Source organism: Corynebacterium sp. UBA2622 (assembly GCF_002339505.1).
Lineage (GTDB): Bacteria > Actinomycetota > Actinomycetes > Mycobacteriales > Mycobacteriaceae > Corynebacterium.
Window position 1 is genome coordinate 55,645 of record NZ_DDJO01000002.1, and the last position, 169,588, is coordinate 225,232.

The 169,588-nt window shown below is 68.1% G+C and carries 174 protein-coding genes, 5 tRNA genes and 3 pseudogenes (1 of these 182 cut by a window edge); 48 read left to right on the forward strand and 134 right to left on the reverse strand.

Features of this window, described 5'->3' with window-relative positions:
* A protein-coding gene (gene glmS / locus B3611_RS00740) for a glutamine--fructose-6-phosphate transaminase (isomerizing) (RefSeq protein WP_291313175.1) crosses the window boundary here: on the reverse strand, window positions 1-1,811 show its 5' portion. It extends 52 nt beyond the left edge of the window; the window shows 1,811 of its 1,863 coding nt (coding positions 1-1,811); its start codon is at window positions 1,809-1,811; the stop codon falls past the left edge of the window.
* Window positions 1,812-1,946: 135 nt separating this feature from the next.
* Between glmS and B3611_RS00745 the strand changes: the two genes are divergently transcribed.
* Window positions 1,947-2,801 (forward strand): dienelactone hydrolase family protein, encoded by an 855-nt coding sequence (locus B3611_RS00745; RefSeq protein ID WP_291313176.1) that lies wholly within the window; start codon window positions 1,947-1,949, stop codon window positions 2,799-2,801.
* Between the two features lie 129 nt (window positions 2,802-2,930).
* Here the strand turns inward: B3611_RS00745 and B3611_RS00750 are convergent, their stop codons facing one another.
* From B3611_RS00750 to eccCa, 10 genes are all read right to left on the reverse strand, one after another.
* The gene (locus B3611_RS00750; protein ID WP_291313177.1) at window positions 2,931-3,176 is read right to left on the reverse strand and encodes a hypothetical protein; all 246 of its coding nucleotides are present in this window, start codon (window positions 3,174-3,176) and stop codon (window positions 2,931-2,933) included.
* The gene (locus B3611_RS00755; protein WP_291313178.1) at window positions 3,176-4,786 is read right to left on the reverse strand and encodes a hypothetical protein; all 1,611 of its coding nucleotides are present in this window, start codon (window positions 4,784-4,786) and stop codon (window positions 3,176-3,178) included. The genes B3611_RS00750 and B3611_RS00755 overlap by 1 nt, the downstream gene beginning before the upstream one ends.
* 8 nt (window positions 4,787-4,794) lie before the next feature.
* Window positions 4,795-4,965: a hypothetical protein gene (locus tag B3611_RS00760; RefSeq protein WP_291313179.1), complete on the reverse strand. Its 171-nt coding sequence runs from the start codon at window positions 4,963-4,965 to the stop codon at window positions 4,795-4,797.
* 270 nt (window positions 4,966-5,235) lie between these two features.
* Complete coding sequence (gene glmM, locus B3611_RS00765) at window positions 5,236-6,579, reverse strand: phosphoglucosamine mutase (RefSeq protein WP_291313180.1); 1,344 nt, start codon at window positions 6,577-6,579, stop codon at window positions 5,236-5,238.
* A 178-nt stretch (window positions 6,580-6,757) separates the two neighbouring features.
* Window positions 6,758-7,306, reverse strand: a complete 549-nt coding sequence (gene rpsI / locus B3611_RS00770; protein ID WP_291313181.1) for a 30S ribosomal protein S9 — start codon at window positions 7,304-7,306, stop codon at window positions 6,758-6,760.
* Window positions 7,306-7,749, reverse strand: coding sequence for a 50S ribosomal protein L13 (gene rplM / locus B3611_RS00775; RefSeq protein ID WP_291313182.1), 444 nt, complete (start codon window positions 7,747-7,749; stop codon window positions 7,306-7,308). Before rplM ends, rpsI begins: the two co-directional genes overlap by 1 nt.
* A gap of 387 nt (window positions 7,750-8,136) precedes the next feature.
* Window positions 8,137-8,436: a WXG100 family type VII secretion target gene (locus tag B3611_RS00780; RefSeq protein WP_414646276.1), complete on the reverse strand. Its 300-nt coding sequence runs from the start codon at window positions 8,434-8,436 to the stop codon at window positions 8,137-8,139.
* 81 nt (window positions 8,437-8,517) lie between these two features.
* Entirely contained in the window at window positions 8,518-8,829 is a 312-nt protein-coding gene (locus tag B3611_RS00785; RefSeq protein WP_291313183.1) for a WXG100 family type VII secretion target, read from the reverse strand.
* Between the two features lie 141 nt (window positions 8,830-8,970).
* The gene (locus B3611_RS00790; RefSeq protein WP_291313184.1) at window positions 8,971-9,981 is read right to left on the reverse strand and encodes a type VII secretion-associated protein; all 1,011 of its coding nucleotides are present in this window, start codon (window positions 9,979-9,981) and stop codon (window positions 8,971-8,973) included.
* A complete protein-coding gene (gene eccCa, locus B3611_RS00795) occupies window positions 9,978-13,604 on the reverse strand; it encodes a type VII secretion protein EccCa (RefSeq protein WP_291313185.1) in 3,627 nt (1,208 codons plus the stop codon). The genes B3611_RS00790 and eccCa overlap by 4 nt, the downstream gene beginning before the upstream one ends.
* Before the next feature lie 173 nt (window positions 13,605-13,777).
* Here eccCa and eccD point away from each other — a divergent pair, with 173 nt between their 5' ends.
* Both eccD and B3611_RS00805 read left to right on the forward strand, forming a co-directional pair.
* The gene (eccD, locus tag B3611_RS00800) at window positions 13,778-15,097 is read left to right on the forward strand and encodes a type VII secretion integral membrane protein EccD (RefSeq protein ID WP_291313186.1); all 1,320 of its coding nucleotides are present in this window, start codon (window positions 13,778-13,780) and stop codon (window positions 15,095-15,097) included.
* A gap of 2 nt (window positions 15,098-15,099) precedes the next feature.
* Window positions 15,100-16,290, forward strand: a complete 1,191-nt coding sequence (locus B3611_RS00805) for a S8 family serine peptidase (RefSeq protein ID WP_291313187.1) — start codon at window positions 15,100-15,102, stop codon at window positions 16,288-16,290.
* On the opposite strand, the gene eccB is transcribed toward B3611_RS00805, so the two are convergent.
* From eccB to secY, 13 genes are all read right to left on the reverse strand, one after another.
* Window positions 16,256-17,527 (reverse strand): type VII secretion protein EccB, encoded by a 1,272-nt coding sequence (gene eccB / locus B3611_RS00810; RefSeq protein WP_291313188.1) that lies wholly within the window; start codon window positions 17,525-17,527, stop codon window positions 16,256-16,258. The genes B3611_RS00805 and eccB overlap by 35 nt on opposite strands.
* Window positions 17,528-17,593: 66 nt before the next feature.
* Window positions 17,594-19,759 (reverse strand): DUF6541 family protein, encoded by a 2,166-nt coding sequence (locus B3611_RS00815; RefSeq protein WP_291313189.1) that lies wholly within the window; start codon window positions 19,757-19,759, stop codon window positions 17,594-17,596.
* A 90-nt stretch (window positions 19,760-19,849) separates the two neighbouring features.
* Window positions 19,850-20,713, reverse strand: coding sequence for a tRNA pseudouridine(38-40) synthase TruA (gene truA, locus B3611_RS00820; RefSeq protein WP_291313340.1), 864 nt, complete (start codon window positions 20,711-20,713; stop codon window positions 19,850-19,852).
* Window positions 20,714-20,852: 139 nt separating this feature from the next.
* Window positions 20,853-21,344, reverse strand: coding sequence for a 50S ribosomal protein L17 (gene rplQ / locus B3611_RS00825; RefSeq protein ID WP_291313190.1), 492 nt, complete (start codon window positions 21,342-21,344; stop codon window positions 20,853-20,855).
* Between the two features lie 45 nt (window positions 21,345-21,389).
* Window positions 21,390-22,403, reverse strand: a complete 1,014-nt coding sequence (locus tag B3611_RS00830; protein WP_291313191.1) for a DNA-directed RNA polymerase subunit alpha — start codon at window positions 22,401-22,403, stop codon at window positions 21,390-21,392.
* 101 nt (window positions 22,404-22,504) lie between these two features.
* Window positions 22,505-23,110, reverse strand: coding sequence for a 30S ribosomal protein S4 (rpsD, locus tag B3611_RS00835; protein WP_291313192.1), 606 nt, complete (start codon window positions 23,108-23,110; stop codon window positions 22,505-22,507).
* A 25-nt stretch (window positions 23,111-23,135) separates the two neighbouring features.
* The gene (gene rpsK, locus B3611_RS00840; RefSeq protein WP_291313193.1) at window positions 23,136-23,540 is read right to left on the reverse strand and encodes a 30S ribosomal protein S11; all 405 of its coding nucleotides are present in this window, start codon (window positions 23,538-23,540) and stop codon (window positions 23,136-23,138) included.
* Between the two features lie 3 nt (window positions 23,541-23,543).
* Complete coding sequence (gene rpsM, locus B3611_RS00845; protein WP_291313194.1) at window positions 23,544-23,912, reverse strand: 30S ribosomal protein S13; 369 nt, start codon at window positions 23,910-23,912, stop codon at window positions 23,544-23,546.
* 192 nt (window positions 23,913-24,104) lie between these two features.
* A complete protein-coding gene (gene infA, locus B3611_RS00850) occupies window positions 24,105-24,323 on the reverse strand; it encodes a translation initiation factor IF-1 (RefSeq protein WP_291313195.1) in 219 nt (72 codons plus the stop codon).
* A 186-nt stretch (window positions 24,324-24,509) separates the two neighbouring features.
* Window positions 24,510-25,334: a L,D-transpeptidase gene (locus B3611_RS00855; RefSeq protein ID WP_291313196.1), complete on the reverse strand. Its 825-nt coding sequence runs from the start codon at window positions 25,332-25,334 to the stop codon at window positions 24,510-24,512.
* A gap of 76 nt (window positions 25,335-25,410) precedes the next feature.
* Complete coding sequence (gene map, locus B3611_RS00860) at window positions 25,411-26,202, reverse strand: type I methionyl aminopeptidase (RefSeq protein ID WP_291313197.1); 792 nt, start codon at window positions 26,200-26,202, stop codon at window positions 25,411-25,413.
* Window positions 26,203-26,292: 90 nt separating this feature from the next.
* Window positions 26,293-26,847, reverse strand: coding sequence for an adenylate kinase (locus tag B3611_RS00865; RefSeq protein ID WP_291313198.1), 555 nt, complete (start codon window positions 26,845-26,847; stop codon window positions 26,293-26,295).
* Window positions 26,847-28,175, reverse strand: a complete 1,329-nt coding sequence (gene secY, locus B3611_RS00870) for a preprotein translocase subunit SecY (protein ID WP_291313199.1) — start codon at window positions 28,173-28,175, stop codon at window positions 26,847-26,849. The genes B3611_RS00865 and secY overlap by 1 nt, the downstream gene beginning before the upstream one ends.
* Before the next feature lie 181 nt (window positions 28,176-28,356).
* Here secY and B3611_RS00875 point away from each other — a divergent pair, with 181 nt between their 5' ends.
* Window positions 28,357-28,926, forward strand: coding sequence for a DUF1707 SHOCT-like domain-containing protein (locus B3611_RS00875; RefSeq protein ID WP_291313200.1), 570 nt, complete (start codon window positions 28,357-28,359; stop codon window positions 28,924-28,926).
* A 115-nt stretch (window positions 28,927-29,041) separates the two neighbouring features.
* Here B3611_RS00875 and rplO read toward each other — a convergent pair whose 3' ends face one another.
* The 7 genes from rplO to B3611_RS00910 form a co-directional block, all read right to left on the reverse strand.
* Window positions 29,042-29,488, reverse strand: coding sequence for a 50S ribosomal protein L15 (gene rplO / locus B3611_RS00880; protein ID WP_291313201.1), 447 nt, complete (start codon window positions 29,486-29,488; stop codon window positions 29,042-29,044).
* Between the two features lie 7 nt (window positions 29,489-29,495).
* Window positions 29,496-29,681: a 50S ribosomal protein L30 gene (gene rpmD / locus B3611_RS00885; protein WP_291313202.1), complete on the reverse strand. Its 186-nt coding sequence runs from the start codon at window positions 29,679-29,681 to the stop codon at window positions 29,496-29,498.
* A 5-nt stretch (window positions 29,682-29,686) separates the two neighbouring features.
* The gene (gene rpsE / locus B3611_RS00890; protein ID WP_291313203.1) at window positions 29,687-30,328 is read right to left on the reverse strand and encodes a 30S ribosomal protein S5; all 642 of its coding nucleotides are present in this window, start codon (window positions 30,326-30,328) and stop codon (window positions 29,687-29,689) included.
* 40 nt (window positions 30,329-30,368) lie between these two features.
* On the reverse strand, window positions 30,369-30,773 hold the full coding sequence (rplR, locus tag B3611_RS00895) for a 50S ribosomal protein L18 (protein ID WP_291313204.1): 405 nt from the start codon (window positions 30,771-30,773) through the stop codon (window positions 30,369-30,371).
* 2 nt (window positions 30,774-30,775) lie between these two features.
* Window positions 30,776-31,312 carry a 50S ribosomal protein L6 gene (gene rplF, locus B3611_RS00900; protein ID WP_291313205.1) on the reverse strand — a complete coding sequence of 179 codons (537 nt, stop codon included), beginning with the start codon at window positions 31,310-31,312 and terminating at the stop codon, window positions 30,776-30,778.
* Between the two features lie 18 nt (window positions 31,313-31,330).
* Window positions 31,331-31,729, reverse strand: coding sequence for a 30S ribosomal protein S8 (gene rpsH, locus B3611_RS00905; RefSeq protein WP_291313206.1), 399 nt, complete (start codon window positions 31,727-31,729; stop codon window positions 31,331-31,333).
* A gap of 355 nt (window positions 31,730-32,084) precedes the next feature.
* Window positions 32,085-32,804 carry a DUF2786 domain-containing protein gene (locus tag B3611_RS00910; RefSeq protein WP_291313207.1) on the reverse strand — a complete coding sequence of 240 codons (720 nt, stop codon included), beginning with the start codon at window positions 32,802-32,804 and terminating at the stop codon, window positions 32,085-32,087.
* 186 nt (window positions 32,805-32,990) lie between these two features.
* Here B3611_RS00910 and B3611_RS00915 point away from each other — a divergent pair, with 186 nt between their 5' ends.
* The 3 genes from B3611_RS00915 to fdhD all read left to right on the forward strand — a co-directional run bounded on the left by B3611_RS00915 (window position 32,991) and on the right by fdhD (window position 34,726).
* Window positions 32,991-33,482 (forward strand): carboxymuconolactone decarboxylase family protein, encoded by a 492-nt coding sequence (locus B3611_RS00915; RefSeq protein WP_291313208.1) that lies wholly within the window; start codon window positions 32,991-32,993, stop codon window positions 33,480-33,482.
* Window positions 33,483-33,578: 96 nt separating this feature from the next.
* Window positions 33,579-33,869 (forward strand): DUF6457 domain-containing protein, encoded by a 291-nt coding sequence (locus tag B3611_RS00920; protein WP_291313209.1) that lies wholly within the window; start codon window positions 33,579-33,581, stop codon window positions 33,867-33,869.
* An 11-nt stretch (window positions 33,870-33,880) separates the two neighbouring features.
* Window positions 33,881-34,726, forward strand: coding sequence for a formate dehydrogenase accessory sulfurtransferase FdhD (gene fdhD / locus B3611_RS00925; protein ID WP_291313210.1), 846 nt, complete (start codon window positions 33,881-33,883; stop codon window positions 34,724-34,726).
* Here the strand turns inward: fdhD and B3611_RS00930 are convergent.
* The 4 genes from B3611_RS00930 to rplN form a co-directional block, all read right to left on the reverse strand.
* Window positions 34,723-35,505: a formate/nitrite transporter family protein gene (locus B3611_RS00930; protein ID WP_291313211.1), complete on the reverse strand. Its 783-nt coding sequence runs from the start codon at window positions 35,503-35,505 to the stop codon at window positions 34,723-34,725. The two genes, fdhD and B3611_RS00930, sit on opposite strands and share 4 nt — an antisense overlap.
* A 134-nt stretch (window positions 35,506-35,639) precedes the next feature.
* Window positions 35,640-36,218 (reverse strand): 50S ribosomal protein L5, encoded by a 579-nt coding sequence (gene rplE / locus B3611_RS00935; RefSeq protein ID WP_291313212.1) that lies wholly within the window; start codon window positions 36,216-36,218, stop codon window positions 35,640-35,642.
* A 2-nt stretch (window positions 36,219-36,220) separates the two neighbouring features.
* Complete coding sequence (gene rplX, locus B3611_RS00940) at window positions 36,221-36,535, reverse strand: 50S ribosomal protein L24 (protein WP_291313213.1); 315 nt, start codon at window positions 36,533-36,535, stop codon at window positions 36,221-36,223.
* A gap of 2 nt (window positions 36,536-36,537) precedes the next feature.
* The gene (rplN, locus tag B3611_RS00945; RefSeq protein WP_115685305.1) at window positions 36,538-36,906 is read right to left on the reverse strand and encodes a 50S ribosomal protein L14; all 369 of its coding nucleotides are present in this window, start codon (window positions 36,904-36,906) and stop codon (window positions 36,538-36,540) included.
* Window positions 36,907-37,249: 343 nt separating this feature from the next.
* On the opposite strand from rplN, the pseudogene thiD reads away from it, so the two are divergent.
* Window positions 37,250-38,080: pseudogene (gene thiD, locus B3611_RS00950) on the forward strand (bifunctional hydroxymethylpyrimidine kinase/phosphomethylpyrimidine kinase); the annotation flags it as partial.
* A gap of 15 nt (window positions 38,081-38,095) precedes the next feature.
* On the opposite strand, the gene B3611_RS00955 reads toward thiD, so the two are convergent.
* The 4 genes from B3611_RS00955 to B3611_RS00970 are packed head-to-tail and all read right to left on the reverse strand — an operon-like array spanning window position 38,096 to window position 41,869.
* Complete coding sequence (locus tag B3611_RS00955) at window positions 38,096-38,872, reverse strand: ABC transporter ATP-binding protein (RefSeq protein ID WP_291313214.1); 777 nt, start codon at window positions 38,870-38,872, stop codon at window positions 38,096-38,098.
* Window positions 38,869-39,912, reverse strand: a complete 1,044-nt coding sequence (locus B3611_RS00960; protein WP_291313215.1) for a FecCD family ABC transporter permease — start codon at window positions 39,910-39,912, stop codon at window positions 38,869-38,871. Before B3611_RS00960 ends, B3611_RS00955 begins: the two co-directional genes overlap by 4 nt.
* Window positions 39,909-40,898 carry a FecCD family ABC transporter permease gene (locus B3611_RS00965; RefSeq protein ID WP_291313216.1) on the reverse strand — a complete coding sequence of 330 codons (990 nt, stop codon included), beginning with the start codon at window positions 40,896-40,898 and terminating at the stop codon, window positions 39,909-39,911. The genes B3611_RS00960 and B3611_RS00965 overlap by 4 nt, the downstream gene beginning before the upstream one ends.
* On the reverse strand, window positions 40,898-41,869 hold the full coding sequence (locus B3611_RS00970; RefSeq protein ID WP_291313217.1) for an ABC transporter substrate-binding protein: 972 nt from the start codon (window positions 41,867-41,869) through the stop codon (window positions 40,898-40,900). Before B3611_RS00970 ends, B3611_RS00965 begins: the two co-directional genes overlap by 1 nt.
* A 115-nt stretch (window positions 41,870-41,984) precedes the next feature.
* Here B3611_RS00970 and B3611_RS00975 point away from each other — a divergent pair, with 115 nt between their 5' ends.
* Window positions 41,985-42,785, forward strand: coding sequence for a siderophore-interacting protein (locus B3611_RS00975; RefSeq protein ID WP_291313218.1), 801 nt, complete (start codon window positions 41,985-41,987; stop codon window positions 42,783-42,785).
* A 198-nt stretch (window positions 42,786-42,983) separates the two neighbouring features.
* On the opposite strand, the gene rpsQ is transcribed toward B3611_RS00975, so the two are convergent.
* The 11 genes from rpsQ to rpsJ all read right to left on the reverse strand — a co-directional run bounded on the left by rpsQ (window position 42,984) and on the right by rpsJ (window position 48,173).
* Window positions 42,984-43,268 carry a 30S ribosomal protein S17 gene (gene rpsQ / locus B3611_RS00980; protein ID WP_291313219.1) on the reverse strand — a complete coding sequence of 95 codons (285 nt, stop codon included), beginning with the start codon at window positions 43,266-43,268 and terminating at the stop codon, window positions 42,984-42,986.
* Window positions 43,269-43,270: 2 nt separating this feature from the next.
* Complete coding sequence (gene rpmC, locus B3611_RS00985; RefSeq protein WP_291313220.1) at window positions 43,271-43,501, reverse strand: 50S ribosomal protein L29; 231 nt, start codon at window positions 43,499-43,501, stop codon at window positions 43,271-43,273.
* Entirely contained in the window at window positions 43,501-43,917 is a 417-nt protein-coding gene (gene rplP / locus B3611_RS00990) for a 50S ribosomal protein L16 (protein ID WP_291313221.1), read from the reverse strand. Before rplP ends, rpmC begins: the two co-directional genes overlap by 1 nt.
* Window positions 43,918-43,920: 3 nt before the next feature.
* Window positions 43,921-44,664, reverse strand: coding sequence for a 30S ribosomal protein S3 (gene rpsC / locus B3611_RS00995; protein WP_291313222.1), 744 nt, complete (start codon window positions 44,662-44,664; stop codon window positions 43,921-43,923).
* Window positions 44,664-45,023 carry a 50S ribosomal protein L22 gene (gene rplV / locus B3611_RS01000; protein WP_291313223.1) on the reverse strand — a complete coding sequence of 120 codons (360 nt, stop codon included), beginning with the start codon at window positions 45,021-45,023 and terminating at the stop codon, window positions 44,664-44,666. The genes rpsC and rplV overlap by 1 nt, the downstream gene beginning before the upstream one ends.
* A 3-nt stretch (window positions 45,024-45,026) precedes the next feature.
* Complete coding sequence (rpsS, locus tag B3611_RS01005) at window positions 45,027-45,302, reverse strand: 30S ribosomal protein S19 (RefSeq protein ID WP_291313224.1); 276 nt, start codon at window positions 45,300-45,302, stop codon at window positions 45,027-45,029.
* Between the two features lie 16 nt (window positions 45,303-45,318).
* On the reverse strand, window positions 45,319-46,155 hold the full coding sequence (gene rplB, locus B3611_RS01010) for a 50S ribosomal protein L2 (RefSeq protein WP_291313225.1): 837 nt from the start codon (window positions 46,153-46,155) through the stop codon (window positions 45,319-45,321).
* Window positions 46,156-46,180: 25 nt separating this feature from the next.
* Complete coding sequence (rplW, locus tag B3611_RS01015; RefSeq protein ID WP_291313226.1) at window positions 46,181-46,486, reverse strand: 50S ribosomal protein L23; 306 nt, start codon at window positions 46,484-46,486, stop codon at window positions 46,181-46,183.
* Window positions 46,486-47,151 (reverse strand): 50S ribosomal protein L4, encoded by a 666-nt coding sequence (gene rplD, locus B3611_RS01020; protein ID WP_291313227.1) that lies wholly within the window; start codon window positions 47,149-47,151, stop codon window positions 46,486-46,488. The genes rplW and rplD overlap by 1 nt, the downstream gene beginning before the upstream one ends.
* Complete coding sequence (gene rplC / locus B3611_RS01025; protein ID WP_291313228.1) at window positions 47,148-47,804, reverse strand: 50S ribosomal protein L3; 657 nt, start codon at window positions 47,802-47,804, stop codon at window positions 47,148-47,150. The genes rplD and rplC overlap by 4 nt, the downstream gene beginning before the upstream one ends.
* Before the next feature lie 63 nt (window positions 47,805-47,867).
* Window positions 47,868-48,173: a 30S ribosomal protein S10 gene (gene rpsJ, locus B3611_RS01030; protein WP_003848085.1), complete on the reverse strand. Its 306-nt coding sequence runs from the start codon at window positions 48,171-48,173 to the stop codon at window positions 47,868-47,870.
* A 625-nt stretch (window positions 48,174-48,798) separates the two neighbouring features.
* On the opposite strand from rpsJ, the gene B3611_RS01035 reads away from it, so the two are divergent.
* From B3611_RS01035 to B3611_RS01060, 6 genes are read left to right on the forward strand one after another with little or no spacing between them, the layout of a single operon-like run.
* The gene (locus tag B3611_RS01035) at window positions 48,799-49,317 is read left to right on the forward strand and encodes an Asp23/Gls24 family envelope stress response protein (protein WP_291313229.1); all 519 of its coding nucleotides are present in this window, start codon (window positions 48,799-48,801) and stop codon (window positions 49,315-49,317) included.
* 2 nt (window positions 49,318-49,319) lie between these two features.
* Complete coding sequence (locus B3611_RS01040) at window positions 49,320-49,622, forward strand: hypothetical protein (protein ID WP_291313230.1); 303 nt, start codon at window positions 49,320-49,322, stop codon at window positions 49,620-49,622.
* 27 nt (window positions 49,623-49,649) lie between these two features.
* On the forward strand, window positions 49,650-49,850 hold the full coding sequence (locus tag B3611_RS01045) for a hypothetical protein (RefSeq protein WP_291313231.1): 201 nt from the start codon (window positions 49,650-49,652) through the stop codon (window positions 49,848-49,850).
* Window positions 49,850-50,674, forward strand: coding sequence for an Asp23/Gls24 family envelope stress response protein (locus B3611_RS01050; protein WP_291313232.1), 825 nt, complete (start codon window positions 49,850-49,852; stop codon window positions 50,672-50,674). Before B3611_RS01045 ends, B3611_RS01050 begins: the two co-directional genes overlap by 1 nt.
* Window positions 50,658-51,245 (forward strand): hypothetical protein, encoded by a 588-nt coding sequence (locus tag B3611_RS01055; protein ID WP_291313233.1) that lies wholly within the window; start codon window positions 50,658-50,660, stop codon window positions 51,243-51,245. Before B3611_RS01050 ends, B3611_RS01055 begins: the two co-directional genes overlap by 17 nt.
* Window positions 51,242-51,802 carry a hypothetical protein gene (locus tag B3611_RS01060; protein WP_291313234.1) on the forward strand — a complete coding sequence of 187 codons (561 nt, stop codon included), beginning with the start codon at window positions 51,242-51,244 and terminating at the stop codon, window positions 51,800-51,802. Before B3611_RS01055 ends, B3611_RS01060 begins: the two co-directional genes overlap by 4 nt.
* Here the strand turns inward: B3611_RS01060 and B3611_RS01065 are convergent.
* The 5 genes from B3611_RS01065 to rpsL all read right to left on the reverse strand — a co-directional run bounded on the left by B3611_RS01065 (window position 51,792) and on the right by rpsL (window position 57,445).
* Window positions 51,792-52,496 (reverse strand): hypothetical protein, encoded by a 705-nt coding sequence (locus tag B3611_RS01065; protein ID WP_291313235.1) that lies wholly within the window; start codon window positions 52,494-52,496, stop codon window positions 51,792-51,794. The two genes, B3611_RS01060 and B3611_RS01065, sit on opposite strands and share 11 nt — an antisense overlap.
* A 107-nt stretch (window positions 52,497-52,603) precedes the next feature.
* Window positions 52,604-53,794 carry an elongation factor Tu gene (tuf, locus tag B3611_RS01070; protein ID WP_291313236.1) on the reverse strand — a complete coding sequence of 397 codons (1,191 nt, stop codon included), beginning with the start codon at window positions 53,792-53,794 and terminating at the stop codon, window positions 52,604-52,606.
* A 368-nt stretch (window positions 53,795-54,162) separates the two neighbouring features.
* A complete protein-coding gene (fusA, locus tag B3611_RS01075) occupies window positions 54,163-56,283 on the reverse strand; it encodes an elongation factor G (RefSeq protein WP_291313237.1) in 2,121 nt (706 codons plus the stop codon).
* Between the two features lie 316 nt (window positions 56,284-56,599).
* Window positions 56,600-57,067 carry a 30S ribosomal protein S7 gene (rpsG, locus tag B3611_RS01080; protein WP_291313238.1) on the reverse strand — a complete coding sequence of 156 codons (468 nt, stop codon included), beginning with the start codon at window positions 57,065-57,067 and terminating at the stop codon, window positions 56,600-56,602.
* 6 nt (window positions 57,068-57,073) lie between these two features.
* Window positions 57,074-57,445: a 30S ribosomal protein S12 gene (gene rpsL, locus B3611_RS01085; RefSeq protein WP_019193925.1), complete on the reverse strand. Its 372-nt coding sequence runs from the start codon at window positions 57,443-57,445 to the stop codon at window positions 57,074-57,076.
* Between the two features lie 197 nt (window positions 57,446-57,642).
* Between rpsL and B3611_RS01090 the strand changes: the two genes are divergently transcribed.
* A complete protein-coding gene (locus B3611_RS01090; protein WP_291313239.1) occupies window positions 57,643-58,188 on the forward strand; it encodes a hypothetical protein in 546 nt (181 codons plus the stop codon).
* Window positions 58,189-58,272: 84 nt separating this feature from the next.
* On the opposite strand, the gene B3611_RS01095 is transcribed toward B3611_RS01090, so the two are convergent.
* The 4 genes from B3611_RS01095 to B3611_RS01110 all read right to left on the reverse strand — a co-directional run bounded on the left by B3611_RS01095 (window position 58,273) and on the right by B3611_RS01110 (window position 68,809).
* A complete protein-coding gene (locus B3611_RS01095; protein WP_291313240.1) occupies window positions 58,273-62,271 on the reverse strand; it encodes a DNA-directed RNA polymerase subunit beta' in 3,999 nt (1,332 codons plus the stop codon).
* Between the two features lie 108 nt (window positions 62,272-62,379).
* Window positions 62,380-65,859 (reverse strand): DNA-directed RNA polymerase subunit beta, encoded by a 3,480-nt coding sequence (locus B3611_RS01100; protein WP_291313241.1) that lies wholly within the window; start codon window positions 65,857-65,859, stop codon window positions 62,380-62,382.
* Between the two features lie 344 nt (window positions 65,860-66,203).
* A complete protein-coding gene (locus B3611_RS01105; protein WP_291313242.1) occupies window positions 66,204-67,271 on the reverse strand; it encodes a DUF3068 domain-containing protein in 1,068 nt (355 codons plus the stop codon).
* 41 nt (window positions 67,272-67,312) lie between these two features.
* The gene (locus B3611_RS01110) at window positions 67,313-68,809 is read right to left on the reverse strand and encodes a succinic semialdehyde dehydrogenase (RefSeq protein WP_291313243.1); all 1,497 of its coding nucleotides are present in this window, start codon (window positions 68,807-68,809) and stop codon (window positions 67,313-67,315) included.
* Window positions 68,810-68,889: 80 nt separating this feature from the next.
* On the opposite strand from B3611_RS01110, the gene B3611_RS01115 reads away from it, so the two are divergent.
* Window positions 68,890-69,732 (forward strand): SDR family oxidoreductase, encoded by an 843-nt coding sequence (locus B3611_RS01115; protein WP_291313244.1) that lies wholly within the window; start codon window positions 68,890-68,892, stop codon window positions 69,730-69,732.
* Window positions 69,733-69,826: 94 nt separating this feature from the next.
* On the opposite strand, the gene rplL is transcribed toward B3611_RS01115, so the two are convergent.
* The 11 genes from rplL to B3611_RS01170 all read right to left on the reverse strand — a co-directional run bounded on the left by rplL (window position 69,827) and on the right by B3611_RS01170 (window position 76,363).
* Window positions 69,827-70,216 carry a 50S ribosomal protein L7/L12 gene (gene rplL / locus B3611_RS01120; RefSeq protein ID WP_291313245.1) on the reverse strand — a complete coding sequence of 130 codons (390 nt, stop codon included), beginning with the start codon at window positions 70,214-70,216 and terminating at the stop codon, window positions 69,827-69,829.
* A gap of 67 nt (window positions 70,217-70,283) precedes the next feature.
* On the reverse strand, window positions 70,284-70,805 hold the full coding sequence (gene rplJ / locus B3611_RS01125; protein ID WP_291313246.1) for a 50S ribosomal protein L10: 522 nt from the start codon (window positions 70,803-70,805) through the stop codon (window positions 70,284-70,286).
* 814 nt (window positions 70,806-71,619) lie between these two features.
* On the reverse strand, window positions 71,620-72,330 hold the full coding sequence (gene rplA / locus B3611_RS01130; RefSeq protein ID WP_291313247.1) for a 50S ribosomal protein L1: 711 nt from the start codon (window positions 72,328-72,330) through the stop codon (window positions 71,620-71,622).
* Window positions 72,331-72,408: 78 nt separating this feature from the next.
* Complete coding sequence (rplK, locus tag B3611_RS01135) at window positions 72,409-72,837, reverse strand: 50S ribosomal protein L11 (protein ID WP_291313248.1); 429 nt, start codon at window positions 72,835-72,837, stop codon at window positions 72,409-72,411.
* A 176-nt stretch (window positions 72,838-73,013) separates the two neighbouring features.
* Window positions 73,014-73,970 carry a transcription termination/antitermination protein NusG gene (gene nusG, locus B3611_RS01140; RefSeq protein ID WP_414646279.1) on the reverse strand — a complete coding sequence of 319 codons (957 nt, stop codon included), beginning with the start codon at window positions 73,968-73,970 and terminating at the stop codon, window positions 73,014-73,016.
* 330 nt (window positions 73,971-74,300) lie between these two features.
* Window positions 74,301-74,630 (reverse strand): preprotein translocase subunit SecE, encoded by a 330-nt coding sequence (gene secE / locus B3611_RS01145; RefSeq protein WP_291313249.1) that lies wholly within the window; start codon window positions 74,628-74,630, stop codon window positions 74,301-74,303.
* A 23-nt stretch (window positions 74,631-74,653) separates the two neighbouring features.
* A tRNA-Trp gene (locus tag B3611_RS01150) sits at window positions 74,654-74,729 on the reverse strand.
* 65 nt (window positions 74,730-74,794) lie between these two features.
* Window positions 74,795-74,866 (reverse strand) — tRNA-Met (locus B3611_RS01155).
* Between the two features lie 34 nt (window positions 74,867-74,900).
* Window positions 74,901-74,973, reverse strand: a tRNA-Thr gene (locus B3611_RS01160).
* A gap of 216 nt (window positions 74,974-75,189) precedes the next feature.
* Window positions 75,190-75,271 (reverse strand) — tRNA-Tyr (locus B3611_RS01165).
* A gap of 75 nt (window positions 75,272-75,346) precedes the next feature.
* The gene (locus B3611_RS01170; RefSeq protein WP_291313250.1) at window positions 75,347-76,363 is read right to left on the reverse strand and encodes a polyprenyl synthetase family protein; all 1,017 of its coding nucleotides are present in this window, start codon (window positions 76,361-76,363) and stop codon (window positions 75,347-75,349) included.
* 153 nt (window positions 76,364-76,516) lie between these two features.
* On the opposite strand from B3611_RS01170, the gene B3611_RS01175 reads away from it, so the two are divergent.
* Window positions 76,517-77,752 (forward strand): geranylgeranyl reductase family protein, encoded by a 1,236-nt coding sequence (locus tag B3611_RS01175; RefSeq protein WP_291313251.1) that lies wholly within the window; start codon window positions 76,517-76,519, stop codon window positions 77,750-77,752.
* A 4-nt stretch (window positions 77,753-77,756) separates the two neighbouring features.
* Here the strand turns inward: B3611_RS01175 and B3611_RS01180 are convergent, their stop codons facing one another.
* The 5 genes from B3611_RS01180 to B3611_RS01200 form a co-directional block, all read right to left on the reverse strand.
* The gene (locus B3611_RS01180; RefSeq protein WP_291313252.1) at window positions 77,757-78,443 is read right to left on the reverse strand and encodes a demethylmenaquinone methyltransferase; all 687 of its coding nucleotides are present in this window, start codon (window positions 78,441-78,443) and stop codon (window positions 77,757-77,759) included.
* Window positions 78,444-78,461: 18 nt separating this feature from the next.
* Window positions 78,462-79,688 carry a glycosyltransferase family 4 protein gene (locus B3611_RS01185; protein WP_291313253.1) on the reverse strand — a complete coding sequence of 409 codons (1,227 nt, stop codon included), beginning with the start codon at window positions 79,686-79,688 and terminating at the stop codon, window positions 78,462-78,464.
* A 68-nt stretch (window positions 79,689-79,756) separates the two neighbouring features.
* Complete coding sequence (locus B3611_RS01190) at window positions 79,757-80,206, reverse strand: DUF3592 domain-containing protein (protein WP_291313342.1); 450 nt, start codon at window positions 80,204-80,206, stop codon at window positions 79,757-79,759.
* Window positions 80,206-81,819, reverse strand: a complete 1,614-nt coding sequence (gene menD, locus B3611_RS01195) for a 2-succinyl-5-enolpyruvyl-6-hydroxy-3-cyclohexene-1-carboxylic-acid synthase (RefSeq protein WP_291313343.1) — start codon at window positions 81,817-81,819, stop codon at window positions 80,206-80,208. The genes B3611_RS01190 and menD overlap by 1 nt, the downstream gene beginning before the upstream one ends.
* An 18-nt stretch (window positions 81,820-81,837) precedes the next feature.
* Entirely contained in the window at window positions 81,838-82,416 is a 579-nt protein-coding gene (locus B3611_RS01200; protein ID WP_291313254.1) for a hypothetical protein, read from the reverse strand.
* A 176-nt stretch (window positions 82,417-82,592) separates the two neighbouring features.
* Here B3611_RS01200 and B3611_RS01205 point away from each other — a divergent pair, with 176 nt between their 5' ends.
* Window positions 82,593-83,357, forward strand: coding sequence for an SDR family NAD(P)-dependent oxidoreductase (locus B3611_RS01205; protein WP_291313255.1), 765 nt, complete (start codon window positions 82,593-82,595; stop codon window positions 83,355-83,357).
* Here the strand turns inward: B3611_RS01205 and B3611_RS01210 are convergent.
* The 4 genes from B3611_RS01210 to B3611_RS01225 are packed head-to-tail and all read right to left on the reverse strand — an operon-like array spanning window position 83,354 to window position 86,800.
* Window positions 83,354-84,319 carry an o-succinylbenzoate synthase gene (locus tag B3611_RS01210; RefSeq protein ID WP_291313256.1) on the reverse strand — a complete coding sequence of 322 codons (966 nt, stop codon included), beginning with the start codon at window positions 84,317-84,319 and terminating at the stop codon, window positions 83,354-83,356. The genes B3611_RS01205 and B3611_RS01210 overlap by 4 nt on opposite strands.
* 9 nt (window positions 84,320-84,328) lie before the next feature.
* Window positions 84,329-84,583 (reverse strand): FeoC-like transcriptional regulator, encoded by a 255-nt coding sequence (locus tag B3611_RS01215; RefSeq protein ID WP_291313257.1) that lies wholly within the window; start codon window positions 84,581-84,583, stop codon window positions 84,329-84,331.
* Window positions 84,584-86,521: a ferrous iron transport protein B gene (feoB, locus tag B3611_RS01220; protein ID WP_291313258.1), complete on the reverse strand. Its 1,938-nt coding sequence runs from the start codon at window positions 86,519-86,521 to the stop codon at window positions 84,584-84,586. It lies immediately after the preceding gene.
* A gap of 6 nt (window positions 86,522-86,527) precedes the next feature.
* The gene (locus B3611_RS01225) at window positions 86,528-86,800 is read right to left on the reverse strand and encodes a FeoA family protein (protein WP_291313259.1); all 273 of its coding nucleotides are present in this window, start codon (window positions 86,798-86,800) and stop codon (window positions 86,528-86,530) included.
* Window positions 86,801-86,900: 100 nt separating this feature from the next.
* Here B3611_RS01225 and B3611_RS01230 point away from each other — a divergent pair, with 100 nt between their 5' ends.
* Complete coding sequence (locus B3611_RS01230) at window positions 86,901-87,833, forward strand: 1,4-dihydroxy-2-naphthoyl-CoA synthase (RefSeq protein WP_291313260.1); 933 nt, start codon at window positions 86,901-86,903, stop codon at window positions 87,831-87,833.
* A 37-nt stretch (window positions 87,834-87,870) separates the two neighbouring features.
* Here the strand turns inward: B3611_RS01230 and B3611_RS01235 are convergent, their stop codons facing one another.
* Window positions 87,871-89,301, reverse strand: a complete 1,431-nt coding sequence (locus B3611_RS01235; RefSeq protein ID WP_291313261.1) for a PepSY-associated TM helix domain-containing protein — start codon at window positions 89,299-89,301, stop codon at window positions 87,871-87,873.
* A 232-nt stretch (window positions 89,302-89,533) separates the two neighbouring features.
* Here B3611_RS01235 and menE point away from each other — a divergent pair, with 232 nt between their 5' ends.
* The gene (gene menE / locus B3611_RS01240) at window positions 89,534-90,613 is read left to right on the forward strand and encodes an o-succinylbenzoate--CoA ligase (protein ID WP_291313344.1); all 1,080 of its coding nucleotides are present in this window, start codon (window positions 89,534-89,536) and stop codon (window positions 90,611-90,613) included.
* On the opposite strand, the gene B3611_RS01245 is transcribed toward menE, so the two are convergent.
* Together B3611_RS01245 and B3611_RS01250 are read right to left on the reverse strand one after the other, a co-directional pair.
* Window positions 90,534-91,853 carry a phytoene desaturase family protein gene (locus tag B3611_RS01245; protein WP_291313262.1) on the reverse strand — a complete coding sequence of 440 codons (1,320 nt, stop codon included), beginning with the start codon at window positions 91,851-91,853 and terminating at the stop codon, window positions 90,534-90,536. The genes menE and B3611_RS01245 overlap by 80 nt on opposite strands.
* A complete protein-coding gene (locus tag B3611_RS01250) occupies window positions 91,846-92,706 on the reverse strand; it encodes a glycosyltransferase (protein WP_291313263.1) in 861 nt (286 codons plus the stop codon). Before B3611_RS01250 ends, B3611_RS01245 begins: the two co-directional genes overlap by 8 nt.
* Before the next feature lie 60 nt (window positions 92,707-92,766).
* On the opposite strand from B3611_RS01250, the gene B3611_RS01255 reads away from it, so the two are divergent.
* A complete protein-coding gene (locus B3611_RS01255; RefSeq protein WP_291313264.1) occupies window positions 92,767-93,684 on the forward strand; it encodes a 1,4-dihydroxy-2-naphthoate polyprenyltransferase in 918 nt (305 codons plus the stop codon).
* A gap of 22 nt (window positions 93,685-93,706) precedes the next feature.
* Here B3611_RS01255 and B3611_RS01260 read toward each other — a convergent pair whose 3' ends face one another.
* Window positions 93,707-94,051 (reverse strand): DUF4229 domain-containing protein, encoded by a 345-nt coding sequence (locus B3611_RS01260; RefSeq protein WP_291313265.1) that lies wholly within the window; start codon window positions 94,049-94,051, stop codon window positions 93,707-93,709.
* 65 nt (window positions 94,052-94,116) lie between these two features.
* On the opposite strand from B3611_RS01260, the gene B3611_RS01265 reads away from it, so the two are divergent.
* Window positions 94,117-94,416, forward strand: a complete 300-nt coding sequence (locus B3611_RS01265) for a hypothetical protein (protein WP_291313266.1) — start codon at window positions 94,117-94,119, stop codon at window positions 94,414-94,416.
* Window positions 94,417-94,441: 25 nt separating this feature from the next.
* Here B3611_RS01265 and B3611_RS01270 read toward each other — a convergent pair whose 3' ends face one another.
* The 19 genes from B3611_RS01270 to B3611_RS01360 all read right to left on the reverse strand — a co-directional run bounded on the left by B3611_RS01270 (window position 94,442) and on the right by B3611_RS01360 (window position 114,350).
* Window positions 94,442-94,690 (reverse strand): helix-turn-helix domain-containing protein, encoded by a 249-nt coding sequence (locus tag B3611_RS01270; protein ID WP_291313267.1) that lies wholly within the window; start codon window positions 94,688-94,690, stop codon window positions 94,442-94,444.
* An 8-nt stretch (window positions 94,691-94,698) separates the two neighbouring features.
* Window positions 94,699-95,709 carry a UDP-glucose 4-epimerase GalE gene (galE, locus tag B3611_RS01275; protein WP_291313268.1) on the reverse strand — a complete coding sequence of 337 codons (1,011 nt, stop codon included), beginning with the start codon at window positions 95,707-95,709 and terminating at the stop codon, window positions 94,699-94,701.
* Window positions 95,710-96,753, reverse strand: coding sequence for a c-type cytochrome biogenesis protein CcsB (gene ccsB, locus B3611_RS01280; protein WP_291313269.1), 1,044 nt, complete (start codon window positions 96,751-96,753; stop codon window positions 95,710-95,712). It abuts the gene before it with no gap.
* A 58-nt stretch (window positions 96,754-96,811) separates the two neighbouring features.
* A complete protein-coding gene (locus B3611_RS01285) occupies window positions 96,812-98,449 on the reverse strand; it encodes a cytochrome c biogenesis protein ResB (RefSeq protein ID WP_291313270.1) in 1,638 nt (545 codons plus the stop codon).
* 54 nt (window positions 98,450-98,503) lie between these two features.
* Window positions 98,504-99,286, reverse strand: coding sequence for a cytochrome c biogenesis CcdA family protein (locus tag B3611_RS01290; RefSeq protein ID WP_291313271.1), 783 nt, complete (start codon window positions 99,284-99,286; stop codon window positions 98,504-98,506).
* The gene (locus tag B3611_RS01295; protein ID WP_291313272.1) at window positions 99,287-99,886 is read right to left on the reverse strand and encodes a TlpA disulfide reductase family protein; all 600 of its coding nucleotides are present in this window, start codon (window positions 99,884-99,886) and stop codon (window positions 99,287-99,289) included.
* On the reverse strand, window positions 99,886-100,497 hold the full coding sequence (locus B3611_RS01300; RefSeq protein WP_291313273.1) for a histidine phosphatase family protein: 612 nt from the start codon (window positions 100,495-100,497) through the stop codon (window positions 99,886-99,888). Before B3611_RS01300 ends, B3611_RS01295 begins: the two co-directional genes overlap by 1 nt.
* Window positions 100,494-101,819: a glutamate-1-semialdehyde 2,1-aminomutase gene (gene hemL / locus B3611_RS01305; protein ID WP_291313274.1), complete on the reverse strand. Its 1,326-nt coding sequence runs from the start codon at window positions 101,817-101,819 to the stop codon at window positions 100,494-100,496. The genes B3611_RS01300 and hemL overlap by 4 nt, the downstream gene beginning before the upstream one ends.
* A 32-nt stretch (window positions 101,820-101,851) precedes the next feature.
* Window positions 101,852-102,613, reverse strand: coding sequence for a DedA family protein (locus tag B3611_RS01310; protein ID WP_291313275.1), 762 nt, complete (start codon window positions 102,611-102,613; stop codon window positions 101,852-101,854).
* Between the two features lie 6 nt (window positions 102,614-102,619).
* Window positions 102,620-103,996 (reverse strand): protoporphyrinogen oxidase, encoded by a 1,377-nt coding sequence (locus B3611_RS01315; protein ID WP_291313276.1) that lies wholly within the window; start codon window positions 103,994-103,996, stop codon window positions 102,620-102,622.
* Window positions 103,997-105,064, reverse strand: a complete 1,068-nt coding sequence (gene hemE / locus B3611_RS01320) for a uroporphyrinogen decarboxylase (RefSeq protein ID WP_291313277.1) — start codon at window positions 105,062-105,064, stop codon at window positions 103,997-103,999. It lies immediately after the preceding gene.
* 38 nt (window positions 105,065-105,102) lie between these two features.
* Window positions 105,103-107,661, reverse strand: coding sequence for a heavy metal translocating P-type ATPase (locus tag B3611_RS01325; protein WP_291313278.1), 2,559 nt, complete (start codon window positions 107,659-107,661; stop codon window positions 105,103-105,105).
* The gene (locus B3611_RS01330; protein ID WP_291313279.1) at window positions 107,662-108,153 is read right to left on the reverse strand and encodes a hypothetical protein; all 492 of its coding nucleotides are present in this window, start codon (window positions 108,151-108,153) and stop codon (window positions 107,662-107,664) included.
* Between the two features lie 6 nt (window positions 108,154-108,159).
* Window positions 108,160-108,768 (reverse strand): hypothetical protein, encoded by a 609-nt coding sequence (locus B3611_RS01335; protein ID WP_291313280.1) that lies wholly within the window; start codon window positions 108,766-108,768, stop codon window positions 108,160-108,162.
* A gap of 97 nt (window positions 108,769-108,865) precedes the next feature.
* Window positions 108,866-109,867: a porphobilinogen synthase gene (gene hemB, locus B3611_RS01340; RefSeq protein ID WP_291313281.1), complete on the reverse strand. Its 1,002-nt coding sequence runs from the start codon at window positions 109,865-109,867 to the stop codon at window positions 108,866-108,868.
* A gap of 84 nt (window positions 109,868-109,951) precedes the next feature.
* Window positions 109,952-111,670 carry a uroporphyrinogen-III synthase gene (locus tag B3611_RS01345; protein ID WP_291313282.1) on the reverse strand — a complete coding sequence of 573 codons (1,719 nt, stop codon included), beginning with the start codon at window positions 111,668-111,670 and terminating at the stop codon, window positions 109,952-109,954.
* A gap of 184 nt (window positions 111,671-111,854) precedes the next feature.
* A complete protein-coding gene (gene hemC / locus B3611_RS01350; protein WP_291313283.1) occupies window positions 111,855-112,736 on the reverse strand; it encodes a hydroxymethylbilane synthase in 882 nt (293 codons plus the stop codon).
* Window positions 112,736-114,061, reverse strand: coding sequence for a glutamyl-tRNA reductase (locus tag B3611_RS01355; RefSeq protein ID WP_291313284.1), 1,326 nt, complete (start codon window positions 114,059-114,061; stop codon window positions 112,736-112,738). Before B3611_RS01355 ends, hemC begins: the two co-directional genes overlap by 1 nt.
* 49 nt (window positions 114,062-114,110) lie before the next feature.
* Window positions 114,111-114,350, reverse strand: coding sequence for a glutaredoxin family protein (locus B3611_RS01360; RefSeq protein ID WP_291313285.1), 240 nt, complete (start codon window positions 114,348-114,350; stop codon window positions 114,111-114,113).
* A gap of 86 nt (window positions 114,351-114,436) precedes the next feature.
* Here B3611_RS01360 and B3611_RS01365 point away from each other — a divergent pair, with 86 nt between their 5' ends.
* Window positions 114,437-115,474 carry an HAD family hydrolase gene (locus B3611_RS01365; RefSeq protein WP_291313286.1) on the forward strand — a complete coding sequence of 346 codons (1,038 nt, stop codon included), beginning with the start codon at window positions 114,437-114,439 and terminating at the stop codon, window positions 115,472-115,474.
* A gap of 87 nt (window positions 115,475-115,561) precedes the next feature.
* On the opposite strand, the gene B3611_RS01370 is transcribed toward B3611_RS01365, so the two are convergent.
* The 5 genes from B3611_RS01370 to B3611_RS01390 form a co-directional block, all read right to left on the reverse strand.
* Entirely contained in the window at window positions 115,562-115,663 is a 102-nt protein-coding gene (locus B3611_RS01370) for a 30S ribosomal protein bS22 (protein ID WP_003855542.1), read from the reverse strand.
* A gap of 225 nt (window positions 115,664-115,888) precedes the next feature.
* Window positions 115,889-116,080, reverse strand: a complete 192-nt coding sequence (locus tag B3611_RS01375; protein ID WP_115685382.1) for a helix-turn-helix domain-containing protein — start codon at window positions 116,078-116,080, stop codon at window positions 115,889-115,891.
* A gap of 191 nt (window positions 116,081-116,271) precedes the next feature.
* Window positions 116,272-117,105, reverse strand: a complete 834-nt coding sequence (gene proC / locus B3611_RS01380) for a pyrroline-5-carboxylate reductase (protein ID WP_291313287.1) — start codon at window positions 117,103-117,105, stop codon at window positions 116,272-116,274.
* A gap of 64 nt (window positions 117,106-117,169) precedes the next feature.
* Entirely contained in the window at window positions 117,170-118,078 is a 909-nt protein-coding gene (locus B3611_RS01385) for a hypothetical protein (RefSeq protein WP_291313288.1), read from the reverse strand.
* Complete coding sequence (locus B3611_RS01390; protein WP_291313289.1) at window positions 118,078-119,034, reverse strand: Ppx/GppA phosphatase family protein; 957 nt, start codon at window positions 119,032-119,034, stop codon at window positions 118,078-118,080. The genes B3611_RS01385 and B3611_RS01390 overlap by 1 nt, the downstream gene beginning before the upstream one ends.
* Before the next feature lie 12 nt (window positions 119,035-119,046).
* Between B3611_RS01390 and B3611_RS01395 the strand changes: the two genes are divergently transcribed.
* Window positions 119,047-120,057 (forward strand): hypothetical protein, encoded by a 1,011-nt coding sequence (locus B3611_RS01395; protein ID WP_291313290.1) that lies wholly within the window; start codon window positions 119,047-119,049, stop codon window positions 120,055-120,057.
* On the opposite strand, the gene B3611_RS01400 is transcribed toward B3611_RS01395, so the two are convergent.
* The 5 genes from B3611_RS01400 to B3611_RS01420 all read right to left on the reverse strand — a co-directional run bounded on the left by B3611_RS01400 (window position 120,054) and on the right by B3611_RS01420 (window position 125,225).
* Window positions 120,054-120,743: a response regulator transcription factor gene (locus B3611_RS01400; RefSeq protein ID WP_291313291.1), complete on the reverse strand. Its 690-nt coding sequence runs from the start codon at window positions 120,741-120,743 to the stop codon at window positions 120,054-120,056. The two genes, B3611_RS01395 and B3611_RS01400, sit on opposite strands and share 4 nt — an antisense overlap.
* Window positions 120,740-121,984, reverse strand: coding sequence for a sensor histidine kinase (locus tag B3611_RS01405; protein WP_291313292.1), 1,245 nt, complete (start codon window positions 121,982-121,984; stop codon window positions 120,740-120,742). The genes B3611_RS01400 and B3611_RS01405 overlap by 4 nt, the downstream gene beginning before the upstream one ends.
* Before the next feature lie 22 nt (window positions 121,985-122,006).
* Window positions 122,007-122,756, reverse strand: a complete 750-nt coding sequence (locus B3611_RS01410) for a phosphoglyceromutase (RefSeq protein WP_291313293.1) — start codon at window positions 122,754-122,756, stop codon at window positions 122,007-122,009.
* Window positions 122,757-122,800: 44 nt separating this feature from the next.
* Complete coding sequence (gene mshA, locus B3611_RS01415) at window positions 122,801-124,066, reverse strand: D-inositol-3-phosphate glycosyltransferase (protein ID WP_291313294.1); 1,266 nt, start codon at window positions 124,064-124,066, stop codon at window positions 122,801-122,803.
* 64 nt (window positions 124,067-124,130) lie between these two features.
* Window positions 124,131-125,225 carry a MinD/ParA family ATP-binding protein gene (locus B3611_RS01420; protein WP_291313295.1) on the reverse strand — a complete coding sequence of 365 codons (1,095 nt, stop codon included), beginning with the start codon at window positions 125,223-125,225 and terminating at the stop codon, window positions 124,131-124,133.
* A gap of 207 nt (window positions 125,226-125,432) precedes the next feature.
* Between B3611_RS01420 and B3611_RS01425 the strand changes: the two genes are divergently transcribed.
* Window positions 125,433-127,151, forward strand: a complete 1,719-nt coding sequence (locus B3611_RS01425) for a long-chain-fatty-acid--CoA ligase (RefSeq protein WP_291313296.1) — start codon at window positions 125,433-125,435, stop codon at window positions 127,149-127,151.
* Between the two features lie 88 nt (window positions 127,152-127,239).
* Here the strand turns inward: B3611_RS01425 and B3611_RS01430 are convergent, their stop codons facing one another.
* Window positions 127,240-127,758, reverse strand: a complete 519-nt coding sequence (locus B3611_RS01430; protein ID WP_291313297.1) for an O-acetyl-ADP-ribose deacetylase — start codon at window positions 127,756-127,758, stop codon at window positions 127,240-127,242.
* Window positions 127,759-127,852: 94 nt separating this feature from the next.
* On the opposite strand from B3611_RS01430, the gene B3611_RS01435 reads away from it, so the two are divergent.
* On the forward strand, window positions 127,853-129,562 hold the full coding sequence (locus B3611_RS01435) for a long-chain-fatty-acid--CoA ligase (RefSeq protein WP_291313298.1): 1,710 nt from the start codon (window positions 127,853-127,855) through the stop codon (window positions 129,560-129,562).
* A 3-nt stretch (window positions 129,563-129,565) separates the two neighbouring features.
* Here the strand turns inward: B3611_RS01435 and B3611_RS01440 are convergent, their stop codons facing one another.
* Window positions 129,566-130,612, reverse strand: a complete 1,047-nt coding sequence (locus tag B3611_RS01440; RefSeq protein ID WP_414646277.1) for a UDP-N-acetylmuramate dehydrogenase — start codon at window positions 130,610-130,612, stop codon at window positions 129,566-129,568.
* Here B3611_RS01440 and B3611_RS01445 point away from each other — a divergent pair.
* The 3 genes from B3611_RS01445 to B3611_RS01455 are packed head-to-tail and all read left to right on the forward strand — an operon-like array spanning window position 130,601 to window position 132,708.
* Complete coding sequence (locus tag B3611_RS01445; RefSeq protein WP_291313300.1) at window positions 130,601-131,092, forward strand: DUF2505 domain-containing protein; 492 nt, start codon at window positions 130,601-130,603, stop codon at window positions 131,090-131,092. The two genes, B3611_RS01440 and B3611_RS01445, sit on opposite strands and share 12 nt — an antisense overlap.
* A 15-nt stretch (window positions 131,093-131,107) precedes the next feature.
* A complete protein-coding gene (locus B3611_RS01450; protein ID WP_291313301.1) occupies window positions 131,108-131,920 on the forward strand; it encodes a class I SAM-dependent methyltransferase in 813 nt (270 codons plus the stop codon).
* A gap of 8 nt (window positions 131,921-131,928) precedes the next feature.
* Complete coding sequence (locus B3611_RS01455) at window positions 131,929-132,708, forward strand: LmeA family phospholipid-binding protein (protein ID WP_291313302.1); 780 nt, start codon at window positions 131,929-131,931, stop codon at window positions 132,706-132,708.
* Here B3611_RS01455 and B3611_RS01460 read toward each other — a convergent pair whose 3' ends face one another.
* The 8 genes from B3611_RS01460 to B3611_RS01495 all read right to left on the reverse strand — a co-directional run bounded on the left by B3611_RS01460 (window position 132,709) and on the right by B3611_RS01495 (window position 139,902).
* Window positions 132,709-133,245: a deoxyribose-phosphate aldolase gene (locus tag B3611_RS01460; protein WP_291313303.1), complete on the reverse strand. Its 537-nt coding sequence runs from the start codon at window positions 133,243-133,245 to the stop codon at window positions 132,709-132,711.
* A 5-nt stretch (window positions 133,246-133,250) separates the two neighbouring features.
* The gene (locus B3611_RS01465) at window positions 133,251-133,565 is read right to left on the reverse strand and encodes a DUF2516 family protein (protein WP_291313304.1); all 315 of its coding nucleotides are present in this window, start codon (window positions 133,563-133,565) and stop codon (window positions 133,251-133,253) included.
* Window positions 133,566-133,620: 55 nt separating this feature from the next.
* Entirely contained in the window at window positions 133,621-134,325 is a 705-nt protein-coding gene (locus B3611_RS01470) for a CGLAU_01105 family protein (protein WP_291313305.1), read from the reverse strand.
* A gap of 56 nt (window positions 134,326-134,381) precedes the next feature.
* Window positions 134,382-135,665, reverse strand: a complete 1,284-nt coding sequence (locus B3611_RS01475) for a DUF445 domain-containing protein (protein WP_291313306.1) — start codon at window positions 135,663-135,665, stop codon at window positions 134,382-134,384.
* Window positions 135,666-135,790: 125 nt separating this feature from the next.
* The gene (locus B3611_RS01480) at window positions 135,791-136,162 is read right to left on the reverse strand and encodes a hypothetical protein (RefSeq protein ID WP_291313307.1); all 372 of its coding nucleotides are present in this window, start codon (window positions 136,160-136,162) and stop codon (window positions 135,791-135,793) included.
* 109 nt (window positions 136,163-136,271) lie between these two features.
* Window positions 136,272-137,021: a succinate dehydrogenase/fumarate reductase iron-sulfur subunit gene (locus B3611_RS01485; RefSeq protein ID WP_291313308.1), complete on the reverse strand. Its 750-nt coding sequence runs from the start codon at window positions 137,019-137,021 to the stop codon at window positions 136,272-136,274.
* Window positions 137,021-139,105 carry a fumarate reductase/succinate dehydrogenase flavoprotein subunit gene (locus B3611_RS01490; RefSeq protein WP_291313309.1) on the reverse strand — a complete coding sequence of 695 codons (2,085 nt, stop codon included), beginning with the start codon at window positions 139,103-139,105 and terminating at the stop codon, window positions 137,021-137,023. Before B3611_RS01490 ends, B3611_RS01485 begins: the two co-directional genes overlap by 1 nt.
* 23 nt (window positions 139,106-139,128) lie before the next feature.
* Window positions 139,129-139,902, reverse strand: a complete 774-nt coding sequence (locus B3611_RS01495; protein WP_291313310.1) for a succinate dehydrogenase cytochrome b subunit — start codon at window positions 139,900-139,902, stop codon at window positions 139,129-139,131.
* A gap of 398 nt (window positions 139,903-140,300) precedes the next feature.
* Between B3611_RS01495 and ramB the strand changes: the two genes are divergently transcribed.
* Entirely contained in the window at window positions 140,301-141,704 is a 1,404-nt protein-coding gene (ramB, locus tag B3611_RS01500; RefSeq protein WP_291313311.1) for an acetate metabolism transcriptional regulator RamB, read from the forward strand.
* 48 nt (window positions 141,705-141,752) lie between these two features.
* Entirely contained in the window at window positions 141,753-142,211 is a 459-nt protein-coding gene (locus tag B3611_RS01505) for an SRPBCC family protein (RefSeq protein ID WP_291313312.1), read from the forward strand.
* A gap of 73 nt (window positions 142,212-142,284) precedes the next feature.
* Here B3611_RS01505 and lpdA read toward each other — a convergent pair whose 3' ends face one another.
* Window positions 142,285-143,697, reverse strand: coding sequence for a dihydrolipoyl dehydrogenase (gene lpdA, locus B3611_RS01510; RefSeq protein ID WP_291313313.1), 1,413 nt, complete (start codon window positions 143,695-143,697; stop codon window positions 142,285-142,287).
* Between the two features lie 580 nt (window positions 143,698-144,277).
* Between lpdA and B3611_RS01515 the strand changes: the two genes are divergently transcribed.
* The 6 genes from B3611_RS01515 to B3611_RS01540 all read left to right on the forward strand — a co-directional run bounded on the left by B3611_RS01515 (window position 144,278) and on the right by B3611_RS01540 (window position 150,624).
* Window positions 144,278-145,414 carry an alpha/beta hydrolase gene (locus tag B3611_RS01515; protein ID WP_291313314.1) on the forward strand — a complete coding sequence of 379 codons (1,137 nt, stop codon included), beginning with the start codon at window positions 144,278-144,280 and terminating at the stop codon, window positions 145,412-145,414.
* Window positions 145,415-145,538: 124 nt separating this feature from the next.
* A complete protein-coding gene (locus tag B3611_RS01520) occupies window positions 145,539-146,792 on the forward strand; it encodes a M1 family metallopeptidase (protein WP_291313315.1) in 1,254 nt (417 codons plus the stop codon).
* Window positions 146,789-148,003 (forward strand): hypothetical protein, encoded by a 1,215-nt coding sequence (locus B3611_RS01525; RefSeq protein WP_291313316.1) that lies wholly within the window; start codon window positions 146,789-146,791, stop codon window positions 148,001-148,003. The genes B3611_RS01520 and B3611_RS01525 overlap by 4 nt, the downstream gene beginning before the upstream one ends.
* Window positions 148,004-148,012: 9 nt before the next feature.
* Complete coding sequence (gene rfbB, locus B3611_RS01530; RefSeq protein ID WP_291313317.1) at window positions 148,013-148,999, forward strand: dTDP-glucose 4,6-dehydratase; 987 nt, start codon at window positions 148,013-148,015, stop codon at window positions 148,997-148,999.
* Window positions 149,000-150,340 carry a sugar nucleotide-binding protein gene (locus tag B3611_RS01535; RefSeq protein WP_291313318.1) on the forward strand — a complete coding sequence of 447 codons (1,341 nt, stop codon included), beginning with the start codon at window positions 149,000-149,002 and terminating at the stop codon, window positions 150,338-150,340. It begins immediately after the preceding gene.
* Window positions 150,341-150,375: 35 nt separating this feature from the next.
* Window positions 150,376-150,624 carry a hypothetical protein gene (locus tag B3611_RS01540; protein ID WP_291313319.1) on the forward strand — a complete coding sequence of 83 codons (249 nt, stop codon included), beginning with the start codon at window positions 150,376-150,378 and terminating at the stop codon, window positions 150,622-150,624.
* On the opposite strand, the gene B3611_RS01545 is transcribed toward B3611_RS01540, so the two are convergent.
* The 3 genes and pseudogenes from B3611_RS01545 to B3611_RS10165 form a co-directional block, all read right to left on the reverse strand.
* Complete coding sequence (locus B3611_RS01545; protein ID WP_291313320.1) at window positions 150,605-151,582, reverse strand: diacylglycerol kinase; 978 nt, start codon at window positions 151,580-151,582, stop codon at window positions 150,605-150,607. The two genes, B3611_RS01540 and B3611_RS01545, sit on opposite strands and share 20 nt — an antisense overlap.
* A complete protein-coding gene (locus B3611_RS01550; protein WP_414646278.1) occupies window positions 151,579-152,637 on the reverse strand; it encodes an FAD-binding oxidoreductase in 1,059 nt (352 codons plus the stop codon). Before B3611_RS01550 ends, B3611_RS01545 begins: the two co-directional genes overlap by 4 nt.
* Window positions 152,638-152,732: 95 nt before the next feature.
* Window positions 152,733-153,224, reverse strand: a pseudogene (locus B3611_RS10165) (FAD-binding oxidoreductase); the annotation flags it as partial.
* A gap of 72 nt (window positions 153,225-153,296) precedes the next feature.
* Here B3611_RS10165 and B3611_RS01555 point away from each other — a divergent pair.
* The 5 genes from B3611_RS01555 to B3611_RS01575 are packed head-to-tail and all read left to right on the forward strand — an operon-like array spanning window position 153,297 to window position 157,474.
* A complete protein-coding gene (locus B3611_RS01555) occupies window positions 153,297-154,727 on the forward strand; it encodes a glycerol-3-phosphate dehydrogenase/oxidase (RefSeq protein WP_291313345.1) in 1,431 nt (476 codons plus the stop codon).
* Window positions 154,728-154,736: 9 nt separating this feature from the next.
* A complete protein-coding gene (gene rfbA / locus B3611_RS01560) occupies window positions 154,737-155,600 on the forward strand; it encodes a glucose-1-phosphate thymidylyltransferase RfbA (protein WP_291313321.1) in 864 nt (287 codons plus the stop codon).
* Window positions 155,601-155,632: 32 nt separating this feature from the next.
* Window positions 155,633-156,430, forward strand: a complete 798-nt coding sequence (locus tag B3611_RS01565; protein ID WP_291313322.1) for a glycosyltransferase — start codon at window positions 155,633-155,635, stop codon at window positions 156,428-156,430.
* A 13-nt stretch (window positions 156,431-156,443) separates the two neighbouring features.
* Window positions 156,444-157,142 (forward strand): glycosyltransferase family 2 protein, encoded by a 699-nt coding sequence (locus B3611_RS01570; protein WP_291313323.1) that lies wholly within the window; start codon window positions 156,444-156,446, stop codon window positions 157,140-157,142.
* Window positions 157,139-157,474, forward strand: a complete 336-nt coding sequence (locus B3611_RS01575) for a DUF2304 domain-containing protein (protein WP_291313324.1) — start codon at window positions 157,139-157,141, stop codon at window positions 157,472-157,474. The genes B3611_RS01570 and B3611_RS01575 overlap by 4 nt, the downstream gene beginning before the upstream one ends.
* A 26-nt stretch (window positions 157,475-157,500) precedes the next feature.
* Here B3611_RS01575 and B3611_RS01580 read toward each other — a convergent pair whose 3' ends face one another.
* The 3 genes from B3611_RS01580 to B3611_RS01590 are packed head-to-tail and all read right to left on the reverse strand — an operon-like array spanning window position 157,501 to window position 160,105.
* Complete coding sequence (locus tag B3611_RS01580; protein WP_291313325.1) at window positions 157,501-158,127, reverse strand: MBL fold metallo-hydrolase; 627 nt, start codon at window positions 158,125-158,127, stop codon at window positions 157,501-157,503.
* 2 nt (window positions 158,128-158,129) lie between these two features.
* Window positions 158,130-159,227, reverse strand: a complete 1,098-nt coding sequence (locus B3611_RS01585; RefSeq protein ID WP_291313326.1) for an S-(hydroxymethyl)mycothiol dehydrogenase — start codon at window positions 159,225-159,227, stop codon at window positions 158,130-158,132.
* Between the two features lie 29 nt (window positions 159,228-159,256).
* Window positions 159,257-160,105 (reverse strand): GDSL-type esterase/lipase family protein, encoded by an 849-nt coding sequence (locus B3611_RS01590; protein ID WP_291313327.1) that lies wholly within the window; start codon window positions 160,103-160,105, stop codon window positions 159,257-159,259.
* Window positions 160,106-160,363: 258 nt separating this feature from the next.
* Between B3611_RS01590 and B3611_RS01595 the strand changes: the two genes are divergently transcribed.
* Window positions 160,364-162,031: an AMP-binding protein gene (locus B3611_RS01595; RefSeq protein ID WP_291313328.1), complete on the forward strand. Its 1,668-nt coding sequence runs from the start codon at window positions 160,364-160,366 to the stop codon at window positions 162,029-162,031.
* Between the two features lie 64 nt (window positions 162,032-162,095).
* Entirely contained in the window at window positions 162,096-162,548 is a 453-nt protein-coding gene (locus B3611_RS01600; RefSeq protein ID WP_291313329.1) for a DUF4442 domain-containing protein, read from the forward strand.
* 18 nt (window positions 162,549-162,566) lie between these two features.
* Here B3611_RS01600 and B3611_RS01605 read toward each other — a convergent pair whose 3' ends face one another.
* Both B3611_RS01605 and B3611_RS01610 read right to left on the reverse strand, forming a co-directional pair.
* On the reverse strand, window positions 162,567-163,268 hold the full coding sequence (locus B3611_RS01605) for a metal-dependent transcriptional regulator (RefSeq protein ID WP_291313330.1): 702 nt from the start codon (window positions 163,266-163,268) through the stop codon (window positions 162,567-162,569).
* A 95-nt stretch (window positions 163,269-163,363) separates the two neighbouring features.
* Window positions 163,364-164,608 (reverse strand): Nramp family divalent metal transporter, encoded by a 1,245-nt coding sequence (locus B3611_RS01610; protein WP_291313331.1) that lies wholly within the window; start codon window positions 164,606-164,608, stop codon window positions 163,364-163,366.
* Between the two features lie 140 nt (window positions 164,609-164,748).
* Between B3611_RS01610 and B3611_RS01615 the strand changes: the two genes are divergently transcribed.
* Both B3611_RS01615 and B3611_RS01620 read left to right on the forward strand, forming a co-directional pair.
* Window positions 164,749-165,153 carry a hypothetical protein gene (locus tag B3611_RS01615; protein ID WP_291313332.1) on the forward strand — a complete coding sequence of 135 codons (405 nt, stop codon included), beginning with the start codon at window positions 164,749-164,751 and terminating at the stop codon, window positions 165,151-165,153.
* Window positions 165,154-165,162: 9 nt separating this feature from the next.
* Complete coding sequence (locus B3611_RS01620) at window positions 165,163-166,326, forward strand: cation:proton antiporter (RefSeq protein ID WP_291313333.1); 1,164 nt, start codon at window positions 165,163-165,165, stop codon at window positions 166,324-166,326.
* Window positions 166,327-166,370: 44 nt separating this feature from the next.
* On the opposite strand, the gene B3611_RS01625 is transcribed toward B3611_RS01620, so the two are convergent.
* Both B3611_RS01625 and B3611_RS01630 read right to left on the reverse strand, forming a co-directional pair.
* Window positions 166,371-166,443, reverse strand: a tRNA-Thr gene (locus B3611_RS01625).
* A 74-nt stretch (window positions 166,444-166,517) separates the two neighbouring features.
* Window positions 166,518-167,717 (reverse strand): DNA polymerase III subunit delta', encoded by a 1,200-nt coding sequence (locus tag B3611_RS01630; protein ID WP_291313334.1) that lies wholly within the window; start codon window positions 167,715-167,717, stop codon window positions 166,518-166,520.
* A gap of 57 nt (window positions 167,718-167,774) precedes the next feature.
* On the opposite strand from B3611_RS01630, the gene B3611_RS01635 reads away from it, so the two are divergent.
* Entirely contained in the window at window positions 167,775-169,301 is a 1,527-nt protein-coding gene (locus B3611_RS01635; protein WP_291313335.1) for an adenylate/guanylate cyclase domain-containing protein, read from the forward strand.
* Between the two features lie 58 nt (window positions 169,302-169,359).
* On the opposite strand, the pseudogene B3611_RS01640 reads toward B3611_RS01635, so the two are convergent.
* Window positions 169,360-169,588, reverse strand: a pseudogene (locus B3611_RS01640) (hypothetical protein); the annotation flags it as partial.

The window sequence follows — 169,588 nt, forward strand, 5'->3', positions numbered from 1 at the left end:
TTGCCGTTCTCGCGGGCGATGTCGGCGGAGAGGAACTGCAGCGGGACCGTGGCCAGGAGTGGCTGCATGATCGTCGGCGTCTGCGGGATGCGGATGAGCCAGTTGGCGAAGGGCTCTACGGCGGTGTCACCCTCCTCCGCGATCACGATCGTCTTCGCTCCGCGGGCGCGGATCTCCTGGATGTTGGAGACGATCTTCGAGTGCAGCTGGGACACCCCGCGCGGGCTCGGAACGATGACGACGACGGGCAGGTCATCCTCGATCAGCGCGATCGGGCCGTGCTTGAGCTCCCCGGCAGGGAAGCCCTCGGCGTGGATGTAGGCCAGCTCCTTGAGCTTCAGCGCGCCCTCGAGGGCGATCGGGTACCCGACGCCACGGCCGAGGAAGAGCATCGTCTTCACCGCACCCAGAGTCGCTGAGATCTGGTTGACCTGGTCCTTGACGTTGAGGACCTCCTCGATCTTGCCCGGGATGGACTCGAGCTCCTCCCAGATCTGGCGGATCTCGTCCGGGTACTTCGTGCCCTTCGCCTGGGCGAGCGCCAGCCCGACGATGTAGTTCGCCGCAACCTGGGCGAGGAAGGCCTTCGTGGAGGCCACACCGATTTCGGGGCCGGCGTGGGTGTAGAGCACGGCGTCGGACTCGCGCGGGATCTGCGAACCGTTGGTGTTGCATACGGCGAGAACCTTCGCGCCCTGAGTCTTGGCGTGGCGCACCGCCTCGAGGGTGTCCGCGGTCTCCCCGGACTGGGAGATGGCGAGAACGAGGGTGCGCTCGTCGAGGATCGGATCGCGGTAGCGGAACTCGGAGGCCACCTCGATCTGCACCGGGATGCGTACCCAGTGCTCGATGGCGTACTTCGCGGCCAGCCCGGAGTGGTAGGCGGAACCGCAGGCGACCACGAAGACCTGGTCGAAGGACTTCAGGTCGTCGTTGGTGAGGTTCGATTCGTCCAGGGTGACGCACTCGCCGTCCCAGTGGCCCGCGAGGGTGTCACGCACCGCGGCGGGCTGCTCGAAGATCTCCTTCATCATGAAGGAATCGAAGCCGCCCTTCTCCGCCGCCTCGAGGTCCCAGTCGATGGTAAAGGGCTTGCCCTCACCGGGAGTCCCGTCGAAGTTGAGGATCTCGTAGTCGTCCTTGTTGATGATCACCACCGAGTCGTGGCCCAGCTCCACCGCGTTCTTCGTGTGCTCGATGAAGGCCGCGACGTCCGAGCCGAGGAACATCTCGCCCTCGCCCACACCCACCATCAGCGGGGTGGACCGTCGCGCCGCAATGATCTCGCCGGGGTGGTCGGCGTGCATGAACAGCAGGGTGAACGCGCCTTCGAGGCGGTTGAGCACCTTCAACGCCGACGCGCGGAAGTCTCCGGCGGTTTCTCCGCTGTTGTACGCGAGCGCCAGCAGGTGCGCCGCCGTCTCGGAGTCGGTGCCGGAGGTGAACCGGATGCCCTCGCGCTCAATCTCGGAGCGCAGGGGACCGAAGTTCTCGATGATCCCGTTGTGCACGATCGCGACCTTGCCGTCGTAGGAGACGTGCGGGTGCGCGTTCTCGTCCGTCGGCCGGCCGTGGGTGGCCCAGCGGGTGTGCCCGATTGCGGTGCGGCCGGTCAGGGTGTCCCGCCCGACCTCCGCGATTTTGTCGTCGAGGTTGGCAAGCTTGCCCGCACGCTTGACGACGGCAAACCCACCGTCGTGGGCGACAGCGATACCAGCGGAATCGTAACCGCGGTACTCCATCCGGCGCAGGGCCTCAAGCGCAATGTCCAGCGACTCACGCTGGCCTACATATCCCACGATTCCACACATAAGCGACAGGATAATGCACCGCGAGCCACAGCCGGCAACCCGCTCCGCGCCCCGCCGGGAGGGCCCCGGGCAGGTTCGGTTCCGCCGGGGCCCCGTACGCCCTTTGCGCGGGCCTTTTCGAGTATTCTGGGGGCCGTGTCTGCGAACCTGAAGAAATTGTCCGACCTCTCCCAGCGGGGTCCCCACCGTGTGCTAGAGGGCGACCTGGGATACACCGGCCTGCCGGGCAAGGTGTACGCGCCGGCCGAGGGCCACAACCTGCCGGCGGTTGCTTTCGGCCACGACTGGATGCGCGGTGTGGCCGAGTACCGGGACACGCTGCGCCACCTGGCCAGCTGGGGCATCGTTGCAGCTGCCCCGGAAACGGAGACGGGCTTCAGCCCCGACCACGCCGGTTTTTCCGCCGACCTGGAGACCACCCTGCAAATCCTCGCGGGGGTGCGCCTGGGCAACGGCAACATCACCGTCTCTCCCGGCAAGCTCGGTCTCGCCGGGCACGGCATGGGCGGAGGCGCGGCGGTTCTGGCCGCGGTAAACAACGCAAAGCTCGCAGCTGTCGCTGCCGTGTACCCCGCCGCGACAGCCCCCTCCTCCGTGGAGGCGGCCCGCAACCTGTTTGCTCCCGGCATGATTATCGGCCCGGACAGTGACAGCGACGCCATCTTCGATCCCGGCAACCCCGCGGCACTGGCCTACAACTGGGCGGGCGACGTCGTCTACCGCGTGGTCAAGAAAGGCAACCAGCAGAGCTTCGCCGAGGACGGGTTGCAGAAGCGCCTGATGGGGCTAGGCACCCCGAAGAGGAAGATCCAGACCACCGTGCGCGGCCTTCTCACCGGTTACTTCCTCCACGAGCTCGCGGGAGAGAAGAAGTTCTCCGGTTTCTCCGACCCGGAGGCCAGTGGAAAGAGCGTGAGCTCGCTGGCGGGCGAGAAACTCGCCTCGCGGGCGGGGTTGCACTCCGCTGGAATGGCACTGCCCCTCCTGTAGCCCGCCCCGCTGCCGCGGGGTGATGCGGGGCATCATCGGCTGCCCCCGGAACCCGCCCGGTCCTCTTGCCGGGCGGGTTTTTCGGCGCCAGCGCCCGCGGCGCATCCCGGCGGTGCCAGCTCGTCTCTGCTACTCCGCCTCGGTGCGCTCATCCCGCTGGAGGACCCCCTGAACCCGTCCTCCCCGGCGCGGGGGCCGGTAGGCGCCCCGCGGCACGTCGTTGACGGGTCGGCGTAGGTTCAGCTCACGGACCATCTGCTGGTGGCGGCCAGCCTGCTCCATCTTGCGGTGGGCCTCATTGATCGCAGCCTCGAAATCCATCATGCGTTTGGCGGTGCGCAGCTTGTACTGCTCGGCAAACTCGAGGAAGTCCATTACCATCCACCTGTCTTCTTGATCCTGGGGCCATCACCGGGCCCATCCTGGGGGGAATGCGATTCGGGGGCAGCGGGTTGTGCGGGCTCTGGGCCGGTTTCGGGCGCATTGGACACGGTGGGTGCGGTGGGCACGGTGGGTGCGGTGGGCTCGGTGGGAGCCGCGAGCTCGGTTGTCGCCGCCTGTGTCTGGGCGGCGATTTTTTCTGCCGGGGCCGGGGGCTCCGGTACCTCGGCCAACTCCGGCGGGGGCGCTATCGTCCCCTCGCCGAGTGGTGGACCCTGAGGGGCAGGTTCCGGGCAGGGTTCGGGCTGCGGTTCGGGGCAGGGTTCGGGGCAGGGTTCGGGCTCCGGGCAGGGCTCCGGCTGGGCTTCGTCGCTGCAGCAGTCACAGCAGGTCCCGCATGCGGCCGGTGGCGTGCCTTCGAGGCATCCGGAAAACTCCTCCAGGCACGCCAGGAAGGCGCTAATTCCGTTGACCACCGATGCTGAACCGCTCGCGTTGACGGCTCCCACCGCTGACATCACATCAGGGTCTGTTGACGCGGTGCAGGTGGGCAGCGAGGAGGTGGGAGCCTGCGCGGTAGGCGGGCAGGCGTCTCCGGCTCCCGTATCCACGTTAACGTTCGTGGTGATGTTGATCGTCCATGGGCTGACGGCACCCGGTTGCGCTCCCCCGGCGGCCGCGGGCGCGGTGGAAGGAGGCTGGGTGGCACCGGGAGCACACTCCACCCCGGGCGGCGTAACGGAGCTGAAAGCCGGCAAAACCCCCGCGTTCGCTTTGGCGGGCTGCGGGGACACCGGCTGGGCACTGCCGGAAGGAGCGGGCGGCGGCACATCGCACGGGGTGGCCCCAGCCGGGACCGTGGCAGGCGGGCTCACCGCCGCCGGGGTCGTGGCGCATTCCGGCGGAGCAACGGAGGGGCCGGTGCTGGCGGTGGGGGGCCGACAATCAAACCCGGATACGGGTGCCGGGCGGTGCTCCCCCGCCTCCTCACACCGCCGCCGGCACTCATCGAGACATTCGCCGATGGAGTCGTTTCGGTCCGTCACGATGTCGAGGGCTTCCGAGAGCCCCTCGATGGCGACATCCATGCCGAGTTGCGCGACCTGCGCGACGGGTGATCTCCGGCTCAATCCGATGACCGCCCCCGTGAGATCGATGATGATGCCGAGGGCGACTTCGGCCGTTTCGGTGACTTCCTCCAGAACCCGGCAGCACGTGTTCACCGCCTCACGCAAGAGGCTCACGTTCTCACCCTGTTTACTCTCGTCTTCGACCCTTTTCACCTCATCGGGCCCCACCCCAATGCCGTCGAACCATTCCCCCGCCCCCGTGAGGGTGTCACCGACGGTGCCGGCGAGGGAGTCGGCGAGGACCCGCTCGAGGACCCCCTTGCCCAGCGACGGCAGAAGCCCCCTGCCGCGGCCGCGACCACCTGCCAGGATGAGATTGTCGGCCCCGGCGCGGACGCGGGCAAGGTCCATCCCTCCGGTCTTCGAGTGCTCCGCACAGATGCGGGCGGTGAGGTCGTTGACCCGCGCCACCTGCCCAGGGGCGGCGAGGGGGACACAGTTGGCGTCGACAGCGACGCGCGCAAGCTTGCCCATCACCCCGCTCATCGGCCCACCCACCCGTCCAGGTCGGCGGCGTTGGCGGAATCGCGCTCCTCCACGGCGTCGACAAGCGCGATGATTTTCTCCCAGGCCTCGACCCGGTTTTCCATGAAATCCACGGTGAGCTTCTGCACGTCCGTCAAAGCTTGGGACAGCGCACCCGCGTGGGACACGAACCCTTCCCCGGCAGCCCCGGGCGGAAAATCCGGGAGGTTGGCTTTAAGGTCGTCTATCAGCCGTTTGTGCTCGTCAATGGCAACGCCCAAATGCGAGCGCACAGCATCCGGCTCCACATTCAACGGGACACGCATGTTTCCCCCATTCCCCCGGCCGATCGGGCAGGCTGCCCGCCCGGCTGCCCCTGCAGGGGCAAAAACAGTTGCACCCCCTTAGACTGCCCGACCCGTCGCGGGGTTCCCCACCCCGCCAAACCGACCTTGGCACTACACCGCTGCAACGACGGCGGCGAGGCGGCCCGCCACCTTCCGAGCGACCTCCTTGTCGGAGGCTTCCACCATGACGCGGAACAGCTCCTCGGTGCCGGAGGGCCGGAGGAGAACGCGTCCCGAGTCGCCGAGCTCCGCCTGGACCTCGTCGGTGGCGCGGCGGACGTTCTCGTCATCGAGGATCAGTGCCTTGTTGGAGACGGGGACATTGATCAGGACCTGCGGCAGGACCGTCATCACACCCGCCAAATCCTCCAGGCTGCGACCGGTTTCCGCCATACGGGCCATGAGCATCAGGCCCGACAACGTCCCGTCGCCGGTGGTGGCGTGCGCCGGGACGACGATGTGGCCGGACTGCTCGCCGCCGAGCGAATAGCCACCGCGTCCGAGCTCCTCGAGCACGTAGCGGTCACCCACCTTGGTCTCCTTCATCTCGATGCCTTCGCGCTGCATGGCGAGCTTCAGACCGAGGTTGCTCATGACGGTGGCAACCAGCGTGTTCTCGTGGAGGCTGGACTTCTCCTTCATTCCAGTGGCGAGGATTGCCATGATCTGGTCCCCGTCGACGATGTTGCCCTGTGCATCCACGGCGAGACAGCGGTCGGCATCACCGTCGTGTGCCAACCCGATGTCGGCTCCGTGCTCGACCACGGCCTGCTGGATCTGCTCCATGTGCGTCGAACCGGAACCGTCGTTGATGTTGAACGCGTTGGGGGCGTTGAAGATGGCCACAACGTCCGCTCCCGCAGCCGCGTACGCCTTGGGTGCGACCTCGGACGCGGCGCCGTTCGCACAATCCACCACCACCTTGATGCCGGAGAGGTCGGTGCCGACCACTTCCTTCAGGTGGGCCAGGTAGCGCTGCTGGGCATCGGATGCCTCCTCGATGACCCGGCCGATGCCGGTGCCCGTCGGGCCGGTTTCATCCAGCTCCCCCATCGCCGCTTCGATGCGGTCTTCCACGACGTCAGGAAGCTTTTTTCCGCCCGCGGAGAAGAACTTGATGCCGTTGTCGGGCATGGGGTTGTGGGAGGCGGAAATCATCACGCCGATCTCGGCACCGTAATCGTCGGTGAGGAACGCAAGGCCGGGGGTGGGAATCACCCCGACCCGGAGCACGTCGACGCCTTTCGACGCCATCCCGGCCGCCATGGCAGCAGCCAGCATTTCACCGGAGACGCGGGGGTCGCGACCAATGATCGCGGTCGGGCGGCGCTTGCCCGTCCCCGCCTTTTCCGTGAGCACCGTGGCCGCCGCCGCCCCCAGCTTGAGGGCCAGCGGTGCGGTGAGCACCTGGTTGGCGAGGCCGCGGACACCATCGGTTCCAAACAAACGAGTCATGGGCACAATTATGCACCAGGGTTTGTGGCGGTCCGCGCGTGCCCGTAACTCGTCCCGTCGATCCCGGGGGTCCGCGGGAGACGCCGGTATATCGCCCCCGGCCGGCCGGAAACGGCAAAACCGCCCCAACGGAATCCCTCGGGATCCAGCGGGGCGGTCACGCGGTAAGTACCGGCGTTTAACGCTTGGAGTACTGCGGTGCGCGACGTGCCTTGTGCAGACCAGCCTTCTTGCGCTCCACTGCACGGGCATCACGGGTGAGCAGGCCGGCCTTCTTCAGGGTTGGGCGCTCAGCCGGGTTGTACAGGTTGAGGGCGCGGGCGATTGCCAGGCGCAGGGCACCGGCCTGACCGGTCGGGCCGCCACCGTGGATGGTGGCCTTGATGTTGAACTGGCCCTCGCGCTCGAGGAGGGTCAGCGGGGTCAGAATGTCCTGCTGGTGCAGCTTGTTCGGGAAGTACTCCTCGAACTCACGGCCGTTGACCACAATCTTGCCCTCACCCTCGGTGACGGTGATACGGGCAATGGCGCGCTTGCGGCGGCCCACGGTCTGGATCGGGCCCTCGTGGAGCGACACCGGCTCGATGACCTGCTCAGACTCAGCATCGGCAACGGGTGCAACCGCGTCACCGATGGTGTAGTTGAACTCCTCGGTGGCGGCGGTGGCGGCTTCGATGTCCGTGGTTGCGCCGAGGTTCTCTTCTGCGTAGTTGCGCGGATCAGTCATTACTGTGCCACCTGCTTAAACTCGAAGGTTTCCGGCTTCTGAGCAGCGTAGGGGTGCTCGGAGCCGACGAAGACGTGAAGCTTCTTGATGGACTGGCGGGAGAGGCGGTTGTGCGGCATCATGCCGCGGACTGCCTCCTCGATGACGCGATCCGGGCGCTCGTCGAGGGCACGACCCAGAGTCATGGACTTCAAACCACCCGGGTAACCCGAGTGGCGGTAGCGCATTTCGCGGTCGCGCTTGTTGGACGAGATGTGGATCTTGTCGGCGTTGATGACGATGACGTGGTCACCGGTGTCGACGTTCGGTGCGAACTGCGGCTTGTGCTTGCCACGCAGGATGTCGGCTGCGGTGGAAGCAAGCTTGCCCAACACCACGTCGGTTGCGTCGATGACGTACCACTTGCGGGTGACGTCACCGCTCTTCGGGTGGTAAGTAGACATGCATGACTCCTTAAAGTCTGTCTAGAAAGCTGCCGGCCAGAGACAGTGCGCTCGACCACCCCCGACGGCGGCCGGTGGAGACCCGACGGGAGGCGCACCAGAAGGCGCAGAACACACAGGGTTTACAGGCTACGCTTCTGCCTTGCGAACACCAAAACGCGGCTCGCCGCCACCGCGGCGCTCGGGTGCCCGTCCTCGGCAACCCGCCCCCCCACCGCGGTGGCGGCAAACCAATCCCCCCCATACTGTCACTCGCAACTTCACCCCGCCCCCCCCCAGCGCGCGGGTGCAGCCGCTGGTCACGCGGCGGGTTTCATGCGGTGCCGCCTCTGCGCGTCCACCCCCGTGATTGCGAGACCGCCCGCACGTTTATCCGCCGCCGCCTGATCATCCCCAGCTCGCGGCGGCGGCCGCGTTGACGGCCTGCATACGGCTGTTTCCCTCCTCGACGGTGGTGGCGATGGTCTTCAGGATGGTGTTGAGCTCGCCGGCGGCCTGGTCCCACTTCTGCTGGTGCGCAGCGTACGCCTCGGCGGCGTCGCCTTCCCAGGTGCTCACCATCGGCTGGAGCATGCTCTTGAGGTCGTTGAGCTGGCCGGAGATTTTCGCGGCGGAGGCATCCATGTCCTGGGCCGCACCCGAGAGCTGACCGAAGCCGTAGCGGATTTCCATGATGTGTCCTTTCATGCGTTGCGTGATGTGGTTGACGGGTTGTTCCCGCTGTCCCGGGCAGGTAACCCCGGGGTGTTGTGCTGCCCCGCCTGCCCGTTAAAGGGCGAGGCCCGCCGAGATCGAGCGGAAGTCGTCCGTGTTGGTCGCGTCGACCCCCTCGAAGTTCTTGGCGTTGTCGCGGATGTTCATGGCGATTGCCCCGAGCGCCTCCCCCAGGCGCCGCTGGGCGTCGTCGTAGCGGACCATGAGGTCATCGAAGCTGCGCTGCGCCTCGCCGCTCCAGAAGGAGCGGGTGGACTCGGCAACCTGCTGGACCCGATCGATCTCGATGTTGACGTTGCTGTTGGTCTCGTCGACGCGCTCGGCGGCCGAGCGCATAACGTCGGCTTCGGTCTTGAACTGTCCCATTGCGGACATCCCCCTTGTTGTCGTGTATCTGCGGCGCGGACACCGCTGTTTCCTGGGAGGTTATGCTCGCGCATTTCAACCTCGCCCCCGTATTGGACTGCGAAAGCGGTCCAGCGGTTCCCGGGCCCGGCCTACTTTCTCTCACCCCGTGTGAGAAGCAGCTTCGCCCGCCGCGGCAGAATCGAAGGCCGCCGACGCCATCGCCATCCGGCATGTCGCCTGCTGCACCGTCGTCGGTGCGTAGCGGGTGTGGCACCCCACGAACAGCTGCCTGCCCCCGTCCGCCCACGTACGCCACAGGGTCTCGGACCCGTCCGGGGCGCGTTGGAGATACATGACGACACCGCCGTCGTTGCCCACCAGCTCCACCTCCGGGTCCCTTTCGATGTCCAGCAGCACCTGTTCGAGCATCTCCGCGGGCGGGAGCTGGAAGAGTTCGTCCACCGCAATCTGCAGGCGGAAATTCGGGTCACCACCCGTGGCCCGCCACATCCCGCCGTCCGGAACGAGAGAAAATCCGGCGGGCAACTCGACCCGCAACCCCTGCCGCTCGACAACCATCGTGGGAGGCTCGGCGGGACCATCGCTCGCCCACTCCCCCTCCCGCGACGCAACAACCCCGCCATCGTCCTCAACCGCGTCCGGCCCAGCGGCGGTCACCGCGTCCCTGCCCCGCGGCGGTGACGCGGGCCCCTCCCCGCTCCGGCCCACCGAAGCCCAGATAGCACCCGCCGCCACCGCGGACACCACGACGACGGCTGCGGCGAGGATCCACCCACCGTTGCCTTCCACCCACCGCGGGCCGCCGCCCGCGCTGGGGCGGGTGATCTGCACCGTGTCCCACTCCGCACGCGGGGTTGCCCGCTGCACCCCACCGCCGTCCGGGTCCAGTGGGTCTCCCGGCCGCTCGGCAGTGAGCGTGATGTCGTAGCCGGCGAACGCGCGGTCGAGCTTGTCCACCTCTTCTTCCACGGCCACCACGTGCACCACGGCCCCGCCCGGCTCCGGGCCGAGAAGACTGCGGACGTAGCTCGCGATGTCGGCCGCGGAGGGCCGGTCGTAGCGGTAGACGTTGGCGACGCCTCCGAAAACGACGGTCGTCTCCGTCACCGTAATGGTCAGCACCGGTTGCGTGCCGGTCTGCGTCGTCACAACTGACCACCATTCGCGTAGGTCGCGGCAACCTGCACCGTGCCGTGGGACTCGTTGTTTCGCACGTGGGTTGCCCGCCCCGGCTTCTGGGCCGAGGGCTTGACCCCGAAGAGTGTTCCCTCGTCACGGGTGCCGTCGAAAAGCAGCACGTCCGGGGCGAGGTCGCGGAACGCGCTGAGGAACCCCCCGTAGAGTGCTCGCGCCACGCCCCCGAACTTTCGCGCCGCCACCACATGTAGCCCGATGTCTCGGGCGTGCGGCAGCAGCGGGATGAGCGGGCGGAGTGCTTCGTCGGGTAGGAGTTCGAGGTCGTCGAGGACCACCCAGATGTCGGGGCCCTCCCACCATGACCGCCGGGCGAGCTGCTCGGCGGTAACCTCCGCGCCGGGAAGACGCTGCGTGAGGGTCGTGGCGGTGGCCGCCAGCGCGTCCACAGCCGCCGAGGCGGAACCGGCGTACGCGGCCACCTTCTCCTCCGGGGCGCGGCCCAGGTGGGTTCTCCGCGGATCCGCTATCACCAGGCGGGCCCGCTCGCGGGGTAGGTCCGCGACGGCGCAGATGGCGGATGCGAGCAGCGTCGATTTTCCGCAGCCCCCGGTGCCAACCGCCAGGATGTGCCCCGATTCGCAGAGGACGGGGTCGAGCCTGGGCCCGCCCACGCCGAGGGGGACCGCGCCGGGGTGGGCGTCGATAAGCGGTCGCGCGTCGACATGGGGTGGAAGGACCCGCAGTTTCGGCACCGGCGGCTGGGACGCAGCGCGGGCGGCGATGTGGGCGATGTCCTGCTTCTGCGTCGAGGCCAGGAGCATCGGCGTGCCGTCCGGGGAGAGGCCTCGACCCGGTAGCGCGGGGAGGGCGGCCTGGGCCTTGCGGTCGATGAGCGAGTCGTGGGGCTCCGTCAGCCGGAGTTCAAGTCGGGTGCCGATGAGGTCGCGCACGTTGGCGCGCACGGCGTTCCACCGCTGGGTGGTGAGAAGGAGGTGGATTCCCGCGGCGGGCCCATCGGCAGCGAGGCGGGTCAGGGGTTCACGCAGGTCCGCCAGGGTCGAGTCGCTGCCCGTCACGTTGTGCCACCCGTCGACGGCCAGCACGACGTGCCGCCCGGCCACCACGGGCCCGTCATCCAGGAGTGCCGTGACCTCATCGACGACGCGGCGCACCCGTTCCTCGTCCTCGCGGACCGCGACCCCCGCGACGTGCGGGAGCAGTTCGAGATCGGCAAGGTTCCCCGATCCGGCATCGATGACGTAGAAGGCAACCTGCTCCGTGGAGTGCGTGGCGGCCAGGGACGAGATGATGGTTCGCACGGCCATGGACTTGCCGGTCTGGGGGCCTCCGGAGATGGCGGTGTGCCCGCCCGAAACGGAAAGGTCGAGCACGAGATGGTCCTGGCGCTGCCTGTAGGGTTCGTCGGTCAGACCGATCACGGCGCGCAGGGGTCCCGCCTCCTCACAGACGGCCGCGAGTTCGATTTCTGCTGGAAGCGGCGGCAACCACACCGCGTGCGCGGACTGGCCGCGCTCTTTGGCGGTGCGCACGGCAGCCCCGACAACCGCGGCGAGGAGCGTCGTCGACCCGTCGATGTATTCCTCGGTGTCCTCCTCGCGCGCGGCGCCGGTTTCGTGGTCGTCCCAGCCCGTGAACAACCGCACGCGGTGGTGCGGGGTTGCACCCCGCTTTTCGACGCGCCTGACGAGCGGACCCGACACGTAGGCCGCGCGGAACCTCGTCAGCTCCCCCGGCCCGGCCTTAAGATAACCCGAGCCCGGTTCGGAGGGCAGCTGGTGCGCATCCGGCACCCCGAGGACCTGGCGCGACTCCGCCGCCGAGAAGGTCTTCAAACCGATTCGATAGGACAGGTGGGAGTCGAGGCCGCGCAGGCGGCCCTCCTCGAGGCGCTGCGAGGCGAGCAGGAGGTGCACCCCCAGCGAGCGGCCCAGCCGGCCGACGGCGACGAAGAGGTCCGCGAAGTGCGGGTGCTGGCTGAGGAGCTCGGAGAACTCATCGACCACGATCACCAGCGAGGGAAGCGGATCAAGCTCGCCTTGCCGCCCCGCCCGCGCGGCGGAGTAATCCGTGATGTTGGTGAAATTGCCCGCTGCGCGCAGAAGCTCCTGGCGCCGGTTCAGCTCGCCCGAGATCGCGTCATACATGCGCTCGACCAGCACCGACTCGTCCTCGAGGTTGGTGATCACGGCCGATGTGTGCGGCAGGTCCTCGCAGCCCAGGAAGGTGGCGCCCCCCTTGAAGTCCACCAGCACGAGGTTGAGCTCCTCCGGTGAGTGCGTCGCGGCGAGGGCGATGACGAGGGTGCGGAGGAATTCGCTCTTCCCGCTGCCGGTCGCCCCGATGCACAGCCCGTGCGGCCCCATCCCGCCGTGCGCGGCCTCCTTCAGATCGAGGTAGACGGGACGGCCCTCGGGGGTCGCACCGACGGGAACGTTGAGGCGCTGGCGCGTTCCCTCCCGTCCTCCCCACATGGTGTGGCCGTCCAGCCGGTCGATGTCCTCTATCCCGAGCAGGCCGAGCAACCCGGTGCGCGAACTGTCCCCGGCCTCGGCGGGGCGACGGTAAAACGCGAGGTGCCGCGCAATGAGCTCCGCCTCCTCACCCCGGAGCGCGTCCGGGACTCCCAGCATCTCCTCTCCCGCCTCCGTGCGGGCGCGGATGGTCGAGTCGCAGACGAGGTGGAATGCGTCGTCGTCAACGAAGTAGTCGGGATCCCCGTCAACCACGATGACGCAGTCGACCTCGCGCTCGGCGAGCGCTGCGTGGGCACCGGCTGCGTCGGAAAGCGCGACAGTGAGGTGGGCGGCCTCCGGCTCCTTCGTGTGCGGTAGCCACTTCATCCAGCCCAGGGAGGGGTCCGGGTGGTGGTTGACCAGGCCTACCGTCTCCGGGCCGTGGAAGAAGGCCAGCTGCGCAACGACGGACCGGGCCAGCGCGAACGCACCGGGGCCCGCCAGCGTGAGAGCGGGGAAGGCGGCCAGCTGGACCACGATGGGCGTCCCCGGCACAGTGCTCACCGCCGCCACGGCGCGGCGCAGGCTGACGGCGCAGACCGGGTCGAGGTCCTCGGGGGACCCGGGGTCCGCCACCTCGACGGGTGTGCAGAGCGCGCTCGCACCGACTCCGAGCCGCACCTCCCCGGAGCGCGGTGAGTCGGGACCGCGCTCCCACACCCGCGTCGTCGGTATGGCGGAAACGAGCTGCGCCGGATCGGGGTGGAAGTGGAGGTAATGCTCCCTCTGCCTGCGGCCGTTGGCGCGGGCCCGGGCGGTGAGTGCGTCGAGATGGCGCAGGTAGACCCGCCGCACCTCGTCGATGTCCCCGCTCTTCTCCGGCGGGTTGACCATCATGAGGACGCTGAAGAGCATCATCAGCGGAAAAAGCATCATCATCGGGCTCATTCCCCGCCCCGAGAGCAGCATGACCGCCACCACGGCCCCCACCGCGGCGAGCATGACCAGCGGCATGAGGATCTTGATCAGCGGCTGGACAACCTCCTTCCGCGCCGCCGGCACCGCTTCGGCAGCCAGCGTGCCGGACGGCAGCGGTGGAGCCGGGTCGGCGGCGTGCGGCGGCAGAGGTGCCACGACGGCGTTGTGGTCGAGCCCGAGCACGGGTAACCCCCCCCCTTTTTGTGTTTCCCCTCCACAGCCGCCGGCCCACCCCGAACCGGCCCCCGTTGCTGTGGACGCGCCCCACATCCTAGGCAATAATGATCGGGTGTGCGCGGCAACGGGGGTCGCCGCGGCAGCACCACGCGTCCACAATTGCATTTTCGGGGGTTTTCATGGTTGCCACTTCGGCGCACCACATTGTCCGAGTCACCGTCCGCGTCGACGTCGTTTCCTTCCACCGGGACGTGGATCTCACGCTCCCCACCTCGTCATCGCTCGGGGAAATCCTCCCGGAGCTCTCCCGCCTCGTGGAGCTCCCGGCCGCCCACCGGCCCTGGCAGGCCACGACCGCCGCCGGTGTCCCCCTGGACATGCACACCCCGCTCTACCAGCTCAAGCTTCGCGACGGCAGCGTGCTCGTCCTCCGCCCGCAGGAGCCCGTTGATCCGCCGGTGGTTCGCGACGCCGCAGAATCCCTCGCGGCGGCCGCCGAGGAAACGCCCCGGCTCCCCGGTGCCGACACCGCGGCCTCAGCGGTGGGCTGCGCCGTGCTGGCCGCCGCGGCACTACCCGTGGCGGGTGCCCCCGGCGCGTTCGCAGTTGCCGCCGCCCCACTGCTGTTCCTGGGGTTCTTCACCCGCTCGCGGGTTCTCTACGTCCTCGGTGCCCTGAGCACCGCCGCGGGGTGCGGTACGTGGGTGGCGGGTGCCCCGGCGGAATGGGCCTCACCCACGGACCCGGCGATCGGCGCCCTTTCCGCCGCTGCAGTGCTCGCCCTGCTCGGCGGGTCCGGTGCCCTGCTCAGAGTCCTCGACGCCGCCACCGCCTCCGCCCTCCTCACCGTCCCGGTGCTCGCCACCCCTGCCGCGGCGGGCGCGTGGCTGCCCTCCCCCGATGCCCCTCCCGCCGTAGCGGGCCTGGGTTCCCTCCTGGCCGTTGCGGCGGCCCCGGGTGCGGCAACCCGGCTCGCGGGTCTGCGGGTTCCGCGTATTCCCACCGCCGGCGAGGAATTTTCCCTGTCGGACGGTTACCAGACGGACGTCGACTTGCGGGCCCGGCGCGCCCGCTCAATCGCTGCCGGCATCACGGCCGGGGCGGGCGCGGTGGCGGCGCCCGCCCTGCTCGCGCTGGGGCTCGCGGGCGGCGGGTGGCCCACCGTCATGTGTCTGTGCACCCTCGGTGCCGTGGCTTTCCACGCGGCGCGCCTGCACTACCCCGTCCCCCGCGCCGCCCTGACTTCGGTATCCCTGTCCGCCGCCCTCGCCTGCGGGCTCGCGGCGGCTCAGCAGACCCCGGCGCACCCCGCGGTCCCGGTCTTGGCGGTGGCGCTCGGCCTGACATGCGCCTCTGCGGTGCTCTGGGCCCCGCGGGTACCGGACCTCGAACCCACCGCCCTCGTCTGGTTCGAGCGAGCTGAGGCGGCCGCCCTCATCGCGTCCCTGCCCGTGGCGGTCCACGTCACCGGGGCGTTCGACCTGGTGAGGGGGCTCTAGAAGTGCGCATCCCTGCCGCTGCCGCCACCGTGGCCGCACTCGCGACGGTGATCCCCGGCGCTGCGTTAGCTCCCGCCCCGCCCGCGGCTGCCCAGGACTATCCCTGCGCAATCCCCGCCCCCACGCCCACCCCGGCAGCACCGGCCGGTGCGGGGGAGGTGCGGCGCTTCGCCACCGGTGCCGGGGTCCGCGTCGCGGTCATCGACACCGGTGTCAGCCCCAACGCGGAGCTCAGCCGGCTTGTCCCGGGTGCGGACTTCGTCACCCCCGATGCCCCGAACCCCCTGTTCGACTGCGACGGCCACGGCACCGTGGTGGCGGGAATCATCGGGGCCGCCAGCTCGGGAATCGCCCCCGACTCGGAGATCCTCGCGGTGCGGCAGACATCCTCCCATTACCGCAACCGGCGCGGCGGAGACACCGTGGAGACGTCGGGAAGCGTGCGCTCGCTGGCGGAAGCGATCCACGCCGCGCTCGACGAGCGGGCGCGGGTGCTCAACATCTCGGTGGTCTCGTGCGTCGACCCCCGCGATGTCGGGGCGCTGGACGCGACCGTGCTCCACGCGGCCCTCAACCGCGCCGAGCAGGAAGGCGCGGTCGTTGTCGCCGCCGCGGGCAACGTGTCGGAGAACTGCGCCCAGGGGTCCTTCGTCCTTCCGTCCCATTTCCCCACCGTCCTGGCGGTGGGAGCGCGCGAATCGGCCCACGAACTGGCCGGTTATTCCGTGTCCTCCCCCGCGGAATCGCCGCCGCTTTCCGCACCGGGTGCGCCGGGGCCCGGCCTGTCGTGGTCGGGTGACGGGTTCGCCCGCGGAAGCGCGATCGACCGAGATACGGTGACACCTTTCGTGGGCACCAGCTTCGCCGCACCCGTCGTGGCGGGAACTGTGGCGCTGCTCCTCGAGCGCCACCCCCACCTCAGTCCGGCGCGGGTGCGCGACGTTGTCGCCGCGGCCGCGCAACCCTCGGGCGGGGCGGTCACCCCGCTGGCGGTGGTCACCCACCTGGCGGCGGAGGCCCCGGCCGCCCCGGCGGGGTCGACCCCGCTGGTCGTCGAACCAGCGGAGGTGGTGGCCTCGCCGGCACCCGCGCGCGGTGCCTTTGCCGGCTCCGTCGCGCTCCTCGCGGCGCTCGCCGCGGGATGCGCCGCCGCGCTCGTCAGTAGGTGGCGGTCAGGGCAGACTCCCGGTTGAGCCTCTCCCCGGCTGGCAGAAGCGAGAGGATCTCCCATGGCACGTTCTCCACGAGCTCCACCCCGATCACCTCCAGCACCGGGCGCTCCGGCACCTCGTGCCGCAGCCCGTGGGTCGAGACCACGTGGTGGCCGTGGCCGGTGTCCACCGCCACCGCGCCGTGTGCCAGGCCCGTGAAATGCGTGGCGACGGCCCCGCCCGACAGCTCCACCGCCCCGCCGGGGCCCGCCGCGTCCGCTGTCGCGGCGCCGCGCCCCTCGTCCACGCACACGGCGCGGCCGGAGGGGTCCTCCCACCTCGGGACCGCGGCGGGCAGGTGCAGGTCGAGGGCGGGGGCCGCGTCCTCGTAGCGGGACAGGGAGTCGCGCGTCACCCGGCGCAGGGGCGCGCCTGCGTCGGCGAGAATGTCCCGCTGCGTCGGCGTGACAGGCTGGATCCCGCCCGCGGGGTTCACCGCCCATGACCCGGCATCCGTTTCCAGCACCTCCGGCAGCGGCGTGGGCAGAGCGACGGGCGGATTTTCCCGCAGGGCGTTGAGCACCTCATCCGGTGGTCGCCAACGCGGGGTGTCGGCATCGACACCCAGCACCCGGCGCACGACACGCCCGTGGGGTGACGAGGCCTCCGGCAGGAGGGTGCGGCCACCCGCCGTGACCAGCCAGTCCCGGCCGTGCACGGTGGCGAGGACGGCGGAGGCGTCGTCAAGAGGGCGCGGCGGGTGAGCCGCGGAGACGGTGACCGTGCCGCCGGCCTCGCACACCGCCCAGCCGAGGTCGGGGGCGCCGGGCGGGGCGAAGGACGAGGGTGCGGTGGGAATGCCCACGGGAACGCCGCGCGGCATGGTGAGCAGATGCTGCTCCCCCACCCGCGCCGGCTCCTCCGGGGAGCCCGCCACCAAGCGGGCGGAGGTCAGGTTGGTCACGGGGTGGACGGCATCTCCGACGCGCACGAAGAGGTTTCCCGACGGGTCGCGCAAAATCGGGGCACCCCCGGGGTCCGGGTTGGGGCGCAGCCAGGCGAAGAGCGCCATTACCGCGGCGATCATGGCCACCGCGGCCGCGCCGAGGAGCATGGCTCGGCGGCGTGCCGCCAGCGGGTCGTGGATCATGCGGATGTCACCGAAGAGCAGGCCGTGCTCAACGCGACGCCGCATGAAGCGGTGGCCGGTGACCTGCGGGCGTGTGGTGGGCAGCAGGCGCGACGGGCGCTGCGACGCGCCCGAACCAGAAGAGGACATGCGAGACCTTCCCCCGAGCGGACTCTCGTCCCGGTTCCCCCGAACCGGGCTCGACACCCCCTGAATCTACCCCAGGTTCTCACCCTGCGCCCGGGAAGCGCCCGAGACCGCCTGGAGCTCCGGCAGGTAGTCGGAGCCGTGTTCCTCGGCGTCGTTGCGCATGGCACGCAGCTCGGCGGGGGTGAACTGCTCGTTGACCGCGAAAATGACGGTTTTGCCCTTGCGGTAGACGGGGGTGGAGCCGGGTGCGGTCCACAGGCCCTTGATCTGTTCGAAGCTGGGATCCTGCTGCCACCAGAAGGGGTCGGGGCTGGAGATGATGAACTTCACGTCCAGGTCCTTCGCCGCCCGGTCCGCGATGTTCTCGGCATTTTCGTCGCCGCGCACACCTGCACCGAGCATGTCGGAGTGCCAGAACAGGGTGTCCGTGCTGGAGCCGCGCCCGCCAACCGGCCACATGTAGTGGCGGGCGATGGTGGGCACCCCGTTGTAGGCGTAAAGCCAGGAGTAGCCGTCGGCGGAATCCCCCATGGTGTAGCCTTCCCACGCCGCCGGTTGGGTGCCCAGCCAGTCGAAGGCGAGGCGGTCGTTCTCATCCACCCTGGGCCCGTCCGCCCGCGGATCCGTGTAGGAGGCCTCCGCGCCCTCCCCAACGCGGTCCTGCACCCACCAGGCGGTGCCGCACGCCGCGGCCACGGCCACGACGGTGGAGGCGACCACGCTGGCCCGGGCCCAGGCGGGCGTGCCGTTGCGCGCGGCGAGGGGCGCGAGACACAGCAGGCGAACCATGGCGGCCACACCGATTGCCGCGGCCGCGACGGTAACCATCGCCACCGGCATGATGAGGCGGTGCGCGGTGTTGTAGTGCGGGTGGCCGAGGATGCCGAGGGTGTCGCCGAACCATCCGCCGAAGGGCTTGAGCACGTTGACGGCGACGGCCGCGGAGATGGCGTAGTAGAGGATCGACCACGGCTGCCCCCGCCAGAGCAGCGCGGCAAGGGCACCGAACCCCCCGAGCCAGAGCAGCGTCGTGGCCGAGAACGCCGGGAAGAACTCCTGCACGTGGCGGGTGCTCAAGGTGAGGATGGTGTTCCACGGGTCGGTGAACACGGCGTCCCCCGGAGTGGCCCAGCTGACCACCTCCCCGGCTACCGAGGACCCCGCGATGACCTCGGGGAGGAACAGCAGCGCCGCGACGATCACGGTGGCGGCGAGCCAGACCAGGTCGCTGAGGCGCGAGCGGGCCGGGCGAACGAGGAGGCTGGTGAGCCAGAACAGCGCCACGGCCAACGCAACGTAGGTCACCGAGGATGGGTGAACCCCCAGCACCCCGACCAAGGCCAGCGCCGCCGGGTACAACAGCTCGTGGCGGAACGGCACCGAGCAGAAAAGGTAGATGACGCTGCCGACCATGCAGGCCGCGAAGAGATAGGGCCAGAACCCCACGTAATCGCCGATCCACAGCACGGGTGGGGCGACGTAGATCCCAATGGCGGCCAGCACCGCCGCGATCTGGGCGGTCAGCCCGCGCGAGCGCAGCATGGTGAGCACGAGGCAGGCCATGGAGATCGGCAGGGCGACACCCGGCAGAATGGCCGTGGCAATGTGCAGCGCCGGAATCGGATCGAGCCCCGCGGCCTCGGCGAACAGCGCCACCCCGGCGTGGTAGCCGGAGGGGTAGAGCATCGCCGCGTGGGTCTCCATGTTGTGCAGCTCGCCCATCCGGATCGGTGAGGCGACGTGTTCCGTCATGATGTAGCGCACCACGTTGGCGTGCCACTGCGAGTCCCACCCCTGCACAAAGCTGTCGAGGCCGTGCGGCATGCGCACGAGCCAGTTCATCCGGTCCGAGACGATGATCCACGATCCCGCGACAACCCCGAGCGCGGGGATGATCCAGGACGGGTCGAGAGCACTGTGGGCGCGCCAGCCCTCCGGCCACAACGCGGACCGCCAGCTCGCACCCGTCCGGGCGCGCTCGCGACGCACGAACCCCCACCGCCAGGCGGCGGCAACGACGAGGGCGAGGAAAAGAGTGATGGAAAAGGTCAGCCAGTTGAACGGCGCGCTCGTCGCACCCCACATCAGAGAGGCCAGGCTGATGACGCCGAAGGTGACGGGCAGGCCAGCTGCAAGGGCGGTAGGCACCTTCGCGCCAGACACCCACGCCAGCGAGAACCCCGGGAGTATAAAGATAAGCAGGGCGAGAAGAACCGTTCCCGCAAGCGCCATCGTCCAGTCCTCTCAATTGGTTGGTATCCCGTTGGCGCTGAATTCACCACGCGCAACAGGTCGCATTCTATTCCCCCCGACCCACGCGACCTACTCGGCGCGCGCTACCGCGTCCCTGCGCCCCCTCGTCAGGGCGATCCTCTCCCCCAGCCGGTCATCGGGCGGGTACGTCACGCCGGTGAGGGTCAGTCCCCGCGCAGGAGCAAGGGCGACCTGGGGGGAGCGCTGCCGCTCACCGAGCAGCCCCTCGACCCAGTCCGCGTCCCGCCGCCCCTCCCCCACCTGAAGGCACGAGGCCACCAGGGCGCGCACCATGTTCCAGCAGAACGCGTCGGCACGCACGTGCGCCTCGTACAGGTGGAGCTCTTCGCTTGTCGACGCATCGACCCACCGCATCTCCTTGAGCTCGCGCACCGTTGTGGCGTGCGACCGGGGTTTGCAGAACGCGGCGAAGTCGTTGAGCCCCACCACGAGATCAGCTGCCGCCCGCATCCGGTCCAGGTCAACGGGCTTGGGCCACACTGCCGTGTCGCGGCGCCGGGTCGGGAGAGCTCCGGCGGGATCGGTGGTGACCCGGTAGACGTAGCTGCGGTCAAGGGCGGCGAATCTGGCGTCGAAAAGCGGATGTGCCTCGGCCGCGCCGAAGACGCGCACGTCCTCGGGGAGGAACTTGGCCAGACGGCGCACGAGCCGGGAGGGGTCGCCGCCGAGGGAGCGCTGTTCGAGGCAGGAACGGGGCACGTCCACGTGGGCCACCTGGCCCGATGCGTGGACCCCGGCATCGGTCCGGCCCGCGACGGTCAAACGGGCGGGTGCACGCAGGATGGTGGAGAGGGCGTCCTCGAGGGTGCCCTGCACCGTGCGGGTGGGCGTGCCGTCGGCGGCGGGTTTCTGGCTGGCCCAGCCGTGGAAGTCGGCGCCGTCGTAGGCGATGTCGAGCCGCAGGCGCACCATATTCACCGTGTCGCGGGCGGCGGGGTTGTCGGTGCTCACCCGGAACACCCTAGCAACCGCACGAACGGCGACACCCCGCGCCGGCTCATGCGAGCGGACGCGGGGTGTCGGGTGCGGCTGAGATACCGCGGAGCTGAGGTTAGGCCTCCGTGTTCTCCGCGGGAGTCTCCTCGACGGTCTCGGCCGGGGTCTCCTCGGCCTGAACCGGCGCAGCCTGCTCCGCCTGCTTCGAAGCGGCGGCGCGGGCGGTGCGGGTCGCCTCGGACGACACCGTCTCCTCGAGAACGAGGGAGATGTGGGTCATCGGGGCGTTGTCGCCGGAACGGTTCTCCAGCTTGATCGAGCGGGTGTAGCCGCCGTCGCGGTTGGCGAACTTCGGCGCGAGCTCGTTGAACAGATAGGACACGATCTCCTTGTTCGGGAGCTCGGCCGCGACCGCGCGGCGGTCGGCCAGCGTGCCACGCTTCGCCTTGGTGATCAGCTTCTCTGCGTAGGGACGCAGCATCTTCGCCTTGGCTTCGGTGGTCTTGATGGCGCCGTGCTCGAAGAGAGACTGAGCCAGGTTAGAAACAATGTGCTTCTGGTGGCTAGCAGACCCTCCGAGGCGGGCACCCTTCTTAGGGGTAGGCATTTTCGTACTCCTCGTTGCGGTTGGTTGAGCGCGTGCTCGGTGTAGTTACTCGGTCTCTTCCGCGCTGCGGTCGACGTAGTCACCAGTCTCGGCATCGTAGCCCTCGATCTGGGTCGGGTCGAAATCTTCCGGGGCATCCTTGAGGGTCAGGCCGAGCGAGGCGAGCTTGATCTTCACCTCGTTGATGGACTTCTGACCGAAGTTGCGGATGTCCAGCAGGTCACTCTCGGTGCACTCCGCGAGCTCGCCAACCGTGTGGATCTCCTGGCGCTTCAGGCAGTTATAGGAGCGCACGGAGAAGTTCAGGTCCTCGATTGGCAGGTTGTACGCAGCGATGTACTCCGTCTCCTGCGGGGACGGGCCGATCTCGATGCCCTCGGCGGCGGTGTTCAGCTCGCGGGCGAGGCCGAACAGCTCAACGAGGGTGGAGCCTGCGGAGGCGAGGGCGTCGCGGGCCGACATGGAGTTCTTGGTCTCCACATCGATGATCAGCTTGTCGAAGTCGGTTCGCTGCTCCACACGGGTCGCCTCCACCTTGTAGGCAACCCGGGTGACCGGGGAGTAGATCTGGTCGACCGGAATGCGGCCGACCTCTCCGCCGGCGTTCGGCACGGCCGGGACGTACCCGCGGCCGCGCTCGACAACGAGCTCCATCTCGAGACGCGCCTGCTCGTTCAGCGAGGCGATGTGAAGATCCGGGTTGTGGATCTCCACGCCGGCGGGTGGCTCGATGTCGCCCGCAGTGACGTCGCCGGGCCCCTGCTTCGACAGGTACATGACCACCGGCTCGTCGGAGTCGGAGGAAAGGACCATGTCCTTGACGTTGAGGATGATCTCGGAGACGTTCTCCTTCACGCCGTTGATCGTGGTGAACTCGTGGAGGACACCGTCGATCTTGATGGAGGTCACGGCCGCACCCGGAATGGACGACAGCAGCGTGCGGCGGAGGGAGTTGCCGAGGGTGTAACCGAAACCGGGCTCGAGCGGCTCGATGACGAACTTCGAGCGGTTGGTGTCGATGTATTCCTCGGACAGCTGGGGGCGCTGAGAGATGAGCATGAACTTCTCCTTTGTCGGCAACCACTATTTGATGCCGGTAGGAACGGGTTGCGGAAGATTTCGCGCCGGTTCTGCGCCGGGCGCGGGATGAAGTAAGGGGTTTACTTCGAGTAGAGCTCGACGATGAGCTGCTCCTGCAGCGGAACGTCGATCTGAGCGCGCTCGGGCAGCTGGTGCACGAGAATGCGCAGGGTGTCCGGGACAACCTGGAGCCAGGCCGGAACCACGGCGTCGACCAGATTCTCCTGGGCCTCCTCGAACCACAGCATGTTGCGGGACTTGTCGCGGACATCCACGATGTCGTACTGCGAGACGCGGTGGGAGGGGACGTTGGTCTTCTTGCCGTTGATGGTGAAGTGACCGTGGGAAACCAGCTGGCGTGCCTGACGGCGGGTGCGTGCCAGGCCGGCGCGGTAGACGACGTTGTCCAGGCGGGTCTCGAGGAGGACGAGCAGGTTGTCACCGGTCTTGCCGGGGAGGCGGTTGGCCTCCTCGTAGTAGCGGCGGAACTGCTTCTCCATGATGCCGTAGGTGAAGCGGGCCTTCTGCTTCTCCTGCAGCTGGAGCAGGTACTCAGACTCCTTGATGCGGGCGCGGCCAGCCTGCCCCGGGGGGTAGGGGCGACGCTCGAAGGACATGTCGCCGCCGACGAGGTCGACGCGGAGGCGACGGGACTTGCGGGTAGCAGGGCCGGTATAACGAGCCATGTTGTTTTACCTCTTTCCTTTCTGCCTAAACGCGACGACGCTTCGGCGGACGGCAGCCGTTGAACGGCTGGGGCGTCACGTCGGAGATCGAGGACACCTCGAGGCCGGCGGCCTGGAGGGAACGAATGGCGGTTTCGCGACCGGAGCCCGGCCCCTTGACGAACACGTCAACCTTCTTCATGCCGTGGTCCATTGCCTTGCGGGCAGCGTTCTCGGCGGCCATCTGGGCGGCGAAGGGGGTCGACTTGCGGGAGCCCTTGAAACCGACGTGGCCGGAGGACGCCCAGGAGATCACGGCACCGTTCGGGTCCGTGATGGACACGATGGTGTTGTTGAAGGTGGACTTGATGTATGCGTGGCCCTGGGCCACGTTCTTCTTCGGGACGCGACGGCCAGTGCGGCGCGCGCCGGAACGAGTCTTCGGAGGCATGGGTTACTTCTTCTTTCCTGCGATGGTCTTCTTCGGGCCCTTGCGGGTGCGCGCGTTGGTCTTGGTGCGCTGGCCGCGGACAGGGAGGCCACGGCGGTGGCGCAGACCCTGGTAAGAGCCGATTTCGATCTTGCGGCGGATGTCGGCCTGGACCTCACGGCGGAGGTCGCCCTCAACGGTGTAGGAGGACTCGATGGCGTCGCGCAGGGCGGCGAGCTGCTCATCGGTCAGGTTGTCCGTGCGCAGGTCAGGAGAAATGCCCGTCTTCTCGAGCAGTTCCTTGGAGCGGGTTGCCCCGATCCCGTAGATGTAGGTGAGTGCGATCTCCATGCGCTTGTTGCGCGGCAGATCAACACCAGCAAGACGTGCCATGTGGTACGTGCCTTTCAGGTTGGTACGGTGGTTTTCTCCCTGCCCGTCCACGCCAAGCGGCGCTTTACCCGGACCTAACCGGATGATGGGTCGTGGTTTCGCGCGGCTCCGGCCACCGTGGCCGGAGGTGTACGGCGCACACCGCGCCTGGGGGGCGCGAATGGTGCGCGTTGAACAGGGAGGCTGTCGTTTTTACTTGTAGCGGTAGGTGATACGTCCGCGCTGCAGGTCATACGGGGAAAGCTCCACGATGACCCGGTCTTCCGGAAGGATGCGGATGTAGTGCTGGCGCATCTTGCCACTGATGTGGGCGAGAACCTCGTGCCCGTTGTCGAGCTCGACACGGAACATCGCGTTCTTCAAGGGCTCGATGATGCGGCCCTCAACTTCAATTGCGCCTTCTTTTGCCATACACTCCACTTCCTAAAGCACCATTTGCGCTGGTACTTGACGTGATTTTTACGTTGCTACGTGGCGCACCCGGGCGGACGTAGCCGTCCCGATACACACCAGTGCGTCAGCTTAGCGTTTTACCTGCGCAAAGACAAACCCCTCCCCCACGCTGTTGCGCGGAAGGAGGGGTTTTGGAACGGCCCGTTAGTACACGTAGACCATGTCGCCGATCTGCAGATCGTTGAAGTAGCGCTCGGCGTCGCCGTGGTACATGCGCACGCAGCCGTGGGACAGGTACGACGGGTCGCCCTCGTGGAACGCGATGCCGTTGTTGGTGAAGTAGGTGGCGTACGGCATCGGGGCGTTGCCGAACTCCCACGAGATCTCGTCCTTGACCTTGCGGTTGACGTAGAACGTGCCGCGGGGCGTTTCCAGGCCTGGCTTGCCGGGGCCGATCAGGCCGGAGGCGTAGTACTCCTGGCCGTCGTTCTGCAGCCAGGAGCGGCGGCCGTCAAGGTCGACGCAGGCCTTCGCCTCGCGCGGGCAGGGGCCGTAGTCGAACGCGGCCGGCTGGGGGGCGGGCGCCTCGACGTGGGCGGCCTCCGGAGCCGGGGCCGGTGCGGGAGCCGGAGCGGGGGTGTGCTCGGCAATGATGCCCGGGAAGAAGGCCTCCACGGCCTGGTCGACCGCCGCACGCGCCTGGGCGGGCAGATCGGGATTGACGGCAGCCAGGGCATCCGCCTGCTGGTGCAGGGAGAGCCGCATGTTCCAGGCGGCATCGCGGGCTGCGCGGTTCTGGTTCTGCGCAAGGTTCTGGAAGGACGCGTTGGCCTGGGCGATGAAGCTGTCGAGGCCGCCGGCCGCAGGCGCGGGCATGAACTGCGCCATCGGGTTGGGCGCGGGTTCCGCGTTGGCGGCGGGGACGCTGGGAGCGGCGATCAGGGCTGCAGAAACACCGGCTGCCGCTGCAACGGACTGGACGCGGCGCTTCGTCGGGGAGGGCTTCGCGTGGCGCGGGGAGTAAGACATGAGGGAAGTATAACGGCTTCCGCAAAATTTTCTGGTCACGAGCGCAAAAATATCGGCGTGTCCCAGTTTCGCGCTATCAGTCCCGGGGGGTGAGGATCCGCGGGCCCCGGGCGGTCGCGGCGACGGTGTGCTCCCAGTGGGCGGCGGGCGAGGCATCCAGGGAGACGACGGTCCAGTCGTCGTCAAGCACCCGGCTCTCCGTCTCGCCACCAAGAATGTGCATCGGCTCGATGGCCAGCACCGATCCCTCCTGGATCACCGGCCCCTTCCCCGGTTTGCCCTCGTTGGCGAGGTACGGGTCCTCGTGCATCGTGTGGCCGATGCCGTGCCCCCCGTAGCCGTCGAGAATGCCCAGGCGGACACCGAAGCGCTCCTCGGCCGCAAAGGTCGCCTGCTCGAGGGCGTGCGAGACATCCGTGAGACGGTTGCCGGGCACCATCGCCCGCATTCCCCGGTCGAGGACCCACTCGGTTGCGCGATTGAGCTTAACGACGTCCTCATCCAGCGCCCCGACGCCGAAGGACCATGCGGAGTCCCCCACCCATCCGTCGAGTGTGGCGCCGCAGTCGATGGAGACCAGGTCACCTTCCCGGAGCACGACCTCCCGGCTCGGGATCCCGTGGACAACCACTTCGTTGACGGAGGCGCAGATCGAACCCGGGAAGCCCTGGTAGCCCAGGAAGGTGGGTGTGGCACCCCGGCCACGGATAACCTCCTCCGCAACCCGGTCCAGGTCGAGGGTGGTGGCACCGGGAACCGCGGCCTCGCGGACGGCCACCAGTGCCTCGCCGACGATGCGGCCCGCGGCCTCCATGGCGTCGAGCTCGGCGGGGGTTTTCGCTTTTATGGTGCGGCGGCGGAAGGCCACGGCAGCTCCTTCGGATCGGGGTTCTGTTGCTGTGTGCGGACGGCCAAGGCCGGCGCCGCCTTGCGGGGCACCGGCCTTGTGTGCGGGAAACTACTTCTGCAGCTTCTCGAGCTGCGCCATCGCGCGGGCGTTGACCTCGTCGACGTCACCGACGGCATCGATGTTGATGATCGCGTTGCCGTAGTGATCGATCAGCGGAGCCGTCTCGTCGCGGTAGACGCCGAGACGGGTGCGGATCGTCTCCTCGTTGTCGTCGGCGCGGCCGCGGGCGAGCATGCGCTCGACAACGATGTCCTCGTCGATGACGAAGTTGAGCACCCCGTCGAGGGTGTGCCCCTTCTTTTCTAGGAGGTCAGCCAGGATGTCGGCCTGCTCCACGGTGCGGGGGAACCCGTCAAGGAGGAAGCCGTCCTTGGCGTCGTCTTCACCGAGGCGGGCCTCGACCATGCGTGCGGTCACATCGGTGGGAACGAGCTTGCCGGCGTCAATATACTGCTTCGCCTCGACACCCAGGGGCGTGCCCTCACCGATGTTGGCGCGGAAAAGATCGCCGGTGGAAATGTGGGGCACACCGAGCTTTTCGGAGAGGATGGCGGCCTGGGTGCCTTTGCCGGCACCGGGAGGGCCGAGAAGTACGAGACGCATTATCGCAGAAGTCCTTCGTAGTTGGATTGCAGGAGTTGGGATTCAATTTGCTTCACCGTGGTCAGCGCCACGGACACCATAATCAGGATAGCCGTGCCGCCGAAGGCGCTCATACCCATCTTGCCGGTACCGGTGATGCCGGCATCGAGAGCAAGGTTCGGGAGGATGGCGATAAGGGCGAGGTAGAGGGCGCCGACGAAGAGGAGCCGGTTCATCACAAAACCGAGGTACTGCGCCGTCGGGCGACCCGGGCGGATGCCGGGAATGAACCCGCCGTACTTCTTCATGTTGTCCGCCTGCTCCGCGGGGTCGTACTGGATGGAAACGTAGAAGTACGAGAAGAAGATGATCAGGGCGAAATACGCCACGATGTACTGCCAGGAACCCGGATTCTGCAGCCACGCCATGACATGGCTCATCCACCAGTTGTCGGGCGGGGTGGGCCGACCCATGGTGACGATCTGCGTGATCAGTACCGGGACGTACATCAGTGAGGAGGCGAAGATCACCGGGATAACGCCGGCCTGGTTGACCTTGAGCGGCAGGTACGTCGACGAACCGCCGTACTGCCTCCGGCCCACCATGCGCTTGGCGTACTGGACGGGGATACGGCGCTGGCCCTGCTCCATGAAGATGATGCCTACCACCAGGGCGATGACGGCGGCGATGACGAGAGCGAAGGTCACGGCACCGGAACGGGTGAGGATGGTCGCCCCCTGGGCGGGGATCTGGGTGGCAATGCCGGCGAAGATGAGCAGGGACATACCGTTGCCCACGCCCTTCTCCGTGATGATTTCGCCGATCCACATGATGAGGATGGCACCCGCCGTCATGACGATGATCATCATGATCAGCGTCCAGATGTTGCGGTTTTCGACGAGCACCGGCATCCCCTGGCCGAGAAGCTGCTCCCTGTCCGCGAGGGCGACGATCCCCGCCGACTGCAGAAGCGCGAGGCCGACCATCAGGTAGCGGGTGTACTGGGTCATCTTGTTCTGACCCGACTGCCCCTCCTTCTTCAGCTCCTCGAACTTGGGGATGACCACGGTGAGCAGCTGGATGATGATCGACGCCGTGATGTAGGGCATGATGCCGATCGCGAAGATCGAGAGCTGCAGGAGAGCCCCGCCCGAGAACAGGCCGATGATGGAGAACATCGTCGCCTGGTCACCCTGCGAAATGTCGTGGAGGCGCTGACTGATGAGCGCGTAATCCACCCCGGGGGTGGGGATTTGCGCGCCCACGCGGTAGAGGATGATCAGACCGATGGAGATGAGGATCTTCTTGCGCAGATCCGGGTCTTTAAACGCCTGAGCGATAGCGGACACAAAGCCTCCTGGCTCCCGGGAACGCGTTACCCGGAAGGTAGCGGACAGGTACCGTCCGGGGCCGCTACGGACATTGCCGCGCGCGCCCCAGACAAGTTTGACCCCGATAGCCTACCAGCCGTTCGGCCACCGTATAACTTCTGCCCAATGTAGGGTCTCCGGGAAGAGGTGCTGTCCTTGAATGAGCACCCCGACAGCCGCGACCCTGAACGCATTGGAGCAACCCATGGAACCCACCCCCGGCGCACGCATCGGGGACCCCGAGCGCATGGCGGCGCTCGACCGCCTCACGGACCTGTTCACGAACGGCTACCTCGATGTCGCCGAATTCGATTCCCGTACAGCCACGGCCGCCGGGGCGACGCACACCGGGGATCTCGAGGCCCTCTTCGCCGACCTCCCTAAACAGAGCGAACTCGCCGTCCGTCAGGAGAACGCCCCCGTGCGCTCCGCCTCCGCCGACGAAGAGCTCGACCGGGTGCTCGCGCGGGGCAGGAAGGTGCGTTCCGCCGATGCCGTGATCTGGGCGGCCGCGATGATCATGTTCTTTGTCGGGCTCTTCGTGCTCGACTGGGATTACTTCTGGGTCGCCTTTCCCGTCGCCGCCTTCGCCTCCTGGGGCGTGCGGGAGGTGATCGGGCTCGGCGACGACGACGAGGAAATCTTCGACGAGCTCGAGGAGGCCGAGAAAAAGAAACGCGCGGAGCGCCTGCGGGTGGCGATGGAGCGACGCAAGCAGCTCGGCCAGTAGAGGCGGATCGACCTGCAGAAGACGTGGCTGCCACGATCAGCGCAGGCAAGCGAAAGGGCCGTCCCCCGGTGGACGGGGAAGCGGCCCTTTTGCGTGAGGTGGGGCGTCGCGAAGCTTATGCCTCGGTGACGGACCCGCCTGCAGCCTCGATCTTCTCGACCGCGGACTTGGAGAACTTCTGGGCGGTGACGTCGAGCTTGACGCTCAGCTCACCGTTGCCCAGAACCTTCACCGGCTGGTTCTTGCGGACCAGGCCAGCGGCGACGATGTCCTCGACGGACACGGTGCCACCGTTCGGGAACGTCTCGGCCAGGTCGGCGACGTTGACAACCTGGTACTCGACGCGGTTCGGGTTCTTGAAACCCTTGAGCTTCGGCAGACGCATGTGCAGCGGCATCTGGCCACCCTCGAAGGCGGCGTGAACCTGCCCGCGAGCCTTGGTGCCCTTGGTGCCGCGGCCTGCGGTCTTGCCCTTGGATGCCTCACCGCGACCGACGCGGGTCTTGGCCTTGTTGGCGCCCTTTGCCGGGCGCAGATCATGGAGCTTGATGATATCAGCCATGGTGTCTCTACTCCCCTGCAACTTCTTCGACGGTGACGAGGTGGCGCACCTTGAGGATCTGGCCGCGGGTGGCGGAGTTGTCCTGCTTCACGACCGACTGGCCGATCTTGCGCAGGCCCAGGGCCTCGAGGTTCTTGCGGGTGGCCGGCTTCTCGCCGACCTTGCCGTGGTGCAACGTGATCTTGAGTGCCATTGTGCTTACGCCTCCTGTCCTGCACGGGCGCGCAGCATGCGGGCCGGTGCGACGTCCTCGATGGACTTGCCGCGCTTGGCGGCGATCTCCTCGGGGCGGACGAGCTCCTTCAGGCCTGCAACGGTGGCCTGAACCACGTTGAGGGCGTTGTCGGAGCCGAGGGACTTGGCCAGGATGTCCTGGATGCCAGCGCACTCGAGGACCGGGCGGACGGCGCCGCCCGCGATGACACCGGTACCGGGAGCTGCCGGGCGGAGCATGACGATGCCCGCGGCAGCCTCGGCCTGGACCGGGTGGGGGATGGTACCGCCGATCATGGGCACGCGGAAGAAGTTCTTGCGGGCTTCCTCGGCACCCTTCTGGATCGCCGCCGGCACCTCCTTGGCCTTGCCGTAGCCGACGCCGACCATTCCCTCGCCGTCGCCGACAACGACGAGAGCGGTGAAGGACATGTTGCGGCCGCCCTTGACGGTCTTGGCAACACGGTTGATGGTGATGACGCGCTCGATGTACTTGTCGCGCTCGTCAGGCTGGTTACGGCGGTCGTCGCGGCGGCCGCGGCCACCGCGCTCCCCGCGATCGTTGTTGCGGTTGTTGTTCTGGTTGTCGGCGGAGCGTCCGCCGTCACGCCGTTCACGTTCGGCCATTACGCGATCCTTCCGTTGATGGTGATGGTTGCGGTAATCATTAGAACTTCAGACCACCTTCACGAGCGGCGTCAGCGAGAGCCGCGACACGTCCGTGGTACTTGTAGCCGGCGCGGTCGAAGACAACTGCCTCGATGCCCGCTGCCTTGGCGCGCTCGGCGACGAGCTGACCAACCTTGGTTGCCTTGTCCTTCTTGTCGCCCTCGAGGGTGCGCACGTCCGGCTCCATGGAGGAGGCGGAAACGAGCGTGTGGCCCGCGAGGTCGTCGATGATCTGGACGTGCATGTGGCGAGACGAGCGGTGCACGACGAGACGCGGGGTCTCCGGGGTGCCGCGCAGGGTCTTGCGGATGCGGTTGTGGCGACGTGCGCGTGCCTCGCGGCGGCGCGAAGAAATGTCGCGGCCGACCGGGGTGCGCTTGGTGTTCTCTGCGGTGTTGCTCATGATTACTTACCCGTCTTTCCGACCTTGCGGCGGATCTGCTCGCCTGCGTAGCGGATGCCCTTGCCCTTGTACGGGTCATCCTTGCGCAGCCGGCGGATGTTAGCCGCAATCTGGCCAACCTGCTGCTTGTCAATACCCTCGATCGAGAACTTGGTGTTGCCGTCGACGGCGAAGGTGATGCCCTCCGGCGCCTCGATCAGAACGGGGTGCGAGTAGCCCAGGGAGAACTCAAGGTTCTTGCCCTTGAGCTGCACACGGTAGCCGACGCCGAAGATCTCCATGTTGATCTTGTAGCCCTCGGTGACACCGACAACGATGTTGTTCACCAGGGAGCGCGACAGGCCGTGCAGTGCACGGTTGGTGCGGTGGTCGTCCGGACGGGACACCACGATTTCGTTTTCCACGACGGAAGCGGTGATCGGGGCCGGAAGCTCGAGGGACATGGTGCCCTTCGGGCCCTTCACCTCGACGTTCTGGCCGTTGATCGTGGTCTCGACGCCGTTGGGGATGGCGATGGGTGCTTTACCTACACGCGACATAGTCTTTTCAACCTCCCTTTACCAGACGTAGGCGAGGACTTCCCCACCTACGCCCTTCTCCTGGGCCTGACGGTCGGTCAGGAGGCCCTGCGACGTGGAGATGATGGCCACGCCGAGGCCGCCGAGAACCTGCGGCAGGTCGTTCGACTTTGCGTACACGCGCAGACCCGGCTTGGACACGCGGCGGAGGCCGGCGATGGACGCCTCGCGGGTCGGACCGTACTTGAGGTCGAGGGTGAGCTCCTTGCCCACCTTCACGTCCTCAACCTTGTAGTCGGCGATGTAGCCCTCCTGCTTCAGGATCTCGGCGATGTTCACCTTGATCTTGGAGGACGGCATGGACACGGTCTCGTGGTGCGCGTTGTTTGCGTTGCGCACGCGAGACAGCATGTCCGCGATTGGATCAGTCATGGTCATAAGATGTGACCGTTTACCTTTCTCGCTGCGGTTCCCTGACCCACCTCGACCCGGGCACCGTCGACCGGTGCGTCACGTCGCGTTTTCCGAGTGGCTTATCGGGGGCTACTCCACGCTCCCCACGCTCAGTAACGTGGGGCGCTCGCCGCCGCCCTTGCACCCGGCCCGCATTGAGGCGGGGGGCCTGCAACAAAGTTGGATGTTCAAATGTACGTCGGATGCGCGCACGAGCAACCGGACAGGCCGCGGCGCACAAGTCCGACCTGCCACGTTACCCCGCGGCCGGCGTAAAATGCAATTCGCTTTTCGACGCTCCACCAGCGCACTCCCGCCGCTACCGCGGCACGGGTGTCCCCTACCCCGGCAGCGCGGGGCGCCCGCGGAGGCGTTCCCTCCCCAGATCTGTCTCGGCCCCCGCCCGCATCCCGTCCCCGTAGGCTGTTCCGTCCCAGGATCGTCTGACCCGGAGGGTGGAGACACCCAGGCCGCGCTCGGACAGGTAACGGTCCTGCGCCTGCCGCGCGAGCGCGAGGTCGTCGACAAGCACGAGTACGTAACCCGGGTTTTCGTCCGCGACTTGGTTCTCCGCGTCGGAGAGCCGGGCCGCGACCGATTGGGCGAACCCCGTCATGAAGGAGCGGCGTTTCACCACCGTCGAGGTGTCGTGCCATCCCGCGCTGCTGTGTCGGCGAGCCCCGATCAGCATGGCGGGGCTGAGGAGGGCATGGAGCATCTCTACCCGCTCGAGGTGCCGGCGGGTGCCGAAGAGCGTCACGGAGAGCACGCGGGTCGAGCTGTGCGCTTTGCGCATGAGGCCCGTGCAGTGCAGCGCGGCGGCCAGCGCGAGCAGGAGGGCGGCCTGCATGTCGGTGTAGGACCCGGTGAATTCGACCGTGCGGTGCGTGACCCCGTCCTCCTTGCCGGGGCGGCCCACGTCACGCTCGTCAAAACCGTGGTTCGCCATGATCTCGAACGCGCGGCGGTAGTACACCTCCCCCTCCGGTGTCCCCTCCCTGTCGACCGCCTGGGCCAGCAATTTGCGCACCTTCTCCTTGAGCCTGTCGATGTCCTTCACGCTAATTCCCCCTTGATCCGAATCCGAAACGAGCCGCCCGCCGTTTCCCGGCGTACCCAGAGTTATAGGGCACGGCCCGGACATCCCCGCCCCGCAGCCGTTTCTCCCTGTGGATAACCCGACGGCTTCCAGCCGGTTGTGGATAACGGTGCGCCCCGCGTCCGGCCCGGGGCCTAATGTGGACCCATGGTCACCCCTCGCCCCCAGATGCGTGGCGACGCCCTGCGTTCGCTGCTCCCCGCGGTGAAGTACTCCTCCCGCCACACCCCGTCCGACTACCGCCACCTCATCTCCCTGCGGGCCTCCGTGCTCAACGACTGCCGCGCGTGCGTCACCACACACCGGCGCGACGCGCGCCACGACGGGTGGTCCGAAAAACGCATCCTCCGTGCGGAGGACTGGACCAATTACGCGGACTCCTATGGTGCGGAGGAAGCGGTGGTCCTCGAACTCACCGACGCCGTCACCCACATCGACGGTTATGAATCCGTCCCCGACGAACTATGGAACCGTGCGGTTGCCCTGCACGGCACCGAGGGCACCCATGACCTGCTGGTCAGCATCCTCGCCATCAACTCCTTCAACCGCCTGAGCATCGCCACGCGCACCGATCCGCAGTCGGTGAAGGGAGCGACGGAGTTCGACCTCAACTACACCGCCCGGGCGGGGTGGTCCTGACGGCGGCTCCGCCGCACCCGACCCCGGAATCCCGACCTGGAATCCCGCGCGGGCCTATGATGGCCACAACCCACCCGAACTCAACGGAGGTATCCCGTGGCTGATAAAGACAACCTGACATCCACCCATGAATGGCTCACCGCCGTTTCGGAGGAGCTCGGCGTCTCCCCGGATGTGACCCGCAAGGCCGTGGGACCCGTGCTCAACATGACTGCGAACGTCGCGCACAACGGCCCGTCCCGGCCCGCCGCACCCACCACCGCCTTTGTTCTCGGATACGCCGCGGGCCAGAGGCTCGGCCCCGTGGAGACCGACGAGGACTCCCTCGCCGTGGTTCAGGAGCTCATCGGCAAGATCGACGACCTGCTGGAGCGCTACGGCCACTAGCCTGCGACTACATGGGAAGAATCAACCGCAGCTTCGCCGTCACCCGCGTCACCCGCAGCGACGGCACCGTCTACACCAGCACCCGCACCGACACCGTCAGCGTGGAGGAACCCCTGGAGATCCGCGCCGACGGGCGCAGCGTGGTTACCACCATGCGGACCCCCGGAAACGACATCGAGTTGGCCCACGGGTGGCTCTACGCCGAGGGGCTGATCACCTCCGCCGCCGATGTCACCACAGCGCGCTACTGCGCGGGTGCCGTGGGCCCGGAGGGCGAGAACACCTACAACCTCCTCGATGTGGAGCTGGCGGGCAGCGCGGCGCCCGTCACCCCCGACTTCATCCGCCTCACCCCCACCACCAGCGCGTGCGGGGTGTGCGGGACGCAGTCCATCAGCGAACTCCTGCACCGCACGCACGCCCCCATCGAGCCGATCGAGCTCGACCCCGGGCTCGTGATGTCCCTGCCCGCCAGGCTGCGGGAGGGGCAGAAACAGTTCCGGAAGACCGGGGGGATCCACGCCGCCGGGGCCTTCGACCTCGACGGCAGCCCCCTCGTCATCCGGGAGGACATCGGCCGGCACAACGCCGCCGACAAGGTTGTCGGCCATCTTCTGATGGAAGAGAAACTGCCCGCCAGGAACATGATCCTGGTCATGTCCTCGCGGGCGTCGTTTGAGCTGGTGCAGAAGGCCGCGATGGCAGGCTTCCCCGCGCTCGTCGCCGTCTCGGCCGCCTCCTCCCTCGCGGTCGAGCTCGCCCGTCAGGCCGGCATGGCCCTGGCGGGTTTCACCCGGGAGGAGCGCTTCAACCTCTACTCGGGCACGTTGGCGGGGGCGTCGCCAAGCGCGCGCTAATCGACGTACGACGTCTTGGTCTGGTTCAGCCAGGCGTAGACCGCGCCGATGCCCAGGCCGCCGCCGATGAAGTTGCCCAGCCAGACGACGAGCCAGTTCACGGCTATGTGTGCGGCGTCAAAGCCCGCCGGGTGGGGCGAGGCGGTGAAGGCCAACGTGAACAGGGAGAAGTTCGCGATGATGTGCTCGAGGCCGAGGCCGACAAAGATGGCGATGATGGGCACGATGACGGCGAACTTGGAGACGATGTCCGGCGCCTTCAGCGCCCCAACCACCGCCATGTTGACCACGAAGTTCGCGCCGATGGCCTCGATGAAGGCGCCCAGGGCGGGTTTGGCCAGCTTGCCGGCGGTCAGCGTCGAGATGAGGTGAGTGTCGTCCATCACGCCGAGCTTGCCGGACTGGCTCATCACGAAGGCCACGAGCACGGCGCCGATGAGGTTGAACACGGTGGCGACGACGACGACCTTGACAGCCCGACCCCACGAGAGCCCCCGCCGGGTGGCTGCCCAGGAGACGAACATCATGTCGCCTGTCGCGAGTTCCGCACCGAGGATGATGATGGCGAAGAGACCCAGCCCGAAAAGCAGGGCAAAGACGAGCGGGCCGGAGCCGTGGGCGAACTTCTCGGTGGTGTTGCCGGCGACAGCGGCAAAGGCCGTGCCCAGGGTGAGGTAGATGCCCGCGAGCATGGCGCGGACGGCGAACCGCGCGAAATCTTTCTCTAGGAGCTCGACCTTCTTGGCCGCTCCCGTATCAATTGCCTCGTATAGGGCCACGGTGGTCTTCTTTCATGTCGGGGTCCGCGCGGACCCGGTGAACGGGGACTGAGTGGATTGTAGGCGAAAAGAAATCCCCCTCCGCCCCCTTTCGGGGAAGCGGAGAGGGAAACTCTCGTGCGGCAGCGTCAGGCTTAAGCCTGCTGCATCTTGCCGTCTTTGTCGGCGAACGGGAAGCCGAGGTGGCGCAGGAGCGCGCGACCCTCGTCGTCGTTCGTCGCGGTGGTCACGAGCGTGATGTCCATGCCGCGCACGCGATCGACCTTGTCGATGTCGATCTCGTAGAACATGGTCTGCTCGGTGAGGCCGAAGGTGTAGTTTCCGGCGCCGTCGAACTGCTTGTCGTTCAGGCCGCGGAAGTCGCGGATACGCGGCAGAGCGACGTTGAGCAGGCGGTCCAGGAACTCCCACATGCGGTCGCCGCGGAGGGTGACCTTCGCGCCGATGGGCATGCCCTCACGGAGCTTGAAGTTCGCGATGGACTTCTTCGCGCGACGCAGCTGCGGCTTCTGGCCGGTGATCGCGGTGAGGTCCTCGAGAGCACCGTTGATGACCTTGGAGTCGCGGGCCGCCTCGCCGACGCCCATGTTGACGACGATCTTGGTCAGGCCCGGGATCTGCATGACGTTGTCGTAGCCGAACTCGTCGTTGAGCTTGGCTCGGATGTCGTCCTTGTAGCGGGTCTTGAGACGCGGGGTGTAGTTCTCAGCCATGCTTAGATGTCCTTCCCGTTCGACTTGGCAACGCGGACCTTCGTGCCGTCCTCATCGAAGCGGTAGCCGACGCGGGTCGGGTTTCCCTCCGAGTCGAGCAGTGCCACGTTGGACACGTGGATCGGTGCTTCCTGGGTGACGATGCCACCGGACTCGGCGCCGCGCTCGTTGTAGGAGTTTGCGACGTGCTTCTTCATGCGGTTGACACCCTCGACGAGGACCTTGTCACGTGCGGGGTAGGCCTCGATGACCTTGCCCTGCGCGCCCTTGTCCTTGCCGGAGATCACCTGGACCATATCGCCCTTCTTGATCTTCATACTTAGATCACCTCCGGTGCGAGAGAAACAATCTTCATGAAGCGCTTGTCGCGCAGCTCGCGCGCAACAGGGCCGAAGATACGGGTGCCGCGCGGCTCGGTGTCGTTCTTGATCAGAACGGCGGCGTTTTCGTCGAACGCGATGTAGGAGCCGTCCGGGCGGCGGGTCTCCTTCTTGGCGCGGACGATGACGGCGCGGACAACCTCACCCTCCTTGACGTTGCCGCCCGGGGCGGCTTCCTTCACGGTGGCGACAATCGTGTCGCCGATTCCGGCGAAGCGTCGGACAGAGCCGCCGAGCACGCGGATGCACAGGATTTCCCGTGCGCCGGTGTTGTCGGCGACCTTCAGACGCGATTCCTGCTGAATCACTGTGGTCTCCTGACCTGGTAGTATGTGCGACAGATTTCCGTCCTGAACGCACGTGGTCACTTGCTTTCGTGCTCTTTCGCTTATCGACGAACACCGTGGCAGTGCGCGCGGCGTCGAAGGGTCTCGGGACGTTCACTCGGAAACGCGCGTCCGCCCCGACCAGCTCCAGGCAACTGGAGTATTAAACCACGTGGTCAGCCCGCACCCCAAATCTGCGCGGGCCCGGGAATCGGGGGTTCAGCCACGGCGCCCGGAGGAAATGCTGCCATGAGCCCCCGGGTGGTGCGCTGGAGGCGGGTTAGCCGCAGTACGTCCCGGAGGGAAAGCATCTAGAAAGGAAGGCATGCGACACCGCGAGCAGCAGCCCAGGGTTCTCTCTATCGCCGGGACGGATCCGACCGGCGGGGCCGGAATACAGGCCGACCTGAAGTCCATCGCCGCCGCCGGCGGTTACGGGATGGCGGTGGTCACGGCGCTGGTCGCCCAGAACACCCGCGGGGTGCGCCAGGTGCATACCCCACCCCCGGACTTCCTCCTTGCCCAGCTCGAGGCGGTTTTCGATGATGTCACCGTCGACGCCGTCAAGGTCGGGATGCTCGGCGACGCCGACATCACCCGTACCGTGTCCGGGTTTCTGCGCGGGCACCCCGTGTCCGTCGTGGTGGTCGACCCCGTCATGGTGGCCACCTCCGGGGATCGGCTCCTCGGCGCGGATGCCGAGGACGAGCTGCGCGGGTTCGTCCGCGAACACGCCACCGTGGTCACCCCCAACGTCCCCGAGCTGGCTGTTCTCCTTGGCTGCGACCCGGCCACCAGCTTCCCGGAGGCCGTGGAGCAGGGGCTGCGCTACGCCGGGGATGCCGGGGTGTCCGTGCTGGTCAAGGGGGGTCACCTCACCGGCGGCGAGGCCTCGAACGCCTTCGTTTCCCCCGACGGCGGCGTGCACCGCATCCGCGTGCGCCGGGTAGACACCCCCAACACGCACGGCACCGGGTGCTCCCTGTCCTCGGCGCTGGCCACCCGCATGCTTATCGACGCCTCCGCACCCGCCGCCGCCGAGTGGTCCTCGCGCTGGCTACTCGAAGCCATTGAGCACGCCGATGCCCTGAACGTCGGCGGCGGCCACGGCCCGGTGGATCACTTCCACCGCCTCCGCCGGTTGGCGGGCGGGGCGTCGTGAAGCACTGCCTCAGTCGCCGATGACGCCCCGGGGAACGACGATCGGCGCGGTTCCGCGGGGGTCGTCCCATACCTCCGCCTCGAGCCCGTAGGCCGCGGCGAGGGATTCGCGCGTGATCGCCTCGCTGGGCGAGCCGTGGGCCATCACCCGCCCGTCGCGCATGACCACCATCGTGTCCGAGTATGCGCCCGCCAGCATCAGGTCGTGGAGCACCATGACAACCGTAAGGCCGTCGCGCGCAAGCTCTCGGGCGAGCTCGAGCACCGACACCGCGTGGGCGGGGTCGAGGTAGGTGGTGGGCTCGTCGAGGAGGAGGACCGGTGTCGTCTGGGCGAGTGCCATCGCCAGCCACACCCGCTGCCGCTGCCCGCCCGAGAGCTCCGCGATGTCCCTGTCCACGTAGTGCGTGACCCCGGTGCGCTCGAGGGCCGCCTCGATTTCGCGGGTGCCCCCCGCCCCGCGGCCGAATCGCCGGTAGGGATGGCGGCCGCGGCTGACCAGCTCGCCCACGGTGAGCCCGGGCGGGGCCGCGGGGTGCTGGGGCAGGAGTGCCACGGTGCGGGCGGCCTCCCGCGCGCCCAGCGAGTGGAGGTCGCGGCCGTCGACAAGCACCTGCCCCGCGCGGGGGGTGAGCAGGTGGGTCATTGTCTTCAGGAGCGTCGACTTGCCGCAGCCGTTCGGGCCGATCAGGGTGGTGACGCTCCCCGGTGCGGCCGTGAGGCTCACCCCGTCGACGACATCGGGGCCGTCGCCGTAACCCGCGCGGACGTTGTGGACCTCAATCATGCGACCACCCTCTGGTTGCGGGCCCTGGCGACGACCAGGGCGACTAGGACGATTCCGCCGATGGCAGAGGTGAGCAGCCCCACGGGAGGGCTGGACGGGAAGAAACCCACCGCTACGGCACACCCGGACAGGAGGGCGGCTCCGGCGAGGGCCGAGACGAGCGGCGGGGGCGTCGGAGCGCGGGACACCCCGCGCGCGAGCTGCGGGGCGATGAGGGCAACGAACCCGATCGGCCCGGCAAGCGACACGGTGACCGCAACGATCCCCGTCGCCGCCACGATGAGGACACCGCGCACCACGGGGAGGCGCACCCCGAGGGAGGTGGCGCTGGGGTCGTCGTGGGCCAGCAGCGGCAGGTCGGCCCCCACCGCCAGACCCGCTACGAGGAAGGGAATGAGACCCAGGGCGAGCGGGGCGAGCGAATCGAACCGCACGTGGGCCAACGAGCCGGCGAGCCACGTCTGGGCATCCGCGGCCCGGGTGAGGTCCGCGCGCAACAGCATGTAACTCACCGCGGCCTGCGCCATCATGGACAACGCCACTCCCACGAGGACGAAGCGGCTGGTGGCGCGGACACCGCCGAGGGCGAGGAGGAGCGCAACGGCCACGATGGCGCCCGCGAGCGCGAGACCGGCCCTCCACCAGAACGCGTCGATGTCCTCCGGCCAGCCCGGACGCGCCACAACCGTGCCGGTGACCACCGCGACGGCCGCTCCCCCGGATACGCCGAGGATGTCCGGGGAGGCGAGGGGATTGCGCGCCACCGTCTGGGTCCAGGCGCCGGCGAGACCGAGGGCCGCACCAATGATGAGCGTCGCTGCGGCGACGGGGAGGCGCAGGTCCCACACGATCTGGTCCGTCCGGGGGGTGCCGCGCCCCGTGAGGGAGCGCAGGACCTCGCCGGGTTCCAGCTGCACGGCGCCCCTCGCCAGCAGCAGGATGTAGGCAGCCGCGGCGACCAGCGTGAACAACGCCGCCGCGAGGAGGCGGCCGCGCAGGCGGCGGGCGCGCTGGTGCCGCAGCATTTCGTGGACGCTCACAGGAGCACCCCGGCCCCGCGCCGCGCCACCCAGATGAGCAGGGGTGCACCCACAATCGCGATCACGACGGACAGGTCCAGCTCCCCGGGGCGCATGACGACGCGCCCGAGGATGTCGGCGCCGAGTACCAGCACCGCGCCGACGAGGGCGACGGGAACCAACATGCGGCTCAGCGAGGGGCCGGTGAAGAAACGTGTGAGGTGCGGTGCGGCAAAACCGACGAAGACCACGGGCCCCACCGCGGCTGTCGCCGAACCCGCGAGAACCGCGATCACCGCGGCCGCGCCAGGGTGCACCCACCGCGGGTCGACTCCCAGGGCCCGCGCCGACTCCTCCCCCATCGAGAGAAGGTCGAGCGGTCGCGCAAGCACGGCGGCCAGCATCAGACCGAGCGCAAGACCCGCGGCCGCAATGGAGATTTCCGTCCACCCGCGGCCCGCGGTCGTGCCGACCGTCCACTGCCGCATGCCGTCGAAGACGCTGTGCGTGCGCAGCGCGAGCATGGTCGCCCCGGCCTGAAGCGAGGCGGTGATGCCCACGCCGACGAGGATGAGCGTGACGGGATCCAGGGAGTGCCGCGCGACGGCGGTGATTACGCCGACCGCTGCGGCACTGCCCACGAGGGCGGCCGCTGAAATGGCCCACGGATGCGAAAGGACGCCGAAGCTCATGGCCACTGCCACCGCGAACGCCGCACCCGCCGTCACACCCAGGTAACCCGGGTCGGCGAGCGGGTTGCGCATCCAGCTCTGCGCGAACGCCCCCGCGAGGGCGAGGGACGCCCCGGCAGCGGCCGCGAGCAGCGTGCGCGGGACCCGGAGGTCCCACACGAGGTGGGCAGCCTCGCCGTCGCCCGGCCCGGAAACGATGGCCCGGAACACGTCATCGGCCGCCGTGGCGTTCGACCCGACGAAGCACGAAGCGACGACGGCGAGGGCCAGCGCACCCGTGCAGAAGGCGACCGTGGCAAGGCGTGAAGGACGCATCAGAGGTTCTTGGACACCTCGTTGAGCGCCCACGGGATGGTCAGCGGATTGGGCATGCTCATCGCGCTGCCCGTGTTCTGGTCCAGGAAGACCACGCGGCCCTCTCTGACGATTTTCAGGTTCTGGAAGTTCGGGTCGTTGCGCAGCTGCTCGGCGGCCCCGCCCCAGTCGACAATGAAGAGGCGGTCAAGCTCATCGAGCCGGCCGAAGTTCTCGGCGGAGAGCGCGTTGTAGAAGGTGTCGGTGCTCTGCAGGTCCTGCGGGATTGTCATGCCCATGTCCTCGACGAACTGCCCGCGGCCGTCACCGGAGCCGTAGATGCTGATCTGCCCGTTGAAGGGCATCGCCACCGCGCCCTTCTTCCCCTGGAGATCACCGTGCGCGGAGCGGAAGTCCTCGAACTTCTTCTCGGTGTCCTTGACCAGGGTGTCCCCCTCGTCCTTCTTGCCCAGCCCTCCAGCAATGGCGCGAACCTGGTCCTCCCAGGGGATCTGCCAGTCCTTCGCGCCATCCGGCTTCACGGTGACCGGGGCGATGTTCCTCAGCTGGGAGAGGGTGTCCTGCTCCAGGACGGTGTTCACGGCGATGATGTTGGTCGGATCGGCGCCGATGACCTTCTCCATCGCCTCGGAGGTGAACCCGGAGCCGGTTCCATAGATCACCACGGGCTGCTTGTCGCCGAAGCGCTCCTCGGCCCACGGGCCGACACCCTTCGGTCCGACGTCACCCTCGCCACCGAAGGGGGCGACCACAGTGGGGACGACCCCCAGCGCGAGGGCGGTGTCCACGTCGCCGAGTCCGAGCGCCGCAACGCGCTCGTTGTTCGCTTCCGCGGCCGCTGCCCCGCTTTCCGACGTCTTCCCTGCCGCGTCACCGCTGTCGGACGCGCGGGAGCACCCCGTCAGGGCGAGGGCGGCGGCGGTGAGCACGGCGGCGGCGCCGCGTCCGGGGCGCCGGAAAGAAATGTTCACGGATGGTCCTTCCTGGGGGCGGGTGCTGTTGTCGGCAGACTCCCACATACTAGGGCTTGCGAAGTAGGTAAGGCAAACCTAATCTGAAAGGGCTACGATTTGCAAGGAGGTTCGAATGGGAACGCACGTGAGGAACCCGCACCGCCTCGTCCCCGTCACGGTCACCGGCGTGGAGCGGCCCGCGGAGGAGCTGGTTCGCGTCACCCTGCACGCCCCCGAATTCCGGGACACCCCCGGCTTCGCCCCCGATGAGTACTTCGGGCTGGTCATGCCGCAGGAGGGGCAGCGGTTCAAGCCATTCCGGATGGGCCACAACCCGCGGGCCTCGGTGTCCTTCATTCCGCGTTCCGAGCGCCCCACGCTGCGCTGGTACACGGTGCGCCACTACCGTCCCGCCGACGCCGAGGTGGATGTCGACGTGGTCACCCACGGTGACAACGGCCCGGGCTCGGCCTGGTTCAACCGGGTCCGCCCCGGGGATACCGCCGGTTTCCTCGGTTGCCACCCGGTATGGGAACCGGCCCAGGGTCGGCTTCTCATCGTTGCCGACCCGAGCTCTCTTCCCGCCGCGCGCCGCGTGCTCTCCCACCTCGAGGCGACGGATCCCGCGTCCCTCGGCACAACGGAGGTCGTGGTGGTGGGCGCGGACGAAGGAATGGTTGAGCCGGGTTTCGCTGATTACTGGGCCCCGCTCGTCGCCCGCCTGCATGTCACGCGAACACCCTCGGCGGCTTCCGCCGATGAGATCGCCCGCCTCTTCACCGTGGAGGGGTGGGACATTCCCGACACGGTCTGGGCGTGCGGCGAGGGGGGCATGGCCAAAAAGGTCCGCAACCTCGCGGTAAAGACCTGGGGCGTCAATTCCAAGGCCATCACGTGGGTTCCCTACTGGTTCGAGGGCCGGCCCCGGCCCTAGCCCCTTTTCAACACCCCCGAGCGCTCGCCGGGAGCGCAGGTCCAGGGGGAAAGCACCAGACCGGTTTTACCTCCATTTCGCCCGTCTGGCGCTTTCCCCGTGCACCCGATGCCCCGCAACCCACGGGGTTAACGCGGCCGGGTACGCAAAAAGGCCCCGCTTACGCGGGGCCTTCAGGCTGCCAGTAGCCGATAGGGGCTAGCGGGCCTTCTCGATGATGTCCACAAGACGGAAGTGCTTGTCCTTGGACAGCGGGCGGGTCTCCTCGATGTGCACGAGGTCACCGACACCGGCGGTGTTGTTCTCGTCGTGCGCCTTCACACGCTTCGAGCTACGCACGATCTTGCCGTACAGGGCGTGGGACTTGCGGTCCTCGACCTCCACGACGATCGTCTTGTCCATCTTGTCGGACACGACGTAGCCACGGCGGCGCTTCTGTGACGCCTTTTCCTTCTTCACTTCGTTCACGTTTGCCTCAGTCATGGTTATGCCTCAGCTCCCGGGACGACGGACAGGCCGAGCTCGCGCTCGCGCAGCACCGTGTAGATGCGTGCGATGTCGCGCTTAACGGTGGAGATGCGGCGGTTGTTGGTCAGCTGGCCGGTGGCGAGCTGGAAACGCAGGTTGAACAGCTCTTCCTTCGCCTCGGTCAGGCGGGTGCGCAGCTCGTCTTCGGTGAGCTCGCGGAACTCGGATGCGGGGGTACCGTTAGCCATTAGAACTGGTCCTCCTTCTTGATGACGCGAACCTTGCACGGAAGCTTCGCGCCGGCGCGGCGGAGGGCTTCGAGTGCGGTTTCCTCGTTCGGGTACGACATCTCGAAGAGGATGCGGCCCGGCTTAACGTTGGCCGCCCACTTCTCCACGGGGCCCTTACCGGAACCCATGCGCACGCCGAGCGGCTTCTGGGTCAGGGGGCGGTCCGGGAAGATGTTGATCCAGACCTTGCCGCCACGCTTGACGTGGCGGTTGATCGCGATACGCGCGGCCTCGATCTGGCGGTTGGTGATGTAGGCCGGCTCGAGAGCCTGGAGGCCGTAGTCACCGAAGTTGATGGTGTTGCCACCCTTGGACACGCCGCGACGGGTCGGGCGGTGCTGGCGGCGGTATTTAACGCGCTTGGGGATAAGCATGTTTTAACCCTCCTGCTTCTGCTCTGCGCGCTGGCGGCGCTGGCCACCGCGGCGGGGGCGGCGGTCACCGCGGCCACGACGGTCGTTCGAGGGAGCGTTGAGCTCGGACTCGCGGACGCCACCGACGACATCGCCCTTGTAGATCCACACCTTGACGCCGATGACGCCGAAGGTGGTGTGCGCCTCCGCAATGCCGTAGTCGATCTCCGCACGGAGGGTGTGCAGCGGCACACGCCCCTCGTGGTAGCGCTCGACGCGGGACATCTCGGCGCCGCCGAGACGACCGGAGGTCATGACCTTGATGCCCTTGACCTGCGGGTTGCGCATGGCGGACTGGATGGCCTTGCGCATCGCGCGACGGAAGGCAACGCGGTTGACCAGCTGCTCCGCGATGGACTGGGCCACCAGGGCAGCGTTGGCGTCGACGTTCTTGACCTCGAGGATGTTGAGGGCGACCATCTTGCCGGTGAGCTTCTCCAGCTCACGGCGAATACGGTCAGCCTCGGCACCGCGGCGGCCGATCACGATGCCCGGGCGGGCGGTGTGGATGTCGACGCGGACACGGTCACGGGTGCGCTCAATCACGACGTCGGCGATGCCGGCGCGCTCAAGACCCTTGGAGAGGAAATCGCGGATCTTGATGTCCTCGGCAACGTAGTCGGCGTAGTTCTTGTCGGCGTACCAGTGGGACTTCCAGTCTGCGGTGATTCCCAGGCGCAGGCCGTGTGGGTGAATTTTCTGGCCCATTACTTAGCCCCTTCCTTGGACTCGACAACAACGGTGATGTGGGACGTGCGCTTCCGGATCTGGAAGGCGCGGCCCTGGGCACGGGGCTGGTAACGGCGCATGGTCGGGCCCTCGTTGGCGTACGCCTCGGAGATGACCAGGGTGCGCGGGTCCAGACCGAAGTTGTTCTCGGCGTTGGCGGCTGCGGACGCGACGACCTTGGCCACCGGCTTGGCGGCACCCTGCGGCGCGTACTTCAGGATCGCGAGGGCCTCGGCGACGGACTTGCCGCGGACGAGGGCCAGCACGCGGCGGGCCTTCATCGGGGAAGTGCGGACGAACCTGGCCGTCGCGGATGCAGTGGTGATGGTGTCAGCCATTGCTTATCGACGTCCCTTCTGGTCCTTGATGTGACCCTTGAAGGTCTTGGTGGGTGCAAACTCGCCGAGCTTGTGGCCGACCATGGACTCGTCGACGAACACCGGGACGTGCTTGCGACCGTCGTGGACGGCGAAAGTGTGTCCGATGAAATCGGGGAGAATGGTCGAGCGGCGAGACCAGGTCTTGATGACCTGCTTGGTGCCGGCCTCGTTCTGAGCGTCCACCTTGTTGAGGAGGTGCTCGTCGACGAACGGGCCTTTCTTAAGGCTGCGTGGCATGTCTGTTTACCTCCTCTTAGCGCTTCTTGTTCGAGCGACGACGGCGCACGATCATGTTGTTCGAGTAACGGTTCGGGTTGCGGGTGCGGCCTTCCTTCTGGCCCCACGGCGAAACGGGGTGGCGTCCACCGGACGTCTTGCCCTCGCCACCGCCGTGCGGGTGGTCGACCGGGTTCATGACAACGCCACGAACCGTCGGGCGCCAGCCCTTCCAGCGCATGCGGCCGGCCTTGCCCCAGCGGATGTTGATCTGATCGGCGTTTCCGACCTCGCCGATGGTGGCGCGGCAGCGGATGTCCACGCGGCGGATCTCGGAGGACGGCATACGCAGAACGGCGTAGGAGCCCTCCTTGCCCAGCAGCTGGATGGAGGTTCCCGCGGAGCGGGCGAGCTTGGCGCCTGCGCCCGGCTTGAGCTCCACGGCGTGGATGGTCGTACCGGTCGGGATGTTGCGCAGCGGAAGGTTGTTGCCCACCTTGATGTCCGCGGTCGGACCCGACTCGATAACGGTGCCCTGGGTCAGACCCTTCGGCGCGATGATGTAGCGCTTCTCACCGTCGTAGTAGTGCAGCAGCGCGATGTTCGCGGTGCGGTTCGGGTCGTACTCGATGTGCGCGACCTTGGCCAGCACGCCGTCCTTGTCGGAGCGGCGGAAGTCGATCACACGGTAGCGGCGCTTGTGGCCGCCGCCGCGGTGACGGGTGGTGATGTGGCCGTGCTGGTTGCGGCCACCCTTCTTGGGAAGCGGGCGCAGCAGGGTCTTTTCCGGGGTGGAGCGGGTGAGCTCCTGGAATTCGGAAACGGAGCTGGCGCGGCGACCCGGGGTTGTCGGCTTGTACTTGCGAATAGCCATAATGTGTCCTTTTCTATCGAGCCACTTAGACGGCTGCGCCGCCGAAGATGTCGATGGAGTCGCTGCCCTCGCGGAGGGTGACGTAGGCGCGCTTGGTGTCCTTGCGCTTGCCCATACCGGTGCGGGAGCGCTTGCGCTTGCCCTCACGGTTGGCGGTGTTCACCGAAGCGACGTCGACGCCGAAGATCTCCTCCACGGCAATCTTGATCTGGGTCTTGTTGGCAGTCGGGTTCACGAGGAACGTGTACGTGTTCTGCTCCATCAGCGCGTAGGTCTTCTCGGAGAGGACCGGGGCGATGACGATGTCACGCGGGTTGGCAAACTTGGCCATTACTTATCCTCCTCCACGGCGACAGCGCTGGCGTTGCCGGCAGCGTTGGCGAGGGTGTGGAGTGCCTCCACCGAGAACACGAGGTCGTCGGCATTGAGCACGTCGTAGGTGTTCAGCTGTGCCGGCTCAAGGATGTGCACACCCGGCAGGTTCCTTGCGGAAAGACGGGAGTTAGTGTCCTCACGGCCGATCACGAGCAGAACGCTCTTGCGGTCAGTCAGGCGCTCCAGGAAGGCGCGGGCGGACTTCGTCGACGGGGTCTGGCCCGGGACGAGATCCTCAACGACGTGGATGCGCGCGTTGCGGGCACGGTCGGTGAGGGCGCCGGCGAGAGCGGCCTTGATCATCTTCTTGGGGGTGCGCTGCGCGTAGGAACGCGGCTGCGGACCGTGGACGGTGCCACCACCGGTGAAGTGCGGAGCGCGGGTCGAGCCCTGACGGGCGCGGCCGGTCCCCTTCTGGCGGAACGGCTTGCGGCCGCCGCCGCGGACCATGCCACGGGTCTTCGTGGCGTGGGTGCCCTGACGCGCGGCTGCCAGCTGTGCGGTGACAACCTGGTGCATCAGGGGGATGGAGGCTTCGCGGTCGAAAAGTTCAGCCGGAAGCTCGACGGTTCCGTTGGTCTTTCCGTCAGCGGTGTGGACGTCAAGAGTCAGGTTCGTCATGCGTGAGCACCGCCCTTCACTGCGGTCTTGACGGTAACAACGCTGCCCTTGGCGCCGGGGATGGCACCCTTGATCAGGATCAGGTTGTTGTCGCCGTCGATGCGTTGAATCTTCAGGTTCTGGGTGGTAACCCGGTTACCGCCCATGCGGCCTGCCATGCGGGTGCCCTTGAGGACGCGACCCGGGGTGGCGCAGCCGCCGATGGAACCCACGCGACGGTGAGCCGCCTGGTTACCGTGGGACGCACCCTGGCCGGCGAAGCCGTGGCGCTTCATCGCGCCGGCATAACCGTGACCCTTGGTGGTGCCCACGACGTCGACGTAGGTGTCGCCGTCGAAGATGTTGGCGGTGATCTCCTGGCCGACCTCGTATGCGGAGGTGTCGTCCATGCGGATCTCGGTGACGTAGCGGCGCGGGTTCACGCCGGCCTTCTTGAAGTGGCCGGCCTGCGGCTTCTTCGTCTTACGGGGATCAATGTCGCCGTAGGCGATCTGGATGGCGGAGTAGCCATCGGTTTCGGGGGTACGAATCTGGGTGACCACGGCCGGCCCAGCCTCGACGACGGTAACCGGGATTACGTGGTTATCCTCGTCGAAGATCTGGGTCATGCCGAGCTTCTTGCCCAGAATGCCCTTGATCTGGTTGTCAGACATGTGTTGGTTCTCCACTGGAAGTTGGGGGATCTCTTGCTGCTCAGAGAGCGTGAGTTTCAGGTGCTACTGAATGTTCACGTCGACGCTGGCCGGGAGGTCGATGCGCATGAGCGCGTCGACGGTCTTGGGCGTCGGGTCGAGAATGTCGATGAGGCGCTTGTGGGTGCGCATCTCGAAGTGCTCGCGAGAGTCCTTGTACTTGTGCGGAGAACGAATAACGGCGTACACGTTCTTTTCAGTGGGCAACGGCACCGGTCCCACGACTCGGGCACCCGTGCGGGTGACCGTCTCGACGATCTTCTTCGCGGATGCGTCGATCGCCTCGTGGTCGTAGGCCTTGAGCCTGATGCGGATCTTCTGTCCCGCCACGCTTACCTCTTCCTCGCATCCCCACATTCGTGCTGAAGCGGTGGGGTTGTAGCTTCTAGTTTCTCTATAACGTTGTCCGGGCTGGGCCCTTGGCTCAACGCCAGTGTCGTTTTCTGACTGTCGTGACACGTCCGAAAGGTGAGGCGCACGGCAAAGAAACTGCGTGCTGCATCAGTGCTTTCGCCTGAGCCCGGCCCCGGGGGCCGGCTGCTCGGGTGTCAGACCCGGAAGGGCGCGTGACCCTTGCGTACTGCCGCTGTTTATTTGCCATGGCCCTTCTCCGGTCCCCGTTAAACGGGTCCCTCTTTCGAAGGTGTCATGTTCGCCGAACCACCGCGCGAAAACGCGCCGTGTTAAGGCAACCGCTCCATTTAAACATGCTGGCAGGCAATACGCAAGACGCTTTCCGACGGCCGCGCGAACGTATCAAATTCATACCAAAACGCCTCCCCCGCCCCTTGCCGCCCCCGTCCGTTCAGCGGCCTGTGTACGCTGGTTCCAACACCCGCTCACCGGCGGAAACGGCCAAGAACTCTCCGGTTGACGGGCCTGCCGGTGCGGGGGATGCAACAAGATACCGGAACCAACCAGGGGCTCGCCCCGCCTTTTCCGAGGAAGGACCGTCATGGCCGAGAACACGAACCGCAACGCCACCGCCGCCGGGAGCACCCCCAGCTCCTCCACGACAGTGAGCCCCGAGCAGCTGCGTCCGCGCAACGAAAACCTGGAAACGGACCACGGCACCACCGTGATCGATGACAATGTGGTGGGCAAGATCGCCGGCATCGCTGCTCGCGAGGTGTCCGGCGTATTCAACCTCGGCGGGGGTGCCGCCCGGATGTGGGGGGCCGTGCGCGAGTCGCTCACGTCCTCCACCAACGTCCAGCAGGGTGTCAACGTGGCCGTGGAAGACGGTCACACCTCCGTCGCCGTGGCCATCATTGCGGAGTACGGGGTTGCGATCCACGAGCTGGCCAACGCCATCCGCGAGAACGTCACCGTGGCCATTACGCGGATGACCGGGCTCGTCGTCGACCGGGTGGACATCACCGTGCACGATGTCCACCTCCCCGGGCAGGACCCTGAGCCGGCCGATCAGCCCGGTGAGGGCTCCCTGAACCCGGCCACCCGCCTGGACCAGTAGCCGTGCTGCCCCCGCTCGTGACCCCGGAAACCGGGCGTGCCGCCCGCGCCGCGGCATTGGCCGTGCCCGGCGTCGCCGGGCTCGATCCGGGGCGTTTCGGCGAGGTCGCCATCCTCCTCCCGGGTGCCCGCATCGAGGGCATCCGTCCCTCGGAGAGAGGCGGGCTCAGGGGCCTGGAAGCGCACCTCGTCTTCGACGTCTCCTCCGGCCGTGACGTCCGCTCGGTCGCCGAGGAGGCCCGTTCCGCCATCGCCGGGGCAACCGGCGCGGACTACGTCGATGTCGTCGTCTCGGACGCGCAGTAAACACCTCCCGAGAAAAGTGGTACCACCATGAACCTTCTTTCCAACAAGGCCGTGCTCGGCATCCTGCTGGGCATCGTCGTGGCCTTCTTCGTCACCTTCGGCGGATGGATGGGCCTGATGTGGCTCGTCCTGTTTTCCGTCGTCGGTGGCGTGATCGGCGCCCAGCTCGATGGCCGGCTCGACCTCGCCGCCCTCATCAGCGCCACGTCGGGCCGGGGTCGCAGCTGATGGGTTCGTCGTCTTTCAACCTCAGCGAGCGCGCCGTCAGCCGCATCGCCGAGGCTGCCGCCCTGGGCGTGCCCGGGTGCGTCAGCCTGGACGCGAAGCTGGCGGGGATCGCGGGTCGCGGACTTCCCCGCGTTGAGGCGCACATCGACCGGCTCGCATCCTCCGTGGACATCGACGCCCAGATCGCGGCCTCCTACCCCTCCCCGGTGGTGGCCGTGACGGATACCGTGCGAGAGGCCGTGATCTCGCACGTGGAAACGCTCACGGGCCTGGCCGTTTCCAGGGTTAATGTCACCGTAGCCAACGTTGTCCCCGCGGCGGGTGAAGACGGCCCCGGCCGCGTTTCCGCGCAGGATGTGGAGGGCCACCCGACCTTTGTCGTGCCCGCTGACATCCGCGTCAAACCCCTCAAGGTTTCCTCCCCCGTCACCCGCCCGCGCAGGGAGCTGAAGTCCGTCGCCCCCGCTCCCCGGCATCCTCTCGCCCATCCCGGGGTCCCCGCGCCTGTGCGGGTCCGTGGAGACGGGTTCGAGCCCCCGGTGCGACCGCTGGTCGCGGTGGCTCCCCCTCCCCCCGTCGTCCCGGCCGCGGTGGAGGTCCCACCCCCGCCGGCATTGCGCCCCGCATCGGCACCCGTGGCCCCCGCGCTCAAGCGGGTCGTCGCGAAGCGGCCTCCGCGGGTGGCCGTCGTCGCCGCGCGACCAGTCGTGCGCTCGGTCGAGGCTCCGGAGCCCACCCACGTTGCCGTGCCCCGCGCTCCCCGGCCCGTTCCGCTGTCCCCGATCGTTATCGAACCGGTGGTGAACCATGTCCCCGCGTACTAACATCTCCCGCTCCGCAAACCCCGCTCCCGGTCCCGAGCCCCGCGGAGTGCCCGCCGTGCGCTGGCTCACCGTCGTGATCGGGCTCGGCCTCCTTGGCCTCGCGGGTCTCGTCGGCCGTGACGTGTGGTTCCGCTACGGTGCCAAGCAGCCGGGGGATTCCTGGGTGGCCTCCGCACTCCAAAGGGCTGCCGCGTATTCCGCCGAGCTTGTTCCCGCCATCGTGGGTATTGCGGCCGCCGTAGCGGGGCTCGTTCTTGTCGTGGCGGCGCTCTCCCCCCGCCCGCGTACCCACGTGCGCTTCGACTCTCCCGCGTCGATCTGGCTGCGGCCCGTGGACATCGCCCGCAAGGCCACTTACACCGCCCGGGAGGTAACGGCGGCGCATAACATCCGCTCGCAGGCGACGCGTTCAAAGCTTCGGGTCCAGCTCCAGGATGACGGAAGCGGCGACATGCTTTCAGGGCGGCTGAGGTCCGCACTCGCCGATGAAATGGCGGGGCTGTACCGCCCTCCGCGCATCGACGTCCGGCTCACTCCCCAGCCCGCACCAACCGAGGAGGCCACCGCATGACTTTCGCACTGTCCGCCCTCGACCGGATCGTTGTCCTCCTCACCGGCCTGCTCCTCATCGCGGCGGGTGTCATTCCGGTCGCCCTGTACTGGCGCGTACCGTGGCTTTCGGAGGCACTTCTGTCCTACGACCGTGGTCAGCTCGCCAGCGTCCCGGGGCAAAATTGGTATGCAACGGCGCTCATCGCAGCCCTGGCCGCCCTGATCATCCTCGGTCTGTGGTTCATCCTCGCGAACATCCGCAACCGCGCCTTCAGCAACCGGGGGATCACCCCGCGGGACGCGGATCACGGGGAGACCGTGCTCAACGTCCAGCGCATTGCGGAAGCAGCGTGCACCCAGCTGGAGGCATCGCCCATGGTGGACAAGGCGGCCTCCACCGTCGCCATGGTGGGCAGGCGCCCCACCGCCACCTTCACGGTGACGGCGGACCCGGGACACAGCTTTGCCGACGTGGCCCGCCTACTGGAGCAGGCGGACGAGGACTTCGCCCTCGCCTGCCCCGGCGTGGACATCGACACCGTCTACAAGCTGCAGCTCGACCGCATCACCAGCTGACCGGCCCAAGCAGAACGGATCGCTTCACCCGGCCCAGCACCACCGGCTTCCCGCCACCCGCTGGGGCGATTTCCATGTTTTCCGCGGCCGCGCACCGCACGATCCGATCCCAAGCGATCACTCGAGCCTCCACGTCGCGCCGGTGCTGCTCCCACACGCGAAGGCGCGGTCCCACCACCGCCCGGTTGCCGTCCTCGAAAAGGACGAGCCACCGCGCCTCCCCCAGCGCGTCACGGCGCAACCCGGTAAGCGGGGGAGCATCGGCCGGGTCAAAACTGCTCACCAGCCGCACCACACCGAGCCGGTGCTCTATCTCCTCCGTGTCACGTACGACCAGCGGCCGCCCGGGGCCCGTGCGGCGCAGGGAAGCAAACGTCCACACCGAGGGCATCGCTGCCGGCTCAGCGGCGTCCCGCACGACAATTACGTCGTTAGCGAGCGTTACCAGCCTTGGCGGGGACGCGGTAGAGATGGACAGGTTGCTAGATGGGTGGGCGTCGATAAGCGAGGGGTGCTCCCTCTCCATCTCTGTGAGCGCCTCCACCAGCTCGGCATCGCTGGCGCCCCAGCCCGCGCCCCGAGTGGCGAGCACCCCCATAAGGGCGCTGAGGGTGAGATCAGGTTGACCCTCCCACGCCCGTTGCAGTCGTTCGAGGACGCGGGGAATGCGGGTGGGGTCCGTGGATTCGTACACGCGTTAGGAGTCTACGCGTGCGAAAAGGCCACCCTCCCCAACGGGGAAGGGCGGCCTTTAGAGCTGGTGCTGGCGTTAGCCGGACCCAGCGACTCAGTCCGTGAGGATTAGTCGAGGATCTTGGTCACGCGGCCAGCGCCGACGGTGCGGGAGCCCTCGCGGATGGCGAAGCGCAGGCCCTCGTCCATGGCGACCGGCTGAATGAGCTCAACGGTCATCTCGACGTTGTCACCCGGCATAACCATCTCGGTGCCCTCCGGCAGCTTGACGACACCGGTGACGTCGGTGGTGCGGAAGTAGAACTGCGGACGGTAGTTGTCGAAGAACGGGGTGTGGCGGCCGCCCTCGTCCTTGGACAGGACGTAGACGGAACCCTCGAACTTGGTGTGGGGGGTGTAGGCGCCCGGCTTGATGACAACCTGGCCGCGCTCGACATCCTCGCGCTTCAGACCACGCAGCAGGAGGGCGGCGTTGTCGCCGGCCTCAGCGGTGTCGAGAAGCTTGTTGAACATCTCGATGGAGGTGACGGTGGTCTTCTGGACCTTGTCGCGGATACCGATGATCTCGACCTCGTCGTTGAGGTTGAGGACACCGCGCTCGACACGGCCGGTCACGACCGTGCCGCGGCCGGAAATGGTGAAGATGTCCTCGATCGGCATCAGGAAGTCGCGGTCGGTCTCGCGGACCGGGTCCGGGATGGAGTCGTCGCAGGCCTGCATGAGGTCCAGGACGGACTGAACCCACTTCTCATCGCCCTCGAGGGCCTTGAGAGCGGAGATGTGGACGATCGGGGCATCCTCGTCGTAGTCCTGCTCGCCGAGGAGCTCGCGGACCTCCATCTCGACGAGCTCGATGATCTCCTCGTCATCAACCATGTCGCACTTGTTCAGCGCAACGAGGATGTAGGGGACGCCGACCTGGCGGGCGAGAAGCACGTGCTCGCGGGTCTGCGGCATCGGGCCGTCGGTGGCGGCGACCACGAGGATCGCGCCGTCCATCTGAGCGGCACCGGTGATCATGTTCTTGATGTAGTCGGCGTGGCCCGGAGCGTCCACGTGAGCGTAGTGGCGCTTCGGGGTGTTGTACTCCACGTGGGAGATGTTGATGGTGATGCCGCGCTCGCGCTCCTCGGGAGCCTTGTCGATCGCGTCGAAGGCGAAGGCCTTGTTCTCCTCCGGGTAGGCGTCAGCCAGCACCTTGGTGATGGCGGCCGTGGTGGTGGTCTTGCCGTGGTCGACGTGACCGATCGTGCCGATGTTTACGTGCGGCTTCGTACGCTCAAATTTAGCCTTTGCCACTGCATGTCCTCCTGGACTTCATGGTGGCTACGACGTTCGCAGCCACGTGGTTTACATTTCGCCTTGACCCGCCCCGGTGCAACCCGGGCGCGCGACAATGGCCATTTCACAATGTGCCAGTTACAACATCCTAGAGTTCGGCGAACCGTTTTTCAAACCGCTGCGCACCCCTGACGGGGCATTCGGCGGCGTGCAACAGTTCCCCGAAAGCGAGGATCTGCCACGGGAATAACGGCCGGCTCAGGCCGGGATCCGGTCCTCTGGACCACCGGTCTCAGCCCGGCCGCTACTCCCCTGGCGCCCCTCCCCGGTGCACTCCGGGACCCGCTGGCACGCGGGCCCCGCACCGGGAAGGCGCGTGGTGGGCTTTACTTGCCGTTGCGCTGCTCGATGATCTCCTGCGCGACGCTCTGCGGAACCTCGGCGTAGGAGTCGAACACCATCGTAAAGTTCGCGCGGCCGGCGGTGCTGGAGCGCAGGTCGCCGATGTAGCCGAACATCTCGGACAGCGGAACCTTGGCCTTCACGACCTTGGCACCGGCGCGGTCCTCCATGGCGTAGACCTGGCCACGGCGGGAGCTGATGTCGCCGTTCACGGTACCCATGTACTCCTCGGGGGTGACGACCTCCACGGCCATCAGCGGCTCGAGCAGGACCGGCTTCGCCTTGGCGACGGCCTCCTTGAGCACCTGGGAGCCGGCGACCTTGAAGGCCATCTCGGAGGAGTCCACCTCGTGGTAGGCGCCGTCTTCGAGGGTGGCCTTGATGTTCACCAGCGGGAAGCCGGCAAGGAAGCCGTACTGCATCGCGTCCTGGATGCCGGCGTCGACGGAGGGGATGTACTCCTTCGGCACGCGGCCGCCGGTGACGGCGTTTTCGAACTTGTAGTTCGCGGACTCGCCCTCGGCAAGCTCCTCCGGGTCCGGGTTGTACGGCTCGATGGAGACGATGACCTTCGCGAACTGGCCGGAACCACCGGTCTGCTTCTTGTGGGTGTAGTCGAGGGACTCCACCTTCTTGCGGATGGTCTCGCGGTAGGCGACCTGCGGGGAGCCGATGTTCGCCTCGACCTTGAACTCGCGCTTCATGCGGTCGACGAGCACGTCGAGGTGGAGCTCGCCCATGCCGCCGATGACGGTCTGGCCGGTTTCGTCGTCAAGCTTGACGGTGAAGGTCGGGTCCTCTTCGGCCAGCTTCTGGATGGCGGTGCCGAGCTTCTCCTGGTCGGCCTTGGTCTTCGGCTCGATGGCCACCTGGATAACCGGGTCCGGGAAGTCCATGGACTCGAGGATGATCGGGTGATCCGGGTTGCACAGGGTGTCGCCGGTGGTGGTGTTCTTCAGACCGATGAACGCGTAGATGTTTCCGGCGTCGGCGTGCTCGACCGGGTTCTCCTTGTTCGCGTGCATCTGGAAGAGCTTGCCCACGCGCTCCTTGTTCTGCTTCGTGGAGTTGAGCATCTGCTCGCCCGGGATGGCCTGGCCGGAGTAGACGCGCACGTAGGTCAGCTTGCCGAAGAACGGGTGAACCGCGATCTTGAAGGCAAGGGCGGAGAACGGCTCGTCGACGGACGGCTTACGGGTGAGCTCCTCCTCGCCGTCGAGGGCGGTGCCGTGGACCTCGCCGATGTCCAGCGGGCTGGGCAGGTAGTCGACGACGGCGTCGAGAAGCGGCTCAATGCCCTTGTTGCGGTAGGCGGTGCCGCAGTAGACCGGGTAGATCTCGGAGGCGACCGTGAGCTTGCGGATCGCACCCTTGATCTCGTCGATGGTGAGTTCCTCGCCACCGAAGTACTTCTCCATGAGCTCCTCGTCGGACTCGGCGACGGTCTCGAGAAGCTTCTCGCGGTACTCGTCGGCCTTGTCCTTCAGGTCGGCCGGGATCTCCTGGATCTGCGGCGGGGTGCCGGTCTCGACCTTGCCCGGCCACAGCAGGGCCTTCATCTCGATGAGGTCGATGACACCGTCGAAGTCGTCCTCCGCACCGATCGGCAGCTGCATGACGAGCGGCTTGGCACCGAGGCGGTCGATGATGGTCTGCACCGTGAAGTAGAAGTCCGCGCCGAGCTTGTCCATCTTGTTGACGAAGCAGATGCGCGGCACGTCGTACTTGGCGGCCTGGCGCCAGACCTGCTCGGACTGGGGCTCGACGCCCTCCTTGCCGTCGAACACCGCGACAGCACCGTCGAGGACGCGCAGGGAGCGCTCGACCTCGACCGTGAAGTCCACGTGGCCCGGGGTGTCGATGATGTTGATCTGGTTGTTGTTCCAGAAGCACGTCACGGCCGCGGATGTGATGGTGATGCCGCGCTCCTTCTCCTGCTCCATCCAGTCGGTGGTCGCGCCGCCGTCGTGGGTTTCGCCCACCTTGCGGTTGATACCGGTGTAGAACAGAATGCGCTCGGTGGTGGTGGTCTTACCGGCATCGATGTGGGCCATGATGCCGATGTTGCGGACCTTGTTCAGGTCCTTAAGCACTTCTTGTGCCACGTTTATTACCCCAACTTAAGAGTCGTCGACGCTGTGGCCTGCGGGCTGCGCCCTTGGCCAGGAAACGTCTCTGGCGAATATTTATCTTTGTCAATTCTGCCACTTTTCGGGCCAAGCGGCAGCGCGGGCGGCTGGAGAGAGGCGGCCCCGGTGCCTCGCGGAACCCCGGGGCCCCGGGGTTATCCGTCCCGGGTACGGCGAAACCCCGCCGGCGTCACCCACCCCGCCTCAGGAGCTGAGCTGTATGCAGTTCGGCCTCTGACGGGATGCGGTGCGCGCGGGTCGGGGTCTCGCAAAATCTCTCACAATCGCGGGATTACCAGCGGTAGTGGGCGAAGGCGCGGTTGGCCTCGGCCATCTTGTGGGTATCCTCGCGGCGCTTGACGGACGCGCCGAGACCGTTGGACGCATCCAGGATCTCGTTGGCAAGGCGCTCGATCATGGTGTTCTCGCGGCGCTGGCGGGTGAAGGTGACCATCCAGCGCAGGGCGAGGGTGTTGGAGCGGGCCGGCTTGACCTCGACGGGGACCTGGTAGGTCGCACCGCCGACGCGGCGGGAGCGGACCTCGAGATCCGGGCGGATGTTGCCGAGGGCCTTCTCGAGGGTGCCGACGGGATCGGTGCCGGTCTTCTCGCGACAGATCTCGAGGGCGCCGTAAACGATGCGCTCGGCGGTGGACTTCTTGCCGTCGCGGAGGATCTTGTTGACCAGCTGGGTCACGACCTCGGAGTTGTACACCGGGTCCTTGACGACGGGACGCTTCGGAGCTTGCTGCTTACGCATTGGTGATTACTGTCCCTTCTTTGCGCCGTAGCGGGAACGCGCCTGCTTACGGTCCTTGACGCCCTGGGTATCCAGCGCGCCGCGGATGATCTTGTAGCGGACACCCGGGAGGTCCTTCACGCGGCCACCGCGCACGAGCACCATGGAGTGCTCCTGCAGGTTGTGGCCCTCGCCCGGAATGTAGGCGGAAACCTCGATACCGGAGGTCAGGCGGACACGCGCGACCTTACGCAGAGCGGAGTTCGGCTTCTTCGGGGTGGTGGTGTAGACGCGGGTGCACACGCCGCGACGCTGCGGCGAGCCCTTCAGGGCCGCGGTGGCAACCTTGCCACGCTTGTCGTGGCGGCCCTTGCGGACCAGCTGCTGAATAGTTGGCATTAAACAGTTCCTTCGTTCGAGAGGTGCTCGTACATGCAAAAATGGGGGCTCTTTTCCGGGGCCCTGCCGCATGTCTTCCGTTTTCACAGCGCTTGCGCGGTGCGAAACGAAACCCCCTCGAGTATAGGGGCCCCACGTGCGCAAACAAAATCGCGGTTTCGCCTCCCCCGGGTTTCCGGCCCGGTACCTTTCGGGGCATGAACGCTTTGCGACGCCCCAGTCTCCTCCTCCCCCTCCTCGCGGCCACCGCCTTGGCAGCCTGCGCCGCCGACGGCTCCGACGACGCCCTTCCCGAACCCTCCACCTCGGCGAGCGGTTCGTCGGGGACCGTCACGCTGTCCACTACGGTGGTCACGGATGCCCCCGGCACCGTCTCGACCACCGCATCCACCACTTCCCCACCCGTTACCGCGTCACCCTCCGAGATCTCGGGATCCCCGATGGGCCACAACGACGGGCCGAAGGAATCACAGACGGGGGAGGTGTGCGGGGAGGTGAGCGGCAGGGACGGCCAGCGGCACACGGCGCTCGCGGATAAGCCGGGCACGGATTGCGCCGCCGCCCTGGCGGCGCTTCAGTCCTACTTCGATGGCATGCCCTACTCAGGGCACGGCAACGCGCAGATTGTCGAATTCGGCGACGTGCACTGCTCTGCGCCCACCTACGCAACCTCCGTCGAGCAAAACTTATCCGCGGGTTGCTCCGGCCCGTTCGGCGGAATCCGCGTGCCCGTCACCTACTGACCCGGCGCGGCAAAAAGGGCCCCGGGACACAACCTGTGTCCCGGGGCCCTTCCGTTCAGCAGACCCAGCTGGATGCCAGAGGTGCTAGATCTGGTCGAACCCGTACTCGTCCAGCGGCACCGAGGCACCGGTGAATTCGCCGTAGCCGTCGTCGCCGTAGATGGAGTCGCCGAAGCTCGGGATGGAGTACGCGGCGGAGCGGGCCGCCTCGGTGGGCTTCACCTGGATGTTGCGGTAGCGGGAGATGCCCGTACCGGCCGGGATCAACTTGCCGATGATCACGTTCTCCTTCAGGCCGATGAGCCTGTCGGAGCGCTTGTTGATCGCGGCATCGGTGAGCACTCGCGTCGTCTCCTGGAAGGAGGCCGCGGAGAGCCAGGACTCCGTGGCGAGCGAGGCCTTGGTGATGCCCATGATCTCCGAGCGCATCTCCGCCGGCTGACCGGCCTCCGCGACCGTGGCCGCGTTGACCTGGCGCGCCTCGGCGAGGTCGACGAGGGTGCCGGGGAGGAACTCCGTGGTGCCCGAGTCGATGACCGTGCCGCGGCGCAGCATCTGGCGGATGATGATCTCGATGTGCTTGTCGTGGATCGACACACCTTGAGCGCGGTACACGGCCTGCACCTCGTCGATGAGGTGCTTCTCCACCCCGCGGCGGCCCAGGACCTCGAGCACGTCGTGCGGGTCGGCCGCGCCGCGAAGCAGGCGGTCGCCCACCTCGACGTGGTCACCCTCTCGCAGGGAACGCTCGATCATGGCGTCCGGGTTGGACTCCATGGGACGGCGCACCTGGGCCAGACCCTGGCGCTTGGACAGCTTCTCGTAGACCACAACGTCGGACCCGTCGTCCGGGTGGATGGTCAGGGTCCAGAAGTTGCCCTCGTCCTCGAGCGTGACGGTGCCGGCGACGGAGGCGATCGGTGCGCGGTTCTTGGGCACGCGGGCCTCGAACAGCTCCTGCACACGCGGCAGACCACCGGTGATGTCGCCGCCGACGCCGCCCTGGTGGAAGGTACGCATGGTCAGCTGGGTACCCGGCTCGCCGATGGACTGGGCGGCGACGATGCCGACGGCCTCACCGATGTCGACCAGCTTGCCGGAGGCCATGGACTTGCCGTAGCACTTCGCGCAGACGCCGGTGGAGGTCTGGCAGGTCAGCACGGAGCGGACCTTGATCTCCGCCACGCCAGCGGCGACGAGGGCGTCGATACGCTCCTCGGAAAGTTCCGTGCCACCCTCGAGCACCACGTTGCCCTCGGAATCCTTGGCGTCGGATGCGAGCACGCGTCCGGACACGGTGGTTTCCACGAGGTCGTCGCGGACCCACGCGTCACCGACCTGCTGCGCAACCGGCACCTTGACACCCTGGTGGGTGCCGCAGTCGTCCTCGCGGACGATGACGTCCTGGGCGACGTCGACCAGGCGGCGGGTGAGGTAGCCGGAGTCGGCGGTGCGCAGGGCGGTGTCGGCCAGGCCCTTGCGGGAACCGTGGGAGTTGTTGAAGTACTCCATCACGGTCAGGCCCTCGCGGAAGGAGGTCTTGATCGGGCGAGTGATGTATTCACCGCGCGAGTTCACGACCATGCCCTTCATACCGGCCAGCGTCCAGATCTGACGCATGTTGCCGGCGGCGCCCGACTTCACGATCATCGGGATCGGGTTGTCGTCCGGGTAGAGGTCCTCCACGGCCTGCCCCACCTTGTTGGTGGCGTCCTGCCACAGCTCGACCAGGCGGTCGTAGCGGTTCTCCTCGGTGAGCGCGCCCTTCTCCCAGAACTTGCGCTCGATCTCCTCGGCCTCCTTCTCGTACTGCTCAAGAACCTCGTTCTTGTTCGGCAGGACGAGAACGTCGGACATGGAGATGGTCACGCCGGAGCGCGTCGCCCAGTAGAAGCCGGCGTCCTTCATCTTGTCCAGCGTCTGGGAAACGGTGATCATCGGGTACTTCTCCACCATCGACTGGATGATGTCGCCGAGGAGCACCTTGCCGGAGCCACCGCCCTTGCGCACCATGGCGCCTTCCTGGTACGGGAAGTTGAACGGCAGGAGCTCGTTGAACATGATGCGGCCCAGGGTCGTGTCTGCCATCCACGGCTGACCCTTCTCCCAGCCGTCCGGGAACTGCTCCGCCTCGATGTCCACGGTCGGGCGCAGGTGGTCGATCCGGACGCGGATCGGCGCCTGCAGGCCGAGAACACCGCGGTCGTAGGCCATGATGGCCTCGCGGTAGGAGGAGTAGACGCCCTGGGCGGGGGCGTTCTCGTCGGCGGGCGTGTAGGCGCCCTCGCCGCCGATCTCGGATTCACCCTTCATCATGGTGAGGAAGTACAGGCCGGTGACCATGTCCAGGCGCGGCATGGCCAGGGGCTTACCCGACGCCGGGGAGAGGATGTTGTTCGAGGACAGCATGAGCACGCGTGCCTCGGCCTGGGCCTCCGCGGACAGCGGCAGGTGGACCGCCATCTGGTCGCCGTCGAAGTCGGCGTTGAACGCCTCACAGGCGAGCGGGTGAAGCTGGATGGCCTTTCCCTCGACGAGCTTCGGCTCGAAGGCCTGGATGCCCAGGCGGTGCAGGGTCGGTGCGCGGTTGAGCAGCACCGGGTGCTCGGAGATGGCCTCCTCGAGCACGTCCCACACCTCGGGGCGCTGGCGCTCGACCATGCGCTTGGCGCTCTTGATGTTCTGCGCGTAGTCATTGTCCACGAGGCGCTTCATCACGAACGGCTTGAACAGCTCCAGTGCCATGAGCTTCGGCAAGCCGCACTCGTGCAGCTGCAGCTGCGGGCCGACGATGATCACGGAACGGCCGGAGTAGTCCACGCGCTTGCCCAGCAGGTTCTGGCGGAAACGGCCCTGCTTGCCCTTGAGCAGATCGGAGAGCGACTTCAGCGGGCGGTTGCCCGGGCCCGTGACGGGACGGCCGCGGCGGCCGTTGTCGAACAGGGCGTCCACGGACTCCTGCAGCATGCGCTTCTCGTTGTTCACGATGATCTCGGGAGCGCCGAGGTCGATCATGCGCTTGAGGCGGTTGTTGCGGTTGATCACGCGGCGGTACAGGTCGTTCAGGTCGGACGTCGCGAAGCGGCCGCCGTCGAGCTGAACCATCGGACGCAGCTCCGGCGGGATCACCGGGATGGCGTCGAGGATCATGCCGGCGGGGTCGTTGCCCGAGCGCTGGAACGCGGCGACGACCTTGAGGCGCTTCAGGGCGCGGACCTTACGCTGGCCCTTGCCCTCGGCGATGATGGTGCGCAGCTCCTCGGCCTCAGCGTCGAGGTCGAAGTTGCGGATCAGCGTCTGGATCGCCTCGGCGCCCATTCCGCCGGTGAAGTAATCCTCGTAGCGGTCGACGAGCTCCTCGTACAGGTTCTCGTCGATGACCATCTGCTTCGGAGCAAGCTTGACAAAGGTCTGCCAGATCTCGTCGAGGCGCTCGACCTCGCGCTCACCCGCCTCGCGGATGTGCGTCATCTCCTTGTCGGCCGCCTGCTGCACCTTCTTGCGTGCAGAGGCGTTGGCGCCGGCCGCCTCGAGCTCGGCGAGGTCCTCCTCGAGCTTCTGGGCGCGCTCGGCGATCTCGGAGTTGGCATCCGCCTCAACTTCCTTCTTCTCCAGGATCATCTCGGCCTCGAGGGTCGACATGTCGTTGTGGCGTGCCTCATCGTCGACGCTCGTGATGATGTTCGCGGCGAAGTAGATGATGCGCTCGAGGTCCTTCGGGGCCAGGTCGAGCAGGTAGCCCAAGCGGGAGGGAACGCCCTTGAAGTACCAGATGTGGGTGACGGGAGCGGCGAGCTCGATGTGGCCCATGCGCTCGCGGCGCACCTTGGACTTGGTCACCTCGACGCCGCAGCGCTCGCAGATGATGCCTTTATAGCGGACGCGCTTGTACTTGCCGCAGGCGCACTCCCAGTCGCGGGTGGGGCCGAAGATGCGCTCGCAGAAGAGCCCGTCCTTCTCCGGCTTCAGGGTGCGGTAGTTGATGGTTTCGGGCTTCTTGACCTCGCCGTGGGACCAGCGGCGGATGTCGTCGGCGGTGGCCAGGCCAATGCGAAGCTCGTCGAAGAGGTTTACGTCAAACACGTAAATACCCTTTCACCTCCCCCGTACGGGGAGGATCGGTTGTGAATAAGGTTCCTTGAGTTCTTCCGGGCCCCGGGGAGCATTCGCTTCCCGACGCCCGCCTGGCGCCTAGGCCGTGTCCGCCGCGGATCCCTCGTCGCGCGAGAGGTTGATGCCCAGCGACGATCCGGCCTGGTCGTAGTCGTCGTCGTCGCCGGCCAGTTCCATCGGAACCCCGTCGGCGGAGAGCACCTCCACGTTGAGGCAGAGGGACTGCAGCTCCTTGAGCAGAACCTTGAAGGACTCGGGGATGCCCGGATCGGGGATGTTGTCGCCCTTGACGATGGCCTCGTAGACCTTCACTCGGCCCACCACGTCATCCGACTTGATGGTCAGCAGCTCCTGGAGGGTGTAGGCGGCGCCGTACGCCTGCATCGCCCACACCTCCATCTCGCCGAAGCGCTGGCCGCCGAACTGGGCCTTACCGCCCAGCGGCTGCTGGGTGATCATGGAGTACGGGCCAGTGGAGCGGGCGTGGATCTTCTCGTCCACCAGGTGGTGCAGCTTCAGCATGTACATGTAGCCCACCGAGACGGGGTACTTGAACGGTTCGCCTGAGCGGCCGTCGAAAAGCACCGTCTTGCCGTTCTCGTCCACCATGACGTCGCCGTCGCGGTTCGGCTTGGAGTTTGCGAGCAGGCCCGCGATCTCCTCGTTGGTCGCGCCGTCGAACACCGGGGTCGCAGTGAGGGACTCTGCCGGGACGTCGTAGAGCTGCTCCGGGAGGGTCTCCAGGAGGGCGGCATTCTTCGGATCGTCCGGGTTAACGGTCCAGCCGGCCTTGGCCAGCCAGCCGAGGTGGACCTCGAGGACCTGGCCGATGTTCATGCGGCGGGGTACGCCGTGGGTGTTCAGGATGATGTCCACCGGGGTGCCGTCAGCCATGAACGGCATGTCCTCCTGGGGGAGGATCTTGCCCACGACACCCTTGTTGCCGTGGCGGCCGGCCATCTTGTCGCCGTCCTGGATCTTGCGCTTCTGGGCGACGTAGACGCGGATCATCTCGTTGACGCCCGGGCTCAGATCGTCGTCGTCCTCGCGGGAGAAGCGGCGCACGGCGATGACCTTGCCCGTCTCACCGTGGGGCACCTTGAGGGAGGTGTCACGGACCTCGCGGGCCTTCTCGCCGAAGATGGCGCGCAGGAGGCGCTCCTCAGGGGTCAACTCGGTCTCGCCCTTCGGGGTGACCTTGCCGACCAGGATGTCGCCGTCGCGCACGTCCGCGCCGATGCGGATAATGCCGCGCTCGTCGAGGTCCTTCAACACGTCCTCGGAGACGTTCGGGATCTCGCGGGTGATCTCCTCGGCGCCCAGCTTGGTGTCGCGGGCATCGATCTCGTGCTCCTCGATGTGCACGGAGGTGAGGATGTCCTCCTCCACCACGCGCTGGTTGAGGATGATGGCGTCCTCGTAGTTGTGGCCCTCCCACGGCATGAACGCAACCAGCAGGTTGCGGCCGAGGGACATCTCGCCGTCCTTGGTGCCCGGGCCGTCGGCGATGACCTGGCCGGCCTCGACGCGGTCGCCCTGGGAGACGATCGGGGTCTGGTTGTAGCAGGTGCCCTGGTTCGTGCGCTCGAAGGTGCGCAGCATGTAGGTGTCCTGCACGCCGTTGTCGTCCATGATGGTGATGAAGTCACCGGAGACGTTGGTCACCGCGCCGGCCTTGGCGGAGATGACGGTGTCGCCCGCGTCGTAGGCCGCGCGCTGCTCCATGCCGGTGGCCACGTAGGGGGCCTCGGGGCGCAGCAGGGGCACGGCCTGCTTCTGCATGTTCGCACCCATGAGGGCGCGGTTGGCGTCGTCGTGCTCCAGGAACGGAATCATCGCGGTGGCGACGGAGACCATCTGGCGCGGGGAGATGTCGAGGTAGTCGACGCCCTGCGGGCCGACGACACCGATGTCGCCGTCCTTGAGGCGGACCTCGATGCGCTCTGCGGTGAGGGCGCCGTCCTTGTCCATCGGGGTGGCCGCCTGCGCAATGGCGTAGCGGTCCTCCTCGTCGGCGGTGAGGTAATCGATCCGGTCGGTGAGCTTGCCGTCCTCGACCTTCTGGTACGGCGTCTCAATGAAGCCGAAGGCGTTCACGCGGGCGTAGGAGGCGAGCGCGCCGATTAGGCCGATGTTCGGGCCCTCGGGGGTCTCAATCGGGCACATGCGGCCGTAGTGCGACGGGTGCACGTCGCGAACCTCGATGCCGGCGCGTTCGCGCGACAGGCCGCCCGGGCCGAGCGCGGAGAGGCGGCGCTTGTGGGTCAGGCCGGACAGGGAGTTGTTCTGGTCCATGAACTGCGACAGCTGCGAGGTGCCGAAGAACTCGCGGATCGCGGCGGAGACCGGGCGCACGTTGATCAGGGACGTCGGGGTGATGGACTCCGCGTCCTGGGTGGTCATGCGCTCGCGGACGACGCGCTCCATACGGGAGAGGCCGACGCGGACCTGGTTCTGGATCAGCTCACCCACGGTGCGCAGGCGACGGTTGCCGAAGTGGTCGATGTCGTCGGTGTTGATCGGGATGGTCTCCCCAGTCGGGGAGGTCATCTCGGTCTCGCCGGAGTGGAGGCGCACCAGGTACTCGAGGGTGGTGGCGATGTCTTCCTCGGTGAGGGTCATCAGGCCCTCGTGGTCGCCGCCGAGGCCCAGCTTGCGGTTGACCTTGTAGCGGCCGACGCGCGCGAGGTCGTAGCGCTTCGCGCGGAAGAAGGCGTTCTCGAGCAGGGACTGCGCGAGATCGCGGGTCGGCTGCTCACCGGGGCGCTGCTTGCGGTAGATCTCCAGCAGCGCCTCGTCGGTGTTGGCCACGCCGTCGGACTCGAGGGTGGACATCATGATCTCGGAGAAGCCGAAGCGCTCCGTGATCTGCTCGGTGGACCATCCCAGGGCCTTCAGCAGGACGGTCACCGGTTGGCGGCGCTTGCGGTCGATGCGCACGCCGACGGTGTCGCGCTTGTCGACGTCGAATTCCAGCCAGGCACCACGGGACGGGATGACCTTCACGGAGTGCAGCGGGCGCTCCGTGGATTTGTCGATGGTCTCGTCGAAGTAGACACCCGGGGAACGCACGAGCTGGGAGACGACGACGCGCTCGGTGCCGTTGACGATGAAGGTGCCCTTATCGGTCATCAGCGGGAAGTCGCCGATGAAGACGGTCTGGGACTTGATCTCCTGGGTGTCGTTGTTGATGAACTCCGCGGTGACGTAGAGCGGGGCGGAGTAGTTGATGTCTTTGTCTTTACACTCGTCAATGGTGTACTTGACGTCCTCGAAGCGGGGCTCGGACAGGGACAGGCTCATGTTGCCCGAGTAGTCCTGGATCGGGGAGAGCTCCTCGAGGATGTCCTCGAGTCCGCTGGTCACGCGCGCGGACTCGCCCCGCTCGGCCTGCTCGCGCTCGCGCCATTCCGGCGTGCCCACGAGCCAGGCGAAAGATTCAAGCTGTACGTCAAGAAGCCCCGGAACCGTGATGGGTTCGGAAATCTTCGCAAAGGAGTAACGCTGCGGAGCTCCGGGGATAGTGGCCATTGACATGGTCTGGTGGGAGACTGCCAAGTTGGGTCCTTCCAGCACCTCACGCGGACGCGGGAAACCTGCTCTGGCTCACGGTTTCACCGGCGAATCCGCTGGATAAGTTAGCATTTGGTCTGCTGTGGAAGATCCGCCCCTGAAATGCACAAAGTCACCTTGTCAAAACGGCCGTGAAAACCGTGAGGACAAGGTTTCATGAACAAACTGGAGACGGCTTCCAGCGCAACGACTTAGCTTATACAACCGGCCGCGCATTGTAAAGACTCGCCCCCGAATACTCAACACCCCCCAAGTGTTGTCCCCGCGGAACCCGCTTGCCGTCCTGTGCGGGTCATTCGCTTGGGGGGAACTCTACCACTGCCCCCGTTCTATTCGGCAAATGAAACCGCCGTCGATCCCCCGCCTTTTCCGCGTCGCCGCATCGAACGCGCCCCCCGGTCCCGGCGGGCGGGTACGGCACGGCCCGCCGCTCCCCGACTCCCGCCGCCGCGGCGACCAGCAGTTTTGCCCGGCCTCCCGCCCGGGCGCAGCGTCCCGACGAGCCCCGCCAGGGTCAACAGGGTACCGAGCCCGATGACTCCGTAGCGTACCGCGCGGGACTGGTCGGCCGAGCGCACGGAACCGAGCTGGTCCGTCATGGATTCGACGCGTTCGCGGGGCATGTGGGCGTCATAGGCCACGTAATCCTCGAGCCGGCGCCCCTGGGCGTCGCCGTAGTAGTCATCCACCTTCTCGTCCATTCCCACCACGAGCCCGGAGATCTGGTCCACCAGGAGCCGGCGCTGCGCGGAGTGGAAGAGGAAGGCGCGGATCTGCTGGCCGTCCGGGCCCTGGATGGTTTTGGTGTTGCGCATGTCCGCGTACGCCATGGCGACGTTTGTCGGGTTGATGCGCTGCTCGAAGGTGTAGACGCTGCGACCCTTGATGTCCTCCTCCCCCGTGAAGTCGGCGGCGGCACCGGAACGAAGCGTGGGATCGAAAACGGTGTAGGTCTTCTGCTCCACGTCCGAGGGGAGCTTGAGCCAGCTCCCCCCGTTCGCGACATCGACGGCGGGCGTGGCCATGACCGTCTGCAGGTGCATGTCCCCCTGCGGCTCGCCTGAGCGGCGATCCATGACGTAGGACCAGGTGGCGGCGCTGACGAGATTGTCGAAGTCGCTGCCCGCCTCACCCGCGCGTAGAGTGTCCCCGACGCGGACGCTGGCGGTGTCCTCGTCCGAGGGATCCTGGATCTCCATGTGCAGCTGGCGCGTGACGGGGGCTGTCCTGCCCAGGTACTTCCCCTGAGGGTCCGTCATCGTCCACGTCGTGTCCTCCAGGCTGAGGGGCAGGCGTCCGTCACCGACGAGAAACCGGGGGGCGATAAGCCCACCGACGACGAGCGCGATGCCCAGGCCGGTCAGGAGGGCCGAGAGAATTCGGGACGTGGGGAGCATGACCGCTGATTGTATCGCAGGACCTCCCCGACCCCGGCCCGTCAGCGCAGAATGTCGCGGCCGAGCTTGAGCGACGCCCCGAGCAGCGCCGCCCACTTGTCACGGGGGATTCCGTTGTTCATCAGGGTGGTGAACCGCGTTTCCGTGACGTTCCGGGGCTCCGTGTACTTGGTCAGGCCGTGGTCACCGTGGCGGCGGCCCACGCCGGATTTCTTCCACCCGCCCATGGGGGCGTCGATCGCCGACCACGCGGGTGCGTAGCCCTCGTTGATGTTCACCGTGCCGGTCTGCAGCCGCGAGGCGATCTTCCGTCCGGTCTTCGGGGTGGCCCAGACGGAGGAGTTCAGCCCGTAGGTGGTGTCGTTGGCGCGCGCGACAGCCTCGTCATCGGAGTCCACGACCTCGATGTAGACAACGGGCCCGAAGACCTCGTCGCGGTGCAGGTCAGCATCCTCTGGCACGTCCGTGAGCACGGTGGGCGCGAAGAAGGCGTCGCCAAGCTCGCGGAGTCGGCGCCCACCCGTGAGGACCGTTGCGCCTTTGCTCACCGCATCGTCGACGAAGCGCTCGATCTTCTCGGTGTGCTCCACCGAGATCTGGGAACCCATGTCGATGTCCCAGTCGTGCCCCGCACCGACGCGCATGGCCTGGACGCGGGACACGAAGGCCGGAATGAATTCGTCGGCGACGGCGCGGTGCACGTACATCCGCTCGATCGAGATGCACAGCTGGCCCGAGTTGCCGAAGCACGCGGTCCACGCACCCTCGACCGCGCGCTTGACATCGGCGTCGTGGGCCACGATCATCGCGTTCTTCCCCCCGAGCTCCATGGAGTAGTCAATGAGGCGCGATGCCGCCTGCTCGGCCAGCTTCTCCCCTGTCGCGGTGGAGCCGGTGAACATGAGGAAGTCGCACTCCTCCACGATGGCCTGACCCACCTCGGTGCCGGAGCCGGTGATCACCTGGAAAAGGTCGCGGGGCAGCCCGGCGCGCTCGAGCAGCTCGGCACCGGCGAGCGCGGACAGCGGAGTCTGGGAATCCGGCTTGAGCACCACGGCGTTGCCCGCCATGAGCGCGGCGAGGGCGTCGGTGACCGCGAGCGAGAGCGGGTAATTGAAGGGGGCGATGACGCCAACGACACCCTTCGGGGGGCGCTGCTCCCGGGTGCTCGTGATAACGGGGAAAACGGAGCGGCGCCGGTGCTCCTTCAGCAGCTTCTGCGCCCTGTAACCGTAGTGGCGCGAGGTCAGCGCGACGTCGAGGACCTCCTCCAGCGCGGAGAGACGGTTCTTGCCGTTCTCGTCCTGGATCACGTCCATGAGGTGGTCGCGGTTGTCCAGGACCAGGTTGTGGAACCGGAGGAGGATCCTTCGGCGTTCGCGCACGCTGGTGCTCCCCCAGCGTTTCTGGGCCAGGCGCGCCCTCTCGAAGGCCGCCTTCGTGTCCTCCCTCGTGTGCAGGGGCACGGCCCCGATGACCTCCCCCGTCGCGGGGTTGATGATGTCCGTGGTGGTCTGCTCGCGCATCGCGTGGGTCATGGGTCGGTTCCCTCTTTTCCGGAGTTAAGTTTCCGGCCAATACTATACCTGTGACCGGGATAACATCTAGAGTCTTAGCCATGACAGCGTCACAGGGATCACACGCAGCACACGGCCGTAAGCACACCGCGGGAGCCGCCGGCGGAGGGAGACAGAAGTCCATCTTCATCTCGGGGGGTGCGGCGGGCATCGGCAAGGCCACCGCACAGCGCATGCTCCGGCGCGGGTGGATCGTCGGCTCCTACGACATCGTCCCCACCGAGTGGGCGGAGGAGGCGGCCGACCTGCCGGGAACCCTCGTGACCGGCCACCTGGACGTGCGCGACTGGGACAGCTGGGAGGCGGCGGTCTCCGACTTCACCTCCCGCACCGGCGGGACCATGGACGCGTTCTTCAACAACGCCGGTGTCATCGTCGACGGCCCCCTGAGCGAGCAGACCCCGGACAAGATCCAGTGGATCACCGACATCAACTGCGTCGGCGTGGCCTACGGCGCCAAGGCGTGCCACCCCTACCTGAAGCGCACCCGCGGCTCGGTCATGGTCTCCATGTGCTCCGCCTCCGCCAACTTCGGCCAGCCCGACGTGTCCACGTATTCCGCCTCGAAGTTCTACGTCAAGGGACTGACGGAGGCAATGGCCCTGGAGTGGGCGCGGGACAAGATCCGCGTCAACGACATCATGCCGCTGTGGGCCAAGTCGAAGATCTCGGAGGTCAACGCCCGCTCCGTCAGGACGCTGGGGGTGCGTCTCGTCCCGGATGACGTAGCCGAGGTGGCGGAGAAGATCTTCACCACCCGCAACCTCTACCTGAAGAAGAAGCTGCACCACACCGTCAGCGCCCCGGATACGGTGCTCAAGGTTCTCGCGGACCTCTCCCCCGACATGCTCAAGCGCTACACCACGAAGTTGCTGGTCGGTTAGGTTCCCGGGCGGGTGCCGGGAGGGTGTCGAGAAGCGAAAAGCTCCCCACACCGTGCAGTGCGGGGAGCTTCGAGCCGAAATAAACGGGGCGTGATTACTTGAGGGTAACCTTCGCGCCAGCCTCCTCGAGCTTGGTCTTGGCGGCCTCGGCGTCGTCCTTGTTGGCGCCCTCGAGGATGGCCTTGGGGGCACCCTCGACCATTTCCTTGGCGTCCTTCAGGCCGAGACCCGGGACGAGCTCGCGGACAACCTTGATGACGCCGATCTTCTTGTCGCCGGCGGACTCGAGAACGACGTCGAACTCGTCCTTCTCCTCCTCAGCGGCACCCTCGCCGCCAGCCGGAGCGCCTGCGGCGGCGACAGCGACCGGAGCGGCGGCGGTGACGTCGAAGACCTCCTCGAATTCCTTCAGGAACTCGGAAAGCTCGATGAGGGTCATTTCCTTGAACTGCTCAATGAGCTCGTCCTTGGACAGCTTAGCCATGGTGGCTTCCTTTCTTTAGCGGGCCGGCGGGCGGCCCGGGGAGTCAATATGTGGTGTCGTTCGTGCTTTACGCAGCTTCGCCCTGCTTGTCCTGCAGCGCAGCGACAAGGCGGGCGGTCTTGGATGCTGGAGCCTGGAACAGGCCAGCAGCCTTTGCCAAGGAGCCCTGGAAGGCGCCGGCGATCTTTGCAAGGGTGGTCTCGCGGTTGTCCATCTCGGCGATGGCGCCAACCTGGGAGGCATCGATGGCGTTTCCATCCATGTAGCCGCCCTTGATCACGAGCGCGTCGTGATCCTTGCTGAACTTCTTCAGGACCTTTGCGGCATCAACTGCCTCGCCCTTGATGAAGGCGACGGCCGTCGGGCCGGTCAGAAGCTCATCGAGACCCTCAATGCCGTTCTCGCTTGCGGCGATCTTGACGAGGGTGTTCTTGGCGACGTGGTACTCGACATCGAAGCCCAGCTGACCGCGCAACTCCTGAATCTGACCAACGGTCAGGCCACGGTACTCGGTAAGCACGAGGGAGCTAGCCTCCTGGAACTTGTCCTTGAGAACTTCGAGCTCCTTGGTGTTCTTCGGGTTTGCCATTACTCACGCCTCCTTCCAATAACGTCATGTCCTACAATCCGCCGGAGCATTTCGCTTGGCGACGCCCCTTCAGGCGCCCATGCAAAATGCCCCGTGCAGAAGCACGAGGCACCAGAAAGGTTTGCCACGTTCCTCCTGCGTGGGCCGTTCCCTGGAGTGGGAAACCTTCGGCCCCGGTTTCCCGGGGCGACCGACGGTCTTCGGTGAAACTTGAGCGCGGGGCCGGCAGCCGGCACCCGTTCAAACTTCGAGGAGTCAGTTTAGCCACCCGTGCCGCGTAATGGCAAATCGCGCGGCGGGTGGAGCGCGGTCGGTGGGGGTCGGGTGGGTGGCGCTGGGGTGTGATATCACGGTTTAAGTCGCCCCAGGACGCGGGGGACCCGGGCCGGAAGGGCCGTTTTGCCGACCAGGGGTTCCGTGGTCGCGATATCACGGTTTGCGCAATTCCCGCCCTAAATTGCCAGGTCGCGGGCGCTTCAAAAGCAGTAACCGTGATATCACGGTTTGCGTTTCTCCAGGTCGCGGAGATCCGGAACAATAGGCCGGTTCTGCCGACTTAGGGGTCCGCGGGTGGGATATCACGGTTTGCGCGGATCCCGCCCTAAAGTGCCTGGTCACGGGCGCTACGAGAGTAGAAACCGTGATATCACGGTTTGCGCGAACCCCGCCGTAAAATTCCTGGTCACGGTCCCGCCGAAAACGTAAACCGTGATATCACGGTTCGCGCGGACCCCACCCACAGGGGCCCGCACACGGCAAAGCCCCGCGACAGCAACGTCGCGGGGCTTCAGAGGTGACGGATCACCCCGGCGAATTACGCCTTGGTGGCGTAGTTCTTCTGCACGCTCGGATCGATCTGGATGCCGGGGCCCTGGGTCGCAGAGACCGCGATCTTCTTCAGGTAGATGCCCTTGGCGGATGCGGGCTTGAGGCGGAGGACCTCGTCGAGTAGCGCGCCGTAGTTCTCGGCGAGCTGCTCGGCGGTGAAGGAAGCCTTGCCGATCAGCGCGTGGAGGTTGGATGCCTTGTCCACGCGGAAGGAGATCTTGCCACCCTTGACCTCCTGGATCGCCTTTGCGACGTCCGGGGTGACCGTGCCGGTCTTCGGGTTCGGCATCAGGCCGCGGGGTCCGAGGACGCGCGCGACGCGGCCGACCTTGGCCATCTGGTCCGGGGTGGCGATCGCCACGTCGAAGTCGAGCTGGCCGTTGTTGATCTGCTCGATGAGCTCGTCGGTGCCCACAATGTCGGCGCCGGCCTCCTGGGCCTTGGTGGCGTTCTCACCCTCGGCGAAGACGGCGACGCGCACGGTCTTGCCGGTGCCGTTGGGCAGGGATACCGTGCCGCGGACCAGCTGGTCCGCCTTGCGCGGGTCGACGGAGAGACGCATTGCGACATCGATGGTGGCGTCGTACTTGTCGGAGGAGGTCTCCTTGGCAAGGGTGACGGCATCGAGCGGGTGGTACAGGGTGGAGGCGTCGACCTTGGCGGCCATCTCCAGGTAGCGCTTGGACTTCTTTGCCATGTTGTGTTCCTTTCCTGTTCTTCTCAAACAGTGGGAGTTGTGGTTGGGGCTTGGCCGGCCCTTCCACGGCGGGGGTGGTTACTTCTTGACCTCGATGCCCATGGAGCGGGCGGTGCCTGCGATGATCGCGGCGCCAGCCTCGATGTCGCGGGCGTTGAGGTCTTCCTTCTTGGTCTCCGCGATCTCCTTGCACTGGTCCCAGGTCACGGAGCCGACCTTCTGGGTGTGCGGGACGCCGGAGCCCTTCTGCAGGCCGGCGGCCTTGAGCAGGAGCTTGGCGGCCGGCGGGGACTTCAGGATGAAGGTGAAGGAGCGGTCCTCGTAGACCGTGATCTCAACCGGGATGATGTTGCCACGCATGGACTCGGTGGCGGCGTTGTATGCCTTGGTGAACTCGACGATGTTCACGCCGTGGGCACCCAGTGCGGGACCCACCGGCGGAGCCGGGTTCGCCATGCCTGCCTCGATCTGCAGCTTGATCAGGCCGGTGACCTTCTTCTTTGCCATCGAATTACCTCAATTCCTTGGTACGGCCCCCGGCCACGATGCACTGCCGGGAGCTTCCGGATGCCCCGCCTCGAAGCGGCGCGGGCCACCGGGGATGAATGAATGAAAAACGTCGCGTGAGTCTTTTGAACACACGCGACGTTTCACTTTAAGGCCTCGTCCAGGCCAAACGCAAACTAGATGATGCGCTCGATCTGGTCGGCGGTCAGCTCCACCGGGGTCTCGCGCCCGAAGATGGACACGAGGGCCTGGATCTTGCCGGTGACCGGGTCGATCTCGGAAATGGTCGCCGAGACTGACGCCAGGGCGCCGGAGAGGATAGTGACGGCCTCGCCGACCTGGTAGTCGTGCGCGAGGGCCGGGGTGGTGTTCTCCTCCGGCATGGCCACGACCGTCTCCCCCTCGGCGTTCGCCTGGGAGGGCTGGCCCTCAACGGGGGTCTCCTTCGGCATCAGGAAGCGCGCGACATCACGGTGCTTGACCGGGGTCGCGTTGCCCTCGTTGCCGACGAAGGAGGTGACACCCGGAGTCTCGCGCACCACGGACCAGGCGGCGTCGTTCATGTCCATGCGGACGAGGACGTAGCCCGGAAGCAGCTTGCGCTTGACCACCTTGCGCTTGCCATCCTTGAGCTCGATGGCCTGCTCGATGGGCACAACGACGTCAAAGATGGAATCCTCCACCTCGAGGGTCTGGATGCGCATGTCGAGGTTGGTTTTCACTTTGTTCTCGTAACCCGAGTACGACTGAATGATGTACCAGTCGCCCGGGAGCTTCTTCAGCTCGCGGGTGTATTCGCGCAGGCGGCGGCGGTACTCGCTGTCGCTCGCCTCCTCCTCGGGCGCTCCCTCGAGGGCACCCTCCGGGGAAGCCTCCCCTTCCGGTGCACCCGGTTCGAGGGAGGTGGCCCCCTGCTCGCCGAGTAACTCGGACGAGAGCTCGTGCGGTGCCGCGGTGTCGCCGTCATCGCCGGAGGTGGCTGCGGCGGCGTGATCGTCGGCCTCGGCGCGGTCGAAGGCGGCCGGCGCACCGGCATCCGCCCCTTCGGCGTCTTCTGCCGCAGCATCCCCCTCGGCGCGGAACATCATGGCCTCGGGGGCGTCACCGGCCTCGAGCGAACTCGCCTCGGCCATCACGGCCTTCTCGACGTCGTCAGGCAAATCGGGCTCACCCATGTGTCTGTCAGACTCCTCGTCGGACTCGCCCGACTCATCGGCCTTCTCCGCCTTCTTGGCCTCCTTGGCCTCCGGGTCGGTCTGGGGCTGCACGGGGGCACCCTCGTCAACCATCTCGGCCTCGTTGGTCTCCAGCTTCTTGCCGTTGTCTTCAGCCATGGGATCCTCCTCGATCGGTTCGGAATTTTGCCCCAGCCTACCGGCTGTCCCGGAAGGGCGGGGCAATAAATTATCCCGCCCTCCCCTTCTTCCGGGGTGGCGGGATGCGCTTACAAACGAAGATTATAGCTAACGGACGAAGACTTGCTCAACTACCCAGCGGGCACCCCAGTCGACGGTCCACACCAAAGCGGTGAGAACGATGAGGAATGCGAACACGATGAGCGTGTAGTTGAGCATCTGACTGCCGGTGGGCCAGATAACCTTGCGCAGCTCGGTGGCAACCTCACCGGGGAAGGCGGCGACTCCGTTGCCGGCCTTGTCCCCGTCATCGGTACCGCGGGCGGCGGAGCGCTTGGCCTCCTCGGAGGCGGTGGTGACGGGGGTCGCGGAGGAGGACCCGCGCAGCTGACGCTTGCCGGTCGGCCGCGCCGGATTCTGTGCATTCGGATTTGTCACAGCTCTCCTCTTGCTAAAAGTCTTGGCAGGGGCGACAGGACTCGAACCTGCAACCGACGGTTTTGGAGACCGTTGCGCTACCAATTGTGCCACGCCCCTAGAGCACTGCCCGTGAGCAGTACGCCTACCCTACCACGGACGCCGGGGCGCCCAGTTCAGGTGAGTAGCGATGGAGAGAATTGAACTCTCGACACAGCGATTATGAGTCGCTTGCTCTACCACTGAGCTACACCGCCCTGTGCTTGCGCGCGTGCACGCGGCAAACAACAGAGCCCCCTATCAGAATCGAACTGATGACCTTTTCCTTACCATGGAAACGCTCTGCCGACTGAGCTAAGGGGGCACAGCCTCTAAGTTGTGGGCCTTGCAGCCCGCTCCGTTGAAGCCTTGAAAAGATTAACCCAACACACATTTGGAACACAAATCCGCAGGAAGGCAATGATTTTCCCGTGCGCGGAGCCGTCGCACGACACCCCCTCCCCCGCACCGGAATCCGCACGCGGCGCCGACCGGAAACGGCGAAACCCGCCACCGTGGAGGTGACGGGTTTCGGTGTCTGTGCCAGGTAGAAGATTCGAACTTCTGAAGGCAATGCCGGCGGATTTACAGTCCGCTCCCTTTGGCCGCTCGGGCAACCTGGCGAGCACGTAACGTGCGAGGGATACTTTACAACACCCCGGGCGCAAATCAACAAATCGGCAGTTCAGGACGCCGAATCAGCCGACGCGCTCCACGGTGTAGGCGGAGAGCTGTCGCAGGGCGCGGTTGGCCGGGATGTCCGGCAGCCCGTCGAGCTGCTCCTCCGCGGTGGCGAGGTAGCGGTGGACGTCGGCAAGCGCGCGCTCGCGCCCGTCGGTCTGGGCGATGAGCTCGAGGGCTCGCGCGACGTCCGCGTCACTCGCGAGCGGGCCCGTGAGCAGACCTCGCAGCTCCTCGCCGGCGGGCGAGTCGTGACGCAGGGCGTAGAGCACGGGCAGGGTGAACACGCCTTCGCGAAGGTCGGTGCCGGGGACCTTGCCCGACTCCGTGGGCGAGGAGAAGATGTCGATGATGTCGTCAACGATCTGGAAAACCATCCCGATCGCCCCGCCCAGCCTCTCGCAGCGCTCCACGATCTCGTCCCCGGCGCCCGCGTTGCGCGAGCCGAGGTAGGCGGCGGAGGCGATGAGCACGCCCGTCTTCTCCTCGATGACCTTGAGGTAATGCTCGACCGGGTCACCACCGCGCGCCCCGACCGTCTCGCGCATCTGGCCCGTTACCAGCTCGGCGAAGGTGTCCGCGAAGTGGCGGACGGTGTCGGTGTTGATCTCGCTCATCAACCGGGAGGCATGGGCGAAGAGGATGTCCCCCGCAAGGATGGCCACGGTGTTGCCCCACCGGTGGTTGGCCGATTCCACGCCGCGGCGGCGGGCGGCCTCGTCCATCACATCGTCGTGGTAGAGGGTGGCCAGGTGCACCATCTCCGTGATGGCCGCCCCCTTGACCACGTTCTCCGCTCCCGGCTCGGGGCCGAACTCGCTGCACAGCAGCGCCACGAGGGGGCGGAAACGCTTGCCCCCCGCCTTGACCAGGTGGGTGACCTTGTCGGTGACGAAGTCCTCGCCCACCGAGAGCCGCTCGTACAGCAGGTCCTCAACCCGGCCCATGCCCTCTCCGATGCGGGCGGTCAGGTCCGCGTCCCCGAGTTGCATGGTGAACTCGTGGGGCGCTGACGGTGGGCTGCCGTTGGTCATCGGTGACGTCCTTGCAGGTCGATTGGCCTTCCCGGGGCGATGGGGCATCGCCGAGGGCGATTGAATTTCGCACTCAACCGTAACCCACCTGCGCGGGGCCGCGCAGCAGCGGGTGGCAAATGGCGTGGTGGTGCTGTGCCACAATGGTTCACCGTGAACAGCAGCTGGGATGTCTTGGTCGTGGGCGCCGGCCCCTCCGGTTCGGCCGCGGCGGTGGCCGCGCAGAGGGCGGGCCTGGACACGCTGCTTATCGACGCCCAGCCGGCCAACCGCGACAAGACATGCGGTGACGGCCTCACTCCACGCGCCGTCCACGCGCTGCGCACCCTCGGCCTGGACCACGTGCTGCCGGCGTACCGCAACCGCGGCCTGAAGCTGCACGGTTACGGCGGCGCCCTCACCGCCCCCTGGCCGGAGGGCCGCTACGGCACCGAGGGGTCCGCCAGCCCGCGCGCGCACTTCGATGCCGCCCTGGTCGCGGAGGCCGAGAAGGCGGGTGCAACGGTGTGGCACGACTGCCCCGCCACCGGCGTGGACCTGACGGGCGGTGCGATCTCCTCGGTGGCGACCCCGCGCGGCGAGGTGTCCCCGCGGTGGGTCATGGTCGCCGACGGCGTGCGCTCTCCCTTCGGCAAACTCCTCGGGCGCACCTGGCACCGCGGCGAGGTGTACGGCATCGCCGCGCGCTCGTACTGCACCTCCCCGCACGCCGGGGAGCCGTGGATGCACTCCCACGTGGAGCTGCGCGACGATGACGGTTCCATCCAGCCGGGGTACGGCTGGATCTTCCCCCTGGGCGAACCCGGCGGCGGGGAGGGATTGGTCAACCTCGGTTGCGGTGCGCTGTCCACCCAGGCGCGCCCGGCGAAAGTGAACACCAAGAAGCTGCTCGCCCAGTACGCCGAGCAGCAGCGCGGGACGTGGGGACTGGGACCGGCCACCGGGGTGACGAGCGCCCTTCTGCCGATGGGCGGGGCCGTCTCGAACGTGGCGGGGCCCAACTGGGCCCTCATCGGCGATGCCGCCGCCTGCGTCAACCCGCTCAACGGCGAGGGCATCGACTACGGGCTGGAGACGGCCGTCATGGCCGTCGACCTGATCCGCCGGGGCCGCGACCTCACACTGGCCTGGCCCGACCAGCTGCGCCGCTCCTACGGGGAGGCGTTCGTGCTCGCCCGCACCGCGGCGCGGCTGCTCACCTACCCGCGGTTCCTTCCGCTGGCGGGGCCGGTGGCGCTGCGGGGGCCCGTCGGAAAGCGGATCATGCCCGCGGCCGCGCGGTTGATGGGCAACCTCGTGACGGACGAGGACCGCGACCTCATCTCGCGGGCGTGGCGCGCGGCATCGCGAATCGCCCCGGTCAAGGCCCCCCTCTGGGACGCCGCCTGAGGGATCAGGGCTTCACGGCGCTGTGCAGCGCGACGATGCCGAGGGAGAGGTTCCGCCAGCCGGCGTCGTCCCAGCCGTTGCGGTTGATCGCGGCGGCGAGCTGCTCCTGGTTCGGCCACGCGCGGATGGACTCGGCGAGGTACTCGTAGGCCTCCGGGTTGGAGGAGAACACCTTGGCCACCAGCGGCAGGGCGCGCGGGAGGTATTCCTTGTAGACGGTGCTGAACACCGGCACGACCGGAGTGGAGAACTCGTTGACCGCCAGGCGCCCGCCCCGCTTGGTCACGCGCGCCATCTCGCGCAGGCCCGCCTCGAAGTCGTGGACGTTGCGCAGCCCGTAGGAGATGGTGACGGCGTCGAAGGTCTCGTCCGCGAAGGGAAGGTGCATCGCATCCCCGACTACCTTGGGCACGTCGCGCCCGCTTCCGGCGGCGAGCATTCCCTGGGAGAAGTCGCAGGCCACGACCCATGCCCCGGACTTTGACAGCTCCACGGTGGAGACGGCGGTGCCCGCGGCGAGGTCCAGAACCTTCTCGCCGGGGCGGAGGTTGAGGCGCTCGCGGGTGCGGCGGCGCCAGTACCTGTCCAGGCCGAACGACAGCACGGTGTTGGTGATGTCGTACTTGCTGCCCACCGCGTCAAACATCCCCGCGACGTCGAAGGGCTTCTTCTCCAGGTCTGCCTTGGCCATGGGGGCCAAGCTTACAGGCTAGGCGGTGCGCGACCGGCCGGGCCTGGCGGAGCGGGCGGCGCCCGCCGTCTTCTGGGCCCAGCCCGGTACCGCGAAGCGGTGCCCGAAGAGGGACACGGTGCCGCGGTTGTAGCCGCGGATGGCCTCCCCGTAGTAGTCCAGCAGCTGGCCGCAGAGCGAGTCCCAGGTCTTGTCCGCCACGGACTCGCGGGCGTTGTCCCGCAGCTCGGCGTGGCGGACGTCGTCCAGGAGGTACTTCACGGCATCCGGGAGGTTGTGGGTGAAGGTATCCACGTCGAGGAGCAGGCCGTTGTAACCCTCCTGGATGAGGTCGATCGGCCCCCCGGCGCGCGGCCCGATGGTGGGCACGCCGCTCGCCTGCGCCTCCTGGATGGCCTGGCAGAACGTCTCGAACTCCCCGGTGTGCACGAAGAGGTCCAGGCTGGCGTACGCGCGCGCAAGCTGCTGGCCGCCGAGGGCGCCGGTGAACACCGCGTTGGGGAGCGTCTCCTGCAGGCAGGCGCGCTCGGGCCCGTCACCGACGACGACCAGTTGCACGTTGGGGTCCTCGACCAGCGGGGCCAGGCGGTGCACGCCCTTCTCGGCGGCGAGGCGCCCGACGAAACCGACGATCTTCTTCTTCCCCGTCGGGTCCCACTGGCGGCGCAGCATCTCGGAGCGCTTGGAGGGGTGGAACAGCTCCGTGTCCACACCCCGGCCCCAGTGGCGGACGTTCTTCACGCCGTGCGCCTCCAACTGCCGGATCGCCTCGGAGGAGGGTGCCAGGGTGATCTCGCAGCGGTTGTGCACGTTGCGGGTCCACTCCCACGCCATGCTGGCCAGGACGGAAAGCTGGTACTGGGTGGCGAAACCCGCAACGTCCGTCTGGTAGAGCGCCACCGCCGGGATGCGCATCTGCAGGGCCGCGAAAGCCCCCGCGCCACCGAGAACGAAGGGGCTGGCCAGGTGCACGACGTCCGGTTTGAACGCGCTGAGCGCGTTGATCACGGAGGCCGTGGGCACGCCGATGGGAAGCGAATCCACCAGCGGGATCATCACGGTGGGCACGCGGACGATCTCGAACCCGAGGTACTCGGGGATCTCCTCCTGGAAGGCCCGGGCGCCCGGCGCGACGACGATCGCCTCGTGGCCGTGCGCGTGCAGGTGCTCCAGAACCCGGAGAACCGAGTTGGTCACTCCGTTGACGTTGGGAAGAAAGGACTCCGCGACGATGGCGACACGCATGGGTTGAAACCTTCCACACCTGCTCAAAAGGACAGTGCACGGGGAGAGAACTCCCCGTTAATTTCTCTTTACGCTAGCGTAACCCCGCCCCGGCGGACGGAGTGGCGGGCGGAGCTTCCGCCGAAGGCCCGCCCCACCGCGAACCACGCCGCGGCCGCCAGCACGGTGGCGGCGGCGGCCACCGAAAAGGCGGGCACCAGCGAGAGGGTCCACCCGCGCCCCTCCACCTTCACCAGGTCCGGGTCGGACTTGGCGTAGGTCACCCACACGCGCTGCCCCTCCCCGAGGTCCGTCGGGTAGAGCAGGCCGTGCTTCGGGGAGTGGTAACGGCCCTGCTCGTCCTGGTACTCGGCGGAGGTGCGCAACCGGCTCACCCCGGTCACCGTGGCCATCCCCCGGCCGGGGTCGGCCATGATGCGTGCGTCGTTGAGCGCCGGGCCCACGACCATCGCCACCGCCGCCAGCAGCGCGCAGAGGTACAAACCCGCCACGAGCTGCAGGAGGCGGCGTTTCGGGATCACCGCCGGAGCCTCTCGGCCAGGCCCCTGCGCGTGGCCCGCGTAGTCACCGCCTCGACGACGGTGACCGGGTCGGGGGTGGAGGTGACGTCGACAAGCGTCTCCACGAGCTCCGGAAGGGTCTCCGCCCTGCGGTAGGAGGTGCCGTACGCGAGCGCGAGCTTCTCGACGTCCACCCCGTGCGGAGTGCCGAACGCCCGCTCGAAGTTCCCGCGGACCGCGTCGGAACCGACCTCGAGCGTCTCGAAGATGCCGCCTCCGTCGTCGTTGGCCACGACGATGGTCAGGTTGCCGGGGCGGCGTTCCCCGGGCCCGATGACGAGACCGGAGGAATCGTGGAGGAAGGTCAGGTCGCCCATGAGCGCGACGGTGCGCGGGGCGCGGATTTCCCCCGGTTCGAGCGCCTGGGTGGCCAGCGCGACACCGACGGCCTGGGAGACGGTGCCGTCAATGCCGGCCGCGCCCCGGGCGCTGTAGGTGGGCACCCCGTCGAAGGGCAGGCCGACGAAGCTGGCGTCGCGCACCGGGTTGGACGAGCCGAGGACCAGCGTGTCCCCCACCCCCAGGGTGTCCGCGACTGCGGCCGCGACGTGCAGGCCGGTGAAGCCGAACTGCGCGTCCGCGAGAGCGTCGCGAACGGTTTCGGCGCCGACCTCCCCGGCGGCCCCACAGATTTTCAGCCAGGCGTCGCGGGGCTGGCCGGTGGCGTTGACGCGGCTGCCCCGGCGCGTGGGCCGCCCGGTGAAGATGTCGGTGCGGCTCAGGCCGATGACCTCGATCTCCGGGTCCGCCAGGAGCGCCATGACGTCGCGGTGCAGGGTGGGGTGGCCCACCACGATGACCTGCTCCGGACGCGTCGAGGCGGAGAAGTCACCGCCCTCGTGGCTGATGGCCACCTCCTTCTGGGCGAAGAAGCGGGCCGCCAGCGGGTGCACCTGGTGGAAGGGCGTGGGGGCGGTGGGCTCCGCGATCGTGGGCACGTGCTCCAGGCCGGGCACGTCCCACGCCTCGTCGCCGGTGATGACCAGGGTGTCGCGCGTGAGGTCCACGTCCACGGCGCCGTGGTCGAGCCACGCCCGCCCGGAGGAGAGGCGCCCCGGCCCGACCGGGGCGGTGCGCGGGGCCCCCTCCGGCCCGGGCAGCTCCTCCGGGACCAGGGGCGTGTCCAGGGCGACGTTGATGTGCACCTGGTCGGCCGCGAAGGAGATGGCGGAGGCGTCCTCGAGTGAGGCGACCTGCTGGGTCTGCGCGTACCGGCCGAAGATCCCCTGCTGCCAGATGGTCTGCGAGGCACCCGTGCCCACGAGGCGCGCGGGGCGGTCCGCGCTGACAATCGCGATGGGCGTGTGCGACATGCGCGCCTCCACCACGGCGGGCAGGGTGTTGGCGACGGCAGTGCCGGAGGTCATCACCACCGCGACGTGGCGGCGCTGCACGCGGGCCATGCCGAGGGCGGTGAAGGCGGCGGCACGCTCGTCGATGCGCACGTGGACGTTCAGGTCCCGGCGCGCGAGGAGGGCGTAGGCCAGCGGGGAGTTGCGCGAACCCGGGCACAGCACGACATCGGTGACGTTGTCCGCCACGATGCCGGCGACGCGGCGGGCGATGTCCATGGAGGTCTCCGACACGGCCTACCCCTGCTGCCTGAGGTTGTCGACCCCGCCGAGGATCCCGTCGACGATGGAGCTCACGGCGCCGCCGACCTCCGGGGGGAGGTCCGTGGGGATCGCGGTGGGCAGGTCACTGGGCAGGGCGGGTGTGCTCGGGGCACCGGACTGTCCGCCGCGGCCGAAGGGCAGGGTGCGGCGGCTCTCGGTGGTGGTCTGGGTGACCGTCTGCAGCTGCGTCTGGGTGACCGTGACGGTCTCGGGCACACGCTCGGCCTCACTGGCGGCGCTGCGCCAGAGGAACATGAACACCAGGGCCGCGGCGGTGGCGAGGGCCGCGACGATCCCCAGGGCCAGGGCTGGGCCGTTCGAGCGGTCGGGGTCCGGCTCAGGCTGCCCGTCGGCGTAGGCGGGCTCGTCCCAGGGGCCGTACTCCGGCGCCGCGTATTGCGGTCGCGGTGCCGGCTGGGCATCGTAGTGCGTGGGCGTGCTCTGCTGCCCGGGTTCCGGGAAGTACTGCCTGGGCCGCTCGCGGTGCGGCGGCTGGTCCACCGACTGCGGCTCCCACCCAAACTGGCGGGTCTCGTCGTTGTTGGGGTTCATAGGGACAGGGTAGCGCGGCGGTCAAAGCACCCCGCCGCGCCGGGCGCGTGGGCGGGGTTCCCACATGAGCGCCTGTAAATGAGCGCCAGTCTGGTGAAACCCCGCGCCGTTGGAAAATCCACCAGACTGGCGCTCATTTACGGGCACTCAACTGGAGCCGCGGTAGGATGGGGCCGATGAACCCAATGAACGCAGACAAGGAATTTGACGGCCGGGTCGCCCTCGTCACGGCGGGCGGTGCCGGTATAGGGAGGGCCATCGCGGTCCAGCTGGCGGAAAAGGGCGCCCGGGTTGTGGTCTCGGACGTCAACGACGGGACAGGCCGCGAGACCGTCGAGTTGATTGAAAGGGACGGCGGTGCGGCGGCCTACGTCCACGCCGACGTGTCGGAACCGGAGGACGTTCGCAACCTCGTTCCCTTCTCCCTGGAACGCTTCGGGCACCTCGACCTCGCGGTGAACAACGCGGGCGTGGGCGCCATGCCCAGCGACATCGCCGACGTCGAGCGCACCGCGTGGGACCGCGCCATCGACATCACCCTGACGGGCACCTTCCTCTGCATGCAGGAGCAGCTGCGCCACTTCCGCGGGCAGGGTGCGGGTGCCATCGTCAACATCGCCTCGCTCGCCGGAATCAGCGCGACCCCCACGCTCACGCCGTACGGCGCATCCAAGCACGGGGTTGTCTCACTGACCCGCAGCGCCGCCCTCGAGTACGCCGAGCGGGGCATCCGCATCAACGCGGTCGCCCCCGGCGCGATCGAGACGGCAGCGCTCGCCTCCCTCCCGGAGGATGCGCGGCGCGGTTACGAGCAGCAGATCCCGATGAAGCGCCTGGGCCGGGTGGAGGACATCGCCAACGCGACAAGCTTCCTGCTCTCCGAGCGCGCCTCCTTCATCACGGGCGTGGTGCTGCGCGTCGACGGCGGCACCGAAGCCTAGGAGCCCGGGCCCTGGAGGTGGGGCAGACACTCCCGCACCCGGGCGAACCACCAGTCGCGGCGCTCGGCCGGGGCGCGCAGGCTGTGGAGGCGCTCCGGGTCGGGGGCGGTGAGGGCGACCTCGAGGCGGCCGTCGACAAGCTCGCGCGGGGCCGCGACATCCTCCAGGAACAGGCGCTGCGTCGCCAACCCGGCCGCGCGCGAGCCCGCCAGCTTCGCGGCGACGAGACCCGCGTCGATGCCGACCGCGGTGTCGAGCGCGCTGGCCACCGTCAGGTCCAAGCCGAGCTCGCCGCTAATTTCGAGGAGCCGGCGCACTCCCCCGAGCGGGGCAGGCTTGACGACACCCACGTCCGCCGCCCCGGCCGCCACCACGCGGTACGGGTCGCTGGCCCGGCGGATCGACTCGTCGGCCGCGATGGGGGTCGAGCAGCCGGCGCGGACCTCGGCGAGCTCCTCCACCGTGGCGCACGGTTGCTCGATGTACTCCAGCTCGCCGAGGTGTTCGGCTGCCTCCAGGGCCTCGGCGACGGTCCAGCCGCGGTTGGCGTCCACGCGCAGGATGGCGTCCGGACGCGCGCGGCGGACGGCGTTCACGCGGGAGATGTCGTCGTCAAGCGACTGGCCCCTTTCCGCAACCTTGATCTTGAAGGTCCGCACACCCGGAAATCGCTCGAGGACCCCCGGAACCCGCTCAGCGGGGACCGCGGGGACGGTGCCGTTGACCTCGACCCAGCCGCTGGCCCCGGGCAAGCCGGTGAACGCGGCCTCAAGGCCGGAGGCGAGCCAGTGGGCGGCCTCGGGGGCGGCGTACTCGACGAAGGGTGAGAACTCCCCCCAGCCGGCGGGACCGTCGATGAGGAGGGCCTCGCGGGTGGTGATGCCGCGGAATTTCACGGCCATCGGGAGCGCGACGACGTGGGAGCGCTCCAGGATGTCGTCGGCGGTGATGTCGGGCTGCATGCCTCCAGGCTAGGAGGAGCGCCGACCGAGCACCAACGCGACCGGCCCCTGCTGGATGGAGCAGGAACCGTTGGATGAGCAGCTGCCGCAGCCGCCGGCGTCGCAGGAGGAGTTCAGACCCTCGCGCCTGAGCTGGCCCATCGCCTCGAGGCGTTCGATCACGGCGTCGACGGTGGTGCGTTCCAGGCCGGTGCGGCGCGCAATGTCGGCACGTCCCGTGGCGCCCTCACGGATGGCGGCCATGACCGCGGACATCGGGCCCATCTACAGCACCGACCGGAGGATGGTGAAAGTGGCCACCGCGAGGATCCAGGCCGTCGCGAGCTGCGCGACCAGGCCGAAGATGGTCCACTTCAGACCGATCTCGCGGCGCTGGGCGGCAAGTGTGGCCACGCACGGGGTGTAGGCCAGCAGGAACATCATGAAGGCCCACACGGCGGCGGTGGCGTGGCCGCCGGAGGCCTCGTCGAAGTCGGTGCGGATCTGCTGCGCGAGGGCGGACTGGCCCTGCTCCTCCGGGGCCTCGCCGGACGGGTCCTCCAGCGAGTAGGTCTGCGCCCAGCTGGAGATCACGGCCTCCTTGGCCACGAAACCGGTGATCAGGGGCCCGGCGAGCGACCAGGAATTGAAGCCGGCCGGCTCGAAGACCGGGGCCATCGCGCCCGAGACGGTGCCGTAGACGGAATCCTGCGGGTCCACCTCCCCGAAACTCTCCCCCGGGTGGACCGGGGTGGACTGCAGCGCCCAGACCACGACGACGGTGGCGACGATGATCTTGCCGGCCGTCTCCAGGAACCCCTTCAGACGCCCCCACATGACGGACAGGGCGATACGGGGCACCGGCCACTGGTAACTCGGCAGGTCGATGACCAGCGGGTCGGATCCCATCGTGCGCCACACCAGGTTGTGCAGGAGGAACCCGGCCCCGATGACGAGGAGGATCGAGGCGATGTACATGGCGAAGACCGCCGAACCCGCGTGCTGCGGGAAGAACGTCGCCGCGAGCATGACGTAGACGGTGAGGCGTGCCGAGCAGGAGGTGAAGGGCACCAGCAGCGCCGTCATGCGGCGCTGGCGCGGGTCGCCCAGCACGCGCGTGGCGGAGATGGCGGGCACGTTGCAGCCGAAGCCCACGATGAGCGGGATGAACGCCTTGCCCGGCAGACCGATGGCTCGCATCAGGCGGTCCGCCACGACGGCGGCGCGGGCCATGTAACCGGAGTCTTCCAGTACCGCGAGGCAGAGGAACATCAGCGCCATGAGCGGGACGAAGGTGAGCACCATGCCGACGCCGCCGATGAGGCCGTCCACGACGAGCCCGCGCAGCCAGGCGATGTCCGGCAGGACCGCCTCCGCCGCGTCCGAGACGGGGCCGGTGAAGAATGCGTCGAGGGCATCCTGCATCGGGGCGGCGACGGTGGTGGTGATCTGGAAGACGCACCACATGGCGAAGAAGAAGATCAGGGGGCCGATGACGGGGTGGAGGACGAAGCGGTCCGCCTTGTCCGTCATGGTCGAGCGCGGCTCGTCGCGCAGGGTCGCCGCGGAGACCGCGTTATCGACCCACGCGAAGCGGGCATCGGCGAGCTCGAGCTCGTCGTTCCCTTCGGCGGGGCGGACGATCCCGGCAGGCAGCGCGAGCTCGCGGGCGACTACCTCGCGGAGGTCGGCCAGCTGGCGCTTGCGGGGATCCACCGCGACGACGGGCAGCCCGAGCTCGCGCGACAGCGCCGCAGGGTCGATCTCGAGTCCCTGGGAGGCCGCGACATCGGACTTGGTCAGCACCACCACAACGCGGTAGGGGTGCTCGGCGACCTGCGCCGCGAGGTAGAGCCCGCGCGCGATGTTGGCGGCGTCGACCGCCACGAGCACCAGGTCGGGGCGCTCATCGAGCGGGCGTTCCAGGAGGAGGTCGCGGGTGAAGGCCTCGTCCGGGCTGACCGGGTCGAGTGAGTAGGAGCCGGGGAAATCGATCACCGCGTACTCGCGCTCCGCGCGCCACAGGCCGCGGGCGACCTCGACGGATGTGCCGGGCCAGTTGCCCATCTTCACCCTCGCGCCGGTCAGCGCGTTAAACAGCGTGGACTTTCCCGCGTTCGGTGCCCCGATGAGGGCGATGATGGGGGCGCTGGCAGGGGCCGCGATGACGCCGGTGTCCTCGCAGCGGCAGGACGGGGCGGCGGCGAAGCTGCTGTCGCTCATGCCGGGCTAGGCGGCGTTGACCGCGATGGTGCGCAGCGCCGGGGCACCGAGGGCGTAGCGGGTGTTTCCCACCCGGACGACGCGGCCGCCGCCGGAGGTTTTCTGCACCACGGTGACGCAGGCGCCCGGGCGCAGCCCCAGCTCGCGGAGGCGGCGGGACGCGGAGGCATCGGTGGTGTGCGCGCCGATAACGGCCTGGGCACCGACGGGGACGTCGATAAGCGAACCCGCCATGGTGCCCTGGGGGTGCATGCGACGCGTGGTGCTGATCAGACTCATGGCTCTCACCCTAATCCCCGCCGATTGAGGTAAGCAATACCTAACTTGGGATTTTGGTCACATTAATGTTTCAAAAACGGCGACACGTAGGATGAGCTGCATGAGCTACAGCACACAGCAGCCCTTTGACCCCGCCCAATGGGACGAGGTGGAGGGCTTCGACTTCACGGACATCACCTACCACCGCCACAACGGCGGCGGCCGCGCCAACGGGATCGTGCGCATCGCCTTCGACAGGCCCGAGGTGCGCAACGCGTTCCGCCCCCACACGGTCGACGAACTCTACGCGGCGCTTGACGACGCCCGGCGCGACCCGTCCGTGGGGACCGTCCTGCTCACCGGCAATGGGCCGAGCACCAAGGACGGCGGCTGGGCGTTCTGCTCCGGCGGCGACCAGCGCATCCGCGGCCGCTCCGGCTACCAGTACGCGGCGGGCGAGGGAGCCGAGACCGTGGACGAGGCCCGGGCGAAGGCCGAGGGCGGCCGCCTGCACATCCTGGAGGTGCAGCGCCTGATCCGCACCATGCCCAAGGTGGTCATCGCCGTGGTCAACGGCTGGGCCGCCGGCGGCGGCCATTCCCTGCATGTGGTGTGCGACCTCACCGTCGCCTCTAGGCAGGAGGCGCGCTTCAAGCAGACGGATGCCGACGTCGGATCCTTCGACGCCGGCTACGGCTCCGCCTATCTGGCCAAGATGGTGGGCCAGAAGTTCGCCCGCGAGATCTTCTTCCTCGGGCGCACCTACGGTGCCGAGGAGATGCAGCGCATGGGGGCGGTGAACATCGTCGCAGACCACGGGCAGCTCGAGGAGGAGGCGATTCGGGCCGCGCGCGAAATCAACGGCAAGTCCCCCACCGCGCAGCGCATGCTCAAGTTCGCCTTCAACCTCGCCGATGACGGGCTCATGGGCCAGCAGGTCTTCGCCGGTGAGGCCACGCGCCTGGCGTACATGACGGACGAGGCCGTCGAGGGCCGCGACTCCTTCCTGCAGAAGCGCGACCCCGACTGGGAGGAGTTCCCCTACTACTACTAGGGGTGTGCCCCGGGCCGGTGCGTTAAGACTGGGGCGTTTATGCCCGAACGGGGGCCGGCGCGGTGCCCACCTCGTCCTCCTCGCCCTGCTCCACGGGGGTGGCGCGCCGGGCCCGGGCGGCGAGGAGGCGGTCCGCCACCACCATGGCCGCGAAGCTCACGCCGAACAGCGGCAGGAACAACCCCACCGCGAGGCCGAAGACCGCGATGGCGGCCCAGTCCGCGCCCGTCAGATGGTTGCAGCCGGGAACGCCGGCGGCGGCGTTCTTGGTGGGGCGACGGCGCCACCACATCATGTAGCCCAGAACAACCATCGCGCAGATGCCCAGGGCGACCGCCAAAAGCGCGATCTGCAGCGGCAGGCCGAACATGATGCCCATGTGCAGGTAGATGCCCCACGAGGTGAGCTTGGAGAACACGGGCAGGTCGCGGAACGGCAGCGTGTCGACGACCTCACCGGTCGTCCCGTTCACGCTCACCGCGTCCGAGGTGTAGCGCCACGGCACCCACCGCTCGCTGGCCTGCCAGGCGTGGGCACTGTCTTCCGGAACGAGGAGACGCACCGGACCGGTGAGGCCCTCAGTGCGGGCTGCGTCCAGGACCGTCTGCGCCTGGCCCGCGATGTCCCCGGCGCTCAGCGGCGCGGGGCCGTGTCCGGAGTGCCCGGAGTGGCCCGAATGTTCGGCGTGCTCCGAGCCGCCTGCCGAGGGGGCGTCGGAGACGAGCGCGGTCTCAATGGGCTTCGCCTTCATGCCCAGCGCGTCGACGGTGCGGTTGACATTCGCTCCGCCGTACATCGACCAGGTGATACCCGTGACAGAGAGCGCGAGCATGCCCACCAGCAGCCAGGTTCCGGCAACCCCGTGGAGGTTGAGCACCCCGCGGCGCCGTCCGGTACGTCTGGTCAGGCCCGCGAAGACGCGCCGCCCGGCCATCCTCCACCACAGGTAGAGCCCGCCGAGGGACACGACCCACAGCCAGCTGGCGGCGAGCTCGGAGTACATCTCCCCCGGCTCGCCGAGGTGCAGGCTCTTGTGCAGCGCCGAGATCCAGTGCCGCAGCGGCAGCTCGCCAAGGCCGGAGTAGCTCGGCTCGTCGCCCGTGACCTCCCCGGTGTGCGGGTTTACGAAGACGCTGCGCAGTTCCTTGTTGGCGGCGATCGACTCGTCGATGAGCAGCACGCGCGAGGTGTCGGTGCCCGTCGCGGCGGGCCACACCTGCGCGATGCCCATGCCGGGGTGGGTGGCGTGGGCCGTCTCGACCTGCTCGGCGAGGGAGACGTCGGTGGACTGGTCAGCGACGTGGAGAGTGTCGTGGTAGACGATGTTCTCCAGCGTCGGCGCGACGGCGTAGAGCGCACCGCTCAGTGCGGCGATGAGGATGAAGGGGGCGACGAACATGCCTGCGTAGAAGTGGATTCTGCGCACGAAGGACGGCAACCCGCTGCGCCGGGGCGCGGATGAGGTCATGGGTCAAACTTTCGGTTGATGGACAGTGACCCTAACTAGTCGAGGCCCCGGCCCCCCTGGTTCCCGCGGGGGTGGCGCTACCGCGACGTACCGTTAAAGAACCCACGTCACACCCCGGGTGGGCCACCCCCGGGCCGGCGGGACCGGACCGCTACGCTTGTTCCCCGTGTCCGACACCGCGCCCGCCCTCCTCGAAGTCCTGCCCGTCGATCCGGCGAACCCGCTGGCCGTCATGCCCGCGCTCGAGGAGGCGCTCACCGGCCGCCGCGCCCTTCTGCCAGTCCCGGCCAACGACGCAACGCGCGCCAACCTGCTGCGCAACACCCAGCACCCGGGGCAGCCGATCGACGGCGGCATCGCCCTCGTGGTGGCCACCTCCGGCTCCACCGGAACACCCAAGGGCGCCCAGCTGACCGCCGCAAACCTCATCTCCAGCGCCGACGCCACCCACCAGTATCTCGGCGGCGAGGGGCAGTGGCTGCTGGCCATGCCCGCCGCGTACATCGCGGGCCTCCAGGTCCTGGTGCGCAGCATGGTCGCGGGCGTCGAGCCCGAGTTCCTCGATCTTTCCCGGGGTTTCAACGTCGCTGAGCTCGCCGAGAAGACCCGCACCCTCGTCTCCACCGGTGAGCGCTGCTACACCGCCCTGACCCCGCTCCAGCTGGGCAAGGCCACCTCCTCCCTGCAGGGGATCGAGGCACTGCGCAGTTTCACCGCCGTGCTCGTCGGCGGCGCAGCCACCAACCCCCGCCTGCTGGAATCCGCGCGCAAGCTGCGCATCAACGTTGTGACCACCTACGGCTCCTCCGAAACCTCCGGCGGTTGCGTCTACGACGGCCACCCCATCGCCGGAGCCCAGGTGCGCATCCGCGACGGGCGCATCCACCTCGGTGGGCCCATGGTCGCCCGCGGTTACCGGAACCTCCCCGGTGACGCCGCCTTCGCCGAGCCCGGGTGGTTCGCCACCTCGGACGCGGGCTCACTCGCCGACGGCACCCTCACCGTCCACGGCCGTCTCGACAACGTCATCGTCACCGGCGGAATGAAGCTCCACCCCGAAGTCCTGGAGAGTTTCATGCTCGGCATCGAGGGGGTCACCGCCGCCAGCGTCGTCGGTGTTGCCGACGAACGCTTCGGCCAGCGCATCTGCGCCGCCTACACGGGCTCCGCTCCGGTCGCGGCCCTGATGGAGGCCTTCGACGACCTGCCGCGCTGGCAGATCCCGAAGGAGGTCACCCCCGTGCCCGCCCTTCCCCTCCTCGGGCCCGGAAAGGTCGACCGCGCCGCCGTGCGCGAGCTGTTTGCCCGATGATTTCCCGGGCCGCCCACACCCCGGCCATCCCGTGCACCCCGGCCCCGGGGGCATTCGCGCCCCCAGCCAGCCACACGTTGTCCCCGAGCTTGCGCGGGTGGCGGAAGACGAGCTGGCGCAGGTTCATCTCCCCCGCGGCGATGTCGGGGATGTAACCGGTCACGTGGACGCTCTCCACCGCGGCGCCGAAGCCCGGCGCGAACCGCTCGATCTGCCGCGCGATGTGCGCCGTCGCGTCCCCGCGGTAACCGCGCGGGACGTGCGCGTAGGTCCACAGCACCGGTCCGCGCGACGGGTCCGCCGCGTACTGCTGGCACACCATGACGAAGGGACGGTTGGGCATCATCCCCCGCGCCACCTGCCTCTCGGCATGGGCGATCTCCGCCGCCGTGCCGCCGACGTGGACGGTTCCGGCCTCCCCGACCCGCGGGTCGCGCCACGGCACGGGCCCGCGCAGCAACCAGTCCACCTTGAACACCCCGGGGCCCTGGCGCCACGGCCTCGTGCGCGCCCCGAGGCGCCGCGCGTCCCATGGCGCCATGTTCAGGACCACCGCGTCCGCGCGCGGGATGGCTCGCACCTCCACCCCGGTCTCGAGCACCGCGCCGGCCGCCTCCGCGCGCGCCGCGAGCTTCTCGACGACCCCGCCACTGCCCCCGGCGACCACCGGCCACCCCTTCGAGGCCGCCAGCGCCCCGAAGAGCACGCCAAACGCCCCGGTCAGGGGCGCGTCCGGCGGGGTGAGCGAGTGCACGGCGTTGCCCACCAGCAGGGCCCTCGCCGATTCGGTGCGCAACGCCAGCGAACCCAGTGCCGTGGCGGACAGGATCCCGCGCGCGCCGAAGCGCGCCATCGCCACCGGGTGCGGCGGGATGCGCCACAACGTGGGCCCGAGGATGTTCTCCAGGTGGGCGTCGATGTCCCGGGCGACGGGGGCGTGGAGGCGGTCCCAGGCCGCCTGGTCGGCACCGAGGTCGTCGATAAGCGCGGCGGTCTCGCCGAGCGGGTGCGCGACCGGCCGCGGGGCGCGGAGCCACTGCGCCTCAAGCGTGGCCGCACCGAAGGGGAACGCGGCGGCGCCCAGATCACTCACGGTGCCGGGGAACAGCTCGGCGGAGCGGCAGTGCCCGCCGATGGAGTTCCCGCGCTCCAGCACGCGCACACCCCACCCCGCCTCGGCGAGCTCGACGGCGGCCGCCAGACCGTTCGGGCCGGCCCCGACGATGACGGCCTCAGGCAAGCGTGGCCCCGCGCAGCAGCTTCTCCTCGTCCTCGCGGGTGTAGGTGCGGGAGATCTGCTCGTCGTTGCCGCCCCTCAGGTTGCCGCGCACGAGGGCGACGGTCTGCGAACCGGGGACCATGGAGAACTCGCGCGGGTGCGGGAACACCTGGCGCACGAGGTGGCCGGAGCGCAGCGCACACGCGTTGAGCCAGACATCGTCGGCGAAGGGCGCGTGCTCGGTGAAACCCGTTCCCTGGGCGGCCACATAGTCGACCATGGACGGCGGATAGGACACCCCGGACACCCCGGTGGCGAAGTGGAGGGCCGAGGGCTCGGTGTCGTAGACGGCCTTCCACTGGCGGTACGGCGCGATCGAGCCGGCGTAGAGCACCATCTCGTGGGCACGGTAGGCGACGACGCAGCCCGGGTCGGCGTCCGCGGAGTTGAGCAGCTTTTCCAGGAACCAGCGCGGGTAGATCATGTCGTCGTCGATGGTGACCACGCGCGTGCCCGTGCCCGCATAGAGCTGGAACGTTCCGTAGTACTTCGTGTGGGGCCCGTACATCCCGTCGGAGCGGTGGACGATGAGGCCGCGGTCCACCAGGGCGTGCAGCCCCTTCGGCCAGGGCCCGTCGTAGTCCGCGGCATCGAGCCAGAGGTGGACCGGCACCCGGCGCGTGCCGACGAGCAGGGAGGAGATGGCCACCACGGCGGACTTCAACCGCTTGCCGTGGGTGGTCAGCGACACCACGGTCGAGCCCCTGCGGGGGAATTCGTGCGGCGACTGGCGCGCGGCGATGCGCAGCCGTGGAGCACGCGTGAAGGCGCCCAACGAGTTCACTGCTTGGCGCACGGCATAGTCGACCCACATGCACGCCAACTTTAGCGGGGTGACTCGCCCGGACACGACATTGCAGGCATGATGGAACGCATGACCGAAGCTTTCCCCGCCACCCCCCGCGACTGGTGGGAGGCCGCCCGCCCCCACACCTGGCCAAACGCCTTTGCACCCGTCATCGCGGGCACGGGCGCGGCGGCCTTCACCGGCGGGGCGCACCTCGGCAGGGCGCTCCTGGCGCTCGTGGTGGCGTGGGCACTCATCGTCGGTGTCAACTACGCCAACGACTACTCGGACGGCATCCGCGGCACCGACGAGGACCGCACCGGGCCGACCCGGTTGACCGCGTCGCGCCTCGCGGCACCCGAGCACGTGAAGCTGGCGGCGTTCATCTCCTTCGCGGTGGCCGCTCTGTTCGGTGTCCTCCTCTCCGTCGCGGCCGGGGCAGTGTGGCTCGTCATCGTGGGTGCCGGTTGCATTACCGCGGCGTGGTTCTACACGGGGGGCAAGAACCCCTACGGTTACGCCGGCTTCGGTGAAGCCGCCGTCTTTGTCTTCTTCGGCCTGGTGGCGGTGCTCGGCACCGAATACACCCAGTCCGGCCGCGTCACCGGAATCGGCGCGCTGTGTGCGGTGGCCATCGGCGCCATCTCAGCCTCGGTGAACCTGGCCAACAATATCCGCGACATCCCCACCGATGTCGGCGCGGGCAAGCGCACGCTGGCCGTCCTGCTCGGCGACGCCCGCTCCCGCCGCCTCTTCGCGGTGCTCACCCTGGCCCCTTTCGCGGTGTCCATCCTGCTCGGGGTGGTGTTCCTGCCCGCGCTGTTCGGCCTCGCACCGCTGCCGCTGGCGGTTGCCTCCATCCTGAAGGTCACCCGCGGCGCGCAGGGCCCGGAGCTCATCCCGGTACTCGGGCTTAACGGCCGGACCATGCTGGCGTGGTCAATCATCACCGCGCTGGCCCTGGCGTGGGGGTTCTGGCAGGTCATGCCCTACCCGTTCCTCTAGCGGACCAGCCGGGAAAACCCGCCTAACGCCCTGCGAGCTCCCCGCGGATCCAGTCCTTGCGGGCGTTGCGCTGCTGGCGCCACTGCGCCATCGCGTAGTTGGCCTCGAGGCGCTGCTTCTTGAACAGCAGCATGGACACCGGAAAGGCGACGATGAGGGCGAGCAGGGCCGACATGATCAGTGGCACGGGGGCCTTGATCAGCATGGCCACGGCCTGGATGGCCGCCGTGAGCACGATAAACAAGAGGAGCCTGTAGAGGCCGTAGACGGCCGCCGCCCGGTTCGCGCGGGAGCGCGCGCGGGGGTCGAGGGTGGGCGCGCCCACGTGGGCGCGATCTTCTCCGGCGGTGGTGTTGTGCTCGTTCACACTGCACACCCTACTCACGACGATTCCGAACCACCGTGCGAGCCCCACCCACTATCTTGGAACGCATGGGAAGAATACTGCTGGTTCTGCTGGTCATTCTCGCCGTCTACCTGATGTGGCGCGCCTTCGGCCCGGGCAGCAGCGAACGCTACGGCAACCTGCGCGGCATGGGCGGCAGCACCCGGGTGGACCCCGCTGGTCCGAGCCGCTCGATCAAGGGCCCGGACGACGACGAGGAATTCCTCTGGACCATCGAGAAAAACCGCTTCAAGGAGCGTCGCGCCCGCGAGGAGGCGGAGAGGCGCCGCCGCGAGGAGGAGGAGCGCAAGAAGCGTCTCGACGGCGGGACGGACGCGCCCCGTTAGCGGACACCACCGCTCCCCGGAGCCACTACTGGCGCGGCTCGAACACGATACCCAGGCCGAGCGCCGAGGCGACGGCCGCGACCTTCTCCCACCGAACCCCGGCACCACCGTGCTCGATGGTGTGCAGGGTGGAGCGCGACACCCCGGCGGCATCCGCCACCTCCTGCTGCAGCCGGCCCGCCTCCCGACGGGTGCGGGCGATCTGCTCGCCGAGCGTGAGGAGCAACGGGTCCTCACTGGCGGGCTTGCCCGTCTTGTTGCGCGGTCCGGACACGGGTCTGCTCACCCGGCCCGTGACTCGCTCCGCAGGCGCTCCTCCCCGCGGAGCACCTCCGGGAGCTTCTCGGACCACTCGATGGAGTGGCGCACACCGTCGGCGATGCTCAGCTCGGGCAGCCACCCCAGGAGCTCGCGGGCCTTGTCGATGCGCGCCGCGGCACCCACGACATCCCCGTCGCGCCGGTCTGCACCCTCCACGCGCAGCGGCGTCCCGGTGACCTCCCCCACTGCCTCGGCCAGCTCGAAAACGGTTGTCCCGGTGCCGGTGCCAAGGTTGATCACCTCGTACGGGGCGAGAGTCGCCTGCAACGCCAGAACGTGCGCGCGGCCGAGGTCCCAGACGTGGATGTAGTCGCGCAGGCCGGATCCGTCCCGGGTGGGCCAGTCGACGCCGGTGACGGTGAAGACGTCGTCGGTGGCGTGGGCGGTGAGCATCTTGCCCAGCGCGTGGCTCGGGGCCGGATTCTGCAGTCCGGTGCGCATCTGCGGGTCCGCACCGATGGGGTTGAAGTAGCGCAGGGTGGTGGCGGTGATGCGACCCGCCGCCGCGGCATCGGCGAGGACACGCTCGAGCATCCACTTGGAGGCCGCGTACGGGCTGCCCGGATCGACGGTGCTGGTTTCGCTGACCATGAAGTCCGGGTCCGGCTCGTACATCGCAGCCGTGGAGCTGAACAGGAATCTGGAGATTCCGCGGGCGGAGAGGGCGTCGACAAGCGTGATGGCCTTGCCCACGTTCGTGCCGTAGTAGTCAAGCGGCTGTTCCACCGACTCGGGCACGACGATCTTTGCGGCGCAGTGGATCACGGCATCGAGGTCGGGGTGCTCGTCGGCGATGCGGTTGAGTACCGCGCGGTCGGCGATGTCTCCCTCATAGTGGGCGTAGCGCGACGCGTAGACGCGCAGACCCGTGGAGTAGTCGTCAAGGATGACGGGCGTGATGCCCGCGTCCTCACAGCAGGAGGCGATTGTGGACCCGATGTAGCCGGCACCGCCGGTGATGAGAACCTTCATTTAGTTCAGCCCCGCGTAGGAATGGAGACCGGCGATGACGGTGTTGACGTAGGTCATGTTGAAGATGGTGACCAGAAGGGCGAATACGTTGATCCATGCGGCCTTGGCGTTCTTCCACCCGGCCGTGGCGCGGGCGTGGAGATAGGCGGCGTAGAGGATCCAGGTGATCAGGGAGACGGTCTCCTTCGCGTCCCAGCCCCAGAACCGGCCCCAGGCAACCTCCGCCCAGACGGCGCCGAGCGTAATGCCGACTCCGAACAGCGGCAGGGTGATGATGGCCGTCTTGTAGGCCAGCTGATCCAGCGTCTTGGCGGCGGGCAGCGGCTTGAGCAGCTTGCCCAGGGTGCCCCTCTCCTCCCCGCGCGGCTGCCACATGCGCAGCAGGTAGAGGATGGAGAAGATGCCCGAGACCATGCCAATGGAGGCACCGATCGAGACGGAGGAGACGTGCACCGGCAGCCAGTAGGACTGCAGCGCTGGCACAACCGGGGCGGCCTTCATGTGGAAGACGGTGGAGTTGAGGTACATCGCCACGATCATTGGCGCGAGCAGCCACGGGTAGACGGAGTACCACTTGCGGCGCTGGATCACGATTGCCGCGGTGACCATGATGACGGCAGTCATCATGAGGATGTACTCGTAGAGGTTGCCCAGCGGGAAGCGCCTCGCGCCGAAACCGCGGGTGACCACGGCGGCGATGTGAAGGAGCACACCAAGCCAGATCAGGGCCTGCGTCATCCCGGCCCACTTGCGGGCCCCGGCGACGCGGCGGTCGTACTCCCCCTGGTCGAAGACGACCTCCGGGGCCGCACCCTCACCCGACACGTCGACGACGGTGGATCCGCCGCCCGCGCCTACAGCGACCTTCTGGCTCGCGGTGCTGGCCGCGCGCTTCCTCGCCGCCTCGTGCTCGCGGCGCATGTCGATGACGCCGAACATCCGGCCGTAGTAGATGCACGACATGAGCATCGCCACGATGTAGATGATGAACGCGGTCCGGAACGTCAGGTCCGACAGGTCCGCCATGGTGGAGTTGACAAGCATACGGCTAACTTACCCCAGCCCCCGGCATCGTCCAAGGTCATCACGCCGGAGGCCACCCCTATCCGAGCTCGTCCACCTCGTTGTCCGGGTCGTCGCGCTCAGCCTCCGTGACACGCCCGAGGATCCGGTCCGCGATCTCGTCGAACTCGGAGCCCCAGCCGGCGCGGTCGGTGCGGGCGAGGCCGGCGAACTCCACGCTGGTACCGGTCGCCGTCGGGGTGAGGCGCACCCAGATGCGGCGGCGCTTGATGGTCAGCGAGCCGATGAGGGAGCCGAGCATGAGCACCGTGGTCGCGAGCGTCCAGATCTGCGTCGGGTCGCGGGAGATCTGGTAGTTCGCGTACTCGGCGGCGCCGTCGAAGCGCACCTTCACCCCGCCGTCGAGGGTGGTCTCCTGGCCCGGGGTGAGGTTGAGCCTGTCCACCTTCTTCAGCTGCCCCTCCGCGATGAGCGACTGGTCCAGCACGAACACGTTCTGCGGCCGGCCGGTGTCCAAGCCGGCGTCACCCACGTAGATGTCCACGGCCATGGCCGGGTCGTTCATCGCGGGGAAGCTGGACTGCAGCATGTCTCCGTTGGCCCCCGTCCACTTCGCCGTTGGCGCGAACACGCCCTCGACGGCGATCTGGTTCTGCCTCCTGTCCCCCAGATCCGGGTACAGGCCCGCCGGCGGGTCAAAGCGCATCACGCCGGAGGAGAGGAAGGTCTGCACGTCGGTGGGGCGGAACTGCACGAGCTGTGTGCGGGTCTCCCCGTCCGGCCACGTCACGGTGATCTGCGGGGCGAAGCCGTGCCCCTGCAGATAGATGCGGTCGCCGTTGATGCGCAGCGGGTGGTTCACCCTGATGGTGGTGTCCTTCCACGCGGAGCGGTCCGCGGAAAGGTCGGACGTGTAGGACACGTCGGAGGAGAACCCGTTCGCCTGCCCCGTGTTCAGGTAGTCCGCCCGGAAGTTGTGGGAGTCGATGCAGAAGGGGGTCAGCCCGGTGCCGTCGAAAAGCGGGCCCGCCCGGAAGACGTCGAAGTTGGCCGGGGAGGTGTTGCAGAACTCGCGCGACTGCTCCACCGGCACCGCGTACCGGGACTCCGAGTTGGTCACCACGATGACCTGACCCTCGTAGAACACCATGCGGCCCGCCGTGAACGCCACGATCATGCCCACCAGGCCGACGTGGAACAGCAGGTTCATCAGCTCGCGCGTGTACCCCTTCTCCGCGGCGATGGAGTACGTGCCCGCGCGGTCCTCCTCCGGGGAGTAGGACGCGACGTGCCAGCGCTTCAGCTCGGAGCGCACCCGCTTGTCGACGTCCTCCAGCGGCTCATCCACCTCCCCCACCGCGTGCATGGGCATGCGGCTGAGGTAGCGCGGCGCGCGGATCGGCTTGGCGCGGTAGGCGCGCCAGTGGTCGATTGAACGCGGGATGATGCAGCCGACCAGGGAGACCATCAGCAGCATGACGATGGCGACGAACCACGTGGAGCCGAAGACGTCGAAAAGCTGGAGCTTGTCGTAGATCGGCCCGAGCCTCGGGTTGGCCTTCATGTAGTCGTCGACCAGCGTGGCGCTGACGGAGCGCTGCGGCAGGAGCGCGCCCGGGATGGAGGCGAGCGCGAGCAGGAACAGCAGCACGAGGGCCGTGCGCATGCTCGTCAGCCAGTGCCACGTGGCGCGCAGCCACCTTGTGAGAGTGCGCATTGCGGTCCTTCTTCCCAGTAAGTTCTTCCCAGTGAGTTAGGTCGTTGCTGCGGGTCAGATCAGCGTGGCACCGTAGCCCACGGTGAGCTGCCGCGTCCACCCGATGAAGTGGTTCCACACCCCCGTGACCAGCAGCAGGCCGACGAAGATCATGAGCACCCCGCCGATGAGCTGGATGGTGCGCGAGTGGCGGCGCAGGAAGTCGATGCCCTCCACCGCGCGGGCGGAGCCGAAAGCCATGAGCAGGAACGGCAGCCCCAGGCCCAGGCAGTAGGCGATGACGAGGACGATACCCCGCGCCGCCGTGAACCCCTCCGAACCCACCGACACCGAAATGATGGCCGCGAGCGTGGGGCCGAGGCACGGCGTCCACCCGAGGGCGAAGACCCCGCCGAGCAGCGGGGCACCGATCCAGGTGGTCCACTTCCGGGGCTGCATGCGGGTGTCGCGCTGCAGGACGGGCACCAGGCCCAGGAAGACCACGCCCATGAGGATGGTCACCACGCCGCCGGCGCGCATGAGTGTGTCGGCGTTGAGCGAGATCAGGCTGATCGCCCCGAAGACCGACACCGTGGCCAGCAGGAACACCACGGTGAACCCGAGGATGAACAGCGCCGCCGCACCGATGACGGCCCCCTGCCGCCGCCGGCCCACGCGCGGGCCCGCCTCGCCGAACTCCATCTCGCCGCCGACAATGCCGGTGAGGTAGGACATGTAGCCGGGCACCAGGGGGATCACGCACGGCGAGGCGAAGGACACCAGGCCCGCCAGCGCCGCGGCCAGGGCCCCCAGGATGAGCGGGCCGGACGTGACGAGATCGGAGAACGCCTCCCCCATTTAGGACGCGGCCTCCTGCTGCAGCCGGTCGGTCACCCCGAGGATGTCCGCGGCGGTGACCTCACGGAGGAACACTGCCGCCGGGCGGTGCTGCTTGTCCAGGATCACCGTGGTGGGGATGACGGAGCTTGGTACCCCGCCCAGGCTGGCGGCCGCCTTGAAGGGCGGGTCGTAGATCGACGGGTAGCTCACCCCGTTGTCGGTCACGAAGTCCCTGGCGATCTGGGGGTTGTAGTCGCGCACGTTGATGCCCAGCACGGTGCCCGCCCCCGAGGCGGCGAGCTTCTCCTGCGCCTCCTCGAGGTCGTCCACCTCGGCGCGGCACGGGGCGCACCACTGGCCCCAGGCGTTGAGCACGACGATCTTGCCGTCGTAGTCCGCCAGGGAGATGTTCTTCCCGGGCTCCATGAGGGATTCGCCGCTCACGTCGTTGACGGGCTTGCGGTCGGCCTCGTCGTAGAAGATCTCCACCTGCCCGCCCGGGGAGTGGAAGGAAAACGTCGCGCCGTCGTCACCGGAGGAGCACCCGGCCAGTGACCCGGCGAGCAGGCCGGCGGCGAGCGACACCCCCACGAGCGGGGCGGCGGTTCGAGAGCGCATCAGATGTCCTTCGCGGGTCGGTTGTAGGACCAGTCAACAACAACGCCGCCGTCGAGCACAAGCGACGTGACGCTGGCCAGGTCGCACTCCCGGCTCACGTGCGCCAGAGGCTTGCCCTGCACGTAGCGCTGCACGACGACGATCGGCAACTGGTGGCTGACCAGCACGGCCTCGCTGCCCCCGGCCGCGGCGGCGCGCTCGGCGGCGGTGCGCACGGCGGGCATCATCCGCTCGAGGATGTCCACGTAGGGCTCCCCCCAGCTGGGGCGAGCCGGGTTGGTCATGTGTCTCCACCGCACCGGGTTGAACAGCTGGGAGCGCCACCCCTTGGTGCGCAGGCCCTCGAAGGTGTTGCCGGCCTCGATGATGTCCGCGCACGTGTCGATGTCCAGCCCGGTCACCCGGGCGATCGGCCGCGCCGTTTCCTGGGCGCGCTCCAGCGGGCTCGCGGCGAGGTAGGACACGTCGCGCCCGTCGAAGAACGCCGCCGTGACCGCGGCCATGGACTCCCCCCGGGAGGAGAGGTGGTAGCCGGGCATGCGGCCGTAGAGGATCCTCCTCGGGTTGAACACCTCGCCGTGGCGGACGAGGTGGACGGTTGTGCGGGTCACCTGGTCTCCCCCGTAGCCTCCGCCGCGGCGCGGGCGGCGGGCGCGAGCGCGCCCTCGATGGCGGCGAAGTCGTCGTCGGTGAGCGCGGTGGAGACGAACCACGTCTCAAAGGCGCTCGGCGGGGCGTAGACGCCGTTGTCCAGCAGGGCGTGGAAGAAGGGCGCGTAGCGGTACGTGTCGGCGGCCTTCATGTCGTCGAAGTTTCGGCCCTCGCCCTCGGCGAAGCGCACGGAGAGCATGGTGGAGGCGCGCTGGATGTTGTGCGCCACCCCTTCGCGCGCCAGAGCCTCGTGGATGAGCCCGCCCAAGGTGTCCGCGTTGCGGGTGAGCACCGGGTAGATCGTCTCGTCGGCGAGGCTCAGCGAGGCCCGGCCCGCGGCCATTGCCACGGGGTTGCCGGAGAGGGTGCCCGCCTGATAGACGGGCCCGGTGGGCGCGAGCTTCTCCATGATCTCGCGGCGGCCTCCGAAGGCCGCCGCAGGCAGGCCCCCGGAGACGACCTTGCCGAAGGTGGTCAGATCGCCCACGACGTGGTCCACCCCGTACCAGCCGGAGTGGGAGGTGCGGAAGCCCGTCATCACCTCGTCGAGGATGAGCAGCGCCCCGTTGGCGTGCGCGATGTCGCGCAGGGAGGCGTTGAACCCCTCGCGGGGCGCGACGGTGCCCATGTTTCCGCAGGCTGCCTCGGCGATGATGCAGGCGATCTCACCCTCGTTCTCCGCGAAGGCAGCGGACACGGCATCGAGGTCGTTGTAGGGCACGACGATGGTGTCGGCGGCCTGCGCGCCGGTGACGCCGGGCGAGTCGGGCAGGGAGAAGGTGGCCAGGCCCGAACCGGCGGAGGCCAACAGGGCGTCGACGTGGCCGTGGTAGCAGCCGTCGAACTTGACGATCTTCGGCCGGCCCGTGAAACCGCGCGCCAGGCGCACCGCGGACATGGTGGCCTCGGTGCCGGAGTTGACCATGCGCACCTCCTCGACGGACGTGCGCGCGATGATCATCTCGGCGAGCTCCACCTCCGCCTCGGTCGGGGCACCGAAGGACAGGCCGTTCTTCAGGGCCTTCTCCACCGCCTCGGCGATTTCCGGGCGGGCGTTGCCGTGGATCATCGGCCCCCAGGAATTGACCAGGTCGACGTAGGCGTTGCCGTCGACGTCGTAAAGCGTGCTGCCCTCGGCCCGCTCGATGAAGCGGGCCTGGCCCCCGACAGAGCCGAAGGCGCGCACGGGCGAGTTGACCCCGCCCGGGATGAGTCGCTGGGCGCGGGCGAAGAGCTCGGCGGAACGGGAGGTGTTCTGCGAGGTGGGGACATGCTCAGTCATAGGTAGCCATCTTAGGCCATCCGAAAGTTCGATTACCCACCCGCGGCGCGGGCCCCGCCCTTGCGCGACCTGTTGCGGAAGATCCCCGCGAAGACGATGACGAGCAGGCCGATGGCTATCCAGCTGGCCACCCGGGCGTACTGCTCGAGGACGTAGACCACGGGCTCACCGATCCACCAGCCGAGGGCGAAGTACCCGAGCGACCACAGCGTCTTGGCCACGAAATTCAGCAGCATGAAGCGCCACAGCGGCATGTCGGTCATGCCCGCCAGCACGAAGACCACCAGCGCGATCGGCAGCGGGATGGGCACGTACGCCAGGAAGATCCCGATCCACCCGAGCCTCACCGCCCACCGCTCGGCGCGCTCGATGTTGCGCGCGGTGCGTCTGGACTGCCCCGCCTGGACCTCGAGGATTCCGCGGCCCCACAGCTTGCCCGCCCACCAGTAAATCCAGTCGAACTTGATGGCCACCAGAGAACCGACGAGCAGGTAGGCGAGCCAGTGGCCCACCTGACCGACCGCGGCGAGCGCGCCTGTCGACGCCGCCCCGAAGCGCGAACCGGTCAGCGCGAGCTGGATCGGCGGGTCGAGGCCGAGAAGCCAGGCGCGCAGCGGGATCATTGCCAGACCGAACAGGCCCGCGAAACCGAACCAGGCGAGGCACCAGTAGTCAGCCTTCGTGGGTTTCGAGGTCCACGGCAGGCCGTCCTCTTCCCACCATTCCTTTTCGGCCGCGGCTGAGGCGTCGGGAGCAGTCGTGTCCGGGGCGTCCCCGCGGTCTTCGATCGGCATGGGTCCTTAACCTACCCGGCCCGCGACCTCCCGTGCGTTCGCGATGACGGCCGGCACGCCGACGCCGCCCACCCACGCACCGGTCACGGAGATTCCGGGCGTGTCCCCTAGAAGCGCCAGAACCTTGTCGACGGTGGCGAGGTGCGTCTCGTCGTAGCGCGGAAGACCGCCGAACCAGCGCTGCACGTAGATCTCCTCCAGCCCCGCCTCGCGGCCGTCGAATCCGGTGATGGTGCGCAGGTCATCCAACGCCCGGTCCACCAGGTCGTCCTCCTCGGCGCGGATGGCGATGTCGTCGCCGAAGCGGCCGAAGCTGGCGCGCACGATGGCGCCCCCGCGCTCGGCCAGGTGCGGCCACTTCCGGGAGGAGAAGGTGAACGCCTTGGCCGTCACGTCCCCGGCCCCCGTGGCCACGAGTACGCCGGAGTTTCGCGGTAGCCCCTCGTCGGAAGCGAATCGCATGCCCACAACCACGGAGTTCGCCAGCTTGACGGGGCGCAGCGCCTCCGCGGCGGCGGGGGCGACCTTCTTGAGCAGCAGCGCCGCCGTGGGCGCTGGGACGGCCAGGATGACGTGGTCGTAGACCGCATCCTCCCCGCCGGCGAGGCGGAATCCCCCTCCGTCGCGGGTGATGCCCGAGATGAAGGCGTCGACGTAGATGTCCGCCCCCGACTTCTCCGCCAGCGCCTCGTAGACCTCCTGGTAGCCGTCGCGGAAGGCGTTGAACACCGCGCCCTGGCCCGTCGGCAGCTCCCGGCGCGCCTGCTCCAGGTTGCGCACGGCGGTGGAGAGGTGGACGGGGGTGCCACCCTCCGCCAGCCTGTCGAATTCCGCGGCCAGCTGGGGCACGGTGGCGCGCACGCCCAGGTCGTCGGCCGTGCAGGAGTACACCCCGCCGAGGAGAGCCGAGACGATGTTGTCCACCACGTCGTCGCCGTAGCGCTCGCGCACGAGCGCGCCCACGTTGGCGTCGCCCCCGATCTCCCAGGTGAAACCGGGTGCGTCCGACTCGGCGTCGATACGCGCCGCGGTCTCGGACGAGACCAGGTGCGCCACCCCCTCGGAGGACGAGGGGATGCCCATCACACCGCCGTGCGGCAGGGCACGGGTCTCCCCGTCGACGTAGATCAGGGAACCGAGCCCCGAGGGCTCGACGAGGGAGCCGCCGAGGCCGAGCTCGGTGAAGAAATCGACCGCGTCGCGGCGGCGCGCCATGAAGGCCTCGGCACCCATGTCCGTCGGGCCGGCCTCGAAGGCGACGGTGTGCAGCTTGCCACCGATGCGTTCCGTGGCCTCGTAGACGTCGATGTCGTGGCCCGATTCGCGCAGCTCGTAGGCGGCGGTGAGCCCCGCGAGGCCCGCCCCGATGATTGCGACCTTCATCTACTTCTCCCCTTTCACGACCGGCTGCTCGTGGATGATGCGCACGGCATCCGTGATGGCGTCCGGATCGGTCTCGGGCAGCACCCCGTGGCCGAGGTTGAAGATGTGCCCGGTGGCCTCGCCGGCGGCCACGGCGCGTGCCGCCTCACCGGTGATGCGCTCAACTTCGCCGCGCACCACCTCCGGGCCCGCGAAGAGCAGCGCCGGGTCGAGGTTGCCCTGCAGAACGGCTGGCCGCGCGAGGCGTGCGGCCGCGGAGTCGAGGGGCACCCGCCAATCGACGCCCATGACCTCCGACCCGGCCTCGCTCATCGCCCCGAGCAGCTCGCCGGTGGTCACGCCGAAGTGGATGCGCGGGACCTCCCCCGCCACGGACTCCAGGATCTGCGTGGAGTAGGGCAGGACGAATTCGCGGTAGTCGGCTTCGTTGAGGAAACCCGCCCAGGAATCGAACAGCTGCATCGCGTCGATGCCCGCCTCCACCTGGGTGCGCAGGAAGGCCGTGATGGTGGGCACGAGGCGGCGCATGAGCCGGTGCCAGGTGTCGGGCTCGGCGTGCATCATCGCCTTGGTCTTCTCGTGGTTCTTGCTCGGCCCGCCCTCGACGAGGTAGCTGGCCAGCGTGAAGGGAGCGCCGACGAACCCGATGAGCGCCTGGGTGCCGGTGAGCTCGCCGAGAATGATGCGGATGCCCTCCGCCACCTCGTCGACCTCGTGGTCGAGCACCGGCAGCTTGTCCACGTCCGATGCGGTCCTCACCGCCTCCGCCATCACGGGCCCCCGGCCGGGCACGATCTCCACATCCACCCCGGCCGCCTTGAGCGGCACCACGATGTCGGAGAAGAGGATCGCCGCGTCCATGTCGTGCCGGCGCACCGGCTGCATGGTGATCTCCGCGAGCAGCTCCGGCATGAAGCAGGAGTCCAGCATCGGGATGCCCTCGCGCACCCGGCGGTATTCCGGCAGGGAGCGGCCGGCCTGGCGCATGAACCACACCGGGGTGCGGGACGGGGTGCGTCCGTGGGCGGCCTCGATGAGCGGGGCATGGTTCAAGGCGCGTCTAGTCATAGTGCCTCAGCCTACCGCCGGACCCCGAAAACGGGAATCTAGGTGGGGAAACGGCGCGCACGGACGGAGCGCGCCTCGATGAACACGGAGCTTCCCAGCATGAGCAGAGTCGCCCCCACCGGCGGGAGGACCCCCGCCACGGCGAGGATGATCGCGAGCGCGTTGTAGGACCAGGCGAAGACCATGTTCGTGTCGATGATCCGGGTGACCCTGCGGGCGAACTCGATGATCTGCGGCACCGCTGTCACGTCGTCGCGGATCATCACCACCTCGGCGGCGTCCTCCACCTTGTTCAGGCGGGCGTTGACGGACTCCTCCGTGGCGTAGAGGATGCCGACGTCGCTGCCCTTGAGGGTGTTCATCATGGTGTGGTCTCCGACCATGGCGACCGTCGCACCCTGGTTGCGCAGGGAGCGCACGGCGATGGGCTTGCTGGGGGACGGGATGCCGGCGAGGACGTTGGACACGCCGAGGAAGTCGGCGAAGCGGCGCGCCACCGGGTAGGTGTCGCGGGTGAGCATCACCGTCTCGATGCCCATGTCCTCCAGCCTCTCGATGGCGGCGATCGCGTCCGGTTTCGCCGGGTCGTAGAGGGTGATCACTCCCCTGTCCCGGCCCTTCCACCGCACAACGACGGGCGCGCCGCCGGTCGTTGCCGCGATGGCCAGACGCCCGGTCAGCCGCGACAGGTTCGTCGGCCGCCACAGCGTCGCGTCAAGGTGCTCGACGCGCTCCTCCCCGTCCTCGTCCACGAAGGTTAGGTTGAGCCGGCCCTTGAAGTCCCCCTCCGCGGTGATCTCGTCGTTGGTCAGCTCGATCCACACCGGCATGGAGGAATCCTTCGAGCGCTTGTCGCGGGACTCGCGGGCCGCCTTGACCAGCGCCTTGGCCAGGGGGTGGTTCGACTCCATGGACAGCGCGGCGGCGATGCGCAGCACCATGTCCGGGTCCTCGCCGCGCTCCGCGGTGACGGTCTCCACCACCATCCGGGGCGTGACGAGGGTGCCCACGCGGTTGAACACCACGGTGTCCGTGTTCTCCAGCCCGCGGAAGGTCTCGCCGTCGCGAAGCATGATGCCGTTGCGGGCGGCGGACTCGATGCCCAGGCGGGTGGCCACCGCCGGCGAGATGGCGAGCGCCACCGGGGCGACCACCGCGAGGATGGACACAGCCGTGTAGAAGGAGATGTTGTAGTTGCCCGTGATGAGGAACCACAGGCAGAAGTCCATGAAGGCGATGACGTAAGCCGCCGGGATGAGCGCACCGGCGGTGCGCGTGGAGAGCATGGTGGCCACGTTCTCCCGTCGCGAGGCGTCCTCCACCCATTCGTGCACCGCCGCCCACCGGGTGGCGTGGCCGGTGCGCACCACGCGGACCTTGACGGTGCCGCTCTCGACGACGGTGCCCGCGTAGACGCGGGAGCCGACCTTCGCCTCGAGGGGCTCGCGGGTGTCGATCATCGGGCGGCGCAGCACGCAGCACCCGCCCACGACATCACCGTCGACCGGGATGGTTTCCCCGGGGTTGATCTTCACGTCGTAGCCGCGGTTGATCTCGGAGACGGGCAGGCGCTCCTCGATCACCTTGTCGGTTGCGCGGTTGCGCCGGAAGACGGTGAACTCGCGGTTCGGGTCCGGGCGCTGGGCCTCCATGTCCTGCAGGAGGTAGGACCGCACACGCACCGAGTTGTACCGTCCGACCAGCAGCATCGCCGTCACACCGCAGGCAACGTCGAGGAAGATCGCCATCCCGTCGGTGTGCGGGCTGGACAACCACCCGCCCGGGGTGTGCCAGCCGATGGCGCCGGTGGGCGTGAACACCAGGGCGAAGACCGTCCAGAGATAGGAGGCGAGCACCGCGATCGAGCTCGCCCCGTCGAGCGCCGGCATGCCGCGGCGCACGCCGCCCGCCATTGCGCGGTGGAACGGGAAGGCGCACCACAGCGCCACCGGCGTGGCCAGCGCCAGGCACACCCACTGCCAGCCGTCGAACTGCCACTCCGGCTTGTAGCTCAGCGCGAGCACGGGAACGGTGAGCAGGATCGCCGTCCACAGGCGCAGGGGGGTCACCATGTCGCGGGCGGTGAAGAGGACGTCGCTCTGCTTCGCCCCGGCCCGACGCGGGTCCCCGTGCAGGAAACCGGCGGCGCGCTTGCGCACCAGGTTGGCCTCCTCGTCGCGGCGCTGCCGACGCATCTTGCCCGTCATGCCCCGGGTGCCGCGCCGCGGCAACGGGTGCTCGGCGGCGCGGCGGCCGATCGCGCGACGGCGCAGCGTGGAGTCCGTCATGGCAGCGCGCACCCCGAACCCCTCGATGACCTCGACGATGCGCACCGGGTCCATGTCCTCCGGGGCGGTGACCCAGGCGGTTGACGTGGGGTACACCAGGCGCGCGGTGACCCCCTCGAGCTTGTCCAGCGCCTCCTCGATGTCGGCCAGCTGGGGCGCGTCCTCCAACCCGCGGAGCTCGAAAGCGTAGGACGCGTTGGGGCGGTTGGTCACCCCGCGCTCTTCGTGCGGGGTGTCGGGGTCGAAACCGGCGTTCTTCGCGGCTGTCCGGGCGTCGTTGATGCACTCGTCCAGGTTGCTGGCGGCCACCTACTCCACCCCCCGCCACAGCGAATGCTTCACGTCGATGTAGGCGTTGGAGGCGGGGCGGAACATGAACCACGCCGCCACGGCGAGAATGAGCACGATCACGAACGATGCCCAGCTGCTCACCTTCAGGGCAAAGGCGGCGATGTTGAGGAAGATACCGGCCGCTGCCAAAACCGCCGCCCAGCGGCGGGCGGCCCTGGACCCCCGCTCGAGGTAGGCCGCGCAGCCTCCGATCCCCAGGCCGAGGAGGATGTCACCCACTGCCGCGAAACGCATGTTGAGCATGAACACGTCCCGGAAGGCTTCGTCGGCCCCATCGGGGAAACCACCGGCCAGCATCATCATCCCGCTGAGCAGCATCAGCACCGCCGCGATGACCAGCAGACGGAAAGCGAGGCGCAGGGGCGCCGGCCACGTCTCGCCCGCGGGGACGTCGTAGCGCCGGTTCGGGTCGTTGGCGCCTCCAACGATCGTGGGAAACATGCCGGCCATACGCGCCTACCCGTCCTTCGGTGTGGTGGTGTCCGCCCCGTGCGTCGGCGTGCGCACGAAGTTCTGCACCTCGTTCTGCATAGAGTAAAACAGCGCGCACGCCCCGGCCGCCCCGGCGGCGATCTGGAGGATGCCGTCGACGGCGTACATTGCCACAGGCACGCTGGCGGAGTCGGGGGTCATCAAGAAGAGCGCGAGCATGCGCAGCACGAAGAACACGGAGAAGAACTGCAGCAGCCGCAGTGCGTTCGATGCCCACGAGGCGCGTCGGGCCAGGGCACGCACGGCAAAGACGAGCAGACCCACGATGAGCAGCTGGAAAGCCACCATCATGATGACCGAGCCGTAGACACTGGCGTTGATCATCGCGTCGCTGACCTCCTCGCCGGAGGACTTCGCCGCGTCGCGGGCGCTCTCGCGCAGGGCGCTGGGGTCCATGATCATGGACGCGGTGGACACGAACAGGTGGGCCAGCTCGGCGCCGAGCATCGTGGTCAAGCACAACAGGAGGTAGCGCACCGCCTCCGGGAGCTTGACGGGCCCCTTTCCACCCGGCGCGTTCGGGCTGCCCCCGGCGACGGCGCCGGCGCTGACGTGGCTGGCGCTGCCGGGCACATCGGGGGTGGCGGGGGTGCCAGAGGCCTCACGGCCCGGCCGGTCGGGCGCTGCAGGGGGTGCGGGGGGTGCCGGGCGGGGCGGGCGCGGCGGAATACTAGACATGGAGGGCCTTTGCTGCGTCGATGGCGAAGTAGGTGAGAATCTGGTCCGCGCCGGCGCGCCTGATGGACACGAGCGACTCCATCATCGCCCGGTCCAGGTCGATCCATCCGTTGCGCCCGGCCGCCTGGATCATCGCGTATTCCCCGGAGACCTGGTACGCCGCGACGGGTACGGGCGAGACCTCGGCAATGCGGGCCAGGACGTCGAGGTAGGGCAACGCGGGCTTGACCATGACGAAGTCGGCACCCTCCTCCACGTCGAGCTGCACCTCCAACTGCGACTCCCGGGCGTTGGCCGGATCCTGCTGGTAGGTGCGGCGGTCGCCGGTCAGCGAGGAACCCACCGCGTCGCGGAAGGGACCGTAGAAGGCGGAGGCGTACTTGGCGGAGTAGGCCATGATGGCCACGTCCTGCCAGCCGGCGGCATCGAGGGCGTCGCGGATCACCGCGATCTGTCCGTCCATCATCCCCGAGGGGCTGACGATGTGGGCACCCGCCTCTGCCTGGGCCACCGCCATTTTGGCGTAGCAGTCGAGGGTGGCGTCGTTGAGCACCACCTCGTTGCCGAAGCGATCCGTTCCGGGCACACCGCAGTGGCCGTGATCCGTGAATTCGTCGAGGCAGGTGTCGGCCATGATGAGCAGGTCGTTCCCGAACTCCCGGCGCATCTCGGCCAGGGCGCGGTTGAGAACCCCCTCCGGGGCCCAGGCGGCCGACCCGGTGGCATCCTTGTCGCCGTCGAGTGGCACACCGAAGAGATCCACGCAGGTGATCCCCGCCTCAAGGGCCTCGTGCCCGATGGCCTTGAGGGAATCCAGCGTGTGCTGGTACTGCCCGGGCATGGAGGCGATTTCGCGCTTCTCGGCGATGCCGTCGGCGACGAAGAGCGGCAGGATCAGGTCCGAGGGGTGCAGGCGCGTCTCGGCCACGAGCTCGCGCATCGCGGCATTCTGGCGGAGGCGCCGGGGGCGCCGGGTGATTTCATAGGAAGGCACGCTCCTATCCTAGGACCTCCCCCGGACACCCGAAAATGTTTCCGGCCCCGGGCGCACGCCGGGCGCGCCGACACGGGCTTCCTACTACTCGGCCTGCCCGTCCTCGGCGGCACGGCGGCGCGAGCGGCGCTTCTTGCGCGGCGGCGGCAGCTGGCCCGTCGCCCGCAGCGAGGCGACGTGGGCCGCGAGCGCCTCCACGAGGGAGGGCACGTCGGCCACCTCTGGCATGACATCCACGCGCAGGCCCTGTTCGCGGGCTTCCGCCGCCGTCATCGGCCCGATGCAGGCGATGATGGTGCGCGGGTGTGGTTTGCCCGCGATGCCCACCAGGTTCTTCACCGTCGACGCGGAGGTGAAGCAGACCGCGTCGAAGCCGCCGGTCTTGATCATGTCCCTCACCTCGGGCGCCGGCGGGGCGGCGCGCACGGTGCGGTAGGCGACGACGTCGTCGACCTCCCATCCCTTGGCCACCAGGCCGTCGACGAGAACGTCGGAGCCGAGGTCGGCGCGCGGCAAAAGAACGCGTGAGACGGGGTCGATGTCCTCCACGTACTCGGGGAACACCTCCACCACACCGGCGGCGTTCTGCTTGCTGCGGTGGGGCAGAAGCTCGGGCGACATGCCCCGGGAGCCCAGCGCGTCGGCGGTCTTCTCCCCCACGGCGGCAAGGTGCACACCCGCGAAGGCGCGGGCGTCGAGCCCGAGCTCCGAGAACTTCTCCCACACCGCGTTCACCGCGTTCACCGAGGTGAACACGACCCACTGGTAGCGGCCCTCGACGATGCCCTTGATGGCGCGGTCGAGCTGGGCGGGGTTGCGCGGCGGCTCCATGGAGATGGTGGGGACGGACTGCGGGATGGCACCGTAGGAGCTCAGGCGGGCATTCATCACGCCGGCCTGCTCCTTGGCGCGCGGCACGAGGACCCGCCACCCGTAGAGGGGACGGTTCTCCCACCAGGAGTACTTCGTGCGGTCATCGACGGCGGTGCCGATGGTCACCACCAGGCTCCCCTCGAGGTCGGCGTCGATCCGCCCCACCGTCTCCAGGGTGGCGTCGAAGGTGCGCTGCAGGCGCGTGGTGCCATTGCTGGTCACGGTCAGCGGGGTCGTACCCGCGAAACCGCGCGCCATGAGCTCGGCGGACAGGGTGTCCAGTTGCTCGGGCAGGACCTGGAACACCAGCGGCTGGGGCGCGGCGGCGAGCTGGTCCCAGTCGACGTTGCCGTTGGACAGGTCCGTCTCCGTGTAAGTGGAGCCGAGCGCGATGCCGGCAAAGGAGGGCACGGTGGAGGGCAGCGACATCCCGGGTACGACCTGGAACTCCATTCCGGCCGCGGCGACGGCGGAGATCTCGTCCATCACGGCGTCGCGGGTCAAGGGGTTTCCGCTGACGAGCCGGATGACGTCGCCCTCGCCCGCCTCTCCCCGCTCGATCGCCTCACCGGCCGCCGCGAGGGCGGCGCGAAGCTTCTCGACGATCCCCTCGCCGGTCAGGCCGTACTCCTCTATCTCCGCGGCCGTCGGGTCGGCCGGCCGCTGAGGCCGGCGCCGGGCGCCCGCGGCCTTGGCCTCGGCGCACATCCGCTCGTAGCGCTCCTCGGCAGCCTTGAGCTTGTCCGCCGGCACCGGCAGCTTGGCGGCGACGACGTTTCGCACCCCCTGAAGAACGTCCGGATCCACGATCGCGATAGAATTGGTCTCCATCACCTCGCGAGCACGGACGGTGAGCAGATCGGGGTTACCCGGGCCTGCGCCGACGAAGATAACCTTCCCCGGCCGGGGCGTGATCGAGGGCATGTTCATAGAAGGTTCTTTTCTAAGGCGTGATTAAAGGCGTGAAAGGCCCCGGCCCACCGGCACGCCTAACTTGGGGCCGTGTGCGCCTGGGCATTCCACCATGTGCTAAATACACCTTAAAGTGAACTCCCCCCGAAACAAAAACTGGAGTTCGCCCGCCCCGCCGTGCGGCGGGGTTAGTCAGCAGGGTTTATTCCATCAGGGCTGCCGCGCCTCGCTCCAGCAGCCGCGTGGCCACCTCGCGGCCCACCGCCACTGGGTCGGTTCCGGTGAGGGTTTCGGTGAGCTGCGCGGATCCGTCGGCGGCGAAGACGCCCCCGCGCAGGACGATCCCGCCGTCGCGAAGCTCGGCGTAGCTGGCCACGGGTGCGGTGCAGCCCGCCTCGAGGGTGGCGAGCACCTGGCGCTCGGCGGCCGCGCACACGGAGGCGGCGTTGTCCACCAGCGTGTCGATCGCCGCGCGCGCCTCCGTGTCGTCCACCCGGCACTCCACGGCCAGCGCGCCCTGCGCGGGCGCGGGCATGAGCACCTCGGGCGGGAAGATCTCCGTGGCGCGGTCGCCGTACCCGGCGCGCGACAGCCCCGCGTAGGCGAGGATGACCGCGTCGAGCTCGCCGGAGCCGACGTAGCCCATGCGCGTCTCGATGTTCCCGCGCAGCGGGCGGATCTCCAGATCCGGGCGCAGGGCACGCAGCTGGGAGACCCGCCGCGGGGCGGAGGTGCCCACCCGGGCCCCGGCCGGGAGCTCCGCCAGGGTCAGCCCGTCGCGGGCGATGAGAGCCTCCCTGTTGTCCTCGCGGACGGGCACGATGAGGTGGGTGCGCGGCTCGGGGGCCGTCGGGAGGTCCTTGAAGGAGTGGACGGCCACGTCGACATCGCCGTCGAAGAGCGCGTCGCGCAGCGCCGAGGTGAACACGCCCACGCCGATGCGCTCCACCGGCGCCGCGGAGACGTCGCCGGCAGTGGTGACGATCTTCAGCTCCGCCCCGTGCCCCGCCGCGATGAGCGCGTCGCGCACGTGCCCGGCCTGCGTGGTGGCCAGGTTGGAACCGCGGGTGCCGATCTTGAGCATTACTTCTCCTTTATCCGAATGTCCTCGAGGCGCGGCAGCTGCGCCGCCTCGACGGCGACCGGGGCTCCCCCGATGCCGAACAGCTCCTCGATGGCTGTTTCCACGCTCACCGTCTCTGACTGGGCGGCGAGCTCCTTGATCTTCACCGTCGGGTTGTGCAGGAGCTTGTCGACGACCCTGCGCACCATCCGGCTCACCTGCGCGAAGTCGGCCTCGCTGAGCCCCGGTGCGCGCGAGCGCAACCGCTCGAGCTCCGTGACGATGACCTCGTTGGCGGCCCGGCGCAGCTGCGCCACGGCGGGCGCGACCTCCCGGACGCGCTGCTGCGAGCTGAACGCCTCGAGCTCCTCGGCGATGATCGCCTCGGCGGCGCGGTGCGCGCGGCTGTCGGCGGAATCGCCCTCCATCATCTGTCCGTGCAGGTACTCGATGTTGACCAGGTGCACGCCCTCGCGGGCCGTGACGGCGTCGTCGATGTCGCGCGGCAGCGAGAGATCGGCGAGCATGACCGGCCCGGAGATGTCCTCCGGGGTGATGGTGAACTCGCCGCTTGCGGTGGCGGAGATGGCGATGTCCGCCCGCGCCAGCGCTCCGGCGCGGGCGTTGAAGTCGACAACCTCAGCGGCCACGCTCGCCTCGCGGGAATGCTCGGCGAGGCGTTCCGCCCGGGAGCGGGTGCGGTTGGCGATGATGAGCCTGTCCACGCCCATCTTGCCCAGGTGGGTTGCGGAAAGCGTCGCCATCGCACCCGCGCCGAGCACCAGTGCCGTCGTCCCACGGAAGTCCGCGCGTCCCATGATGCCCAGGGCCTTCTCCAGCGCCAGGGTGACCATGGAGGCCCCAGCGTCGTCGATGGCGGTCTCGGTGTGCACGCGTTTGCCCGCGTGCAGGGCGGACTGGGCCAGCAGGTGCAGGCCGGGGCCGACGGTGCCGCGCTCCACGGCATCCTGGTAGCTGGTGCGCACCTGGCCGATGATCTGCTGCTCGCCCACCACCATCGAGTCGAGGCCGGCGGCGACGGTCATCATGTGCTTCGCGGCCGCGTCGGCGTAGCGCACGTACAGGTAGGTGCGCAGCTCCGGCTCCGCCACCCCCGAAGTTGCGGAGAGCACGCGCAGCACGTCGTCGACACCACTGTGGAAGGAGTTGGTCACGGTGTAGACCTCGAGGCGGTTGCACGTCGAGATGATCATTGCCTCGGACAGTGACGGCTGTTTGACCAGCGCGGACGCAGTCTCATCCTGCACGGAGGCGTCCATGCTCAGCTGCTCCAGCAGGGCCACGGGTGCCGAGTGATGCGACATCCCTACGACGAGAACACTCACGACATCCCTCCGGAATCTCCAAAAATCAAACTAAAGGATAACCCAGGGGTCAGGACAGCTCGGCAGCGAGGTCCTCGTTGTCGACCTCCCAGCAGGCGAATTCCTCCCCGTCGATCACGACAACCGGCACGCGGTCGCCGTACTCCATCGCGAGTTCGGGGTCGGCGGACGCGTCGACGTCGACAAGCGAAAGGCTCGCCCCGTGCTTTTCGACGACCGGCCGGATCTGCTCCGCCACACGGACGCAGGACCCGCAACCCTCCCGGACCATCAGCTCCACTTTTTTCATCTGGCCTCCCCGTCAAGCGCACCGCGCGGTGAAGAATTACGATTGCTTACGCTACTCCGACCCCCACCGAAAGGTTGATACGCACGATGAGCGCGGACTTCGTCCCCCTCCCCGGCAGCGAATTCCTCGCCCAGTGGTCGGTCTCCCACGGCAACCTCCGCCGCTTCCTCGAGGACACGGCGCTTCCGCCTCTCGACGACAACTCCCAGCGCGCCGCCGGCGAAGCCGCCGCCGCGGCCGCCGTGGAGGAGACGTTCGGAATGGGCCTCGACGAGTTCGCCCTCGGCGTCGACTCCGTGGGCGGCGCCTTCGCCACCGCCGGCGCATCCACGGTGACCGAGCCCGATCCGGACATCCCCCAGGACACGCACGCGGCGGCTTTCTTCGACATCGACAACACCCTCATCCAGGGCTCCTCCCTCGTGCTGCTGGCCGCCGGGCTGGCGCGCCACCGCTTCATCACACCCCGCGAGCTTCTCCCGGGCCTAATCAAGCAGGTTCGCTTCCGGCTCAGCGGAACCGAGAACCACGGGGACATTGCCGAGGGCCGCGAGCAGGCCCTCGAGCTGGTCAAGGGAAAGAGCGTGGCGGAGCTGACGCAGCTGTGCTCCGAGATCGTGGACCAGCAGATGATGGGCAAGGCCTACCAGGCGACGGTGGAACTGGGGGCGATGCACATCGCCGCCGGGCAGCAGGTGTGGCTCGTCTCCGCCACCCCGGTGCAGATCGGCCAGGCGCTCGCCCTGCGGCTCGGCTTCACCGGGGCGCTCGGCACCGTCGCGGAGGAGAAGGACGGGCGCTTCACCGGGCGCCTCGTCGGCGACATCCTGCACGGCCCCGGGAAGAAACACGCCGTTGCGGCGCTGGCCGCCATCCAACAGCTCGACCTGCGCCAGTGCACCGCCTACTCAGACAGCGTCAACGACATCCCGATGCTCTCCATGATGGGCACCGCCGTGGCCGTCAACCCCGACCGGGCCCTGCGCGCACATGCCGAGCGGGCCGGGTGGGCCGTGCGGGACTACCGTTCGGTGCGTCGCCTCGCCCGCAGCTGGGCCCTGCCCCTCGCGGGCGCGGCGGGAGTGACCGCGGGGGCGGCGCTGGCCGTGCGGGCGCGCCGCTGACCTGGGCTCACCCGGTGCCCCTTCCGCGGCACCCGGCAACGGAAAAGGCCCACACCCCGGAACGGGATGCGGGCCTTCGGCGCGGCTTTACTTGCCGAGCTTACGACGCTGCACGCGGGTGCGGCGGAGCATCTTGCGGTGCTTCTTCTTCGACATGCGCTTGCGGCGCTTCTTGATCACTGAACCCATGAGGTTTCCTCGTTTCCATCGTTGTACGTACAGTCCTGCCGGCCGGCAGTGGTCGCGCGACGCTGACGCTGCGCGCGGGGCGGGGGAGGTGCACACTCGCCCCACCCGTACCGTCACCGGCATGAATGTTCCCAGCATAGCGCCCGTGGCGGGGCAGACCAAAAACCGCGCCGCCCTGCCCGCGGGAAGGCGGGAGGGCGGCGCGGCTCGTAATGCGGGCGAAACTTACCCGACGTCGTACACGGACGAGTCGAGGTAGTCGTTCACAGCCGTCTCGTTGACCCGGAAGGAACGTCCCACGCGCACGGCGGGGAGCTCACCGGAGTGAACGAGGCGGTACACGGTCATTTTGGATACGCGCATGATCTCCGCGACCTCGGCAACCGTGAGGAACTTACCCTTTTCTTCGTTAGCCATAAATCAGTTAACCCTTCAAGCACGGTCGCGCTGTAGGCTTCCCCTCCCACAGGACGAACACGCACGTGCTGGAACCAGCCTAGCGTGAACGGTGGGCGGGTTGCGACCCAAGTGCCAAAATTTTTTCAGAGTTCAGCCAGTAAACACGTCGGCACTGGTGTGACTCGGCGGGCCTGCTGGGGCGCAGCCCTCTATTTGCCGAGCTCCCGGGCCCGGCGGGCGCACCCCTCCGTTGCCCGGTACAGGCTGCCGCGCAGGCCCGACTCCTCCAGCTCGCGCACCGCCACCGCGGTGGTCCCGCCCGGGGAGCATACGGCGTGGCGCAGCTGCTCCGGGGGCGTGTCCCCGGCGAGCATCTCACCGGCGCCCGCCGCAGTGGCCACCGCAAGCCGGGTGGCGGTCTCCCGCGGGAGCCCGAGGGCGACCCCGGCGTCGACAAGTGCCTCCGTCATGAGGAAGTAGTACGCCGGCCCCGAACCGGACAGGGCCGTCGCGGCGTCCATGAGAGCTTCGTCGAGCTCTACCACGGTGCCCGTGGAGGCGAGCATGCGGCTGATCACCTCCTGCTGCCCCTCCTCCACGAAGCGCCCGAAGGCGGCGACGTGCACGCCCCGGCCCACCAACATCGGGGTGTTGGGCATGACCCGGGCGATGGGCGTGCCGGCCGCGGAGGCGGCGGCCTCCATCGCGGCGATTGTCACGCCGGCAGCCATGGAGACGAGAGCAGTGGGGACCTCGTTCTTCGCCACCGTCCCGCTGATCTCCTCGATCACCGCGAGGATCTGGGGGGGCTTGACGCAGAGGAAGCAGACGTCGGCGTCGACGGCGGCCTCGTTGTTGTCGTCCGTGGTGACCACGCCGTAGCGCTCCTGGAGCTCCGCGCCGCGCTCCCGGCTCCGGTTGGTGGCCGTGATGCGCAGGGGTTCCACGCCGGCGGCGATGAGCCCCGAAATGAGGGCTTCACCAATGTTGCCGGCACCGATGACGGCGATCTTGTCTGCGGAGAAATCGGGGGTGGAAGTCATGAACCCCAGGGTGCCACAAAACGGTGGCAACCCCGGGGTTGAAGGGTGCTGGGCGTTCCGCGCGCTAGACGATGAGCGCAGGGCCGAAGGCCATCACCGCACCGGCGACACCCGCCAGAACCGTGGTGAGGGTGTCCCGGCCGGTGCGCATCGCGCGCACACCGAAGATGACCGCGAGGACTGCGGCGAGAGCGAGGATCGCGGCGACCACCGTCTTCATGTGCGCCCACACCCACTGGAAGGCGAGGAACCCGAGGATGCCCACGATTACACCGGCGAAAACCAGCAGCACGAGCATGATGGGGTTCAGCGCGGAATCGTCCTCCGCCACCTCGTCCGCGGCCACCTCACGCCCGCGGGGGTCCGCGAGGTCTGCCGCGTCAGCGGCATCGTCGCGGCGGTCGACGTCCCGGGTGCTCCCGGGAGTCGCGGGGGCCTCGGGGACCTCGGCGGCCTCCACCTCCCCGCGCTCCGCAGGGCGGGACGGTTCGGGCCGGACCGCGGGGATGACCCCGGTCTCCCCGGCCGGGCGCGCGGCCAGGCGCGAGGAGCCGGCGGCCGGCTTCTGCGCCGGTTGGGCCTCCACGCGGCGGATCTCGGCGGTGTCCTCGGCTGCGGGCTTCACGGGCCGGGAGACGGGTGCCGCCGCAGGCTTGACGACGGTCACCGGCGCCGCCGGCTTCTCCGCCGTGGCGGCTGCGCCCTTTCCCGGAGTCGCCGGAGCCTTCGCCCCGGTGGTCCCGGCCGTCGAGGCCCGGTTCGGCTCCGCGGGAGCGTCGATGGGCACATTCGAGTGCTTGACCTCCGGCGGCCGCGCCTCCACCTTCTTGATCGACCCCGTCAGCTCCGCGACGGAGACGCCACCCTCCTCCAGGCTGCGGCGGCGGCGGGGACGGGGCTGTCCTGCACCGGGGTTCTTCCCCTCAGTCCGTGCAAGGAGCTCGGCAACGGTGAGTTGCTTGTCCTCAGACATCAGTTGTCATCTCCTTGGTCGTGTCCCTGATCATGTCCCTGATCCATCCACCGCAGAATCACGCCTTCGCGCAACGCCCACGGGCAGATATCCAACTTATCAAGATTAAGCGCCCGCATCGCCGCTTCCGCTACCAGGGCACCCGCAACGATCTGGTGGGACCTGTCGGCGCTGATTCCCTCCAGCTCGGCGCGGTCCGCCGCGGTCATCCGCGAGATGAACGCGATGAGCTGGCGCAGGCCCGGCGCGGTCAGCGTGCGGCGCACGAAGGGCCCGGCCGAGGAGGGCGCTGCGCCCGTGAGACGGGCGAGGGAGCGGAAGGTTTTCGACGTCCCCACGGCCAGGCCGGGCTCCCCCATCGCCCGGAAAGCCTCGGCGGGCCCGGCGAGCTCGGCATCGATGAAGTCGCGCAGCATGTTGATCTTCTTGCGCTCCGGCGGATCCGTGTCGAACCACTGGTGGGTCAACCTACCGGCGCCGAGGTCCAGGGAGAAGGCGAGATCAGGCGTTTCCTCCATTCCACTCGACAGCTCGAGCGACCCGCCGCCGATGTCGAGGTTGGTGATCCGCCCGGCGGACCACCCGTGCCAGCGCCGCGCCGCCAGGAAGGTCAGGCGCGCCTCCTCCACGCCCGAGAGGATCGCCAGCTTCACCCCGGTGCTCTTCTCCACCTTCTTGAGCACGTCGGCGGAGTTCGTGGCGGAGCGCACGGCGGAGGTGGCGAAGGCCAGGAACTCCTCGCACCTGAGGTTTTCCGCGAGGTCCTTGGCCTCGCCGACGGTGTCGATGAGCCGGTCGACGCCCTTGTCCTCGATGTTGCCGTGCTTGTCCAGCAGCTCGACGAGCCGGAGCGGCTGCTTCCAGTCGCTCATCGGGGTCGGCCGCCCGCCGCTGCGGGCGTCAACCGCCACGAGATGGACGGTATTGCTGCCAACATCTAATACACCTAGTCGCACGCCCCCAGAATAATGGGTCTACCGTACTCAGGTGTGAATCAACCATCGGCAAAGCCCGTGTTCCTCGGTTTCCCGGCCGCCTCCCCGGCGGGCAAATCGATTCTCGCGGGCCGCGAGGTCCCGCCGGATTTCCCGCGCGAATGGTTCGAGTTCGTCCACCCGGACGACCCCACGCACTACTTCAGCATCGACCTGACCTGGGCCGAGTCCACCTGGACGTGCCGCTTCGGTACCCCGCAGTGCCTCGGCATCGACGAGTCCATGCCGGCCGTGGGCTGCTGCATCCACGGTGCGTACCTGTCGGACGAGTCGGACCGTGACGACCTCTACAATTCCGTCGCCGAGATGCCCGCCAGGTACTGGCAGCTGCGCCCGGCCGAGGTCGACTCCTACCTCGCCAACGCGGACCCGACCGTGCTCGAACCCTGGCTCGAGTGGGATGAGGCCGAGGGGGTTGAGGAGGTCGAGGACCGCGGGCTTGGCGACGCCCCCGCCGACGCCGCCGGTGGCACGGGTGACACCGATGACGACGACACCCCGCACCTGAAGACGCGGGTTGTCAATGGAGCATGCATCTTTGCCAACCGCCCCGGCGCCGAAACCGGGCCCGGATGCGCCCTACACCAATGGGCGGTGGCGGAGGGCCGGCCCGTCATCGGCTCGAAGCCCGAAGTGTGCTGGCAGGTTCCCTTCTCCCGGGAGGACGAGTGGGAGGAGCGCTCCGACGGAGTGGAGATCCTGCGCACCACCATCGGCGAGTACCACCGCCGGCAGTGGGGCGGGGGCGGGGAGGACTTCGACTGGTGGTGCACCGCCGCGCCCGAGTGCCACTCCCCCGGCGAGCCGGCGGGAGAGCCGGTGTGGCGCACGATGCAGGAGGAGCTCACCGCCCTCATCGGCGAAAAGCCGTACGCGGTCCTCGCTGCGCATTGCGCGGCCCGGGCCGCCCTGCCGGCATCCGCGCGCTCGGCGCACCCGGCCACGGTGGTCGCCGGGGGCCGGGCCGCGGCCGGGGAGAACTAGACCTCGAACTTGTAGCCGAGGCCGCGCACCGTGACCAACTGGGTCGGACGCGAGGGCTCGCGCTCGATCTTGGTGCGCAGGCGCTTGACGTGCACGTCGAGGGTCTTGGTGTCGCCGACGTAGTTGGCGCCCCAGATCCGGTCGATGAGCTGGCCGCGTGTGAGCACGCGGCCGGCGTTGCGCATCAGGTATTCCAGCAGGTCGAACTCTTTCAGGGGCATGGGCACGGGTTGGCCGTCGACAAGCACCGTGTGCCGCTCCACGTCCATCTTCACCCGGCCGACCTCGATGATCTGGTCGTCGTAAGGCTCCTCGTCCTCCACCTCGGGGCCGCGGCGCAGCACGGCGCGGATGCGGGCGACGAGCTCCCGGGTGGAGTAGGGCTTGGTCACGTAGTCGTCTGCACCGAGCTCGAGGCCGACGACCTTGTCGATTTCCGAGTCGCGCGCCGTGACCATGATGATGGGCACGGAGGATACCGAGCGCAGGCGGCGGCACACCTCGGTGCCGCTCATACCCGGGAGCATGAGATCGAGTAGGACGAGGTCGATATCGCCCCTCTCGAACTCATCGAGGGCCGCGGGCCCGTCGCCGGCGAGCGCCGTCTCGAATCCCTCTTTGCGCAGGAGATACGCCAGCGGGTCGGCCAGCGATTCCTCGTCTTCCACGATGAGAATCTTGGTCACTGCTCTTCCTTTTCCTTTCGACGACCCGCCACGCGTGTCACGGCCTTGCGTATGCCGGACGCGGACTCAGGGTCCTCCGGCCCGCTCTCGATGACGCGGGCCTCCGGCGTGTAGATGGGCAGCTCGATGGTGAACGTCGAACCGGTCCCGAGACGGGACCACAACTTGATATTACCGCCGTGGTTGATCACCACGTGCTTGACGATGGCCAGGCCCAGCCCCGTTCCCCCGGTGGAGCGGGAGCGGGCCTTGTCCACCCGGTAGAAGCGCTCGAAGACGCGCTTCTGATCCTCCGGCGCGATGCCGATGCCACGGTCGGTGACGCGGATGAGGACCACGTCGTCGCGCACCACCTTCTGCGAGATGCTGACGGGCTGGTTGTTCGGCGAGTAGTTGATCGCGTTGGACACCAGGTTCGACACCGCGGCGGTGAGCAGGGCACGGTCGCCGATGACCGAGATGCCGGTCGGCATGCTGCGGGTCAGCTCGATCTCGCGGTCGTCCGCCGTCACCTGGTTGCGCTGGATGGCATCGTCGATGATGTCGTCGACCCGCACCGGCGCCATGTCCGGCAGCGCCTCCGCGCCCTGCAACTTCGACAGCGCGATGAGGTCCGTGATCATCTCCCCCATCCGGTGCGATTCCTTGACCAGCTTGGTACCGAAGTAGGAGACCATCTCCGGGTCCGTCGGATCCTGCAGGAGGGCCTCCGCCAACAGGGAGATCCCGCCGACCGGCGTCTTGAGCTCGTGGGACACGTTGGCCACGAAATCACGCCGCGCCGACTCCATGCGCACGTTTTCCGACTCGTCGGAACCGTAGGCGACAACGAAGGAGTTGTCGTTCAGCGTCAGGGGCTTAACCAGCGCCCGGACGTTGCGGATCCGGTTGCCCGTGGCTCGCTGCGGCATGTCCAGCTCCAGGGTGCGCTCCTCCTGGTCGTCGAAAACCTCCTCCGCCGCCTGCCACACGAGGGGGTTGAGGGTGCGGTCGTGCACCAGCGCCATGTCGTGGGCGCGGGCGTTGGAGAGGATCACCCGGCCGTTCCGGTTGACCACCGCCACGCCCGAGGGCGACCCCTGCACGCTGAGGTGGAGGATCTGGCTGATGGTGGAGACCGGGGAGTCGTCCGGGCGGGACTGGCCCCGCTTGCGCAGCCGCCATTGACCCGCCCGCCGCGCGAGGGGCGCGGCGAGCGCGGTGAGCACCACGCCGAGGATGAACGCTAGGACAGGGGACAAACCGTAAACTTCGCGGTCGGGTCTACTTCTGGTTGCCCTGGTTGGCCACGGCCGCGGCCCCGGCGGCTGCAGCCTCCGGGTCGAGGTACGTCCCGCCCGGGTTGAGCACCGTGCCCTCGGAGTCGATCTCGTAGACGAGCGGCATGCCGGTGGGGATGTTGAGCCCCGCGATGTCGTCGTCGGAGATGTTGTCCAGGTACTTCACCAGTGCGCGCAGGGAGTTTCCGTGCGCGGCGAGCATCACGTTCTTTCCGGCGAGGACCTCGGGCAGGATGACGTCGACGTAGTACGGCAGGAAGCGCTCCACCACATCCTTCAGGCACTCGGTGCGGGGCACTTCCGGGAGGAATGCGTAGCGCGGGTCGTCGGTCTGCGCGTAGCGGTTGTCCACCTCGATCTCCGGCGGCGGGGTGTCGTAGGATCGGCGCCACGTCATGAACTGCTCCTCGCCGAACTCCTCGCGGATCTCGGCTTTATTCAGGCCCTGGAGCTTGCCGTAGTGACGCTCGTTGAGGCGCCAGTTGCGCTGCACGGGGATCCAGTGGCGGTCCGCAACGTTGAGGCAGATGTTGGCGGTGCGGATCGCGCGGCGCAGCAGGGAGGTGAAGACGATGTCGGGCAGCACGCCCTTCTCCACGAGGAGCTTTCCGGCGTTGACCGCCTCCTGCTCACCCTGCTCGGTGAGGTCCACGTCAACCCAGCCGGTGAACTGGTTGGACTTATTCCACTCGCTCTGGCCGTGACGGACCAGAATCAACTTTCCGTTACCCATGTATCCAGCATGCCACGAACCGGGCCCCGCCGCGGCGCTATCCCTCACCCTCCGAAGGGGTCGCGCCGCTGGGTCCCGGGCACGAAATCGGCCAGCGTGTCCCGATAGACGGACTCGAGGTTCTCCCCCGCCGCCGCCCAGCTGAAGCGCGCCGCGTGGGCAACGGCGGCCTCCCCCATCGCCATGCGGCGGGGGTTGTCGTCGAGCAGCTCGCCCAGGGCCCGCGCCCACTGACCCGGGTCGTGGCTGTCGACCAGCAGGCCCGTCTCCCCGTCCGCCACCGCCAGGGGCAGACCCCCGACCCGCGCCGCCACCACCGGAGTGCCGGTGGCCTGCGCCTCCACGGCGACGAGGCCGAAGGATTCGTTGTAGCTCGGCACCGCAACCACGTCGGCCGCCTGGTAGACGCTCACCAGCTCCTCGGGCGGGCGCGGGCCGAGGAATCGAACGCGCGCGCCGAGCCCCTCCTCCCGGGCGAGGGAGCGGTACTTCTCCACGCTCGCGCCGCTTCCCGACGCCCCGCCGCACAGCACCAGGCGGACGTTGAGCTCGGGCTCCCGCCGGGCGAGCTCGCCCACGGCGCGGATGAGGACCTGAGGGCCCTTGAACTCCTGCAGGCGCCCCACGAACGCGACGACCTTGGCGTGCAGGGGAATGCCCAGGTTGCGGCGGGCCAGCTCGGTGTTGCGGTTCGTGCCGGGCGTGAACAGCGCGGTGTCCGCGCCCGGGGTGACCACCCGTATGCGGGAGGTGTCCACGTCGTAATGGCGGGCGAGCTCCACGCTCTCGTTGTCGGTGTTGACCACCAGGGCGCGGGCGTTGTCCACCAGCTGCTGCTCGCAGATCCGGCGGGCCTCCCCCTCCGCGGAGTCCTCGGCGGAGCGGTGGGCGTTCTTCACCGCGGCCCACGTGTGGCCGGTGTGCACCAGGGGCACCCGGGCCAGGTCGGCAAGGAGCCATCCCACCTGCCCCGACAGCCAGTAGTGGGAGTGGATGAGGTCGTACTCGACCTCGTGGGCCCGGGTGAACTGCACGATGCCCCCGGCGAACGCCGCAAACTGGGTGGGCAGCTCATCCTTGCTCAGGCCCTCGTAGGGCCCGGCCACGATGTTGACAACACGGAGGTTGTCCTCCACCTCCACCACCGTGCCCTGGCTGGGCCGGGAGGCCCGGGTGAACACGTCCACCTCCACCCCGCGGCGCGCCAGCTGCCTCGCAACGTTGAGCACGTAGACGTTCATGCCGCCCGCGTCACCGGCGCCCGGCTGCTCGAGCGGTGAGGTGTGCATGGAGATCATCGCGACGCGCATGCCCCCACCTTACGGGCGCGGGCCGGTGCGCGACGGGCGGTGCCGGGCTGCCGGTCTGACCCGTTCACCAGGCGGCGTGACGGTGCCAGGAGGCGAAGTCCGCCGCGACGGTGGCGGCCAGTTCCCGGTAGGCGCGGAGGGTGGGCGCACCAAGGCGGTCGAGCTCGACGACCGCCCCCTCGGCGAGGTGCCGGTCGTAGGGGACGGTGTGCACCGCGCGCGTCCGGGCGGAGAAATGCTCCACGAGGCGGGCCATGTCGATCGTCGGCTTGCCCGGCGCGGAGGCGGAGACCACCACCACCGCGTTCGCTGCCAACCGGTCGTAGCCGTGCAGGTTGAGCCAGTCGAGGGTGGCGGAGGCTGACTGCGCACCGTCGAGTGCGGGCGAGGTGACCAGCACCAGCGTGTTCGCCAGGTCCAGCACGCCCGCCATGGCCGAGTGCATGAGCCCGGTGCCGCAGTCGGTGAGGATCACGTTGTAGTGGTGCTGCAGGATGTCGACGGCCCGGCGGTAATCGGCCTCACTGAAGCTTTCGCTCACCGCCGGATCGCGCTCGGACCCGATGACCTCGAGCCGAGAAGGCGCCTGGTTGGTGAAGGCGCGCACCTGCGGGTAGCGGGAGGTGTCGGGCGCGGCGAGCAGGTCGCGGATCGTGGCCGGGGCGGCGGGCACCGCGCGCTGGGCGAGGGTGCCCAGGTCGGGGTTGGCGTCGATGGCGATCACCCGGTCGCCGCGCTCCGCGGCGAAGACCCCGCCGAGCGCCACCGTCGTGGTGGTCTTGCCGACACCCCCCTTCAGCGACATCACCGCGATGCGGTAGTCGCCCCGCAGGGGCGAGCGGATGGCGGCGGCAAGCTGCTCCTCGCGCAGCTCCTTCGCCGAGCCTCCCGGGTTGACCCGTCCCCCGGTCGCCGAGTGGACCAGGCGGCGCCACCCCCGCGCCGGCGGGGCCTTGACAGGGTTGACCAGCGTGTTCTGGTCCAGCCCGTGGACCGGCCCCTGGTGCGCATCCGGTTCGGTGTGCGCTCCCCCCTCGCGGTCTGCTCCGCGGCCCCGGGCCAAACCCGCCCCCAGCATCCGGCCCAACCCCGGGTTCACCCCCGAATGGTTCTCCTGGAGCGCAGGCGCGGAAACGGGCGCGGACATAGGTGTGTTCATTCTTCTTCCCCCTTGAAACCGCGCGGTACCGCGCGGGTGCTGCACAGATAAGTCAGTTCTTACACGATCCGCCGGGGCCCGCAACCGGAGCGGGAGGGCCGCAATGTAGTGAGCCTCACGAATCACATTCATATGTGACACGTAACACGAACGGATTACCTATACTGATCGCTAATTAGTCGTCGACAAGCACTAAGGAGAGCCTCGATGGGCGCTTTCGAAGAAAAAGCCTGGCTGCAGCATTACGCGCCATGGACACCTCACGAGATCGATCTCGGCACCGATACCCTCGTGGATCTCTACGAAAGGAACCTGGCCAAGCACTCCAACCGCGTGGCCACGTGGTTCTTCGGCCAGACCATGACGTATGCCGACCTGAACGAGCAGGTGCTCCGCCTCGCCGCCGGCCTCCAGGAGCTCGGCGTGAAGAAGGGCGACCGGGTGGCCATCCTGCTGCCCAACTGCCCCCAGCACATCGTGGCCTTTTCCGCGGTGATGCGTCTCGGCGCGATCGTGGTCGAGCACAACCCGCTCTACACCGCCTCCGAGCTGCTGCCGCAGTTCCAGGATCACGGCGCCAAGGTGGCCATCGTGTGGGACAAGGCGGCCGAGACCGTCTCCACCATCCGCCAGAATGCCCCGCTGTCGACGATCATCTCGGTCAACATGATCGAGGCCATGCCGCTGCCCTACCGCCTGGCGCTGAAGATCCCCGTCGGTCCGCTGAAGGAGATGCGCGACAAACTCTCCGCCCCCGCCGCGGCGACGATGCCGTGGCAGACGGTGATGATCGACAAGCAGTTCCACCCCTGCGAGGACATCACCCAGGACGACACTGCCCTCATCCTCTACACCTCGGGCACCACCGGCCCGCCGAAGGGCGCCCAGATCACCCACGGAAACCTCAACGCCGTGCTCAAGGGCGGCCTGAAGTGGGTCAAGGACCTCGGCAAGGATCCCGAGAAGATCATGGCCGTGCTCCCCATGTTCCACGTTTACGGCCTCGCGCTGAACTACGGCCTCGCGCTGGGCATCGGCGCGGAGATGATCCTCATCGCTTCCCCGGAACCGAACCTCATCTCGATGGCCCTGAAGAAGAACCCCCCGACCTTCTTCCCCGGTGTTCCCACGCTCTACGAGAAGATCGCCGACGGCGCGCTCGAGAACGACAAGCGCTACCCGTCGATCCGCAACTCCTTCTCGGGTGCGTCCACGCTGCCCGCGTCGACGATTGAGAAGTGGGAGTCCATCACCGGCGGCGTCCTCGTGGAGGGCTACGGCCTGACCGAGACCTCCCCGATCCTCACCGCCAACCCCATGGACGGCAACCACCGCCCCGGTTACATCGGCCTGCCCTTCCCCAACACGGAGGTGCGCATCGCCAACCCGGACAACCTCGATGAGACCATGCCCGACGGCGAACCCGGTGAGCTCGTGGCCCGCGGCCCCCAGGTGTTCAAGGGTTATCTGAACAAGCCCGAGGACACCGAGAACGCCTTCCACAACGGCTGGTTCCGCACCGGCGACATGGGCGTAATGGAGGAGGACGGTTTCATCCGCCTGGTCTCCCGCATCAAGGAGATGATCATCACCGGCGGCTTCAACGTCTACCCGGACGAGGTGGAGCAGGTGATGAAGCAGCACCCGGACATCGAGGACATCGCCGTCGTGGGCCGCCCGCGCAGCGACGGGTCGGAGGACGTGGTCGCCTGCGTCACCCTGCGCGAGGGTGCGGTGATCCAGTCGGACTCCCTGCGCGAGTACGCCCGCGAGCGTCTCACCGCCTACAAGGTGCCGCGCACCTTCTACCACTTCGAGGATCTGTCCCGCGACATGACGGGCAAGATCCGCCGCCGCGAGGTGCAGAAGACGCTGGTGGACATGCTCAACGCCGGCGACGACACCAAGGTCGGCGAGGACTCCTAGGGTTCCGGGAACCCGGCAGGATGAACCCCGCCCCACCGCTGACGCGGCCGGGGCGGGGTTCATCCGCGTTCCGGTGGACCGGGCTCGGCTACAGGGCCTTCTCCAGCGCCGCGCGCGTGGTGTCGCTGAAGGCCACGAAGCGCACCTCCTCCACCTTCGATGACGGGTGGTCCTCCCCGTATGCCCGGACCGTCTCCACCGCAATACGCGCGGCGTCGGGGATGGGCCAGCCGTACACGCCGGCGGAGACGAGCGGGAAGGCCACCGAGGCCGCTCCGATCTCGTCGGCGACCTCCATGGAGCGTCGGTAGCAGGAGGCGAGCTGGTCCGACTTATCCTTCGTCTTCGCCCACACGGGACCCACGGTATGGATGACCCAGCGGGCGGGCATGTTTCCGGCCCCGGTGGCCACCGCCTCGCCCGTCGGCAGGCCGTCGGGCCAGTCGCTCTCCCGGATCTGCCTGCACTCGCGCAGGATCTCTTTGCCCCCGGCGCGGTGGATCGCGCCGTCGACACCGCCACCGCCGAGCAGGGTGTGGTTGGCCGCGTTGACCACTGCGTCGACGGCCTGGGTGGTGATGTCGCCTGGAACCACGGAAAGTTTCATGGCCCCGAGGGTACGCCGCCACCCCGGGGCGGGTGACGGCGATCGACCTTGAAAAGCGGTGAGAGCCAGCCCACACAGGCATATACTCGTGGTCATGTCTGCACCTGATAACAAGCCCTGGCTGAAGTATTACCCGGAGTGGACGGCCCACTCCCTCGAATACGGCACGACGACGCTGCCGCAAATGTACGAGGACAACCTCGCCGCCAACGGCCACAAGCCCGCGACGTGGTTTTTCGGCCGCAGCCAGACCTATTCCGAGCTCGACCGCGAGGTGCGCGGCGCCGCCGCGGGCCTGAAGGCCTTCGGCGTGCGCCCCGGTGACCGCGTCGCCATCATGCTGCCCAACTGCCCCCAGCACGTCGCCGCCTTTTACGCGGTGCAGCTCCTCGGCGCCGTGGTGGTCGAGCACAACCCCCTCTACACCGCCGCCGAGCTGCTCCCGCAGTTCCAGGACCACGGTGCGCGCATCGCGATCGTGTGGGACAAGGTGGCCGACACGATGGAGAAGCTGCGCCCGGACACCGACCTGGAGACCGTCGTGAGCGTGGACATGACCAAGGCCATGCCGCGCCTGCAGCAGCTGGCCCTGCGCATACCCGTGAAGAAGATGCGCGACTCGCGGGACAAGCTGACCGGCCCGTCCACCCACACCGTGCCCTGGGAGGCCCTGACCGGCCTGGCCATCGGCGGCGCCGGCACGGACATCTCCGCACCCGAATCCCTCAGCCCCGAGGATCCGGCGCTCATCCTCTATACCTCGGGGACCACCGGAACCCCGAAGGGCGCCCAGCTGAGCCACAAGAACCTGCACGGCAACGCCTGGCAGGGCGTGGCGTGGGTCAAGCAGCTGCAGCAGCCGGGGCAGCGCATGCTGGCGACTCTCCCGTTCTTCCACGCCTACGGCCTGACCTTCTCGCTCACCCTGACGGTGCTGATCGGCAGTGAGGTCATGCTGCTGCCCGCGCCGGACATGGGGCTCATCCTCAGCGCAATGAAGAAGCACATGCCGTCGTTCGTGCCGGGTGTGCCCACCCTCTTCGAGCGCATCATCGCCCAGGCCAAGGAAAACGACATCGATCTTTCCGGCATCGAGATCGGTTTCTCGGGTGCATCCTCCCTGCGCGAGGAGACCATCGCCGACTGGGAGGAGCTCACCGGCGGCCGCCTCGTGGAGGGCTACGGGCTGACCGAGACCTCGCCGATCATCGTGGGCAACCCGCAGACGAAGGACCGCCGCCCCGGGTACATCGGCATCCCCTTCCCCGACACGGAGATCCGCATCATCGACCCGGACAACCCGGACGAGGAGAGGCCCGTCGGCGAGTCCGGCGAGCTGGTCGCCCGCGGCCCGCAGGTCTTCTCCGGTTACCTGCACAACCCGGAGGCGACCGAGAAGGCCTTCCACGACGGCTGGTTCCGCACGGGTGACATGGGTTTCATGGACGAGGACGGCTTCATCAAGCTCGTCTCCCGCATCAAGGAGCTCATCATCACCAACGGCTTCAACGTGTACCCGCAGGAGGTCGAGGACGTGATCTGCCAGCACCCGGACGTCGTCGACGCCGCGGTGGTGGGACGCCCGCGCAGCGACGGCTCCGAGGATGTCGTCGCCTGCGTCACACTGCGCGAGGGCGCCCCGCTGGAGCCGGAGGGGCTGAAGGACTTCGCGCGCGAGCGCCTCACCCGCTACAAGGTGCCGCGCACCTTCTACCACTTCGAGGAGCTGCCGCGCGACCAGATGGGCAAGATCCGCCGCCGTGAGGTGCAGGCCGAGCTGCTCGAGCGCCTCTCCGACGACTAAGCGCTAGTCGATGTTCACGCCCACCCACACGGGCTCGGGCACGAGGGTCACGCCAAAGCGCTTCTCGACGCCACCCCGGACATCCCTGGCCAACGCCACCACGTCGTCCGAGGTGGCGTTTCCCCTGTTCGTGAGCGCCAGGGTGTGTTTGGTGCTGAGGCGCGCGGGCGCCCCGTCACCGGGGTAACCGCGGGGAAACCCGGCGCGCTCGATGAGCCAGGCCGCGGACAGCTTCTCCCGGCCGTCGGGCTGCGGGAAACGCGGCATCCCCGTCTCACCGACCGTCGCCTCGATGCTGTCCGCAAGCTCCGGATCGACAACGGGGTTGGTGAAGAACGATCCGGCGGACCAGGTGTCGTGGTCCGCCGGATCGAGAACCATCCCCTTGGCCCGGCGGGTGGCCAGGATGTTCTCCCGCGCCTCAGCCAGCGGAAGACGCTCCCCGCCCAGGTGGCGCAGGGGGCGGGACAGCTCGGTGGGCTCCAGCTCCAGCTCCACCTCAAGCACCACCGCACGACCGGTGAACTTCAGGTTGGACCAGCGGTACGCCAAGTCGAGCGACTCGGCGGGCACCCACTCGTCGGTGCCCGTCTCGCGGTTCCAGAGGCGGACCCGGGAGAGCACGTCCGAGATTTCGGCGCCGTACGCGCCCACGTTCTGCACCGGGGTCGCACCCGCCGAGCCGGGAATGCCGGACAGGGCCTCGATGCCGCCGAGGCCGTTGTCCACGGCGAAGGCGACAACGTCGTCCCACACGGTGCCGGCTCCGGCGCGCAGGGTGTGGGCGTCGACAAGCTCGATGCCCCCGTTCTCCGCGAGCACCGCCGTGAAGCCCAGCCGGCCCTCGGCGACGACGAGGTTGGACCCGCCCCCGACGACGAGAAGCGGGGCGCCCTCGGCATCGAGACCGGCCACCGTGGAGGCGAGCTCGGTGGCGCTGGCGCAGCGGATCAGGTCGCGGGGGGTGCCGCCGACGCGAAGGGTCGTCAGCGAGGCGAAAGATGAATTAGACACGGCAACAACGGTAGTCTGATGGGCATGACCGCACACAGCGAAACCACCGTGACCATCAACCACCCGGCTGAGAAGGTCCACAAGGCCTTTACCACCAAGGAGTACTGGGAGTTCATCGCGGAGAACCTCTCGCCGGAGCCCGGCCAGCTCGCCGAGTTCACCGGGGACGCTGCAACCCTCTTCGAGGTCCTTCCGCAGTCCATCCTCCCCGAGGCCGCCCAGGCCATGATCTCCCAGGACCTCAAGCTCAAGCGCGTGGTCACCATTGGGGCGCTCGACGGTGAGGGTGCCCAGCTGTCCTACACCGGCGATGTCAAGGGCACGCCGGTCGATTTCTCCGGCACCATCGCCATGACCGGCGCCGGCGAGACCACAACCCTCGCCTACGACAACGAGGCGAAGGTGAACATCCCCTTCATGGGCGCCGCGCTGGAGCCCAAGGTGAGCGAGGCACTCGAGGAGATCTTCTCCAATGAGGGCAAGCTGACCGACCAGTGGATCTCCGAGAACCTCTAGCTCCGCACCTCCCCCATGGCCGACCACGCCCACAACCTGCGCGCGCAGGCCGGGCCGGGTCGGCCTTTTGGCGTGGTCACCCGGGGTACGACGGGCCAGAACCGCCTGCGCCGCTCCGACCGCTGGACCCGCCATAACGCCCGCATCCAGTCTGTGCTCCGCTCGTCGCCGCGGCCGCTGGCCCTCGATGTCGGTTACGGCGCATCCCACACGACCACCGTTGAGTGGGCCCGCTGGCTGCGGCAGATCAACCCGTCCGTCGAGGTGGTGGGCTTGGAGATCGAGCCCGAGCGCGTCCTCCCGCCCCGCGACGGCGTCCGCTTCCAACTCGGCGGCTTCGAACTCGCCGGATACCGCCCCCACCTCGTCCGCGCATTCAATGTTCTGCGCCAGTACGACGTCGCCGATGTCCCCGAGGTGTGGCGGACCGTCACCTCCTGCCTTGCGCCGGGAGGGTATTTCCTCGAGGGCACGTGCGACGAGCTCGGGCGCCGCGCGGCGTGGGTGCTTCTCGACGCCACCGGGCCCCTCTCCCTCACCCTGGCGTGGGACCCCCGCGACGTGTCCCGCCCCTCCGATGTCGCGGAGCGCCTTCCCAAGGTGCTGATCCACCGCAACTCCCCCGGGGAGCGAATCCACGCCCTGCTCACGGACGCGGACGCCGCCTGGGAGCACGCCACCGGCTGGGCACCCCACGGCCCGCGGGTGCGCTGGGCCCACGCCCACGCCGAGCTGCGCGAGCGGGGCTGGCCCCTGGCGCCGCTGCGCCGCACCCTGCGCGACAACACCCTCACGGTCGATTGGGGTGCCGTGGCCCCGCACGTATGATGTTGCGCATGAAGACAGCCTGGAAAGTCGTCGTCGGAGTTCTCGCCGCCCTGCTCGTCCTCCTCCTCGTGGCGGAGTTCGGGTTGCGCGCCTACATGGCCCACGAGATCCGCACCGACATCGCGGCGCAGAACCCCGATGTCTCCCAGGCCCGCGATGCCGAGGTCTCCTTCGGCCCGAGCCCCATAACGCTGGGCCTGATGCGCGGAACCATCCCCCACATGGCCATGAAAACTCCCTCCACCCTCTCGATCAACGGCGATTCCTTCACCGGCCAGCCCGCCGCGGACATCCGGGTGGACAACCTGCACGTCAACAACGGGCGGCAGGTGGCCGAAAACTTCGTCCTCACGACCGAGCTCCCCGACGACTACGTCCGCGTCATCCTCGAGCAGCAGCTCAGTCAGTCGCTCCAGCAGGCCGGTGCCGGGCGGGGCTCGCTTCTCGACGGCCTGCTCACCGTCTCCAGCGTCACCTCCCACCCGGAGAACGGCACCTTCTCCATCGGGGTGAGCGGCGGGGCCGCCGACCTCGAGCTGCGCCCGAAGATGGACGGCGACCGGCTCACCTTCGATGCCAGCTCCACCAAGCTTTTCGGGTTCCAGCTCCCCGAGAGCGCAACCGCCGGAATCACCGGTGCGATAGACAAGGGGATGCAGGACTCAGTGACGGGTGAGCTCGCGGTGCGCGACTTCACCGTCGTCGACGGCGGCCTGAACGTCACCCTCGCCGGCCACGACGTGGACATGGAGAAGATGGCCCAGACCGCCCCCGTGGCCAGCCGGTAACTAGGGCACTGCCGGCGCGGCGAACACCCGCGCGGCCCCGGCCTCCAGTGCGGCAACCGCCGCGTCCACGCCCGGTTCCACCCCGAACACCGCGACCTCGAGGGGGGTGTCCGGCGGGGCAATGCCGGCGGGAACCGCGAGGACCTCGAGCCCGGCCATCGCCGCCGCCCGCGCCTGGGGCGGATCGCCCGTGTAGACGAGCCCGAGCCTGGCCGGCGCAGCCACCGCCTGGCGCACGGCGACGATGTCGGCCAGCAGAGCGGTTCCGTCCAGCTCCCCGTCCACGGCGAGCCACACCTCCCCCGCCCCCGTCTCGGTGGCGAGACGTGCCTCCGCGGCCTTGATCACGCTGTGGTGGCGGCCCGTCGGCCAGCCGGCGACCGCCACAACGGGAACACCTGCCCTCGCGGCCGCGGTGATGTGGGTCGGCTCCACGACCGCGCCCGCGCCGGCGGCCTCCGCGTCAAACGAAAAAGGCGGCCGGCGCCCGAGGAGGCAAACCCCCGCCCGGGTGGCCAGCCACTGCAGGTCGTCCACGGCGCCTACCAGCTGTAGTTGCCGCGAATGATGTCGTTGAGCTGCGGGCGCACGTCCAGGTAGTAGATGCCCACCGCCACCGCGCCGAACCAGGCGACGAAGGGGAAGCGGAACAGGCACACGAGCGACGCGAGGGCGAGGATCCCCACCCAGACCCACTTGCTCTGTCGGCTCCCGGCCTCGTAGGCGTCCTCCCGGGTGGTGGCGGCGAGGACCACGCCGACCACGCCGGCGATGCCGACGAGTACGAACAGGAGATTGCGCACCAGGGTGGGGACCATCAGGACGGTTCCCACGAGCCCCAGGCTGCCAGTAAACACACGTACCTCTTTCTGCGATGCCGTCCGGGCCCGCGCGGCGGTGCCCGGCGGCGCGTTACTTCTCGGTTTCGGCGGCGCCGGGGTTTCCGGCGGTGTCGCGGGTCTCCTCCGAGACGACTTCACCGTCGACGACGTTGTCCTCGCGGCCCTCGCGGCCGTCGCGGGCAGCGCTGCCGCCGGCACCGTTGAACTGCTCGCTGACCTTGCCGATCATCCCCTCGAGACGCGCACGCAGGTCGTTGACGGTGCCCTCGGCATCGATGTCGGACTCCTCCGCGCGGTTGCGCACCCCGGCGACGGCCTGGTTGAAGGCCTCCCGAACCTCCGAGAGGGCGTCGCTGAACGCGGCCTTGGCATCCTCCGTCTGCGGCGAGTTCACGGTCGCGTCACCCGCGCGGGAAAGCGAGCCGGTGAGATCGCGCAGGATGCCCTCGGCATCGGTGGCGAAGGAGGAGGCCGCCGCGCGGAAGTCGCGGTCGTTGTCCGCGGAGCTGAAGGAGGCACGCGCGTTCTCCACGGCCGCCTTGAACTGTGTCCCCAGCGTGTCGTTGTCGGCGGCACCGCCGAGGGCGTGCGCGCCCTGCGGGGCCTCCGCGCCGCGGTCCTCCCGGAAGTTGTGCGCGAAGTGGCTGACGACGTTGCTCAGCGCCGAGCCGGCCAGCAGCCACGCCTCGCCCGCGCTCTTCAGGCTGTCCATGAGCGAGCCGTCGTTCGCGTCGGGTGTGCCGGCGCCGCTGCGGGGCGTGTTGTCCGAAGTCATGATGCAATATCCTTTTTGTCGGCGGAGGACGCGGGAGCGCTGCCCCGGTCATTTCCTCAGAAAAACAGTAACTGGGAGACAGTGTAGATAGCCAAACCCGCGAGCGCACCCACGATCGTGCCGTTCAGGCGGATGAACTGCAGGTCCTTGCCCACCATCAGCTCGATTTTCTCGCTCGCCTCCTCACCGTCCCAGCGCTGGATCGTCTCCGAGATGATGCCGACGATCTCGCCCGCGCCGTTCTCGGCGACGAAGTGGGTCACCCGCTGCAGGTTCTCCTCCGCAGCCGCGCGGACTTCCGGGTCACGGACCAGCTTGCCGCCCCACTCCAGGCAGAGCGAGGTGATCTTGCGCCGCAGCACGGAGCCGGGATCCGTCGCCGCGTCGACGAGCGAGGCGGAGACCTGTTCCCAGATCCCGCCCGAGACATCCGCCAGCGCGCGCGAGCCCAGCACGTCGGCCTTGAGCCCCTCCACACGCGCGATCATGTCGGGGTCATGCTTGAGATTCGATGCGAACTGGGAGACCTGCCGGCGGATCGCTCGGCGTGCCTCGTGGTCAGGGTTGGTGTCCACCTCCGCCATGAAGTCCACCATCTCCCGGTACACGCGCTCGCCGACCAGCTCCTTGGCAAAGCGGGGCGCCCACCTGGGCATGCGCTCGTCGATCATCGTGACGATGGTGCCCTCCATGCCCGCGACCTTGTCCCGGCCCCAGGAGACGACGTCGTCGACAAGCGGCTCTATCTTGCCGTCGGCGATGAGCCCGTCGAGGGCCCGGCCGAGCGGCGGGCCCCATTCGGGCTCGGCGGCGCGGCTGACAACCTGTTCCCGGATGAAGCGCTCGGCCTCCACCGGGTCGATGCCGGTCACGGTGCGCTGGATGAATCCGCCGGCGCGGTGCGAGACTGCCTCCGCGTTCCCTGGTTGCGTGAGCCAGCCACCCACCCGCCGGGGTACGTCCGCGGCCGCGACCTTTTCCGTGATGGTCTGCGCGTTGAGGAAGTTCTCCCCGACAAAGTCGCTGAGCGCCTCCGCCACCTGGTCCTTCTTCCTCGGAATGATGGCCGTGTGCGGGATGGGGATGCCCATCGGGTAGCGGAACAGCGCGGTGACGGCGAACCAGTCCGCCAGCCCGCCCACCATGCCGGCCTCGGCCGCCGCGCGCACGTAACCGACCCACACCGGGGCCTCCCCGCGGGACTGCCACCAGGAGCAGGACAGGAAGATGGCGGCCATCAGCACGAGAAGGCTGGTGACAAAGATCTTGTGCTTGCGCAGCGTCGCGCGGCGCTCCTCCTCGTTGCTCGGGGTGGGAAGCGCAAAAGCGTTTTCAGGCATGCCTCGATTAAAGCAGCCCGGGGCGATACGGGGTTCGGCCAGGCACGAAAGAGCTCCCTGCCGGGTGGGCAGGGAGCTGGGTGGCGCTTGACGACGCGCCGTGAGCGGCGCCCCGGGTATAACCGCTAGTTGATGCGGCCGGTGCGGGTGCGGTACTCCTTGTACCCCCTGCGCGCCGTGGAGATGAGCACCACACCGAGGATGAGAGTCAGCGCCACCTCCACCAGCCCGAGCACGAGGAGGCGGTTGCTCAGATCCACCTGGGAGCCGGAGCCCCAGAGGTGGGCAGCGGCGCCCCAGACTGCCAAACCGATGCCGAACAGGGCCGCGAGGATCAGGCCCAGACCGATCCACAGCTTGCGCGTGTGGAGGGAGGAGTGGGGCGCACCCAGCGAGACCGGGTCGTAGCCCTCGATGTAGGCGTCCTCGATGCGCGCCTCGTAATCCGGGAAGGACTCGGTGCGGATGTCCGCCACGGAGTCGTTGGTGAAAGCCATGTCACTCGTTTCCTTCGTTTGGCTGGTGAAGCAAGGGAGGTGGGAGTCTTACCTGCGCACCAGTATACGGGGTGTTTTCACCCCCGCACACGGTGTGCAGGTGCGCCCTCTAGTTGTCGTTGCCGCGGAACGCCGCGCGGGCGCGCTCCGCGTTGATGGAACTGACCGCATCCAGCGGAATGCCGGCCGGGCAGACATCGGCGCACTCGCCGAACAGCGAGCAGTGGCCGAAGTTGGTCTCCAGCTCGTCCACCATCTGGCGGGCGCGCTTGCCGCGCTCCTCCTTGCCCAACGGGAGGAGCTTGAGGTGCTTCAGCTTGGCGCCGGTGAACAGGTGGGCCGCACCGTTCGGGCACGCTGCCACGCAGGCGCCACAGCCGATGCAGGCCGCGTAGTCGAGCGCACGCTCGGCGTCGTGGTGGTTGACATGCAGGGTGTCGGCATCGGGGGCGGTGCCGGCGGCCACGGAAACGTAACCGCCCTGCTGCATCACGCGGTCGAGCGCGGAGCGGTCGACGGTGAGGTCCTTGATCACCGGGAACGCGCCGGAGCGGAACGGCTCGATCTTGAGGGTGTCGCCGTCCTTGTAGTTGTTCAGACGCTGCAGGCAGGCAGTGGTGTTCTGTCCCGCACCGTGGGGGCGGCCGTTGACGGTCACACCGCAGGTGCCGCAGATGCCCTCGCGACAGTCGGAGGCGAAGGTGAACGGCTCCTTGCCGGCCTCCACGTAGGAGTTGTTCACGTGATCGAGCAGCTCCAAGATGGACATCTGCTCCACGGCATCGTCCACCTGAACCGTCTCGAAGCTTCCTTCAGTATCGGGTCCGGCCTGACGCCAGATCTCAAGTGTCAGTTTCATTACTTGTAGTTCCTTGCCATCAGAGGGATCGAATCGAAGTACAGGGGCTCCGCGTGACGGATGAATTCACCCTCGCCGGCCGGCTCCCAGGCGGAGACGAAGCACCAGTTCTCGTCGTCGCGCTGCGCCTCGCCATCCTCGGTGAGGTGGTCGACGCGGTAGTGGGCGCCGCAGGACTCGTCGCGGTCGAGCGCATCGACGCACATGAGCTCGCCCAGGTTGATGTAATCCACCAGACGGATAGCGGCCTCGAGCGTCTGGTTCATGTCGTTCGGGGTACCCGGAATGGAGATGTTGGTCCAGAAGTCCTCGCGCAGGGCACGGATCTTGCGCAGACCCTCCTCCAGCCCCTCCACGGAGCGGGCGACGCCGCAGTGCTCGTAGAGGATCTCACCGAGCTGCTCGTGGAAGTACTCCGGGCCGTGCGGCTCGGGCCCGCGCACGCTCATCAGGCGCTCGATCATGTCCTGCACGCGCTGGACTGCCTCGACGGACTCGGGGGAGTCGGTCGCCGGGGCTTCCTCGCCGAGGTGGCTGGCCAGGTAGTTCGGAATCGTGAACGGCAGGGTGAACCAGCCGTCGACGGAGGCCGAGAGCAGAGAGTTGGCGCCCAGGCGGTTCGCGCCGTGGTAGGTCCAGGAGCACTCACCGGCGGCGAAGAGGCCGTCGATGGAGGTCATCTCGTTGAAGTCCGTCCACAGGCCGCCCATGGTGAAGTGGACGGTCGGCGCGATGCGCATCGGGGACTGGTAGGGGTCCTCTCCGGTGGAGTCCTCGTACATCTCGAAGAGGTTGGAGTAGCGCTCGCGGATGGTGTCCTCGCCGAGGCGCTCAATGGCGTCGGAGAAGTCCAGATACGCGGAGTTGTGCAGCGGGCCCACTCCGTAACCGGCGTTGAGCTGCTGCGAAATCGCGCGGGAGGCGACGTCGCGGGGCACGAGGTTGCCGAACGCCGGGTAGCGGCGCTCGAGGAAGTAGTCGCGCTCCTCCTCCGGGATGGAGTTGGGGTCGCGGTCGTCGCCCTTCTCCTTGGGCGTCCAGATGCGGCCGTCGTTACGCAGCGACTCGGACATCAGGGTCGTCTTCGCCTGCCACTTCGCGTTGACCGGCAGGCCGGTCGGGTGGAACTGGATGAAGCAGGGGGAGGCGAGGTAGGCACCGCGCTCGTAGGCGCGCATCATGCCGGACGCGTTGGAGTTCTTCGCCAGCGTCGTCTTGTGGTACACGTTGCCGTAACCGCCGGTGGCCAGCACCACCGCGTGACCGGTGAACGGCGTGATCTCACCGGTGATGAGGTTGCGGGTGACGATGCCGTTGCAGTGCTTGCCACCCTCCTGCTCGGTGATGATCAGGTCCATCAGGTCGTGGTGGGTGAAGATCTCCACGTTTCCGAGGTGGATCTGGCGCTGCAGCGCGGAGGCGGTGGACAGCTGGAGCTGCTGGCCCGTCTGGCCACGGGTGTAGTAGGTGCGGGAAACCTGCACGCCGCCGAAGGAGCGGGTGGCGAGGGTGCCGCCGTACTCGCGGGCGAAGGGGGCGCCGATGGCGTTCATGTGGTCGATCACGCGGACCGACTCGACGGCGAGGCGCCAGCAGTCGGACTCGCGGCAGCGGTAGTCGCCGCCCTTGACGGTGTCCTTCACGTGGCGGTAGGCACCGTCGTTGTCGACCTTCTTGCCGCGGGCGGAGTTCACGCCGCCCTGGGCGGCGATGGAGTGCGCACGGCGCGGCGCATCGTGGTAGGTGAAGACCTTGACGTTGTAACCCAGCTCGCCGAGGGCCGCGGCGGCGGCACCACCGGAGAGGCCGGTACCCACGATGAGGATCGTGAACTTGCGGCGGTTGAGCGGGGAGACCAGGTTCATGTGGTCCTTCTGGTGCTCCCACATGTCCTTCATGCGGACCTCGTGGCGGTTCGGCTCCGCATTCTCGAGGATGAGGCCCGGGGTGACGCCCGCGACGGAGGAGGCCGGCTGGCGGAACTCCTTGTCGGCGGAGCCGGACGCAGCACCGGCTTTCGTGTCAGCCTTGGTACCGGCCGGAGTGGCGATGCTGGAACCCTGACGGGGGGAAGGGGTAGTCATGTGATTGTTCTCCTAATCAGCCGTTACCGTGCGAAATCCGGGACCCAGCCGAGCATGATCGCCAGCGGCATGACGATGTTGCCGAGCACGACGATCGCCGGGAGGATGTAGGCGAGAATGACCATGAGTGCGTGGCCACGCTTGCCCAGCCAACCAAGGTCGGAGACCGCCAGGTAGATGCCGTGGGTGAGGTGCAGCAGCAGCGCCAGGTTGGCGATGATGTAGACCAGCGCGACCCACCAGCGGCTCGGCGCGAAGGTGGCGAGCATGTTGTTGCGCACCGCACCGTGGACGAACTGGTCGGAGGCCACGACTTGGCCGAAGGTGAGGTCGAGCAGGTGGAACAGCACGAAGAGAAGCAGGATCACGCCAGTGACGAGCATCCAGCGCGTCGCCGTGGACTGCCAGCCACCCATCAGGTTGGTGCGGCGGAACTTACCGCGGGATCGGGACGAACGGGCGCGAAGGGCGAATGCACCCCAGACGTGAAGAACGAGAGCCGCCAGCAGCACCGCGCGGATGATCCAGAGAAGACCGGTGTGCGGGAACAGCGGCTCACCCATGCTGCGCAGGAAGCTTGCGTAGTCATCGATGGGCGCGACGCCGTTCGCGTGCAGCGGCATGAAGATCTTGAGGTTTCCGACCATGTGGCCGAGGACGAACAGACCAAAAAGAAGGCCGGTGATGGCCATGGTCAGCTTGACGGCCCAGGTGGGGAAGGACGGCCGCTCGCGCAGCGGCTTTTCGGTAATTTTTCCGTGACGAATTGCGTCACGATCTGCGTTTTGAACAGTCATGGCACCTCCAGTGTCGATATCACTCTACGAAATGCGCCGGGAGTTCACCTATTTATCGCTCCCTGCCTTTTGGCCTGGCTAAGCCGCCCGAGCGTGCGGGGGGCGTCCCGTCACCGCAGCTTCCGGGCCCGGGCCGTCCCACCCGGACCCCCGTGGGGGCCGCTCCCAGCCGTTTCGGATTTTCCCACCGGTCACGCACAGGGAAAGGCGCGGAAAATTGTGACCTTCGACACCCCGGGGGTGTCGTGTAGCTGGCGCCTCCCCCCGTCACCCCAAAGGGTGTCAAACTTTCGGCTGTTAGCCGAACCTAACCCTTGACCTCGGGTTGAACACACGGATGCGAAGTGTTTTCCGGAAACTTCGCAATCCGTTGCCGCGGCGATGGTTAGATGTTGCTCATGTCCAAGACCTACGTGGGTTCGCGGCTGCGGCAGCTGCGCCGGGAGCGCAACCTGAGCCAGGCCTCGCTCGCCGCCACCCTCCAGCTCTCCGCCTCCTACGTCAACCAGATCGAACACGACGTCCGCCCCCTCACGGTCCCGGTGCTCAAGCGGATCACCGAGGCCTTCGGTGTGGATGCGACATTCTTCTCGCGCGATGACGACTCCCGGCTCCTCGCGGAGCTCAAGGACGTGGTGGAGGATCAGGAGCTGGGCACGCCCCACATCGAGCTGCAGGAGCTCTCGGAGCTGGTGTACCGCCACCCGGCCGTGGCCCGCTCCGTCGTGGAGATACACCGCCGCTACAGCAACGCCCGCGACAAGCTCACCCTGGCGACGGATTCGCGCGTCTCGTCCTCCGAGCCGCTGTCCATGCCCCACGATGAGGTGCGGGACTTCTTCTACTCCCGGCAGAACTACCTCGACGACCTCGACCACGCCGCCGAGGCCCTCGCCGGGACAATCGGTGTGGAGCGCTTCGGCATCCACTCCACCGAGCGGGCGCTGACGGAACACATCACCCGCGACCACGGCATCGAGGTGCGCACCAGCCCTTCCGAGCAGGGTGTCCTCCACCATCTCGACACCGCCACCGGCACCCTCTCACTCTCCCCCATCCTCTCCTCGGGCCAGCGCGCGTTCCGCATCGCCCTCGAGCTCGCTTACCTGGACGCGGGACAGCTCATCGACGCCCACGTCGCCGCGGAGCCGTTCTCCTCCGCAACCTCCGTCGACCTGGCCCGGCGCGGCATCGCGAGCTATTTCGCCGCCGCGACCCTCCTGCCGTACACCCTCATGCACTCCGAGTCAGAGAAGCACGGTTACGACGTGGACTACCTCTGCCACGTCTTCGGCGTCGGTTACGAGACCGTGGCGTCGCGCCTGTCCACACTCCAGCGCGCCAACATGCGGGGCGTGCCGTTCACCTTCGTGCGGGTGGACCGGGCCGGCAATATCTCCAAGCGCCAGTCCGCCACCGGCTACCACTTCTCCACTTCCGGCGGCACGTGCCCCCTATGGGGGATCTACGAGTCCTTCGCGCGGCCCGGGGAGTCGGTGAGGCAGCACGCGATGATGCCCGACGGCCGCACCTACCTCTGGGTCGCGCGGACCGTGCGCCACCACCGCTTCCAGTTCAACGAGACGGAGAAGCTTTTCGCCATCGGCCTGGGCTGCGAGACACGGCACGCGGAGCGCACCATCTACGCCCGCGGGCTTCCGCTTGACGACGCCACCCAGGCCATCCCGATCGGTGCCGGGTGCCGCGTCTGCCCGCGCGAAAACTGCGCCCAGCGCGCCTTCCCGTCCATCCACCACGGCATCGAGGTCGATCCCCACACCACTTCCATCGCACCGTACTGACACTCCCGGGCGCGTGGCGGCCGCGGTGTTTTTCCCTACACTGGGGGTATGACCCAGAACACTAATTCCGCAAGCCGCGTCATCGACGCCTCCGCCAACGAAATTTTCAACATCCTCTCCAACCCGGAGCGCCACCCGGAGACCGACAACTCCGGTTCGGTCGTCTCCGTCGACCGGGGCGAGCGCATCAAGGCCGTGGGCGACACCTTCACCATGAACATGACCAAGGAGGACGGCGATTACCAGACCCGTAACGAGGTCTTCGCCTTCCAGGAGAACAAGGTCATCGGGTGGAAGAACGTCGAGAACATCACCGCCGACGTCCAGGTGGGTGCGAAATGGCTCTACGAGCTCGAGCCCGTCGACGCGGACCACACCCGCGTGACTCTCACGTATGACCGCACCGATATCGAGTCCGACAAGGTTCGGGCCATGTCGGGGAACTTCCAGGACGACTACCTGGAGGAGGCTCTGGAGGCCCTCGCGACCGCCGTCTCCGGCAGCTAAGCGCTCCCTGAACGCAGCACAAAGGGCGCCCACCGTTCGGTGGGCGCCCTTTGTGACGTCGTCAAGCGAATGCCTAGAGGTTGATCATGTGCCCCTCGACACCGTGGGCGATCTCCTTGAGGACCTCGGAGAGCGTCGGGTGGATGTGGATGTTGCGGGCGATCTCGTTAGCGGTGAGGTCGAAGCGCTGGGCCAGGGTGACCTCCGGAAGGAGCTCCGAGACGTTCGGGCCGACGAGGTGCGCGCCGAGAATCTCCCCGAACTCGCCGTCGGCGATGAGCTTGCCGAAGCCCTGCGCCTCAGCCAGGCCGACCGCCTTGCCGTTCGCGCTGAAGGGGAAGGTGGCGACCTTGATGTCGCGGTCCGGCCACTTCTTTCGGGCCTGTTCCTCGGTGTAGCCCATGGAGGCGACCTGCGGGTTACAGAAGGTCGCGCGCGGGGTCATCATGTAATCATCGATCAACATTGTCTCCGCACCCGCGATGACCTCGGCCGCGATGATGCCCTGCGCCTCCGCGACGTGGGCGAGCTGCAACTTGGCGGTGACATCGCCGATGGCGTAGATGCCCTCGACGTTCGTGCGCATCGAGTCGTCGATGGCGATCGCGCCGCGCTCGGTGAGCTCGACACCCGTATTCTCCAGCCCGAAGCCCTCGACACGCGGGGCGAAGCCGACGGAGATCATCACGCGGTCGACGGTAAGTGTCTCGGTCTTGTCGGTGCCGTTCTTCTGGATGTCAACCTCGACGGAGTCGCCCTTGTCGCGCACCGCGGTGGTGGCGTGGCCCGTCATGAGCTTCACGCCGAGCTTCTTGTACGCCTTGGCGATCTCCTTGGAGACGTCCTTGTCCTCGTTCGGCAAAACACGGTCCATGTACTCCACCACGGTGACGTCCACCCCGTAGTTGGACAGGACGTAGGCGAACTCCATGCCGATGGCGCCGGCACCCACGATGACCATCTTCTTCGGGGCCTCGGGGTTGAGGATCTGCTCCTCGTAGGACACCACGTTGTCGGAGAGCTCGATGCCGGGCAGGGTGCGCACGACGGAGCCGGTGGCGATGATGCAGTTGTCGAAGGTGAGGGTCTTGCCCTCGTCGTCGCCTTCGGTCACCTCGATGGTCTTGGCGTCCTTGAAGGTGCCCAGGCCGTGGATCTCGGTGATCTTGTTCTTCTTCATCAGGTAGTGAACGCCGTTGACGATCTTGTCGGAGACCCCGCGGGAGCGCTTGTGCGCGTCCGCGTAGTCGAATTCGACGTCACCCTTGATGCCGAAGGTCTTCGCCTCATGGTTGAAGATGTGGGCAACCTCGGCGTTCTTGATGAGGGACTTGGACGGGATGCAACCCACGTTCAGGCACACACCGCCCCAGTACTTCTTCTCTACGACAGCTACCTTCTTGCCCAGCTGGGCGGCACGGATAGCGGCGACGTAGCCACCGGGGCCAGCGCCGAGCACAACAACGTCATAATGTTCATTACTCACGCCTAACAGGATACGTGCGCGGGCGGTGTCGTGGTGGGATGGGCCGAAATACGTGCCCCGGCGGCGGGGACGTGCCCGGGAAGGGGCCCATCCCCGGGGGCGTCTACGGGCCCGGGAGCTGGCACCGCGGTGGTCCGTGGCATAAAAAATCGCCCCTTTGGGGCGATTTGCCGGGACCCCGCCTCACCCCGTTCGTTCGGTTAGGGGGCCAGCGGGGCTGGGGTTACTAGATGATGTGCAGGCGCGCCGCCAGCATGGAGGAGGCGGAGGAGCCGGCGTGGATCGCCTGGCCGAGAACGTTGTTGATCATGAGCTGGATGGATTCGATCAGGTTCATGGGGGTCCTTTTCTTCGGGGCTGGATGGAGGTGGATGGCCAGGGCGCACCCGCCCGCGCAACAATGGGTAGGTCGGGAGATCCCGGCCAATTGTTACACAGCAAATCTAATCACTTCAGTAACAATTTTCACAGCAGTAACAATAAAGTTCTTGTCCGGGGTCGTGCCGAGTGAACTTTTCGGTTACATTGACCTAGATTGATTTCAACTGAAAACCTCATAGCAAAAGGATGTACCCGCCTGATGAGCATCAAACGTTCGGTCGTCGCAGCAGCCGCGGCCATCTCCATCGCCCTCGGTGCCGCGCCGGCCGCCCCCGCCATGGCGCAGGAGAACCAGCAGAACAGCGCCCAGGTGGGCGTCGTCAAGCAGTGGGACGCGAAGAAGGAACCGACTTTAGTGGTTGGTTCCGAGCGCCCGCAGTCCTGGATTGAGCAGGTCGACAACAAAAGCGTCCTGGCGTTCAAGGTCTTCTCCCCCTCGATGAACCGCGACATCCCCGTCGCGGTCATCCCCGCGACCGACGAGCAGGGCAACCACGTCGCAAACGCTCCGACCATCTACCTGCTCAACGGTGCCGGCGGCGCCGAGCAGGATGCGGACTGGCTCACCAAGTTCGGCACCCGCGACTTCTTCAGTGGCAAGGGCGTTAACGTGGTCATCCCCCAGGCCGGCGCCTTCTCCTACTACACCGACTGGGTCCGCGATGACGTGCAGTCCATGTACATCAACGGCCCCCAGAAGTGGGAGACCTTCCTGACCAAGGAGCTGCCCGGCCCGATCGAGAAGACCCTGGGCGCGGACGACCGCCGCGCCATCGTCGGCTTCTCGATGTCGGGCACCTCCTCCCTTGTCCTGCCGACCCACAATCCAGGCTTCTACAAGGCCGCCGCATCCTTCTCCGGCTGCGCCGCCACCGCGTCGCCCCAGGGTTATAACTTTGCTCGCCTGACGGTGGACCGAGCCTCGGGCCGTACCGATTTCCGCACCGTCACCCCCGAAATGATGTGGGGCCCGATGGGTGGGCCGTACAACGGCTGGAACGATGCGCTCGCCAACGCAGAGCAACTGCGCGGCACGGAGCTTTACATATCCTCCGGCACCGGTCTCGCCTCCGAGACCGACATGGTGGGTTACTTCATCGGCCAGGGTGCTCCGGCTCCCCTCGCCTCCGCTGGCGCAGCGCAGGTACAGGTCGAGGGCGGCGTCATCGAGGCAGCCGTCAACCAGTGCACCCACGACCTGAGCGCCAAGCTGGACACCCTGGGTATCCCCGCCCACCGCGAGTTCCGCAACACTGGCACCCACTCCTGGCCCTCCTGGCGCGAGGACATCCAGAAATCCTGGGACGTCACCATCAAGCCCGCATTTGGCATGTAAGTCCCTGCGTTCTTCAGGGCCCGCCCCGGCCACAGTTCGGAGTGGGCCCTTTTTGCGTACCCGTGACCACCGCTCGAGCTTCCCCGGTCCGGGCCTTGTCGCCCCCCGCGCTAGACTGTTCCGGGTGAAATCCCACAGGTTGCGCTCCACCCCGGTCCCCGGTACCCGAGACGAGTACACGGGGGTCGACTTCAACCTGGGGTTCCATGTCACGCACTACCACCTCGACATGGACTACAAGGTGGGCCCGAACCGCCTGGACGCCACGGCCACCCTCACCCTGACAAACTGGCGCGACCTGCCGCACATGACCCTGGACCTGCAGGAGAACATGGCGGTGCGCCGTGTCACGGCCACCGGCGGCATTCGGGTTTCCCGCTTCCGCCAGTCCGGCGGCAAGCTGCGCATCACATTCGCCGAGCCCGTCGCCGTGGACACCGAGTTCCGGCTCTCCATCCGGTACACGGGAAACCCATCGACGAGACGCACCGCATGGGGCGCGCTCGGCTGGGAGGAATTGACCAACGGGGCCCTGGTGGCCAACCAGCCCAACGGCGCACCCACCTGGTTCCCCTGTGATGACACCCCGGACGAGAAGGCGACCTACACCTTCAACGTCCGCGCGGACCAGGGGTACACGGCCGTCACGAACTTCACTGCCAAACCGATGGCCACCTACCTCGCCACTGTCCAGGTTGGCCAGTACACCCGCCACCGAATCGGTGCGGACACCTTCGCCTGGCTTCCAGCCGGAACCCACCCGAAGGACCTGGCCAAGCAACAGGACATGCTCGAATTCTTCCGCGGCGTTTTCGGCCCCTACCCCTTTGAGCGCTACGAGGTGGTGGTCACCGAGGACCCGCTCGAGATCCCCCTGGAGGCCCAGGGCATGGCCATCTACGGCCGCAACCACCTGACGGGGAACGAGCGCCTTATTGCCCACGAGCTCGCGCACCAGTGGTTCGGCAATTCCCTGGGCGTGGCCCAGTGGAACGACATCTGGCTCAACGAAGGTTTCGCCTGCTACGCGGAGTGGCTCTGGGCCGACCACACCGGAACCCCGATCGACCGCCTGGTGCGCGAGCACTACGCCCGCCTCGCCCCGCAGAGCTTCACCCTGGGAGACCCGGGACCGAGGAACATGTTCGACGACCGCGTCTACAAGCGCGGGGCCATCACGCTCCACGCTTTACGACGCCTCATCGGCGACGAGGGTTTTTTCAGCGGCGTGCGGGAGTACGTAGCGAAGAACGCCCACGGCATCGTCGAGCCCTTCGACCTCGCCAACGCCCTCATCCCCCACGCGGAACGCGCCGATGACGTGCGCGACGTGATGGACGCCTGGCTCAACCATCCCGAACTTCCGGAGTGCCCGTGAGACACCTCTCCTACGCCACCATCTTCGCCGCCCTGTCGGGCTTCATCGTCCTCTGGGTAGCGCAGTGGGCCTTGGACGCGGACACGGACTACCGCTACTTCACCGCCTTCTGGGGGCTCTTCTTCGCCACGGCGGGAATGATCGACGGCCTCACGCACGAGACCACGCGCGCCGTTGCGGGTGCGCGGGAGACCGGCCACACCGGAAACGCCAACCCGTGGCGTTTCGGCGGGTGGGTCGCCGCGGTTGTTGTCGTGCTGGGGTTGCTTTGCGGGTGGTTACTCATGCCACGCGTTATCCCTTCCTCACCTGTATTGGCAACGGGACTGCTCGTCATGGGCCTCTCGAGCTACATATTCCAGGCTCTGTTGTCCGGCGCCCTAAGCGGAAACCGCCAATGGGGGTCGTACGCCGCCCTGATCGCGGCAGATTCGGGCATCAGGCTGGCGCTGGCGTTGGTGGCTTGGCGGGCGGGCTGGGGAATTCCCGCCTTTTTGGGCATTACTGTCGTCGGTGCGTTTTCGTGGGTAGTTTTCATCGTTGCAAATACCGGTGCTCCCGTCGACGTAAATGAGAGGGAATTCTTGCGCCGCGCCTGTTCAGCGATGGTTGCGTCGGGCGCATCTGCCGCCCTCATCACGGGTTTCCCAACTGCGGCGAATGCGGCATTTCCGCTTTCGGAAGGGGCAGCGGTGTCTGCTCTCATCAACGCGGTCATCCTCACCCGGGCGCCCGTACTGGTTCCCCTGCAGCGGTTCCAGTCGGCGCTCGTCGTCCGCTTCGTGGAGCAGCGCCACCGGGTCTTCTCTGCCCTGGCGGCGCCCATCGCCGCCGTGCTGGGCATCGGAGCGGTCGGCTTCCTCGCCGCGTGGCTCATCGGGCCGTGGATCCTGCGCCTCGCCTTCAAACCGGAGATGTTCGTCCCCGGCCTCACCCTCGGTGCCCTGACGTTGGCGTCGGCGTTCATGGGGTCCCTCATGATCACCGGGATCGCGGTGCTGGCCCAGGAAAAACACGCCTGGTACGTCTCGGGGTGGGTCATCGCCTCCGTCGTCTCCTTCACCCTCATGTTCGTCCTCCCCTTCGGCGTCGCCCCGACCGTGTGCATCGCGCTGTTCGCGGGGCCCATCGCCGGCTCGGTGGTGCACGCCGTGGGGCTGACCCGGCCCGTCACCGCGGCGGCGGATCCGCGCGACGTTCCGGCCGTATAGTTGGGCACCATGGGAGCAATGCTGGTCACCGGCGGTGCCGGGTTCATCGGGTCGAACTTCGTCCGCCTGGCGCGCGGGCGCACGGATGAACGGATCATCGTTCTTGACGCGCTGACCTACGCGGGCAACCGAGCGAATCTCGAGGGCCTCGACGTCGAGTTCGTGCGCGGCAGCGTGACGGACGCCCCGCTCGTCGACGAGCTGGTGGCTCGCTGCGGCACGGTGGTGCATTTCGCGGCGGAGTCCCACAACGACAACTCCCTGGCGGATCCCTCCCCTTTCGTGCAGACGAACGTGGTGGGCACCTTCACCCTGCTCGAGGCGGTGCGCGCCCACGGGGCGCGGCTGCACCACGTGTCCACCGACGAGGTGTTCGGGGATCTGCCGCTGGGGGGATCGGAGCGCTTCACGGAGTCGACGGCGTACAACCCGTCGAGCCCGTACTCGGCGACGAAGGCCGGTTCCGACCATCTCGTGCGGGCGTGGATCCGCAGCTTCGGCATCAACGCGACGATCTCGAACTGCTCGAACAATTACGGGCCGTACCAGCACATCGAGAAGTTCATTCCCCGCCAGATCACCAACCTGATCGACGGGCGTCCCGCCAAGATCTACGGCTCAGGGGCGCAGGTGCGCGACTGGATCCACGTGGACGACCACAACGATGCCGTGCTGGCAATCCTGGACCGCGGCAAAAGTGGGGAGACCTACAACATTGGCGCCGGCAACGACCACACCACGAACAAGCAGGTCACTGAGATGATCTGCGAGCTAATGGGCGGCACCTACGAGCACGTGGCGGACCGCCCGGGCCACGACCAACGCTACGCGATGGACCCCGCGAAGATCACCGCCGAGCTCGGCTGGCAGCCCCGCTACACCGGCAGCCTGCGCGACGGGCTGAGAAAAACCATCGCGTGGTACACCGACAACGAGAGCTGGTGGCGGGGCGCGAAGGAAGACGTCGAGAAGCGATACGCAGAAAGCGGGCAGTAGATGCAGACCCCCACGCAGACACCGATCGAGGGGCTCACCGTCCACTCCCTCGCGGTGCACCGCGACAACCGCGGCTGGTTCAAGGAGAACTGGGCCGGGCAGGGCCTGACCCCGGTGCAGAACAACGTCAGCTTCAACGCCTCGCGCGGGGCGACGCGCGGCATGCACGCCGAGCCGTGGGACAAGTGGGTGTCCGTGGCGGCGGGGCGCGTCTACGGGGCGTGGGTGGACATGCGCGAGGGCTCCCCGACCTTCGGGGAGCGTTTCGGCGTGGAGATCGGCCCGGAGGCGGCCGTGTTCGTGCCCCGCGGGGTGGCCAACGGCTTCCAGGCCCTCGAGGACGCGACCAGCTACATCTACCTGGTCAACGAGCGCTACAACCCGGACGGGGCCTACGCGTTCTGCTCCTACCGGGAGATTGAGTGGCCGCTGGAGCCCACGGAGCTTTCCGCGGCGGACCAGACCCACCCCATGCTTGCCGACGCCACGCCCGTCCCGCCCCGGAAGATCCTGGTCACCGGCGCGAACGGCCAGCTCGGCCGCGCGCTCCGGGGTGTCTACTCCGATGCGGAGGCGGACTTCTTCGGCCGCGCCGAGCTCAACATCACCGATGCCGCGGCGATCCGGGCGCTGGACTGGTCGGGCTACCACGCGATCATCAACTGCGCCGCGTACAACGATGTCAACGGTGCCGAGACGGACAGGGCGGCGGCGTGGCGTGTCAACGCCTCCGCCGTTGCCGACCTGGCGCGGGTGGCCGACGAGCATGAGCTCACCCTCGTCCACGTCTCCAGCGATTACATCTTCGACGGCACACGCGAGGTGCACACGGAGGACGAGATGCCCTCGCCCCTGTCGGCCTACGGCGCGTCGAAGGCCGCCGGGGACACGGCGGCCCAGGTGGCGCGCAGGCATTACGTGGTGCGCACCTCCTGGGTCTTCGGTGAGGGGGCGAATTTCATGGAAGCCATGGCCGGCCTGTGCGAGCGCGGCGTCAAACCCAGCGTGATCATGGACCAGCGTGGCCGGCCCACCCACGCCGACGACCTGGCCCGCGGCATCGCCCACCTACTGGGCACGCACGCCGAGTACGGGGTGTACAACATCACCTCCGACGGTGACGTGGCGGGCCGCGACGAGATCGCCATGGCCGTGTTCATCGGCCTCGGGGGCGATCCCGCCGACATCCGGCCCGTGACAACTAAGCAGTACGCGCAGATCGCCGGGCCCGAGGCGCCGCGGCCGAGGGAGTCCACGCTGAGCCTGGACAAGATCAGGGCCGCCGGGTTCCAGCCCACCAACTGGCGCGCGGCGCTGGCGCTCTACCTGGCGCTGCGGTAGGGCCAAGCCGTCGGCGGCGCAGGTAGGATGCTGCCATGAACTCCACCCTTGCCCGGGCGAAGAACGCCCTCATCACCTTCCCCCAGGCGTATGCGCCGGGGCTGGCCGGTGCGGTAGTCCGCAGGCTCACCGGGGGGAAGAAGGACAGCGCCACCCGTAAGGCCCCCGCCGGGGAAGGGCAGCTTGAACGCTACGCCCCCGGGGGTGACGGCCGCGTCAACGGAATCCGGGCCGCCCAAGCGGCGGCCGCGGCGGTGCCGCCAACTACCGGCCGCGAGGCGTGAAGTACATCCCTGCCCCGGGAACTGCCTCGATTTCAGCGGGCAACGGGCCGACGGGGTCGCCGTCCGCGTAGGCGTTGATCCCCGGCATCGCGATGCGCACCCGCGGGCTGCGATACATCGATATGGCATCGTCGGACACGAGCGTGCCCGCCATGATGCGGCGGAACTGCCCCAGCGCCCGGATCCGGCCGATGTCCCCCATCACCGTGAGGTCCAATAACCCGTCGGCGTGGTCCGCACCAGGGCAGATTTTCATCCCACCCCCATAGGTGCGGGTGTTACCCACCGCACACAACATGGTGCGCGCCTGCACCACCCGCTCGCCGGGGGAGCCCGCGTCCAGGACGAGGGTGGTCTCCTGCGCCCGGAAGTTGATCACCTCGGCCGCAATGGCCAGGTTGTAGCGGGCCTTGCCCGTGGGCCAGCGCATGCGGTTGGTGCGGTCCGAGACGAGGGAGTCGAAGCCCGCGCAGGCGATGGTGCCGAACCACTGCTCCCCCACGGGAGGGGGCAGCTCCCGGGCGGTGATGTCCGTTCCCGCCGGGTACGTGCGCACCCGGCCGAGGTCCGTGGCGGTCCACCTGCCGGCCGCCACCACCTCGGCGGCCCTGGCCGGGTCGGTGGGGATGCCATACTCCCGGGCGTGGTCGTTTCCCGTTCCCGCCGGGATGATCCCGAGCGGGGTTCCCGTTGCCGCCTGAGCCTGAAGGGCGAGGGCGATGAGACCGTCCCCGCCTGCGACGACGAGGGCGTCGATGCGCTCGTCCGCGATCATCGCCTCGGCAAGCTTCTCCGAGGTCCGCGCGTCCGGCCCCTGGATACCCACCACGTCCACACCGAGCTGGTTGAAACGCTGCTTGGCCACGTCCGCGATGTCGCTCGCGCGCCCCTTGCCCGCGGCCGGGTTGGTCAACAGGGCGACGCGCGAGACGTCCAGGGTTCCGGTGGGCGGTCTCATGGCAGATCGAACGTCTTCCCCGGGTTCATGATCCCGGCCGGGTCCACCTGCCGCTTCACCGCGCGGAGGATGTCGATGCCCATCCGGCCAATCTCCCGGTCCATCCATGGCAGGTGGTCGGTGCCCACCGCGTGGTGGTGGGTGATGGTCGCCCGCGTCGAGGCCATCGCCTCCGTGGCCGCGGCTTTGGCCCTGCTCCAGCGCGCCCGGGGTTCGGGCCCCGCGTCGGCTACGACGGTGAAGTAGAGGGAGCAGCCCTCAGCGTAGACGTGCGAGACGTGGCACATGATGAGCGCGGGGGATCCGTCGGCGACCAGCTCGCGTGACAACGCGGCGGTGACGGCCTTCTTCACCGCGGGCACGTTCGACCAGTCGGTGGCCGTCTCCAGGGTTTCGCAGAGGGCGCCGGCGTCAATGAGCGAATCCCGCAGCACCGGCGCCCCGAAACGCCCGCGCTCCCATTCCCGGGCGGGTCCTTCGCCGAGCGATGTCCCACCGTGGGCGAGCATGAGCGCCCGCGTCTCGGCGCGTCGCGACTCGGCGTGCACGGCCGTCCCCTCGAAAAGCGTCAGCGCGAGACAGCCGGTGTGCTCCTCTTCACCGCGGCCGCCGATGTTGTCGGTGGAGGTGAGGTTGACACTGGACTCGATCTCGTCGGACAGGCGCAGGACCGTCGGGCCCGCGCCCGCCTGCTCGACGGCGCGCAGCGCGGCCACCCCCTCGGCGAACGTCGGAAAGCTGAACGCCTCGTAGAGCTTGGCCGCGGGGATCGGGTGCACACGGAGTCGCACGCGGGTGATGATTCCGAAGGTGCCCTCGGAGCCGAGGAAGAGCTCCTTGAGCGCGGGGCCCGCGGCCGTGGCGGGGGCGGCCTGGCCGACCTCGATGACACCCGTCGGCGTGACCACCGTCATGGCGCGCACCATCTCGTCAAAGCGTCCGTACCCGGCGGAATTCTGCCCGGAGCTTCGCGTGGCCGCGAAGCCGCCAATGGTGGCGTACGGGAAGGACTGGGGGAAGTGGCCGAGCTGCAGACCCTCCTCCGCCAGGAGCATCTCGGCGTGGGGGNNGGGGCGGGGGGGCGGGGCGGCCCCGCGCCGAGGGTGGCCAGCCCCGAAACGTGGTCGACATCTTCCAGCTGGTCAAAGCGCGCCACATCCACGCTGATCACGGCGCGGTGCGCACCCCGCAGCGGCGTCAGCCCACCCACCACGGACGTGCCGCCGCCGAAGGGGACCACCGCAACGGACTGCTCCGAGGCCCACCGCAGAACGGCGAGCACCTCCTCCTCCGTCGCCGGGGCCACCACGGCATCCGGGGCGTCGATGGCGGTGGTTTCCGGGTCCTCGCGCCAGTCGATCAGGTCGAGGTAGCTCTTCCCGCGGGCGCGCGGCATGCGCTGTGCGTCGGCGGTGGAGACGTAGCCCTCACCCACGATCCCCCTCAGTGCGGCCACGTCCGCGTCACTCACGCGCGGCGCGGTGAGGCGAATTTGGGAGGCGTCGCGCCGGGGCAACGGGGTGCTCACCGCGAGAAGTTTCTGGAGCATCGACCGGATCTTGTCGGACAGGGGCTTCGCCTCGTCGGCCGTTCCCCACAGGTTGAACTGCATGGGCGGGGTCGGTAGGGTGCGCTCGTTCATAGTGGGGAGTCTACGCAGTGACTACCCTGGGCAGGCATGAATCGCATCGCCAGTGCCACCCAGCTCGCCAACATGACCAGGGGCGACGGTTTCAGCTACGAACGCGCCGCCCTCTCGCCCGCTGCGCGGGAGAAGGTGCTGGCCAAGCTCGCGGCGGGGGCACGTTACGACGTCGTCGTGATCGGCGCGGGCGTCACGGGGGCGGGGGTCGCCCTCGACGCCGCCACCCGGGGGCTGTCCGTGCTTCTGGTGGAGAAGCACGACCTGGCCTTCGGTACATCCCGGTGGTCCTCGAAGCTGGCCCACGGGGGGCTGCGGTACCTGGCCAGCGGGAACGTGGGCATTGCGCGACGCAGCGCCCGCGAACGCGGCATCCTCATGGAGGTCACCGCGCCGCACCTGACGCGCGCCCTGGGTCAGGTGGTGCCCGTGATGAGGAGCTTCTCCGCCGCCAACAACGTGCTGCCGCGTCTCGGCTTCCTCGCCGGCGACGCGCTGCGCATAGCCGCGGGCACCCGCGGCACGACCCTGCCGCGCTCGCGCACCATTTCGGCGGACCGGGTCGCCGAGCTCTGCCCGGCGGTGGACCGCGGCAGCGTCCTCTTCGGCTACCTCAACTACGACGGGCAACTGCGGGACGACGCCGCCCTCGTCACCGCGCTGGCGCGCACCGCCGCCGGGTTCGGGGCGGACGTGCTCACCCACTGCGGTTGCGTGGGCGTCGACAAGCAGCACGTCAGGCTCGAGGGCGGGCTGGGAGTGGGGGCCGGGAACGTGGTCAACGCGACGGGTGTGTGGGCCGGCGATCTCGACGAGCGTGTCACCGTCACCCCCTCGCGCGGAACCCACCTGGTGGTGGACGCCTCCATCCTGGGCAACCCCACCGGCGCGCTGACAGTTCCCGTGCCCGGCGCGGTCAACCGCTTCTGCTTCATCCTGCCCACCCAGCTCGGACGCTGTTACATCGGGTTGACCGATGAACCCGCCCCGATGGAGGACGAGCCCACCGCGCCCGACTCGGACGTGGAGTGGATCCTCGACGTGGTCAACCAGGCACTGAAGGTGAAGCTCACGCGCGCGGACGTGCTGGGGACCTTCGCGGGCCTGCGCCCCCTGGTCACCCTGGAGGGGCGGGCAGACAAGGAGACGGCGGACCTTTCCCGCGAGCACGTCATCCTCCGCGACGGCCCCCTGATCACCGTCACAGGCGGCAAGCTCACCGAGTACCGACTCATGGCCGAGCAGACCGTCGACCTGCTCACCGATGACCCCTGCGTCACAGCGTCCACCCCGCTGATCGGTGCCCCCGCCCGCCCGGAGGATCCGGCCGCCGCCGGGGAGGACCGGTTCGCATTCGCCGTGAGCCACGAGGGTGCGCGCACCGTGTCGGACATCCTGGACCGCCGCACCCGCATCGGGCTCGTCCCGTCCGAGCGCGCCGAGGCCGAGCCGCGCGCCCGCGAGGCGCTGCGCGCCGCGGGGCTGGAGCCGCGGGACCAGTAGGCTGAACCCGTGAAGGGAATCATTCTGGCCGGCGGGTCGGGCACCAGGCTCTACCCCATCACCAAGGGCATCTCGAAGCAGCTCATGCCCATCTACGACAAGCCGATGATCTACTACCCGCTGACCACCCTGATCAGCGCGGGAATCCGGGAGATCCTCATCATCACCACCCCCAAGGACGCGGACGCTTTCCGACGCCTCCTCGGCGACGGCTCCCAGTTCGGCGTCATGCTGGATTACGCGGTGCAGCCCTCCCCGGACGGCCTGGCCCAGGCCTTCCTCATCGGGGAGGACTTCATCGGTGACGATTCCGTGGCACTCGTCCTGGGTGACAACATCTTCGAGGGTGCCGAGCTCAGCCGCGTGCTCGGGGAGACGCGCGATGTCGAGGGCGGTGCGATCTTCGCGTATGAGGTGTCCGACCCGCAGCGCTACGGCGTGGTGGACTTCGACCCGGACGGGACCGTCACCTCCATCGAGGAGAAACCGGCCGAGCCGAAGTCGAACTACGCCGTGGTGGGCCTGTACTTCTACGACAACTCCGTCGTCGACATCGCCCGGGGTATCACCCCCAGCCGACGGGGCGAGCTGGAGATCACCAGCGTCAACGAGGCCTACCTGCGCCAGGGCCTCCTGCGGGTGCACCGCCTGCCGCGCGGTGATGTCTGGCTGGACACCGGGACAATCGACTCGATGTCGGAGGCCAGCGCCTACGTCGAGGTGATGCAGAAACGCACCGGCACCGTCATCGGCTCACCGGAAGTTGCCGCCTACCGGGAGGGTTTCATCTCCCGCGAGGCGTTGACGGCCTTGGGGGAGGCCACGCTGAAATCGGGGTACGGGCGCTACCTCCTTGAGGCCGTCCGCGACTGAGCAAACTCTTTAGTGGCGCTAGTATCAGGTCCGTGCATAAACTTGTTGCTCTTGTAACCGCCTATCACCGTACATCGGGCGGGGAACTCGAATTATGCCTACAATCGCTAGCCGATCAGACTCGACCCGCTGATGAGATTGTGGTGGTATTTGACGGTCCGGTATCCCCCGAAGTGCGGGCGGTTGCGGAGCACCATCAGGTGAGACTCGTGGAGCTGGAAATGAATTTGGGCTCAGGGCTCGCCTCGCAAGCAGGTATGGATTCGATAGATGCGGAATACGTAGCACGATTGGATAGCGATGACGCCGCAAAACCGGACCGTTTCGCCATTCAGCTGGATTTCTTGGAACGGCATCCCCATATTGGCGCCGTAGGCACCGCGGTGGAAGAATTTTCCCAAAACCCGGGCGACGGCGGGAAAATCCGCTGTCTTCCGGGGAATCCCGAAAAATACGCGAGAATTAATTCTCCCATTAATAATCCCTCGGTGATGTTGAGAACCCGGGCTGTTCGGGAGTCGGGCGGTTACAGGAACATTCACTTTATGGAGGATTATGATCTCTACGCCCGGATGATTGCCCATGGATGGAGCCTTCAAAATCTCCCACAGGCTCTGACGTTTTTTCGGGTCAATCCAGCCCAGTTCGAACGGCGCACTGGGCGTGAGATGTTTGCCGCCGAGCGGAAAATGCAAGCCAATCTTGTCGAATACGGTTTGATTGGGCCCTGGAGGGCTAAAGCAAACTTAGCCCTGCGGACGGCCTATCGTCTGCTACCTCCAGCTCTCCTGACTCGCGCGTACTCCAAACTCTTCCACCGCAGGGGGTAACCTGAACCCAGACATGGACGCGAAACAGGATTACCTCGACACCTGGCTGGTCATCCCCTGTTACAACGAGGGGCAAGTGATCCAGTCCGTCATTGAGCACGCCCGCGAAACGTTCCCGAACATCGTGGCGGTCAACGACGGCTCCAAGGACAATTCCGCCGACGCAATCCACGCGGCGGGGGCGCATCTGGTGAACCACCCCGTCAACCTCGGCCAGGGGGCCGCCATCCAGACGGGTGTGGAGTACGCCCGCTCCCAGCCGGGAGCGCGCTACTTCGCCACCTTCGATGCCGACGGCCAGCACCAGGTCAAGGATGTCGTGAAGATGGTCGACCGCGTGCGCACGGAGCCCCTCGACATCGTCGTGGGGACCCGGTTTGCCGGCCAGGAGAACACCCAGGTGCCCTGGATCAAGCGGTTCGTGCTGAAGACCGTGGTCCTGCTCTCCCCGCGCACCCGGCGGCTGGGGCTAACAGACGCCCACAACGGCCTCCGGGTCTTCAACAAAAAGGTGGCCGACGAGATGGACATCCGCATGAACGGTATGTCCCACGCCTCGGAAATCGTCGCCATGATCGACTCCCACCCCTGGCGCGTGGCCGAGGAACCCGTCGATGTCCTCTACACGGAGTACTCGATGAGCAAGGGGCAGTCGCTGATTAACGGCGTGAACATTCTGGCCGACGCCATTGTTGCGAGGAGGCTTCCGTGATCCAGGTTCTACTCATCCTTGCGGCGGTGCTCCTCGCCGTGTACTTCTTCACCAACCGTCGCAAGGCCAACGCGAAGGCGTGGGTGAAGATCGGCTTCGTCGGCCTCATCCTCGCCGCCGGGTGGGCGATCCTCCGCCCCGACGACGTCACTGTGTTGGCGAACTGGCTGGGCGTGGACCGCGGCACCGATCTCATGCTCTACGTGCTCATCATGGTGTTCTTCTTCACCACCCTGTCCACGTGGACGCGCTTCCGGGAGCAGGAGCTGCGCTACGCCCGCCTGGCGCGCGCCGTGGCGTTGCAGAACGCGGTCCTACCCGACAGGAACTAGCGCCCCCGTGGAGGTGCTTCAGGGCCCTAGTGCCCCCGGCGGATCCACTCCTCCAGGTGGGGCGCTTCCTCCCCGATGGTGGTGTGGTCGCCGTGCCCGGTGCGCACCGTCGTGTGCGCCGGTAGATCCAGCACCCGCTTCTGCAGGGACTCGATGATGGTGTCGAAGGACGAGTAGGACCGCCCCGTCGCCCCCGGCCCGCCCTGGAAGAGGGTGTCGCCGGAAAAGAGCTCGTCCGCCTCGGGAACGTGGAGCACCACGGAGCCGGGCGAGTGCCCCGGGGTGGAAAGGACCTTCATGTCGGTCCCGGCAATGTGGAAGACGTGGCCGTCCTCCATCGGCTCGTAGGGGCTGTCCGGGTTCTCGTCCGCCCAGAGCATGTGGTCCCCGGGGTGGAGGTAGACGGGGGCGTCGACAAGCGTGCTCAGCTCGGGGGCGGCGTCGACGTGATCGTTGTGGCCGTGTGTGGCGATGATGCCCCTGACCCTGCGATCCCCCACCGCCCGGGCGATGGCGCGGGCGTCGTGGGCGGCGTCGATGATGTACACCTCCCGCTCGTCTCCGACGATCCAGACGTTGTTGTCCACGTCCCATTCACCGCCGTCGAGGCGGAACACTCCGGAGGTGACGACGTTGTCGATGGAGAAAGCCATGGTCAGAACTCCACCACGCTTCGCAGCACGTCGCCGCGCTTCATCTTCCGGAAGGCCGACTCCACGTCCCCGATTCCGATGCGCTCGGAGACGAACTCGCCGAGCGGGAAGCGGCCCTGCAGGTGCAGGTCCACGTAGGCGGGAAAGTCCCGCTCGGGCAGGCAGTCGCCGTACCAGGCGGGCTTGATGGATCCGCCACGGCCGTAAACGTCGATGGCCGGGATGTCGATGTGGTCGGTCATGTTGGGCACTCCGACCATGACCATGCGCCCGGCGAAATCGCGCGAGTAGAAGGCCTGGCGCCAGGTGGGCTGGATGCCCACGGCGTCGATGGCGACATCCACCCCGAAGCCGTCTGTCAGCCCTCGCACGGCGTCGATGACCTCCTCCTCCCCCATGTCGCGGGAGGCGATGGAGTGGGTGGCACCGAAGGTGGCCTCGGCGGCCTCGCACTTCCGCTTGTCGACGTCCACCGCGATGATCGTCGAGGCACCCGCGAGCTTCGCGCCCGCCACGGCGGCGAGGCCGACTCCCCCGAGACCGAAGACGGCGACGGACTCGCCGTAGGTGACGGCACCGGTGTTCACGGCTGCCCCGAGGCCTGCCATGATGCCGCACCCGAGCAGACCGGCGGCGGCGGGATCCTCGTCCGGGTTGACCCTGGTGCACTGCTTCTCGTGCACGAGGGTCTTCTCGGCGAAGGAGCCGATCCCGAGAGCCGCGGTGAGCGGCGTGCCGTCGCCGAGCGTCATGGACCGGGAGGCGTTGTGCGTGTTGAAACAGTTCTTCGTGTCCCCCCGGCGGCAAGCGCGGCACTCGCCACACACGGCGCGCCAGTTGAGGACGACGAAGTCACCGGGGCGGACGTGGGTGACGGCCTCACCGACGCGTTCGACGGTGCCGGCCGACTCGTGGCCGAGGAGGAAGGGGAAGTCGTCGGCGATGTCACCGTCGCGGTAGGCGAGGTCGGTGTGGCACACCCCGGTGGCCTGCACCTTCACCACGACGTCGTTGGGGCCCGGGTCGGGGATGCGGATTGTTGCAACCTCGACCGGGGCCCCTTTTTCGCGGGCAATGACTGCGGAAACTGTTTCACTCATGTGCCCGAGGGTAGTGGAGTTCCCCGACTCTACGAAGCGGCGATCACGTTGCCCACGTGCTCGTGGCCGCGCTGGTTGACGTGGATCGGAAGGTTGCCTGCTCCGCCGTAGAAATCAACCAGGCCGGCCCACATGCGCTGGCTGTCGGGCGCGCACATGTTGTTTCCCTCGGTGGAGGGCTTGAGGTCCAGGAATTCCGCACCCGTGGCGTTGGCCGCGTCAACCTGCATCCACTGGGCCTGGTTCTCCCACTTCTGCACCTGCGGGAAGGGGGTCCAGTCCGAGGCGTTCGGGGCGACGTGGAAGAGGCAGACGCGGTCACCGGCGGTGATCTTGGGGTAGCCGACGAACTGGATGCGGGCGTTCGGGGCGGCGGCGCGGATCCGGTCGATCTGGGGGCGCATGTAGTTGACGAAGTCGCGGCGCACGTCGGCGTCGGGGCGCGAATCGTTGTTGTACGTATCGTTGAAGCCGGTCGAGATGATCACGCGCGCCGTGCCGGGGTTCAGGCCGCCGTCGCGCAGCGCCCGATCGACCTGGGAGAACAGCTGCGGCCCCTGGGAGATGGTCGTGGTGCCCGTGCAGGAGTAATCCCACGGCTGGAGGCCCAGCTTGGCGGCCGCCTGGCGGCCCCAGTTGGTGGGGCTCTGCGGGCACCAGACGTTAACGTTGGAGGGCCCGCGCGGGTCCAACCCGAGCTTGCCGGCCGCCCACTGGGGGGCGTTGGGGTCGGCGATGACGGAGTCGCCGAAGATGACCATGTTGCGGTCCTGCGCGTCGGCGGAGGGGGCCGCGAAGAACGAAGCGGCGGCCAGTGCAACCGCGCTGACGGCCGCGGCCTTGCGGCGCAGGCGGGTAACGGTCCGGGAAACGGTCATGGTCTTGGTCCTCTTGTTGCTTTCTCTCAGACAGCCGATTGGCAGCGGACAGCCAGAAGTGTCCAAAGGTTTGTTGCACAGTTTGTCACACGCGACGACGTTCGGCCACAGCAAGCGAGCCGATATTGCGCCACTTACGTCACATTAGTACCATCAGTAACTCTGGTTGACAAAACGAAATGATTTTCCTCGTCGAAACGATCTACCCGTGATGCCCCTCCCCCATCCCCGCGTGTCCGCCGCGGAGTAAGGAACCCCATGCCGCCTTTGAACCCCCTGCAGCGTGCGGCCTTTACCGCGTCCTCCCTGGCCAAGTTCGTCGCCGCGGTCAGCCGAGCCGGCATCCTCAGCCCCGAGGGCAACCCGAAGTCCGCCGTCTCGCTCGCCCCGACCCTGGCGCGCTACCGCTTCACCACCGCCCGCGAGGTCGAGCAGGCCGTCCACACCGCCCCGGAGCGCACCGCCCTGATCGACGATGACGGGGTGCTGACCTACCGCCAGCTCGCGGACCAGTGCACCACCGTCGCCCGGTGGCTGCTGAAGCTGAGGGACGACCGCGGCCTGGACGCGCTGCGCATCGGCGTGATGGCGCGCAACGGACGGGGCATCATCATCCCCATGACAGCGAAGGGTTATGCCGGGGCCGAGCTCTTCCTTCTCAACGTCGGGTCCTCCCCCGAGCAGCTCGAGGGGATCATCGCGGAGAACCGGATCAACGTCCTCTTCCTCGACGACGAGTTCGCCGACCGCATCCCGGAGGGCTTGGAGGGGGTCACCGTGATCTGGGCGCACACCTCCCGCGAGCACGGCGACGAGACAACGACGCGCGGGATCATCCTGGCGGGCACCGCCGGCCTGCCCTCCCTCCCGGTCTTCCCGCGGCACGGCAACATCGTGCTCATGTCCTCAGGCACCTCGGGTATTCCGAAGGGCATCCTGCGACCCGAGCCGAAGCTCCCGTTCGTGGTGGGCGGCTACCTGGAGACGGTACCGTGGCGCGTCGGCATGACAGTGCAGATCACCGCCTCAATGTTCCACACCTGGGGCTGGTCGGCCGTCAACATCGCCTTCGCCACCCGCAACACCGTGGTCACCCAGCGCATCTTCGACCCGGAGAACGTCTTCCGCCAGATCCAGAACTTCCGCTGCGACGGCCTTTTGTCCTCACCCATCTTCTTCAAGCAGATGCTGGACCTCCCCGACAACGCGAAGTGGGACGCCTCCACGCTGAAATTCATCGCCTCCGCGGGCAACGCCCTGACCCCGCTCCTCGTCGAGCGCACACACCGGCGCTTCGGCGCCATCCTGGCCAACTACTACGGCTCCACGGAGCTTGCGCTGGCCGCGTGCGCGGACGCCGAAATGATCGCGAAACACCCGACCGTCGCGGGGAAGATTCCCCCGGGCACGATCCTCCGGCTCTACGACGACGACGGCAACGAAGTGCCCCAGGGCGAGGTCGGGCGGATCTTCCTCAACAACGAGACCGCGTTGTCCGGTTACTCCAACCCCGAGACGGAGATCGTCACCATTGACGGCCTCGTGGAGATCGGCGACCTCGGGTTCTTCGACGAGCACGGCCACCTGCACGTCCTCTCCCGCAACGACGACATGATCATCGTCGGCGGGGAGAACGTCCACCCGCAGTCCGTCACAGAGGTGCTCGAGCGCATGCCCGGCATCGACGAGCTGCACGCGGGCGGCGTCGACGACGAGGAGACGTTCAAGCGCGTCGCCGTGTGGGTCGTGCGCAGCGACGACGAACCGGGCCGTGCCCTGACGGCGGACGCCATCCGCGAATGGGTGCGCGAGAAGCTGGCCGACCACTCCATTCCCCGCGACGTCAACTTCATCGACCGCCTCCCCCGCAACGCGACGGGGAAGGTGGCTGCCCGCCACCTCCCGCCCTCGACGCGGGAGGACTGACGGGCCCGCCTGTGGCGTGCGTCACGTAGGATCGCTACGGAAACGTACCCTTCGAGGAGGCCCAATGAAATTCACCCCCGCGCTCCTGCGCCGCTACATGTTCCTCTGGCCGCCGTTCCTGGGCGCCGGGATCCGCGTCAAGGAGTTCGCCGACGACGGTTCCCGGGTCGTCGTCACGCACAAGCTGAACAAGCTGAACCAGAACGCCGTGGGCACCGTCTTCGGCGGCACCATCATGGCGATGACGGATCCCTTCTTCATGCTCGCCTCCATGGCCCGGCTCGGCCGGGACTACGCGGTGTGGGACGTGGCGGGCGAGGTGAAGTTCCTCAAACCCGGCAAGGGCCGCATCACGGCCACCATGGAGATCCCGGACGAGACCTACGACCTCATCCGCGAAAAGACCGCCGGCGGGGAGAAGTACCTCCACTGGTTCGAAACGGACGTGCGCAACGAGGACGGCGAGGTCGTCGCCCACGTGCGGCGCCAGGTGTACTACCGACTGAAGAAGCGCTAGACGCCTGACGACGCCCCGTCAGCGCCGCACCGGGCGCAGGTGGACCGCCCCCGCGAGACCCTCCCCCACCACGACGGGTGTTCCGCCGTCGGGTTCGAGCGTGACCGTTCCGGCCACCGCCTCCCGCCCCGCCAGGCGGACGCGGGCCCCGGGGGTGAGCCCCCGCCTGGCGCAGAAGACCAGGAGGTCGGGGTCGCCGTCGGAAAGCCTCGCGACCTCGTACTCACCTTCGCCAGCCTCACCCAGGGGGATGAGTCCGGGCTGCGCGTCCACGCTCCCGTCCGCCCGCGGGATCGGGTCGCCGTGCGGGTCGGTGCCGGGGCGACCGAGTTTGGCGTCGATGCGCTCGAGCAGCCGCTCGGAGACCCAGTGTTCCAGGGCCTCGGCCTCGTCGTGCACCTCGTCCCAGGAGTAACCGAGCTCGGCGACGAGGAAGGTCTCCAGCAGCCGGTGGCGGCGCACGACCCGCACGGCCGCCTCGCGCCCGGCATCCGTGAGGCGCACGGGCCGGTACGGGCGGTGGTCGACCAGACCGCGCGCGCCGAGGCGTTTGACCATGTCGGAGACCGAGGCCGGGGTGGTGCCCAGCACCCGGGCGAGCTCGGATGTGCTCACCCCGCCGGCACCCCACTCCGTGGCCTTGTAGATCTCCTTGAGGTGGTCCTCCGCCGCCACGCTGAGCGTGGAACCCTCGGCATCGTCCCGTCCGCGCGCGGCCATGGCACCGTCCTCTCCTCTCGGTCCCGCCCGGCGCGCCCGCCCCGCGGGAACGCCGCTTTCCCAGCCAGGGTACAGGCGCGCGGCGGTAGCGGGGCCTAACCTCCCGCCAGCGTAATCCCGATGAGCACCACGTTGAGGAGCGTGACCACCACCGCCACGACCCACCCGGCGGCGGCGACCCACGGCCGGTTGACGAATCCGCCCATCAGGCCGCGGTCCGAGGTGAGCCGGACGAGCGGGACGAGGGCGAACGGGATGCCGAAGCTGAGCACCACCTGGCTGAGAACCAGCGCCGGGGTGGGTTCCACGCCGGCGGCAAGCAGGATCAGAGCCGGGATGAGGGTGAGGCCGCGCCGCGCCAGCATGGGCATGCGGATGCGCAGCAGGCCGCTCATCACCGCCTCCCCGGCGTAGCAACCCACCGAACTCGACGCGAGGCCCGACGCCAGCAGCCCCACGCCGAACAGCACCCCGACAACGGGGCCGAAGGCTGCCGCGACGGCGGCGTGGGCACCCTCGATCGAGTCGGTGCCCGTCACGCCCTGCAGCCCCGCGGCGGCGAGGAGGAGCATGGCGATGTTGACCGAGCCGGCCACGACGAGGGCGAGCACCACGTCAATGCGGTGGGCGCGCAGGAGACGACCCACCGCGGGTGCGTCATGGCCGGTGCCGTGGCGGTCGCGGGAAAGGCTGGAGTGCAGGTAGATGGCGTGCGGCATCACGGTGGCACCCAGCATGCCGGTGGCGAGCAGAAGGGAGGACTGCCCCTGCAGGCGCGGAACAATCCCGGCGGCGGTGGCCTGCCAATCGACGTGCGCGACGGCCAGGCCGGAGACGAACCCGATGGTGATGACGAACAGGAACAGCTCCACCACGTGCTCGAAGGCCCGCTGGCCGCGGCGGTTACGCACGGCCAGCAGCAACAGGGAAACGACACCGGTGAGCAGACCCCCGGGGAGCAGCGGCAGCCCGAAGAGAATGTGGAGGGCCAAGGCGCCGCCGACGGCCTCCGCGATGTCGGTGGCCACGGCGACGAGTTCCGCCTGCGCCCAGTACGCCAGGCGCGCCCGGCGCCCGAGCCGCTCTCCGAGCAGCTCCGGGAGGCTGCGGCCGGTGACCAGGCCGAGCTTGCCGGAGAGGTACTGCACGAGTACCGCCATGAGGTTGGCCGCGACGAGAACCCAGACGAGCAGGTAGCCGTACTCCGCACCCGCCGACAGGTTGGCCGCCACGTTGCCCGGGTCGACGTAGGCGATGGAGGCAACGAAGGCCGGTCCGAGGAGGGCGAGCAGGCCGCGGCGAGCGCCGGTTCCCTTTTTCGCCGCCCCCGCCGTTGCCATGCGCGCTCCCCTCCGTGTCTCCCAATGAATTTTAGACATGCCTAACTTAAAATTCAGATGAACTGAAGTCAAGTACCTTTGCTCTTTCCCAGGAAACGCCCCGTGTTGGCCGGCGCGCCGCAGGCGTAGGCTCTACGGCCATGCCCGGCACCACGAAACCCGCCGCAGTCCGCTGGAAGGACGCCCCGGAGGAGCACGACTACCCGGCGGCCGCCTCCTACCTCTCCCTGGTCGCCCCCGCACAGCTCGTCGACTCCACCGTCGCGGCCCTGCGCGAGGCCCCCATCACCCTGCACAAGGCCAAGGACGTCCTGCGCGCCGCGCAGCTGCCCCTTCTGCCGGCCGACAACGAGCACGTCGCACGCGACCTGGACAAGATCGCCAAGGGGCGCGACTTGAGCCCCGTGCTCATCGTCCGCGGCGACCTCGCACGCGGACTGCCCGCCCAGATCGCCGACGGTTACCACCGCGTGTGTGCGAGCTACCACACCGATGAGAACGTGGACGTCCCCGCCCGGATCGTCGACCACCCCGCCGCCGGCTAGGGCCCGACCGTGAACTTCGCGCAGCTTTCCCTGATCTGCCTGGTCGCGCTGCTAGGGCCGGCGCTCGCGCTGTCGCGCGCGGCGCGCGTGCCCGTCGTGATAGGCGAACTGCTCGTCGGCCTCGTCCTGGGCGCGACGGGGTTCCGCGTCCTCGACTCGGCCGACCCCACATTCGGCTTCCTCGCCGAAATCGGTTTCGCCCTGGTGATGTTCATCGCGGGCAGCCACGTCCCCGTCCGCGACCCCGCGCTGCGCACCGGGGCGGCCAAGGGTGTCGCCCGCGCCCTGGGGGTTGCGGCGCTGTCCGTCCCCCTCGCCATGGTGGCGGCCCACGTCTTCCACACCCCGCACGCTGCGCTCTACGCGGTCCTGATGGCCAGCTCCTCGGCGTCGCTGGTCATGCCGGCGCTCGACGGCGCCCCGCTGTCGGGGCGATCGATGGTGTCGATGCTCCCCCAGCTCGCCCTCGCCGACGCGGCCAGCATCGTCGCCCTGCCCTTCGTCATCGACCCGGCCCACGTGGTGCGCGCCTCCCTCGGCGCCGCTGCGGTTCTCGCGGCGGCGGTGGCCGTCTACTTCTTCCTCAACTACACGGAGTCCCACGGCTACCGCAGGCGCGTGCACCGCGTCTCGGAGGACCGCGGCCTCGCCATCGAGCTGCGGCTCAGCCTGGCCATTCTCTTCGGCCTGGCCGCGCTGGCGCAGCTCACGCACGTCTCGGTGATGCTGGCGGGCTTCTCGTTCGGCATCGCGGTGGCGGCTATCGGCACACCCCGCAGGCTGGCCAAGCAGGTCTTCGCCCTCTCGGAGGGCTTCTTCGCCCCGATCTTCTTCGTCTGGCTGGGCGCCTCGCTCAACCTGCGTGACCTCGTCACACACCCGGGCGCCGTTCTCCTCGGCCTCACCCTCGGCGGCTGCGCCCTGCTGGCACACGGGCTCATGGCGCTCACCCGCCAGCCCCTGCCGGTGGCCCTGACCACCGCGGCCCAGCTCGGGGTCCCGGTGGCGGCGGCGACCACCGGCACGCAGCTGCACCTCCTCGCCCCCGGTGAGGACACCGCCATCCTGCTTGGCGCCCTGGTGACCATCGCGGCCACCACGCTGCTCTCCGGCCCGCTGGCACGCATCGCGGAGCGTGAGGCCGCTGACACCGCAGAGGCGCCCCGGGCATGAGAAATCCCCCGGGCGGCCAGCACGTTGCCCAGGGGTTTTAGTTGAGCCACCTGCGAGAATCGAACTCGCGACCTTCTCATTACGAGTGAGATGCTCTACCGACTGAGCTAAGGTGGCCGGACGCGCCGCGAGCGCAGCGCATTCCGCGCCATAGATTACCGCAGCCGCCGCTTTTCCGTTAAACCCGCTGGTTACTTCACGTTGCAGGCTTTGCGGATCCGCCCGATCATCCCGTTGAACGCGATGGTCGGCTGGACGTTCTGGTCCAGGCTCTCGCGGCATTTCCCGATCGCGTCCTGGCACGCCACCAGCCCCTCCAGGCTCACCCGCCCGGCTATCTCCGCGCTCAACCCCTCGAAGTCCGGGTGCGTCAGGGCCACTCCGGCCCCGCTCCTGATCACCATCGCGTCGCGGTACACGCCGGCGAGGTCCACCAGGGTCAGATCGAGCACGTCACGGTTGCGCCGGGTGCCGCGCTTCTTCTGGCGGGTCTCCAGCTCGCTTATCGACGCCTCACTTCCCCTCAGGGCCTTGGCCGCACCCTTCCCCTTTGCACCGACGCCCAGGGACTGCGCCAACGCGTCGCGCTCACGCTGGTCCTCCGCGGCGTAGGCCGAGACGGATTCCTTCTTCGCCGCCGCGATGAGCGTGCCCACGGCCTGGAAAGCCTGGTCGCCGTGGAAGACCAGCTCCGCCAGGTTGATGGCCTGGGCGCGGCGGGCCTGCACGTCCCGGTTCTTCACCAGGAGGCGGGCGCGGCCGATGTGGCGCAGGGAGGTGGCGGCGGCGAGTTGGGCGTCGTTAAGCGATGCCCCCTCCTCCTCCGTGAGGATGCGGACGATCTCCCCGGAGGAGGGCGCGGGGATGTAAAGGTGGCGGCAGCGCGAGCGCAGGGTCTGGGAGAAGTCCTCGGGGTCGGTCGAGGGTGCCGAGAGGATGATGACGGTCCTGGCCGGTGGCTCCTCCACCGTCTTGAGGAAGGCGTCGGCGGCCTGCTCGGTGAAGCGGTCGGCGTCGTCGATGATGATGACGCGCCAGTCCGCCACCGTGGGCAGGCGGGCGGCCTGGTGGACGATGTCGCGCATTGCCTCGACGTGGATCGCGAGCTCCTTGGGCACCACGTGAACGATGTCGGTGTGGGAGTCCGCAAAGGCGTCGAGGCAGCTCTTGCACCGCCCGCAGCCGATCTCGTCGGGGTCGGTGCACACGAGCGCGGCGGCGAAGGCGACCGCCGTGGTGGAACGTCCGGCGCCCGGGGGGCCGGTGAAGAGCCAGGAATGGGTCATCGCCCGCGGGTCGCCGATACCGCGGGCGGCGGCGGCCGCAGCCATGATCGTGTCGCGCACGCGCGGGGTGTCGGCGAGCCTCTCGCTCACGCTCCTGTACGTCACACCAGACAGACTACTTGTTCGCCCGCGGCGGGAACCATCCCATTAGAGTGGGTGACCATGGACAGAATCTGGCGCGGCGTGAAGTGGCTGTGGGGAACCTCGTGGCCCCTCTACGCCGCCACGGTTCTGGGAACGAACGTCTTCGGTGCGATCGCCATCATGGCCTTCATCCGCTACCTCATCCCGGTGCCCGAAGTGGAAACGCTCTCCCTCGCCGACAACGGGATGGGCTTTGTCGGGGTCGCCTACTTCATCTTCGCCGTGGTCATCGGCGTGGTGGTCACCTTCCTGCTGTTCCGCCCCGTGCTGGACTGGCAGCGCAACCCCGAGCGCCACGACCCGAACATGGTGCGCAACCGGGTGATGCGCCTCCCGGCGCTGCAGACCGGTGTCGTGGTGGTGGTGTGGCTGATCGGCATCGCCATCGCCGGGTTCACCGCCTCGCGCGCGGGATCGCGGCTCACCATCGTGGTGGTGATCTCCACCCTCATGGCCTGCATGGTTGCGGCCATCCTCACCTACGTCCAGGCAGCCCGTCTCGTGCGCCCGATCGCCGCCAGCGCCCTGGCCCGGCGCTTCGAGGACTCCACCCTGGAGCCGCCCATTGCCCGCCGGCTCTTCTTCACCTGGTTCACCACCACCGGATTCCCCCTGGCGGGCATGCTCCTCCTGTTCTGGGGACAGCGCCGCGGTTTCTTCTCCGACGCCCCGGGCGACCTCATGCCCGCCGTCGCCGCGCTGGCGGTGACGGCGCTGGTCACCGGGGTCGTCGGCACCACCTTCGCCATCATGAGCGTGGTCGACCCGATCAAGGAGCTCCAGGCCGCCATCAACCGGGTGCGCCGCGGCGAATCCGACACGCAGGTGGACATCTACGACGGCTCCGAGATCGGCGTGCTGCAGGCCGGCTTCAACGAGATGATGCGCGGGCTCAACGAGCGCCAGCGCGTCCGCGACATCTTCGGCCGCTACGTGGGCATCGAGGTCGCACAGAAGGCCCTCGAGGAAAAACCCGAGCTCGGCGGGGAGGACCGCAAGGTCGCCGTCGTTTTCGTCGATGTGATCGGCTCCACCACCTTCGCCGTGGACCACACACCGGAGGAGGTGGTGCAGGCCCTCAACGACTTCTTCGAGATCGTCGTCGAGGTCGTCCACCGCAACAAGGGCGTGATCAACAAGTTCGAGGGGGACGCGGCTCTCGCGGTCTTCGGCGCGCCCATCGCGCTTCACGACGCCACCTCCCACGCCCTCCAAGCCGCCCGCGAACTGCGCGAGGAGATGCTCGGGCTGCAGCTGCAGGCGGGTGTCGGTGTCGCGTCCGGCCACGTCGTCGCCGGGCACATCGGCGGCTCCGACCGCTTCGAGTACACCGTCATCGGCGACGCGGTCAACGCCGCCGCCCGGCTCACCGAGCTGGCCAAGGACACCCCCGGCCAGGTGCTCACCAACGCCGCGACGCTGAAGGCGGCCAACGAGGTGGAGCAGCAGCGGTGGACGCTGATGAAGTCCATTGAGCTGCGCGGGCGGAACAAGATGACCCAGCTCGCCCGGCCGGTGCGCTCCACGCTGGCGGACAGGTACTGAGGCGCGGGTGCTGACGCCCGGGTCGTGATGCCCGGGCCTCACATGAGCGCCGGCCGGGTCAGCGGCGGAGCCCGTCAGCCAGCAGCAGCTGGCCCACGCCCGCCGCGGCGGGCGTGAGGGCGGCCAGGAACCCGCTGCGTGGCTGCGAATTTGCCAGCAAACGGAGCCCCTCCGCCGCGAAGGCGAGGTTCGCACCGTGGCTGATCCCCTCGCGCGCCACCGCACCACCGCGCAGGGCCGGGTCATTAGCCAGCGCCGTGGTCGCGGAGAGCGCGAGCCCGCCAGCC

Bases quoted from the DNA above. Each gene is read 5' to 3' on its own strand.
- rpsG (WP_291313238.1), bottom strand. From the start codon at position 57,067: ATGCGTAAGCAGCAAGCTCCGAAGCGTCCCGTCGTCAAGGACCCGGTG.
- ccsB (WP_291313269.1), bottom strand. From the start codon at position 96,753: ATGCTTGTCAACTCCACCATGGCGGACCTGTCGGACCTGACGTTCCGG.
- B3611_RS01595 (WP_291313328.1), top strand. From the start codon at position 160,364: ATGCCGCCTTTGAACCCCCTGCAGCGTGCGGCCTTTACCGCGTCCTCC.
- B3611_RS01050 (WP_291313232.1), top strand. From the start codon at position 49,850: ATGGGTTCGTCGTCTTTCAACCTCAGCGAGCGCGCCGTCAGCCGCATC.
- rfbB (WP_291313317.1), top strand. From the start codon at position 148,013: ATGGGAGCAATGCTGGTCACCGGCGGTGCCGGGTTCATCGGGTCGAAC.
- nusG (WP_414646279.1), bottom strand. From the start codon at position 73,970: ATGGCCGAGGCGAGTTCGCTCGAGGCCGGTGACGCCCCCGAGGCCATG.
- hemC (WP_291313283.1), bottom strand. From the start codon at position 112,736: ATGCTCAAGATCGGCACCCGCGGTTCCAACCTGGCCACCACGCAGGCC.
- rplB (WP_291313225.1), bottom strand. From the start codon at position 46,155: ATGGCTATTCGCAAGTACAAGCCGACAACCCCGGGTCGCCGCGCCAGC.
- B3611_RS01345 (WP_291313282.1), bottom strand. From the start codon at position 111,670: ATGAACATGCCCTCGATCACGCCCCGGCCGGGGAAGGTTATCTTCGTC.
- B3611_RS01330 (WP_291313279.1), bottom strand. From the start codon at position 108,153: ATGGCCGGCATGTTTCCCACGATCGTTGGAGGCGCCAACGACCCGAAC.
- B3611_RS01495 (WP_291313310.1), bottom strand. From the start codon at position 139,902: ATGACTGTTCAAAACGCAGATCGTGACGCAATTCGTCACGGAAAAATT.
- rpsL (WP_019193925.1), bottom strand. From the start codon at position 57,445: ATGCCAACTATTCAGCAGCTGGTCCGCAAGGGCCGCCACGACAAGCGT.
- B3611_RS01425 (WP_291313296.1), top strand. From the start codon at position 125,433: ATGGGCGCTTTCGAAGAAAAAGCCTGGCTGCAGCATTACGCGCCATGG.
- B3611_RS01395 (WP_291313290.1), top strand. From the start codon at position 119,047: ATGGGTCTACCGTACTCAGGTGTGAATCAACCATCGGCAAAGCCCGTG.
- rpsS (WP_291313224.1), bottom strand. From the start codon at position 45,302: ATGCCACGCAGCCTTAAGAAAGGCCCGTTCGTCGACGAGCACCTCCTC.
- B3611_RS01455 (WP_291313302.1), top strand. From the start codon at position 131,929: ATGAAGACAGCCTGGAAAGTCGTCGTCGGAGTTCTCGCCGCCCTGCTC.
- B3611_RS01205 (WP_291313255.1), top strand. From the start codon at position 82,593: ATGAACCCAATGAACGCAGACAAGGAATTTGACGGCCGGGTCGCCCTC.
- rpsM (WP_291313194.1), bottom strand. From the start codon at position 23,912: ATGGCACGTCTTGCTGGTGTTGATCTGCCGCGCAACAAGCGCATGGAG.
- B3611_RS00750 (WP_291313177.1), bottom strand. From the start codon at position 3,176: ATGGACTTCCTCGAGTTTGCCGAGCAGTACAAGCTGCGCACCGCCAAA.
- B3611_RS01635 (WP_291313335.1), top strand. From the start codon at position 167,775: ATGGACAGAATCTGGCGCGGCGTGAAGTGGCTGTGGGGAACCTCGTGG.
- B3611_RS01535 (WP_291313318.1), top strand. From the start codon at position 149,000: ATGCAGACCCCCACGCAGACACCGATCGAGGGGCTCACCGTCCACTCC.
- B3611_RS01550 (WP_414646278.1), bottom strand. From the start codon at position 152,637: ATGCTCCTGGCGGAGGAGGGTCTGCAGCTCGGCCACTTCCCCCAGTCC.
- B3611_RS01365 (WP_291313286.1), top strand. From the start codon at position 114,437: ATGAGCGCGGACTTCGTCCCCCTCCCCGGCAGCGAATTCCTCGCCCAG.
- feoB (WP_291313258.1), bottom strand. From the start codon at position 86,521: ATGAGCGACAGCAGCTTCGCCGCCGCCCCGTCCTGCCGCTGCGAGGAC.
- B3611_RS01590 (WP_291313327.1), bottom strand. From the start codon at position 160,105: ATGACCGTTTCCCGGACCGTTACCCGCCTGCGCCGCAAGGCCGCGGCC.
- B3611_RS01225 (WP_291313259.1), bottom strand. From the start codon at position 86,800: ATGAGTCTGATCAGCACCACGCGTCGCATGCACCCCCAGGGCACCATG.
- B3611_RS01435 (WP_291313298.1), top strand. From the start codon at position 127,853: ATGTCTGCACCTGATAACAAGCCCTGGCTGAAGTATTACCCGGAGTGG.
- rplR (WP_291313204.1), bottom strand. From the start codon at position 30,773: ATGAGCAACACCGCAGAGAACACCAAGCGCACCCCGGTCGGCCGCGAC.
- B3611_RS00875 (WP_291313200.1), top strand. From the start codon at position 28,357: ATGAGCACCCCGACAGCCGCGACCCTGAACGCATTGGAGCAACCCATG.
- B3611_RS01605 (WP_291313330.1), bottom strand. From the start codon at position 163,268: ATGGCCGCGCGCGGACGGGACGATGCCGAGGGTTCCACGCTCAGCGTG.
- B3611_RS01505 (WP_291313312.1), top strand. From the start codon at position 141,753: ATGACCCAGAACACTAATTCCGCAAGCCGCGTCATCGACGCCTCCGCC.
- glmM (WP_291313180.1), bottom strand. From the start codon at position 6,579: ATGACTCGTTTGTTTGGAACCGATGGTGTCCGCGGCCTCGCCAACCAG.
- B3611_RS01545 (WP_291313320.1), bottom strand. From the start codon at position 151,582: ATGAGACCGCCCACCGGAACCCTGGACGTCTCGCGCGTCGCCCTGTTG.
- menE (WP_291313344.1), top strand. From the start codon at position 89,534: ATGCCCGCGCTCGAGGAGGCGCTCACCGGCCGCCGCGCCCTTCTGCCA.
- rplW (WP_291313226.1), bottom strand. From the start codon at position 46,486: ATGGCCAAGTTTGCCAACCCGCGTGACATCGTCATCGCCCCGGTCCTC.
- B3611_RS01045 (WP_291313231.1), top strand. From the start codon at position 49,650: ATGAACCTTCTTTCCAACAAGGCCGTGCTCGGCATCCTGCTGGGCATC.
- rpsI (WP_291313181.1), bottom strand. From the start codon at position 7,306: ATGACTGATCCGCGCAACTACGCAGAAGAGAACCTCGGCGCAACCACG.
- B3611_RS01610 (WP_291313331.1), bottom strand. From the start codon at position 164,608: ATGGCAACGGCGGGGGCGGCGAAAAAGGGAACCGGCGCTCGCCGCGGC.
- B3611_RS01430 (WP_291313297.1), bottom strand. From the start codon at position 127,758: ATGAAACTTTCCGTGGTTCCAGGCGACATCACCACCCAGGCCGTCGAC.
- rplC (WP_291313228.1), bottom strand. From the start codon at position 47,804: ATGTCTGACAACCAGATCAAGGGCATTCTGGGCAAGAAGCTCGGCATG.
- B3611_RS01210 (WP_291313256.1), bottom strand. From the start codon at position 84,319: ATGCAGCCCGACATCACCGCCGACGACATCCTGGAGCGCTCCCACGTC.
- B3611_RS00780 (WP_414646276.1), bottom strand. From the start codon at position 8,436: ATGAAAGGACACATCATGGAAATCCGCTACGGCTTCGGTCAGCTCTCG.
- rpsC (WP_291313222.1), bottom strand. From the start codon at position 44,664: ATGGGCCAGAAAATTCACCCACACGGCCTGCGCCTGGGAATCACCGCA.
- truA (WP_291313340.1), bottom strand. From the start codon at position 20,713: ATGGTGCGCCTGCGGCTCGACATCGCCTACGACGGCGCCGACTTCCAC.
- eccD (WP_291313186.1), top strand. From the start codon at position 13,778: ATGGTTGCCACTTCGGCGCACCACATTGTCCGAGTCACCGTCCGCGTC.
- hemL (WP_291313274.1), bottom strand. From the start codon at position 101,819: ATGACTGAGCATGTCCCCACCTCGCAGAACACCTCCCGTTCCGCCGAG.
- rpmD (WP_291313202.1), bottom strand. From the start codon at position 29,681: ATGGCACTCAAGATCACGTTGCACCACGGCAAGGTCGGCGAGAAGCCG.
- B3611_RS01170 (WP_291313250.1), bottom strand. From the start codon at position 76,363: ATGACCAACGGCAGCCCACCGTCAGCGCCCCACGAGTTCACCATGCAA.
- B3611_RS00830 (WP_291313191.1), bottom strand. From the start codon at position 22,403: ATGCTCATCTCTCAGCGCCCCCAGCTGTCCGAGGAATACATCGACACC.
- B3611_RS01490 (WP_291313309.1), bottom strand. From the start codon at position 139,105: ATGACTACCCCTTCCCCCCGTCAGGGTTCCAGCATCGCCACTCCGGCC.
- B3611_RS00975 (WP_291313218.1), top strand. From the start codon at position 41,985: ATGGGAACGCACGTGAGGAACCCGCACCGCCTCGTCCCCGTCACGGTC.
- B3611_RS01570 (WP_291313323.1), top strand. From the start codon at position 156,444: ATGGACGCGAAACAGGATTACCTCGACACCTGGCTGGTCATCCCCTGT.
- B3611_RS01385 (WP_291313288.1), bottom strand. From the start codon at position 118,078: ATGTCTGAGGACAAGCAACTCACCGTTGCCGAGCTCCTTGCACGGACT.
- infA (WP_291313195.1), bottom strand. From the start codon at position 24,323: ATGGCAAAAGAAGGCGCAATTGAAGTTGAGGGCCGCATCATCGAGCCC.
- rplV (WP_291313223.1), bottom strand. From the start codon at position 45,023: ATGGCTGACACCATCACCACTGCATCCGCGACGGCCAGGTTCGTCCGC.
- B3611_RS01250 (WP_291313263.1), bottom strand. From the start codon at position 92,706: ATGTGGGTCGACTATGCCGTGCGCCAAGCAGTGAACTCGTTGGGCGCC.
- B3611_RS01055 (WP_291313233.1), top strand. From the start codon at position 50,658: ATGTCCCCGCGTACTAACATCTCCCGCTCCGCAAACCCCGCTCCCGGT.
- B3611_RS01450 (WP_291313301.1), top strand. From the start codon at position 131,108: ATGGCCGACCACGCCCACAACCTGCGCGCGCAGGCCGGGCCGGGTCGG.
- B3611_RS01115 (WP_291313244.1), top strand. From the start codon at position 68,890: ATGACAGCGTCACAGGGATCACACGCAGCACACGGCCGTAAGCACACC.
- B3611_RS01410 (WP_291313293.1), bottom strand. From the start codon at position 122,756: ATGGGTAACGGAAAGTTGATTCTGGTCCGTCACGGCCAGAGCGAGTGG.
- B3611_RS00965 (WP_291313216.1), bottom strand. From the start codon at position 40,898: ATGCGTCCTTCACGCCTTGCCACGGTCGCCTTCTGCACGGGTGCGCTG.
- rplK (WP_291313248.1), bottom strand. From the start codon at position 72,837: ATGGCAAAGAAGAAGGTCACCGGCCTGATCAAGCTGCAGATCGAGGCA.
- B3611_RS01060 (WP_291313234.1), top strand. From the start codon at position 51,242: ATGACTTTCGCACTGTCCGCCCTCGACCGGATCGTTGTCCTCCTCACC.
- rplE (WP_291313212.1), bottom strand. From the start codon at position 36,218: ATGGCTGAGAACTACACCCCGCGTCTCAAGACCCGCTACAAGGACGAC.
- rpsK (WP_291313193.1), bottom strand. From the start codon at position 23,540: ATGCCTCCGAAGACTCGTTCCGGCGCGCGCCGCACTGGCCGTCGCGTC.
- B3611_RS01445 (WP_291313300.1), top strand. From the start codon at position 130,601: ATGACCGCACACAGCGAAACCACCGTGACCATCAACCACCCGGCTGAG.
- B3611_RS01485 (WP_291313308.1), bottom strand. From the start codon at position 137,021: ATGAAACTGACACTTGAGATCTGGCGTCAGGCCGGACCCGATACTGAA.
- B3611_RS00915 (WP_291313208.1), top strand. From the start codon at position 32,991: ATGGTCACCCCTCGCCCCCAGATGCGTGGCGACGCCCTGCGTTCGCTG.
- proC (WP_291313287.1), bottom strand. From the start codon at position 117,105: ATGACTTCCACCCCCGATTTCTCCGCAGACAAGATCGCCGTCATCGGT.
- menD (WP_291313343.1), bottom strand. From the start codon at position 81,819: ATGGACATCGCCCGCCGCGTCGCCGGCATCGTGGCGGACAACGTCACC.
- B3611_RS01555 (WP_291313345.1), top strand. From the start codon at position 153,297: ATGACCAGGGGCGACGGTTTCAGCTACGAACGCGCCGCCCTCTCGCCC.
- rplO (WP_291313201.1), bottom strand. From the start codon at position 29,488: ATGGCTGATATCATCAAGCTCCATGATCTGCGCCCGGCAAAGGGCGCC.
- rplL (WP_291313245.1), bottom strand. From the start codon at position 70,216: ATGGCTAAGCTGTCCAAGGACGAGCTCATTGAGCAGTTCAAGGAAATG.
- rplA (WP_291313247.1), bottom strand. From the start codon at position 72,330: ATGGCAAAGAAGTCCAAGCGCTACCTGGAGATGGCCGCCAAGGTCGAC.
- eccB (WP_291313188.1), bottom strand. From the start codon at position 17,527: ATGTCCTCTTCTGGTTCGGGCGCGTCGCAGCGCCCGTCGCGCCTGCTG.
- B3611_RS01580 (WP_291313325.1), bottom strand. From the start codon at position 158,127: ATGGCTTTCTCCATCGACAACGTCGTCACCTCCGGAGTGTTCCGCCTC.
- B3611_RS01470 (WP_291313305.1), bottom strand. From the start codon at position 134,325: ATGACTTCGGACAACACGCCCCGCAGCGGCGCCGGCACACCCGACGCG.
- rplJ (WP_291313246.1), bottom strand. From the start codon at position 70,805: ATGGCAAACCCGAAGAACACCAAGGAGCTCGAAGTTCTCAAGGACAAG.
- B3611_RS01615 (WP_291313332.1), top strand. From the start codon at position 164,749: ATGCCCGGCACCACGAAACCCGCCGCAGTCCGCTGGAAGGACGCCCCG.
- B3611_RS01315 (WP_291313276.1), bottom strand. From the start codon at position 103,996: ATGAAGGTCGCAATCATCGGGGCGGGCCTCGCGGGGCTCACCGCCGCC.
- rpsH (WP_291313206.1), bottom strand. From the start codon at position 31,729: ATGACCATGACTGATCCAATCGCGGACATGCTGTCTCGCGTGCGCAAC.
- B3611_RS01235 (WP_291313261.1), bottom strand. From the start codon at position 89,301: ATGACCTCATCCGCGCCCCGGCGCAGCGGGTTGCCGTCCTTCGTGCGC.
- B3611_RS01540 (WP_291313319.1), top strand. From the start codon at position 150,376: ATGAACTCCACCCTTGCCCGGGCGAAGAACGCCCTCATCACCTTCCCC.
- B3611_RS00955 (WP_291313214.1), bottom strand. From the start codon at position 38,872: ATGATTGAGGTCCACAACGTCCGCGCGGGTTACGGCGACGGCCCCGAT.
- rplM (WP_291313182.1), bottom strand. From the start codon at position 7,749: ATGTCTACTTACCACCCGAAGAGCGGTGACGTCACCCGCAAGTGGTAC.
- B3611_RS01285 (WP_291313270.1), bottom strand. From the start codon at position 98,449: ATGCGCACTCTCACAAGGTGGCTGCGCGCCACGTGGCACTGGCTGACG.
- galE (WP_291313268.1), bottom strand. From the start codon at position 95,709: ATGAAGGTTCTCATCACCGGCGGTGCCGGCTACATCGGGTCCACAATC.
- B3611_RS00755 (WP_291313178.1), bottom strand. From the start codon at position 4,786: ATGGGCAAGCTTGCGCGCGTCGCTGTCGACGCCAACTGTGTCCCCCTC.
- B3611_RS01420 (WP_291313295.1), bottom strand. From the start codon at position 125,225: ATGAACACACCTATGTCCGCGCCCGTTTCCGCGCCTGCGCTCCAGGAG.
- B3611_RS01215 (WP_291313257.1), bottom strand. From the start codon at position 84,583: ATGGGCCCGATGTCCGCGGTCATGGCCGCCATCCGTGAGGGCGCCACG.
- B3611_RS00865 (WP_291313198.1), bottom strand. From the start codon at position 26,847: ATGCGTCTCGTACTTCTCGGCCCTCCCGGTGCCGGCAAAGGCACCCAG.
- rplD (WP_291313227.1), bottom strand. From the start codon at position 47,151: ATGACGAACCTGACTCTTGACGTCCACACCGCTGACGGAAAGACCAAC.
- B3611_RS01600 (WP_291313329.1), top strand. From the start codon at position 162,096: ATGAAATTCACCCCCGCGCTCCTGCGCCGCTACATGTTCCTCTGGCCG.
- hemE (WP_291313277.1), bottom strand. From the start codon at position 105,064: ATGACTAGACGCGCCTTGAACCATGCCCCGCTCATCGAGGCCGCCCAC.
- ramB (WP_291313311.1), top strand. From the start codon at position 140,301: ATGTCCAAGACCTACGTGGGTTCGCGGCTGCGGCAGCTGCGCCGGGAG.
- B3611_RS01375 (WP_115685382.1), bottom strand. From the start codon at position 116,080: ATGGCTAACGAAGAAAAGGGTAAGTTCCTCACGGTTGCCGAGGTCGCG.
- B3611_RS01370 (WP_003855542.1), bottom strand. From the start codon at position 115,663: ATGGGTTCAGTGATCAAGAAGCGCCGCAAGCGCATGTCGAAGAAGAAG.
- rplP (WP_291313221.1), bottom strand. From the start codon at position 43,917: ATGCTTATCCCCAAGCGCGTTAAATACCGCCGCCAGCACCGCCCGACC.
- B3611_RS01185 (WP_291313253.1), bottom strand. From the start codon at position 79,688: ATGCGTGTCGCCATCGTCGCGGAGTCCTTTCTTCCCAACGTCAACGGA.
- B3611_RS00855 (WP_291313196.1), bottom strand. From the start codon at position 25,334: ATGTCTTACTCCCCGCGCCACGCGAAGCCCTCCCCGACGAAGCGCCGC.
- mshA (WP_291313294.1), bottom strand. From the start codon at position 124,066: ATGCGCGTCGCGATGATCTCCATGCACACCTCACCGCTCGAGCAGCCG.
- rpsE (WP_291313203.1), bottom strand. From the start codon at position 30,328: ATGGCCGAACGTGAACGGCGTGACGGCGGACGCTCCGCCGACAACCAG.
- B3611_RS01230 (WP_291313260.1), top strand. From the start codon at position 86,901: ATGAGCTACAGCACACAGCAGCCCTTTGACCCCGCCCAATGGGACGAG.
- fdhD (WP_291313210.1), top strand. From the start codon at position 33,881: ATGGGAAGAATCAACCGCAGCTTCGCCGTCACCCGCGTCACCCGCAGC.
- B3611_RS01105 (WP_291313242.1), bottom strand. From the start codon at position 67,271: ATGCTCCCCACGTCCCGAATTCTCTCGGCCCTCCTGACCGGCCTGGGC.
- B3611_RS01290 (WP_291313271.1), bottom strand. From the start codon at position 99,286: ATGGGGGAGGCGTTCTCCGATCTCGTCACGTCCGGCCCGCTCATCCTG.
- B3611_RS01180 (WP_291313252.1), bottom strand. From the start codon at position 78,443: ATGGCCAAGGCAGACCTGGAGAAGAAGCCCTTCGACGTCGCGGGGATG.
- B3611_RS01255 (WP_291313264.1), top strand. From the start codon at position 92,767: ATGACCGAAGCTTTCCCCGCCACCCCCCGCGACTGGTGGGAGGCCGCC.
- B3611_RS01265 (WP_291313266.1), top strand. From the start codon at position 94,117: ATGGGAAGAATACTGCTGGTTCTGCTGGTCATTCTCGCCGTCTACCTG.
- B3611_RS01310 (WP_291313275.1), bottom strand. From the start codon at position 102,613: ATGCCGATCGAAGACCGCGGGGACGCCCCGGACACGACTGCTCCCGAC.
- B3611_RS01585 (WP_291313326.1), bottom strand. From the start codon at position 159,227: ATGAGTGAAACAGTTTCCGCAGTCATTGCCCGCGAAAAAGGGGCCCCG.
- B3611_RS01475 (WP_291313306.1), bottom strand. From the start codon at position 135,665: ATGCCTGAAAACGCTTTTGCGCTTCCCACCCCGAGCAACGAGGAGGAG.
- B3611_RS00785 (WP_291313183.1), bottom strand. From the start codon at position 8,829: ATGGGACAGTTCAAGACCGAAGCCGACGTTATGCGCTCGGCCGCCGAG.
- B3611_RS00815 (WP_291313189.1), bottom strand. From the start codon at position 19,759: ATGGCGCTTGCGGGAACGGTTCTTCTCGCCCTGCTTATCTTTATACTC.
- B3611_RS01200 (WP_291313254.1), bottom strand. From the start codon at position 82,416: ATGAACCCCAACAACGACGAGACCCGCCAGTTTGGGTGGGAGCCGCAG.
- rpmC (WP_291313220.1), bottom strand. From the start codon at position 43,501: ATGGCTAACGGTACCCCCGCATCCGAGTTCCGCGAGCTCACCGAAGAC.
- B3611_RS01110 (WP_291313243.1), bottom strand. From the start codon at position 68,809: ATGACCCACGCGATGCGCGAGCAGACCACCACGGACATCATCAACCCC.
- rplF (WP_291313205.1), bottom strand. From the start codon at position 31,312: ATGTCGCGTGTAGGTAAAGCACCCATCGCCATCCCCAACGGCGTCGAG.
- B3611_RS01090 (WP_291313239.1), top strand. From the start codon at position 57,643: ATGAACGCTTTGCGACGCCCCAGTCTCCTCCTCCCCCTCCTCGCGGCC.
- B3611_RS01035 (WP_291313229.1), top strand. From the start codon at position 48,799: ATGGCCGAGAACACGAACCGCAACGCCACCGCCGCCGGGAGCACCCCC.
- B3611_RS01515 (WP_291313314.1), top strand. From the start codon at position 144,278: ATGAGCATCAAACGTTCGGTCGTCGCAGCAGCCGCGGCCATCTCCATC.
- rpsD (WP_291313192.1), bottom strand. From the start codon at position 23,110: ATGGCTCGTTATACCGGCCCTGCTACCCGCAAGTCCCGTCGCCTCCGC.
- rpsQ (WP_291313219.1), bottom strand. From the start codon at position 43,268: ATGACTGAGGCAAACGTGAACGAAGTGAAGAAGGAAAAGGCGTCACAG.
- rplX (WP_291313213.1), bottom strand. From the start codon at position 36,535: ATGAAGATCAAGAAGGGCGATATGGTCCAGGTGATCTCCGGCAAGGAC.
- rplQ (WP_291313190.1), bottom strand. From the start codon at position 21,344: ATGCCTACCCCTAAGAAGGGTGCCCGCCTCGGAGGGTCTGCTAGCCAC.
- B3611_RS01480 (WP_291313307.1), bottom strand. From the start codon at position 136,162: ATGGCTTTCACCAACGACTCCGTGGCGGACATCCGCACCGAGTCCTTC.
- B3611_RS01295 (WP_291313272.1), bottom strand. From the start codon at position 99,886: ATGCGCTCTCGAACCGCCGCCCCGCTCGTGGGGGTGTCGCTCGCCGCC.
- B3611_RS01360 (WP_291313285.1), bottom strand. From the start codon at position 114,350: ATGAAAAAAGTGGAGCTGATGGTCCGGGAGGGTTGCGGGTCCTGCGTC.